The organism is Sphingobium sp. B8D3A, assembly GCF_025961995.1.
Taxonomy (GTDB): domain Bacteria; phylum Pseudomonadota; class Alphaproteobacteria; order Sphingomonadales; family Sphingomonadaceae; genus Sphingobium.
Map to the genome: position 1 here is coordinate 1,190,498 of NZ_JAOQOS010000001.1, position 223,126 is coordinate 1,413,623.

Below are 223,126 nucleotides of genomic sequence, written 5' to 3' on the forward strand. Positions count from 1 at the left end.
GCCATCGCTGCCCATGTCGATCGCCGGCAGCACGGTACCCGGCGGCACGCTGGCGAACAGGCCGACTTCGGCAAAGTCGCGCGCCGGACGGGTGGCGGTGCCGGCGAAGATCACATCGTCCATGCCGCCGCCGCGCATGGATTTGGGGCTGGATTCGCCCATCACCCAGCGGATCGCCTCCAGCAGATTGGATTTGCCGCAGCCATTCGGCCCGACAATGCCGGTCAGCCCCGGCTCGATCCGCAACTCGGTCGGCTCGACGAAGCTCTTGAAGCCGGTCAGCTTGAGGCGGCGAATCTGCATGGCTTAGCGGGCAGGGCGGCCCAGCCGGACTGACCCAGCCTGCGAGGCGGTGCGCCGTCTGACGCCCGCTCCGATGCTATGGCCCCCCAGCCTCGCCAATCAGGCGCCTGCGTTCTTCAGCTGCTCGACGAGCTGCGGCCAGGTCGACACATTGTCGAGCTTGCTGCCGTTCATGATGAAGCTCGGCGTGCCGGTGATGGAATATTGCGCCGTGTCGCGTTCCACGTTGGCGGCGAGCGTTTCGGCCGTCTTGGGGTCGGCCAGGCACTGGCGGGCCTTCGCCTCGGGCACGCCGCGCTCCATGGCGAACTCGATCAGCCCGGCGGCCTCGGCCATGCGCTGGAAGCGCTGATCCGGCGCGGCCGACATCGCGTTCTTATAAGCATCCTCGCCGGCGGACTGGAGCTTCTCGATGATCGCCTGCTGGTTGGTGAAGAACTGATGGGTCAGCGGGAAGAAGGCTTCCGGCCCGGTGCAGCGGGCCAGCATGGCCATGCTGATGTCCAGCGGGTTCATCACGAAGTTGCGAAACTCGAAGCTCACCTTGCCCGTGTTCACATAATCGCGCTCGAGCACATCCTTGGATTCCTCGGAGAAGTGCGCGCAGTGCGGGCAGGTGTTGGATGCGAACTCGATGATCTTGATCGGCGCATCCGGGTTGCCCATGCGGATGCCGCCCTCGGGCGTGGCGACGACCTGCTGCGCCCATGTGGTCCCCGCCGGCGCGGCTTTGCCTTCCACCTTGCCGATGGGCGCGCTCGAGTTGCTGTCCTGAGAGCCGCAGGCGGCGAGAGCCAGCAGAGCGAGGGCGAGCGGGGCGGTAGCAAGGCGTTTCATGGGACGGATGGGCCTCATCGATCGGGGGACGGAAAGTGGCTGTGCGGGCCGGTCTAGCTCACTTGCCGGACGCGGGCAATGGCGGCAGCAGGGGGCGCAGCGCGTCCCACGTATGCACATTCTCCAGCGGTTTGCCGTTGAGCAGGAAGAAGGGCGTGCCGGTGAATTCCTTGAAGGTGCCGGCGCTGGAGGTCAGCCCGAGCACGGTCTTGAGCATCGCCTCGTCGGCCAGGCATTTGCCCTGCGCCGCCGGTGTCAGGCCGCGCTTGGTGAGGAGCGGGCCGAGCCCGGTGCCCCCGGCGATGGCGGTCAGCTGCGCGGCGCGATTGGCGGCCGGCGGCTTGCCTTCCTGCGCCTGGGCAAAGCTCTGCGCGCGGGTCATCCAGGCCTGATAATCGGCGAACATCGCCTCATGATTGCCAACGAACCGCGTCGCGCCGCCGCAGCGCGCGAGCAGCGCCGCCGTCAGGTCGAAGGGATCGCGCACGAAATTGCGCAGTTCCAGCGAGACGAGGCCGCGCCGGATCCACTGGGCCTTGAGCGCGGGCGTTCCGGTCGCCTGAAAATCCGCGCAATGCGAGCAGGTGTAGCTCAGATATTCGACCAGCTTGGTGGGCGCCGCCGGATTGCCGACCACGAAGGCGCCGTTCGCACCCAGCGTCACCGTCTGGCTCCAGTCGCGCGCCGCGCTGCGCTGCGCACTGGCCGGGGCCGGCAGCAGCAGGGCGAGGGCAAGCGTCAGCGCCGCAAGGCACAGGGCAAACGATGCGGCGATCTGGCGGGAGACGGACGAAGCGGACGAGATGACGGTCATGGGCATGGTCCCGTGGTGGAAATTTGGCTTAACTGATCTTGGGTGGGCGCACAGGGTTGGAGAAGCTGCGCGCCATCGATTCGAGCACGGTGCGCAGTTCCGGGTCGCTCACTTCGCGCAGGCCCTCGCCCAGCTCCTGGGGGATCGGGCGCAGCATGGTGGGCGGCGGGCGATGCACCGGCTCGCGCGGGATGACCTGGCCCTGCTTGATGGCGACGCGGGAGACGGCCTCATAGCCGAAGAAGCGGTTCACCCGCTCGATGATCTCCGGCACGATATGTTGGACCATCGGCGCATGGCCGCTGGCGACCGTGAGTTGCAGCGTCCCGCCCGAGCGCTTGCCGGTCGGGAAGCGGATCGAGTCGGGGCTGGTCAGTTCGGCATAGCGCTTGCCGACAATCTCGGCCCAGCGCGTGACGATGCTCGACTGGATGAAGCCGAACTTGCGGAAGGCGGCCCGGCCAATGTCCGGCATGAGATCGGAAATCGCCCGGGGCGCATTGATTCGCGGCCGTTCCTGCGGCGGCATCTCGGCCTTGCCGGCCCCATTGGCCTTGCGCGCGGCCGGGCGTTTGGCCCGGCTGGCCTTTGTGGGCGCCTGCGCATCTGGGGTGGCTTCTGTCATGGCTGCGTCCATGCCATAGGCACGCCATGGCCGTCGATGGATTAATCGCAACGCGGGGGATGGAAGAGGCGGTCGCTCCGGCGTTGCTGGCGCATTATCGCCGCCATGCGCGCTCGCTGCCCTGGCGCAGCCCGACCGGCGCGCCGCCCCCGGACCCCTACCGCGTCTGGCTCTCGGAAATCATGCTCCAGCAAACGACGGTGGCGGCCGTCGCGCCTTATTATGAGCGCTTTCTGGCGCGCTGGCCCACGGTCGAGGCGCTGGCGGCTGCCGAGGATGGCGATCTGATGGCCGCTTGGGCAGGTCTTGGCTATTATGCCCGCGCCCGCAATCTGCTGGCCTGCGCGCGCTATGTCGCAGGGGCGCTGGGCGGGCGTTTCCCCTCGGACGAAGCGGGATTGCGTGCGCTGCCGGGAGTCGGGGCCTATACGGCGGCGGCCGTCGCTGCCATCGCCTTCGAGCAGCGCGCCGTCGTGGTGGATGGCAATGTCGAGCGCGTGGTGAGCCGGCTGTTCGCGGTGGAGACGGCTCTGCCGGCCGCAAAGCCGATCCTGCGCGCGCTGGCCGACCGCATCACGCCACAGGATCATGCCGGCGATTTCGCGCAGGCCATGATGGATCTGGGCGCGACCGTCTGCACCCCGCGCAATCCCGCCTGCCTCGCCTGTCCGCTCTCGGAGCTTTGTGCCGCGCGGGCGACGGGCGATCCGGCGCGCTATCCGCTCAAGGCGGCGAAGAAGGCGCGCCCGACGCGCAGCGGCACTGCCTGGTGGGTGGAGATCGGCGATGCTGTCTGGCTGGTCCGGCGGCCGGACAAGGGCCTGCTCGGCGGAATGCTGGCGCTGCCGACCAGCGACTGGAGCGAGGCGCCAGAGGCTCTCCCGCTTGCGCCGCTGGTGGGCGGCTGGCGCGTGCTCAACCAGCCGGTGCGCCATGTGTTCACCCATTTCGCGCTCGATCTGCGCGTGGCCATGCTGCGGATCGAGAATGGGGCCGATCCCGCCGCGCTTGCCAGCGCCCTGGGGCCGGGCCAATTGTGGCCCCTCGAAACCCTGGCCGATGCGGGGCTGCCCACCGTTTTTGCCAGGGCGGCGCAAGCGGCACTGGACGCCAGAGAGCAGGAGAATGCGCATCATGACCCGGCCTGATCTGCCCGCGCGGCAGGCAATCACCTTCACCGGCGGCACGCTCGACCGCGCCGATCAGCTGCGCATGCACCCCGACCGGCTGGCCGGGGCCTGGGCCGATCCGCGCGCGCGCATCGTGCAACTCGATGGGCTGGACCCGGTGATCGAGGCGGACGGCACGCTCGCCAGCGAGCCGGTGCCGCCCGGCGCGGTGCTGGCCGACCACGCCCTGCTCGGGCTGCGCGAGGACGGCACGCCGGTCTTTGTGTCGCTGCTTGTCGAGCACAGCGTCGAGCCCCCGAGCTTCCCCGCGAAAGTGTGGGACATCATCCCGCAGCTCACCATGGCCGAAGCCGCGCATTATGCGGCGGCGCGCAGCCTGGTGGACTGGCATGACCGCCACCGCTTCTGCGCACGTTGCGGCGGCGATACCCATCCGATCAAGGCCGGCTGGGCGCGCCAGTGCAGCCGGTGCAGCGCGGAGCATTTCCCGCGCACCGATCCGGTGGTCATCATGCTGGCGGAATATCGCGGCAAGGTGCTCATCGGGCGCAATCCGCGCTTTCCTGCTGGCCGCTTTTCCGCACTGGCCGGCTTTGTCGAGCCGGGCGAAACCATCGAGGAAGCGGTGCGGCGGGAGCTGTGGGAAGAATGCGGCGTGCGCACCGGGCAGGTCGACTATCTGTTCAGCCAGCCCTGGCCGTTCCCCTCCCAGCTCATGGTCGCCTGCATCGCGCAGGCCGATGATGACGCGTTGACGCTGGATGAGGAGGAAATCGCCGAAGCCATCTGGGTGAGCACTGATGATGTCCGCGCGGCGCTGGCCGGGGAAGAGGGCGCCAGGTTCCTGCCGCCATCCTCCATCGCGGTTGCCCATCACATGCTGCGCTACTGGTTGGAGAGCAAGCAGACGGAACAGCCGCCCGTCGCCTAATCGCGGTGCCGCAGCATCCAGTCACCTGATTGCTCGCTCTGTGCCTGACGCAAGGCCGCCTCTCGGCCCAATCCGCCAAAGCGCGGCAAAATGATGCCGAGGCGGGTGCGCTCGGCATCATTGGGGTGCGGCGCCGGCGCGGCGGCGTCCTTATCGGAAGGTTCGAACAATGAAAACGCCGCCGACATGCCGTTTCGTCCGGGTCAGACGGCCGAAACGCTGAGCGTGCGCGGCTCTGCCGGGGGCAGGCCTTCGCTCTTCGCCTGCGCCAGCAGCTCTTTCTTGCGCACGAGCATCCGGTCGCGCAGTTCGACCAAGTCGACGTCGGTCTTGCGGCACTGGGCAAACATGCCCTTGGAGGGCTGTTCCTCCTCCTTGACGTGATGCTCGATCTCTTCCGAGAGCACCTTCACCTTGGCATCGTAGAAATCTTCCTGCGGAGAGCCGGCCTCGATTTCGTTGATCAGCACCTTGGCGCCGTCATGCTCGACATAGGCCTCATCCATGAGATCATCTTCGATCTTGCCCCGAAAGGCCGGATAGAAGATTTCCTCTTCCAGCATGGTGTGGATCTTGAGTTCGGTGCAGATTTCCCGGGCCAGCGATTCCTTGCGGCCAGCCGCATTGGCCTTCTCGAACTTCTCGAACAGATCCTCGACCGTGCGATGATCCGCTTTGAGCAGGGCAATCGCGTCGGTGAATGTTTCAGTCGCCATGAGATGCTCCTGTGGGTTGATGTTATCAACAAAAGGATCGGCGAGGCCTGGTGGTTCCCTATAAAAAATGTTGCTGTCCTCGGTTCGTCGCAAAGCGGAGCGACTGGTCGGAAGGCACCTGACGCAGCCGCATTGCGTCGCCTCGCCGCGGGAGCTAAAGCGCGGCCTTTCATCAGACATCATTCGGACCGCGTCTTTCATGCTCAGCCTTAACGAAGCTCTCGATCGCGCCCGGTCGCTGGTCACCGCGGCCCGCAAGGCGGGCGCGGATGCGGCCGACGCCGTCTATGGCTGCGATGCCTCGTCCGGCGTAACGGTGCGGCTGGGCGCACTGGAGGATGTCGAGCAATCCGAATCCGAGCATTTCGGCCTGCGCGTGTTCGTCGGGCAGCGCTCGGCCAGCGTGTCCTCGTCGGACCTGACGCCCCGCACGCTGGAGACGCTGGTCGAGCGCGCCGTGGCCATGGCCCGCGAGGCGCCGGAAGATGCCTATGCGGGTCTCGCGCCCGAGCAGATGCTGATGCGGCGCCGGCTGCCCTCGCTCGACATCGAGGATGATGAGGAGCCGACGCCGGCCCAACTGCGCGAGAGGGCGCTGGCGGCGGAAGATTCGGCGCGCAGCGTGCTGGGCGTCACCAACAGCGAAGGCGCCGGTGCGGGCTTCTCCCGCGCGCAGGCGGCTCTGGCCACCAGCCACGGTTTTTCGGGCGCTTATGCCGGGACCAGCCATTCGCTCTACGCCAGCGTGCTGGCGGGTGAGGGCGCCGCGATGCAACGGGACTTTGCCAGCCACAGTGCGCGGCATCTCGATGATCTGGAAGGGCCGGACAGCATCGGCCAGCGCGCCGGCGCGCGCGCGGTCTCGCGGCTCAACGCGCGCCGGGTGCCGAGCGGTACGATGCCGGTGATCTTCGATCCGCGCGTCGGCAACAGCCTGATCGGGCATCTGCTCGGCGCCATCGCCGGGCCATCGGTCACCCGCAAGGCGACGTTCCTGCTCGACAGCCTTGGCCAGCGCATTCTGCCCGAGGGGCTAAGCGTGATCGACGATCCGCTGCGCGAGCGGGGCCTGCGCTCGCGGCCGTTCGACGGCGAAGGACTGCCAACTGGGCGGCGGCGCCTCATTGATGACGGCGTGCTGACCGGCTGGATGCTCGATAGCGCCTCGGCCCGCCAGCTCGGGCTTGATCCCACCGGCCATGCCACGCGGGGCGGCGGCTCGCCGGGCGTCGGCGCGAGCAATGTGCATCTGGAAGGCGGCACGGCCAGCGTGCGCGATCTGTTTGCGGACGTGAAGCGCGGCGTGTTCATCACCGAACTGATTGGCCAGGGCGTCAACGGCGTCACCGGCGATTATAGCCGGGGCGCCTCCGGCTTCCTGATCGAGAATGGCACGGTGAGCCACGCCGTGTCTGAAATCACCATCGCGGGCAATCTCAAGGAGATGTTCGGGCGGATCATCGCTGCGAACGATCTCACCTTCCGCCGCGCCATCAACGTGCCCACCCTGCGCATCGACGGGATGACCGTTGCCGGGGAGTGAGCCCCCCTCTCTGGATCTTCTGGCCGATATTCTGGCCATAGCCGACGCTGCCGGCCAGCTGGCCATGCGTTTCTGGGAAGCCGGCGCACCCATGCACGGCCATTGGGAGAAGCGGCCCGGCGAGCCGGTGAGCGAGGCCGATCTCGCCGCCGATGCGTTGCTGCGCGGACATCTTGGCGCGCTTCTGCCGGATGCCGCCTGGCTCTCCGAGGAAAGCGCGGAGACGCCCGGACGTGCCGGTGCCCGGCGGGCGTGGATCATCGACCCCATTGACGGCACCCGCGATTTCGTGCGGGGCCGGGCGGGCTGGGCGGTCTCGGTCGCATTGGTGGAGGATGGCGTCCCGACCGTCGCGGTGCTGACCGCACCGGCGCGCAACGAGCGCTGGTGGGCGGTGCGCGGCGCCGGCGCCTGGCGAGAGCGCATGGGGGCACAGTCCGAGCGGCTCGCGGTGGGCGATCACGCCACGCTCTCGGGCGCACGCGTGCCGCTCGATCATCTGGGCGGCATCGATATCGATTACCGAATGGTCGCCAAGCCCAACAGCATCGCGCTGCGCATGGCGATGGTGGCGGCCAATGAAGCGGACCTGGTGGCGGGCCTGCGACGCGGCGCGGAATGGGATCTGGCGGCCGCGACCCTCATCGCGCAGGAAGCCGGCGCCCGCGTTACGGATGCGCTGGGCGAACCCATCATCTTCAACAAGCCCGACCCCTATGTGACGGGGATGCTCTGCGCCGTTCCCGCCTTGCACGATGCCGGCCTGGGGCGGCTGCGCGCGCGGGCGCTCAGGCTGCTCAAGCAGGGATGATCGGATTGTCTGGCGCGGCTGCACTCAGGCCTTGAGCCGGACGACCTGCCGCAGCCGCGATTCGCGCGCCAGGCCCAGATAGGCCTCGACCAGACGATCGTGCATCAGGCGCTGTGCGGGTTCCGCGGCGACTTGCGCCAGACGGCGATGTTCGTTGGCGCGGTTGCGGTAATAAGCGTGACGTGACGGAATCATGCATGTCCTCCCGCCTGCCTCTTCAGCAGATCGCACCCATGCAGAAATTGATCGGGATCAAGCCTGCGAAATGGGCGCGCTCTGGCGTGGCCGGTTCCAGAGCGATGGATCACGCGGCGCTGGCGGGTAGAGGCTCGTGCGCCGACCAGCCTGCGTGCCGGCGCGCAGCAGCCAGCCCAGCTTCTCCGCCTTGCTGGTGAACAGGCGCCGACGCAGCGCCTCCTGCGGGTCGGCGGCGACCTTCCGGGCAATGCCGCCATAAATGCCGGCAGCGGCCAGCACCGCCCATGCCGAGCGGAACGGCAGCTTTGGGGTGCCATGCCGGGCGCTGTCCTCATAGCGCGCCGCCATCGCCGCCACGCGCCCCGTGACCGCCGCGAGGGCCGGGCGCCGCTCCGCCGCCATAGGGTCGGCCGGGTCGATGCCAGCCTCGATGAGCCAGTCCGCGGGCAGATAGCAGCGCCCGCCTGCCGCATCCTCGGCCACATCGCGGGAGATATTGGCGAGCTGGAAGGCCAGCCCCAGATCGCAAGCGCGGTCCAACGTCGCCTCGTCATCGGGCGCGACACCCATCACAATGGCCATCATGCAGCCGACCGCACCGGCGACATGGTAGCAATAGCGCAGCAGATCGTCCTCGGTCTGCGGTCGCCAGCCCTGCGCATCGAGCGCGAAGCCTTCGATGAGATCGTCCATATAGCGGCGCGGAATGGCACATTCGGCCGCGACCAGCGCCCCGCCGGCAAAGGCAGGATCGTCCAGCCCGGCCCGCCCCGCGAGAGCGCGCTCGGTTCGCGCGCGAATGTCCGCCAGCCGGGCCATGGGGTCGCCGGTCGCCTGCATGGTCCCGCCATGATCCTGCCCGTCGGCAATGTCATCGCAGGCGCGGCACCAACCATAGAGCAACCACGCCCGCTCGCGCGTCTCCCGGTCGAACAGCCGCGAGGCCGTGCGAAAACTCTTCGACCCGCGCGCAATGCTCTCCTGCGCAAGACCGACAAGGGTAGGGCGTTGCTCCAGCATCTAGCCCCTCCCCTTCAGGGGAGGGGATGGGGTGGGGGACGGCGCTGCCCAACGGGCTGGTGCTGAATTCAAACGCGTCAGTATTGCCTCCAGAACCTCGGTGAGATTGGTGCGCACATCTTCGTTAGTGAACCGCAGAACGTAATGACCTTCCGCGGTCAACGCAGCATCCCTGCGCGCATCTTCTTTCGGATCATGCGTATCGCCATCCACCTCGACGATCAGCTTTTTGGCGGGGCAGAAGAAATCCACAATGAACGGCCCCAGCACATGCTGCCGACGAAATTTGTGCCCGCCAAGCTGGGACCGACTCAGATGTCGCCAGAGAATGATCTCGCATGGCGTCGCCTCGTGCCGCATCGCTTTTGCGTGGATCAGAAGGCGTGCATCTTGCGTCACGGGCGCTCCCCACCCCAACCCCTCCCCTGAAGGGGAGGGGCTCATGTTTCCCCTCAAAGCCGGTCGACCTTCATCGCGAAGATCGTCTCATGGGGCGTGTAGGCGGCCATCGCGTCCAGCAGGTCGTCCAGCGTCTCGCGGGCGATGAGGATGTTGGCGTGGGGCGGGCGGATGAAGCCGGTTTCGATCATCTGGCGATTGAAGCCGATCAGCTGATCGTAGAAGCCGCCGGTGTTGAGCAGCCCGACCGGCTTGTCATGATAACCAAGCTGCGCCCAGCTCACGGCTTCCCACAGCTCGTCCATCGTGCCGACGCCGCCCGGCAGCGTCACGAACCCATCGGAAAGCGTGGTGAACAGCGCCTTGCGGCTATGCATATCCGGCACGACGTGCAGTTCGGTGAGGCCGCGATGGGCGACCTCGGCATTCACCAGAGCCTCGGGGATCACGCCGATCACTTCGCCGCCGGCCGCCAGCGCGGAGTCCGCAATGGCGCCCATCAGTCCGACCTTGCCGCCGCCATAGACGACGCCGATGCCACGTCGCGCCAGCCCGGCGCCGACCGCGCGCGCGGTCTCCATGTAGATCGGGTCGGGTGGGGTGGCGGAGCCGCAATAGACCGCCAGCCGGTTGAACGATGTCATGCCAGATCCTCGAGCATCAAAGCCGCCGTCGCGCGGGCCGAGCCGACGACGCCGGGAATGCCGGCGCCCGGATGGGTGCCGGCGCCGACGAAGTAGAGATTGTTGATCACATCATCGCGATTGTGGGTGCGGAACCAGGCGCTCTGGGTGAGGAGCGGCTCCAGGCTGAAGGCGCTGCCCAGATGCGCGTTGAGATCATGGGTGAAGTCGCTCGGTGCATAGGAGAACTGGACCTTGATGCGCGAGCGGATGTCCGGGATCAGCCGGCGCTCGATCTCGTCGAGAATGCGCCCGGTGAGGATCGGCCCCACCTCGTTCCAGTCCACCGGCAGCTTGCCCTGATGCGGCACCGGCGCCAGCGCATAGAAGGTCGAGTGGCCCGGCGGCGCCAGATCGGGGTCGGTGACGGTCGGGTGATGCAGGTACAGCGAGAAATCCTGCGAGAGTACGCCATGGTCGAAGATGTCGGTCAGCAGCTCCTTATAGCGCGGGCCGAACAGGATCATGTGGTGCGGGATGCCCGGCCAGGTCCCCTCGATGCCGAAGTGGACGACGAACAGGCTGGGGCTCCAGCGCTTGCGGAACAGCTTGGCGCCCTGCCGCTGGCCGCGCGGATGGTCGGCCAGCAGGTCGGCATAGCTGTGCATGATGTCCGCGTTGCTCGCCACCGCATCGGCCTCGATATGCAGGCCCGAGCGGGTCACCACGCCGGTCGCGCGATCGCCCACCGTCTCGATCTTGGCGACCGGATCGCCGAGGATCAGCGTGCCGCCCAGCCGCTCGAAATGCGTAACCATGCCGCGCACCAGCGCATGGGTGCCGCCCTTGGCGAACCAGACGCCGCCCTGCTTCTCCAGCTTGTGGATCAGCGCGTAGATGGCGCTGGTCGTCATCGGGTTGCCGCCGACCAGCAGCGTGTGGAAGCTCAGCGCCTGCCGCAGCTTCTCGTTCTTCACGAAGCTCGAAACCATGGAATAGACAGACCGCCACGCCTGATGCTGGGCGAGGTCCGGCGCGGCCTTGAGCATCGACTTGAAGTCGAGGAAGGCCACATGCCCCAGCTTCTCATAGCCCTCGCGATAGACCTCGGCGCTATAGGCGAGGAAGCGCTGGTAGCCGGCGATGTCGGCGGGATCGAGCTTGGCGATCTCGCGGTTGAGCGCGGCATCGTCATTGCCATAATCGAAGGTCGTGCCATCCTGCCAGTGCAGGCGATAGAAGGGGCTGACCGGCAGCAACGTCACATCCTGCGCCATGTCGTGGCCGGTCAGGCGCCAGAGCTGGGCAAGGCAATCCGGGTCGGTGATGACGGTCGGCCCGGCATCGAAGGTGAAGCCCTCCTTCTGCCACATATAGGCGCGGCCGCCGGGCAGTTCGCGCCCTTCCACGATGGTGGTGGCGATGCCCGCCGATTGCAGGCGCAGGCCGAGGGCAAGGCCCGCAAAACCGGCGCCGATGACGGTGGCTGTCTTCATCCGCGTGTCGCTCCAAGGGCTGAAATGGCTCGGCTGACGGGAACAGGAGGCTTCCCGGTCAGAACGCGCAGCTTGTCGAAAAGGGTGCTTTGTCCCGCATAAAAGCGGGCGATGAGGGATGGGTCAAGCCGGTAGAAGCGCGCCAGCACCCGCCAGCGCTCCTGCGGCTCGGCGGCGTGGAAGAGCAACCGCGAGAGCATCCGGTAATAAGCCTGCCCCCGCCAGTGCGCTGCGCCGCGCGCGCGCATCGCCTGATGCAGGGCCGGCCCGGAGAGATCGTCCATCGCCGCGATGGCGAGCGCGTTGCGCACCGCATCCGGCAGCGAATAGCCGGTGAGCGCGTGGAAAAAGCCGCCGCGCAGTCCCGCCTTGGCGACGCCGGGCGATTCGGCCTCCCACAGCCGCGCGAAATCGCCGCCCATGCACACCGGGAGCACGCCGGTCTCGCTATGGCCGCGCGCCGCGCCCTCCCAGCCCTGCGCCTGGGCATAAGCCGCAATTCTCGCCGCGAGCACGGGCTCGTCCAGCGCCGGGCCATCGGCATAATAAGTGTCTTCGATGAACAGCTCGGTGGGGGAGAGCGGCAGGGTGTAGACGAAGCGATAGCCGTCCTGCTGATCGACGGTCGCGTCCATGATGATCGGTTCGGCAAGGCCGTGGGGGGTATGACACAGCCAACTCGCCCCGACGAATTTCTGATAGCCCAGCTCCAGCGCGCTCATGTCGCCCGGCCCGCGTGCGTCGATGACACCGCGCGCCTCGATCACCCGTCCATCGGCCAAAGTGACGCTGTTCGGCGTGAGCGCGGTTGCCGCCCGGTCGAACAGCAGGTCACCCTCCGGCATGGCGCGGTGCAGGCGCATTCCCAGCCGCTCGCTGGTCAGCGTCGCATAGCTGCTCGGCAGGCGCCGCTCCTGACCCGGGAAGCGCACGTCATAGCCGCCCCAGCCATGCACGATGAGCGGCTCGATCAGCCAGCGATCGGCGGGCGCGACATCCTCGGCAAAGCAGGACCAGAGCTGATTGCCGCCAGCCCGCGCGGCTTCCTCGATCACCACGACGCGCAGCTCAGGTCGCCGCGCGCGCAGGGCCAGCGCGATCAGGCTGCCGGCAAGGCCGCCGCCGACAATGGCCAGATCGATAGGTCGTGCGCCTGTCATCCGCGCAGCCCTAGCCGAGGGGGAGGCGCTTGGCTATCGGCCAGTGATGGGTGAACGATGCCCGAAGGGGCGGGGGAACTTATCCCTGCGCTTGGCGAGCGACCGGCGCGAACGCTTTACCGATTATCGTTTCCCTCGCAGGCGGGGCTCCCTATAGCATCGCCATGCAGCCCGCGATGCTGATCCTTGCGTCCATTCTGGCGATGTCCGGCATCATCGCGGTGCGTTACCTGCTTTCCAGTGGCGGGTTCGCGCTGGCGACCCGGATGACACGCCCCGGCCATTATGCCGGGCTGCGCCGGCAGATCGGCGCGGAAATCCGCTGGTCGCTCCTTTCGGCGCTGATCTTCGGCCTGCCCGCAGGGATCGTCGCTTGGGGCTGGCAGAGCCACGGCTGGACGCTGATCTACACCGATGTCGATGCCTACCCGCTCTGGTATCTGCCGATCTCGGTGCTGCTCTATCTCGCCGCGCACGATACCTGGTTCTACTGGACGCACCGGCTGCTCCACCGCCCGGCCTGGTTTCGCGTCGCCCATGCGGTGCATCACGCCAGCCGGCCGCCCACGGCCTGGGCAGCGATGAGCTTTCATCCGTGGGAAGCGGTGACCGGCGCGGTCGTCATTCCGTTTCTCGTCTTCGTTATTCCCATTCATGTTGCGGCACTGGGGGTGGTGCTAACGGTGATGACTGTCATGGGCGTCACCAATCATATGGGCTGGGAGATGTTCCCGCGCTGGCTGGTCAACGGCCCGGCGGGGCGCTGGCTGATCACCGCGTCTCACCATGAGAAGCATCATGAGCAATATCGCTGCAATTACGGCCTCTATTTCCGCGTGTGGGACCGGCTGTGCGGCACGGATCGCGGCCTGTCCCCCCGGTTCGCGCCGGCGCCGGCCGGAGGCTCCGCCACCATGCCGCACAATGATGACCCCGCACCGGCAAGGGATAATGCTGCATGATGTTCTTTGACGGTGCCGACCTTGGTCTGGCGCGTCGTATCGCACGGCCACTGATGTTGGCCGGCCTGCTGCTCTCGCTCGGCACGCCGACCCTGGCGCTGGGCGAGGATGGCGCGGCCACCGTCCGCACCGCCGATGCGGTCGTTCCGGCGGCGGCGGGCCTTGCACCAGCCACGGGCCAGATCGACGTGCGGTTCGAGGGCTTGCGGTCGAGCCGCGGGATGTTGCGCGCCTGCCTGACCAAGGACCGCTCCCATTTCCCCAAATGCGAGAAGGACCCGCTCGCCCTCACGGCCAGCGTTGCGGCGGGCGACCATGCCGAACTTCTCTTCGCGCGTGTGCCGCCCGGCGACTATGCGCTGCTCGTCTTTCACGATGAGAACAGCAACAGCCGGCTGGACACGATGCTGGGCATCCCGCGCGAGGGGGTCGGCTTTTCGCGCAACCCCCGGCTGCGCTTTGGCGCGCCGGGCTTTGAGTCCGTCGTCCTCACCGTCACCCCCGGCGCGGCGAAGCGGACGGCGGTGAAGCTGCAATATTTCCTGTAACGCCTCGCGCGATCAGGGCGTGACGGTCGGGCCCTGCTGCTGGGCCTCACGCTGCGCCTTGAGCCGCGCGGCTTCCTCATCGGCCTTGGCCTGCGCTTCGATCTGCGCGGATTCGGCATCGAGATTGCCGAGCCGCTCCTCGCGCGCCTTGGCGACGGCATCGGCCCAGGTGCCGGAACCGAGCATCTTCTGGCGCTCCTCGCGCGCCGCACGCGCGATCTGCGTGAAGCAGCCGGTGAAGCCAGCCGAGCCGGTGGGCGAGCAACTGTCGGTGCCGGACGCGCCGACATATTCGATCGAGCGGGCGCGATTGGCCCAGCTTTGCACGGCCGGGCTGTTGGGGTCGGTGCGCAGTTCCTTGGGAATGCGGTAGCGATCATTGTCGGGCATCCGCGCACAGACGACGATCTCGTCGCCCTCGCTCGCCGGGCAGGGGTCTTCGCCATAGACGAACACCTGCTTTACCTTCGCGACATCCTCCGGCCCGGCGGCGGCGGCGGCAGCGGGAGCGGCCGGGGCGGCCTGCGCGAAAGCAGGGACCGCAAGAGCGAGGCTGAGGGGGAGTGCAAGGACGAGGGCACGCATCGACAGGTTCCTTCTTAAATCCGCTTCGAGAGGGCAATGGCAGCGCGGCAGCCAAGCCGGATTGCCCCGAAAAGCAAGGGATAGGCAGGCGCAGATTCTGCGCCATGGGCAATCGCGGCATCGCGATGCTCGACTTCTTCGGCCTGGAAGTCCGTGATCGCTTCGGTCAGCGCCGGGTCGTCCTCGCCGATCTCCTTGAGCTGCTGCCCGTAATGATCGTCGATCTCGGTCTCGATGGCGGCGGTGCAGGCCATCGCCGCGCGCGGGCCGATGAGCGCGGTCGCGGCGCCGAGCGCGAAGCCGGCGACATGCCAGAAGGGCTGCATCAGCGTGGGGCGCACGCCACGCTCCACCATCATCGCATCGAAATGCGCGCGGTGGCGCTCTTCCTGCGCCGCCATGCCGGCAATCTCGCGGCTGATCGGGTGACGGTCGCCCAGCACGGCGAGCTGGCCGGCATAAATCCGCACCGCGCCATATTCGCCGGCCTGATCGACCCGCAACATCGAGGCGCGATCGGCACGGCGCTGGCCGGGACGGGGCGAGACGCGCGCGCTGTCGGTCATGACCGGCTCCATTTGAGAACCAGAATGAGGATCAGCAGTGCGCCGCCGAGCGAGAGGATCGCATTATAGCCAGCGAGCGAAATGCCGAACATCGACCAGGGCGCGACATCGCAGCGCACCAGCGTGGCCGACATGATCGAATCCAGCATCGACTGGCCGGAAGACGTGTCCATGGTCGCCGTGCAACTGGTCAGGCCCTGCCACCAGCCATATTCGACGCCGGCATGAAATGCGCCGATGGCGCCGCTGGTCGCGATGGCCAGCGCTGCGAGCATGGTGAACATCGCGCTCATCGGCGGGGTACGGCGCAGGGCAATCGCGGCAAGGGCGGCGATGATCGCACCCAGATGCGGCCAGCGCTGCCACATGCACATTTCGCACGGGAACAACCCGCCGACATGCTGCGAGAGCAGCGCGCCGCCCAGCAACAGGGTCGGCAGCATCACCGCCACGAACCGGGCGAGCGACAGGGAGGCGTCACGCGACATCGGTCTGTTTACCGCCGTGGCTTCGTCGCCGGGGCTGCCGCCATTTGCGGCGTCCCGTTCAGGCGGCCGAGAGTCTGCAGCGCGTAATGGAGCTGGAAGTCCTCAACGCCCTGCTTCTTGAGATCCTCCGCCGTCGCGGTGAAGCGGGGATCGGGGTTGCTGTCCGCCTCCAGCTCCGAGCGATCCAGCTTGGCCTCGTTGATGAGGTGACGGCGCAGGTCGCTTTCGCGATATTTCGGCCGCTTGGCGTAATCGGGGTCGGAGAGCTGCGGCACCAGAATATCCGGCTCGATGCCGCCTTCCTGCACCGAGCGGCCCGATGGCGTGTAATAGCGCGCCGTGGTGAGCCGCAGCGCCGTATCCTGCGAGAGCGGCAGCAGCGTCTGCACGCTGCCCTTGCCGAAGCTGCGCTCACCCATGATGAGCGCGCGCTTCTGGTCCTGCAGGGCGCCGGCCACGATCTCGGAGGCGGAAGCCGACCCCGCATCGATCAGCACGACGACGGGCAGGCCCTGCGCATCATCGCCGGGCCGGGCATAATAAGGCCGGGTGTCGCCGCGCTGGCGGCCGCGCTGCGAGACGATCTCGCCGCGCTCGAGGAAGGCGTCGGAGACGCGCACGGCTTCATCCAGCAGCCCGCCGGGGTTGGAACGCAGATCCAGCACATAGCCGATCGGCTTGTGGCCGAGCGACTTGTCGATGCCGCGAATGGCGCTCTGCACGTCGGCCCCGGTGTCGGCGGAGAAACTGACGATCTTGATGACGCCGACATCGCCCTTCACCTGCCATTTGACCGGCTTGATATCGATGATCGCGCGCGTCAACTCCACGTCGAACGGCTCGGTGCGGCCCTCGCGGGCGATGGTGAGCTTCACCTTGGTATTCGGCGCGCCGCGCATCTTCTCGACTGCTTCATCGAGCGTGCCGCCATAAATCAGCTTGCCGTCGATGTGCGTGATATAGTCGCCCGCCTTGATGCCCGCGCGCGCGGCGGGGGTATCGTCGGTCGGCGCGATCACCTTCACCACGCCTTCGTCCATCGTGACGGAGAGGCCGAGGCCGCCATAGCTGCCCTCGGTCTGGGTGCGCAAATTCTCGAAGGAGCGGACGTCCAGATAGGCGCTGTGCGGATCGAGACTGGAGAGCATCCCCTCGATGGCGCCCTTGATCAGCGTCGCATCATCGACCTGCTCGACATAATTGGCGCGCACCCGCTGGAACACGTCCATGAACAGATCGAGCTGTTTGTAAGTCTCACCCTCGGTCTCCGTGACGGCAGAGGTCGACGCGGGAATGAGCGCGATGGCGCCTAGGATCGCGGCGGAACGGAGAAACAGGGTGCGGCGGGCATTGGCCATGGAGACGCTTTCGACAAAAATGCTGTCCTGACCTATAGCAGGAACAACGGTTCTGCCTAGGTCGCACGCCAGCGTAGCGAAGATAGCGTTACGCGCTGCTGAACGGCGCTAGCGGACAAGGGAAGCAATATCGACAGCGCGGTCCTGCTGGCGCAGCTCGATGATGAGGCGGGCCGGGTCGCTGCCGGTCGCGCCGACCGGGTCGCCCTGGCGCAGGGAGTCTCCCGGCGCCACGCTCAGCCGGTCGAGCCCGGCCAGCAGGCTCGTCCAGCCGCCGCGATGCTCCAGGATGACGATCTTGCCATAGCCGCGAAACGGCCCGGCAAAGGCGACTCGCCCTGCCGCCGGCGCGATGACCGCGGCCCCGGCTGCGGTCGCCATGGTGATGCCCCGCGCGCGCACGCCGCCTGCGCTCAATTCCCCGAAGCCGGTGACGATGTCGCCGATGGCGGGCAGGCGGTAGGGTGGCGCCGGGGTCTGGCCTGCGGCGACGCTCGGCCGCTCGGGCGCCGGGGCGGCGCTGTTTTGCGGACGGGCCGGCCGGGGCATCGGGCCGGGCAGGCGCAGCAACGCCTCCTGCACCTGCGCCGCATCGCCGATCCGGTCCATCAGATCGCTGATATCGCGGGCCTGCTCGCCCATGGCGAGGGCGCGCTCGGTCTGCAGGCTGGCCTCCGCGCGCAACTGCCGGGAGGCGCCGCGCTGGCGCTGCTCAAGCGTGCTGAGCGCGGCCTGCTGCGTTTTCAGCCCGGCGCGGGTGCGGACGAGGGACTGCGCCGCCGCCTGCGCGCTGCGCTGCAGATCGGCACTGCGCGCAATGGCGCCCCGCAGATCCTGCGTGGAGGCGGTGATGGTCGGCAATATCTGCGCGAGCGCGATGCGGCGATGCACCGCCTCGCTAATCGTGCCAGGGGCGACCAGTGCAAGCACGGGCGAGCGCCGGGCCAGTTGCTGCAGGGCGGCGGTCAGTCGCACGATCGGCTGCTGGCGGGTGGCGAGTTGGCGCCGCTGCTCGCGCTGGCGCGTGATGATGATCGCCATGCGCGCCTCGCCCGCGCGCAGATCTGCCTCGCTCTGCTGGATGCGGGCGGCGAGCGCCGCAATTTCGTTGCGGGTTTTGTCGGCTGCGGCGGAGGAAGCGCGGGCGCGGGCTTCCAGGGCTTCGCCACGCTTGCGGGCTTCCTCGCCCTGCGCGCGGGCGCGAGCCAGGGCGGCCTGCTGTCGGGCGATCTCCGCCTGAGCGGCCTGTGGCGCCGGATTGCGCTGGGCAGAGAGAGCCAGCGGTGCCGCGATGGCGGTGACGAGCAGGGCAGCGGTGGCCAGCATGACAGGCAGGGATGGTCGCGAGGCCAGTGGCCGGGGCAGTCGGGTCCAGGTCGCCGCCACCACGCCTCATCCCTCCCGGTGATAGGGGTGGTTGGCGAGGATGCTGGTGGCGCGCCAGAGCTGTTCGGCCAGCATCGCCCGCGCCATCATGTGCGGCCAGGTCATCGCGCCGAACGCGATCAGCAGGTCCGCGCTGGCCCGGTCTGCGGTCTCGAACCCGTCCGCCGCGCCGATCATGAAGCGGCACTCGCGCACGCCGTCGTCCCGCCAGCGGCCGATCTGTTCGGCAAAGGCCATGGAGGTCAGCTGCTTGCCGGTTTCATCGAGCATCACCATGACCGACTGGGCGGGCAGGGGCGGCGGCGCCTTGCCGCCACGATCCGGCAGTTCGGTGACCTTGGTGGGCAGCGTCACGCGCTTGAGATAGCGCTCGACCAGATCGGCCTCTGGCGAGCGGCCGATGCGTCCCCGTGCGACGATGTGCAGCAGCATTCGGCCCCCGGGGTGCGCTTGAAGGAGATCAGGCCTCGCCGGCGGCCAGCGGCGCGTCCGAGAAGCCCCACATGCGCTCGAGATTGTAGAAGCTGCGGACCTCCGGGCGGAAGACATGGACGACGACATCGCCCGCGTCGATCAGCACCCAGTCGGCGACGGGCAGGCCTTCGATGCGGACATTGCGGCCCATCGTCTGCTTGATCCGCTCGGCCAGCTTCTGGGCAATGGCGGCCACCTGCCGGGACGAACGACCCGACGCGATCACGATGTGATCGGCAATGCTGCTCTTGCCGGCAAGCGGAATGCTCACGACTTCCTGCGCCTGATCATCGTCCAGCGATTCCAGAACGATCGCCAGGAGGCGATCCGAGGATGCATCGATGCCGGGTTGGGACAGTCCTCCAGCGGGGGCAGGACGGGCGGGCATGGGTAACGGGTCGGGCAATGTCACTCCTGTGGGATGCGGCGACCGGTCACGCCGTCGATCGGCGCAACATCAGCAAAGCTACGGTGCCAAAGAGGCGCCTTCTGCCGAAGCAGCGTGGCTGATCTGGGATCGGGGCGAAAGCGCAAAAGCACGAGCGCCGGCAGTCTCCATGTCGTCCAGCTTTTGCTCTGACTGGCGGGTCGGACGAAACGCCGCAACCAGGCCATGGCCGGTGAGCCTACAGCCGCCCGACTATAGCCGGGTCGGGCGATAACAGCAATGGCCGTTGTTCGCGCAATATCGCGCCACCCTTTCCACTGGTGGAACTGGGCCAGATTGTCCTCGCCCATCAGCCAGATGAACCGGCGGTGCGGGTAGCGGCGCGTCAGCCGGCGCAGCGTGTCGAGCGTGTAGCGAGTGTGCATCTCCCGCTCGATGGCGGTGACGCGGATGGGCGCGCGGCGGGCGGCCGCCTTGCCGCTGGCGACGCGCGCGTTCAGCGGTGCCATGCCGGCGCGCTGCTTGAGCGGATTGCCCGGCGAGACCAGCCACCAGACGTCATCCAGCCCTAGTGCGGCGTGCGCGAACAAGGAGATGGCGCGATGGCCCCCATGGGCGGGGTTGAACGATCCGCCGAGCAAGCCGACCGGCGTGCGCTTGCCCCGCGTCACGCGGCCTGGCTCCCGCAGGTCTGCGGCTGGTCAGGGGCGGGCGCGCAACAGCTCATGGCCTGTCGCTAGAGGCCGGGCGGGATCAGGTCAAACCGGCAATGGCCAGGATGATCCGGGGAAACGTTAACGCCGCGAAAAGCATCATTGCTCCAGGTCCCTCATTATGCTCAATAAATCGCTCGGCAGCGCAGGGGAGCGCGGTGTCGACTCGGGGGGGGGAGATGGGTGGGACACTCGCTTTGAGCGAGCTGCTGTGCGGCGAGCTTCTCTTGTTTGCAGCTTTGGGGCTTATCATCGGTGGGCTGGACGATCTGGCCATCGACCTCATCTATCTGGCGCGGCGCGGCTGGCGGTCGCTGACCGTCTACAGCCGGGTGGCGCGGATGACGTCATGCGATTTGCCGCCCGCTGGCTCTGCGGGGCCGATCGCGGTGTTCATTCCTGCCTGGGACGAGTCGGACGTGATCCGTCCCATGCTCACCGGCTGCCTCGACAAATGGGCCGGCGAGGACGTGCAGATTTTCGTCGGCGCCTATCCCAATGATCCGGCGACCTTGTGGGCGGTCTGCACGCTGATCACCGAGCGGGGCGGCGGGCGCGTGACCTTGGTGGTCAATGATCGGCCCGGTCCCACCACCAAGGCCGATTGCCTGAACCAGCTGTGGGTCGCCATGCAACGCTGGGAAGCCGAGCAGGAGCGCCGGGTGCTCACGGTGGTGCTGCACGATGCCGAGCAAGTGGTTACGGTTGTAACAGCGAAGAAGTCGCAGGAAACTGCGAATGTCCGCTTTCAAGGCGCACAATTTGCGGGCAGTAAGGCTTAAATGTCGGGGTTAGGGAACTGGCGGCTTTTTATCAAACGGAGGCCGTAGCTGCCGTTAGGGAAGCGGCAATTCAACCGATTGAGGAATTGAGCTTAAAGCAACGGGAAAGCTCGGGTCCGTATTTGTCCGGTTCTCCCATTCATCTCGCTTGATCAACCCGAAATGTCCTTGTGGAAGATGGCGTTTTAAACAGGCCTGAGCAGCATCCGGGCTTTGTCGCGGCAGGAAATATGCGGCTTCACCCCCATCGGTTATGCCTCCATTGGCACCCAACAAGGTTACTCCGCACCTTTTTGCAGCAGCCGGGATTTTCCTGTGGAAATCGGCGATATAGTCACTTGCTGGATAGTCACTTGCTGGGCGCCAGCTGTTCCAAACCCATTCCGTGGTGCCGAAATGCATCTCGATGATCGGGACCGCCCCATTCCCGCAAGAAGATGCAAAAAGCAGCAGAAGTGGAAGACAAAATCCATGTCGAATGCTGCTATCCGTTCCCAAGCCACGTCCCCCAATAAGTCTGATGAGCCTAGCATTACAAATACACGGAAATCATCGTCAACGGCAGCTTTCGGCGAACAGTATCGACACTAACAATGTCCGCAAAGTCGTCGTGTCCGGAAAGTCCGCTTTTGAGGTCTCGGCCTCATTTTCTGCCATTCTGCTCTGCACCGTTAACCATCTTTCATCGACGACTGCGGAGCAAGTGGTTACGGTTGTAACACCGAAAATGTCGCAGAAAACTGCGAATGGCGGCTTTCGGGGCGCATCGTTTGCGGGCTGTATGGCTTAAATGTCGTGGGCATGACGTTTATCAATGGGCGCAAACATTTAATTGAACGGCTCTGCTTCGGGCGGTTTTACTCGGCTTGCAAGCCTTCCCCGTGCGAGCAATAACGGCTGCATGAAGGGGCTAGCGAATAAATTCCTCACCTACTTCCCGTTCGCTGCGCTTGGATTAATAATTCCGGCCGCTGGCGTGTGGGCGGGCTTAGCTAACAGGATTGCTGCTGTAACCGCCTCGATCATCATAGCGCTGCAAAATCCATGGATTGCAGTCGGCGCTCTCTTGATCTTTGGTGCTTGGATCGGTGGGATTATCTGGACCCACGAAGGCAGCGCAGCAGAAGCAGAGTTGAAGCTGAAAGCGAAGGCCGAACTTGCGAGGAAGCGGAGCTTTATCGTCGGCGTGGGACGGGCGCTGTCGCGCGGGTATTCGCAATCGACTGATGACCGCACGCTACTGGCGTTTATGCAAGCTGATGGTGGCTATGCTCGGATACGGCCCCACCTGTCCAAAACGTTTGCAGCAAGATTGCTCAATCAGGACGCTGACCGATCTGTTATGGCCGACGCCCTGCTTGATGAGATGGATCGCATCGAGCGCAGGTGGAAGCTTATCTAGCTATTTCAACTTCCCATCCCGGAATAGCTCGATCCGATGAGCGCAGCGTTCATGCTTTGGGATCGGCCATCGTCCTGCCCCGTGACAGGTGCGTCCCATTCTTCCGGCGTCATGTCCATCATCATTTCAAACAACCCGAGATCGAGCGGCTCTTCGTCCTTTGGATCATGAGGGCGCATTAGAACGGCAGACTGGTTTGACGCGGATCGGGCAAGCCATCATCGCCGTCGATGACGCTCTGAATTTGAAGCGCCAGCTCCCTTGCGGCTGCTTCCCGAAGCTGGTCGCGGGGTGCTGTTAAGCCGACGCGCGCCCAACCGGGTGCCGAGAGAAGCGCTTTCGCGAAGTCATATGTGCTGGGCTGTGCCATGAGAACAAAATGGCAACATCAAGCGAGTCGGGTCAAGGGCCTTTGTTGCTCACTAGGATGGTTGCGCTGCTAATATTCCTCGTCGTGAGGTATTTCGCCTTCCTGATACACATAACCAAACTGCGTCGGGTCCTGTGTCTTACTCTGCTCTCGCTCAAGCCACGTTCGGTAAAGGTTCGCAAACGCTTCCTCGTCGGTCGGAGAGCGGCTTGGTATAGCAACGGATCGCGACGATGGTGGTGGAGTGTAGGTGTAGTTAGGCGCTGACTGCCGGTAGACTGGCGCAGGTGTGAAGACTGGCAGGGGATAAGGGTCTTTGCGACCTTCCTGGCCTGTGTAAGGATTAAAATTCCCTCTGGTGGACCAGTTGTCATACTGCGTGCGATTGGGCGAAGTCCGCATGTGACCCTGCACGAACGTGCCATCCTTTTTGAAGTAGGGTTTCACGCGAACTGATCGGGCGTCTGCACCGCAGGCCATGCTCATCACGACGGCAAGGAATACTAGACGCTTCATCTCATTCTCCCCCGCGCTTTTTAACACAGCAGCGCCGACCTCGCTAGCTTCTCGAATGCTCGGCTATTGTAACGTCCAGAAGCCGAATAGCCTTGCTGATTGCGTCTTTGAGCGGATCGACGATGCCGTTCGCCTCTACTGCTGCAAGATCATCAACGAGAATCTGGCGTGCTTCGTGGTCGGGAATTGGCTGCCCGATCATGCTTGCAACTCCCTGATGTCGACTGCTCGGCTGCAAAACTCTTCGAGGAGGTTCCTCCCGAACTGTGTGCCTTCCATAAACTCTACGATGGCGCCGGGAGCGAAACGGAACAGGTAAGTATGCATATGGCAGGCGGGGACGAGACCACGCACTGAAAGCAGCGCTGCTACAATACAGTTTGACCGGATTGCCTCCACACCGTTCAGATGCTCGTCTAGCGGCAGCACGAACATGACCGTGTCACGTCGCTTCGCTTTGGTTGGGAAGGTGTAAAATGCCCATTCGGCCTCCATCAGGATCGCTCGAACGTGGGAAGATGATCGCTTGGTGTATTCGAGCGCTATGCAGCTTGCGCCGTCATGTGCATCGTCGCTGTGGCCCCCGTTCCATTTGCTAAAGCTGAAATAGTGTGATTGGCCGCTTTCGCTCTCATGGTCAGCAAGAGCTTGCAGAACGTCGCCGAAGGAATGCTCCCCGACCGCTGCCGCGATAGGTGCAGAGAAAATAAGGTCTGCCGTTGCGTCGCGAGATGCTGACGCGAAACGGCTGATAATTGGTTCGATCATGGCATTGAACTCCTAGAGAATGCTCAATGCTATTTATCGAGAACCCCGTAGAACTACGGGTTTGATGGCTGCTGCAGGTTCCGAAGCAATCTTCCTAGATGTCGCCCATTCGAGTAAGATCGATGTGAAAGGACACCTGTGCCGGACATTCCCTCTGCAAGCGAGATCGCGAAGCTCACTGGGCTGCTCGCGCCTGGCATCGTCATTCTGTGGGTTCGCTCTCGGTTCCGTGACGTAAGCCAGCCCGAGATCGCTGACAAACTCATCAGCTACGCTCTGGTCTCTATCGCCTACAGCGCCGCGTCATATCCGCTTTTTCATGCCGAAGGCTGGATCGTGCTGCCAGCATGGCTCTGGCAACTGCTGCTATACTTCGTGCTGCCGCTGATCGTCGGGGTCTTGCTCGTATTTTTTGATCAGTCGGAACGGTTCTATGCGCTCGCTACCAAAGCGGGTTTGCGACCGGTTCATCATACACCGACCGCTTGGGACTACACCTTCAGAAGAGGATCGCCTGCTTTTGTGCTGGTGCATCTAACCGATGGTTCGGAAATTGCCGGAGCTTGGGTCGAAGGTTCGTTTGCATCGTCCACGTCCGGTGATCGTGATGTCTTTATCAATCAAATGTGGACCGTGACCGATGGTGGCTGGCAGGTCGTTGATCCGCCGCGGTCCATCCTTATCTGTGGTGGCACGATCAGCATGGTCGAATTCATTCAGGGAGGTCCGAATGACTGAGAAGAAGGGTTTCGCGCAGGACGGCTGGACTGTCGGTGAAAAGGGCTACACCGTTGCTCCGGGCAAGGTTCAGAACGGTCACACAGGCCCGACCGGCACGCTCGGAAAGCCTCCAACGACTGGTTCTGCTGTGTCCAAGCCAGCTCCTGATAAGAAGAGCTAAGGACACTAGGGCAGCGCGAAACTGCCCTAGCGATTACCGCTTACGCGCCCCGATATTGCACGCCCGATTTCGTGCGCTGCTTCTGCATGGGGAAGTCTGGCACCGTGCTGATGAGATGCGTTAGCTGCCGACCAAACATCAACACGTTGGTGTTTGCGATTGGGAACGCGTCCTTTTCCCACTCGCGAAAATCGGCGTGCATGTCGTTGCCGGACTTCCACGTCTGGATATCTTTGCCGTGCAATCGCGCCCACTGCTCCACCGACGATTGGTTGCGGTTTTCTTCCTGCTGAGTGCGTAGAGCTCCCATCATTCCGGCGCCCATCATCGGGTCTTCACCAAGCTCGTCCACGCTTTGCCATAGCAACATCCAGTCAACCGCGTTGCTCGCTTCCCAGTTTGGCGTGCGCGACCATTCAAGCTCAGCAAACCTGCGCACGCCAGTGTCATCACGGATAAGCTCGCCGAGACTGCGATTGGTGCAGCCGATGAGCGTCGCCTTGTTGGGCAGCATCACCGCTTCGTTCTGGCGCATCGCTCGGATGGTCACTTGAGGCGTTGTAATGAGATTCTTGATCTGGTCCATGGACTGCCTGCCGACGAAACCCATTTCGTCGAGGAACAGCACCGGAGAAGACCAGACATCCATCGTTTTGCCATCACAGAGTAGGTTGAAGTCTACGCTGCGCATGAGGTCTTCAAGGGGTGCGCACATTGCCTTCACGAACTCAGACTTGCCGAGACCTTGTGGACCGGTGATCACTGGCATGAGGTGGTTGGTAACTGGCAGATTGCGAGCTTTGCGCTTCACCTGCCAAATGAACTTTTTGAGAACGGCGACCGCGAAGCCAGGTTGCGTAGCGGACACGTCGAAGCAGGCCCGTTCAACCGTTTCCCACATTTCCCTGCCGCGCTTGCCGGTGGCTGTGCCTTTCTCGAACGCGATGCTGGTGAACACCGCGATCTTTGCTTCACGTAGCAACTGTGCCTGCCACGCCGAGAATGCGTCCGCGAGAACCGTGTCACGGTATCCGAGGTTGAGCCGTGCAACGACCAAGCGCATCTCTCGGGATAGAGTAGCAGTGTCGTTGCCTTCGCTCGCGGCTATGTCGTAGATCAACCTGGCGCCATCAACCTCGTCGCAGTTTGTCGCGTCGATTGTGGTGTCGCCCACTGCATATGTGACGCTGCGCTTGATCTGGCCGAGTGGTGTGAGCGTGACATTCTGCTGGGCTGTGTAGCGCTGAACAAAATCAACCGCATCGGTAGGCACAAAGCCCAGCTCGCGCTGCAAGCGCTCCTCCCGCGCGACCTTTTCAAGCAGCTTGTCGAAGCGTGCCTTCGTCACGACATCGTTGTTCGCCATCCATTCCTTGATGGCGCTGTTGTCCTCACTGGTGTCGAGGTGGCGCAGGACTTCCATGGGCTGGATGCTTTCGCCCTTCGCCCGGCGCGTTGATAGCGTCTGGATCATCTCCACGATGAAATTTGGATAGTCGCGCTCAACCGCTCCCGAGTTGTCGACCAATGTTAGCTGTGGCTTTCCGCCATCTTCTGTTTTCATGATATGCTCCATGTAAAGTAAAGCCCGCTGTGCGGACCTGAAATCGCACAGCGGGCAAAATGACTTTACTTACTTGAGCAAGAGCATACAGACCGCTGTCAAAGCGACAGCTTTCAGGTCTGTTGCTTCACATGTATTTATACGACAGGCCGAAAATCCACGTCATTATTGAATTTTTTCCGGCCAGGGTGCAGCATTTTTTCGCCACCCTACACCCAATCCTACACCCGATTTTTCGCATTTTTCCGGGCGTCTCCGGCTAGGGTGTAGGTAGTGTAGGATTTTTTGGAGATCTAACGAAAAATAATAGAAAAATAATTCTCGATTATTTGTAAGATAGATCACCCAATTATCCTACATTACCTACACTACCTACACCCAGTCATTTTTACTGCGGCAAACTCGCCCCCTGCTGCGCATGTCGCAACAATGCTTTCTTGATACCGTCCTGAATAAACTCAGAGGTAAAGCGGCAGCAAACAAACATAATGAGCGTAGGCTCTGACTTGTCGTGCCTATCGCCGTAAATCTTCCAGACCGCGTCTAACTGAGCGTCGTGGACGAATGAGATGGCCGCACGGATCGTCATTTCGTCAGCCTCGCTGGGTGTCGTCAAAGAGTGGATAACTGGTTCAGCAGCAGCCGACCACGAAACAGCCATCTCCGAGCATCCGCCAACTTCGATGCCATATGTTAGCGCGCCGGCTCGATGCATATTCGCGCTGGACCATTCGGTGAACTGCATCCACTGCACACCGTCAGGCTCAAGAACTAGTCCATTGATCATGATATAACTCCTTCTTAAAAGAAGGAGGGTGGTCGAGCTAGCGACTCGAACCACCCCCGACGTGGTTCAAACGGCCTGCTTTTTCTTGCGTGCTGCGCTAAGCTGAGCGGACAGCTTGGCCGAAATGGCGTTGAGCTGAACGTCGAACGCGCCTGCGCGCGCCTCAGCCAAGACCCCATTCAGCACCTCCTCGAATTCGCTCGACTGAACCACGTAAGCTGTCTCATCGTCGTCACCGCGAAGGTTGATTGCCGAAGTGCCGAAACGAAGCGTGAAGCGAACTTCCCCATTCTTCTCGATGAATGTGGGCTTCACCTTGGTTTGGAATGAGCGGTCGCGGAACTGGTGAAGTTGCGCGTTCACGTTATCGATGAAGCGATCACGTGGAACGACTGCATTATATTTTTTCGGTGCAAACTGCGTGCCGGCAACAGACTTGAGCTTAGACTTCCAATTCAGCATGTAACAAACTCCTTTATTTGAATCCGAACACCGTGTTCGGTGAAGCTCTTCTGGAGATGTTCAAAAGGAGATTGGAAATTAACCACGACGCGCTGAGCAGCTTCGGCGCATATCCGTTAAATTAACCACAATTTCAGGAATTTTTGGTCGATCAGCGCATGGCTGAGCGTGATCCAAAGCAGTTAATTAGGCGCTTCCTGAAGAGCGCTGAGGCATTTGAATATCAGTTGATCATCCCGCGACAGGCCAGCAGCCTGCCACCACAGACGCTTATACGGATGGCCAAGAAAGCTGCCCGGCGAGGACACGTCCGTTGGTTCGTGCGCTTGTTGAACCGCATCGAAAGGCAATGGATTGATGCCGCGACCAATGTTCAAGGTGTTGATGACCTTGAGACGTTCCTTGCTGAACATCTAGATTCAACCATCGGGCATAACTCCGATGGTCGCTTGGTCTATCCCTTACGTAATGTGGTTGTGGTGTGCTTTCAGGATAAATCGGACGCGAGATCCTTCTGCCGCGAACTTTATCGATTCAATGATGCCATGCACCATACCTACCTCGAAGCGCAGCGGCCGGTTCTAGAAGCTGCCAAAAAGAAGGCGCTGACGCGACTACGTCTGGAGGTGCAGAGTTTGAACGAGCGAATTGAGAAGAGCTTGTCGAAATCCGGTTAACGTCTCAACGCTTTGGGATCCTGCGTCGACCACTGTTGACTGGGGCTTGATGGAATTACCTTTGGCACAACCGCAAGCTCTGATCTTCTCGCCATCCCGTCTAAAATTTGGTGGGGAAACGTGATCACGACTTCACGCTCAATATGGAGAAACTTAGGGAACTCCGCCTGGGCATAAAAAGTGGTATCCCGCATCGCATCCAATTGACCTAGGCTGATAGGTCGGCTGAGAGCTCCTTATCGAAGCGTTACTGCCTGCCGATCGCAAATCAGCTGCCGTCCGCCGCGTCCACTCCTTGATTGCATCTGACTCCCAGCGTCCACCAGCTCTATAAAAGACGTTCGAGACGGAGACTTTATTTGAATAGTCAGGAATAAAGGCGCCGAACACACTTAAAAGACCATGCGTAGAAACGCCAACTGCTATATCATAAGAGCAACTTACTGCGGCACTCTTTAAGGTTCTGCAGGAAAGATTTGTTATGTCACGATTTACGCTCATAACCTTCCCGAGAAAAGGATAAGTTATGTCGGTTAAACCCGCCATATTTCCCTGATGGTTCATGGAATCAAATAAAGTGCTATATCGAGAGTATATATTTGCAATGTCCGCTTCAGTTGGCTTCGTTGAGTTGCTGAAGGAAATTGATTTTGTTGCAAGTCTAGATCGGTAAGTTAAATTAACATCGCCCAGACATTCGCTTTTGCAGGTATGGGCGAGGGTGGGTAGATTTACGTTAGCCGGTCTTCCCTGATCTAGAATCACATTGTCTACAAACTGTCTCCATAACTCCGTATGGCTGGTGGATCCAAAATAGGCCATCCTGATGTTGCCGCAATAGTAGCTGCCTGCAACCTCCTTAAGATCTCTCTGCGGCGACGAAAGGAAGCGAAATACTTTCTGATCGTTTGGGCATTCACGTGAGTCAAATAGGAACACCCATTTTATTTTGGCCGATGGAGATTCCAAGAGTACAAAAACTGGAAGAGATTGCGTCGGCCCAGCAATTTTATCGTAGGAACTTTGTGATTGCGCAGGTGAGTTCAGAGCAAACAATGTTCCGATCAGTAATGCCAGGCGAATGACTATAAGCTTCACGTGCTACCCCCACAGATTAGCCAAGCCTATGTATTACATTCCGGAATAGGAAATCCATAAAAATGCGAATGCCTTAAGAGCGGGTGAGGTAGTTATCAAACGTGGATCGTGTCGTGCGAAAGTTGCCGGGGCGAGCCTTCGGAACAGCATGTTCGACGGCGGCATTAGACTTGGCAGGCGCCTCTTTTGATACAATGGCGAACTGCACGCCGATATAACCTAGAATGCCTACTAATGCCCCTGCGAGCGTCAGCAGCAGTTTTCCCGCTGCGCCGATGCCCTTTGCCCCGCCCCTCATCTCTGTCCGCCAATCTTCCAGCGTGCGGACCCGATAGGATAGATCCTTGATCTCGCCTCGGTGTTGCTCCTGATTTTTCAGGATCGTTGAAACCTTCTCGTCCAGGCGGATCAGCAATTCTCTAGTGTCTTGGGTGGGGGGAGCCATCAGAAAATGAAGCTCGTAATGGTCGCAACGGCGTAGAAGGCGTCTGCGAAAGGGCCAACCTTGTCGGCTGCGATTGCGCCGATACTCGCTAGTCCGGTGAAGATTGCCGCGACCACCCATTTATTGTCTTTTACACCTTTAGCTAGCTTAGCAATAAGTGCCTTTGTTGCCCTCTTCACGACCCGCCCCCTAAAATCATTGTTTGATTTATTTAGTGGTCGCGCCGTCTGGTCAGCCTCCCAAAGCGTGTTCTAAGATTGCGAGACGCTGCTCCTGTGCAGCAATGAGAAACTGATTCAGTTCATCGTAGCGGACGCTGAAACGTGAACCTGCCTCTGTGCTGGCGATTACGTCATCGCCTGACTTGGTTTCTGCTGCTTCCCATTCATCCCAGCAGAGGAAGCCATATCGGCTATCTGGCTTCACGCCCTCTTCGAGTTCATCGATCAAGCCATGCGTAGCCATGATATTCCAAACGGTCTGAGCGCCCACGCCCACATGGTAGCGCGCACCCTCTTCGCCCTTTTCCTCGATGCTATCTTTCCACTGATACTTCCGGATTGTGGCCGCGATCTCTCTTGCCGCTGCCAGCTCTGCTGGCGAAAAGCCGGCGTCGTCGAAGACCTTGTAGGTTTCATCTGACGTGCTGACCGCGCCGCTGACGGCGTAGACCGTCGTCCAGCGTGCGCCAGAGACTCCCAATGATTGCACATTATCGTTACCGGCTCGGACATGCCCGTCAGTTTGAATTACAAGGCGCGCTATACCCGCTGTTTCATCATAAAAGAGTAATGGGTCTTGTGTTCCCGGCCCTATGAGCCAAGAGCGTCCACTTGTTCTTTTGTATTTCACCCAGCAATCTTCACTTTCAACATGTAGCTTTCTGTTGGGATCGTTTGAGCCAATACCAACTGCCCCGCCAGAGTAGATGCACATATAATTGGTATTGTTTGATCCGAGATATAGATTGCTACCCGCGTTTGTGGGGCGCACATACATATGTCCACCAGCACCTTGGATCATTGCGTTAGCTGCTACAAACATGCCGTTGGAAGAGTTAACTCCGCCATTGACAACTAGCGTGCTGCTGCTGTTGAGATACATCTTCTCGCTGCCGGCGGTTGTGCGCCAGCTATGGTGATTGGAATCATCATAAGCCACTGTTACGGCGCTGCCATTGGAGATCGCGCGGTAGGGATTTGCCGCGCCATTGTTCACAGCCCAAATGCAATATGCGTTTGATGTCGAGGTCGATAAGGTAATTCGCGCTGTGGAGTTGTTTGAGGTGCTGCTATTAACGATGCGCGCCTCCACCTCCGCACCGGAAGCGAGACCAGTAATATCCAGCTTGGCAGTGGGATTGCTTGAGCCAATGCCGACGAAGCCGTTAGCTTTGATGGTGACGTTCTGGCTGGAGGTCGAACCAACGCCACTATAAAACTCAATACCACCTGCGTTAGAAGCGGCTGTCGACCCCCGTGCGATGATCGTCGCACCGCCTGTCGCAACGTCCGTGCCCGCTGCTAGAACGACGGACGAAGCGGATGAGCCTGAGAATATGGTGTTTCCGTTCGTTCGGATCATACCGTTCGACAAGAACGACATTCTCTGCGCGCCGCTCGTCCAAATGCCGATCTCGCCGCTGCCGTCCTGGGCAATATTCAACGAGCCAGAGCCTAGCTGGCTGATACTGAATGCGCCATTTGCGCCCGCCCCACGTTGAATGCGGGCATCGTAGTCGGAGCCGCTTCGAGCATGGAAGTCTAACGTCGCTAAGCCTGAGCCTGTGCGATTACCGCCAATCTCGATGACTGCATCTCCAGTCGCGACGCCGGTGCCCGTGGTTATGACGCTGCCTGCGGCAAAGTTGCCTGACGTGTCGAGGTTGCCGCTGAAGCTGCCAATGTTGCCGGACAGCGTCCCCGAAACGCTTGCGCTGTCCGCCGAGAGCGAGCCGGAAAGCGTCAAACTGCCTGATATCGAGCCGCCGGAGCTGGTTAGCGGTTGTTGAGTTGTGCCATTGGCACGAACAAACAGCCCCTCGGTTGTAGTCCAAATATCTCCATCAGTTGGACTGCTGGGCGCAGTGCCGTGTGGCAGTGATATCGAAGCAATCGTTGTCGTCGAGGCCGGTAAGATGATCTTCTTAGCGGAGGTGATCGACGTAGGCTGACTGGAGAACGCTGAATTCACCCCGGAAATTGCAGAGGTCAAATCTGTTACCGCACTAAGCATATCGCCCGCGCGCTGTTCGGTGGGAAAGACGCGATAGGGAGCGCTTGCGTTTGTCGTGCCGAGATAGGCCGGGGCAATTGCCAGAACAGTGTCACTCGCGACGCTGACAATCTCGTAAGTCTGCCCACCGATGATGATCCCGCAACCTGCTGAAACCCTATTGGCGAGGAATTGAGTGCCTGTGCCGGTGACTGCAGTCTGGCCGTTTGTAACTGAGATTGTGCCCGCGCTATACCAAGCCATTATGTTATGTTCTCCCGAATTGGTTCTCGGGTATTTATTGCTTCTGACTTTAGCGCTTGAACTCGTTACCCCACAATGAACGGTTCGATACTACTGCACCGCTTGCGTAGCTCAAAGTTGGGTGAGTTAATTGCAGACCGTAGCTGTGCGAACCACCGCCGGGGTAATCGATCATGGTTACATTTTTCGGAGTGCCATAACCGTTCTGCGCTTGATCGTTTCGGCTATCGTAGATCACATTGCCGTTGCGCAAGATTTGGAACTTGATGACCTGCACGGATCCAGTGCCAGATAGCGCGTTGAATGACGCACCCAATAGGACCGGCCCGCCGCTGGTTGAGATGCTGAACGATTGCACAGAGGTGTAGACGTTTTGCGTCGGGCTTAGGCTGATATTGCCGTCGGTGTAATTGCCCGCCGTTACAGACGTGGAGTTGTTTGCCAGCTTCCATTCGTCGATCGCAGCATTCGCAATTTTGGCATTCGTGATAGACGCATTTAGGATCGAAGCGTTTTGAATATAGGTGACGCCGCCGATCACGGAGAATGGCACAGAGCCGTTGCCGCTGCTATCCACTACACGGAAGTTGGTATCGACAACGTCGAAAGTCGCCTTTGTCGCTGAGCCGTTGGCGAAGACCAGTCCAGCAATAGCGGTTCCACCCGCATTCAAGGCTACGGTCCAGCGGTTCTTTACGCCGTCTAGCACGTCGTTGGTGGTGCTGAGCGTCGTCTGGACGCCTGTAATTTGGCCACCGAGTTCTGTCTGCACGCCAGTGATAGCAGTTGCACGAGCATCGCGTTCTGTAACGACCGATTCAGCAATGGCTATCGTTGCAGCTTCAATACTTTGTCCCGTTCCGCGATAGTTGTCGAAACGTGCGGTCAAAGTGTCGATAGCGAGAACCCTGGCTTCAGTTTGGGAAACGTCAGCTGCTCTGAGTTCTGTCATTACCGCTTCAATAGTCGTGCCGGTGCCAGCCACGTTGTCTAATCGCGCTAGTATTTCATCGCGGGAAAAGGCGAGGGCGGCGGTTTCACCTACTCTTGCTGTTCGTTCCTCAACAATCTGGCTTTCGGCGTCGGCGAGACGCACCGCAAATTCAAGCCGCTGACCCTGTTCAAGTGAGAAGCGAGCGATACTTTCAGCGTCTGAGTTAATTTGGTTGAGCGTGCCCTTTGCGAGGCTCTCGATTTTATCGAGAGCTTGCTGTTGCAGGTCGAGGAAGACGAGACCGCTATCCTTCACCCCTTTATAGGCATTTGCTACCGTCTCTGCTTTCGCGCCGGTTGGATCGAGAACGCCTTCCCAAGTAACCTTCGTGCGCTGGATAAGCCGAAATACGGTGAGACGATCCGCGAGGCGTTGCGAGCCGTCGATGCATTCCACTTCGACCATGATCGCGTTGATGCCGTGGTCATTGCAGAGGACATGGAAATCGCCATGGTCGATGACAAGGGTGTTGGCGTTCGCGCTGCTCGTCGCGTAGCCGCCAGCTACGAGGTTCGCAGCCGTGCCTTCCGCGATGATCGACGTGTCGATCTTGCGGATGCGCCATGTGAGCGTTGCGGTCGTGTTCTGCTTGGTCGCGGTGAACGTCGCCGTCTGGGGCGCAGGCTGGTTATATTCATCATATGGGAAGGTGTTATGCGTGGTTGCCAACGTTAGCAGCTTTGCGGTGCCTGCCCCTCCGGCTTCACGGGACTTCGCAATTGAAAAGTCCTTGTAGATCGACACGCCCGCGTAGACCGCTCTGAAGACTGCCGTCGCATTGTCCTGATCCACTGCGGAAACGGTGTAACGGCCCGTGTTGGGGTCGATCGCAACGGTGCAGTCTATCTGGTTTGCGACGGAATAGGCTGCTCCTGCGCCTGTGGTAACGTCAGCGTTGCCATCGAAGATTCTAAAGCCGCCGCTAAATGTGTCTAATGCGCTCATTACAGGATGGTGCCCCCGCTATTGGCTGCGAAGGTCACGCTCTCGTTATCTAGAAACCCTATGATGTTCGATGCATTGCTGTCCGCTGCTGCTGTTACTGAAACTGTGGTCCAAGGTCCGTAGATACCGCTGAACATAAGGAAGCGGGCTTGCACCTCGTGCTCGATGCCACCGGCCATCGCGGCCATCGTGTATTTCTCGGCACGATGACTGAACCGGTCTGTGGCCGTTCTCCACTTGTCGCTTCCCTTCTCCCGAACGTTGATCTGGATGCTCTGGACGCCTGCGTCCGGCTCTTCCCAAGTCACATCGATCTGACTGACGATGCCGCCATTCGAGTTGGTGATGGTGCGAGAGCTGGCTGCGAGTGAGCTGACCGGGATGCTAGCGTTGGGATTATATGCCGACGGGCGAATATCCGCCGGCAGCGCTAGCTCCTCATCCTCATCCCATGCGTAGATCGCAGGGCTTTCCTCCTGCAACGTCATGTTGAAGATGAGATCAACGCTTTCGGCCTGGCTGACCACGCGGAACAGCTTGCCGGGCTGGTTCCAGCCTTCGATTGGTAGGACGAGCCTAACGAGCGTGCCGACCTGCGCCGCGAATGCGCGGGGTCCAAAAATGCCCGAGAACGTCCCTGTGTAGTTGTTTCGGACAAGAAGCTGCTTGGCAATACGCTGGCAGGTTTCGGCGCGTGTGACCGCTGCAAGGTCAACGACAAGCGGTCTGGGAATGCCGTCTGCGAGCGGATCGACCTCGATCCGACCCCAATCCTCCAACAGAAACTGCTTTTCGGGATTGGTGAAAACGCCGCGCGCAATGTTGTAGCTGTCTTTGAGCGAGGCAGCGCTGGGGTTGTAGGTGTAAGCCCCGACTAGATCGTCGGCAGTCAGCGTCAGTGCTGGTCCGTCTAGATCATCATAGCCGCCGACAAGCTGATACAGCCCGCCCATGTCGATGAGCTTCGCTGAACCCATCGCAGCCGTGATGATGCCAATGTTTCCTTCATGGGTGTCGCCGGTCGATAGAATGCAGTCCGCTTGGTAGCGCTTTACGAAGCCGGACTTGGTCGAAACTGCTTCGTCGCAAAGGTTCGCATAGTGGATGAAATTGCCGAGGTCGATTCTGCTGGCTGGAATGCCCATGCCCCAGACGAGCTTCCCGTTAATCCGCCATCCGATGATGTATGTGAGCAGTGATAGCGCTGGATTGCGGCCCAGCTCGTTGAAGCCGTCATAGTATTGCCATGTGTTCTGATCGTGCGGTCTCTGTGGGCCAGCACCGCCGTTGGTAGAATCTCGACGTGGATCATAGACCGGACAGCCTTCAACAACGGTCGTCCAGCGTGAGGGCAGACCATCCGGATAGACATCAACATCGAGCTTCTGGCTAACCTTCAGGTAAGCGCAGCCGGTGAACTTTGCTGTTTCTTTCCAGTAGAGGCCGCTGCCTAGCTTACTCGCGTTGCCGTTGTTGCCCTCAAGGACCGGCGTTATAAGAAGACCGGATTTAGGCTGATATTTGCCGATGACGGCAGAGCCGTTGTAGGACAGTTCAGTGTCTAGGTAGATTTCCTTGACCGCATGAATCTTGTGCGAGGCTAGTGCAACGACACGGTGTTGATAGTCACCCTTATCCTTGCTGGTCTCAATGTATTCCCCGCTCTTGTTCGTCATCTCATGGAAGCGAACATCACCACCCGCAGCAGTGCGACCGAAGACGATCTTGCGCGGTGCAGTGGGATCGACAGTGAGGTTGAGACGCGAAACAGTCGATTGATTGGCAACCTTGGGCTTGCCCATTAGCAAAGCACTGGCGCCGCTGATCGCTACGCCGATAATGATGCCCGCGACTGCTTTGGCGGCTAGTGCCGCAGCGCTTGTAGAAGCTGCCGCCATACCAGCAGCCATCGAGCCACCGATTGCAGTGCCGCCGAATGCGCCGAACAATACAGAAGAGAGCGCTGGAAGTGCGACAGTTGCCAGCACGACTGCTGCCGCGACCATTAGAACTGTTTTGACAACTTTACCGATAGCGTAGCCCCTCCTTTGCGCGGCTACCGGTATTTATTCTGTTGCCGTGTGCGCGTAGGCCCGGCTAAGCATCTAAAGGTTGAGGCGACGGGGCAGGGCGAAATGGCAATAGTTTTTTACATACTCGCTATTTGGTTTGGTGTTTGGCAATCACTTGTCGAGCCGAGCCTTCCCGGTCACATTTTTGACGCGACGGATGCTCAGGATTTTTTGATTGGTTATATCTGTTTAGTATGCGCCGGTATCTTTGCAGTTAGAAGCAGCCTTAAAAGAGCACCTGAAGAAGGTGTGTCAGTAACGCAGTTGGAGTGGCACGGGGCTCTGTCCACTATTGCTTTCAGCTATTTTGCGGTAGCTTCCGCTTGGGGCAATTTTGACGCGGATGGGACGAAATACATTTACAAATTGGTTGAGTTTGCTCGCGAAATTGGAGCGGGTTCTCTTTTCAACAAAGGGCATTGGCTGAGTATTATCGGCCACATAATGGCGTTCATGGCCTATGTTTTGCCGCTCTTACTTCGTGCGTTTTTGGCGACGCTTATCTACCTGCTTACGGTTTTTATCGTGGGGAAGGTGACCGGAGCGCCGACCGAAGATGCTTATGCCCGAATTGGCGGGTGGGGGTTTGGTATGGTTCTTTTGGCATTTGGACTGTGCTTCTTATTCTTCGACGTATTAGGAAGCGGCGTTTAATGAGCCAATTGTCCAAGCGTAGTCGCATTGCAAAGTGGGATATGAGATGAGAGCTGGTTGAGTGATCGGCTTATAGTCAGCATCGTAGCCGATGGTTTCATCACCAAGGAACCAGCAGTGCTTGCCGACGCAGACGCCTAGAATGTTACCATTGCCGCTACGTCGCATGACAATGTCGCCGCGCCCTGCTTGTGCCGGATGGACTGGATCGCCAAGCCTGCTGGAAACCGCCTCTTCAAACGACCGGAAGTCGTTTGTCCGCAGCCATCGCGCAGCTTCCCGCCATGTGCTGTATTGGCCTCGAAAGTCTGCTGCGAGATCGGACCCGGTGATCGCTTCAACGGCTCCGGCAGCGAACAGCGCACAGTCGGATTTGCCCCACTCGAAGCGCTGGTCAGCTACGTTCGCGAGGTAGATCGAAAGGTTTTCAACCCATGTGACTTTGCGCTCTAGGTTCATGAGAATCTATCCGCCGTTCGTGCGGTTTGGTTGTTATGAGGAAGGTCCGTTGGGCGAGTTGGCGTGTTCGGGCTGTTCGCGATGCTGACTGCAAAGTCCTGACTGGTGTCTGTGGGATCGAGCCGAGGCTGATCCAGATAGTTTGACCCGCTGGCCTTGGTAATCATCGACTGGTGAGCTTCGATTGTCAGCGTGAACAAGCGCTCCTGGCCGTTGTTGGACATGACAACCTTGTCCATTGCCCCTGCACGAACGCGCCTGAACGCCCATTCTGCTGGCTGGGTTGCCGTCGGCAGCGTCACCATAAGCGCACGCCAGATGATCGCCGTTCTGCCCCGATATTCGTCGGGATCTAGGGAAGCTGCGATCATCGCATCTGTAGGCACGCTGGGGATAGCCAGCGTAACGGTCATCTCGTCGGAGCCGCTGTAGGAATAGGTGTTTTCGCCAATTGCTACCGGGATGCCTTCTTGCAGCGGCTCAAAGCGCACGCCGTCTAGCATGGCATCGCCCGAACCCACCGGCTGAATTGCTGTCCATCCCGTCCAGACCGCGACCGGGCCGGATGCGAAGTCGAACCAGCCCATAATGCCGGTGCGAATACCGTTGGCTGATAGCGCGTCGAGCCAGTCCGTAACGCCCTCACGCATTACAACACCTGCACAGCCGCGATGGGCTTCAAGTAGGTGAATTCAGCGTCCTTGCTGAACCCCTGCGCGTCTTCCGCGCTGCCTGCTCGGAACTCGCAGCGCGGGGTCTGGAAATTGACCGTGGTTCCGCCGTTCGCGTCCGCGCGCAGCGGTGGCTCGAATGTTATGACTGCCGTTCCAGAGGACGAGTTGATCGGTGCGGACGTGATCCGATAGAGGTTGTTGCCGATACTGAAAAAGTCGCCGCCCTCAAGCCCGGTTGCCTGCGTGCCGGTCCATCCGTCCACCTCAATCGACGTGCTGTAAGCGTAACCTTTGGTAGCAAGCGACTTGCCGCCGATGGCCTTCCCGCTGTCTGCTGGGTAGTAGATGAAAGAGCCTTCAATGCCGCGAAGGTTTGAGAGCCAGACAGCCATTTGTTTCTCTTGCGTCGATCCGCGTCGAACGGGTGGAAAGCTAATTTGAAGCTGCCACTGCGCGTAATTGTTGATGACCGACACTGCGCCAGTGAATGGCGACTGTGCGCCGCCCTGCTTAAAGAGCAGCGTTAGGTCTTCTGTCGATGGTTTCGTTGGCGGCGCGCCAATGGGATAAACAGCCAATACCGGAGCCTCCTATTATAGTTGCTCCGATATTTATTTTACCGCGTCATCATGGACGCATGAGCAGCGAAGCGATACAGAGCGACCGGACAGACTGTGGGGACAAAGATCATGAATAAATTTGATTGGGCCGTTCGCATCGGAGTTTTGGCTAGCGTTGTTCTTCTCGCCGGCTGCTTCGCTTCTGAAGGGTCGCTCATCTCTCAGTCTGGCAAGGGTTTAGACATAGAGCCGGGCCGCTATCAGGAATTCGTTCAAACAAGGCCTGAATGGTTTGAAAAGCTCACTCCTACGCAACAGCATAGGTGTATCGAGGTTAATGAGGGGAAATGGTTGCGTTGGTGCGAATCTGATTCCGACAGCGGCCTTCGAGCCCAGCACTCTATTGAGCTTTTAAAAGACGGTTCAATCAATATGGATGGTGGAACGGCAAACGTCCGCACCACTCCCCTGCGCGACAACTATTACCTCGTTTCATACGATCCTGCTGGAACCGAAGCCGGAAAAAATGAGGTTTGGTATTGGATAATGAAGACCGAGGGTCGGGTGATCAAACTCTACGTTTTGGATTGTAAGCCATTCGCGGCTAAAAATCCCACGCTGAAATTGGTAGAGGATACTTGTGCGGTGAATTCGTTGGACCAAGTTCGGTCCTATGCGATGGCATACTTGGACAACTCAGTTCAGACGGATGGGCCAGTTCACATGTATCGATGGATAGAAGATTGAGAAGAGCAATCGGGCGAAGTTTTTGCTCGGAAGACTAGATCGGATTCCGACCAGCCTTGGCTATTGTGTAAGCGAAGCTAGATGCGTTGATATGGGGCATTGCTTGAGCGATACCGAGTTCAACCATCGACTTTACTAAAGCTGGGTCGGTCGCACCCCGTGCGTCGACACTGATGATCAATCCCCCACCGCCATTACCAAGGCCTACAAGCTGACTGTGTGGAATGACCTTGCTACCACCGGGCAGATAAACGCGCTCTTCGCCGCGTTCACCGACCGTTTTCCAACCCGGTGTTGAAACAAGTCCGCCGTTAGCATGACCCGGCAACGGTGATACTCCTAGCCCTCCACCAATCATGTTGCCCAATGGCCGTAGCAAGGTCATTTGAATGACCATGTCCAAAATCGCGCGAGATACCTGCTTGCCTACGTCAATGAACGCATCGCCGAAGTTCTCCCACTCCATCAATGCGTCAACGATGCCATTGCTTAATGTGGCCAGTCCGTTTGCCGCGATGCTCTCAAGCGCTTCGTTCACTTGATCGGCAGTGTCGGGGATGGACTGCAACATGCTTTCGAGCGGTCCAGCGGTGTTGCGAACTGCTAATTCTGCGCGGGAATTGTAACGAGCGTCCAAACCGCTCAAACGGCTTTGTGCAGTGGCCTTCGCTTCAGGAGAGGCGTTGCTATGAGGTGCAAGAATATAATCTAGCTCTGCACGCTCGCGCTTCTTTTCCATTTCCAAGCGACGAAGCTCAATGGCACGTCGTTCGCGCGCTGTCCGAGCCATGCCGCTTGAAATGTCGAACAAGGCCATCTGATCGTCTAGCTCGGCCTGCTTAGCATTGCGGATTTCCTCTTCGATCCGCGCGTTCTCTTCGTGATTGATCTGGTTCTTGCGAGCCGTCTGGAGAGATTCTTGAATGAGGATGAGCTTTTCAGCTTCTTCCGCTGTATATTTGCCGGAGGTGTTCAGTTCGTTCTTAACGTCATTGAGGATCGAGCGCTTGGCATCGAGGAATGCGTCATCGACCTCGTCACGCTGGCGAGCATATTCGTCTAGGTAGTTGCCGTGGTCGATATACTGCGCACGCTTTAGCTCAGCTTCTGCGCGCATCAGGTCGCTCTCAGCAGCAAATGCGCGCTGACGCTCCGTCTCGGCTAATTCTGCCGCTGATGGACCGGAGCTAGCCTTGGCTGGCCCTGCTGGCAGATCGGGAATGTTGCCATTCGCTGTCGGCCTAGTCTTCGCCGCATTTAGCGCGGTTTGCAGCAGGCCAACCTGCTTCTGGTATTCTTCAAACGCACCCTTCTTATCCAGCCTGATGACGCCGATGCCAATATTCGTGCCCTTGTCGGCCTGCGCTGCGTGGAACTTAGCTCGGGCATCTCGCATCTGCTGCTGGCGGAAACCAATGTCCATGTTTCCGTCATTCTTCATTTGCTCCATGGAACGACCGGCAAGGAAGCCGCCGGCTGCGCCTAACGCTGCCGCTGCCGGGTGCTTACCGAGGGCGAAACCGGCGATGCCGCCGAGGATGGTCATTGCTGCCTTCGGGTTCTGGTTCCAGAACTGAACGAGGCTACCAACAACGCTCATCACACCCGTTCCGAGGCTGACCAGCGCCGTCGCATTCTGCGCGATCGCGTTCGCCATTTGGGCGTTGAGGATCATCTTCATGGTGTCGAGTTTGTCGTTTGCGTCGCCTGCGCTGCGCACAACATGATCTTCAAGGATGATGCCCAGGTCACGAGCTGCGCGAGCTTGTAGCTTGAAGCCTTCCGATCCCGCCGCCATCGTCTGTTGCAGCGATCCGGCCTTCTTGCCGAACAGATCCATCGTCGCTGATAGCTGCTTGGTCGGGCTGTCCATTTTGGAACTGCTATCTGCGGCTTGCAGGACAGCCTCATCGACGTTGCGCGCCGTGATCCCGTATTCTTTCAGCTTTTCGGCCGCTGCCTTGTTGCCTGCCTCGGCATCACCGACCGTCTTTGCGAACTTTTCAACGGCCGCGTCTGCCGTTCCGAAGTCGGAACCGAGCATTTGGGCATTGTAGCGGAATTCCTGAATGAATTTGGTCGATGCGCCGGTTCGGTCGGACAGATCGGCAATGGCATCGGAATAGTCGAGAGCGGACTTGGTCAGGCCAGCAAGGAAGTCGATCGATACAGCCGCTGCAAGCCCGGCGACCGCCGTTTGAGCGCCGCCCATTGCTGCGCGCATGGTCTTGCTAGTCTTCTCGGACTCGACCGCCGCTTTGCGCATACCGCTGATAAAATCGGCACTGTTTAATTCAAGGTCGGCTTTGAGAACAGCAACAGCTGACATGAAAATACTCCGCAAATCTATTACGGTGTATTTATTTGCTAGCTCTTTGGATTGGCGGCCTTGTGTCGCTCGTTGTAAGCAGCAAAGAAGCCTTTCAGCGAATTGCTCACTTCGCGATCCTTCTGCTTCTTGGGCTTCTCAACCTCTTGCGGCTTAGGCCAGTGGTTATAATAGTCTGGCATCGGGCCAGTGCCCGGCTTCGTATTTGCCTGCCAGAAAAGCTGTGACTGGACGCTTGCGCGATAGTCGTCTGCTGGGCTTCCGAAAGGTTCGAGCTGCGCATACGCATACCAAGACGCAAATTCGTCCGTGGTCATATCAGCAATCTCGGTGAGGGACTTGCCCAGAGCGAGAGCCAAGCGGTGCATGAACAACCGCTCCGGGTTCTCCATTAGTCTTTTTTTTCGGCCTCTGCTTTTGCAACGAGGTTGGTGCCGTGATTGAGCAACATCATTTGCACATACATGGCTTTCACCTCGGAGTATGGAAGCTCCTTCAAAGCGTCCATGTCGTCCATATCGAACATTAGCTGATCGTTTTCATCAACTAGGCTGAACACGATGCTGACCATCGCGTCATCCAGTAGCTCTACCTTCTCTGGATACTGCTCTGGATCGTCCTTGTGGTTCTGGTGGGCAATCGCGTTCTCGGTAATGACCGTTTGAAATGCCACGCGACGTGCAACATTGAATGCCTGCAAGCGAACATCGCAGTCCCACTCGGCTACATGATACGTAACCGAGCGAGGCTTTTGCGATAGAATGTGTGACCTAGAAGCAAGCTGTGACATTAGCCACCTGCCGTTTCGCTAGTGACTTCACCGGTGATTTCCACGGTGCACGAGCCGCTGACAGCCTGTTCAACGCCGCCGCTGATACCTTTCGATAGAACGAAAGCGCTGAAGCTGTAAGTGGTCGCTGGGGTGTCAGTTAGAGTAAGATTGAAATCCTGCTTAGTGCGAGAAGCCTTTGCTGCTTCTAGTGCTACCTGCCCGGCGTCCGATGCGATGTGATTGAAGTTGAAAGTAACCTGACCAAAGTCCTGCAAGCCCATGAGCTTTTCTTTTGCCTGACTGTCTAGGTTGGTAACGTCGATAACTGCTGCCGAACCGCCGAATGCCGAGAAGTCCTTGATCTCAGCGATGTGAACGTATGCAGCGCCGACCTTAATGGACAGAGAAATTCCCTGTGCTTGAGATGCATTGCTCATTATTATTATTGCCTCCGAAAATACTGGTTGCAGTCCCCAGCTCCGGGGCATTGCTCGCGAGTATTTATCGGGCAGGCTTCAGTGGCTTGATTCAGAGCCAGCTATAGGAAGCGTCAATATCTAAGATAATGCGGTAGAGGTCAGGTGAGCCGGAAACGTCCGAACCATCCTGCTCGTTGATGATAGTGATGTAGTGGATTGAATCTGACTTGTAGGAGACCAATTCAACACAAGCCGTATAAGCGATCTGCTGCGCCTCAAGCAGGCTCTTTGCGTAAATGTCCACACGATATGACGCGACCGCTAAGCCGTCCGGTCCATCAAGTGTGGTAGAGCGTTGCGTCGAAACGCGCTGATACACGACAAATGGCGCGTTTGCGTTCTTCGCTGCAATGTTTGGATACGCCTTGAGCGCTCCAATCGCGCTAGATAGCGCAATGTAGAAGTCAGTATCTATCATTTGATCGGCCCGAAATGTTTAATGGTGAGGCGATCAATCGCTTTGCCTAACTGCTTGTTCAGTTCTGCGAGCATATCGATAGTGGCACCGTCGAAGGCTGGCTGCATAACTGGACGAGCAGCCATGTTCACAGTGCCGAATTCGATAAAGCGCATCCAGAATGCGTTGCCGAAAGTGATTGTTGATCCCACAGTGTGTGCCGTCTTCGGATTTAACTTCTTGATCTTGAGGTTGGCGCGTGCATGGCCATAGTCCACCCGGACGCTTTCGCCGCTCTTGGTTTTGTAGATTCGGCTTGTGTCCTCATCCCCTACCGGCGTTGCTGCATAGACAGCCTTCATGCCGACTTTTGCGGTAGCCCTGATTGCAGACTGTCCGGCCTTGGTTGCGAGTTCGGGGCCTAGCTGATTAAGCGCCGTCTTTAGCTCGTCGAAGCCTTCCAGTTTGAATTTAAGGTGGTTCACTGCATTGGTCTCATTGTTGATCGCACATTATTTATTGGTGCGGTCAGACAGTGAGGCTCCGAACGAAGAGATAGAGACCCCAACCGTCTTCAAACTCTTCAATGCTGAGGATTTGGTAGTCGGTCCCTTTGTGGACGATACGATTGCTTGTGCTGACACCGTCGCGATAGCGAATGGCGAATTTTGCTTCGGTTTGCTGCTGTGCGCTTGCCGCCCGTGCAATGTCCTTGCTGGTCAACGTCCACTTTGCCGCCCAGACGGTCGCGATGGTCGCATGAGAACCTTCGACGACTTCCCCGATAGCGTTCTGTGCGCTGGTCGCTGCGGTAATGGCGATGCGCTCTTTTAGATCGCCCGCTTTCATTAGATGGCGCTCACAACGAACGGACGAAGCAGGTTCTCAAACGTGTCTTTCGCCGTATCCTGCCCCTCGCGCCCTTCATATGCGCTGCCGACATGCGTCGAGATCGCCAGCTTGATCCCACGCGGCACGCTTGCAGCGCCGGCATATCCGACCGAGCACGTAGCAACGAGCGTCTGCTTGCCCCGAGAATGCCCTGTGAGCGTCAGCACAGCGCCGCTATCCGACACTCGCAGCCAATATGCGCTCTCTGCGGGAAGCTCTGTGCGTGCGCCCCTAGACGTTTCTAGCTCTACCTTGCCGGCTGCGACGACCGGCGCCGTAGGAATGGCAAAGCAGCCGTCGCCAGACTTATAGGAAAATTCGATCGTGGCCGGGACAATGGCGCGATTGGTAAAGGCTTCTGCTGCGTCTGTGGCTGCACGGATCAAGCCTTCTAGCAGAGCGTCGTCAGCATCCTCGTCAATGCGGCACCACTGCTTTGCCTCCACGACGGTGATCGCAAGGAAGTCGTGGTTTCGTTGAATTGTCTTTCTCATCGGCAGCGCCCCTTATGTTTTCGATATTTATCGAGCGCACAAAGAAGCCCGGTCATTGCTGACCGGGCTTCCAATGTTGTTTGTTGCTAGCTTACGAAGCCGCAATCTTGAGCAAGCGGATCGCTTCATTGTTGGTTGGAGTGCCGCCAACCCGCGAGGTCACGTAGAACATGACATATGGCTTGTTGGTGAAAGGATCGCGAATGAGCGTGAAGCTCTTGCGGTCGGCAATGGTATAACCAGCCTTGAAGTCGCCGAATGCGAGCGGAGTAGCGTTAGCTGCAACGTTTGGCATGTTCTCATCATTGTAGAACTGATAGCCAAGCAGCGTGCCGCGTTCGCCGTTCAAGCCCGGTGCCCAGAGGTAATTGCCAGTGGTGTCCTTGAGCTTACGAACAGTTGCTTCGGTTGCCGAATTGCCAAGGAAGTTGCCGTTTGCACGGTGTCCAGCCTTGAGGCCGTAAACCAGATCGATAAGCGCGTCTGGCTTATCAAGAGCAGCAGTAGAACCGCTTGCGGTTACAGCGAAGCCGTTACCCGATGCTAGCAGACCCTTTGGCTGATTGGTGCCGGTGCCGGTGATGAAAGCTGCGCCTTCTGCTACCGCGAACTGGTCTGCAATCTGTGCTGCGATCCAGCTTTCTACGTCGATAGCGCTGTCGTCGAGCAAGGTCTGAGTAGCCGCAATGTTAGCGTAGATTTCGCCGACTGGCACCTTGATCTTGTTGATCTTTGGAGTTGCAGTCTCATCGCGCTCGTCGGTTTCAGCAACCCAACCGGAGGCAGTGCCGCGCACGTTCAAGAGAACGGTGTGGTCGCCAGTGGTAGTTGTGATAACTTCTGCAAGCTGGCGCATGGGGCTTACGTTGATAAGTTGCTCGCGAATGTTGAAGTCGATGAACGCTGGCACTGTGACGCCGCCGTCTCTGCCAGTGTCACCACCAATGGTGAGCGACTTAGTTTGCAGTTCCTCTTCGTTGCGACCCTTGCGCATGAAGCCGTTGAATAGCGTCTTATATTCTGTGTCGGCACCGGCACCTGTAGTGCCAGGACGGCCGGACTTCTTTGCGAGGCTCTTCTGCTCTTCAACGACGTCATCGACGGTGCTAGTAAGCGACTGAAGTGCTTCTTCTAGCTTTGATAGCTTGTCGGCTGCGATTGGGTCAGATACGTTTGCTTCAATAGCCTTCAAGCGTTCGTCGTTAGCAGTCTTGAATTCCTCCCATACGCCCATAATTTCTTCGTTAGTGGCCATTATTATGGTCCTCCTGTCTGTCTTATGTTTTTGTTTTGTGACCTATTGACAGGATCGCCCCTGTAGCGGCTCACTCAGAGCTATTTATGCAGGTTCTTTTCCGAGTAGCTTTGCAATGCGAAGTGCCATTGCCTCATCGGCCAGCTTCTTCTCTTCAAGGTCGGCTAGGTAGCGCTTGCTCTCAAATTGGCTGGCTACTGTCTCTGCTTGCTTGCGAGAAAGCCCGCATTCGCGCAGCAGATTCTCAAGATCGCGAATACCCATATCTGCTAATCGCGACTTCACTTCGCCAACCACTGCCAATTCGTTTGCTGGCAATGTGACTACGCTAACTTCGTATAGGTCCGCGTCGGTGTAAGTGCGAAAAAACTCGTCTTCCGTCGTGCCGGTCGACCAAGAGACAGGAAAGAAGGCCACGGATAGACCGTTGATGGCACCCGCTTTGAGCGCGGTATATGTGTCTCTGCCAAACGAGGTATCAAGGAGTTCGCCAGTCAGCTTTAATCCGTAGTCGTCTTCTTCGAAATCGAGCCACTTACCGATTGGCAACGCAGTCCCGCTGTAAGCGTCGTGGTTGAACAACATGAGCGGCGCAGTGCCATTGGATTTATGCTGTGCAATGCTCTTCGCATAAGCGCCCGGAGCAATAATGTCGCCATGCCAGTCAACGTTACCGAATACCGAACCGTAGCCGCTGAAGAGCATTGCATCACTGGTCGGGTCGTCAACGGTTGAGAGCTTACATTGAGCGCCGGTGAGGGATTTCTTTTCAAGCTGCTTGTTCATTATTGTTATCCTGCTTGTTTGTTGAATCTGCTTCCGGTTCCGTTGTTGGCTGTGTTCCGAAAAGGTTTGCTGCTGGCATTAGCTTGTCGGCCAGCGGATCGTCGCTGCGAGGAAGGTCTTCCTTCTCGCGAACCTCGTTGATCGTCATTACGCCCATTGCACGCATGGCGTTGAAGTAGGCGACGCGATCAGGTGTTGACGCTTCTAGGAGAGCGCGGCTGTCCAACTTGAAGTAGTAGCCCTGTCGTTTTTCCATTGGCGTAAGCAGCGCTTTGCGTGCCGACTGCTCGATGCGCTCATACCAAGGCATCAACGTGTTCTGGATATGGGCGAGCATTAGCTGCTCGACCGACGCATATGACGTTGCGCCCTGCTGCATGACCATGATCGGCTGAACACGGAACGCGCGGCAAATCTCTTCAATTTGGAAGCGTCGGCTTTCCGTCCACTGCGCATCATTGGCACTGGATGCGAGCGCTTGCCACTTTACACCGTTGCCGAGAATTGCAGTCTTGTGGGCGTTTTTCGTTCCGCCCTGTTGCTGCTGCCATGCTTCCCGGAGTTGTTCGCGCTGCTCTTTAGTAAGGTTTGCGTCGCTGGAGAGGATGCCTCCCGGTCTGGCGCCATTAGCGAATAGGTTTGCACCATAGGTTTCGGACGCAAGCGAAAGGCCTATGGCCTGACGTGCTAGCGCCGTCGCTTCTAGGCCCATCCAGCCATTCCAGCTTGGACCGCGAATGTGCCACATGTCGTCCTGACTAATCGTCAGGAATTTCTTGTCGTTGGTCTGAACCTTGTAGCTAAGCGAGTAATCTTCGTGCTGTGTGACCGTCACGCTGCCCGGTTCAAATGCGTAAAGCTCTTGGACTACCTTGGTCAGTGGATGGCGGTTTAGGTAAATGAAGGCATTGCCGCAAAGCGCTAGGTGAATTGCTAGCTGCTCACGAAACTCGTAACTGGTTTGCCAGTCGTTCGGCGAATAGCGGATAAGATCGTAAAGCGGATGCGCCTTTGCAGGCTCGCCGCGTCCACCGCTGGCATTCTCTTGCAGTAGTTTAAATGGGACTTGTGCGATGCCGTCTGCAATCACGCGAACGACGCAAAGCACTGCAGTTGATCTAAGCGCTCTGTCGGTATCGACTGAAGGCAAGCCGCTACCGGCTTGCGCTTCTGCAATCTCTCCCAACACATCAGTGTAGGGACGCGCGCCTTTTGTCTCGCCACTTCGCCCAAATATAAAATCTATTAAACCTACCATCTTCTCCACGCACGTTTAAGTTCGTGGTATTTATTCAGATGGCCGGAGTGGCTTTTAGAGGAGGTCGATAAACGGCTCGAACACGGGCGTTTGGTTTAGATGCTGCGCATATGCCATTAGAGACGCTACGATGCCGTCTATCTTTAGGTGCATCTGCTTGTCAGGCTTGTTGGGGAACAAGTGATTTGCGCTGTTCGCGCGGATAGACACGTTGCTAGCCATCCAGTTCATGCACGGGTTATCGTTGTGCGCTAGCTTGTGGTCGGCAACCAGTGCCTCAAACGACTGCATGACCGGATTGTAATTGCCAATGTTCTGCGCGAACTTGACGATCGGCAGGTTGGGGAAGTCGGACTGCATCTCTTGCGACATTTGATGGCCCTGCCAACTGTCGTAAGCCATGCCTCGCACGTCAAACACATCCAGTAGTTCAACGAGCTTCGCCTTAACGGCAGCAAAGTCCGTTGCGTTTCCTTCGGTCAGTTGGATATGACCGGCATCGACCCATGCGCGGTAAGCGTCCGCTGTCTTCGACTTCGCGATTGCCCCTTCTGGTAGAAAGAAGAACGGGAAGAAGTGCGGCTTGCCGTGCTGGTCGATGACGCACAGGACGACAGCGGTTATGTCCGTCTGCGTTGAAAGGTCAAAGCCGATATATGCAGCGCTGCCTTTGAGATCGGCAAGGCTCACGCTGGATTTGCAGGCCGCCCAATCAAGCTGGTCTAGCCATCCATTCGACGCGTTCTGCCAGACGTTCAGGTGCTTGGTTAGAAGCGTGGGCCGCTTCTGGGGCAGGTTGATTGCGTCGTCATACTGCTGCCGAAAATACTTCTCGCCGACGCTGACGCCAAAGTTCGGGTTGGCCTTTTTCCAAACCTCGAAGTCCCGCCAGTCATCGGCCGGGTCAATGGTATAGATCGCGGCAAACAGGCTGTTGTTCTTGACGTTGCCAGCAAGCACGTTCTCGGCATCGACCTGTAGCTGCCTACAAGGACCGGCTGTGTTGAAGCCTGCCGTGGTGATGGTCAGAAGCAAAGGCTGCGCTCGCGCACCCATGCCGGTCTTCATCGTGTCGTATTGCTCGCTGGTGTCGTTCTCGTGGGCTTCGTCGAGGATCGCGCAATGCGGGTTGGAGCCGTCTCCTGGCTTGCCGATCATCGTCCTTACGAACGAGCCGTCCGGGGCCATGATGGCCTTGGCGTAGACCTCTAGCCCAAGCGCTTCCCGAAAATCCGGCGTGCGCTCAACCATGAGCTTGCACGGCACGAAGCAAGCATCGGCCTGATCCATGCTGTTCGCGCCGATCCAGACTTCTGCGCCGGCCTCACCATCGAGAAAGGCCATATAGTTGCCGATGCCAGCAGCGAAGGTTGATTTCCCCTGCTTGCGGGGAATGAACAGCGCAGCCTCGTTGACCTTGCGCAGGCGCGTGACTGGATCGACGAACCCGAAGATCCCGGCGAGTATCCACACCTGCCAAGGTTCAAGCCGGATCAGCTCGCGCTTGGATGCCCACTGAGCTTTGACGTGCGGCAGCAGCTCGATGAACTTGCAGACACGTTCGACCTTGGAAGGGACGAACTCCCAATCATCGCCGTCGATGTCATCGAGGAAGCGCTGGCAGGCTTGCCGGATTTGAAGACAGACAAATATGTCGCCAGCGACAACCTGCTCTGCATATTCAACGGCCTTCTCGGTGAACGGTCCGCCTTCGTCTTCCAGCCATGCCATTAGCCACCTGCAAGATCGGCGAACGGATTGGACCTGTTGGGTTCGGCTGTGGTGCCGCGCTGCGCGCGCGATGGAACGCCGCCAATGCCGAGCGCTTCACCGAGTTTGCGAAGCTCGACAATGTAGGTGGCTTTGGGGAATTCGCCTTTGAGGAAGGCTTGCCGCGCGAGAGATTCTAGAGCGCAGTAACGAGCGAACAGCGAGCTATCGGCGTCGATGGTTCCTGCTTGGACGACACGGTTGAACTCTTCTCGCCAGACCTGTTGCGCCTCTGGTGAGAGGTAGGCAGGTAGCTTCGGAGGCGAAGCATCGGTGACTAGGAATTTTGGATTGTCGCGGCTGGGGCGAAAGGTGCCTGTGGCTTTCTTGGCTTCAGGTGATTTCTTCTTTGGACCGCGCTGCATCCGGTATTTAGTCTGAGCAGCTAGAGATTCCGTTGGAGGGGTGAATGGGGATCGACCCGACTGAGATTGTCACAGATGTGAGCAAACCTTTCACGGGCACTCTCAGCGATGCGTGGGCTTGGGTGTTAGGTGATCGTGTTGCCGCTTGGCGTTTGAGGAACGCGGCAAAGATTCAGGTGAAGGTCAACGAAGAGCTCGCTGCTCTCGGCCTAAAGACCGTGCCTACAAACATTCCTGAGCGCTATGCCTTCGCTTGGTTTGAAGAGGCCACCAAGCAGGATGAGGATGACATTCAAATCTTGTTTGCGCGGTTGCTCGCGAGGGCCGCGACTGGTGACGAAAATGCCTTAGACAGACGCTTGCTCGACATCGTGTCCCGCATGGTGCCTGCAGATGCGCAGGTGCTGGCTTTCGTTTTCGCCGAAAAGAATTGGGTGCGGAATATGGCTGGCAAGTCGCTCAGGCCGAAGACGGATTACACGGAGGAACAGCTTTATAAGCTGGTCACAACCCAATTTGACACCGAAGGCTATAAGTCGATCGAGCATATGACGACGCTAGGCATTTTCGAGCGCAGCACGGACATCGACCAAGGTGCAATCGACGGTTTTGTCACATACCTCACCAATGAGATAAAAGGACGTAACATGTTCGTCGGGCCTGATTTGCCAGTTCATCCGACGATTAGATTGACGATGCTCGGTGCCGGGCTGGTTCAAGCGATCCGGCCTTGGTCGTCCTAGCTCCAGAGGCTTAAATTCGCACAATTCAAAAATTAGTTGGGGGGTTGTCGTAGTAGGCCAGTGATCTCAGAAAATCATGCGCCCCTCGCTTCACTCACCAACCTGCGACCTACAGGGTGTATTCTGTTTCGACCGTGAGGCTCCCGACATAGTTGGGGAACTTACTCTGCCCTTCGTCAACCAGGGCGTCATTGGTATAGGTAGCGCTTCCCACGTAGAAATGCACTTTATCTCCAGCCAGATCCATAGTGATGTCTCCAGCTTTGTTCTGAGTTATCTTTTTATAGCCTGTGTAGTAGTGGAGGTGACGAGACGCGGCTTCACCAATCACGATTATCTGCGGATCAAGGATTTCAAGCCAAGAGTCCGGGATTTTGCCGGATGCGCGGCCATGATGGGCCGCGAAAACGATGGTGGTTTTGGATAGCTTTATGCTGTCTTTTATGCACTCCATGAACTCTGTTTCTAGATCGCCGAGCCACATCACGGATGCGCCGTTCTCTAAGGAATATCGGATCACAGCTGACGTGTTGTTATACGACTCTCCGGCATCGCACTCGGCCAAAGCCTCTACGAAATGGGCGTTGGAAGTATCTGGCCACAATATGCTGATCCCCGACGTGGCTCGCTCCTCGCTTGTTTCATTCATCCACTTCCGCTTGCACCCTTTGTAAATGTAGTAGGCCTTCTTAGGATCATTTTTAAGGCTGCAATAATGCTTAAATGAGGTTGTCTCGTCGGCTTTGATCGCTTGATTCTTCACTACATAAAAATTCTGGATCGGCATTTTTGCGTCCAGCTTTTCGATACCGCCAAAGTGATCTTGGTCGGGGTGAGTTGAGATGAACCGCGAGATTCCCTTCCCCTTCGACTGAGCCTTAAGCTCATCAATGATTTCGTCATCCCGAACGCCCGTTAGGTTGCAATCAATGATGGTGAAATTGTCACTGTTGTGTTTAATGTAAAACAGATCCCCGTTTCCGACGGCAAAGCTCTTAACAATGCTCATACATCGCCTCCCTTGAAGTGCTCGACCCTTTGGGCAACGAATGCCGCATGTTTCCGGAACGAGAACAAAAAGAGAGCTAGCAGCATGGCGATCATTGCTTTGTCCTGCCACGCGCTGGGAAGGCCGGCTGATCTGACCGCGAAAGCGCTGCCCATACCAATCAACAAAAGCGCAAAGCCGGTAGCGAGAGTGCGGTATGTGTTCGCAACCTCTACCATAGCTTCCATCTTAGGATCGTTGGCACTGGCTCGAAGAAAGTGCGGATAGTTGACGAAATTGATGAACGACGCTTTCCGGAGGGCTGGCTCGGCGATCACAGAACCGACACGACTGACCGACATTCCTACGAAATAAAACCACAAAAGCTGCCCGACGATCTGATCAGTGGGAATCTGCATGATTCCGAAGCGGGAGGCCAAAATCGCGAATATCGCCCCGGGAAATAGATAGTTGAAGATGTTGTAAGACGAAATCTTGTTGAGTAGCTCATCCATCAACTTGCCCCCGCAAAAGCTGCGTGGGCAATATCACATAGATCCGGCCCTAGCCAATCTCACACCTTCAAAACTTGTGGATAGGATTCCTGAATGGTCATTCGAGAAAGGCAAATTTTCTCAGTGAGCTTGAGCCCTATGCCTGATTTCGCGCGCGGTCTTTGTCTGATGGCAGGGCAGGCATAGGCTCTGAGTGTTATCCCATTCGTCCTTGCCGCCCTCTGCTCGCGGCCTGATGTGATCGACCTGCACTGCTGGCGTTACATGTCCTGCGGACAAGCAATGCCTGCATAGAGGCTCTTCCTTGATGCGCCGGTCACGTAGCTTTCGCCATTTGCTGTCATAGCTGTAATCGGTCATCTGCAGTGGCTTTGCAGAGCCGTTGTTGTAGGAAAACGATTGAGGTTTATTCGGCATCCGTATCGCCAGCGGTTTCCGGCTCATCAGCCAGTGCATTGTTAAACGCGCTGAGTGCATCGACCACTGCGCCGATTGGTGACAATTCGTTGGCACGGAACGCGCCGCGTTGGGTTGCCACGTCGATGATGTTGATGATGGATGCCACCAGTTGTGGGTTGATAATATTGTTGGAACTCACTGTTCTCTCCTAGCTTATGTTCTGCTCTCCTATTTAGCTCCGCCGTTCTTCTATCTTTCTGCTTGTCAACGCCATTGGTTGGATGATTGTGGTTTCAGGTGAACGCATACGATTGGAGTAGGCACTGCTGCTTACGCAATCGGAGTAATGCACATGACGAAGTTCAACCCCTCGATGATCGTTCCTGTTAGCAAGTCGGTCGAGTTCTCGGGCGAAGAGCAGGGTCGCACTGCAAAGCACATTCTGCTCGAAGGCATCGACAACCAGATTGCGCTCTACAAAGAGCCGACGAAGAACGGTCGCCGCTGGTTCACTATCGGTAAGGAGGAAGTGTCCCTCACGCTGCGCGTTAACAACAAGGCGTTGCCGTTGCTCGGGACTGAAACCAAAGTGGCTGTGCCGCTTGCGCACTTTGAGGATGCAATGCTGCACTTCAAAGCGCAGGTGGAAGCTGGTGAGATGGACGCCGCGCTTGCTACTGCCGACGAGGGTATTGCAACGCGCCGGTCGAAAATGCGCGAGACGCGTAAGGCAAAGGCTACTGCTACAGCGTAAACCACTACAATAATGTTACCCAAGGGGCGCGCTATGTGGCGCCCCTTTTTTGTTGTGCTGAGATTTTGTGCAGGGCATTGGTGCGCGTCCCCCCATGGAGGTTGCTATGTCCCTCAAAGATGTTCTCGCACTGATTGACGATAAGCTGGAAGAAGTCTTCCACCGGAAGCCGCACGACCCCTCAAAAGCCCGCAAGCCTGTCCTCAAGCGCATTGCTGCTGCAAAGACGCAGTTTGAGAATGGCTCGTCCAGAGCGCCTAACCGCTGGTGGTCTGCTTCCAATGACGTTGTGGCCTTCAAGCCAGTCATTGATGGGAAGCCTCTGCTCATCAACGGCAAACCTGTCAGCCATGTGCCCGCTGAGCGCTTTCCTAGCTTCCTCGATAAGCTGACTGCTGCTGTTGAAGCTGGCGAGCTGGACAAAGAGATTGAGGCGCTGAACGCTGGCACTGGTTCGGGCAAAGCAGCGAAGAAGGGCACCGTTGACAAGTTCCCTGCTGACCAGCGAACCGATTGGGACAAGCTGGATCGCGGAGCAAAGCAGTCCATTGGTCGGCTGTGGGGCGTGGGTAAGAACCCTGATGGCACGCCGCGCGCTCTCGTGGGTGACAAGCCTAATGCGCCGTATCAGGGAGCTACCAAAAAGAAGTGATGCGAAGAGAAGCCCCGGCAGGTTTATCTACCGGGGCTTCCCGCATTTGCACTTCTAGGTTTGACCGATGGCTCACCGGTCAATCGTATTTAGCGGCATTGTGAAATCTGCCGCCATGGCCACAAAACAGGTGACTGCTACACCAGACGATGTCTTTTGAACCTGCTACCGCAAGAGGAGGTAGCAATGCCAGAAGTCACAACGCTCGAACAAACGGACGCCCTGAACGCCCTCAAAGCTGCGCTCGACCGCTACAATCTACTTTGCTTGGGTATCACCGATGAGGGAGATTTGGTCGAGGCGCGTGAAGAGCAGATCGATGCAGTGGTTGCTTCCGCGCAAGTGTTCTTAGTTCAGCTTTAAGCTGCCCTATGAACCCCTTACAGGGCCATGAGCGCTCCTCTGCAACTTGGAGCGCTCTCCTGTCTCTGACGTCCCTGCGGGGCTTACTCAAAATGCTCGTCGCCAAGCATCGCTCCATCGCCGTCAAAGGCATAAAAGCGGTCATCATGTGGCCAGACAATGAATGTGCCATTGGCTCGTATTTCGATCTTGTCGATCAAGCGCTTGAGGGCTGTGTTCACCTGCATACGAGCCTCAAACTGAATTTCCTCGTCCGCGCTTATCAACTGCTCCTTCAATTGCTCCACCGCGTCCAGATCGTCCCGGCGGTCCGGTTTGGACGCCTCCATGCCTCGCTGGCTGATTAATGTAGCTAGATGGGCATTGAGGCGATCGATCTCAGCTTCAAGAGCGACCGCTTTCGAGGCAAGGGCCTTCGCCGATACGCCTTCCGCAATGGCATCTATCACGTTGTCGAGTTGGGTCTGCAAAAGCTCTAGCTGGCGGGATGCGTCCGCGATCTGGATGTCGAAATTTTGCAGGGCTGGTTTCGCGCGCTTGTTGGCTGCGATGATTGGAAGCATTCCGTCGAGAATGGTCTGCTCCACCACTGGATAGCGCAGGACCGTCCTGTTGGTGCAAGCCGTGGCCTTGTAGCGCGCGTCGTTGCAACGCAGGTAAGAATGGGTCCGGGGCGGGCGCGTCTTGCTGGTCAAGGTCCGCTTTTGCAGCACCGCGCCGTATCCACACTCTCCACACTTCACGATCCCGAGCAGCAAGTTGGCGGATCGCTTACGCTCGTCGCCCCCAATCGTTGCCCTGTCCTTTCGCACAAGTTGTGCACGGTGGAAGGTGTCTGGGTCGATCACTTGAGGGTAATAGTCTGTAGCTAGAGTCTCGCCCCTCAACGTGGCGTATTCCCCCATGACTGTCCGGCTCGTGAGCAGCTTGTGCAGATACCGAGGTGTCCAGTGCTTGGCATCCTTATAGCGCTTCTCAGCGGACCAGCTTTTCTCGCCCATCGCGTTCAGCCGCTCGATGATTGTTAGGCTACCAATACCATTCACATACCAATCGAACATTTGGCGGACCAAGGCTGCACGTTGTGGATTAGGGACGTAAACCTCGTCTTTGATATCTAACCATGCGGGACACTGCCGCGAGTAGGCGCGCTTATCGCCATTGGCGATTGCGGTGTGAATGCGTGACCAGCCCGCGTTGCTGCGCTTAGACTTTTTCGAGCTTTCTTCGTGAGCAACCGACGCCTTTATGATGACCGAGAAAAGGTCCATCATGTCGGTATCGTCGCCAGACTTATAGACGTGGCCGTCGTGATAGGTCGCTACGTCTACACCAGCGTCGTTTAACGCCCAGATGAGCTTAGCTGCTGCTTTCGCGCCTTGTCGGGAAAGACGGTCTACGTTCTCGCAGACCAGCACCGCACCATTCTGAAAGTGCCCTTCTCGCGCCTTTTGCTCAAAACCAAATAGGGCTGAACCTTCCTCGCGGTTTGCGCCCTTGAAAGCGCTTTTCGCTTCGTCGGTCAGTTCGTCAACGACCGCCCAGCGGCGTTCTTCTGCGAACTCCCGTCCATAACCAAGCTGCCGCTCGATGCTGTGACCGTCGCGCTGCCCTTGGGAGCTAAAGCGTGCGTAGAGATAGGCGGGTTTGGTTGCTGTTGCGCCCGGGAATTCGTGGGACTGTTTGACCATGCGACGCGTCCTAGCTGCTCATGCGTTGCGATCCTGTTTACAACCGACACGACAAGCGAGGATGTCGTGCATCCCGATGCGCTGCGGGTGATCGGCTATCTCGCGCCGCGCTTCGCGCTCGTCCAGCTCCCGGTCCTGCCGCTCAAATCGGCGCGCTCGCAATGGGTCGCGGGCCATTATCTCGATGAGTTCGCGGTTGCGCATGGCGCCTCGCTGACGGTGCGGGAGGCGCTGGGCGCAGCCATGCCGTCGGCCGGCGTCGGCTGCGGCTTCAGCCGCGAGGCGCTCGCCGCCGTGGCGATGGAGCGCGGCGGGCGCCCATTCGATGAAGCCAGCCTCACCGAGGATTATGAGCTCGGCCTGCGCATCGGCGATGCCGGCGGGCGCGGCATCTTGGTGCGGATGCGCGACGCCAAGGGCGAGCTGATCGCCACGCGCGAATATTTCCCGGATAGCTGGGGCGCTGCCGTCCGGCAAAAGGCGCGCTGGACGGTGGGTATTGCGCTGGCCGGCTGGGATCGGCTCGGCTGGTCCGGCCCCTGGCGCGAGCGCTGGATGCGCCTGCGCGATCGACGCGCGGCGCTGGCAGCGATCGTCCTGGTCGCGGCTTATGCTGGGCTGGCGCTGGCCCTGTTCATCCACATCACACGCAGCTTGATGGGCCTGCCGCCGATGACCTGGCCCGAGCCCTTGCCCTGGCTGATGCGCGCGACAGCGGTGCTGCTCGCCTGGCGGCTCATCATGCGCATGCTGTTCGTCTGGCGAGCCTATGGCTGGGGGCAAGCGCTCCTCTCCGTGCCGCGCACGATCACTGGCAATATCGTTGCCATTCTCGCCGCTGGGCGCGCCATTTCGATCTACGTGCGGCATCTGCGCGGACGCGCGCTGGTGTGGGACAAGACGCGCCATCGCTTCCCTGACGCGGCCACGGGAGCCTCGGCATGAGCGCCGGCGGCGGGCGGCCGCTGCGGTTCCTGGGCGCGGTTCTGGGCTGCTGGGTCTGCGTGCGCGGCGTGATGCTGGGCTGGCCCGTGATGGCGGGAGGCGAGCGCGGGGCGACGGACGTTGCGGCCTTGCCTGCGGCGGAGGCACCGACCGGCGGGGGCCGGGCTGACGATAGCGACGGGCAGCGCAGCGCGGGATTGTCGGGCGATGCCCCCGCTGTCGCCGGCCGACCGGCAGGCAGTGCGGCGCGGCCTCACCATATCGTTCCTTCATACCGGACGCCCGTCGCGCTGTGGGCGCAGGCCCCTCAAACGGACATGCCACAGCCAAGGTCGGACGCTCCGCGCAATGCGCCGACTTCGGCAGCGGCGCCTTCGCAAGGGACCGTGCTGGGCGAGCCGTCGATCGGCGCGCTGCGTGAAGCGCGCAAGAGCGGACGCTTGTCCGGCCAGGCATGGCTGTTCTGGCGCCCCGATGCCGGCGGCTCGCGCGCCTTTGCGCCGCTGCTCGGCGGCTCGCAAATGGGCGTCCGGATCGATTATCGCGTCAGCAGCAGCGAGATGGGCGTGTTCAGCCTCTACGGACGGGCCAGCCGCGCGATCGAACGGCCGTTCGCGGAGGAGGGAGCATTCGGCCTCGCCTGGCGCCCGGCCGGGCTGCCCGCTGCCTTGCCAGTCTCGCTGATGGTGGAACGCCGCCAGCGTCTCGGGACAGGCGGTCGCAACGGGTTCGCCCTGCTGGCCGCCGGCGGCCTGAACCCCACCGAGATTCTGCCGCGCGTCGAGGCGGACGGCTATGCGCAGGCCGGATTTGTCGGCTTGCCCGGCAGCGATGGCTTTGCGGACGGCAAGGCCGCCCTCTCTTACCGGCTGTTTCCGCCCGGACGCGGGCTCGCGCTGGCGGTCGGCGGCGCGCTCTCCGGCAGCGTCCAGCCGGGGGCGCGGCGGCTGGACATCGGGCCGCAACTCCGTGCGCGGCTGCCATGGGCCCGGCCGGGGCTGAGCCTCTCGGCGGAATGGCGCTTCCGCATCGCCGGCAATGCACGCCCGGCAAGCGGCCCTGCGATCACCCTCGCGACGGATTTTTGAGCATCGGGCGGCAAGCCCCTTTTTGATCGGGCGCTTTGCGACTACCGAGGGCGACATGGACATCTATCTGCCGATCGCCAACCTGTCGGTGAACGCCCTGGTCATCATCGGCCTGGGCGGCCTTGTCGGCCTGCTCTCGGGCATGTTCGGCGTGGGCGGCGGATTTCTCACCACGCCCTTGCTGATCTTCTACGGCATCCCGCCGACCGTCTCCGCCGCATCCTCCGCCACGCAGGTGATGGGCGCGAGCGTTTCCAGCGTGTTCAGCCATCTCGGCCGCAAGACGGTCGATCTCAAGATGAGCGCCGTCCTCGTCGTCGGCGGTGCCATCGGCGCGGCGCTGGGCGCGGTGATCTATCGCGTGCTGGAGCGCATGGGCCAGATCGATACCACCATCGCCGTGCTCTATGTGCTGATGCTGGGCTCGATCGGAATGCTGATGGCGCGGGAATCGATCCACGCGCTGGTGATGGCTCGGCGCGGGCAGCGGCAAGCTGCGCGCAAGCGGCGGCACCACCCGCTGGTGGCCGCGCTGCCGCTGCGCTGGCGCTTCTATGCCTCGGGCCTTTACATTTCGCCGCTGGCGCCGCTGCTGCTTGGCATCTTCTCCGGCATCATGACCATGTTGATGGGCGTGGGCGGCGGCTTCATCCTCGTGCCCGCGATGCTCTACATTCTTGGCATGTCGACGCAGATCGTCATCGGCACCTCGCTGTTCCAGATCCTGTTCGTGACGATGTTCACGACGATGGTCCACGCCACCACCACCCATGCGGTGGACCTCGTCCTCGCTTTCCTGCTGCTCATCGGCAGCGTGACCGGCGCGCAGATCGGCAGCCGCATCTCGATGCGGGCCCGGCCGGAATATCTGCGCGTCGCGCTGGCCTTCATCGCTTTGGTCATCGCCATCCGCATGGCGCTGGGCCTTGGCTGGCGGCCGGACGAGATTTACTCGGTGGTCGTCCAGTGAGGACCCGCATCGCCCCGTGGCTGGCGGCGCTGGCGCTGCTGGGCGGCGCCCCGGCGAGCGCGCAACGGGCTGCGCCGCAGCTCGTGCCGGATGTCTCGCAACGCACCGTCGAGATCCAGTTCAGCTTCACCGGCGCGGAATTGCTGCTGTTCGGCGCGATCCTCTATCCCGGTGGGCGCGTACCGGAGGAGCCGGTCGACATCATCGTCGTGCTCAAGGGCCCGAGCCAGGCGATCACCGTGCGCGAGAAGCGCAAGCTCGCCGGCATGTGGGTGAATGCCGACAGCATCGCCTTCCGCTCGGCGCCGAGCTTCTACGCCGTGGCGTCCTCCCGCCCCATCGACCAGATCGTCGATGAACGTACGGCTGCGATCTACGAGCTGGGGCTGAGCAAGCTGCAGCTTTCGCCCGCGTCCTTCAGCGATACCGAGGAGATCGGCCGGTTCGCCAGCGGCCTCAATGATCTGCGCGCGCGCAGCGGGCTGTATCTGGAGGCGCCCAAGGCGGTCGAGATCACCGATGGCGTGCTGTACCGCGCGCGCCTGCCGCTCTCCGCACGGGTGGTCACCGGCACCTACACCGCCGAGACCTTTCTTGTGCAGAACGGCCGCGTGCTCGCCGCCGCAGTGCGCGAGATCGAGGTGCACAAGACCGGCTTTGAGCGCGACATCGGCGTCTTCGCGCAGGAGCATGGCGTGGCTTATGGCCTTGTCGCCGTTTTCTCGGCGCTCGCCATGGGCATGTTCGCCGGCTTCGTCGCGGGTCGCGTGAAGATGCGCTGAGCCCAAGCCGCGCCCACGGCGCAGGCATTTGTTTACGCATATTCGATACGCCCTGCATCCTGGCCACAGGTGGGAGCGACACGGTGAACTATTTTTCTGGCAGGGATCTGGATGGCCAACCGGTGCCCGTCGATGCCGTCGCACAGCCCGGCGTGCGGCCGCATTTCTCGGATATCGAGATCGGCGTCATCTCCGCGATATCCGGCGGCTCGGCCAAGATCCTGCTCGACATTGCCGCCATGGAACAGCTGGCGGGGGAGAGCGACCCCAGCATCGCCATGGGCGGGCAGGTCGGCAGCCAGCTCAAGATGCGGGTCGGCGCCTGCTGGATCGTCGCAACCGTGCGCACGCTGGCGCTCGATTCCCGCTCCGCAACGCACATCCTCGCGGATATCGACTTTGTGGGCGAGGGCGATCAGGAGCAACTGACCGGCCGCATCTTCCGTTTCCGCCGTGGCGTCACGCGCTTCCCGGTGCCCGGCACGCCCATCTATCCCGTCTCCAGCCCGGACATGCTGGAGATCTATTCCGCCCATGATCAGGCGCGGATCGAGATCGGTACGGTGTACCCCACCGCCAACACCCGCGCCTCGCTGCTGGTCGATGCGCTGCTCGGCAAGCATTTCGCGCTGCTCGGCTCCACCGGCACGGGCAAGTCCACCTCCGCCGCGCTTATCCTGCACCGCATCTGCGACATGGCGCCGCAGGGCCATATCGTGATGATCGATCCGCATGGCGAATATGGCGCCGCCTTCGCCGGCAATGGCGCGGTCTACGATACCAGCAATCTCGAACTGCCCTATTGGCTGATGAACTTCGAGGAGCATTGCGAAGTGCTCGTCACCTCAAAGGGGCCGGAGCGCGCGCAGGATTGTGACATTCTCGCCAAGTGCCTGCTCGCCGCGCGCGGCCGCAGCCGGCTGGCGGAGGGCATCGGGCGGCTGACGGTCGATTCGCCCGTGCCCTATCTGCTCTCCGATCTCGCGGCGATCCTCGCCAATGAGATGGGCAAGCTGGACAAGAGCACCAATTCGCTGCCCTATCTGCGTCTGCGCACCCGGCTGGACGAGATCAAGGCGGACCCGCGCTTCAGCTTCATGTTCTCAGGCATGCTGGTGGCGGATTCCATGCAGAATTTCCTCGCCAAGCTGTTCCGCCTGCCGGCGATGGGCAAGCCGATCTCGATTGTCGATACCTCGGCCATGCCGTCCGAGATCACCCATGTCGTCGTCTCGGTGCTGGCGCGGCTGATCTTCGATTTCGCCATCTGGGCGCGGGACGAGGAACAGAAGCCGATCCTGCTCGTCTGCGAGGAAGCGCATCGCTACATCCCCTCCAGCAACATCGAGGCCGGGCAGAGCGTCCGCAAAATCCTCGAGCGGATCGCCAAGGAAGGGCGCAAATATGGCGTGTCGCTGGGGCTGATCACGCAGCGCCCGTCCGATCTTGCCGAGGGCGTGCTCTCGCAATGCGGCACGCTGATCGCCATGCGCCTCAACAACGAGCGCGATCAGCAGTTCGTGAAGGCAGCGATGCCGGAGGGCTCGCGCGGCTTCCTCGATTCGATCCCGGCCCTGCGCAACCGCGAGTGCATCGTCTGCGGCGAGGGCGTCACCGTGCCGATCCGCGTCGCCTTCGATGATCTCGAAGCCGCCCGCCGCCCCGCTTCGGCGGACCCGGTCTTCTCCGACCTGTGGCGCCAGACCGGCGGCGAGGAGGAAATCCTCGAGCGGACGATCAACCGCTGGCGCAATCAGGGCCGCTGAGCGGGCGCGCAACTCCAACCTAAACCAGTGCTCCTGCGAAGGCAGGAGCCCGGGGCGGCGATGGCCGTCCGTTGGGCCCTGGGTTCCTGCCTTCGCAGGAACACAAAAAGGGGTGTCTTAGCTCCCCAATCCCTCCTCAATCGCGTGCATATCCTCGTCGGAAAAGCCGAAATGGTGGCCCACCTCATGGACGATGACATGGGCGATCAGCGTGTCCAGCGCGACGCCGCTATCCACCCATTCTTCCAGCAGCGGGCGGCGGTAGAGGCGGATGATCGGCGGCAGATCGCCGGATGACCAGATGCTCTGCTCGGTCAGGGCATGGCCCTGATAAAGCCCGGTCAGCTCCCAGGGGTCTTCGATGCCCAGTTCATCGAGCACCTCCTGCTCGGCGAGCTCCTCGATCTGGATCGCAATGCCATCGAGATGCTGGCGGAACAGCTCGGGCATCGCCGCAATGGCCTGACGCGCAAAGCGCTCCAGCACGGCGGCGTCCGGCGCGTGGCGCAGGGGTTCAGTCACGCGCGAGCGGGTCCAGCGCCGAGCGCCCGCGACGGATAGCGGCCGGGCGCGGACTGCTGCCCGGCCCCATGGCCTGCAGCGCGGCAATGCGCTTCTCGGTCTTGGGGTGGGTCGAAAACAGCTCCGAGACGCTGGTCGGCACAATGTAGAGCTGCGCCGCCGCCGGATTCTGCGCCACCGCCTGTGTCGGCCGGCGCTGCGCCGCGCCGGCGATCTTGGCGAGGGCAGACGCCAGCGCATGGGGATTGCCGCTGATCTCCGCACCGGCCTTGTCCGCGCCATATTCGCGCGTGCGGCTGATCGCCATCTGCACGATCATCGCCGCAAAGGGCGCGACCAGCACGGCGAGGATCGCCGCGAGCGGATTGCCGCCATTGCCATTGCCGCCCCGGAAGAACAGCGCGAAATTGGCGATCATCGAAATGGCGCCGGCAATGGTCGCGACCATGGTCATGACGAGCGTGTCGCGGTTACGGACGTGGCCGAGCTCATGGGCCATCACCGCCGCGACTTCATCGCGGTCCAGCATGTGCAGCAGGCCGGTGGTGGCGGCAACGGCGGCATTCTGCGGGTTGCGGCCGGTCGCGAAGGCATTGGGGCTGGCGTCTTCCACGATGTAGACGCGGGGCATGGGCAAGCCGGCATTGCGGGCGAGATCGCGCACCATACCGTAGAAATCCGGCGCGGAGGCCATGTCGACCTCGCGCGCATTGTGCATCCGCAGGACGATCTTGTCGGCATTCCAGTATGTGAACAGGTTCATGCCCGCCGCGACCAGCAGCGCGATCATCGCGCCGCCTGTGCCGCCGAACATATAACCCAGAGCCATGAACAGCGCGGTGAGCGCTGCCAGCAGCATGGCCGTCTTCATCATATTCAACGTCTTCAACTCCCTGAGGAAAAACCCGGAAAAGACCTCGCCAATGTAGGTGGACCGGTGTTTCCCTGCAATGGGAGCCGAGGTGGATTTGGCGCTCAGCCGTGCTGGAGATCGCAGTCGATCGGCAGCGCCGCGCCGGAGATGGAGCGCCCCGCCGGTGTCGTGAGGAACAGCGCCAGATCGGCGACATGCTCGGGCGGCACGATGCGCTTGAGCGATTGTGAGGCAAGGCCGAGCGCAGTTTCCTCCGCCACGCTGCGCCCGCTCACGGTCGCACGACCCGCGATCACCCGGTCGAACCGCTCGCCTCCAACCGCGCCGGGCAGGATCGCGTTGGCGGTCACGTCGAACGGCCCGAGTTCCATCGCGAGTGTCTTGGTGAACCCGATGAGGCCCCATTTGCTCGTCGCATAGGCAATGCGGTTGGGGTAGCCATAGCGCCCGGCGGCGGACGAGAGGGTGATGATCGTCCCGGCGCTGGCCTTGAGCAGCGGGATGGCCCGCTGGGTGACCTCGAACGTGCCGGTGAGGTTGATGTCCATCACCGCGCGCCAGTCAGCGCTGGGCAACTCGTCCGCCGGTGCCGTGGGTCCGCCGATGCCGACATTGTTCACCAGCACGTCCAGCCCGCTCAGATGCGCGGATGCAGCTTCAAACAGAGCGTCGATCTCGGCGACTTGCGACACATCGCACCGCGCGCCGACCATGCCGGGGTGCGCGGCAAGAGCCTTGTCTATGCCGTCCCGGTCCACATCGCCGATCAGCACGCGATGCCCCTCGGCATGGAAGCGCCGGGCGATGGCGAGGCCGATGCCGCCTGCGCCGCCGGTGACCAGAACGCGCATCATATCGTTGCCCTCACCCTGCGCTGTGAACCGGCGCGCTGCCCGGCATCCCCAGGCTCGCCTCCCGCCAGCGCGCCCAGCGATAATAGGCCCAGCCGAGCATCAAGGAGACGGCCGCGGAGGCGTTGAAGCTCCACCACAGCCCATCCGCGCCGAGATAGGGATAGCTGGCAAAGTAGAAGCCGATCCGCACCAGGAACAGCGAGAAGGTGAGGATGAACAGCGGCGCCAGCACCACGCCATTGGCGCGCATCGTGCCGAACATGACCGTCGTCACGCTGAACAGCAGGAAGCTCCAGTTGACGATGTTCATCATGTGGCGGCCGATCTCGATGGCGTCGCCGCCACCTTCCAGGAACAGGGCGAGGATGGGCCGCGTGAACAGCATGACGAGCATGATCAGGCTGCCGGTCATCGCCAGATTGACGCCGACGGCAACCAGCGTGGTGCGCTCCACCCGGTCCCACTTGCCCGCGCCGATATTCTGGGCGGCGATGGCGGACACCGCGCCGCCGACCGCCATGGCCGGCATCTGGATGTAGTTCCACAATTGCTGGGCGGCGGCGAAGGCGGCTACGGTGGTGGTGCCCTCGCGATTGACGAAGCCGATGACGACCAGCGTGGAGAGCGAGAAGATCACCATCTGCAGCCCCATCGGCACGCCGCGCCCTGCGACGATCCGCAGCAGCGCCCAATCGGGCTTGAGATAACCCCACTCAGCCCCGCGCAACCGCAGCGGCAGGTCGCGCCAGTAGATATAGGCGACCATTGCCGAGAGCCCGCCGTAATTGGCGACGGCGGTGGCGAAGGCCGATCCGGCGATCCCCATTTCCGGCGCCGGGCCAAGGCCGAGAATGAACACCGGGTTGAGCAGGATATCCAGCAACACGGTGAGGATCATGAACCACAAGGGCGTCATGGAATCGCCGCTGCCGCGCAGGCCCATCATCAGCATCACGAACATCATCGCGCCGGGCAGGCCGAGGAAAACGAAGTGCAGATAGGCGCGGGCGAGGCGGAAGACCTCCGGCGGCGTGGAGAGCAAGGCGAGGATGCGGTCCGACCACAGGAAACCGCCAATGGCGATGACGAATGCCATGCCGAGGCAGAAGCCGATCGCCGAGCCGAAAGCGTGGCGCGCGGCCCGCAGATCGCCGCGCCCGAAGGCCTGCCCGACGACCACATTGGCCGCCATGCCGAAGCCGAAAATCAGCGAGAACATCAGGAACATGATGATGTTCGCATTGGCAGTGGCGGCGAGCGCCGCTTCGCCCAGGAAATGCGCAACCCAGATCGAGTTGATCGAGCCGTTGAGCGTGTGGAGGATGTTGGAAGCGAGCGTCGGCAGGGTGAAGAGCACCAGCGTGCCGAAAATCGGCCCGCTCGTCAGATCCCGCCCGCCACGGATATGGCGGGGGCCGGGCACGAGGCCACTATCCTCGACCAGCGCCTCCGCATCGGGGTCTGCGGCTGGGCGCCGCTCCCCCGAATCGTCCCATGATGGAGTCTCGCTCATCGCTTCGTGCCCACGTCCTTATCCAAGACGCGTCAGAGCAGCCTCCAGACGCTGGAATTCCGCGACTTTCTCGGCATGGTCGGCACGCGCCTTCTCGACCGCTTCGGGCTTGGCCTTCTCGACAAATGCCGGGTTGGCGAGGCGCCCCTCGAGCGACTTGGCCTCCTTCTGCGCGGCATGAAGGGACTTTGTCAACCGAGCGCGTTCGGCCTCGATGTCGATGACACCCTCCAGCGGGAGGACGACGGTCGCTTCGTCCACAACCACCTGTGCCGCGCCGCCGCTCGCCTCGCCGTCGAACTGCCAGGTCTCGATGCGCGCGAGGCGGGAGAGGGCAGGGGTGAGCCGTTCGACCCGGCCGCGCGTCTGCGGATTGGCCTCGTTCACGATGGCGGTGAGCTTGGCGCCCGGCGGCACGCCCAGTTCGGCGCGGGCGGTGCGGATTTCGCTCACCATACGGATCAGCCAGTCGATCTCCGCGCTGGCCTGCGCATCCACCTGCGCGGCGGGCGCCGGCCATTGCGCCACGATCAGGTCATAGGGCCGCGCGCCCTGCGCATGCCACAGCTCCTCGGTGATGAACGGCATGAACGGGTGGAGCATGACGAGAATCTGGTCGATCACCCAGCCGGCGACGGCCTTCGTCTCCGCGTCGATATTGCCCTTGATCAGCTCCAGATACCAATCGCAGAACTGATCCCACACGAAATGGTAGATGGCATTGGCGGCGGCATCGAAGCGCAGGTCGGCGAGAGCCTTGTCCAGCTCGGCGACGGTGCTGACGACTTCGCCGATGATCCATTTGTTGACCGCCAGCGTGGCGGCGGGCGCGGCAACGCTCTCGCTCGCGCCGATGCCGTTGGATTGGGCGAAGCGCACCGCGTTCCACAGCTTGGTGGCGAAGTTGCGATAGCCCTCGACGCGCTTCTCATCCATCTTTACGTCGCGGCCCTGGCTCTCCATGGCCGCCATGAAGAAGCGCAGCGCATCGGCGCCATATTGGTCGATGAGCCCGAGCGGATCGACCACATTGCCCTTGGACTTGGACATTTTCTGCCCATCCGCCGCGCGCACCAGGCCATGGAGGTACAGCCGCTTCCACGGCACCTCCTTCATGAAATGAATGCCCTGCATCGCCATGCGCGCATCCCAGAAGAAAAGGATGTCGAAGCCGGAGATGAGGAGGTCGTTGGGGTAGTGTTTGGCGAGAAGGGACGAAGCCCTCTCCCCTTGAGGGAGAGGGTTGGGAGAGGGGTCGGCGGCGTTAGCCGCCGCGTTCGCGGCGGACCCCTCTCCCTCCGCGCCTGAAGGCGCTCCTCCCTCTCCCTCAAGGGGAGAGGGGGTTCCTTCCGGCCAACCCAGCGTCGCGAACGGCCACAGCGCGGAGGAGAACCACGTGTCGAGCACATCTTCATCGCGGGTAAGCTTGCGATTGCCCGCCTTGGTCTGCGCCTCTTCCTCGGTCTCGGCGACGAAGACATTGCCATCCTCGTCAAACCAAGCCGGAATCCGGTGTCCCCACCACAACTGCCGGCTCACACACCAGGGCTGAATGTTCTCCATCCAGTTAAAGTAGGTCTTCTCCCAGCTCTTCGGCACGATCTCGATCGCCCCCGAGCGCACCGCCTCGATGGCGGGCTTGGCCAGCGTCGCGGCATCTACATACCATTGGTCGGTGAGCCAGGGCTCGATGACCACGCCGGAGCGGTCGCCATAGGGCGTCTGGATCGTGCGGGGTTCGGCGTCGTGTTCGGTCTCGTTGCCCTCCTTGTCCCGGGTGAGGTGGGGGATGAGGAGGCCCAGCGTCTTCAGCTGCTCCACCACCAGCTTGCGCGCCTCGAAGCGCTCCAGCCCGATGAAGTCGGCGGGGACGAGGCCGTCGGCCGTCTGGACGACATTCGCGTGCGCATCGAGCATGTTCAGCATCTGCGCGGGCGCGATGCCGGCGCGCTTGCCGACCTCGAAGTCGTTGAAATCATGGCCCGGCGTGATCTTCACCGCGCCCGAGCCCAGTTCCGGATCGGCATGCTCATCAGCGACGATGGGGACGCGGCGGCCGGTGATCGGCAGGATGACATGCTTGCCGATGACGGACTGGTAGCGCGCGTCACCCGGGTTCACCGCCACGGCCATGTCAGCCAGCATCGTCTCGGGGCGGGTGGTCGCCACCTCAATAAAGTCCTGGCCCTCAACGCCCGGCCCATCGAGGCGCACGCCATCGGCCAGCGGATATTTGAAGTGCCAGAAGCCGCCCTTGACCTCGCGCGTCTCGACCTCGAGGTCGCTGATCGCGGTCTTGAGGCCCGGGTCCCAGTTCACCAGCCTTTTGTCGCGATACAGAAGCCCCTGATTGTAAAGATCGACGAACACCTTCACCACGGCGCGGGTGAAATGCGGGTCCATGGTGAACTGCTCGCGGCTCCAGTCCATCGAACAGCCCAGGCGCCGGAGCTGGCCGGTGATCGTCCCACCGCTCTCATGCTTCCACTCCCACACCTTCTCGACGAAGCCCTCGCGGGAATAGTCGGTCCGCTTCTCGCCCTTCGCGTTCATCTGCCGCTCGACGACCATCTGCGTGGCGATGCCGGCATGGTCGGTGCCGACCACCCACAGCGCATCCTTGCCGCGCAGCCGCTCGTAGCGGATCACGATGTCCTGTAGCGTGTTGTCGAGCGCGTGGCCGATGTGCAGGCTGCCCGTGACGTTCGGCGGCGGATTGACGATGGTGAAGGGCTGCGCATCCGGGCGGGCAGGGCGGAACTGGCCGGTCTGCTCCCAATGCGGATACCATTTCGCCTCAATCGCGGCGGGATCGAAGGTCTTTGCAAGCTCGGTGATGGGCGTGTTCGTCATGGCTGGGGCCTTAATCAGTCTTGCCGCGCCGCGCCAGTGGGTGCGGCAGCGGGCGAGCAGGGGAGAGCTATGGAAGGGTGCAGCGCGACCTTTCCTTCATGGTTCTCCCGCGAAAGCGGGAGTCCAGGGCGGGGAAGGGCGGCGCCATGCGCCCTGGACTCCTGCCTGCGCAGGAGCACTGCTTGTTCCATCCGAAAGGGAATGCAGTCGTCCCGTGACGCTCAGACGCTTATCTGATGTTGGGAGCCGGAACTGTCGCTCTCAAATCTGCCGAACCGCTGCGATGGAGGGCCGCGGCCCGGCCATCATACTCGGCCGGTGATCCGGTCGATCTCGCGCTTCACCATGGCCTCGACCATGCCGGGCAGGTTCTCGTCCAGCCATTCCTTGAGCATGGGGCGCAGCATCTCGCGGACGAGGCCCTCGACCGTGTTGGGCTGGCTGTCTTCCGGGCTGATGAGCAGCCGGGACAGATTGACCAGCGAATCGCGAGCGGCGCGGGCCTTCTCGTCCGAGACGAGCGTGGAAGCCGGCGCGGAAACAGCGGGTGCGCCATCGGCGGACGCCCCAGCGGCCCGCGGCTTGGCGGCGGCTTTGCTTTTAGACTCGGCGCTCTTCGGCTCGGCTTTCTGCTCCACAGGGGCCGGGGCGGGTTTGGCGGGGGCGCTCATCATCGGCTCCTCATGCGAGTCGTCGCTCTCGGCCCCGTCGGCATTGTCGCCGGGCAGCGCGTCCGTCAGCTCCAGAATCTGGTCATCCAGGCTGGCACTCACGCTCGCCATGGCGGCCCGGCGCGGCACGCGCGGTGTCGCGGAAAGGCCGTCCTCCTCGGCGATGATCCGTTTGATGGAAGAGAGAATTTCCTCCATCGACGGCTCGTTCTGCATCGCCCCCATCATGGTTCCTGCGCTCAGTTGGTGTCTGAAGCGTTTACTGTCGCGTTTTGGGCGGCAGAGTCAACCGTGCGGGACGAAATGGGCGCCGGCTTGGCGTCATCGTCCCAGTCGAACCACTTGCCCTTCACGCGCTGGAAGTTGTCGGCCGGGTTGATGACCTGCTCGGGCGCGATGCCGAAGTCAGTCGGGTTGATCCGGCCCATCGCGGCCAGCAGCGAGAAGGCCGCAACATAGGCATTGCGCTCTGCCGTCACGAGCTGGACGCTGGCGATGAAGCTCTCCTGCTCTGCGTTCAGGATATCGAGGATGGTGCGGGTGCCCACGCTGTTTTCGGCGCGCACGCCGCGCAGCGAGAGGCCGCTCGCATCCACCGCCACGCGGTTGGAGGCGATCACTTCATTGCTCGCCTGCCAACTCGAATAGAGCGAGCGGGTCTGCGCGATCACGCTGCGCTCGACGGCGGTCTCGGTTTCCATCGCCTGCTGTTGATAGGCCTGGCTCTGGCGGACCTGCGCGCCGGGCCGGCCGCCCTGATAGAGCGGCAGGGAAAGGCGCGCGCCGACGATCACCTGGCCGCTGTCCTGCGCCTCGTTGGCGCCGCCGCGGGAGGCGAGATCGGTATAATGCTGGCCGCTGGCGAAGGCGGAGACCGTCGGCAGCCGCTGGCCTTTCGCAACGCGCACGTCATAGGCTGCGGCTTCGCGGATGTTGCGGGCCGCCAGCAGATCGGGATTCTGGGCCATGGCGACATCGACGGCTTCGTCGGGCGTCGCGGGCAGGCCGGGCAATTGCGGCGGGGTCTGCAGGTCGACCGGCTCGTGGCCGACCAGCTGGATATAGCGCTCGCGCGCTTCGATCAGCGAGGCTTCGGCCGTCTGCATGTCCGCGCGGGCCAGCGAAAGGCGCGACTCGGACTGGGCGACGTCCGTGCGGGTGAGATCGCCGACCTGGAAGCGATTGTTGGTCGCCCGCAGATTGACCTCGAGCACCTGCACATTGTTGCGGCTGAGGCCCACAACGGACTCCGCGCGGATCACGTCCATATAGGCCGCCACCACCTGCGAGAAGATGGAGAGCTCCGTGGCGCGCAGATCATATTGCCCGGCCTCGATCCGCTCGCGCGCGCCGGCCAGCGCATTGCGCACCCGGCCGCCGGAATAGACCGGCACGCTCACGCTCAGCAGCGTGGTGAGCGAGCGGGAGGGCGCCAGCGGATTGAGCGGCCGCTCATGGGCGAACTCATTGTAGGTGGAGGAGACGCCCACATCCGGCAGGCCATTGGCCTTCTGGATGTTGAAATTCTCGTCCGTCGCTCGCTGGCCGGCCCGCGCCGCGGTCAGCGTCGGATTGTCCCGATAGGCCGCGGCCAGCGCTTCCTGCAGCGTCTCGGCCTGGGCGGGGAGGGTGCTGGTGCTCAGCAGAGCGGCGAGCATCGCGAGGGGCTTGGTCCGGCGGATGAGCATAAGCGGTCGAGGCTTCCGGGTCAGAATGTGAAGGTCTTGGGCCGGGCGAAACCGGGCAGGGGCACGGCCTCCCAATCCACGAAGGCGCGGGCGCCAAAGCCGCCGGTGGTGCGCGTGCCAATGCACAGGCGCGTCACGCCGCGCTCCAGCCGGGCGAACACCGCGCGGCCACCGATGCGCAATTGCGCGACGAGCGTCTCGTCCAACTCCTCGATAGCACCATCGACGAACAGCAGATCATAAGGTGCGCCCTGCGCGAAGCCGGCGGCCAGCGGTCCCTGCTGCAGCGTGACGCCGGCGTGACCGGCCAGCGCAGCCTTGGCGTGGGCGAACAGCGCGTCGTCTTCCTCGATCGCGACCACGGTGCAGCCAAGCCGCGCCAGCAGCGCCGCCGCATAGCCGGTCGCCGCGCCGACTAGCAGCACCTTCTCGCCCGCGCGCGGGGCGGCTTCGACCAGCAGGCGCGCAGTGGCGAGCGGCGGGTTGAGCGCACGGCCATGGGCCAGCGGCACGGCCCGGTCGATATAGGCTGCGCTGCGTCGCTCTTGCGGCACATACAGTTCGCGCGGTTCGGCGAGGATCGCTTCAAGGATCACAGGATCGTTGACGTCGCTGGTGCGCAACTGGCTTTCCACCATCGCACGGCGCATCGCCTTGAAAGTCTGCTCGGTCATAAGCTCCCTGATGACATGGCTGTATTGTATGAGCAATACAGTAATTGGCTTTGCCAGCCTCTCTAGCTTTTTTGCACCGCACAGTGAAAAGTTTTTTAATGCCCCTACGCAGTCTGCGCACCTGTCCCGTCCGTCATGGCGCAAAGCAAGTTGCGTTGCCGAATGAATTGAGCTAGCCGCGCTCCCTCGACCACCCCCGAGGCCCGATGGCGGAGTGGTGACGCAGCGGACTGCAAATCCGTATACGCCGGTTCGATTCCGGCTCGGGCCTCCACGCATTTGCCCTTTTTTCGGCGAAGAACACCGCGTTATGCGGACCATGCTAAAATGGCATAGCGTCCGTCAGGATTCCAGGCTGATGGCCGCCGATGGGCATGGCGCTACCCCTCTCATCGCACCCTAGCAGGTCTGCAGCGCCATGCGCACCGCCGCCAGATCGCGCGCGAACAAAGTCTGTTCCCGCGCTTGCGCCTCGCCGCTCAGGCGTAGCAGATAGCTGGGATGGGCGCTCAGCCAGAGCTGGCTGCCGTCCGCGAGCTGATAGGGTTGGCCGCGCTCCTTGGCGATGCTGGGTGTTCGGCCCAGCAGGGCGCGTCCTGCGCTCGCGCCTAAGGCTAGCACGATCGTTGGCTGAACGATCCGTCTTTCGGCATCGAGCCACCAGCGGCAATGGTCGATCTCCCCGGCGGTCGGGTTCTGGTGGAGACGACGCTTGCCGCGTTGCTCGAATTTGAAATGTTTGACGGCGTTGGTCAGCCGGATCTCGGGACGATCGAACCCAGCCGTCTCAAGATGCCCGTCGAGCAACTGCCCCGCCGGGCCGACAAAAGGCCGGCCCTGCTGCTCTTCGAAATCGCCCGGCTGCTCGCCCACGATCATCAGCCGCGCGTTGCCGGGCCCTTCGCCGGCGACGGCGCGCGTGCCGTTGCAGCCGATCGGGCAGGCCGTGCAGGTCGAGATGCCCTCGGCAATCTCGCCGAGGGACGTCGGGGGCGGGCGCTGGAAGGGATCGGCGCCCTGATCGACCATCTGAGCCTCGCGAGCCTGCGCGCCGGCAATCAGCGCGGGGATCAACGCGGCTTCCGGCAGGTTCTTCCAGTAGCGTCGAGGCATTTCCTTCACCATCATCGCCACCTTGAGGCGCGCCGGATTGAAGATGGAGGCATAATAACGCTGCCAAAGCCCTTCGATCTCGTCTTCGCCGGGGGCATCCCGGGCGTCGGCGCTCGGTCCCTCCGCAAGTTGGGTGCCATCCCAATGCAGGCTGAGATCGGGCGTCAGGATGGACCAGCGCTGGCTTGCAAACCGGTTGAGGAAAAACGGGGCATTGGCGCGCACGATGGCATGATCCGGCTCGAACCAGGCGACGTAGCGATCCGTTCCATCAGGATCATGGGCCAACCGAAACCGCACGAAAGCCCGCATCTTGTGAATGTCGCGGCGTACCTGCCGCTCCAATTGTGTGAGGGCGTGCACATCAGCATCGCTCGTCTTTTCAAGCAGGTGCGGATCGCTTTGCAGACGCCACAGCAGGCGATAGAGCAGCGCCAACCGTGTATTCGAGCTGTGCAGGATCACCTTGCGGGCCAGCTCGATGAAGCGCTTGTTGGCCGTGACCGGGCGGGGTGATGGAGCCGGTTCAGGCGTGTCTTTGGACGCGAACAAATCCCGCCCGCCGTCCGTTGCCGCTGCCCAGCGGATATGCTCCGGAGTGACGCCCTGCGAGACCAGGGCGCGGGCCAGCTCACGCCATGTGTCGAAATCATGGGCGTCCTCCAGCTCGGCATTGAACAGCGCCGGCTGATCTTGGAGCGGGGCCGGCCTCACCCGAACAGTTCCATCTGGCGAGGTGGCGGGGCCAGCCGGGCGCGCAGGTTTGCCGTGTCGATCAAGCCTGTCGGGCGCCAGTCGGCCGTGACGATGAACGGCCGCAACTTCGTCACCGTGCGGGTGAGCCGGGCGAGATCATCCAGCCGCAGGCGATGATGGCGGCGGGCTTGCAGGATGGCAGCCACCGCCCGCGTGCCCAGTCCCGGCACGCGCAACAGCTTCTCGCGCGAGGCCAGATTGATGTCGACCGGAAAATCCTGCCGGTGCCGCAAGGCCCAGGCCAGCTTGGGGTCAATGTCGAGCGCCAGCATCCCGTCATCGTCGGTCGCGGTCTGCACCTCGCTGGTCGAAAATCCGTAGAAGCGGATCAGCCAGTCGGACTGATAGAGCCGATGCTCGCGCATCAGCGGCGGTCGCTTGAGCGGCAGGACGGCGCTGGCATCGGGGATCGGGCTAAAGGCGGAGTAATAGACACGGCGCAGGCGATGGCGGTGGTATAATTCGCTGGCCCGGCCGATGATCTGCGTGTCACTGGCGCCATCCGCGCCCACGATCATCTGGGTGGATTGGCCGGCGGGCGCGAACATCGGCGCATGTTTGAAGCGTTTGCGCGCATCCTCCGCCTCGACCATGGCCGAACCGAGCCGCGCCATCGCGCCTTCGATCTGCCCGCCATTCTTGTCGGGCGCCAGATCGGTCAGGCCGCGTTCGGTCGGCAGTTCGACATTGATCGAGACGCGGTCCGCCCACAGGCCCGCCTGCTCGACCAGTGCGCGGTCAGCCTCGGGAATGGTCTTGAGGTGGATATAACCTTTGAAGCCATGATCCTCCCGCAACGCGCGCGCGACCTCGATCAACTGCTCCATCGTGTGGTCGGCAGACTTGATGATGCCGGAGGAGAGGAACAGGCCCTCGATATAATTGCGCCGGTAGAAGTTGAGCGTCAGCTCGACGACTTCCTGTGCCGTGAACCGCGCACGACGCACATTCGAGCTCTTGCGGTTGACGCAATAATGGCAATCGAAAATGCAATGATTGGTGAGCAGAATCTTCAGCAGCGAGATGCAGCGCCCATCCGGCGCATAGGCATGGCAGATGCCCATGCCTTCGGTCGAGCCGATCCCCTTGCCGTCGCGACTGTTCCGCTTAGCGGTGCCGGAGGATGCGCAGGAGGCATCATATTTGGCGGCGTCCGCAAGGATCGCCAGCCGGTCGGTGATCGTCTCCTGTTTCATTTGTTCTTTATATGTTCCAGGGCGATGCCCGGCAAGCGCCGAGCGGGCCAGCCCGGCTCCGTTCGTCTGAAAATTGCACTGCCATGTGCCTTGCGCTATGCGCTGGGGAAGAGCCCCGGTGTCCGCTGATCCTCGCTGATTCGCGCCGCCGGGGCCTTGATTTTTACAACTGATGAGTAGGCACCCGCACATGTCCCGTCGTCGCCAGATTTATGAGGGCAAGGCGAAGATCCTCTATGAAGGTCCTGAGCCCGGCACGCTGATCCAGTATTTCAAGGATGATGCGACTGCCTTCAATGCGCAGAAGAAGGGGACGATCTCCGGCAAGGGCGTGCTGAACAACCGGATTTCCGAGCATGTCTTCACGCTGCTCGCGAACATCGGCGTGCCCACCCACTTCATCAAGCGGCTGAACATGCGCGAGCAGCTCATCCGTCAGGTGGAGATCGTGCCGATCGAGGTCGTGGTGCGCAATGTTGCCGCCGGCTCCCTGTCCACCCGGCTCGGCATCGAGGAGGGCACGCAGCTCCCCCGCACGCTCATCGAATATTATTACAAGGATGATGCGCTCGGCGATCCGCTGATTACCGAAGAGCATATCGCCTGCTTCGGCTGGGCGAGCCAGGAAGAGATGCACGACATCGCCGACATGGCGATCCGCGTCAACGACTTCATGAGCGGCTTGTTCGCCGGCATCGGCATCCGTCTGGTCGACTTCAAGCTGGAGTTCGGCCGCATCTGGGATGGCGATTTCTCGCGCATCATTCTGGCCGACGAGATCAGCCCCGATGGCTGCCGCTTGTGGGATATGGCCACTAACGAGAAGCTGGATAAGGACCGCTTCCGCCGCGATCTGGGCGGCGAGGTCGAGGCCTATCAGGAGGTCGCGCGCCGCCTTGGCCTGCTGCCCGAGGGCCTTGAGAACGACGTTCTCGATCTGGAGAGCCACCGCAAGAAGCGCGGCAAGTAAGAGGATTGGGCCGGGCGCTTATCAGCGGCGCCCGGCACCCGCGCCTTTACATCGGCGCGCCGGGAAGAACCCAGGCATTGAGGCCCATCCACAGGGCCATGGCGACCATGAACAGGTCTTCGGTCAGCGAGACGAAGCCGAGTGGCACATTGGTTCCGCCGCCGACGCAGGCACATTTGAGGCTGCGTTTCTCCACATAGACGGCCTTGTAGATCGAGACCGCGCCGATGCCGCCGATGAACGCGGCGACCGGTACCGAGAGCCAGGGCAGGGCCCCCGCGAGCATCAGCACGCCGGCGGCCAATTGGGCGAACGGATAGATTGAGGCATAGGGCACCCATTTGCGGGCCAGCAGATCATAGCCCAGGAACATGGTCGCGAACCGATCCACATCCTGCAGCTTGAGCATGGCCAGCAGGATCATCGTCACGGAGATGAAGCGCTCGAGGGTGAGCAGGCTGAGCAGCGGCGCGGCCGTCAACAGATCGATCGTCAGCGCGATCAACGCCGCGACAGCGAACACGACCAGAACAGGCGTATAGCTCGTCGCGTTCGGATCCTTGACGCTGAGGCCCAGGAAGCGGCGCAAGTCATCATGGCCACCGATCCGCTGACCGTCGATGAACACCTGCGGCGTGGTGGTCACATAATGCTCGGCCTTGAACGCTTCCTGCTGGGCGCGGGTTTCGATCCAGCGATCCTCGACATCATAGCCTTTGCTGCGCAGCAGGTGCAGCGCCTTGAGGCCATAAGGGCAGATGTGGCCGGGCATCACCATCCGATGGAGAACGGCCTTACGGCTGCTCGTGGCGCGGGGTTCAGGCATTGACGCTCATCCTTGCTGAGAAGTCCATGCACCCCATATAGGGTCTGTACCACGGTACGGAGTCAAGCATGGCGGCGATGAGCATTTCGGGTCTGGCGAAAGCCGGCGGTGTGGGGGTCGAGACGATCCGCTTCTATCAGCGCAAGGACTTGCTCCCCACGCCCGAGAAGCAGGCCAGCAACGACCTGTCTGGGGGCATAAGGCGCGATGGAGAGGAGGATGTCCGGCGGCTGCGCTTCATTCGGGCGGCGCAGCAGGCCGGCTTTACGCTGGAAGAAATCCGCACGCTTTTGTCGCTCGATGCGGGGCAGGATCGTGCCCGCGCGCGCGCCTTGGCGGAAGAGCGGCTGGTCCAGCTCGATGAGAAGATCGCGCAACTCGAAGCGGCCCGCGCCTCGCTGCGCCAGTTGGCGCGGACCTGTGCCCGTTCCGAAGAAGGGCCGTGCCCGATCTTGCAATCCTTCGGCGTGTAAGAGCTTATCCGGCGGGGAGGCGCAGGCGCACCATCAGGCCGCCCAGATCCTCGCTCTCGTCCAGCGTGACCGAGCCACCGTAGATTTCCGCGACATCGCGGACGATGGCGAGGCCAAGGCCGGTACCGGGCTTGCCGCTATCCAGCCGCACGCCGCGATCGAAGATGCGTTCGCGCGCGGCCTCGGGAATGCCCATGCCGTCGTCCTCCACGAGAATGTCGACCCAGGGCGTACTTTGCACCACGGTGACGAACACGCTGCCACCGCCATATTTGGCGGCATTCTCGACCAGATTGCCAAGCAGCTCGTCCAAATCCTGCCGCTCGACGCGGACGACGGCCGTTTGCGCGCCGTCGCGGTCAATGCGGACGTCCGGGTAGAGGCGCTCCACCGCGCGCTCCACCGCTTCGAGGCTCGGCCACACCAATGTGCGGCTCTGCGCCGCGCCGCGCCGGCCGAGGGCACGGGCACGGGCGAGATGGTGATCGATCTGGCGGCGCATCGTCCCGGTTTCCCGCACCACCGTGGTGGCGAGGTCGGGCGACTGGGCCGTCGCGGCGTTCATCACGACCGTCAGCGGCGTCTTGAGCGCGTGGGCGAGATTGCCGGCGTGGCGGCGGGCTTCCTCCGCCTGCTGCTCGTTATGGGCGAGCAGCGCGTTCAATTCCTCGACCAGCGGCTGGACCTCCCGCGGGAGCGGCACGGTTACGCGGCTTTTCTCGCCATCCCTCATGCGCGCGATTTCGCGGCGGATATGGCGCAGCGGCCGCAGGCCGAAGAACACCTGCAAGCCGGCCAATATGATCAGCCCGACGCCAAGAATGACGAAGCTGTTGAACAGCGTGGCCCGCAGCGCGTGGATCTGCGCGTCCAGGCCCTCGCGGGCCTGCGCGACAATGAAAATCCACCGCGTATTGCTGCCCGGCAGGATTACGGTGCGAGCCATCAGGCGCAGTGGCTCGTCGGGGAACTGGTTGCTGTCCATCCCCTCGCCGGGATTGGTGGTCATACCCGGCGTGACGCGGATCGCGCGATCCCACAGCGAACGCGAGCGCCAATCTTCATGGCCCTGACCGCTGATCTGGTAATAGAGCCCGCTTGCCGGCTCCAGAAACCGCTGGTCGGCCAGCGGGCGGTTGAACAGTACTTCGCCTTCCGGGCCGATCTCCGCCGAGGAGATCATGGCGGTCAGCACATAGGACAAGCCGTCATCGAAGGTGCGCGTGACGGTGCTCACCAGCACCCGGTCGAGCGCCAGCGCGCCGCCGAGCAACAGCAGGCCGATCCAGATGGCCGAGATGCCGAGAATGCGGCGACTGAGCGATCCGGTACTGCGGCTGGAGGCTGGCGGGGGCGCCGTCTCCGCATCGTGCGGCGCCGGTTCAGCCAGCGGGGTCCTCCAGGCTGTAGCCCAGACCGCGAATGGTGGAGATCACATCGGCACCCAGCTTCTTGCGGATGCGCGTGACGAACACTTCGATGGTGTTGGAATCCCGGTCGAAATCCTGATCGTAGATATGCTCGATCAGTTCGGTGCGGCTCACCACCTTGCCCTTGTGGTGCATCAGATAGGAGAGCAGCTTATATTCCTGCGCGGTCAGCTTCACCGGCTCGCCGTTCAGCGTGACCTTGCCCGAGCGGGTATCCAGCCGCACGCTGCCGGCGATGAGCTCGGACGAGGCATTGCCGGACGAGCGGCGAATGAGCGCGCGCAGGCGGGCGATCAGTTCCTCGCTCTGGAACGGCTTGGCGAGATAGTCGTCCGCACCGGCATCGAGCCCCGCAACCTTGTCGGACCAGCTGTCCCGCGCTGTCAGCACGAGCACCGGCACCGCCGAGCCTTCCTTGCGCCAGCGGTCGAGCACAGTCAGGCCGTCGATTTCCGGCAGGCCCAGGTCGAGGATGATCGCGTCGTAGCTCTCCGTCGACCCCAGGAAATGACCGTCCTCGCCATCGGTCGCCAGGTCGACGGCATAGCCGACGCCTTCGAGCGTGGACTTGAGCTGTTTGCCCAAGGTCGGCTCATCTTCGACGATCAGCAGACGCATGGCTTTTCCTTTCCGAATGAGGGAGCGTGCGCAGGCGATCCGGCCGGATCAGCGCGTCCGTCCGATGATATTGCCGGTCTTGCCGTCCACATCAACCCAGATGACCTTGCCATCCTGCTGGAGGAACTGCATCCGGTACACGCCTTCGCGAACGGATGGAGCGACGCCGACATATTGGGCGTCGCTGATCTCGCGCTCGACACGACGCTTGATGATCGAAAACGGCATCACCTCACCATCGAGCATGGCGCGCCGCGCCGCCCGCTGGTCATCGCCCCGCGCAAAGCTCTGCGCCGAAACCGGGAGGCTGGTGGCCGCCAGTGCCATCAGCCCGCCGAGCAGAAGAGAGGATGAAAGATGTTTCATGATGCCGTGTTAGCCATCAAGCATTGAACAAGCGCTGAATGTCCCATCTGTCCCCCGTTCAGGGTTCCAGCATATACTGGACGTTGAGGGAAATCGAGGTGGCGATCTCACCGGGCTCGATCTTGGTCTGCGGTGCCGCTGCAGCAGAGTCGCGCATAGCCATCATCGGCATCGGCGGCGGCGCGAAACCGCCACCTTCGGAGATGCTCACCAGGCGCGCGGTGCGGAAGCCGGTCGCCTGCGCATACAGGTTTGCGCGGGCCTGCGCGGTTTTTAGCGCCTTGGTGCGGGCCTGATCGAGCAGCTTGTCCGGCTCGGCAATGCCAAAGCTCGGGCCGTTGATGTTGGTCGCCCCGGCGGCGACCAGCGAGTCGATCAGATCGCCTGCGCTATCCAGCTTGCGGACCGCGACAGTGAGCTGGTTGCTGGCTTCATAGCCGATGAAGCGCGGACCTTTGCCATCTGTGCGGTCGCTATAATCATATTGCGGGTTGAGGTTGATGCCGCTGGTCTGGATGTCCTTGCGGGCGATGCCAGCCTTCACAAGCGCAGCGATCAGCTTGTCCATCTGGGTGGCATTCTGCGCCATCGCATCCTTTGCTGACATCGCGCGGGTCTGCACGCCGGTGTTGATGGTCGCCATATCCGGCGCGCTGTTCACCGATTCACTGACGCTGAGGCTCAGTAGCGGGCCCTTGGCAGCCTGGGGTGCCGGCGGTTGCGGCTGGGCCGAGACGATCGCCGGCGTCATGAGAGCGGCAGTTGCAGCGAGCAGAATTGGCAAACGACGCATGGAACATTTTCCCTTTTGTGTGATGGCCATAGGAATGGGCTGAAGCTTCTGAACGCATCCTGACCCATCGAGTTTCTTCCCGTTCATCTGGCGCCTCAGCCCTTGCTCCCGCCGCCTGCATCTGTTTTAGCGCCTTGCCATGGCCCCGCCACTTCTTTCCTTCGAGAATCTCGGTCTCATCCAGGGCGCCGGCTGGCTGTTCCGTGGTCTGGACATTCATGTCGGCGAGCGTGATCGCCTGGCGCTGATCGGCCGCAACGGGGCCGGCAAGACGACGCTGCTCAAGCTGATTGCCGGCACGGTGGAGCCGGATGAAGGCAAGCGCTCGGTCGTGCCGGGGCGGCATGTGGTGATGCTGGAGCAGGACCCGGACGTCTCCGCCTTCGCAACGCTGCATGATTTCGCCACGTCTGGCGCCAAGGCGCCGGCGGCGCATGAGGTGGAAGCGATTGCAGACCAGCTCGGCATTGATCTCTCCCGCGCGGCGGCGACCGCATCGGGGGGCGAGCGGCGGCGGGCAGCGATTTGCCGCGCCTTGGCGAGCGAGCCCGATATCCTGTTGCTCGACGAGCCGACCAACCATCTCGACATCGCCGCGATCACTTGGCTGGAAGACTGGCTGACGCGCTTCAATGGCGCATTCATCGTCATCAGCCACGACCGGACGTTCCTCACGCGCCTCACCCGGTCGACGCTCTGGCTCGACCGGGGCAGCCTGCGGCGGCAGGAGATCGGCTTTGGCGGGTTCGAGGCCTGGATGGAAAAGGCCTATGCAGACGAGGCCCGCGCGGCCGAGAAGCTTGACGCCAAGCTGAAGATCGAGGCGCACTGGCTGGAGCGCGGCGTCACGGCGCGGCGCAAGCGCAATCAGGGCCGACTGGCCAAGCTGTGGGAGATGCGCGCCCAGCGCGCGGCGATGATCGGCCCGCAGGGCGGCGCCAAGCTGGAGGTCACCGCCAACGACACCAAAACCAAGAGCGTGATCACCGCCGAGCATGTCACCAAGCAGTTTGGCGACCGCGCGGTCATCAAGGATTTCTCGATCCGCATCCAGCGCGGTGACCGCATTGGCATCGTCGGCGGCAACGGCGCGGGCAAGACCACGCTGCTGCGCCTGCTGACCGGCGATCTGCAGCCCGATAGCGGCACCATCACGCTGGCCAAGACACTGGACGGCATCGTCATCGACCAGCAACGCTCGCTGATGCAGCCGGACAAGCGGGTGCGCGATGTGCTGGCCGAGGGTGGTGACTGGATCGACGTGCGCGGCGTGCGCAAGCATGTCCATGGCTATCTCAAGGACTTTCTGTTCGATCCCTCGCTGGCCGAGGCGAAGATCGGCACGCTCTCGGGTGGCGAGCGCTCGCGCTTGCTGCTGGCGCGGGAGTTCGCGCGCGAATCCAACCTGCTGGTGCTGGACGAGCCGACCAACGATCTCGACCTCGAAACGCTCGACCTACTGCAGGAAGTGATCGCCGATTATGATGGCACGGTGCTGATCGTCAGCCATGATCGCGACTTCCTCGACCGCACGGTGACGGTGACGCTGGGACTGGATGGCTCAGGCCGGATCGATGTGATCGCCGGCGGCTATGCGGACTGGGAAGCCAAGCGCCAGAAGCCCAATGCGGCCGGCAAGCGATCGGCTGCGAAGGCGGATGCACCCGCTGCGCCACCGCCGCCCAAGGCGGCGAAGCTCAGCTACAAGGATCAGCGGGATTACGATCTGCTGCCGGAGCAGATCGAGGCGCTCGAGGCGGCGATTGCGCGCGATGAAGCCGCGCTCGCCGACCCCGATCTCTATACCAAGAATCCCAAGCGCTTCGCCGAGTTGAGCGCGACGATCGAAAAGGCGCGCGCGCAGAAGGATGCGGCCGAGGAGCGCTGGCTGGAATTGGCCGAGCAGGTCGAGGCCCTGCAGGGTTGAGCCCGGCAAGGGCCGCGTGGCGTCCCGCACTCTTTAGCCGGATCGCGCAGATCAAGATTTTCGACGTGCCCAGCCATGGTCGGCGGGGGCGTTGTCGCCGACGAGCATTCAGATGACCAGCACTCAACCGATTCGGGGAATTCTGCTCTGCGCCGCCGCTCTGCTGCTGTTTGCGGCGCTGGATACGACCACGAAAGTGCTCACCGCGCATTTCGAGGCGCCTGTGATTGTGGCGGCGCGTTTCATCGGCAACCTCTTGTTGATGCTCGTCGTCATGGCGCCGCGCGGCGGGCGGGAGATGGTGCGCACGACGCGCACCGTGCTCGTCTGGCTGCGTGGCTGCTGCCTCGCCTGCGCCTCCGTACTGATGGCGCTGGCGCTCACCCGCATGCCGGTCGGTGAAGCGACGGCGATCATGTTTCTCGCGCCGACGCTGGTCGCGCTGGGCGGGGGGCTGCTGCTCGGGGAAGAGGTCGGGCTGCGGGGCTGGGGCGCTGTGTTGCTCGGGCTGGCCGGCGTCGTGCTGATCGCGCGGCCGGGTGGCGGGCTGGATGTGGTGGGCGTCATGCTCGCTTTGGGTGCCGCCATGCTCAATGGCACCTATCAGCTGATGTCCCGCACGCTCGCGGCGACCGAAAAAACCTTCGCGCTGCTCTTTTACAGTGCCGCCGTGGGCAGCCTCGTTTTCGGCGCGGTGGCGCCCTTCTACTGGGCGGGGAGGATGCCGACGCTTCTGGAAGGCGCGCTGCTGGCGTCGCTGGGCTTGTGGGGCGGGGTGGGACATTATCTGTTCACGGCAGCCTTTCGCCACGCCCCGGCTTCGACCCTGGCGCCGATCACGTATCTGCAAGTGCTCTGGGCGACGGTGCTGGGCTGGATCGTGTTCCGGCATGTGCCCGATCCGGTTGCGATTGTCGGGATGCTCACGATCGGCAGCGCCGGCATGTTGATCGTGCTGAAGCGCCGCCGCCGGACTCCGCCCGCGACGGTGTGACCGAACCGGCGGGGGTCAGCTCTCCGCGGTGGCCAAGACCTCATAATGGGTGATCTGCTTGTCGCCGATGTCGAGGTCTTCCCATGTGGCGCGCCAGTCCTTCATGTGCTGGCTCGCGGCATGGGCTTGCTGGGCTTCGCGGTCGCGAAACACCTCGAAGATGCGCAGAAGACCGGGCTCCTCGAGGTCTTCGGCGAAGCTGTAGGCGATGCAACCCGGCTCCGCGCGGCTGGCTGCGACCATCCGCGCAATGACCGGACGTGCCGCCGGCAGGTTCTCCGGCGGCAAGCGAACGGTCCCGGCAAGGATCAGCATCAGCGGATCGGCGAATCCGGGGCGAGGCGCATGTCGAGATAATTGTCGACGCTCATCATCAGCTGGTCGAGCTCATGCTCGAAGAAGTGGTTGGCGTTGCGGATCTCGTCATGATGGATGGTGATGCCCTTCTGCGTGCGCAGCTTGTCGACCAGCTTCTGCACGGAGGCGGCGGAGACGACCTCATCGTTCACGCCCTGGACGATGATGCCGGAGGCGGGGCAGGGCGCGAGGAACGAGAAATCGTACATGTTGGCCGGCGGCGCGACGGAGATGAAGCCGCGCACTTCCGGCCGGCGCATCAGCAGCTGCATGGATATCCATGCACCGAACGAGAAACCGGCGATCCACGTCGTCTGCGCTTCCTGGTGGAAGCTCTGGATCCAGTCGAGCGCGGCGGCGGCATCGGAGAGCTCGCCGATGCCATTGTCGAACACGCCCTGCGAGCGACCGACACCCCGGAAATTGAACCGCAGCGTCGCAAAACCGCGCTTCACGAAGGTCTTGTAGAGTGCCTGCGTGATGCGATCGTTCATCGTGCCGCCGCCCTGCGGGTGCGGGTGCAGGATCAGCGCAACAGGCGCACGCGGGCGGGGCGGAGGGCTGAAACGACCTTCGAGACGGCCTTCGGGACCGGGAAAAATGACGTCGGGCATGGCACCTGAGACTTGAAATGGGAGCGGGCGACCGAGACTGGCCGACGACGCGGGACGGGCGCTTATATAGGCGGAAGCGCGATTTTCGCAATGTTTCTGGTTGAGGGCGCCCGCGTCAGCCCCCGAACCAGCCCAGCGCGGCGGCGGTGAGGGGGTTCGTCGGGTCCAGCAGCAGCTTGGTGGTGAGCGCGAGGGACATGACGATCAGCAGAGGCCGCGCGATTCCGGCGCCGAAGCGGATCGCGAGATGGGCGCCGAATTGCCCGCCTGCGATGCTGCCGACGGCCATGGCAAGGCCGGTGATCCAGAGCACATGCCCGCCGATGATGAAGACGATCACGCTGGAGAAATTGCTGGCGAAATTGAGCAGTTTGGTATGGGCCACGGCGCGGATGAGGCCCAAGCCGAACAGGCCGACCAGCGCGGTGGTGAAGAAGGAGCCGGTGCCGGGCCCGAAAAAGCCGTCATAGCCGCCGATGATCGCCGCTGTGACGATGAGCGCGAGCGGGCCGAAGCGGCTGTGCCTGTCCTCATCGCTCATGCGTGGCGAGAGCAGGAAATATAGCACCATCGCGATCAGCAGCATCGGCAGCAGCGCGGAGAGAAAGCCGGAATCAATCCGCGTTACCAGAAACGCGCCGCCCGCAGAGCCGATAAATGACGCCAGCGCCGGCAAGGCGAAGCGGCGGAAATCGATATGTCCGCGCCGGGCGAAGGCGATGACGGCGCCGCAGGTGCCAAAGCTGCTCTGGAGCTTGTTGGTCGCCAGAGCGGCCACGGGCGGGATGCCCGCCGCCAGCAGCGCGGGAATGGTAACGAGGCCGCCGCCACCCGCCATGGCGTCGATGGTCGCGGCGAGAAACGCCACGCCCATGAGGATGAGGATGATGTTGAAGGCGGGATCCATGTCTTTGCATATCAGGTCTGTGTTGCGCCGCAACATGACTGATTGCACCAGAGGGCAAATCCATTTGCTGCGGCGCGACGGGCCTGTAGGGAAGGGGCGATGAGCCGACGCATCTATCTCGATCATGCCGCGACCACGCCGCTGCTGCCGCAGGCTCGCGCGGCGATGCTGGCCGGGTTCGATGCCTGGGCCAATCCCTCGTCGCCGCATGCTGCCGGTCGACAGGCGCGCGCTATGCTGGAGGATGCTCGCCGCCGCGTGGCACAGGCGCTCGATTGGGATGGGCATGTGCTGTTCACCGCCGGCGCGAGCGAGGCACTGGCCATCGCGTTGACGCGCGCAAGGGCGTCGGCTTTGCTGGCGGGAGCGAGCGAACATGATGCTGTGCTGCGTCACATCCCGGAGGATCGCCGGCTGCCGGTCGATCATGACGGGATCGTGTGCCTGCCCGATGCCATTGCGCCGGGTACGCTGATCGCGATCCAGCAGGTCAATAGCGAGACCGGCGTGATCCAGCCGCTGGAGGCGTTCGCCGAGCGCATCCACGTGCAAAATGGCCTGCTGCTGGCCGATTGCAGCCAATCGGCTGGGAAGATGCCGCTTCCGAAAGGTCCGGACCTGATCGTTCTGAGCGCGCACAAGCTGGGCGGACCGATCGGCATTGGTGCGCTGCTGGTACGGGATCTGACGCTGCTCAGCCCAAGCGGCGGGCAGGAGCAAGGCTATCGCGCCGGCACTGAGGCCATGCCGCTGGCGCTAGGCTTTGCGGCGGCGCTGGAAGCCCCGCGCGACTGGTTGGCTGACGTCGCCGGCTGGCGCGAGCGGATGGACGCGGCTATTCTGGCAGCCGGCGGTGCGATCGTGGCGGGCGCCTCCCCGCGCTTGCCGACTATCGCCAGCTACCGAATGCCCGGCGTGTCCGCGCAAGCGCAGCTCATCCGCTTCGATATGGCCGGGATTGCGGTGTCGGCGGGCAGCGCCTGCTCTTCGGGCAGCTTGCGCACCAGCCATGTGTTGGCGGCCATGGGTTGGCCGCAGGCTGAGGCCGCCGAGGTGATCCGTGTCACTATGGGGCATGACACGTGCTCGGCCGACATTGACGATTTTCTCACTGAGTGGCAGGCCATCGCCTACGGGAACGCAAGACGATGATCTATCTCGATTACCAGGCCACTACGCCGCTGGCACCGGAGGTCGCGGACGCCATGGTGGCCGTGATGGATCATTATGGCAATCCGAACAGCGCGCATCGCATCGGTCGCATTGCGGCGGCGGATGTCGAGCTGGCGCGGGGTCGCATCCTCGATGCGCTGGGCCGCGCGGATGGTCGCCTGATCTTCACAAGCGGCGCGACGGAGGCGCTGAACATGGCCATTATCGGCGCCGCGCGGGCCGCTCCGCACAGCCGGCGACGGGTGGTGACGGTGGCGACCGAACATGCCGCCGTGCTCGATACGGTGATGGCTTTGCGCCGCGAGGGTTTCGAGCCAGTAATCGTGCCGGTGAATGCCGACGGGCTGGTCGATCTGGAGATTGCAGAGGCAGCGATCGACGAGCGGGGCGCCTTGCTGGCGGTGATGCAGGTGAACAACGAGATCGGCGTGGTGCAGCCACTCGACCGGCTGTTCGTGATCGCGCGCGCGGCTGGCGTGCCGACATTGTGCGACGCCGTGCAGGGTTTTGGCCGACTTGCGACCCCTCAGGCGGACCTGATCGCGATCAGCGCTCACAAGATTCACGGCCCCAAGGGCGTGGGCGCGCTGTGGCTGCGCGAAGGGCTCGACCTGCCGCCGCTCATGCAGGGTGGCGGGCAGGAGCAGGGGGTAAGGCCGGGGACGCTCTCGCCCATGCTGTGCGCAGGCTTCGGTGTGGCCGCGCAACTGGCGGCGCAGCGCCGCTATGCCGACCTCGCCCATGTCGAAGCGCTCTGGACGCGCGCGCTGGAGCTGTTTGCGGATTGGCACCTCAATGGCACCGCCGAGACGCGCTATCATGGCAATCTCAATCTCCGCCGGGCGGGGTTGGATGCGGCGCGGCTGATCTCGGACGTGCGGACGGTCGCCGTTTCGCTCGGCTCCGCCTGCGCGAGCGGCTCGGGACGGCCCAGCCATGTGCTCAAGGCCATGGGCCTCAGCGACGCAGAGGCGCGCAGTTCCGTGCGGATCGGCATGGGGCGCTACACCAGTATGGCCGATCTGGAAGAAGCCGCAAGCCTGCTCAATCAGGCCGCCGACGCACAGGGAGTGCCCGCATGACCTTAGTCCGCTTCATCAGCGCCAATGGCGAACATGTGCAGGAAGTGGAGGCCAGCGCGGGCGACATTTTGCTCGACGTGGCACAGGCCGCCGGCCAGCCGCTGGAAGGCACCTGCGAGGGGCAGATGGCGTGCTCCACCTGCCATGTGATTGTGGACGCCGAGGACTTCGGCAAGCTCCCCCGCGCCAGCGAGGATGAGGAGGACATGCTCGATCTGGCGGCCTCCACCACCCGGACCAGCCGGCTCTCCTGCCAGATCGTGCTGAGTGACGCGCTGGAGACGCTGACCGTGCACATTCCCGCCGAGAGCCGGAACATGCAGGGGGCGTGAGGCAAAAAAAGCCCCTCCTCTTCAGAGGAGGGGTTGGGGTGGTGAGGTGCGTTCCTGCGCGAGGCCGAAAACACCACCCCGCTGCGCGTAACGAACAAGTGCGTAACGCTCGCTGCCCCTCCTCTGAAGAGGAGGGGGTGTCAAAGCATGTCGCACCTATCCCCCGCACATTTCGCGCCGCTTGCATTTCCCGCCTCATGCCGCCATATGCGCCGCGGAAGTCGGGCGGACGTAGTCTTCGCCAACCTGGTCAGGTCCTGACGGAAGCAGCCACAACGAATTCGCTGCGGGTCGTTCCGGCTTCCACCTACCTCCCATCGCAATGTCCTTGTTCTGCAGCGTCCTTCTGCTTGCGGGCACGCGCGCGGACTTGCCGGGGGCAGGATAGGGCGTCATGGGCATGGCATCATAGGCAGGCCGCGCTTTCGTAGCTGAGCGGCGCGCGCGAAAGGACTGAGTTCATGGCCGGCAGATCCCGAACCATCGTCTATCTCATGCTGGTGCTGGTGATGCTGCTCTGGTCCGGCAACTCCGTGGTTGCGCGGGCCATCCACACGGAAATGCCGCCCTTCACACTGGCCTTCTGGCGCTGGAGCGGCGCGACGCTGATCGCATTGCCGGTCGCCTGGCGCTATTTGCGGCAGGACTGGCCCGTGGCGAAAGCCAACTGGAAGATCATCCTGTTCCTCGGCGTGATCGGCGTCGGCTGCTTCAACGCGTTCATGTATTCCGGCCTGCAATATACGACGGCGGCGAACAGCCTGCTCATCCAGGCCGCCATTCCGGCGCTGGTGCTGTTGTTCGATTTCCTGTTCTTCCGCAATCGCCCGCGCGCTATGCAGGTGGTGGGCGTGATCATGGCCGCTGCCGGCGTGCTCACGATCATCCTGCAGGGCAATCCTTCGGCCCTGTTCTCGATGGTGTTCAACCGGGGCGATCTGCTGGTGCTGTGCGCGGTCAGCCTCTGGTCGCTCTACACGGTGTTTCTGCGCCTGCGGCCGAAGATCCACGGGCTGAGCTTTCTGGCCATCACCGCGTTCATCGGCGTGCTGTGCATGGCGCCCCTGTCCGCTTATGAACTGACGCATGCGCGGGTGATCATGACGCCCGGCGTGGCGGCGGGCGTGGCCTATGTCATCCTGCTGCCCTCGCTGGTCGCCTACTTTCTGTTCAACCTGGCGGTGGACCAGATCGGGGCGGGCGATGCCGGGCAGGTGATCAACCTGCAGCCGGTGTTCGGGGCGCTGCTGGCCGCGCTGCTGCTGGACGAGCCGCTGCATGGCTATCATCTTGCCGGCATGGGCCTGATCTTCATTGGCATCGCGCTGCCCTTCCTGCGCCGATCCGTCCGCGTCCCGATGGCGCATTAACTTCCGGCGCGAGTGCGGCTAGAACGAACGCAATGACCGATTCCTCAGACGATCCGGGCTTCGACCTTGGCGAACCGCCCCGGCCGCAAGCGGCTGTGGCGCCTGACGCGCCCGCCTATCGCGTGCTCGCCCGCGCCTATCGCCCGCAGACCTTTGCCGAGCTGATCGGCCAGGAAGCGATGGTGCGCACGCTCGCCAATGCGATCAAGCGCGAGCGTTTGCCCCACGCCTTCCTGATGACCGGCGTGCGCGGGGTAGGGAAAACCTCTACCGCGCGGCTGATCGCCAAGGCACTCAATTGCGTCGGTCCGGACGGGCAGGGCGGGCCGACGATCGATCCCTGCGGCGTCTGCGAACCGTGCAAGGCGATTGCCGAGGGGCGCCATATCGACGTGATCGAGATGGACGCGGCCAGCCACACCGGCGTCGATGATGTGCGCGAGATCATCGAGGCGGTGCGTTACGCAGCCGTCTCCGCGCGGTTCAAGATCTACATCATCGACGAAGTGCACATGCTCTCGCGCAATGCCTTCAATGCCTTGCTCAAGACTCTTGAGGAGCCGCCGGAGCATGTGAAGTTCCTGTTCGCCACCACCGAGGTGAACAAGGTGCCGATCACGGTGCTCTCCCGCTGCCAGCGCTTCGACCTGAGGCGCATCCCGGTGGAGTTGCTGGTCGATAATTTCCGCATGATTTGCGGCAAGGAAGGCGTCGTCGCCGAGGACGATGCCCTGCGCCTCATCGCCACCGCGGCGGAAGGCTCGGCGCGCGATGGTCAGTCGATCCTAGATCAGGCGATTGCGCATGCCGGGGTCGGCGAGGATGGCCTGCCCTTCGTGCAGGCCGATCAGGTTCGCGAAATGCTCGGCCTGTCTGATCGCGGCGCGACGCGGCGGCTGTTCGACCAGATTCTCGATGGCGATGCACCGGCGGTGCTGGCGACATTGGGCGAGCAGGAAGCGCTCGGCGTCGAGCCGCTCGCCACGGTGAATGCCTTACTCGATCTCATCCATGCGGCGACGACGGCCAAGGCCGGGCGCGGCGCCGGGCTCGACCGCATGCCGGAGGCCGAGCGCGGCGCGATTGCCGGCTGGGCAGAGCAATTGTCTTTCCCGGTGCTGCATCGGCTGTGGCAATTGCTGCTCAAGGGCCATGCCGAGGTTGCCGCTGCAGCACGGCCCCATGCGGCCTGCGAAATGGCGCTGCTGCGGCTGATCCACGCCTCGGCCATGCCGGACCCGGCCGAACTGGCGCGGCTCATCCGCGACGGTGCCGGTGGCGGGCAGGTGAGCCCGACGATGCCGGCCCCTGCGCCCAGTGGGACGTTGAGCGAAGCGGCCCAGGCGCCCCCGAGCGCTCCGCCGCCCGCGCCGCCAGCCGCGCCTGAGCCGGAGTCGGAAGCGGCAACGCCAGCGCTGCCGACGGATTTTGCCGGGATGGTCGAGGCGCTCAAGGCGCGCCATGCCCGGCTCGGCGCGGAGCTGCATGATTATGTGAGCCTTGTGCATTATGCTCCGCCGGAGCTGGCCTTCCGCATCCTCCAGCCGCTCGACGCCGATTTCCCCCGGCAAGTAGCGGCGGCGTTGCGTGAGGTGACGGGCGAGGTCTGGGATGTCCGCTCGACGGACGCCCACGGCCAGCCAAGTCTGCGCGAGCAGGAGCAGGCCGCCAAGGAAGCGCGGCTTGCCCAGATCAGCGCTGCCCCTATCGTGGCTGCCGCGCTGGAAGCATTCCCCGGAGCACGGCTCGTGGACCCGGAAGATGAGCAATATAGGAGTGAAGGCTGATGAAGGACCTCAACGACATTCTCGGCATGGCCAGCCGGGTGCAGGAGGAAATGCAGAAGGCGCAGGCCGAACTCGATAATATCGAGGTCGAGGGTGCGTCCGGCGGCGGACTGGTCAAGGTGCGGGCGAGCGCCAAGGGCCGTATCCTTGGCCTTTCGGTCGATGAGAGCCTGATCGTGCCAGCCGACAAGACGATGCTGGAAGACCTGATTGTCGCCGCCTTCAATGATGCGCGCGCCAAGGCGGATGAAGCCGCCAACGAGCAGATGAGCAAGATGACTGCTGGTCTGCCGCTGCCGCCGGGCTTCAAGATGCCGTTCTGATCGGCGTAAAAAGGCGATAGTTTTTACCCGCGCTTAACCAGTTCAGCCGTCAGTAGCTTTTCGCGCCGTTGAAATGCGCGCGCGGCTGAACGATATGATGCATTGATCGTTTTTCGCGATGCGCGGGAAAAGCGACCGGGTTGTGAAGCGGCCCCTTCTGCACGAAGGCGGTTCGCAGGCTCAGGGGTAAGGCCCCCTGGCTGGATTGGAGTGACAATGGATCTTGATCTGCCTCTCTTGCCGCTGCGGGATATCGTCGTTTTCCCGCAGATGATCGTGCCCCTGTTCGTGGGACGCGACAAGAGCGTGACGGCGCTTGAGAAGGCGATGGCGGGCGACAAGGACATCTTCCTCGTCGCGCAGCTCGACCCGAGCGAGGACGATCCGGACCGGGAAGCGCTTTATGACATGGGCGTCATTGCCAGCATCGTGCAGATGCTCAAGCTGCCCGATGGCAATGTCCGCGTGCTGGTGGAAGGCAAGCAGCGCGCCTCCCTGACCGCGTTGACGGATGCCGAGGATCATATCGTCGCCACCGTTGCGCCGCTGGACGACATCGTCGTGGGCGGTGCTGAGGTCGAGGCGATGATGCGCTCGGTCACCGACCAGTTCGAGAATTACGCCAAGCTCAACAAGAAGCTGCCGGCGGAAGCTGCCGCGCAACTGCGCGAGATCACCGAGGCTGGTCGCCTGTCCGATTTCATTGCGGCCAACCTTGCCGTGAAGGTCGCCGACAAGCAGTCGCTGCTGGTCGAGGGCGATCCGCTCAAGCGCCTGGAAATGGTCTTTGCCTTCATGGAAGGCGAACTCGGCGTGCTGCAGGTCGAGAAGAAAATCCGTGGCCGCGTGAAGCGCCAGATGGAGAAGACCCAGCGCGAATATTATCTCAACGAGCAGCTCAAGGCGATCCAGCGCGAGCTGGGCGGCGGCGAAGGCGAGGAGGGCGATGAGCTTTCCGAGCTGACCGAGAAGATCAAGAAGACGCGCCTGAGCAAGGAAGCGCGCAGCAAGGCGGAAGCCGAGCTGAAGAAGCTGCGCTCCATGCAGCCTATGTCGGCCGAAGCGACGGTGGTCCGCAATTATCTCGATGCGCTGCTGGGCGTGCCCTGGGGCAAGAAGAGCAAGCTTAAAAAGGATCTGGTGAAGGCGCAGGAAGTGCTGGATGCCGATCACTTCGCGCTCGACAAGGTCAAGGACCGGATTATCGAATATCTCGCCGTGCAGGCGCGCTCTGACAAGCTGAAAGGGCCGATCCTGTGCCTCGTCGGTCCGCCGGGTGTCGGCAAGACCTCGCTCGGTCGTTCCATCGCCAAGGCGACGGGCCGTGAGTTCGTGCGCCAGTCGCTGGGCGGCGTGCGGGACGAGGCCGAGATTCGGGGCCATCGCCGCACCTATATCGGCTCCATGCCGGGCAAGATCGCGTCCAACCTCAAAAAGGCCGGGGCGATGAACCCGCTGGTGCTGCTCGACGAGATCGACAAGCTCGGCCAGGATTTCCGCGGTGATCCGGCGTCCGCGCTGCTCGAGGTGCTGGACCCGGAGCAGAACAGCAAGTTCCAGGACCATTATCTGGAGATCGACCTCGATCTGTCGGATGTGATGTTCGTCACGACCGCCAACAGCCTCAATCTTCCGCAGGCGCTGCTCGACCGCATGGAGATCATCCGGCTGGAGGGTTACACCGAGGATGAAAAGCTGGAGATCGCGCAGCGGCATCTGATCGAAAAGCAGATCGAGGCCCATGGGCTGAAGGAAGGCGAATTCGCCATCGAGGAGGCCGCGCTGCGCGACCTCATTCGCTATTATACACGGGAAGCGGGCGTGCGGACGCTGGAGCGGGAGATTGCGCGGCTGGCGCGCAAGGCGCTCCGTCGTATCCTTGAGGGCAAGGAAACCAGCGTCACCATTACGCCGGAGAATCTGGGCGATTATGCGGGCGTGCGGAAGTTCCGTCACGGCATTTCCGAGGAAGAGCACCAGATCGGTGCCGTCACCGGCCTCGCCTGGACGGAAGTGGGCGGCGAGCTACTCACCATCGAATCGGTGACGGTCCCCGGCAAGGGCCAGATCAAGACGACTGGCAAGCTCGGCGACGTAATGACCGAATCGGTGCAGGCAGCCTTCTCCTATGTGAAGGCGCGCGCCCCGGCTTATGGGATCAAGCCGAGCATCTTCAACCGCAAGGATATTCACATCCACCTTCCCGAAGGCGCCGTGCCCAAGGATGGGCCGAGCGCTGGTATCGGCATGGTGACGTCCATCGTCTCGACGCTGACCGGCATCCCCGTCCACAAGGATGTCGCGATGACAGGCGAAGTGACGCTGCGCGGCCGAGTTCTGCCCATTGGCGGGCTGAAGGAAAAGCTGCTCGCGGCGCTGCGCGGGGGGATCAAGACCGTGCTCATTCCGCAGGAGAATGAGAAGGACCTGGTGGAGATTCCGGCGAACATCAAGGAAGGCCTTGAAATCGTGCCGGTGAGCCATGTGGACGAGGTGCTTGCCCGGGCGCTCACCGGGGCGTTGACACCGATCGACTGGTCCGAGGAAGATGATCTCGCCGCCCAGCCTCCGATCGGCTCGGCAGCCGAGCATGAGCAGCGGATGCGGCACTGAGTCTCGCGATGATCGTCATGACGCCGATGCCCAAAACAGCCCGATTTGAAGTTAAGGGCGGTTAAGGATCGTCATAAATGGGCCGGTCCGTCGTCCGGACCGGACCGATCATCGTGAAAAACAGCGTAAATCAGGGTTTTTAACGGGTTTGAGGCGCAAATCTCTTTGACACTTGCGACGAAGCAAGCCTTTATGCGCGCCTTCGTCGCATGATTCCCACCACAAGTTTTCTCAAGAAGGGGGTTCCCAAGGCATGAACAAGCAGGATCTCATCAGTTCGGTCGCGGATCAGAGCGGCCTCACCAAGGCCGATGCGAACAAGGCTGTTGAGGCAGTGTTCGACGCGATCACCGCCGCTCTCAAGAAGGGCGATGAAGTTCGCCTCGTTGGCTTCGGCACGTTCTCCGTTTCGCAGCGCAAGGCCTCGACCGGTCGCAACCCGCGCACCGGCGAAACCATGGCGATCAAGGCTTCCAGCCAGCCGAAGTTCAAGGCCGGCAAGGGTCTCAAGGACGCCGTCAACTAATCAACTCGATCGATCGTTGCCCCGCGCTTTCCGGCCGGGGCACCGCTTGATTGGATCGCCGACAGGGAACGCGACGTCCTATGTCGGCAAAGGCCGGGCTCTGCCTGGCCTTTTTGATTTTCAGCCGGGGTGAAGGCTGACGATGCCCGGTCTGCCGGGAAAAGCGTGCTAATCCCGAAAGGGGAGCGCTCTATGCTTGACGGCGGTCCTCCCGGGGCATTATGGGCCGCCTCTCGATAGCGTCGATGGACGCTGTGGCGATCGTAGCTCAGTTGGTTAGAGCGCTGGTTTGTGGTACCAGAGGTCGCGGGTTCGGATCCCGTCGATCGCCCCATTTTCTTTTCCGAGAGTTGGACGACTGGCGCGCTGCGCTGCGTGCACGGGGCTGACAGCCCGTCGCGCGCAGCCTATAGGCACCGCATGGCAAAAGCAGACGATGATCGGGAGGAAGGGCTACGGCTCAATCCTCGCTATGACCGCGACGGGCTGATCACAGCCGTGGCGAGCAATGTCGATACCGGCGAATTGCTGATGCTGGCGCATATGAACGCGCAGGCCCTGGCCGCGACGATCGAAACGCGCGTCGCCCATTTCTGGTCCCGCAGCCGGGGCAAGCTCTGGCGCAAGGGCGAGGAGTCCGGCAACGAACTCCACATCGTCGACATGCGGATGGATTGCGATCAGGACGCCATCTGGCTGCTGGTCAAGCCCGTAGGGCCGGCGTGCCACACGGGCCGCGTCAGTTGCTTTTATCGCCGCGTCACGGATGACGGGCTCGAATGGATCGACCGCGAGCCGCACGCCCATTGAGCTGTAACGGATATGTCGCTCAGTCCCGTCTGAGCACCGGCGCGGAGGGGTTGATTTTCCGTTGACGTAAACGTAAACTGTGCGTCTGACCTTCATGGAAGGATGGATGCAATGACGAAGCTCCAGATGATTGCCGGCATTCCCCAGCCGGAACGGGACGGGCGGGAAGAGTTTTCGATCTCCGACCTGTGCGATGAATTCGAAGTGACGCCGCGCGCTCTGCGCTTTTATGAGGATGAGGAACTCATCTCGCCGCGCCGGCAGGGCCTGACGCGGGTCTACAGCCATCGCGATCGCGCGCGGCTCGCTTGGATCTTGCGCGGCAAGCGGGTGGGATTCAGCCTGGCCGAAATCCGCGACATGATCGACCTGTACGATGCCGGCGATGGTCGGCGCACCCAACGCGAATTTACTGTCGCCAAATGCGAGGAGCGGATCGGATTGCTCCGGCGGCAGCGGCAGGATATCGACGAAGCGATTGAAGAGTTGAAGAATTTCGTCGCGCTCGTCGAAGAAAATCAGCGCCTGTCAGGCGAACTCAACTAAGACTTTCTACCACGGAGAGGCCAATGCCCAGCTATAAGGCGCCCGTCGCCGACACCATGTTCATCCTCAACGAGATCGTCGGGCTGGAACGTCTGACGAACAATCCCGGCTTTGCTTCGGCGACCAGCGATATCGTTCAGGCCATTCTCGAAGAGGGCGGCAAGTTTGCCAGCGAGGTGCTTAGCCCGCTCAATGCCGTAGGCGACCAGATTGGCTGCAAGCGCAATGACGATGGCACGGTGACGACGCCGCCGGGCTTTCAGGAGGCCTTCGACCAGTTCGTCGCGGGTGGCTGGACCACGCTGCATGCGCCGGAGGAATATGGCGGGCAGGGTCTGCCCATCGTGCTGGCGATCGCCGCCGAGGAATATTTCACGGCATCGAATCACGGCTTCAACATGTATCACGGCCTGACCGGCGCCGCGGTCAGCGCGATCCTCGCCAAGGGCGACGATACGCTCAAGCAGAAATATGTGCCCAACATGGTCTCCGGCCAGTGGTGCGGCACGATGAACCTGACCGAGCCACACTGCGGCACCGACCTCGGCCTCATCAAGACGCGTGCGCAGCCGCAGGATGATGGCAGCTACAAAATTACCGGCACCAAGATCTTCATCTCGGCCGGTGAGCACAGCATGGCCGAGAACATCATCCACCTCGTGCTGGCCAAGACGCCGGGCGCGCCAGCAGGCAGCAAGGGCATTTCGCTCTTTTTGGTGCCCAAAATGATGGTCAATGACGACGGCTCGCTGGGGGCGCACAATGCCGTCACATGCGGCTCCATCGAGCACAAGATGGGCATTCACGGCAATGCGACCTGCGTCATGAACTATGACGATGCGACAGGCTGGATGATCGGCGAGGAGAATAAGGGCCTCGCTGCGATGTTCATCATGATGAACCAGGCGCGGCTCGGCGTGGGCCTTCAGGGCCTCGCGCAAGGTGAGCTGGCCTATCAGCAGGCGGTCCATTATGCGATGGACCGGCGGCAGGGCCGCGCGCTGACCGGCGCTGCAGAGCCTGACAAGCCCGCCGATACGCTGTTCGTGCACCCCGATGTCCGCCGGATGCTGATGGAGTGCAAGGCGCTCACCGAGGGCCTGCGCGCGCTGGTTCTCTGGGGCGCGCTCCAGGTCGATCTCATCAAATATGCGCCGACCGAGGAAGAGCGTCAGGCGGCGGATGACATCATCTCGCTGCTCACCCCCGTCATCAAGGGCTATGGCACGGACAAGGGCTTCGATGTCGCGGTGCTGGCGCAGCAAGTGTTCGGCGGCCATGGCTACATCCGCGAATGGGGCGTGGAGCAGGCGGTGCGGGATGCGCGCATCACCATGATCTACGAAGGCACCAATGGCGTTCAGGCCATGGATCTGGTCGGCCGCAAATTGCCCGCCAATGGCGGTCGCGCGGTGCAGGCGCTGTTCAAGATGGTCGCCGAGGATGTCGCCGCCGGCAAGGCCGTGCCCGAGACGGCTGCTATTGCTGAGGCGCTGGAGAAGGCCAATCAGCAACTGCAGGCCGCGACGATGTGGCTGATGCAGAATGCCATGCAGAACCCGAACAATGCCGGCGCGGCGGCTTATGCCTATATGCACATCACCGGCATCGTCGCGACGGGCATGATGTGGCTGCGCATGGCGATGGCCGCGCAGGCGCAGCTCAATGCCGGCACGGGCAATCCCGACTATATGAAGGCCAAGTTGGTGACGGCGCGCTACTTCGCCGAGCGCATCATGCCGGAAGCCGGCGCGCTGCGTCGCAAGATCGAGGGCGGTGCCGAGGTGCTGATGGAACTGCCGCCGGAGGCGTTCCTGACGGCAGCCTGATCGGGCTTATCCTCGCGGGATCAAGAAGCGGCTTTCTCTCTCCGGAGAGGGAGCCGTTTTCACGTCGATGGCTGAGGCTCAGGGCTTTGCAGATGCCGGCGCATCAGCCCGCAGCGGCGCCTTGAACAGCGCGGCATCGCCGGGCTTGAGCGGCACCAGCTCGCCGCGCTGCATGTCGGCAACGGGGCGCGCGCCGTCCGGCAGGTTGATCCGCGAGCCTTCACCTCGTTCGTCGGCCAGCAGCTTGGGCGCGGGTGCGCTCGGCGTGCGGCGGACCATGCAGTTGACGCGCGGCACGTCGCGGAACTCGTCGCAATTGTAGAGCGTGCGCTCGATGCCGCTATCCTTCATGCGGATATAGGAGAAGGACATGGAGGCGAGGCTGGTTTCGGCGACCGGGAAGCTGCGTGGCGTCGCTTTGTCGCTCGTCCACGCCAGCAGGCGACATTGGGCGCGACCGGCGCACAGGCGCGCGGCGGCGTCGGCATAGCGGGCCGGATCGCCGCCCGGATCGAGCGTCATCACAAAGCCCGTGCCGCCGGGCTCGATGGCAGCCAGCCGACCGGGGCCGATGCGCTTGCCGATATCCGCAGCACCAAGCAACGCCGGTGCGGTGGCGTCGTCGATCAGCGAGCCGGACAAGGTGCCGGCCAGCGCGCCATCATCAGCATGGACAGGCGACAAGGCGGCAAGCTTGGCGATGGCCGGTTCGGCGGCAATGGTCAGGCTCCGTGCGAATGCCGGCGGTGTGCCCCACCAGCCCTGCCAGCGGAAGAACAGGTGCGTATCGACCGCCGCGACCTTGTCGAGCGACTTGCTCCAGTAGGGCATCACCCAGTCGGTGTGATAATGGGTGCTGTAGCCGACAGGCGCATAGACATCGCCTGCGAGCATCCGCGTGGCATTGCCCCGGGCGCGATCCCAGGCTGCCGGGGATGGGCGACGCGTCATGGCACCATCGCAAGTGAAGGTAAACTGGCAGCCGGTGGCCCGCTCCTGCCCCTGAAACACTACGCCGCACACCGTCTTGGGGAAGGCGGGGTGGCGCAGGCGGTTGAGCACGACCTGTCCCACGGCGCGCTGGCCCTTGGCGTCGTCGCCGGCTTCATAGATCATCGCGGCGGCAAGACAGTCGGTTGCCCGACCCAGTGCCATCGCGTCGCCTTTGAACGTGAAGGGGCGCGCGGCAGGATTGGGCGCGGTCGAGAATGGGATTTGTGCGTTCAGCTGCCGCGCCTGATCGGGGTGGGAGGCGTCGAGCACCAGCGGCTCGACGACGGGCACGGGGCTGTTATCCGGTGCCTTGGGCAGGGCTGTGCTCACGGCCTCGCTGCCGGACAGCGCGGTAACGCTGGTGCGATTGCCGATGGCGAGCAGCGCCAGAGCGCCGGTCAGGATCAGCCCCAGCAGGCCAGCCAGCACGAGTCGGCCCTGGCGCGAAGAGAGCGCCGGGAATGCCGATTTTCGCGCAATCAGACCGTTGGTTGCCATACGTCCTTCCGCCAAAGCCGCCATGCGCGGTCGAAGAGGGGCGGTATGTGTGCCTTTAGGCCGCGTTAGGCAAGAGCGGCACGGCCAGCCGCCCGGTCGCAGGGACGGCCGTGCCATAACGGGAAATTCCGGCCGGCAAGTCTTAACGGCTCGCCGGCACCGGATGGTCGACCCGGATCAGCCGGCCTCGGGCAGGAAGTCCGGCACCGAAAGATAGCGCTCGCCAGTGTCGTAATTGAAGCCCAGCACCTTGGCGCCGGCGGGCAGGTCCGGCAGCTTCTGGGCGATAGCGGCCAGCGTGGCGCCGGACGAGATGCCGACCAGTACGCCTTCCTCGCTGGCAGCGCGGCGGGCATAATCCTTGGCGTCAGCGGGATCGACCTGGATCACGCCGTCCAGCAGATCGGTGTGCAGATTGGCCGGGATGAAGCCGGCGCCGATGCCCTGAATCGGGTGCGGGCCGGGCGCGCCGCCGCTGATGACCGGGGAGAGCGTCGGCTCCACGGCAAAGACCTTCAGGCCCGGCCACATCGCCTTGAGCACCTGCGCGCAGCCGGTGATGTGCCCGCCCGTGCCGACGCCGGTGATCAGTGCATCCAGCGGCTCGTCGCCGAAATCGTTGAAGATTTCCTGCGCCGTCGTGCGGACATGAACATCGATATTGGCCGGATTTTCGAACTGCTGCGGCATCCACGCACCCGGCGTAGCCGCGACGATCTCCAGCGCGCGCTCGATGGCGCCCTTCATGCCCTTTTCACGCGGGGTCAGGTCGAAGCTGGCACCGTAGGCCAGCATCAGGCGGCGGCGCTCAAGGCTCATGCTCTCGGGCATGACGAGGACGAGCTTGTAGCCCTTCACGGCGGCGACCATGGCAAGACCAATGCCGGTGTTGCCCGAGGTGGGCTCGACGATGACGCCACCGGGCTTGAGGCTGCCGTCCTTTTCTGCAGCCTCGATCATGGCCAGCGCGATGCGGTCCTTGATCGATCCGCCGGGGTTGGAGCGCTCGGACTTGATCCAGACATTCGCATCGCCAAACAGGCGGTTGAAGCGGATGTGCGGCGTGCCGCCGATCGTTTCGAGAATGGACGAGACTTTCATGGGCAATCCTCCATAAGGCGATCGATCAATTAAAACTTAATTGATAGAGATTTGCAAGGGGCGGACTCTATCCTTCTTTTGCGGGAGCAGCGCCCGCGTGGGAAGGTCGGAAATGAACCTCGGGCGGATCGAACGTCCGGGCGTTCCGCAATTCAGGGAAAAGGCGCGACCACCACAAGGTGATGGCAATCGCACCGACGCCACCCGCAATCACAGCCGCGATCGGCCCGATGAGCGCGGCGAGAAAGCCCGACTCGGCATCGCCCAGCTCGTTGGAGGCGGAAATCGTCATCATCGATACGCTGGTCACGCGGCCGCGCATGTCGTCGGGCGTGTGGAGCTGGATGAGCGACTGGCGGACGAACACCGAGAACATGTCCGCACTGCCCCACGTCGCCATGGCGAACAGGGCGACGATGATCGCGGTCTGCTGCGGCATGAAGGCGGTGAGGCCGAAGACGATTGTGGCCAGCCCGAAGATGCCGACCGAGAGCATCATCTTCAGCCCGACATTGTGGCGCAGCGGTCGGAAGGAGAAGAAGAGAGCGGTCAGCCCTGCGCCGATGCCCGGCGCTGCGGCAAGATGCCCCAGGCCCTGCGAACCGATGTGAAGCACATCGCGCGCATAGACCGGGAGAAGCGCCGTGGTGCCGGCCAGCAGCACGGCAAAGAGATCGAGCGTGATGGCACCGAAGACCAGCCGGTTGGTCCGCACATAAGTGAGGCCGTCGATGATCTGGCCGATGGGATGACGGTCGCGCTGGCGGGCCGCTTGCGGGACCTTGCCTACGAAGATCATGCCAATGACCGCCACGCCAAACAGTGCGCTGCTGAACATATAGGCAAAATAGGGCTTGAAGGCATAGGCGTAGCCGGCGACGGCTGGCCCGACGATGCTGCCGGCCTGCCAGAACATGCTGCTGAACGCGATGGCGCGGGGCAGCAGGTCCTTGGGGACGATGTTCGGGCCCAAAGAGCCGAGCGCTGGCCCTTGGAAAGCGCGGGCAAAGCCGATCAGCGCGGCGAGGGCGAAGATCAGCGGCAGGCTGATCCATCCTTCATAGCTGGAAAGCGCCAAAATCCCTGCCGAGAAGAGCAGCAGCGAGAGCGTGCCCATGGCGATGCGGGTGCGCGAATAATTGTCCGCGACGAGTCCCGCAAAGGGCGTCAGCACGAAGACCATGACGAATTGGATGAGGCCGATTAGCCCCAGCTGCGCCGCCGACTGCCCGGGAGACATGGTCTGGCGCGCGATGTTGTAGGCTTCCCATGCGATGATGAGCGCCATGCCGTTCGATGCGAGAATCGTTGACAGGCGGACCATCAGATAGGCGCGGAAGGCGCCGATCTGAAAGGGATGGGTCGGTGGCTTGCGCCCGGCGGTGCCGTCAGGCTCGCGAGAAGATGGGCTGACCATGCATGTTCCTTGGCGCAAGGCTGGCGACGGCGCAACGGACCAAAACGCGCGCAGGGCAAAGATTTTCGATTGCCGCGCGCCTTCGCTTGGGCGGAACGAAAAAGGCCCGGCAGGAACCCACGCTCCGCCGGGCCGAGTTTGAGCACTGGGGCTGCCAGCGCCCTTCGGGTCGCAGCTCCGCCCTAAGAAAACAGGGTTAATGAGTCATCAGAAAATAAAGCAGCTTGTCATTTTTCCTTGGGCACCTGCGGCGTCATGAACACAATTGTGCCGCCTGAGGTACCGCACCTCAGGCGAGGCTGATGAAGCTGTCCAGAACCCGCTTGGCGCCGGCCTGCTCGAAATCGATCTCCAGCTTGTTGCCCTCGATGCCCGTCACCGTCCCATATCCGAACTTCTGGTGGAAGACGCGGGTGCCGAGGCTGACGTCGCTGCGGCCCTTGTTACCGAGGCTCACCGCGCTCTGCCGCGCTTCGACGAGGCGGGTCGGCTCACGCGAGAACTGGCTTTGCGCACGCTGCCAGCCCGGTCCGCGCCCCGAGCCGCGCGCGACATTGGCGAAGGGATCATCCCGTTCGGACCAGTTGGCGCGCCACAGGCTGGCGCCGCCGGACATGGTGTTTTCCTCGTCCACCGTCTCCTTGGGCAACTCGCCAATGAAGCGGGAGGGGATGGAACTGGTCCACTGGCCATAGACCCGCCGGTTGGCGGCGTGCAGGATCAGGCAGCGCTGGCGCGCGCGGGTGATCGCCACATAAGCCAGCCGGCGCTCTTCCTCCAGGCTGGCAAGGCCGCCCTCATCGAGCGCGCGCTGCGAGGGGAACAGGCCATCCTCCCAGCCGGCGAGGAAGACGGTGTCGAACTCCAGCCCCTTGGCGGCGTGGATGGTCATCAGCGTGACCTTGGCTTCATCGGCCTGCGCCTCATTGTCCATGACGAGGCTGACATGTTCGAGGAAGGCCCCGAGCGTCTCATATTCCTCCATGGCGCGGGTGAGTTCCTGCAGGTTCTCCAGTCGCCCGCTGGCCTCCGTCGTGCGCTCCGCCTGCAGTGCAGCGGTGTAGCCGCTTTCGTCGAGAATCTGGCGCGCGAGATCGGCGTGGTTCATCGCATTGGCGAGATCGCGCCAGCGGGCGAGATCGCCGATGAACCGCCCCAGCGAGCGCCGTGCCTGCGGTGTCAGCTCGTCCGACTCGAGAATGCGGGCGGCGGCGCTGGTGAGCGGCTCGGCCATGGCCCGGGCGAGGCGGTGGACCTTCTCGACTGCCTTGTCGCCCAGCCCGCGCTTGGGGACATTGACGATCCGCTCGAAGGCAAGATCATCCGCCGGTTGGTTGACGAGGCGCAGATAGGCGAGCGCATCGCGGATTTCGGCGCGCTCGTAGAAGCGGAAGCCGCCGACGATGCGGTAGGGCAGGCCGATCTGGATGAAGCGGTCCTCGAACTCGCGAGTCTGGAAGGAGGCGCGCACGAGGATCGCGATCTTCTCGGCGCCGACGCCCTGCCGCTCCAGCGACTCGATCTCCTCGCCGACGCGGCGGGCTTCTTCCGGCCCGTCCCACACGCCGATGACGCGCAGCTTCTCGCCATCGGCCTCCTGCGTCCACAAGGTCTTGCCGAGCCGCCCGCCATTCTGCGCGATGACGCCGGAGGCGGCGGCGAGGATATGCGGCGTCGAGCGATAATTCTGCTCCAGCCGGATGATCGCAGCGCCGGGAAAGTCGCGCTCGAAGCGCAGGATGTTGGCCACTTCCGCGCCGCGCCAGCTATAGATGCTCTGGTCATCATCGCCCACGCAGCAGATATTCTTGCGCTGCTGGGCGAGCAGCCGCAGCCAGAGATACTGGCTGGTATTGGTGTCCTGATACTCGTCCACCATGATGTAGCGGAAGCGCTGCTGATATTGCTCCAGCACCTCGCGATCGGTTTTGAAGATCGTCAGCATGTGCAGCAGCAGGTCGCCGAAATCGCAGGCGTTGAGCGCGCGCAGGCGGGCCTGATACAGCGCATAGATCGCCGCGCCCTTGCCATTGGCGAAGGCCTCACTCTCGCCCGCGTCGATTTCGCCGGGGGTGAGGCCCTTGTTCTTCCACTTGTCGATCAGCCCGGCCAGCGCGCGGGCGGTGAAGCGCTTCTCGTCGATCCCCTCGGCGACGATGATCTGCTTCATCAGGCGCAACTGGTCGTCCGTATCCAGGATAGTGAAGTTGCTCTGCAGCCCGACCAGTTCGGCATGGCGGCGCAGCATCTTGGCGCAGACTGAGTGGAAAGTACCGAGCCAGGGCATGCCCTCGACCGCCTCGCCGATCATCCGCCCCACGCGCTCGCGCATCTCGCGGGCAGCCTTGTTGGTGAAGGTGACGCACAGGATCTCTGATGGCCAGGCGCGGCGGGTCGCCACCAGATGCGCGAGGCGCGCTGTCAGCGCTGCCGTCTTGCCCGTGCCCGCGCCCGCCAGAACCAGAACCGGCCCTTCCGTGGTCAGCACAGCCTCGCGCTGCGGCGCATTGAGGCCCTGGATATAAGGCGGGTCGGCAGGAGAGGGGGCTGGCAAAGGATCGGTCACAGGCGAACAACTAGGGAACGGGTGGGGCTGGGGCAAGGGCCTTGGCGTGCGTTCCGACCGCTTCATCCCGATTACGCCCCCGGCGGTCTGCGGCGGATGGTTCGACCGGAACGGCTGTCCCGCTGCGGGATTTCCATCCCACAAGAACGATCACTCATAGGAGGATGCGATCATGCGCTTCTCAACCATTCTCGCCTGCGGTGCCGCTTCGGCACTGGCCTTCGCTGCCCACGCACAAAACATGCCGCCTCCGGGTGGAGCGCCAGCCGGCCCGCCGTCCGCGACCGCGCCGATGCCGGGCGACACAGCCGGGCCGATGCCGGGCGGGACGGACACCATGCCCCCGCCGACTGGTAACCCCATGCCCGGCGATGGCATGAACCCGCCGCCGCCGCCGCCGCCGGCTCCCCCGCCGCCCCCTGCACCCGGCGGCACGATGACGCCGCCGCCTCCGCCCCCCGGTGGTGGTCAGGTTGAGATGATGCCGCAGCGGCCCGTGGAGCAGACCGCTCCGCAGCCCCCGGCAGAATATCCGGTCTGCTCGCGCACCGTGAAGGACGGGTGCAAGAACCCCGGCGGGCAGTAATCAACTGAGCTTCTGCTGAGGTCGGCGTCCGTCTAGGTTGCCGGCCTCAGCAGGACCAATTTGGCCTTGCCGACCACGCGCTCGGCATCGCAATCGAAGCCTTTGACCGCGATCTCTTCCCGCTTTTCGGTCTCGATGCTCACCCAGGTGCTGGGACCGACCCAGCCGAGCCGGGCAAGCTTGTCCAGAGCGACGGCACCCGCGCCGGTGCCATAAGGCGGGTCCATGAAAATCACATCCAGCGGCGCCGACGTGGCGCCAAGCGCGAGAACATCGTTCTGGCGGATGTCGGGGCGCGCAAGTCCGAGCTTTTCGGCATTTTTGCGCAAGGCTGTGATCGCAGCCCGATCGCGCTCGACGAACAGGCATGTCCCTGCCCCGCGCGAGAGTGCCTCGAGGCCCAGTGCGCCGGAGCCGGCAAAGAAATCGCCCACCGCAAGCCCTTCGAATGAGCCCAGCCGGCTGGTGAGCATCGAAAACAGTGTCTCGCGTGTGCGATCCGCTGTCGGGCGCGTTTCCTCGCCGACTGGCGCCACCAGCGGGCGGCCCCGCCATTGTCCTGAAATGATCCTCATTTGAGCGTCTTGCGGAACTTGATGAGATCGACCTGGCGCACCTCGGCCACTTCAGCAGGCGCTGAATCGCCCAGCACGAACGGACCGTAGCGGGTCCGGATCAGCCGGCTGACCTTGAGGCCGAGATGTTCGAGCACGCGCCGCACTTCGCGGTTCTTGCCTTCGGTCAGGGTCATTTCGATCCATTGATTGCGCCCGGTCCGCCGCTCCAGATTGGCGTCGATGCGACCATAGCGCATCCCCTCGATCTCGACGCCCTCGATCAGCTCTTCAAGTTGCGCCTGACTGATCTCCCCGAACGCGCGCGCGCGATAGGTGCGCTCGACACCGGTGGAAGGCAGTTCCAACTGCCGCTTCAGCTCGCCATCGGTGGTGAGCAGCAGCAGGCCTTCAGTGTTGAGATCGAGCCGGCCGACCGGCATTACGCGCGGCAAGTCGGCGGGCAGGCGATCATAAATGGTCGGGCGCCCGGCGGGGTCTTTGGCGGTGGTGAGCAGGCCGGCCGGTTTGTGGAACAGGAACATACGGGCCGGTGCGGGTTCTTTCACCGCCACACCATCCACCGTCACGCCGCGCAGAGACTTGAGCAGCGTTGCGGGCGTTTCCACCAGCGTGCCGTTCAGCGCCACGCGCCCTTCTGCGATCATCCGCTCGACATCCCGGCGGGAGGCGACGCCCGCGCGGGCCATCAGCTTGGCGATGCGCTCGCCCTCTCGCGCGGTGCCATCATCGGCGGCCTGGCGCACTTGCGGCGTGACGCGGCCTGCGCCCCGGCGCGCTCTGGGCGGCTGGACTCGACGATCGGTAGCACCGGCTACAGGGCGCTGGGGACGGCGAGGTCCGGAAGGTCCACGAGTGTTCGACAAAATCTGTGTCCGTTTTTGGGGCGGCTGTGTCATCGCTGCACTGGCGAATCGCAGCCGCGCGACCTAGCGTTTTTGTGCGCCGGGATCGATCCGTTTTCGGTCTGCGGTTTGGCGCAACGGGAATGAGGCGGCAATGTTTTTCTCGAAGGAGACGCAGCGAATACGCCGCATCCTGATTGTCGAGGATGAGCCGCTGCTCGCGTTCGATGAAGAACACACCCTCCAGACGGCCGGCTATGAGGTGGTCGCGACAGTCGATCGCTTCCGGGAAGCGACGGCGATCATCCTCGAACAGGGCGCGGTCGATCTGGTTGTCACCGACGTGCGGCTTGCCGGTGTTCGCTCGGGCGTCGAGCTGGCCCGCCATGCCCGCGAACTCGGCATCGCCGTGTTGTTCGCCACGGCCACCTGCCCGGAGGAAGCGCGCGATCAGGACATTGCGCTCGGGTGCCTCTCCAAGCCGTTTCTGCCGCGCGACCTCATCCGTGCCATTGGCGTGTGCGAGCGGGTGATTGGCGGGCGCTCGCCTGGCCGGCTGCCGGCGGGGCTGAAGCTCTTCAAGCGCAACTGAGGGCTGCGCTGAGGCGCGCCGGCAAAAACGATGCTTTGAATTCCGGCATAGCGCTCTAAGACTGCGGGTTCAGGCCCAAGCAGTCGGAGTGTGCATGTCGCAGACCCTCATATTCGCCGTGATTGTCGGTGCAGTCGTGGCGAGCGGCTTTTTCGTTCCAAGCTTTCGTCCCTATTTGCGGCCCATGCCGTTCGTCGCGTTTCTGCTCGGCATATCGAGCGGCTTTCCGCTGACGCTGCTGCTTGCGACCATGACCTTCTGGCTCTCCAAGGTCGGCATCGACAAGTCCACGATCGGCTTCGCTATCGGCCTGACGACCCCCTACACGCTCAAATTCCTGTGGGCGCCTCTTGTCGACAAGGTGCCGCTGCCTGTGCTCACCCGCTTGTTCGGGCAGCGGCGCGCATGGCTGTTCTTCATTCAGGCGCTGCTGTTTGGCGCGATCTGGCAACTGGGCGCCAGCGATCCGGCGACCGATCTGGCGCGCTTTGCGCTCTGGGCCATCGCCGTCGCCTTCCTCTCGGCCACGCAGGATATCGTGATCGATGCCTATCGCATCGAAATCCTGAGCGAGCAGGAACTGCCGCACGGTACGGCGATGAACCAGTTCGGCTATCGCACCGGCAATCTGCTGGCCGGCGCGGGGACGATCTTCCTCGCTTCCACGGAAGGCGCCGGGCTGGGTTGGGCCGTCGCCTATGGCATCACCGCCTTCTGCGTGCTCCCGGCTGCCATTGGCGCGCTGCTGGCGGGGCCGGGGCGCTATGTGGAGCACCGCGCGGTCCGCGAAGGGCTGGCGATGGGCGACTGGCTCAAGGAGACCATCGTCAATCCATTCCGCGAGTTCCTCTCCCGCCACGGCGCCTTCCTCGTCCTGGGTTTCGTGCTGATCTACAAGATTGGCGATGCCATGGGGCAGGTGATGCTGGCGCCGATGATCGTCGAGCTGGGCTTTACCGACACCGAATATGTCACCGTCAACAAGTTCGTCGGCTTTGCCGCGCTGATTGCCGGGTCGGCGCTGGGTGCGCCATTCATCGCCCGGCTGGGCATGGGGCGCGCTTTGTTCGTCTCGGGCGCGATGATGATGCTCTCCAACCTGCTGTTCTGCGCGCTGGCCGTGGCCGGACATTCGACGCCGATGCTCGCGCTGGCGGTTGGGACGGAGAATTTCACCAGCGGCATCGGCCTGACGGTGTTTGTGACCTATCTGTCCGGCCTGTCGAGCCTCGCCTATACCGCCACCCAATTTGCCCTGCTGTCATCCTTCGCCGCAGTCGGCCGAACATGGCTCTCAACGCCTTCGGGCTATCTCGCCGAGGGGCTGGGCTGGGTCGGTTTCTGGGCATTCACCGTCGTGGCCGCGATCCCCGGCATGATCCTACTCTGGATCATGTGGACGAAAGGCTTCGTGGTGGAGTCCGTGCGACAGCCCAGCACGCAGGACGATTAGCGCCGCGCCTCAGACCGGCGGCTGATTGTTGGCGATCAGCACCTGCCCGGCCAGATAGAGCGTGCCCGCCATCAGCACCGTGCGTCGCGGCCCGGCGGCGACATCCGTCAGCGCCTCCTGGATCGTGGTGAAGCTGCGGTGCGGTACTTCCCATGCGCGGGCGACCTGCGCGAAGACCTCCGGTCCGTGATGCTCATGGCCGGGCACCGGCAGCGAGCGGATCGAGCGGATCAAGGGGCGGAGCGGCTTGAGGAAGCCGGCGACGTCCTTGTTCGAGAGCATGCCGATAATCAGGTCGATGCCCTCATCGGCCAGATGGCTTTCCGTCAGCGCGTCGGCCAGCGCCTTGCCGGCATCGGGATTATGCCCGCCATCGAGCATCAGCGTCCGCCCGGGCAGCATCGCGTTGAGCGGGCCACCTTCCAGACGCTGCATGCGCGCGGGCCAGTGCGCCCAGAGCGGCGCGGCGCGCAGCGCAGCCTCGGGGAGCGGCACGGCCTGCTGGTGACGGAGCATCGCAATGGCGAGGCCCATATTGGAAATCTGATGGGCACCGTGGAGGCGCGGCATCGGCAATTCGATGCGTCCCGCTTCGTCGCGATAGTGCAATTGGCCCTGATATTCGGCGATGTCCCAGCTCCGCCCGCGCGGCAGATGCGCGGCACCGGCCTTGTCGGCCACGCGCGCGATCGTGGCGTTCATCGCCGGGCGATAATGCTGGGTGACCAATGGCGCCCCGGCCTTGGCGATGCCGGCCTTCTCAAAGGCGATGCGGCTCAGCGGGTCTTCCGGCACGTCATGGTCCGGCGCGAGCAGGAAGCTCTCATGATCGATCGCCAGCGAGGCGATACCGCAGGCGACCGGCGCGTGAATGACGTTCGTTGCGTCCAGCCGTCCACCTAAGCCCACCTCGATCACGCAGGCATCCGCCGGCACCGTCGCGAACAGCATGAAGGCTGCGGCGGTGGTGATCTCGAAGAAGCTGGCGTTCAGATCGCCGCCGATGTCGAGCACTTGCTCCAACGCGCGGGCCAGCGTGTCATCGTCGATCAACGTGCCGGCAAGGCGAATGCGCTCGTTGAACCGCACCAGATGGGGAGAAGTGAAGACATGGACGCTCTTGCCGTCGGCTTCCAGCGCCGCGCGCAGATAGGCGCAGGTCGATCCCTTGCCGTTGGTGCCGGCGACATGGAAGACCGGCGGCATCTCCAGATGCGGGTTGCCCAGCCGGCGGACGAGTTCGCTGATGCGCTCCAGCCCCATCACGTCGCGGCCGGGAGAAAGCGCCATCAGGCGATCGAGTTGTGCCTGCACAGCAGGGTGGTCGGAAACGGCGTGGTCAGCCATCGCAAGGCCTCTGGGTCAGGTGCCGCCGGCCTGCTTGCCGGGAGACTCGCCCTGCTGCGCAAGTCGGCAAGTCCTCAGACAGGCGGGGACGGGACAGAAATCGGTGGTTTTATGCCGCTTGCTTCGTCGTCAGATAGCCGATCGTCTTGGCCAGCGTCGCCTTCATTTCCTTGCGATGCGTCACCATGTCAATCATGCCGTGCGCGAGCAGATATTCGGCCCGCTGGAAGCCCTCGGGCAGCTTCTCGCGGATGGTGTTCTCGATCACGCGGGCACCGGCGAAGGCGATCAGCGCATTGGGCTCGGCAATCTGCACGTCACCCAGCATCGCATAGCTGGCAGTCACGCCCCCTGTGGTCGGATCGGTCAGCACCACGATGTAGGGCAGGCCAGCCGCGCGCAATTGCTGCACGGCGACGGTGGCACGGGGCATCTGCATCAGCGAAAGGATGCCCTCCTGCATCCGCGCGCCACCAGCGGCGGCAAAGATCACATAAGGGCAGGACTGGCGCACGGCTTCCTGCACGCCCGCGACGAAGGCCGCGCCAACCGCCGTGCCCATCGAGCCGCCCATGAAGGCGAAGTTCTGCACGCCGACAACGGCAGGCTGGCCATCGATCCGGCCGGAGGCATTGATCAGCGCATCCTGGTCGCCGGTCTGCGCGCGAGCGGCTTTGAGACGATCGATGTAGCGCTTGGAATCGCGGAACTTGAGCGGGTCTTCCTTGACCACCGGTGCGGGCAGGATGTGCATCGTGCCCTCATCGAAGATGTGCGCGAACCGGGTGTGCGGGCCGATCCGGCCATGATGGTCGCAGCGCGGGCAGACCGAGAGATTCTCGTCCCATTCTTTCTGGAAGATCATCTGACCGCAACTTGTGCATTTGTGCCAGAGATTGTCCGGTGTCTCGGCCTTCTTGGCGATGAAGGGCAGGGCATTGCGAACGCGGTTCAGCCAGCTCATGCGGCTTTCTCCTTCTGATTGAGCGCGGCGCGCAGGGTCGCCACGAAGTCGCGGACCGGGCCAGCGGCCTGGGCGCCATGCTTGCCGACCAGCTCGACGATGGCCGAGCCGACGACGACCCCTTCAGCCACCACGCCGATGGCGGCGGCCTGCTCGGGCGTGCGCACGCCGAAGCCCACGGCGACGGGCAGGTCGGTGGCGGCCTTGAGCTTTGCGACGGCGGACTCGATGCTGGTCTGCGCGGCCTGCTGCAAGCCGGTGATGCCGGCGACGGATACATAATAAAGGAAGCCCGAGGCGCCCTCCAGCACGGCCGGCAGGCGCGCGGCATCCGTGGTTGGTGTGGCGAGGCGGATCAGCGAGACGCCAGCGCCGCGCAGCGCCGGGCCAAGCTCGGCATCTTCCTCGGGCGGAATGTCGACGCAAATCACGCCGTCGACACCCGCCTTGGCACATTCGGCGGCGAACCAGTCGGCGCCGCGTACGGTCATCGGGTTGGCATAGCCCATCAGCACCAGCGGCGTCTCCGGATGGCGGGCGCGGAAGGCGGCGGCGATCTCGAAGATCTTCGCCGTGCTGATCCCCGCCCCCAGCGCGCGCAGATTGGCGGACTGAATGGCCTGCCCGTCGGCCATGGGATCAGTGAACGGCATCCCCAGCTCGATCACATCCGCGCCGCCCGCGACCAATGCATCGAGCACAGAGGCCGTGTCAGCAGGCGTCGGATCGCCGCCGGTGACGAAGGTGACGAGTGCGGCGCGCCCTTCTGAGCGGGTGCGGGCGAAGGTGGAGGTGAGGCGGTTCATATCTTCGCTCCCAGCGCCTGGGCGACGGTGAAGATGTCCTTGTCGCCGCGGCCGGAGACGTTGACGACGATCAGCTTGTCCTGCGGCATCGCCGTGGCTTCCGCCTCCAGCGCCGCGAGCGCGTGGGCGCTTTCGAGAGCGGGAATGATGCCTTCCTGCTGCGAGCAGAGCTGGAACGCGTCGAGTGCGGCCACATCCGTTACCGGCACATAGCGCACGCGGCCGCTCTCATGCAGCCAGCTGTGCTCGGGGCCGATGCCGGGATAATCGAGGCCCGCCGAGATCGAATGCGCCTCGGTGATCTGGCCGTCCTCGTCCTGCAGCAAATAGGTCTTGTTGCCGTGGAGGATGCCGGGCTTGCCGCCGGTGAGGCTGGCCGCGTGCTTGTCCGTATCGATGCCGTGGCCCGCTGCCTCGGTGCCGACCATCGCCACATCGGGATCGTCGAGGAATGGGTGGAACATCCCAATGGCGTTGGAGCCACCACCGACGGCCGCGATCAGCAGATCGGGCAGGCGCCCTTCGGCAGCCAGCATCTGCTCGCGGGTTTCCCTGCCGATCACGCTCTGAAAGTCGCGCACCAGCTCTGGATAGGGGTGCGGACCTGCGGCGGTGCCAATGATGTAGAAGGTGTTCTCCACCGTCGCCACCCAGTCACGCAGCGCTTCATTCATTGCATCCTTGAGGCTTTGCGATCCGCTGGTGACGGGGCGCACTTCGGCGCCGAGCAGCTTCATGCGGAAGACGTTGGGCTGCTGCCGCTCGATGTCCTTGGCGCCCATGAAGATGGTGCACGGCAGGCCAAAGCGGGCACAAACGGTCGCCGTCGCCACGCCATGCTGGCCTGCGCCGGTCTCGGCAATGATCCGGGTCTTGCCCATGCGGATGGCGAGCAGGATCTGGCCGATGCAATTGTTGATCTTGTGCGCGCCGGTGTGATTGAGCTCCTCGCGCTTGAAATAGATCTTGGCGCCGAAACCGGGCTTGGCGCGCTCGCGATAATAAGCGGTCAGCCGTTCCGCGAAGTAGAGCGGCGAGGGGCGGCCGACATAATGCGTCATCAGGCCATTGAACTCGGCTTCGAAAGCCGGATCTTCCTTGGCAGCGCGATACTCGCGCTCGAGGTCGAGGATGAGCGGCATCAGCGTCTCGGCCACATAACGGCCGCCGAATTGGCCGAAATGTCCGCGCTCGTCGGGCAGGGCGCGCAAGGAATTGGGGCGGGAATTGGGGAGGGTGGTTGCAGCAGTCACTGTGCGTCTCTCTTGGTCACTGGGGTCGGGTCGCGTCGAAAGGGTCGAGCGATCAGCGCCATCGTGTCCCGATGCATCTGGCTATGGCAGGCAGTGTCATCATTCCCAACCGCTTTGCAGAAGGTCGCCGCCTTGTCCACCGCATTGACGCATTCGGCGGCTGGCCTTTGGGGCAGTCCGGCGAGCGGCGCGCGCTTTGCCCTCCGTCCTGATCCATCAGGCCGGCGGGGAGGGCACGAGGATCAGGGTTCGCTCCTCCACACGCCAGGAGGCCAGTTGTGAGAGAAAGTTCATGCCGAGCACGTCCATGTCACCCAGCGCGGGGGATATCACGACCTTGAGATTTTGGGCGGTTAGCGGGCCGATCGCGAGGCGCTCGACGGTGCCCGTTTCCGCCTGCACCGTCCCGTTCGCTGTCTGGAGCACGACCGGCAGCAGGCTGGCCCCGCGCGGCACGCCTGCCAGGTCCGCCGTCCGCGTGGACAGCGCCGTGACGGTGGCGCCGCTATCGATGAGCATCCGCCTGTCGATGCCATTGATTTGCGCCGTCGCCCAGAAATGGCCGTCGGGCGACATCCGGATGCGCACCTCGTCGCCCACGACTTGCTGAGAGTCGACGCCGAGCCGGCTGCTGAAGCGGGACAGGGACGGGTCGAATGGCGCCTGCTGAAACAGCACGAACAGGGCAAATGCCAGCAAGGCGAACGAAAACAGGGCGCGCAGAGCCCGTCCCACATAGGGGATTTTGAAGATCAGAATGAGGATCAGCGCCGCACCGCCCGCATAAAGCGCGAGGTGAAGCCATTCGGGGTTGGTCGTCATTGACATGAAAGCTCAACCGCAATCACGTGCATTCGATCCCGCACAGCGTCCGCGAACTGCCAGGGCGCCCCAATCAGCTAGCCTGCGCCGCACGGCAAAAGTCGGCGATCTTGGCCACATCCTTGACGCCGGGCGCGCTCTCGATGCCGGAAGAGACATCCACCAGCGGCGCGCCAGTCAGGCGAATGGCATCGGCGACATTCTCCGCATCCAGCCCGCCCGAGAGGCCCCAGGGCAGGGGCGGGCGATGGCCGGCGAGCAGGCCCCAGTCAAAGCGCAGGCCCATGCCGCCGGGCAGCACCGCGCCGTCGGGCGTCTTGGCATCGTAAAGCAGGAAGTCAGCCGCGCCGGCGTAAGCCGCACCGGTCGCCAGATCGGCGGCGGTTTTCACGGAGATGACTTTCCAGACCTCCAGCCCGGTGCGCTGGCGGATGGCCGCAGCGCGCTCTGGCGTCTCGCGGCCGTGCAACTGGGCTATCTCCATGCCGCCCGCTGCGACGAGCGTGTCGATCAGGTCATCGCTCGGATCGACAAGAACACCCACCCGCTTCACATGGGCCGGCACACGCGCCGCGATGAGGCTGACGCGATCAGGCGCGAGATAGCGCGGACTGGGCGGGAAATAATTGAGGCCGACATGGCTCGCGCCGCCACGCACGGCCGCATCGATCGCCTCGGCGGTCTTGACCCCACAAATCTTGATGGCGGCTCTGGGCATGAAGAATGGCATCCGGTTACGCCGGCGCCTCGCCGCCGGTCCGCGCGCTAGTTAGGGGAGGATTGCCGTCCGCGCAACGCGCGCGGCACAGTCGCTCAGGCGATCAGTGCGCCGCCGAGCAGCGTGAGCAACTTCACGTCCACCGCATAGCCTTCTGTGCGGCGGGCGGCGATCCACTCGGCGAAGCTGGCGAGCGGGACGCGGTGAACGCGGATGTCCTCGCCGGGAACGCCGCCGCCATCGCCCACTTTCTCAAGGTCGAAGGCGCGGAACAGGGTGAAACTTTCGGAGACCATGCCGGGCGAGCTCCAATATTCGCCCAGATCCTCCATGCGGCCTGCGCGATAGCCGGTTTCTTCCTCCAGCTCGCGCGCGGCAGCGAGGCCGGGCTCTTCGCCAGCCGATTCGTCGCCCACCAGTCCGGCGGGCAGTTCGATGCAGCGCCGCCCGAGGGGGACGCGAAACTGGTCGACCAGCAGAATATGGCGTCCGTCCGCGCCTTCATCGATGGCAATGATGACGGCGGCCCGGATGCCGCGTGCGCGCGACACATATTCCCAGCGACCACGCCGCTTGGCGGTGATGAACCGGCCTTCCCACATGGTTTCCTCGGGGAAGCGGAACTCGTCTTCAGGGGTAGTGTCGCTCACAGTTCGATCAGCCGATCCGGCAACTCATTGGGATTGTCAGCGCTTTTGGGGCAGTGCTCGGCAAGGATCAGGCCGGCCTTCTCGATGGCGAGCGCCATGCCTTGCGCGATGCGTCCGGCGCGCACTTCGTCGATCATCGCAGCCATTGCTTCGCCCCAGACTTCCGGCGACACGCGCGAGGCGATGGCTTCGTCGGCGACGATTTCCGCGCGATGCTCATCGAGCGAGAGGTAGAGCAACATGCCGGTGAGGCGGCGGGTCCGCGCCTCGGCCGAGGTGCGGAACAGCAGCAAAGCGCGCCGCCGCACCCGCCGCGATTTGGTCGCGCCCGGCGTCACCAGCATCCGCAGCGACGGGATCGCCAGCAGATAGCGCATGATGAGGAAATGCAGGCACATCTGCCCGAACATCAGCAGGTAGAGCAGGTGTCGCGGCAACTCATGATGCCAGCCGCCGGTCAGGCCAATCAAGGCATGCTCATAGGCTGCGGGGAAGGCGGCAGCGACCAGCGGCACCAGCAGCATGAACAGCAAGGACCAGTGCAGCCCGACATCATGATAAGCATCCGATCGCCGCGCGACGATGGTCACGATTTCCGCGTCGGTCTTCAGTTCGGCCTTCGCCACGGCATCGGTGACGATGCGATGATCGGCCTCGCTCATGGAAATTCGCCTGCCCATCACCAGCCTCCGCTCGCGCCGCCGCCGCCGAAGCTGCCACCACCACCGGAAAATCCGCCACCGCCGCCCCAGCCACCGCCGCCGCCCCAGCCGCCGCCATCATTGTCGCGACTGTTGAGCGCGCTGCGAATGGCCGCTTCTGCTCCCCAGATGATGATGGGGTGGATGCCGCCGCGATAGCGCCGGCCGCCGCTCAACCGCCCGAAAATGGGCAGCACGACGAAGAAGAGAATGAAGATCGCGAGGAAGATCGCCGGCCCGAAGCCCTTGCCCGCCTGGCGCTTGTCCTGCTCGGCCGCGGCCGAGGCGAGCTTGCGCTGTTCTTCAGGCGGCAGTTCGAGAATGCGCACGATCTCGGCGACGCCCGCGCTGATGCCGCCCGGAAAATCCCCATCGCGGAAGCGGGGCGTGATGACATCGCGGATGATGCGGCCAGACAGTGCGTCCGTCAGGATCGGCTCCAGACCATAGCCGACCTGAATGGTCAGCCGGCGCTCGTTCGGCGCGACCAGCAGCAGTACCCCGCTGTTGGTGTCCTTCTCGCCGATGCCCCACGCGCGGCCAAGCCGATAGCCGTAATCGCTGATCTCATATCCATTGAGGTCAGGCACGGTCGCCACGACCAACTGGCGGCCGGTGGTCTTTTCCAGCGTTTCGGATTGCTGGGTAAGTGCTGCCTCTGTGGCGGGGTCGAGAATGTCGGCGCCGTCCACCACTCGCCCGGTCAGCGCGGGAAAGCTCTGGGCAAGCGCCGCATCCGGCCGCAGCATGAGCAGCGCGACCAGAAGCAGCATAAAGCGCATCAGCGCCGGCACGATGGCCGGCGCGACAGGGCGGTGGGAACGGGTCAATTGCCGTTGAACATCGCGCCGACATCCGGCGTGGTGTCAGCACCGGCCTTGGCCTCGAAGGGCGTCAGCGGCTTAGCGCCATGGATCAGCTTGGCGCCGATCATCTCCGGGAAGGTGCGGATGCGCGTGTTATAGTCCTGCACCGCGAGATTATAGTCGCGGATCGAGATGTTGATGCGGTTTTCCGTGCCCTCAAGCTGGGTCATCAGGTCCGCGAAGCGCTCCTGGCTCTTGAGGTCGGGATAGCGCTCGACGGTGACGAGCAGGCGGGAGAGGGCGCCGCTCACATTGTTCTGCGCGGCCTGAAACGCCTGAACCTTGGCCGGGTCGCTCAGTTGATCCGCAGTGACCTGCACCTGCGTCGCGGAGGCGCGGGCACTGATCACGCCTTCCAGCGTCTCCCGCTCGATCTGCGCGGAATTGCGCGCGACGGCGACGAGATTGGGAATAAGATCGGCCCGGCGCTGATAGGCGGCCTGCACGTCAGCCCATTTGGCCTTGGCATTCTCCTCGGCGGTGGGCACCGAATTGATGCCGCAGGCCGCCAGCGCCAGCGGCAAGGCAAGCAGCAGAAACATGCGCAGTGCTTTGAATGGCGATGAAAGCGTGGCCATGGCGGTCTGTCCCCTCATAAGGCGGTGTATCGCTTGAGTGATACGCTAAATAGGGTGTTGATTGCCCGCCCGCAACGGGCTTAGCTGCCCCGCATCATCCAAATCCATCATCAGCAGCCCGCAGACGGCAGGGGAGAAACACGATGCTGACCGAATTCAAAGCCTTCATCGCACGGGGCAATGTCCTCGATCTCGCGGTGGGCGTCATCATCGGCGCGGCCTTTGGCGCTATCGTCAGTTCGGTGACGGACGATCTCATCATGCCGGTCATCGGCGCGCTGCTCGGCGGCCTGGATTTCTCCAACTACTTCGTTCCGCTGGCCGCCGTCCCCGCCGGGACGGAGCCCACCCTGGAGGCCATGAAGGCTGCGGCGGTGCCGGTGTTCGCTTATGGCTCGTTCATCACGGCGGTGATCAAGTTCTTCATCCTCGCGTTTGTCATTTTCCTGATCGTGCGGCAGGCCAACCGCTTCTTCGTTAAGAAAAAAGCAGAGGAGGTTGCAGCGCCCGCTGGCCCCTCCGAGGTCGATCTTCTCAAGGAAATCCGCGACGTTCTGAAGGCGAAGCCCTGATCGGTCCGTCGCATCGCGGTGAACGAAAGGTTGCCGAGCCGGGAACCTTTGTCGCTGCGGGGGTTTTGTTTGCAGTCTCGTGACAGATGGCGGGACCTAACAGGAGACAGACGCGTGAAACCCATGATGATCCTTGCCGCTGCAGGCGTAGCCCTGACGCTGGCCGCATGCGATTCCAAGGAAGCGCAGAACGTCGAAGATGCCTATGACAACCGGGCGGACGCGATTGACAATCAGGCTGACCAGCTTGAGCAGGCGAGCGACCACATGAACGGCGCTGCTGAAGACCGCGCGGAAAACGCCGTGGATCGTCTTGAAAATCGTGCGGATGCCGTGCGGAACATGGGCGACGAGAAGGCTGACGCGATCGACGCGGCCAAGTGAATTACCAATTGATCTAAACGCTCGCTGAGCGTTTGGTTCGACCGGCCCGGCATAGTCCACAGGGATTATGCCGGGCTGTTTGCGTCTGCGGGCTTCTCAACCGCGAATTGATCCCTATATGAGGATCTGCCGGCTTGTCCGGCTATGGCGATAAACTGCGGCGTGTAATAGGCGCAGCGGACCCGGGGGCGGTACCCGGCGGCTCCACCAGAAGTGGCTCTTCCTTTCAGGAAGAACTGTTCCTGACGGGGCCGAACTAGGATCGACGTGTGTTGAAAAACGCTGTTTTTGCCCGGGCTGAGTAACCCGTTCAAGGCTCAAAACCCATAAGTGCCAACGATAACGAAGCACTTGCTCTTGCAGCGTAATTGAGGGCCTCACGGCCTGACATTACCCTAACAGAACGCGGTTGGACCGAACCGGGCAACAGAATCGGATTCCAGCGGCACGGGGAGCGCCGGGCAACAGAAGCTCCCCACCTCATGCCTTTCTCGCACAGCTTTTGAAGACCCGACTTCTGTGGGGCGCTGCTTCGCGGCTCTGGCGTTTCGCGCCCTGAACGTTGCTGCGAAGCGCAGAATCATGAATATTACAGAATTATGACAAAATGCTCCTCTCGTACGTACACACGAAAAATCATGACTATCCTTATGATTTTATGAATTTAAAAATTTTTGTTCGAATATTGATAGCGAGTCATAAAACTGAAATACTCTCGGTCAGATTTCAAAAGATACGAGAGGAATTGTCATGAATTTCAAGATTTTGATTGCAGGAGGCGCCGCGCTCGCGGCACTGGGCTGCACAGGCGCGATCGCCCAGACCGGCGGTGCCACGGGCAGCTATGCCGCCACCGCCATTTCTGACGGAAAACTGGATGAAGCCGAGCGCCTGTTGCAGCCGGCCAGCATGACCGATGCTGCCGATCCCGCGCGGCTCATCAACATCGCGACGGTCTATGCGCGCACGCAGCGCAAGGCCGAGGCGCGCGAGGCGCTTATGCGCGTTCAGTCGCTGCCCGCCGAGCAGCTCGATCTGGCCGATGGCGCCAGCTATTCGAGCCACGCCGTCGCCCGCACCCTGCTGGCGCGCCTCGATCAGCACTGAGGCCGGTCCGGCTTCCGGCCGGACATCATCGCGAGAAGGTGCGCGGACGCAGGTCTTGCGCACCTTTTTCTATTGAGGGGTACGGCGAGCCCGCCACCGGCAGCTCCAATGCCGTACATCCTCCCGCTTCCGAAAGCTGGGCGGATGTTCGCGGCCTCGTCCATGTGGTCGGCCGCTGCCCCAAGCCCCTGCAATAAAACTGACATGAATCCGTCACGCGGATGACGCGGGGATTGCATCCCGCTGTCACACTCATCGCCTAGCTGCCGCGCCGAGGGCGCAAGGGGGACTTCACAGAGTCGCTACTCCCGTTGGCCGTCCTGCAATCGAAATCCGGAACATCCGGCAGCGGAGACGACGATGAAACTGATCAATCGGACTATCAACTTCATGCTGGCAGGCGTGGCCCTGCCGCTGCTCGCCGGTTGCGGTGCGCAGGATATCGCGTCACCGGGCACGGGCGGCAATGTCATCGTCAACCCGACACCCACCCCGTCGCCGACGCCCACACCCACGCCGACAACGAGCGTGACGCCAGCTGCCGGGTGCCCCACGATTGCGGACCCGCAGGGACTGACCGACGCAGGCACGATCACGGGCTCCACGGGCACCTGGCGCGTCTGCAGCCTTCCGGCACAAATTCGTGCGAACGTGACTTTGCCCAAGGTCGCCGGCCTGCTGTATCAGCTTCCCGGGCGAGTCGATGTCGGTTGCGATCGCGGTCCTTCGGATGCGCTGGTCCCCTCCGGCTGCACGATCCCCGCTGTTACGCTGACGATCGAGCCCGGCGTGATCGTCTATGGCGGCACCGGTGTGTCCTGGCTGGCGGTCAATCGCGGCAACAAGATCAACGCTGTCGGCACCGTCGCAAAGCCGATCATTTTCACGAGCCGCGACAATGTGCTTGGTCTGAATGACGACTCCAAGTCGGGTCAGTGGGGCGGCGTTGTCCTGCTCGGCCGTGCGCCGACCACGGATTGCGCCATCGGCGGCGCGACCCCGGGCTCCAATGATTGCTATCGTCAGACCGAGGGCGCGGCGGACCCGGCCTATTTCGGCGGTCAGATCGTGGCGGATAACAGCGGTACGATGCGTTACGTCCAGATCCGCTACTCTGGTTATGTGCTGGGCGCGAACTCGGAGCTCCAGTCGCTCACGCTGGGCGGCGTCGGCTCGGCCACGACCCTCGATCACATCCAGAGCCACAACAGCTCGGACGATGCGGTCGAAGCTTTCGGTGGCGTGGTGAACATGAAGCACTTCGTGTCGACGGGCGCTGAGGACGACATCCTCGACACCGACACGGGCGTGAAGGCGAACATCCAATTCGTGCTCGGCATCCACCGTGCGGGCGGCGGCGCCGGCGACTCGTTCATCGAGGCGGACAGCGACAATGCCTTCACCACCAACACGCCGCGCCAGAACACCAAGGTGTCCAACGCCACGTTCATCGGTCGTTCGACGGCCAACAGCAACGGCGCGCTGGTCTACATCCGTGGTGCGGCCGACTACACGCTGGTCAACAGCATCGTCATCAGCCCGAACTTCCCCTGCCTTGGTATCAGCCAGGCGGCGACGGCTTCTGCCACGGTCGATGCCGCAACCGACGAAGCGGGCGCGCCCGTTTTCCGCTCGGTGCAGATGCAGTGCCCGTCCAGCGGTGCCTTCTTCGGGAAGAACAGCGTGACGGCGGCTGACGTGCAGGCCATCTTCCAGGCCGGCACGAACAATAGCGCGGCCTATACCCCGTCGCTAGTGAGCGTGTTCGTCAACGGCACCACCGAGAATGGCGTCAGCGCCTTCGACGCGACGACCCTCGGCTCCTTCTTCACGGCGGTGAACTACATCGGCGCGGTGAAGGACGCCAATGACAGCTGGTACCAGGGTTGGACCTGCAATTCCGGCACGGCGACCTTCGACAATGGCTCGGACACCACCCGCGCCTGCACGTCGCTGCCGACCGCCTGACACAATAGATGACAATGGAGGCGGGTGGATGCGCAGCGCACCCGCCCGCCTCTCTCCACAGTGATTTAAGGGGACTATCGATGGTGACGCCGCTCCGTTTCGCGGGTCTGCTGCTCGTGACAACCGCATTGACCGCATCCGCCGCCTGGGCTCAGGACATGGATGCCGCGCAGACCGCCGACGGCGCGAGCGAAGCGGCGGCTGGACCCGCCGATGCTGCCGAGGTTTCCATTCCCGGCGGCGGCGACATCATCGTCACCGGACGTCGTGGCGCGAACATCGAGCGTGCGGCGCCTGCCGTCGTCTCCCTGCTCTCGGCCGAAGCGATTGCCCGCACCGGCGAGGGCGACATTGCCGGCGCTCTCGGGCGCGTGACCGGCCTCAGCGTGGTCGGCAACGGCTATGTCTATGTGCGCGGTCTGGGCGATCGCTACTCGCTGGCGCTGCTCAACGGCTCGCCACTGCCGAGCCCCGAGCCGCTCAAGCGTGTCGTCCCGCTCGATCTCTTCCCGACCAGCCTCGTCGCCTCGTCGCTGGTGCAGAAGAGCTATTCGGCCAATTTCCCCGGCGAGTTCGGTGGCGGCGTGATCAACCTCACGACCCGCGCGATCCCGGATGACTCCTTCCTCAGCATCTCGGGCGGGCTCAGCTTCAACAGCGAGACCACGGGTCGCCTGGGCTATACCTATTATGGCTCGCGCACCGACTGGTCGGGCTTTGACAATGGCGCGCGCGATACGCCGCCGGCGCTGGCCCAGTTCTTCGCCAGCGGCGCGAAGATCAGCGACGTGGGCGTCGATCAAGCGGCCATCATCGGCCAGATCGCAAATGGCCGGAACGCCATCGTCCAGCGCAACTTCAACATGCCGCCGAGCGGCAGCGTGGCGTTGAGCGCCGGCACCAGCCTGGATCTTGGCGGGTCGACGCTCGGCGTCATTGCCAGCGCCGGCTGGAGCAGCAAGTGGCGCACGCGCGACATTCTCCAGCAGTCAGCCGCCAGCCTGGACCTGTCGCAGCTCGGAAGCGATTTCCACACGGTCGCGACCGACAACCGCGTGGTCGTCAACGGCCTGCTCGGCTTTGGCCTGGAATTTGGCGAGCAGAAGCTGCGCTGGACCAACCTCTACATTCGCGACACGATCAAGCAGGCGCGGCTCTCCAACGGCCAGATCGCGGCGTCCGCCGGGTTCGATTTCCTCAATCAGGATACCGCCTGGTATGAGCGCCAGCTCATCAACACCCAGTTGGTTGGCGAGCTGCGCTTTGGCGAGCTGAAGGTCGATCTGCGCGGCAGCTATGCCAATTCGCAGCGCGAGGCGCCCTATGAGCTGGGCTTTACCTATGTCCGCACCAACGCGCCGACCAGCATCGATCCGTTCGGCGATCAGTACATCAACCGCCTGAGCGGGCAGGTGGGTACGGCCAATTTCTCCTTTTCGGACTTGAACGAGAACCTGCTCTCGGGCGGGATCGACCTGTCCTACCCGCTGCTGCCGACTGTGCGGGCGACTGTGGGCTATGCCTATATGAAGACGATCCGCACCTCCGAGCGGCGCGACTTCCGCATCCAGGCGCCGGGCAGCTTCCCGGCTGGCGTTGGTGCGCTCCGCCCCGATCTGCTGCTGGACGGCGATCTCGCAAAATATTTCGGCTACCAGCTCTTCGAGACGACCGAGACCGATCCGGCCTTCCGCGCCCGCATGAAAGTGCATGGCGCCTATGGCCAGATCCAGGCGACGCTCATGGACGGCCTCGATCTTAACGCCGGCGTTCGCTACGAGCGTGGTTTTGAGGCGGTACGGCCGATCCAGGTGTTCAGCGTTCCGAGCAGTTCCAACGCGTCGACGGGTCTCAAGAAGGATTATTGGCTCCCGACCGCCACGCTCACTTACGCGTTCGGCGACATGCAAGTCCGCGCCAATGCCTCCAAGACCATCGCCCGCCCGCAGTTCCGCGAGTTGATCTTCCAATCCTATTACGATCCGGAGACCAACACGTCCTTCCAGGGCAATCCGCTGCTGGTCGATAGCGAATTGTTCAACGCCGAGTTGCGCTACGAATGGTATTTCGCGCGGGATCAGCGCATCTCGCTGGCGGGCTTCTACAAGAAGATCGACCGCCCGATCGAGACCTATATCTCGCCCGTCGGCGACAACAGCTTCACCACCAGCTTTGCCAACGCGCCCAAGGCCAATCTCTACGGCGTCGAGTTCGAGACGCAGAAATACTGGTCGCTGGGGGACATGGCGCCGGACCGGCGCGTGGTGACGATCCTCAACTACACTTATTCGCGCTCCAAGCTGAAGGTGAAGGCGGACGATCAGGTGTTGATCTACGGCGTGCCACCGCAGGTCGCGACCAACGTGTTCCGCGATGGCGCGTCGCTGACCGGCCAGTCCGATCACCTGCTCAACATGCAGATCGGGCTCGAGGACACGTCGCGCCTTTCGCAGCAGACCTTCCTCATCAACTATGCCAGCCAGCGCGTGACGCGGCGCGGCTTCTCCGGCCAGCCGGACATTGTCGAGCAGCCGGGCTTCACGGTCGATTTCGTGGCGCGGCAGGGCATCCAGCTCGGCCGGGTTGAAAGCGAGCTGAAGCTGGAGGTGCGCAACATCACAGGCACCAAGTACAAGGAATTTCAGGATAACGGCGTGAACCGGGTCTACTACAATCTCTACAAGCCCGGCACGAGCTTCGAGGCATCGTTCAGCGTCAATTTCTGATCCGATTGACGCACCCATAGCGTGAACGAAGGAGGGCGGCCCCATGGTCGCCCTTTTTCGCGCGCGGGCTTGATCGGGATGGGGACCGCGCCGGGCTTACCCCGCCCAGATGCGCTCGCGATACCATTTCGTGATGATGTACTTCACGCCCGAGCGCACCTTCATGCCGTGATGGATGGTGGCCGGGTTCATTGTCCCGTCCGGCAGGCGATTGTTCCAGGCGACCAGCTTGCCGGTTTCCGGCTGGATCATCTTGTCGACCTGGGTGAAGCGCGTGGCGCCGCCGGCGGCGGGCTGGTTGAGATAGACCATCAACGTCCAGGTGCGGTTGCCCGAGCGACCGCAATAGCGCTCAAAATCCATGCCGCCCGGCTCGAAATAATCGGTGTGCGCCTTGAACTCCTGACCCACCGCGTAGCGCTGCCCCTGCAACTGTTCGCCCTGCGCGGGATCGATGCCGCTATAGGCCGCGAGCTTGGCGTTGATCGCGGCGACGAACGGGTCGCTATCCTCCAGATCGCAGGTCTCGCTGGTGCGGAAGGCTTCATAGCCGAGATCATCGGCGATGGTGGAAGGCCGGCGGTTGGCTTCGATGCGATCGATCAGCCCTGCGCATTCGTCCGAATCGAGAAAACCCTTCTTCACGAACAGCGTGAGGTCGCGCCGAGGGAGGCGCTGAATGCCCGGCTGACCGGCAAGAAGAGGTGCGTCGAGCATCGACATGGCTTAGCGGTGCGTCTAGCAACGGGAGCGGAGCCGGATCAACCGCTCCACGGCGATTATTTTTGTGGGGTAGACGGCGTCCGACCGGCCATTCGGCGCATCTCAGCGCCGGTTGTCATTTTTTGGTAACCATGGTGAAACGGATCAGTCATACACCGCGCATAGGCAGCGCTTGCTTTGCTGGAGGGCATCAAATCTAGGATGCGGTGGACCGATCTCATTCGGCGCGCGCGACAGGGCCGGCCCGCCGGTTCTTCCAGCCTCGGTCAATGGATCGAGGCGGTGCTGCTCGTCGTCCTCATCATTCAGATCGCCCGGCTGCTCTGGGCGCTCGGCACGCCGGTTGGCCTGTTCGGCGACTGGCGCGCGCGCGAGCCGGTGCTCGTCTCCGCGGATGCGCGGAGCGCCCTGTTCGCCGGCTTCGATCCGTTCTTCCGCAACGGCGCGAGCGCGGGCGGTGGCGTGCAGCAAGTCACGTCCCTGCCGTTCCGTCTGTTCGGCATCCGTCTCAACGAGGCGTCGGGCCAGGGCTCGGCGATTATCGCAAATGAGGCGGGTGAGCAGGCCAGCTATGCCGTGGGCGATCAGATCGCCCCGGGCATCATCCTCAAGGCCGTGCAGTTCGATCATGTCGTCATCGAGCGCGGCGGTGTCGGCGAGACGCTTTACATCGATCAGTCCGGTGGCGACGCGCCCGTGGTGCCCGCGCCGCCGGCCGAGGGCGGCCCTGCCATGCCGCCGGAGATGATGACCGGCGCCGGCCCGCAGGCGCCTGCCGCGGCGCTGACGCCCGATTCGGTGATGAAGGCGGTCAACATGGCGCCGCGCAATCAGGACGGGAAAGTCACCGGCATCGTCCTCAACGCCGGCAGCGACAGCGGCGCACTGTCGCAGGTCGGCTTCCGGCCCGGCGATATCATCGTGCAGATCAACGGGCGGCCGGTCACGTCCATGGGCGACATCGCCCAGTTGCAGGCGGCGCTCCGGCCCGGTGCGCGCCTGTCCCTCATGGTCGAGCGCGGTGCCTCCACCGTGCCCATCTCACTCAATCTCCCGGAACGCCAATGACCCTGCTTCCCAAATTCCGCCGTTTCGCCGGTAGCGCCATGATCGCGCTGCTGCTCGCCGTGCCGGCGGTCGGCCAGTTGACGCTGAATGTGCGGGATGCCGATGTGCGCGCTTTCATTCAGGATGCGGCGCGGGTGACCGGTCGCACGTTCATCATCGACAATCGGGTGCAGGGCAAAGTGTCGGTGGTGACGGATCGGCCGCTGTCACGCTCGGAATATTTCGAGATCTTCCTCTCGACGCTCCGCGCCAACGGGCTGGTCGCCGTGCCTGCCGCGGGCGGTGCGTTCCGCATCCAGCCGGTCGAGGGCGCCGCTGGCCAGCCGGGGCAGGTGGGCCGGGCGGCCAACAGCAACCAGTTCGTGACGGAAGTCATCCGCCTGCGCTCCATCGACGCGCAATCGGCGCTGGAAACGCTCCGCCCGCTGGTCAGCCGCGATGGCTCGATCACCGCCAACCGCTCCGGCCGCTCCATCGTGGTGGCGGATTATGCCGACAATATCCGGCGCATCCGGCAGGTGCTCGCGCAGGTGGATACGGACGGATCGACCACGCAGCTCATCACGCTGAAAAATGCCGGCGCGCGCGAGATCGCGACGTCGCTGCAAGGGCTGCTTGCGGGCGAGGAGGGCGCGCCGTCCCGCGCGACCATCGTCGCGATCGACAGTTCCAACAGCATCGCCCTGCGCGGCGACGCGACGACCGTGCAGCGCCTCGCCGCGATGGTGCGGGATATCGACGGGCGTGCGGCTTCCGGCACGGAAATTCGCGTCTACTGGCTGCAACATGCCGATGCCGACAAGATGTTGCCGGTGCTGCAGCAGTTGCTGGGTCAGGCCGGGGTGGTGTCGGAGACGCCGGCCGCTTCGAATGCGCCCAGCGCGCCCGCCGGGGCAGGCAGCGCACCCGCAGCCCCCGCCGCCACACCGGCGAGCAGTTCGAGCGGGGGCGGCATCGGGCGCGGCCCCGCGGTCGTGACGCGCTATGAGGGCGCCAATGCGGTGATCGTCGCGGCCAATGGCGATACGCAGCGGATGCTTGGCGAAGTGATCCGCCAGCTCGATACCCGTCGCGATCAGGTGCTGGTCGAGGCGATCATCGTCGAAATCGGCGACAATGCCGCGCGGCAGCTCGGGGTGCAGTTCCTTGTCGGCAGCACGTCGACCGGCTTTGCGGCAACCAACTATTCCAATGCCAGCCCGAACATCCTGACGCTGGCCGGCGCGCTTGCCGCCCGAAATCTGAGCCAGACGGAAACGGTGGTGGTGGCGCCGGACGGCACGCGCACCACGACCACGACGACCGAGAATAGCGGCCTTGCCAATCAGCTGCAGAGCGCGGCCGTCGATTCGCTGGCAGCGGCGCGCGGCGGCTTTGGCGGCATCGCGACGGAACTGGGCAGCAACGGCGTGTTCGGCGCGATCATCAACGCCGTCCAGTCGGATACCGAGAGCAACATCCTCTCGACGCCGCACATCACCACGCTCGATAACCAGCAGGCCAAGATGCTCGTCGGGCAGGAAGTGCCGGTTGCGACGGGCGAGGCGCTCAGCCCCAATTTCGATAACAAGTTCCGCACCGTGCAGCGGCAGAATGTCGGCATCATGCTCGACGTGACGCCGCAGATCAGCTCGGAAGGGACGATCAAGCTGTTCATCAAGCAGGAGGTCAGCAGCGTCGCCGGGCCGGTCTCCAACAACAGCAGCGATCTCATCATCAACAAGCGCGAGTTCGAGACGACGGTGCTGGTCGATAATGGCGATATCCTCGCCATTGGCGGCCTGCTCGACGAGAATGAGCGCCGGACGATCGAGAAGATCCCGCTGCTGGGGGATATTCCGCTGATCGGTGAGCTGTTCAAATCGCGCAGCCGGGCGAAGGCCAAGACCAACCTGATGGTCTTCATCCGCCCGACGATTCTCGGCAGCCGCGCCGATGCGCGCAAGATGACCGCCCAGCGCTATGGCTATATTCGCGGCCAGCAGATGCTCGCCAACCCGGATGTCGAGCCGTCCATCGATCAGCTCGTGCGCGAATATCTGGGCACGACGCCGCCGGTCGCCGAGCCCAAGCCCGGCGATCAGGTGGTCGACGGGCGGATCGCGACCGGGCAGGAGGTGCGCTCCCAGCAGGTCGTGCGGCCGGGCGCGGTCAAGACGACGGACGTGCCATGAGCGAGCCCGAGCGCCCCGCTCAGGCCGAAGGCGCGCCCCTGCCGGTGCCCGCGTCGGCTGAACTGATGCCGCCGGTGCAGGCATCTGACGAACCGGCGCCGCTGGTTCATGAGACCTTGCCGGTCGATATTCCCTATGCCTTCGCCCGCAAGCATGGCGTGGTGCTGGTGGCGGACAAGGCCGATGCGGATGCGGCGCAGCCCCGCCTTGCCGTCGCGATGCGGGAGGGCGCCGATCCGCGCGTGTTGGTCGAGGTGCGCCGGCATCTTGCCCGCAGCTTCGATGTCTCGATCGTCAGCCAGCAGGATTTCGACAAGCATCTCTCCAACCATTACGCCATGGAAGGCTCGGCAGCGGCGATGGCCGGCTCGCTTGCCATGGGCGGGGACGATCTCGATTTCATCGCCGGCGACCTGCCGACCGCCGAGGATCTGCTCGACAGCGGCGACGATGCCCCGGCGATCCGCCTCATCAACGGCATTCTTGCCGAAGCGGCCCGGCAGGGCGTCAGCGATATCCATATCGAGCCTTATGAGACAGGCCTCGTCGTGCGGATGCGCATGGATGGCGTGCTGACCGAGACGCTGCGGATGCCGCCGCATGTCGCGCCGGTCGTCGTCAGCCGCATCAAGGTGATGGCGCGGCTGGACATTGCCGAGCGCCGAGTGCCGCAAGATGGCCGCATCGGCCTCACGCTGGGCGGCAAGCTGCTGGACGTGCGCGTCTCGACCTTGCCCAGCCGGGCGGGCGAGCGGGTCGTCATGCGTATTCTCGACAAGGAGAATGCCGGCATTTCGCTCGATGTGCTCGGGCTGACCGGCGCCGCTGATGGCGTCTTCCGTCGCGCGCTGGAGGAGCCGAACGGCATCATCCTCGTCACCGGCCCGACCGGCAGCGGCAAGACGACGACGCTTTATGCCGGCCTGCGCCAGTTGAACGACGGCAGCCGCAACATCCTGACGGTGGAAGACCCGGTGGAATATGCCATCGAGGGTGTCGGCCAGACGCAGGTCAATGCCAAGGTCGGCCTGACCTTCGCCGCCGGCCTGCGCGCCATTCTGCGCCAGGACCCCGATGTGGTGATGGTCGGCGAAATTCGCGACCGGGAGACGGCGGAGATCGCGGTGCAAGCCTCGCTCACCGGTCACCTCGTGCTCTCGACCGTCCACACCAATGATGCCGTGGGCGCCATCACCCGGATGCGCGACATGAAGGTGGAGCCGTTCCTGCTCGCCTCAACGCTGCGCGCGGTCATTGCCCAGCGGCTGGTGCGGCGGCTGTGCCCGCACTGCCGCGAGCAGGCGCCGGCGGACAAGTCGGTCAGCGCGCTACTCGGCATCGATGAGGGCACGCTGATTTATCGCCCACACGGCTGCGACCAGTGCGGCAACAGCGGCTATAAGGGCCGGATCGGCGTATTCGAGGCCATTCGCGTGGACGAGACGATCCGCCGCATGATCAACGAGGGCGGCGATGAATCGCGCATCGCCCGCCACGCCTATCTCAATGCCCCCAACCTGATTTCCGCAGCGCGGGCGCTGGTGCTGAGCGGCGAGACGAGCGCGGAAGAAGCGATCCGCATCTCGCGGCACGAAGCGGTCGATGCCTGAGGTTGTGATGCCTGAGAGCGGTCATGCCTGAGTTCGACTATGTCGTCATCGATGGCGCCGGGCGCGAGAAGCGTGGGCTGATCCGCGCGGAAACCGCCACCGATGCACGCAGCGCGCTGGCGGCGAAGAAGCTGTTCGTGGTGCGCATCGGCGAGGGGCGGGGCTCCTCGGGTACCAAGGCCGAAGGCAAGGCCCGGCCGGCGCGCAGCCTGCTCAGCTTCGAGCGCAATCGGCTCTCAAACAAAGATCTCACCTTGTTCACGCGCCAGCTCTCCACGCTGGCGCAGGTCTCGCCGCTGGAAGAAGCGCTGCGTACGATCACCCGGCAGAGCGAGAAGCCGCATGTCCGCGAGATCGTCTCGCGAGTCCATCAGGGCGTGGTCGAGGGGCGCACGCTGGGAGAGGCGATGGGCATGGACCCGCGCAGCTTCCCCGGCCTCTATCGCGCGATGATCGCGGCGGGCGAGCGCTCCGGCAGCCTGCCCATGCTCACCGAGCGGCTGGCGGTGTTGCTCGAACGGCAGGCCGTCATGCGCTCCAAGCTGCTGACGGCGCTGGCCTATCCGACCGTGCTCGCGGCGTTCGCGGTGATCGTCATCATCTCGCTGATGATCTTCGTCGTCCCGCTGGTGGTCGAGCAGTTCGATACGCTCGGCCAGCAACTGCCGCTGCTCACCCGCATCGTGATGGGCATCTCCAACCTGCTGGCAAGCTGGTGGTGGGCCATCCTGATCGTGCTAGTGGCGCTTGGCCTGATCGGCTGGCGGGCGCTCAAGAATGAGGATGTGCGCCTGCGTGCCGATGCGATGCTGCTTGGCGTGCCGTTCGTCGGCCGGCTGCTGCGCGATCTGCACGCCGCGCGCATGGCCCGCACGCTGGCAACGATGGTGCAGAGCCGCCTGCCGGTGATGGAAGGCCTCTCGCTCACCGTGCCGACCATCCACAACCGCGTGTTACGGGCCGCGACGAGCGAGATCGTGGAGTCGGTGCGCGGCGGCGGCAGCCTGTCCGCTGCGATGCGCCGTGCCGATGTATTCCCACCGCTGCTCGTCTATCTCGCAGCCAGCGGCGAAAGCGCCGGCCAGCTCGACCTGATGCTGGAGCGCGCCGCCGAATATCTGGAGCGCGAGTTCGACAGCTTTACCGCTGCGGCGCTCTCCATGCTGGAGCCGCTGATCATCATCCTCATGGGTGGTATCGTGGCGATCATCATCCTCTCGATTCTGCTGCCGATCATGCAGTTGCAGAATCTCACCGGTGCCGGAGTCTGACTCATGAAGTTCGCGCGTTTTCTCGCTTCCTCCCTCCGCCGCAAGGCACGGCGGTCGCGATCCTTCGGGTCGGCCCTGCGCGGGCCGCAGCGGCCGAGCGAGCAGGGCTTCACGCTCATCGAGCTGCTGGTGGTGATCGTCATCATCGGCCTGCTCGGCACCATCGTGGCGATCAACGTGTTCGGCGCGCTCGGTACGAGCAATGTCGCCAAGGCGAAGGCCGATATCTCCGTCATCGAATCGGCGCTGGAGCAGTATCGGCTGGATAACCTGACCTATCCCAGCACCAGCGATGGCCTGAATGCGCTCACCGCGCCGCCGCCCGGCCTGGCGCAGCCGGAGCGCTATCGCGTCGGCGGGTACGTTAAGAAGCTGCCGAACGATCCCTGGGGCAAGCCCTATCAATATGCCGCCCCCGGTCGTCGCGGCGCTTTCGACGTCTATTCGCTGGGCGCCGACGGCCAGACAGGAGGCGAGGGCGAGAATGCTGACATCTATTCGAGCGACCTTTAAGGGCAGCGCACCGGCGCCGGTCCGTCAGGGAGATTGAGGCATGAGGCGGGGCACGCCCGGTTATCGGCAGGGCTTGCCCATGCCGCGCCGCGCATGCGCATCCGCAGGCTTCACCTTGCTGGAAATGCTGGTTGCCCTCGCCATCTTCAGCCTCGCTGCGCTGGCGCTGGTGCGCCTGCAGGGCGTCTCGGCGCGGACCTCGGTCGATCTCAACAGTCGCACCATGGCGCAGATCGTCGCGCGCAACCTCATGATCGAGCGAATGACCGATCCGCAGCCCCCGGCGCTGGGCGCCAGCAACGGCGTGGCCGAGAATGGCGGTCGCAAATGGCCGTGGATCCAGCGGGTCGACAAGGGGGAAGACGGGCGGCTGCTCATCGTGACGGTGCGTGTGGATGCCGGACCGGGCCAATCGCCCGCCGTGCTGACCTTCGGGCGGCCCGCGCAATGATGCGGCGGGCCCCTGCTTCGCCCGCACCGCGCGGTTCTGCCGGTTTTACGCTGGTCGAACTGATGGTCGTCATCGCGATCATCGGGCTGATCTCGGGCGCGGTTGTCCTCACCATGGCCGATCCGCGCGGGCGGGTTTCGGGCGATGTGGACCGTTTTACCGGGCGCGTGCGTGCCGCACGGGACAGTGCCATTATTGCCGGCCGCCCGGTCGCCTTGTGGGTCTCCACCACCGCTTATGGCTTCGAGCGGCGGGCGCAGGGGCAGTGGGAGCCGATCACGGAAGGGCCGCTCGCGGCGCATGACTGGTCCGGCGAGACCCGCGCCGCGCTCGGCCAGCAGACGCGCCTGCGGGTGATGTTCGACAGCGTGGGGCAAGCCGATCAGCCGCTCGATTTTGCGCTGGAGCGGGACGGGCAGAAACTGCCGGTGCGCATGACGCTGGACGGCAAGGTAACCAGCGGTGACTGACGCGCGCGCTATTGGCCATGCCCATGCGGGCGAGGAGGGCTTTACCCTCATCGAGCTGCTGGTGGCGGTGATGATCTTCGCCATGCTCGCGACGGCCGGTGTCGTGCTGCTGCGCACCAGCGTGGACGGGCAGGCGGCGATCGGCCGCAATCTCGATGCGCTGGCCGATGTGCAACGTGGCGTGTCCCTGCTCGATGCCGATCTCTCGCAGGCTGTGACGCGGATCAGCCGGACGGAGGCCGGAACGTTCGCACCGGCCTTCTTCGGCCGTGCCGCGCAGAGCGAGGAGCCGCTGATCCAGTTCGTGCGCGCGGGCTGGAGCAACCCCGCCACATTGCGCCGACCGACCTTGCAAAAGATCGAATATTGGTGGCGGGATGGGCGGCTGGAACGCATCGGCTACCCGGCGCTCGATGGCGCGCAGCCGCCGGCCCCATCCGTGCTGTTCGAGAATGTGACGACGCTCAGCCTGCGCTACCGGGCCCGCAACGGCGCCTGGCAGGACCGCTGGGCGCCCGCCCGGCCGACCGAACTGCCGACCGTCGTCGAAATCAGCGTGGAGCGCCGCGGCGCCGTGCCGGTGACGCTGCGTTTCCCGGTCGGCACGGCCATGTATCAGCCCCCGGCTGAGGGCGCGGAGGCTGCCAGTGCGCCCTGACCCCCTTCATGCCAGCGCGGCAACGCCGGCCCACGAGCGGGGCGCCGCGCTGCTCACCGTGCTGCTGCTTGTGGCCATTCTTTCGGTCGTGACGGCGGTCGCGCTGGATCGGCTGACGTTGGCGAGCCGGATGACCCGCAACATTGTCTCGGCCGATCAGGGCCGCGCCTATCTGCTCACCGGCGAGCAGATGGTGGCCAATCTGGTGAGCGACCTTGTGGCGGTGAACGCGGATCGCACCACCTTGCAGGGCGGCTGGCTGGGCCGCGACCAGACCATCTCTGTGCCCGGCGGCGCGGTGACCGTGCAGCTGGTGGATCGCGGCAATTGCTTCAATCTTAACAGTCTGGTCGTGGGGCCGGAGCCGGCGGGCGGGGTAGAGGGGGATGCGTCCACCATGCAACTCGCTGCCCGGCCGGTCGGCATCGCTCAGTTCGCGGCACTGATGCGTTTGCTCGGCGTGGATCAGAATGCCGCTACCCAGATCGCGATTTCCGCCACCGACTGGATCGACAGCGATTCAGAGCCGGGCAATGGCGGCGCGGAAGACAATTATTATGCGGGGTTCGATCCGCCCTATCGCGCGGCCAACACATTGATGGCCGATCCGAGCGAGCTGCTGATGGTCAACGCCATGACGCCGCAGGTCTATCAGCGCATCCGCCCCTGGGTCTGCGCCTTGCCGACGACGCGCCTCTCGCCGATCAACATCAATACGCTGCTGCCGGGGCAGGCCGTGCTGCTGGCCATGCTCGCGCCGGACGGTCTCGGGCTCGAACAGGCGCGGCAGGTGCTGGCGCAGCGCCCTGCGGATGGGTATGGCAGCGTGAACGCCTTCTGGTCTCTCCCGCAGCTTGTCAGGCTTGCGTTGCCTGAGGATGTGAAGAACCAGACCGTGGCCAAGACGCGCTGGTTCGAGGCGACGTTGCGGGCGGATCTCGGGGGAGACCAGGTGAGTGAGATTGTGCTGATCGATGCGGAGACGCAGCCGGCCCGGCTGATGCGCCGCCAATGGGGTGACGAGAGTTGAAGCACGATTATGTCATTGTCCTGCCGCGCGAGAGCGACACGCCCCCGGTCTGGTATCGGGTGGCGGACGAGCAGATCGTGCGGCGCGGGCGCGGCACCGAGTGGTTTCCGCCCGAGCAGGCGAACGAGGCCGAGCCCGCCGTCGGCCACGCCATGCTGGTGCTGCCGCCGCATGTGACGACGCTCCACTTCATCGCCTGCCCCGGCATGACGCCAAAGCAAGGCGCCGCCGCCGCGCGGCTGATGGCGCTGGAGGCGAGCATTGGCGATGGCGACCAGCTTCACGCTGCCGTTGCCGCCAATGACGATCCCGATGCGCCGCATGTGGTCGCCGTCACCAGCCGCAGCGCCATGACGCATTGGGTGGACTGGGCAGCAGAGCATGGCATCGCGCAGGCAAGTCTCGTCCCTTCCGCATTGCTGCTGCCGGCGCCCGAGGACGGCTTCGTCCATGCGCCCATTGGCGGCGCGGATGTGGTGCGCGGGCGTGACAGCGCGTTCGATGGCAGCGAGCCGCATGCGCCGCTCATCATCGGCGAGGCCTCGCTAACTCGTTTGCCGCCCGACAATGTCGATGAGGCGCTGCTGCTGGCGCTCGCCACGCCACCGCTCGACCTGCGGCAGGGCGCCTTCGCTCGCCGCGCGCCGGCCTTGTTCGGCAAGGATCGCTGGCGGCGCATGGCCATCATGCTCGGGCTCATTCTGCTGGCCAGCCTCATCGTCTCGCTCATCACCATCGTTCGGCTGAATGCGGAGGCCTCCCGCCTCGACGCGCAGACCGTGGCCATCGCGCAAAGTGTCGATCCTGCGGTGGCCGATGCCGCCGGTGCAGAGGCGCGCGTGACCGCCTTGCTCGGCGCGCGGGGCGGGCGCGGCGGGTTCACCGGCACGGTCGCCGGGCTGATGAGCGCCATGCAGGTCAATACCAATGTCACGCTCACCAGCATCAATCAGGGCAGCGATGGCGCGCTGCGGGTGCAACTGTCCGCCAATCAGGCCGAGGAGATCAATGAGGTGCTGATCGCCATTCAGGAGGCCGGCTGGCGGATCAGCGCCAACGCCGTGCAGCAGCGCGGCGCGCGGATCGTCGCCGATATCACGGTGGTGCGCTGATGCAGGGGCTGCGGACCTGGTGGGCCAATCACAGCCTGGCCGAGCGTCGCTTCATGGCGGGGCTGGGCATCGTGGCGTTGCTGATCTTTCTGTGGCTGGGCGTCTGGCGTCCGGTCAATGATGGCCTGGCAGCCGGCTGGGAGCGACAAGGCGCCGCGCTGGATCGCTATGCGTCGGTGCGGGCCATGGTCGCGGAATTGCGCCAGAAGCCGCCAAAGCGTGCCCAGGGCGAGCGCCTCGCGGTCGATCAACGCATCGGCCAGACAGCAGCGGAAGCAGGCTTCACGCTCGATCGCGCCGACCAGCAGGGGCAAGGCCGCATGTCCGTGAACATCGCCTCGGCTCGCGTCGGGCCGTTGTTGCAATGGATCGCGCGGCTGGAGGCAGACGGGGTTGCGGTCCAGACGATCAGCATCGTCCCCGGCGCGGCAGAAGGCACCGTCTCCGTACAGGCCGTGTTTCAGGAGACACAGCCATGATGGCGATGGTCCAGACGACGCGGGCGCGCATCATGCTCGGCGTGATCTTCCTGATCGCGCTGCTGGTCACATGGCCGCTTTATGCCGCCTTCGCGCTGTTCGGCCTCAAGGATATGGGCGTCGCCGCCCGATCCCTGCGCGGGCCCATCTGGTGGGGAGGCGCCGAGGAGTTGCAGATCCGCGGTGTTCAGCTGGGCACGGTGGATGTGTTCCTCAGTCCCATCCAGTTGTTCGTGGGCCGCGTGCGCATCGACATCGTGCGGCGGCTGGGTGACCGCGATGATATCAGCGGGGCCTTCACGCTGGGGCTCAACCGGCGCGGTGTTGACGATGTGACCGGATCGGTCGCGCTCGGCGCACCGCTGGCGCCGCTGCCGGTGAGCCGGGTCGAGTTCGAGGATATGACCGTCCACTTCTCCGGCGGCATGTGCACCAAGGCGGAAGGGCGCGTGCGCGCGCGCGTGCCAGCGATCATGAGCGGGCTGGGCCTCGCCAATGGTCTTGCCGGCGCGGTGCGCTGCGCAGGCGATGCGGTGGAACTGCCGCTGGTCAGCCAGTCCGGTCAGGAGCAACTGTTCGTGCGGATCAAGCAGGACGGCAGCTATGAGGCGACGATGCGCATGCGCACAACCGATCCGCTGATCGGCGCGGCGCTGGGCGCCAACGGCTTTCAGGCGGTCAATGGCGAGCAGGTGCTGCGGACCGTCGGCCGGTTCTGATCGCGTGATGCTGGGGGCCGATCTGTTGCGCGTGGCGCTGGGCTGCGGCCTTGGCCTCATCGCCGGCAGTTTTCTCGGCGCCATCGTCACCCGCTGGCCGCGTAGCGAATCGGTGATGCGCGGGCGCTCTGCCTGCGATGCCTGCGGGCGGACATTGGGCGCGATCGACCTCATTCCACTGCTCAGCGCCTTGCGGACGCGCGGGCGGTGCCGGACCTGTGGGGCACGGATCGATCCGGCGCATATGATCATGGAACTGGGTGCAGCCCTCATCGGTGGCTTCAGCGCTTGGGCTTTGCCGCTGCCTGCTGCCGCCCTGGTCGCGGTGGCGTTGTGGATCTTGCTGGCGCTGGCGGTGCTGGATGTGCGCCATTTCTGGTTGCCGGATGCCTTGACCTTACCGCTCGCGATCCTCGGTCTCACCCTGGGCGACTGGCTGGTGCCCGCGCCTTTTGCGGACCGAATGATCGGCGCCGCCATCGGCTATATAGGCCTGTTCCTGCTGGCCATGAGCTACCGGCGCCTGCGCGGACGCGATGGGCTGGGCTTGGGGGATGCCAAGCTGCTCGGCGCCATCGGGGCGTGGCTCGGCTGGCAGCTGCTGCCGGTCGTGCTGTTGCTGGCCAGCGTGGGAGGGCTGATCTGGGCTGTCATCCTGCGTCTAAAGGGGCACGCGCTCTCCGGGAACATGCGCTTGCCGTTTGGCACTTTCCTCTGCCTCGCCGCACCGCTAGCGGCTCGACTTGCGTGGACCATCGCCCCGTGACGGTGATGCGTTAGGGTCAACCTTCACCGTTCATGCTGAGTAGGGTCTGAGGTGCGCCGCAGGCGCGTATCGAAGAGCCGTATCGAAGCATCGCAGCGCACGGGCTTGTCCTTCGATACGCCGCTTCGACAGGCTCAGCAGCTACTCAGGACGAACGGAGGGGAGGTCCGCAATGGCGTCGTGTCCGGAAAGGCAGCTTTTGAAAAATAGAGCGCAACATCCGCCTTCCGCCGAATCCCGGAATTTGTCCAAGCCTCTTGAGACCCGCAGGGAACCAACCACCGCGCCGCGGGGTTCATTCCCGGAGGTATCTCATGGCAGCGCGTGCATATTGGCGTGGGCAGATCAAGCTGGCGCTCGTTTCGATCCCCGTGGAGGTCTTTTCCGCCACGCGCTCTGGCGCCAAGATCGCCTTTCATCAGGTCCATGAACCGAGCGGAAAGCGCATCCGCTATGAGAAGGTCGCGCCCGGCGTTGGGCCGGTGGATCGCGACGAGATCATGAAGGGCTTCGAGGTTTCCAAGGGGCAGTATGTGCTGCTCGATGATGAGGAAATCGAGGCCGTGAAGATCGAGAGCCGCAAGACGCTGGACCTCGTCCAGTTCGTCGACGCGAGCGAGATTGACGTGCTCTATTATGACAAGCCTTATTATGTCGTGCCTGCGGACGATCTCGCGGAGGAAGCCTATGTCGTCCTGCGCGACGCCTTGCGGCAGGCGAAGAAGGTCGGCCTGGGCCAGCTTTCCGTGCGCGGGCGCGAGCAGCTGGTTTCCATCAAGCCGTGCGGGCGCGGGCTGGTGATGGAAGTGTTGCGCTACGCCGACGAGGTGGTGAAGGCACAGGGCTTTTTCCGCGATATCGGCGACACCAAGCCGGAGGCCGATCTGCTCGATCTCGCCACCGCGCTGATCGACAAGAAAAGCGCGCCGTTCCACCCGGCCGAATTTCAGGATCGCTACATCCAGGCGCTCGAGGGGTTGATCGAGAAAAAGCGCAAGGCGAAGGGCGGCAAGCGCATTCTCGAGGATGCCGAGGATGCCGAGGAGGCGAGCCGGCCCGGCGGCAGCAATGTCATCGATCTGATGGCTGCGCTCAAGAAGTCGGTTGGCGATGGCGGGGCTGCCAAGAAGGGCGGCACAACCAAGAGCGCGCCAGCCAAGAGCCGGGCAACCGCCAGCAAGAGCGCCAAGGCTCCGGCCTCGAAGGCGGCGGGAAGCCGGGCAACCGCATCACGGTCGAGTCGCCGCAAGAGCGCCTGACATGGATCTCAACCCCGGAACGCCGCTGCATTGGGTCGATGGGGAGGTGATGCTGCGGCTGGGCATCGCGGCCCTGCTGGGATTGGCTCTGGGGCTGGACCGGGAATTGCGCGGACACGCTGCCGGACTCCGCACTCATGGCCTCATCTGCTTCAGCGCGGCGGTGATGACGGTAAGCTCGATCTCGCTCTATCGCCAGCTGGCGACCGGCCAGTCGGGCATGGACCCGCTGCGCATCTTTGAGGCGACGGGGACGTTCGTCGGCATCATTGCGGCAGGCCTCATCGTCTTCAGCAAGGGCGAGGTCCATAATCTCACCACCGCGGCGCACATCTGGCTGGCGACCGTGGTGGGCATCGCGTGCGGTGCGGCGCAGTGGCCGCTGGTTTTGGTGGCGAGCATCGTGTCGGTGGTGATGCTGACCTTTCTGCGGCTGGTGGAGCGGCGCTGGATCGAGCCTCGCCTCGCAGAGAGGGCATCCGACAAGGAAGAGGAAAAGAGCTGATGCCCCGCAAGAGCCCCCTTGCCGATTATGACGCCAAGCGCGATTTCTCGCGCACGCCCGAGCCGGCAGGCAAGCAGGAGCGCAGCCCCGGCGGCAATTTGTTCATCGTGCAAAAGCATGATGCGACGCGGCTGCACTGGGACTTCCGGCTGGAAGTGGATGGCGTGCTCAAGAGCTGGGCCGTGACCAAGGGGCCGAGCGTGGACCCGGACGACAAGCGCCTCGCCGTGCGGACGGAGGATCATCCGCTCTCCTACGCGACGTTCGAGGGGATCATCCCCAAGGGTGAATATGGCGGCGGCACGGTGATGCTGTGGGACAAGGGAAGCTGGGCGCCGGTGGAAGGCAAGAGCGCCAAGGATATCGAGAAGGGCCATCTCCATTTCCGGCTGGAAGGCGAGCGCATGAAGGGCGAATGGCTGCTGGTGCGGATGAAGCCGCGCCCCGGCGAAAAGCGCGAGAACTGGCTGCTGCGCAAGATCGACGACGCCTTCGCCGGCAACGGCGACGTGCTGGTGGAGCAATCACTGACATCCGTGCTCACCGACCGCACCATGGCGGAGATCGCGGCGGATACGGCAGGCGCGCAGTCGCTGGCCGGCAAGAAAGGCAAGGCCTTCACCCAAGCGATGGAGGCCGCCGCAGCGCATAATGACAAGGCTGCCAAGAAGGCGGCGGCGCCAGCACGCCGTACGTCGAAAGCTCAGTCGAAAGCCAAGCGGCCGGATTTCCAGTCCGTGCAACTGGCGACCCTGGTTGACGCGGTGCCAACGGGTAATGAGTGGATGCACGAGATCAAGTTCGACGGCTATCGTGCACTCGCAGCCGTCAACGGGGCGGATGTACGGCTCTTTACGCGCAGCGGCCTCGACTGGACGGACAAGTTTCAGCCCATTGCCGACGCCTTGGCCGCGCTGGATCTGCCGCCCGCGTTGATCGATGGCGAGATCGTGGCGCTGGGCAAGGGTGGCAATCCCGATTTCTCGACGTTGCAGGCCGCATTGAAGGGTGAGGGCAAAGCCGCGCTGAGCCTCTTCGCCTTCGATCTGCTGAGCCTCGATGGCGCGGACCTGCGCGGCAGTTCGAACATCGAGCGCAAGGAGCGGCTGGAATCGCTGCTCCACGCGGCACAGGCGCCGCTTCATGTCGCCGATCATGTCATAGGCGCGGGCGAGAAGCTGTTTACGGCCATGTGTAAAGCGGGTGGTGAGGGGATCATCTCCAAGCGCATCGACGCGCCCTATCGCGGCGCGCGGACCCGCAATTGGCTCAAGGTCAAATGTACGCTGCGGCAGGAGTTCGTGCTGATCGGCTGGACCCGCAGCAGCGCCAAGGGGCGCCCGTTTGCCTCGCTTTTGCTGGGCCAGCGGGAAGGGGAGGAGTTGGTCTACAAAGGCAAGGTCGGCACCGGCTTCGATGCGGCGACGATGGACGATCTCGCGGCCCGCTTCGCCACGCGCGCGCGCAAGACCCCGGCGGCGGAGGTGCCCCGGGCCGAGGCACGCGGCGCGCAGTGGATCAAGCCGGACCTAGTGGCCGAGGTGGCCTTTGCGGAATTCACCGGCGACGGCCGAGTTCGGCATGGCAGCTTCCTGGGGCTGCGCAGCGACAAGGATGCGACCGCCGTGACGCCCGAAAAGAAGGCCCCCGCACCCAAGGCGAAGAGCGACGTGCCGATCTCCAACCGGGAGCGTGTGATCTTCCCCGAGAGCGGGCAGACCAAGGGCGATCTGGCCGATTATTATGCGGCGATCGCGCCGCTCATGCTGCCTTTCGTCTCGGACCGGCCGATCAGCCTCGTGCGCTGCCCTCAGGGCCGGGCGAAGCAGTGCTTTTTCCAGAAGCATGATAGCGGCTCGTTCGGTGCCCATGTGCATCATGTGCCCATCCGCGAGAAGGATGGCGGCACGGAGGATTATCTCTACGTGCAGGACGCTGAGGGCCTGCTCGCCTGTGTGCAGATGGGGACCATCGAGTTTCACGGCTGGGCCGCGCGGGCCAGCGATGTCGAGCATCCTGACAAGATGATCTTCGATCTCGATCCCGATGAGGCGCTGGATTTCTCCGAGATCATCCGCGCGGCCCGGGATATCCGCCGGCGGTTGGAGGATATCGGGCTGGTCAGCTTCGCCATGCTGTCCGGAGGCAAGGGCGTGCATGTGGTCGTTCCGCTCACGCCGGGGCATGATTGGGACACGCACAAGGATTTCTCGCATCGCTTCGCAGAGGCGATGAGCATGGCTGAGCCGGAGCGCTTCGTCGCCACGATGAGCAAGGCCAAGCGCAAGGGGCGCATCTTCATCGATTATCTGCGCAACCAGCGGGGCGGCACGGCGGTGGTGCCCTATTCCGCGCGCGCCCGTGCTGGCGCGCCGGTTGCGGTGCCGATCAGCTGGGAGGAGCTGGAGGATGCGAAGGATGCGCATCCGTTCAGCATCGCGGATGCGGAGGCCTTAATCGAGCGGTCACGGGACAAGTCGCTGCGGGGCTGGGGATTGATGGCGCAGGGCTTGCCGGAATTGTGAGCCTTTGCCTGCCCGCTCGTGTCGAGCGAAGTCGAGACACGTTAGGACAGCGCTGGCGTGTCTCGACTACGCTCGACACGAACGGGGGGAGAATTAGACCCCCTATTCGTGCCGGAGCGCGTCGATGGGGTTCAGGGCCGCCGCCCGCCGGGCGGGGAAGAAGCCGAACACCACCCCGATCAGCGCTGAAATGCAGAAGGCAAAGACGTTGATCTGCGCGTCGAACGTCCACGGCACCTGCATCAAGGGCGTCGCCACGGCGATGGCGATCTGCGCCAATAGCAGGCCGATCGCGCCGCCGAGGCAGGAGAGCACCACCGCCTCCACAAGAAACTGCAGCAGCACCTCGCGCTGCACCGCGCCGATGGCGAGGCGGATGCCGATTTCGCGGGTCCGTTCCGTCACGGAGACGAGCATGATGTTCATGATGCCGATGCCGCCGACTACAAGGCTGATGCCCGCCACTGCTGCGACGATTCGCGTCAGCAGTGTGGTTGTGCCGGTCAGCGTGTCGGAAATCTGGCGGGTGTCGAAAATGTTGAAGTCATCTTCCTTGCCGCCGGTGATCTTCCGCCGGTCCCGCAGCAGGTCGGTGAGGGAGGCCTGCACCTGCTGGGTCGAATAGGCCTGATCGACGCCCACCATCAGCAGCCGGATATCCGTCGTCCCGGTAAAGCGCCGCTGCACGGTCTTGATCGGCATGATGACGACATCGTCCTGATCGCCGCCGAAGCCGGCCTGTCCGCGCGTGCTCAGCGTGCCGACGATGTCGCAGCTGACATCGCCAATGCGGAAGCGCTTGCCGATGGCATCGTCGCCCCGGAAGAGGTTGCGCTGCACGGTCGAGCCGATGATGCACACGGCCTTGCCGGCGGTTTCCTCCGCGGGGGTAAACATGCGCCCGGCGCTCAGCGGCCATGGCTGCACCTTGAAATAATCCATCGTCGTGCCGTTGATCGTCGTCGACCAGTTGGCGCCCTCATAGATCGCCGTCGCGCTGGCCTGCGCCTGTGGGGCGACGGCCGTGACCCCGGCGACCTGCTGCTGGATGGCCGTCACGTCCGAGGGTTCGAACTCGGGCGGACGCGGCCCGCCGCCACCCCGGCCGAAGCCCTGGCCGGGCCGCACCTGCAGGATGTTGGTGCCGAGCGCCGCGATCTGCTGCTGCACGGCGGCTGTCGTCGCCTTGCCCAGCGTCACCATGGTGACGACCGCCGCCACGCCGATGATGATGCCCAGCGTCGTCAGAAAGGAGCGCAGCTTGTGCCGCAGGATCGAGCGCAGCGCGAGGAGGAAGGTGGTGCCCAGCATCAGTGCATCGCCCTTTTGCCTGCGCCCTGTTCGATGCGATCGACCAGCCCGTCCTTGAAATGCACGATGGTGCGGGCGAACTCGGCCATGTCCGGCTCGTGCGTCACCATGAGCACGGTGATGCCCGCATCGCGATTGAGGCCGCTCAGCAGTTCCATGATCTCCACCGAGCGCTCGCTATCGAGATTTCCGGTGGGCTCGTCGGCGAGCAGCACATCGGGATTGGTGACGATCGCGCGCGCGATGGCGACGCGCTGTTGCTGGCCGCCGGAGAGTTCGGCGGGCGTATGGTCCCACCATTTATCCAGCCCGACCTTCTCGAGCGCGCTCATTGCCGCCTCCCGCCGCGCATCCTTGGCATCGCCGCGGTAGAGCAGGGGCAGCTCGACATTTTCGAGCGCCGTCGTGCGCGCCAGCAGGTTGAAGCCCTGAAAGACGAAGCCGAGATATTTGCGGCGCAGCAGTGCCCGTTGATCCCGGTCCAGCGTCTCGACATGCACGCCCTTGAACATGAAGGCGCCCGAGGTCGGCACATCGAGGCAGCCGAGGATGTTCATCGCCGTCGACTTGCCGGAGCCGGACGGGCCCATGACCGCCACGAAATCGCCCTGCGCAACGTCGAGGTCGACGCCCTTGAGCGCCTGGAACGCGGTCGCGCCCTCGCCATAGACCTTGGTGATGCCGCGCAGGGAAATGAAGGCGTTATCGGCCACTGCTGGCGGCCCCGCTGAGCTGACTGGTGATGACGTTCATGCCCGGCTTGAGGTCGCCGGAAAGCACTTCGGTATGGAAGCCGTCGGTGTCGCCGGTGGTGATCTGCACCGCTTTCGGCTTGCCGTCGTCGCCCAGCACATAGACCTGCTGCTGCGCGCCGCGACCCACGGTGACGCTGCGGTCATTGCCGCCGCCCCTGCGGCGCGGCCCCATCGAGAGCGCGCCGGTGATGCCGGACTGCCCGCCGCCGGCCTGGCTGCCGCCCGGCGCCTGCGGGGAGAAGCGCAGCGCCGCGTTGGGCACCAGCAGCACATCCTTCTTGTCGGACGTGACGATGTCCGCCGTCGCGGTCATGCCGGGGCGCAGGTCAAGCTTTTCGTTATCGACGCTGAGGTCGGCGGCATAGGAGACAACCTGACCCGTGGTGCCGCTCGTGGACGTGCTCGACGTCGAGGAGGCGCTGGCCGCGCTGGCCGAGAGATTGGAGCCGATGTCGACGCGGGTGATGACGGCCGGGAAGGTCCGCTCAGGGAAGGCATCCACGATGAACGTCGCCTTCTGGCCCTCCTTGACCGTGCCGACGTCGGCCTCGTCAATGGCGACTTCCAGCTTCATCTTGGAGAGATCCTCGGCGATCACGAACAAGGTCGGCGTGTTGAACGAGGCCGCGACGGTCTGGCCGGGGTCGACCTGACGGGCGAGCACGACGCCCGCCACGGGCGAGCGGATGATCGCGCGGGCGCGCTGGGTCTGGTTCTGCGAGAGAGCGGCCTGGCTGGCGACGACATTGGCCTCGGCCACCCGCAGCGCGGCCTGTGCGCGCTGCACATTGGCGCGTCCGGTCTGCAGCTCGGTCTTGGACGGGACACGTCCGCCTGAGAGTCGGGCGACCTCTTCCAGCCGGGCAAGCTGCGCCTGCGATTCGGAGAGGGTTGCCTTGGCCTGGGCTACCTGAGCCTGATTGGCGGCAAGCTGGGCGCGGCCCTGACGAATCTGATCCTCGATCTGCTCGGGGTCGATTTCGGCCAGTGGCTGGCCCTGCGTCACGCGGTCGTTCACGTCCACCAGCACGCGCACCACCAGGCCGGAAAGCTGCGAGCCGACCGTCACCTGATTGGTCGGCGCCAGCTTGCCGGTCGCCGAGACAGTGGTGACGAGGTGGCTGCGCTGAACGGGCGCGGTCACATAGCCGGGTGCCTCCGCGCTGCCGAAGAAGCGCCAGGCGAGCAGAATGAGCAGCAGCGCGCCGGCGACGATGGCGACCCATTTGAAATGGCGACGCCAGGCCGGCTGCGGCTTCACGCCGAGAAAATCATCGAGTTGCTGATCTGCCATGCTTGTGCTTCCGGTCATTGAGGCGCGGTCGGCGTGACGGTGGAATCCCACCCGCCACCCAGTGAGGTGTAAAGAGCGATCAGGGCGGTTGCCTTGTCGGCGCGGGCCTGCACCAGGCCGTTGCGGGCCGAGATGAGCGAGGCTTCCTGCGTGTTGAGCGTGGTGAAGTCAGTGAGGCCGGTGCGATACTGGTCGCGTGCGAGCAAGGCGGAGGTGTTGGCCGCATCGAAGGCGATGGCGAACTGTCGTTCCCGCTCACCGGCGGTGCGCAGCGCAACCAGCGCGTTCTCGACATCTTCCAGCGCGGTCAGCACGGTCGACCGATAGCTGGCGAAGGCGCCTTCCGCACCGGCCTGCGCGGAGCGGATCTGCGCGCTGGTGCGGCCACCATCGAAAATGAGCTGGCTGAGGCTCGCGAACAGGCTGCCGGTGATTGTATCGAGCACGCTGCCGAGGCTGGTGGCGCCCGCGCTCAGGCTACCGCCAATGCTGAGTGCCGGGAAAAGCTGGGCGCGCGAGACGCCGATCTGCGCGGTGGTGGCGGCGAGGTTGCGCTCGGCGGCGCGCACGTCGGGGCGCTGGCGCAGCACGTCGGCGGGGATGCCGGCGGCGATCTCCTCCGGTCCGCGGGGGATAGGCTTGGGCGCTGCCAGCATCTCCTTGAGCGCGCCGGGTGCCTGCCCGGTCAACACGCCGATGCGGGAGACGGCGGCATTATACTGCTGCTCGATCTGTGGCAGGCTGGCGGCAGTCTGTGCCCGGCTTGCCCGCGCTTGCTCCGCATCCAGCGATGAGGCCAGCCCGGCCTGCACGCGGAAGCCGGCGATCTCCAGATTATCGTCCTGAATCGCCAGGCTCGACCGCGCATTCTCGATCTGCGCCTGATAGGCACGCGCCAGCACATAATTGCGCGCGACCTCGCTCTGCACCGAGAGCAGCACGGTCGCATAATCGAAGCCCGCGCCTTCATATTGCGCCCGGCTGGCCGCCACGGAGCTGCGCACGCCGCCGAAGAGATCGAGCTGGTAGCTGGCGTCTAGCCCCAGCGAGAAGCTGTCGGTGCCGCCGTCGCCAACGGTCACGACCGAGCCGTCCGGCAGCGTCGTCGTCCTGTCGCCGCCCCGCAGCGGCTCGGTCCGGCGGTAACCGGCCGAGCCACTGGCCGAGGGCAGGAGGCTCGAGCGGCTGACCACCAGCGCCTCGCGCGCCTGCCGCAGCCGCGCCGTCGCCTGTGCGAGGTCGAGGTTGGATTGCGCGGCCTGCTCCACCAACTGGCCCAGCACCGGATCATCGAAGCTCAGCCACCAGCGGGTCAGGTCCGCCCGGTCCGGCGTTGCCGGCACGGACCACTGATCGGGCACCCCCAGAGCGGAGGCGCTTTTCGGCTCATAAGCGGGAGCCATGGTGCAGGATGGCAGCAGGACGATGCCCGATAGCAGCAGGAATGCGCGGTTCATGCCCGATGAATGGGTGAGCGCGCATTTTTCGTCCAGCCGCAAATTGTCACAAATTATACCGAACGGGTGGATTGCCGCTACGGAACGCTGCGCGGAGAGGCCTTATCCATTCCTTAAGATATTGATGGTTAAGGAAGTTGTTCGGTGAATGCGCGTCGATTATCATGGCTGCAACAGGGCCGGATCGTCGATAGCGACGCACCAGGACGGAGCCCGATCTTCTTCGAGAGAACAGCATGATGAACGTGAGGCTTGGCGCTGCGGCGCTCGCATTGTCTTTGGTGTCGGTCCCCGCTTTGGCGACCTCGACCATTACCGACGGGATCAACAACCCAGCAGGCCAGTGGGCCGGCATCGATTATTGGGGCGTCCAGGTCTCCCAATTCTCGACGGTGGACCAGACATTCACGTTCAATCTGCCCACCTACAGCAAGGTGGATCTGTTTCTGAGCGGTTCGCCGAAATTCCAGTTCACGGACATTTTGCTCAACGGCACGAGCATCGCCAGCAATCTGACGCCGGGCTGGAGCAACGCGCTGATCGGCTCCGGCTTTGCCGATGCCGGGTCGGTAACCCTGCAGTTCAAGGCGAACTACACCTGCCCCGATTGCTGGGGCGACTGGTTCGGCGGCTATGTGCAGGTGAGCGAGGCGGCCTATAATCCGCCTGTGACGCCGCCGGCCTCCAATCCCATTCCTGAGCCTGCGACCTGGGCGCTGATGCTCGGCGGTCTGGCGCTGGTGGGTCTTATGATGCGCCGCCGCAAGGTGTCGGTCAGCTTCGGCTGACCGGTTTTGTCCGCGGCGAGGTGACGAGAGGGCCGGACTTCCGGCCCTTTTTCATGGGTCATGCAGGAGCAGGCGCGCGGCCCTCTCCGCCAGCGATGGTTAGCACCAGCTTTTCCAGCACGACATTGTCGTCCATCCGCCAAATGCTGATCCGGTGCCGCCCGGCCTCAATCGGGCCGAGATCGGCGGTCAGGCGTACGCTGTTGTCGATGACAGCCTCGGCCCAGCGCTGCTTGGCGGACGTGTCCTGTGCGCCGCCCGTCGGCTCCAGCACGGCCCGCAAGACCGTGACTGGGCCATCGTCCAGAGACACGCCGAGCGCGACTCCGGCCTGTCCCATCGTACCCAGCGTGGGGACCAGGTGGGCGGTGATCTGACCGGTCCCGGCCTGGGGGACGTCCACCTCATAATCGAGCGCGACCCCGTCGGCCGGGGTGGTCGCGGGACGACCTTGCGGCAGGGCCACCATAGCACTGCCGCCCTGACCGAGATGGGCGATGGGGGTCCAGCGCAGGCCCTTGGCATGGCGCGCGCGGGCGAAGTCGCTCGCGGCGATGGTGATGACGCGGGGGTCTGCAGGGCGGGGTGCGACGAACACGGGCGTGCCCTTCGTCGTGCCATCGCCGACCCGCGATATGCTGGGCATGCTCTGTTGGGTCGGCTGCTGCCAGATGACATAGCCGATGTGCACCTGCGCCATCATGCCATCCCACTTGCCACCATTGAGTGTATGATAGTGCGCCGTCAGATCGGCATCGCGCTTGTAGCTCGTTTCCACCATGTCCGCGAAATAGTTGGCGCGCGGGTCATTGTCCTGCGCCAGCCGCTTGTTCCACGCCGCGCCATAATAGAGCCGGTACAGATTGGCCATCGCGCTGATCGGGTAGGCGAGGAGTTGATCGTAAGCGTCGTGCTGCGCAGGCCGCAGCTTCGCCCGTGTGGCGAGCATCCGGCGTTCGAGCGCATCCCACTCGGCAACCCGTGCGCCGAACACGCCCCCCTCCAGCGCCTGCGGCGTGACTGCGCCCAGCGGGAAGCTGTCCTGATCGATCAGTTCGGGTTTCCGTCGCGCGGCATATTGGCTGTAGGCCGTCATCATCGCGCCGATCGCCTCGGCTTCTTCGGGGCCGAATGTCGCCGCTGCCCAGCGTGCCGGATAGGCCGCCAGTGCGTGCGGGGTCATAGCCTCGGGATTCCAGGCCATCGTCAGAAAGAAGCTGAGCGGATATTCCATGGGCTTGATGTCGCCGACATTGACGATCCACATTGCCCGGGCGTCGCGCTGCCAGGCCAGGTCCATCTGCTGCCAGACCTTCTCGATCTGGTTGGTGTTCAGCCACTTATAGTTGCGCGGCACACCCACATAATCGAAGTGATGATAGACGCCATGGCCGCCGCTGCGCGGCCTCGCGGCCGGATGTGGCAGGCGGCGGATCTGGCCCCAATTATCGTCCGCGAACAGCAGGATGACATCGTCGGGCACCTGCATGCCGTGATCGTAATAATCCTGCACTTCCTTGTAGAGCGCCCAGACCTGCGGGGTCTTGTCCGCGCTCTGGCCGGTCACCTGGGCGATGATGGCGCGCTGGTCCGTCACGATCTGTTCGAGCAGCGGGATCGCGGTGCCTTCCGCCATCGCCTCATCGCCATCGCCGCGCATCCCGATGGTGACGACGGACTCATAGCGCCCGCCATTCCCTTTCGACATCATGCGGGTGATCCCGCCGCGCCAGAATTCGCGCAGGTTGTCGGCGTTGGTCGTGTAATCCCAGCGTCCGCCGGTCACGCCGCCTTCAGGATTGCGGTGCCACTCGTCCTGCGCCCGGAGCATCGGCTCGTGGTGGGAATTGCCCATCACCACGCCCATTTCATCGGCAAGGATCATGTTCTGCGGGTCGTCGGCGGCGAAAGCGCGCGGCGCCCACATCGCCGGCCAGAGATAATTGCCCTTCAAGCGCAGCAGCAGCTCGAAGACATGGGCGTACATCGCGGCATTGAAGCCACCGAATGTCTTTTCCGCCCAACTGCTCAGGCAGGGTGCCTCGTCGTTGATGAAGAACCCACGGTAGCGCACCTTGGGCTGATCCCGCACTGGCGTGGCGGAGATCGATACATCCCGCCGCCGCGTGACCGGCACATCGGCAAACCAGTGCCATGGCGAGACGCCGATCTGTTCGGAGACATCATAGGTGCCGAACACGGCGCCGCGCCGATCCGACCCCACGATCACCAGCGCGCGCTCGATCCCCTCGGCCGGATGATCCACGACGATTCGCCGAAAGGCTTCCCAGGCTCCCGCAAGATCGCCCACGTCGATCTTCCCGGCGGCGATCAGACCGTCGATCAGCCGGCTTTGGCCCAGCACGCCGATGATGACAGCCACGCCGGAAGGCGCGCTCCCATAGCCTTTCGACACGCGCGCAGCCGTGCCGCACACCCGCCCAAGATCTTCCGCGAATCGCGTGGCGACATGCCCCACCGCACTGTCGGCCTTGCTATCGATTATCACCGCAGCCGGCACGCCGCTGCGGATCAGGGGGAAGGGCGCTCGCGCTCCCAATCCCAGCGCCCCGGCGCGCGCGGCGAGTGGTGAACCGAGCAAAGCGAGCGTCCCGGCAGCCGCGCCCCCCATCAGCCGTCGCCGCGTGACTCCGCTGGCCGCGTGCTCGCGCATGATCCGCTCCCTTCACTCTTCGCCTGTCTGCGACGCCTCAGCGCACCATCACGCGATTTACTCCGACAAATTAAAGTGCAAATAGTCGAGCCGGCTGTCAAATGCACCGTGCCGTTTTAATACGATTTTCAGTTGACCAGAGGCATGCCGGTGGCAGTGCTTCTGCGGTCATCAACTGGGCATGACGCCCGGACGCTCGCGCGGTCGGAGCGGGCCATATGCCAGGATTTCCGCCATTCTGGCTGGGCTTGGGCTTCAGCGCTCGACGCCGTTAGCGCAGGGAACTCTCCATCGAGGCGCCAAACGATCCATATTTTGCTTCAAATCGAGAGGCCGCGACGCCGCTCGGCGCACGGTTTTCCCTACGCGGATGGCAATTGCTCCGCTCAAAAAAGGGTGTAAACGCTCTAAGGAGCAGAAGGTTGCACCGGCCTGTAAATGCTTCGGGGCGTCGACGGGGGACTTTACGTGATCAAAGATGTGATTGTCGGTTGGCGTCGCCGTTCCATGAGTCCCGTCTCTTATGCCAATCCAGTGGGCGATGCGCTCCAGGCGTCCGGCTCGCTGAGGGACTCCGTCGTTCGATTGATGGACGGAATTGCCGGCTATAAGTGGGCTGGCGAGACAATGCTCGAGGTTCCCAACACAACTGCAGACGCGCATCTCAATCAAGTGCAACAGCGGCGCGTTTTTGCCGGACTGTCGCGCAGTTTTCATCCCGATGAGCGCTCGGATGCAATGCACCTGAGCGCCGACCTGAATGCTCTCGACGATCGCCGGACATCCATCGGCGCGCTTTGAGGCGAAATAGGGCGAGGTCACAACCACCCTCACATTCGTGAGGAAATGGTGCCGGATGCAGGATTTGAACCCGCGACCTTCGGTTTACAAAACCGCTGCACTACCACTGTGCTAATCCGGCAAGGTCGCAACTCCCTATGATTTCGCCGCGCGGGGGTCAATCCGCAATGCGGCTCGGCCGCAAGGTCACGGCCCGGTCTGCATCTCCAGCGCCCAGGCGCGCGCCGCCTCCAGACGGGCAGTATTGACCGCGCAGATCAGCGCGTCGGCGCGGTCAAGAAGGATGGGATCGCGACCGGATCGGTCAACAGGCTGGGTATCGCCGGGCGCGGGCAGGCCGGGGCGATGGGAAGCACAGGCAGCGGGCGCGGCTGGCAGCCGCACAACGCGATCACGATAGGCAAGGGTGAGAGCTTCGCTCTTCTGTTCGGCAGCATCGTTGAGCCTCCTGTTGTGGACGCGCAGCGCGGCGACCTGCGCGTCGAAATCCGCCTGCGCCTTGGCCTGGGCGGCGCGATAATCCTGACGAGCCTGTGCGAGTGCGGCGGCATGGCGCGCACGCAGATGGTCGACCCGCATCCCCCATGCCAGCGCGAGGATAAGAGCGAGGGCGAGCCCGCCGGTGGCGGTGGGCCATCCTTGCAGCGTCACAGGTTGGTCAGGCAGAGCCGGCGCTCTGCCTCCCGCCGGTTGACCAGCCCCTGCACACGCCGCCCATCGACCATCACCCAGAGCCGGAACGCATCGCAGCCGCCGGGCCAATCGCCCGCATTGAACCGCCGCGCGACTGTCGAGCGCGCAAAGGCCGCCTCGCCAATATTGTAGGTGAGCGAGATGGCGGCCGCGAACTGATAGGGCCGATCCTTGAGCGCTGGCACGGCGCGCAGCACTGCGGGCGCCCAGTCGGCGGCCAGCGTTCGATCCAGTATCGCCGCGCATTCGGTGGGCGTGTAACGCCGCATCGGTACGCGGGTCTCGCCGGCGCAGACCGTCCAAATGCCGGCGATGTCGCGATAAGGGTCGGTCCGAGTGCCTTCCCATCGCGCGATGAAGGGTGCCGCGATCATGATGGCGAGACCGACGAAAGCGCTGCCGACCGCGCCGCCCAGCAGCGTGTCCCGCGCGTTCATTTGCTCAAGCCCTTGAAGGCCGCGAACGCGGCGATCATCGAGGCGATGAAACCCGCCACCCATCGGCTCCAGCGCAGCCAGAGCTTCGCCGCGCGCCAGGCTTCGATCACTTCCATGGTCCGCTTGGTGTCCTGTTCGACCAGCGCCAGCCGCTCGGATGCGCGGCCGATTTCCTGCGCCTGCCGGTCGACCGTCTCGGCAAGGCTCTCCACCTTGCCGATCAGTTGATCCAGCTTCCGCGCGAGTTGCGGGCTGGTCATCTTGTCACCGCATCTTTTGCATCGCCATCGCAGCGGTAGAGCGCCACGATGTCTGGTTCATCGCCGGTGAATGGGCCGCTCGGGCAGGCGTAGCTCGTGCCACTGTAGCGCTCGCTGTTGAACACCGCCCATTCATCCAGCGCGCCGCCGGTGAGCCCGTATTCGCCGTTATGGTTGCGGAGCGAATAGCCCGAGGGGGCCGGCACGATCGTCTCGCCGAACGCGGCATAGTTCTCGCGGGTGCCGGGAAGGCCATCGGTGACGTTGGTCACATAGAGCGCCAGCCCTCCCGGCCCGGCCTGGCAGGCGACATGGTAGCGCTTGCCCGGCGCCAGCACGGTGGTGCCGGTGAGGCCGCTCCATACGCGCAGCTTGCCGGCGCCATCGATGGCGACGAAGCGGGAGCCGTTGCTTCCGAACCCGCCGAACAGGACCTGGATCGCGCCCGGGAGCGGGTCCGGGCAGGTGAAGAAGCCCTCCACGGTAATCGGCGCGAAGACCGGGCTGTAACTGCCGCGCGCGGTGCCGCCCGTCATCTGCTGGCCGAACGCCGCGCCACCGGTGCTGGCGGCATAGCTCGTGCTCGTCTCGGCCATGCTGAGCGGGCTGATCGGCGCGATGAAGCCGCTCGGCGGGGCATTGATCGCGCCACCCGGTGTCGGCGCCGCGATGGCGATGGGGAGCGTGCTGCCCTGCACGATGCGTCCGGTGGTGATGCCGTCTCCATCGGTCCGGTCATCGCGGATCGTGTCTGCCGCTGCATTGGCAGGGCCGCTCGGGAAGTAGACCCAGAGGTCGAGCTCATGCCCGGGGCCGGGATCGTTGGCGAGCGTGATTGCGAGGGTCGTGGCGTTCACCGGGGTGACCGAGGCGATCGGGAAGCGATTATCGGTCGCGTTGTTGGCCATCGGGTTCACCCGGCCGCGCGGGAACACCCACAGGCGGTTGCCCGGGGTGCCGCTCAGCACCAGCGCGCTCTGGCCGACATTGCTCAGCGTAAGCGTGATTATGGTGCCGGATCGGGTGGCGGAGAGGGGCGCGGGGCCAAGCCCGGCGCTGGCGCCATAAGAACTGCGCAGCGCGCGATAGAGATGCCGCGCCATGGTCAGCGAGCCGGCCTGCGTCTGGTGGATGCCGTCGCCGCTCATCAGCGTATCGTCCATGTGGACATACGTCGCACCACTGGCCGCGCACCAGTCCTGCGCGCCCTTGCGGATGCGGCTCACTTGCCACGGCGTGCCCCAGCTCCGCAGCAGCCCCATGGAGGGGATGGTCCAGACGAGACGGGCGAAGGACGGCAGGCTGTTGAGCGCGGTCAGCTGGCTGAAGAGGGTGCTCAGGGCCTGACCATAAGCCTTGGGTGGAATGCCATAGAGGGCCTCGGTATGGCCCTGGCCCCAGACAAAGGCCTCGAAGCCATTGCCGGCCCGGTTCATCACCTCGGTGAGCGCCGTCCAGTTGCTCTGCCCGCTAAAGAAGCTGGCGATGGTGGTGCCGCCGACGGCATGGCCGACAACGCCACAGTTGACGCCGGTCAGCGCGACCATGCGATTGAGATATTCACCGACGCCGACGGAATTGGGGCCGGTGCTATTGCTCAAATCAGCCGGCGTCTGCCAGGGCATGGTGGCGGCGGCGGGATTGTAGGTGTTGCCGTCCACATATCGCGCCAGCACCGCGCTGTTGGCATCCGGCGCGATCCCAAGCGAAGCGAAGGTCGCCGTCGAATCGGTGGCCTGTCGCCCCAGCATCCGCACGGTGAGCGACTGACCCGCAAAGCCGGTCAGCATGCCCATGCCGACCTTGACGGTGCCGAGCTGCCAGGCGCCATCCGCGCCCTTCAGATCGATGAAGAACCAGCCAAGCCGCGCGTCCACGCCGGTTACGTCGACATAGGTGGCGCCGTTTGCGATCGTGCTGGCGGTCCATGGCCCCTGCAGGATCGTCGTCCCGTCGTCGGCCGAGCGGATGCGCACGCCGACCGTGCCGGCGGTGACGGTGCCGGACAGCGGCACGCGGATCGTGCCGGTGCCCTTGCCCTGGCCACCGCCGCTTGCGGTGGCGCGCTGGTAAATCCGCTTCTCTTCGTAGCTTGGGAACTGCGCCAGCGTGAAGCCAGCGCTGTAACTCGCGGCAACGAGCGCCGCAGCGACCGGCCCGACGGGGTCCGCATCGGCTGACCCACTGCCGCCGGCCCCGTTCGCCAGCTCGCGCGGGCCGATCATCGATCCCGTATCGGCTGCGGACAGCACATAGCTGTTGGCGGTGGCGCCTGCGATGGGTACGCCATCGCGCAGCCACTGCCATCCCGTCGCCGCGCCGTTCACGATGATGCCGCCCAGAGCGGTGAGCATATCGCCGACGCGCGGAGGGCTGGCGGCGCCGGTCATGGCGGGTCTGCTCGTCCAACTGGGGGCGGGGGTTGGTGTAGGCGTCGGCGTGGGGGTGGGAGACGCGCCAAGGGGCCGATGGCGGCGCGCAGACCCTGCAGCGCCGAATCCAAATCCGGGACCGACCATCAGGCAAGGCCCACAATGTCGGCCGCGGTCGTGCCGCTGGCCCGGATGTAGCGGGCGCGAATGTCAAGGATCTGCCCTGACGCGACGTTCTTGAGCACCACGTCCGTGCTGGAGCCCGCCGCGCGCAGCGTGATGGTCCCGCCCGTCCCGACATAGATGGCCTTGGGCAGCGGGTCGATTTCATTGGTGGCGTGCGGCGTGATGGCAAAGGCCTCGCGCGCCGGCTGGGTGAGGGAGTCGATCTGGGTTTCGAAGCGGTCGGCCATGTCCGTGCCCTTCCTGTGGCGAGTGCTGCGGCCGAATCGCCGCAACGCCCTTAAGCCACCGGAGAGGTGCTGTAGGACAGATTAAATTTACCTATATGGTAAAATCATGGTGCTGGGGTCTTGTCCTTGAACAGGCACACATCGTTGATGATGCAGCGCCAGCATTCGGGCTTACGGGCTTTGCAGACATAGCGCCCATGCAGGATCAACCAGTGATGGGCATCGCGCCGGAAGGGCTGGGGGACGCGCTTTTCCAGTCCGGTCTCGACGGCGAGCACGGTCTTCCCCGGCGCCAGCCCAGTGCGGTTGCCGACCCGGAAGATGTGGGTATCGACCGCAAAGGTTTCCTCGCCGAACGCCGTGTTCATCACCACATTGGCTGTCTTGCGCCCCACGCCCGGCAGGGTGGTCAGCACGTCCCGGTCGCGCGGCACTTCGCCGCCGTAGGTCTCCACCAAGGCCTGCGAGAGCGCGATGACGTTCTTGGCCTTGGTGTTGAAGAGGCCGATGGTCTTGATGTGTTCCTTGAGCGCCTCCTCGCCGAGCGCCACCATGTCCGCCGGCGTCTTCACCGTTTCGAACAGCCGCCGCGTCGCCTTGTTGACGCCCGCATCGGTCGCCTGCGCGGAGAGGACCACGGCCACCAGCAGCTGGAAATCATTGCCATAGTCCAGTTCGGTGCGCGGCTCGGGATTATGCTCCGCCAGCCGCGAGAACAGCGTAAAAATCTGGTCGCGGTTGAGAATGCGCTGCCGGCTCAAGACCTACAGCCCCAGCACATCCGCCATGGCATAGCGTCCCGGCGCCTTGCCGACCAGCCATTGCGCGGCCTTCACCGCACCACGGGCGAAGATGATGCGACTTTCGGCCCGGTGACCCAGTTCGATCCGCTCCTGATCGGCGGCCAGCACCACAAGATGATCACCCGCGACCGATCCGCCCCGCAGCGCCGCAAAACCGATGTCGCCGGCCTTGCGCGCGCCGGTGATCCCGTCGCGCCCCCGCGCGCTATGCTCGGCAAGGCTGATCCCGCGCCCGGCCGCCGCCGCTTCGCCGAGCAGCAGCGCCGTGCCGGAAGGAGCGTCCACCTTGTGGCGATGATGCATCTCCAGAATTTCGATGTCCCAATCGTCGCCCAGTCGCGCGGCCGCTTCCCGAACGAGCGCAGCCAGCAGATTGACGCCGAGCGAGGTATTGCCCGTCTGCAGCACTGCGATGTGCGCCGACGCGCGGTCGATGGCGGCGTGATGCGCTGCTTCGAGGCCGGTCGTGCCAATCAGCAGCGGCTTCCCCGCCGCGACGCAGGCATCGAGATGCGCCTGCAGCGCGCCGGGCACCGAGAAGTCGATCAGCACGTCGGCGCTGCCCGCAAGGCCCATCGCATCGCTGGTGATCGCCGCGCCTTCTGCGCCGATGGTCCCGCCCGGCTGACTGTCCGTTCCGCCCGCCACCGCAATCCCGGCATCCGCCGCAACCCCCGCGATCGCCTGACCCATGCGCCCCCGCGCGCCAAAGATGCCGATCGCCGTCATGATGCTTGCGTCCTTCGCCCCAAATCTGTCTCATCGCGCCGATGCCAGACTCAAACGCACTTGTCATCCTCACCGGCGCCGGCATCTCGGCAGAAAGCGGCCTGGAGACCTTCCGCTCGGAAGATGGCCTGTGGGCACAGCATCGGATCGAGGATGTCTGCACGCCCGAAGCGCTGGCGCGCGATCCTGCATTGGTCCATCGCTTCTATGATATGCGTCGCGCCACATTGGAGCGCGTTGAGCCCAATCCCGCACATGCGGCGCTGGCCCGGTTGGAAGCTGCGTGGCCCGGCGAGCTCCTGCTGGTCACGCAAAATGTCGATGATCTCCACGAGCGGGGCGGCTCGCGCAACCTCCTCCATATGCATGGCGCGTTGAACAGCGCGCTGTGCGCCGCCTGCGATTACCGTCTGCCGTGGACGGGTCCTCTCCCGCCTGCCGCGGCGTGCCCCACCTGCGGCGCGCCCGCTCTGCGGCCCGACATCGTGTTTTTCGGCGAGATGCCTTATCAGATGGCGCGGATCGAAGCGGCGCTGGCCCGTGCCGATGTGTTCGTGTCCATCGGCACGTCGGGCGCTGTCTATCCGGCCGCCGGGTTCGTCCGCATGGCACAGGCCTATGGCGTGCGTACGCTGGAGCTTAATCTCGAACCGTCAGAAGGCAGTGCCTGGTTCGACGAATCCCGCCTCGGCCCGGCGAGCCAGCTCGTGCCGGCATGGGTCGAGGAGATGCTGGCGTCCTGAACGGCGCGGCGCTCCGCCACCCTTGCGCCGGGCGGGTTCGACTGCCAGATCAGACCGCATGACTGCCGATCCACAAAATCCTCCGATGCGCGCCGCGATGATCCCGGTGACGCCGCTCCAGCAGAATTGCTCGCTCATCTGGTGCACCAAAACCATGCGTGGCGCGCTGGTCGATCCCGGCGGCGATCTGGCGCGGCTCAAAAAGGCGGTGGCGGATGCCGGCGTGACGCTGGAGAAGCTGCTCGTGACGCACGGTCATATCGATCATTGCGGGCAGGCCGGCGTGCTCGCCAAGGAATTGGACCTGCCTATCGAGGGGCCCCATGAGGATGATCGCTTCTGGATCGCGCGGCTGGATGATGATGGCAAGCGCTGGGGCGTACCCGGCGAGCCGTTCGAGCCGACGCGCTGGCTGGTCGATGGGGACACGGTCACCGTCGGCGAGCTGGTGCTGGATGTCATCCATTGCCCCGGCCACACGCCGGGTCACGTCGTGTTTCATCATGGCCCGTCAAAGCTCGCCATTGTAGGCGATGTCCTCTTTCAGGGCTCCATCGGCCGCACCGATTTTCCGCTTGGCAATCATGAGGATCTGATCGCCTCGATCACGCGCAAGCTCTGGCCGCTGGGCGGTGAGACAATCTTCGTGCCGGGCCATGGCCAGCCAAGCAGCTTTGCGCATGAGCGGGCCAGTAACCCCTTTGTGGGCGACAGCGTCACGGGCGTGCGCGACTGATGGCGCGATGCGGCCTTCCTATCACCCAATGTCCGGTCTGGTCCCGCAAGCGCCCAGTTTGTCCAATGAATCGGTTGCACCATCAGGAAAAAGCGCTATAGGCGCTCACTCTCGCGAACGCCCGGCTCTCGGTTGGCCGCGGTCCTCTGTGGCCGCCAAGACGCCTTTGCAGGCGGCCAGGCAAGCGAACCCGTTATTGATGTTTTGCGTTTTTTAGACAGGTGCCCTCATGGCTGTCCCAAAGAGAAAAACTTCGCCGTCCAAGCGCGGCATGCGTCGCAGCCATGACTCGCTGCGCGTGGAATCCTATCAGGAATGCCCCAATTGTGGTGAGCTGAAGCGCCCCCACAATCTGTGCACCGCTTGCGGGCACTATAACGGCCGCGAAATCATCGCGATCGGCGCCTGAGGCCCGACCGGGGAATCATGCTGTGAAGACGCCGCGGATCGCGATTGATGCGATGGGCGGTGACGAGGGCGTCCGCGTGATGATCGCGGGCGTTGCCTTGGCGCGTCGTCGGCATGAAGGGCTGCAATTTCTGCTCTTTGGTGATGAGACGCGGATTCGTGCCGCGCTCGCCAACCACCCCAATCTCTCGCAAGCCGCTGAAATCGTTCACACCGACAAGGTGGTGAACGCGGGCGACAAGCCCAGTCAGGCGATCCGCCAGTCCCGCCAGAGCTCCATGGGCTTGGCGATTCAGGCTGTGAAGAACGGCGACGCGCAGGCTGCCGTCTCCGCCGGGAATACCGGCGCTCTGATGGCAATCGCCAAGCTCGCCCTGCGCACGCTGCCGGGGATCGACCGCCCCGCCTTGGCCGCCTTCCTGCCTACGCTGGGCGACAATGATGTCGTCATGCTCGATCTCGGTGCGAACACCGAGTGCGACGCGCGCAATCTCGTCGAATTCGCGGTCATGGGCGCCGCTTATGCCCGTGTCGTGCTCGATCTCGAGATGCCGCGCGTGCGCCTGCTCAACATCGGCACCGAGGATTTGAAGGGCACTGACGAAATTCGCGATGCCGCTGCGGTACTTCGCAAGGGCATCGGCCTGCCGCTCCGCTTCGATGGCTTCATCGAGGGAGATAAGATCGGCTCGGGCGATGCGGATGTGATCGTCGCCGAGGGCTTTGCCGGCAATATCGCGCTCAAGACGGCCGAAGGCACCGCCCGGTTCGTAACCGACGTGCTGCGCCGTGCCTTTACCAGCTCGTTGCGCTCCAAGGCCGGTTTCCTGCTCTCCAAGCCGGCGCTGCACCTGCTAAAGGTGCATCTTGATCCCAACAATCATAATGGCGCCGTCTTCCTCGGCCTCAACGGCATGGTGGTGAAGAGCCACGGCAGTGCCGACGAAAAGGGCATCGCCAACGCCGTCCACGTCGCCGCGCGGCTGGTGGAGGAAGATCTGAGTGCCCGCATCGCGCAGGACATCGCCCGCGTTGGGCCTATTGGAAAAGAGGAACTGGTCGCCAAATGACCTTGCGGTCCGTGATCGAAGGGACCGGGTCCGCCCTGCCCCGGCGCCGTGTCGACAATCATGAGTTGGCGCAGACAGTGGACACGAGCGACGAGTGGATCGTCGAGCGGACCGGCATTCATGCTCGCCATTTGGCCGGGGAGGGCGAAACGACCTCCACGCTCGCGGTTGAGGCGGCGCGCAAGGCGCTGCAGGCCGCAAATGTCCCGGCCACCGAGGTCGATCTCATCATTCTGGCGACCACGACGCCCGATCAGACGTTTCCGGCGACTGCCACGCGCGTTCAGACCGGTTTGGGCATCAATGATTGCGTCGCGTTCGATGTGGCGGCCGTGTGCTCGGGCTTTCTGTACGCGCTGACGGTGGCGGACAACATGATCCGTGGCGGCGCGGCAAAGACCGCGCTGGTGATCGGCTCGGAGACGATGAGCCGGCTGCTCGACTGGGAAGATCGCGGCACCTGCGTGCTGTTCGGCGACGGCGCGGGCGCCGTGCTGCTGCGCGGGCAGGATACCGATGAGGAGACCGGGCGGGGTATTCTCGCCAGTCGCCTCCACGCCGATGGCCGGCATAACTGCCTGCTCCATACCGACGGCGGCGTCTCGACCACCGGAACGGTCGGCAAGTTGCGGATGAAGGGGCAGGACGTCTTCCGCCACGCGGTCGTCAACCTTGCGCAGGTTCTCCGCGAAGTGCTCGAGGCGGCCGATATCGCAGTCGAGGATATCGACTGGGTGGTCCCACATCAGGCCAATGCCCGCATTCTCGATGCCACGGCGCGCAAGCTCGGGCTGGAGGCAGAGCGGGTGATCGTCACCGTCGATCAGCATGCCAACACCTCGGCCGCGTCGGTCCCGTTGGCGCTCGATACCGCCGTACGGGACGGGCGCATCAAGCGGGGCGATCTCCTCGTGCTGGAAGCAATGGGCGGCGGCTTTACCTGGGGCGCCAGCGCCCTGCGGTTTTAGCCCGTGTTCTGATAATCTTATTTTTCAATAATATCGCGAAATAACTGCGGCTTGTTTCGATTCTTGCCGATTGCATTGTAAGAGTTTCTGCCGCAGAGACGGCGATGTGGCCTGTTGGGGGACAGGGCGCGCTTGGTTTCGTTATTTGGGGGCGAAATGAGTTCAGAAGAAACGTTGACCCGCGCTGAGATCGCTGATCGGCTCAACCGCCAGATCGGCCTCTCGCGGTCTGAATCCGCGCAGATTGTCGAGCAGGTGCTCGACCTTGTGAGTGAGGCACTTGAGCAAGGCGAGAATGTCAAAATTTCCGGTTTTGGGACGTTCGTGCTGCGCGACAAGAACGAGCGCGTCGGGCGCAATCCGAAAACCGGCGTCGAGGTGCCGATCACGCCGCGGCGGGTTCTCACCTTCCGGCCGAGTCAGACGCTGCGCGAACGCGTCGCCGGCGCCTGAATATCTCACGGCTGACTGTCGCGTGATGGGCTCGTGCGGTCGGTCGCGGATTGACCCGCGCGCGTATCTCGTTGCAGAATAAGGCATGGCCAAAGATGACGGCGCGTTTCTGACGATTGGAGAGCTTGCTCGTGAACTGGGCGTGGCGCAGCATATCTTGCGCTACTGGGAGACCCGGTTCCCGCAGCTTCGTCCGCTCCAGCGTTCTGGTAATCGCCGCTATTATCGGCCGGCGGACGTGGAACTTGCGCGTCGGATTCATCGACTGTTGAATGAGGAAGGCTTTACTGTGCCAGGTGCGCAGCGGGCCTTGGCCGGCGTGCGCAAGGCAGCGTCGGCGCCTCCCCTCCCTGAGGCAGACGCAGCGCAACCCGCGGAGCGGCTCGTGCAAGGGCCTGCGCCCGCGGTGAGCGACGGGCGTTCCAGTCTGGCACGGACGGCAATGGACGACCTGTTTTCAGGGACGGCCGTCGATCAGCCGGTTCGCCCGCGCGCGCCAGCCTCGCCGGACATCTCCACGGTGATTGCAAGGCTGAGGGTGATCCGCAACAATCTCGAAGAGGCGCTCAACCCCGGTTGAGCGGCCTGTCTGCGCTTCCGACTCAGCGCTGGTCCGGCCCCAGACTCGGATCCAGATCGCGTGGCCGTACAAAGGTTTCAAGCGTCGCCGCATCAGCGAATCCGCTGGCCAGGTCAGCCCACTCCGCCACATCGAAGGTCAGCACGGCCATGGCGGCGGTCGGAAATTTCGTTTCGACGGATGCGCGCAGTCCGGCCAGCCGCTCTTGGCCGCTGGCCGTCAGGATGAAACCCTCAAGGCCGGGGCTGTGGGCGGCCAACAGAACCGAGGCCCGGTCCGGCGCGGTTTCGCTCAACACCTCTGCTATGGTTCCGGCAGAAGCCAGATAGAGCCGCATGTCCCGCATGGGTTCGGGGCAGGGGCCATAAGCGTCACGAAAACGTGCCAATGTCTGCGTCACGCGGACGGCGGGCGATGCGATGATCGTCTCGAAGGTTACGCCGTGACCGGCGGCCCATTGGCCCATCACGGCTGCCGCGCGCTCGCCGCGGCCGTTCAGCCCGCGGTCGAAGTCGCGCAGCGCGGCATCGCTCCAGTCAGACTTGGCATGGCGCAGAACGATAACCGTCTTCATTCCTTGGTGGACACCCTAGTCTCATAAGATCCGTCCAGCGGTCTCTGCCCGATATCGGCCGAGGAACCAAGGCGGGAGCGCACGCGAGCGATGGCTTCATCGAGCGGAATGCGCAGGATGGGGACATCGGGTGGAAAAGCACTCAACAATCGGCTGGGCATGGCCGAGGAGAGCATCACGAACTGGCCGCTGTCGTCACCCCGGCGGATCAGCCGCCCGAAGGCCTGGGCGAGGCGGGCGCGGACCAGCCGATCATCATAGGCGGTCGGCTCACCACTGGCTTGTCGCCGCGTCGCGTGGAGGACCGAGGGCTTGGCCCAGGGCACGCCTTCCATCACCACCAACCGCAACGAATCGCCCGGCACGTCGATCCCGTCACGCAGCGCATCCGTGCCGAGCAGGGAGGCGCGCGGATCGTCCCGGAACATGTCGATCAGGGTTGCGGGGTCGAACGGGTCGACATGCTGCGCATAGAGCGGCAGGCCGGCACGGGCGAGCCGATCGGCAATGCGCTTCTGCACGGAGCGCAGCCGGCGAATGGCCGTAAACAGCCCCAGCGTCCCGCCGCCCGCTGCCTCGATTAGCCGTGCATAGGCACCGGCCAGCGCGGGTAGGTCGCCGCGCTTGATGTCGGTGACGATCAGCACTTCGCTCTGCCGCGCATAGTCGAAGGGGCTGGCCGCCTCGAACCACTGCGGCGCGCGGCCGAGGTGCACCGCACCCGATCGCTCGACGGCCGTCTGGGTATCGCCGCCGGCGCGCAGGGTCGCCGACGTGACGAGCACGCCATGGGCCGGGCGCATCACCGTCTCCGCCAGCGGCTTGGTCGGGTCCAGCCAGTGGCGGTGCAGGCCGATGTCATATTCCTTGCCCTCGACGCGATCTACCGCCAGCCAGTCCACAAAGGCGGGCTCGGGCGGCCCGCCGACGCGCAGCAGGAGCGCAATCCAGGCGCGCAGCAGATCACACCGCCAGCCAAGGGCGGAAATCGCGCCATCGATGCGCGCGCGCGCCGGGCCGTCCAGCCAGTCCGGCGCAAGCTCAATGACGGCGACGAGGCGTTTGCCCAGCCGCTGGAGCGGTCCCAGCAGTGCCTCAAGGGCGCGCGCGGCATCGGTCGCTGCATCGATCAGTGCGCCGTCCGCTTCGCTCAGGTCCACTTCCAGCCCATAGCCCGGATCGGTGTCGCGTCCGTCCCGTTCGGCGCGGGCGTAGACGGTGTCGCGGACGGCGGCGAACACCGCCTCGATTGTGCCCGCGGCATCATGCTCGACGACGCGGCGCAGCCAGTCCTCGGCCGGCAGGGCGCGGGCGGCTTCGCGTGCGGCGTCGATGGCCTCGGCGCCTTCCTCGTCATAGCTCGCGACATCGGAGAGGCGGGCGGCGAGGCCGCGCCGGCGCCCCTTGCGCTCGCTTTCGGGCCCCATGATCCAGCGCCGCAGTTCGATCGCCTCGCGCCCGGTGAGTGCCGCGCCGAAGGTCGAGTCCGCCGCATCGAACAGATGGTGCCCCTCGTCGAAAACGATCCGGGTCGGCGTGCCTTGGGCTTCCCGCCCGCGCGCAGCGTTGATCATCACCAGCGCGTGATTGGCGATCACAATGTCCGCATTCTGGCTGGCGCGGGTCGCCCGTTCGATGAAGCAGGTGCGGAAATGCGGGCAGCCTGCATAGATGCACTCGCCGCGCCGATCGGTGAGCGCTGTCGCGCCCGCGCGGCGGAACAGGGCCATCAGCCAGCCCGGCAGATCGCCCCCGACCATATCCCCGTCGCGCGTATAGCCCGCCCAGCGCGCCACGAACTGCGCCAGCACCGCCGCGCGCCCGGCGAAGCCGCCCTGCAGGGCATCTTCCAGGTTGAGCAGGCAGAGGTAATTCTCACGCCCCTTGCGAATGACGACATGGCGGCGGAAGGCGGCATCGTCGGGATAATGGCGCCGGGTTTCGCGGTCGAGCTGGCGCTGCAGGGCCTTGGTGTAGGTCGCGATCCACACCGTCCCGCCGGATTGCTCGGCCCACAGCGTTGCGGGCGCGAGATAGCCAAGCGTCTTGCCGATGCCTGTGCCCGCCTGCGCCAGCACCACATTGGGCGCGTCCTCACGCGGCCGGGGCGCGAAGCTGCCGGACGCGGCGGCGGCGAAATCGCGCTGGCCCTGCCGCGTTTCGGCGCCGCTGCCGGTCAGGCTGCGCAGGCGCGCCAGCACATCCGCCTCGTCGAGGGTCACGGGGCGCGGGGCAGGGCGGGGCGCCTGCTCCTCCCATTGCGGCAGGCGTGTAAACAGCCATCGCTCGGCCTCAGCCGGTTGGCGAATGCGCGGACGCAGCAGCGACGCCCAGCTCCAGCGCAACCGCTCGAGCTGATTGAGGCTGGTCCAGGCGCCTTCGCGCTCCGCCCAGTCGGCTCGCTCAGTCCAGCCGAGCATGGAGCTGGCAATCTGCGGGATGAGCCGCGCCGCCTCGGCGTCGCTGGCCGGCGGCGCGAGGCCCATGGCCCGGGCGAGCCCCGCAACTGTGGGAATCACGAACTGAGCGGGGAAGAGGAAGGCAAATAGCTCCAGCAGGTCGAGGCCAGAGAGATCCGCATAGCCCAATCGCGATCCCAGCAACGGCGCATTGACCAGCAGGAGCGGCGTATCCGCGGCGCGCGCAAGGGCTTGTCCGCGACCAAGCCCGATGGTCTGTTCGCCGCTGCCATCGGTCAGCCAAATGCCCGCATGGCTGGCATGGAGCGCCGGTGGCAGGCCCGGCAGGATCGGATCGGATGGGGACACCAGGCAGCCATAGCGTGCTTGGTCCATAAGGGGAACGCGCCGTTCGGTTATTTTACCGCATAACCGCCGGCCGGTGGTCGGGCTCAGCGCCCCAGTCGGTCCCGGAGGTGCCGCAGCGCACGTTCGATCGCCCCATGGTCGAGCGCGCCGCCGACGGACAGGCGCATATGCGTGGACGCGCCATCTTCAACGGCGAACGCACTGCCGGCCACGGCAGAAAGGCCCATGCCGCCCAGAACACCGATCAGCGCGTCGATATCCGGCGCCCGTCCGCTGGTATCGCGCAGGTCCAGCCAGAGATGGTAACCCTCGGGCTGCATCCGGTAGGGCAGGCCGCCGAGATGGCGCGTCACGAGCCGGTGCCGCGTGACCGCTTCCGCCCGCACGCCATCGATCAGCGCACCGAACAGCCCTTCGCGCAACCAGTGGCTGACCAGCGCGACATTCAGCGGCGGCGCCATCACGGCGCTGTCACCGAGCGCCGCGCCCAGTTGCAGATTCTGCTCTGCGGAGGGCGCGCGAACATGCGCGACGCGCAAGACCGGCGAGATGAGCTTGGACGTGCCGGCGATATACCAGCTTTGCGCCGGGATCAGCGCCGCGCAGGGCGGATGGGCGGCGCGGCAGAGCTGCCCATAGGCGTCGTCCTCGATCAGCGTCGCGCCATGCGCGGCAATGACGGCGGCAATTTCCTCCCGGCGCCGCAATCCCATGGTGATGCAGGTGGGATTGTCATTGGTCGGCGTGAGATAGACGGCGCGCGCGCCCTCGCGCAGGGCAGCGTCCAGCGCATCCGGTATCAGCCCCTCATCATCGACATCGACGGGCGTGAGCACCAGCCCCCGCCGCCGCGCCAGCGCGATCATGCCGGGATAGATGAACGGCGCACAGCACAGGCGGTCGCCCGGCTCCAAGATGGTGTGGACCAGCCCGTGCAAGGCATGTTGGGCGCCTGCCGTAATGGCGATCTGGTCCGCCTCGCTTGGCAAGCCGAGCGCCGCCAGCCGCTCGGCCCCTTGCGCGCGGTCCGCGATGTTGCCGAGGCTCGGCTGATATTGGAGGATCGGGGAATGGCGACCGGCGCGCAGCAGGCTGGCCATGCCATTGTGGATCGCCTGTGGCAGCAGGTTGAAACCCGGCTGCGGTGGCACATTCATGCCCCGGTCGCTCGCGGTTTCGCCAAAGCGGGGCAAGGCGATGTCGTTGCGCACGAAGCTGCCGAGCTTCCCGGCGCCTTCGATCAGCCCGGCCTCGCGCACCAGCGTGTAGGCGCGGGTCACCGTCGTCAGGTCCACGCCGAGCTGCGCGGCCAGATCGCGCTGCGCGGGGAGGCGTTCTCCGGGTCGCAACTCGCCGGAGTGGATCGCGCCGCGCAGGGCATCGGCAATGGCGGCATATTTTGGCCCATGGGCGGGGCGGAATTTCTCGGCGCGGATCAGGGCAACCCAGTTCTGCATGGCAAGCGCCCGCTTTATGTATGGTGGGATGATACCTACATATCGCCTATCTGATTGCCAAAGGAAATGGAGCAATCGCCATGTCGAACCTGACCACGCAAGAGCAAGAAAACGGGCCTCGGCATGACCCCGTGCGCACCGGTTTGCGCGGCCGCTGTCCACGCTGCGCGCAGGGCCGGCTATTTAAGGGATTCCTGACGATCCGCGACTCCTGTGAGGTCTGCGGTCTCTCTTATGATTATGCCGAGCCGGCCGATGGCCCCGCATTCTTCGTGATTTGCTTCGCCTGCGTGCCGGCGGTCGTTTTTGCGCTCGTGCTGCAGGTAAAGGCCGATCCGCCGCTGTGGCTGCATCTGGTCACGACCCTGCCGCTTGTGCTGGCCACCTGCATCCTGCCATTGCGGCCGCTCAAGGGCTGGCTGATCTGCAGCCAGTATTTCTTCAAGGCGCGGGAAGGGCGGGTGTCGCAACCTTGGCGCCCTTATGGCGCGGATGGTCCGCTGGTGGCGCCTTCGGGCGACCGGCCGTGACGGCTGCGCCCATCGATCTGGCCCGCAAGGCCGCAGCACAGCATCTGCGCGAGAGCGGCTTCGCCGAAGAGGCTCAGCGCGTGGCGACGGGCGAGGGTGATGATTTCGTGGAAGTCCGGCTCGCGCTTGCCCTGCTCAAGATTCTCCAGCCAGAATCCGGCCCCCCGGTCCGGCGCAACGGCCGGCGGCTCGTCGGCGAGGAATGTTGAGGTAAAAGACGGGACTCAGGCGAGGCGGCGCCCAAAACCGCGGATTGGGCCAGCGCTCGCATCCGCGAAGGCCGCACTTTCCGCGAAAAGGGCTGATCGGGCCAGTTCGAGATGCTGATAGAGCGCGCCATCCCTTAGCGGGAAAATGAATCGGCAGCCGGTGCGGTCAACCTCATGCCAGATGGACTGGGCATAGATCGTCTCGCTCATATAATCGATCTGGAAGCGTGTACCTTCGCTCAGGCTGCATCCTGAAATTAGGCCGCCATCTTCGGTCAGGTCCACCAAGGTGGCCTCCTGCACGTCGAGCACGGTCGTTATGATAACAGGAACTTGGACGCAGACGCGCTGCGGCCGGTCGATCTTATGGTCCACGGTGAGACTCCCACACAAGCCCACCCGATTCTCCCCTCCCCAGGGGTTTTGCGTCTCCGGCGGACGTTCACGATGTCTTACACCAATTGGTAAAATTTTCGTTTCGTCGCATTTCTGTTTTTTGCTCTCCGGCCTTTTTGGTTGTTGCGCGCGCGCTCTTGGCGCTAGAGGCTCGCCGCATGACTGATGCTGATTATGCCGCTCAACTGCGGGAGGCCGCGAAGGTCTCCAAGGCCTGGCCATATGAAGAAGCGCGCAAGCTGCTCAAGCGCTATCCGCAAGGCAAAGCGGGCGGTACGCCGATGCTGTTCGAGACCGGCTATGGCCCCTCGGGCCTGCCGCATATCGGCACGTTCAACGAGGTGCAGCGCACCACCATGGTCCGCCACGCCTATGAGGAAATGACCGGCGCGCCCACGCGGCTCATTGCCTTCAGCGATGATATGGACGGGCTGCGCAAGGTGCCGGACAACGTCCCCAATCAGGCCATGCTGACCGAACATCTCGGCCGACCGCTCACCCAGGTGCCCGATCCGTTCGAGAAATATGAGAGCTTCGCGCATCACAATAACGCGATGCTGCGCGCATTCCTCGATCGCTACGGGTTCGATTACGAATTCGTCTCCTCGACGGACATGTATCGCGGGGGCCAGTTCGATGACGCCCTGCGCAATGTGCTGCGCAACTATCAGGCGATCATGGACATCATGCTGCCCACGCTGCGCAAGGAGCGGCAGGCAACCTATTCGCCGGTGCTACCGATCAGCGCCAAGAGCGGCATCGTGCTGCAGGTGCCGGTCGAGGTGGTCGATGCCGATGCCGGGATCGTCCGCTTCGAGGATGAGGGCGAGACGATCGAACAGAGCATCCTCTCCGGCGGCGCCAAGCTGCAGTGGAAGGTCGACTGGGCGATGCGCTGGGTGGCGCTCGGCGTCGATTATGAGATGGCCGGCAAGGATCTGATAGACAGCGTCACGCAAAGCTCAAAGATCGCCCGTGCGCTCGGCGGACGTCCGCCCGAGGGCTTCAACTACGAGATGTTCCTGGACGAGAAGGGCGAGAAGATCTCCAAGTCCAAGGGCAATGGCCTCAGCATCGAGCAGTGGCTGACCTATGGCTCGGAAGAGAGCCTGGCCTTCTATATCTATCGCGAGCCCAAGGCAGCCAAGTCGCTGCACATCGGCGTCATCCCTCGCGCGGTCGATGATTATGAGCAGTTCCGCTCCGCCTATGCCACGCAGGCCGTGGACAAGCGCCTGGGCAATCCCGTCCACCACGTCCATGGCGGGCAGGTGGCGGACGATCCGCTGCCGGTGACCTATGGCCTGCTGCTCAATCTGGTCGGCGTCATGGGCGCCGATGCGACCGAGCATCAGGTCTGGGCCTATCTGCGCAACTACGCGCCCGATGCCTCGGTGGAGCGCTATCCGCGCGTCGCCGGCCTCGTGCGCAATGCGCTGGCCTATAATCGCGATTTCGTCGCGCCCACGCTCAAGCGCCGCGCGCCGGAGCCCAACGAAGCGCTGGCCCTGCGCGAACTAGATGCCCAGCTAGCCGCTTTGCCGGACGACGCCTCGGCCGAAGACATCCAGAATATCGTCTACGAAATCGGCAAGGACCCGCATTACGGCTTCGAGCAGCTGCGCGACTGGTTCAAGGCGCTTTATGAGACCTTGCTCGGCGCCCAGCAGGGGCCGCGCATGGGCAGCTTCATCGCACTTTATGGCATTGCAAACAGCCGCAAGCTGATTGCCCAGGCGCTGGATTTGGCAGCCGCATAATCAGTAGAACGGGGGTGAGCTACCCTCCAACGTTCCCAGCGTTCAGCAGCCGCATCGGTTCTCGGGACGATGCGGCTGCAATTGCGCGGACCGGATCGCCGCCACGGCTGCGACGGTCTGGTGAAAGAGGAAATGCGTGACATCCCAGGGCAGCGTCTCGCGCAGCAGGCGCGTGGCCTCCGCCTCGTCGCCCTGGATCGCCGTCACCGCCAGATCGCCAAGCAGCGCCTCGTCAGGGCTGAGCGACATCGCGCAGGGGCGATGCACGAGGAAATGTTCGGGCCAACCCTCCTGCAATCCCCGCACGAGCAGAATGACGCGCCGGGCGGCATCCATGGACCGCAAGCGGACGGCGAGGTCCGGCACAGGATCACGGCCTGACTGGCCGTAGATAATGCACAGCCGCGCGGCCATGATGAGGTGCATGGCCGTCAACGGAAAGGACCGCAGGTCCCGAAAGGCGAAAAGAGCGGATAAATCCCTGGTCATGGCGACCCCTTCCAGCAGAATGAAGGCTGGCAGGATATGCTATTGCGAACGAATTGCAATAGTGATTGAGGCCGATGTCGGGGTCAGTCCCGGTGGCTCTCGCTTGGGCGGGCCACCGAGTGCACACAGGGCGCAGCCGATTACCGAGCCTTGGTGTCAGCAATCCAATCGTCGATCTTGCGCTCCAGCACGCTCATCGGCAGCGCGCCGGTCATCAGCACCTGATCGTGGAAGGCTTTGACGTCGAACTGGTCGCCAAGCGCCGCCTGCGCCTTCTTCTTCAGGCGCTGTATGGTCAGCGCGCCGATCTTGTAGGAGAGGGCTTGGGCGGGCATGGCGATGTACCGCTCGACCTCGGCGGTGGCGTCCGTCTTCCCCATCGAGCTGTTGTCGAGCATGTACGCAATGGCCTGATCGCGGGTCCAGCCCTTGGCGTGGATGCCGGTATCCACCACCAGCCGCATCGCACGCAGCATCTCATCGTCGAGATGGCCCATGCGCTGGTAGGGGTCTTTGAACAGGCCGAAATCATAGCCCAGCGTCTCGGCATACAGCGCCCAGCCTTCGACATAGGCCGTGTTGCCGCCGAAGCGGATGAAGTCGGGGAGGCTGGCATTTTCCTGCGCGAGGCTGATCTGGAAGTGATGGCCCGGCGCGCCTTCGTGCAGATAGAGCGTCGTCATGCCCGGAATGCTGCGGGAGGGCAGGTCATAGGCGTTGAAGTAGAACACGCCGGGGCGCGTGCCATCGGGCGTGCCATTCTCGTAGGAACCGCCAGCCTCGAACTTCTCGCGGAATTCGGGATAGGGCCGGATTTCCAGCTTGGCCTTGGGCAGAGTTGAGAACTGGCTCGGCACCTTCTCATCGACGATCTTGCCGATGCGGTAGAATTCCTCCGTCATCCACTCGCGGGACTTGGGGTGAAATTCCGGGGCCTCGCGCAAATGGGTGAAGAAGGCGCCGAGCGTGCCCTTGAATCCCACCTCGTCCCGCACCTGTTCCATCTCGCTGCGGATGCGCGCCACTTCCGAGAGGCCGAGGTTATGGATATAATCCGGCGTGAGCGGCAGCGTCGTCATGCTCTTGACCAGCGCGGCATAAAGCTCCGCGCCACCCTTCATGGCGCTGAGGCCAACGCCTTCGCGTGCCACCGGCAGATAGTCCGCTTTCAGGAAGTCGCGCAGCCGCGTCTGGGCGGGGTTGATCTCGTTGATCAGCGCGTCCCGATAGGCCTTGGTCAGCCGCTGCCGGTCAGGCGGCGCGATGTCCTCGGGAAAATCCTTCACCGGCTGGTAGAAGGGCGACTCGTCCACCGGCTGGGCCAGCAGGGCGTCGAGCTGCGAGATCGTATTGCCGATGGTCAGCTTGGTCTCGACAACGCCGCTCGCCATGCCCTCGCGGAAGCGGCCGATCGCGCGGTCGAGGTAGCGGACATAGTCCTTGTGGCGCTTGAGGTTGTTCTCATAGTCGGCGAGCGTCTTGAACGGCGCCGCGCCCTTGCCGGACGACAGGGTCGGATAGAAGGTGTGCAGCCCCGTGAAATGATTGATCGGGATGACCGCGCTGATGTTGACCAGCGGCGGGCTGAGTTTCGTCAGCTTGTCCTGCACTTCCCATTCGAACACGTCATAGGCGATCTTGTTCTGGGCGTTCAGCCGGTCGCGGTTGATAGCGTGGAGAGCGGCGAGATTGTCCTGCGCGATTTTGCGCTCGGTCGCGAAATAGGCGTCGCTGATATAATCGCCCATGCGGTCGGCATGGCGCATATCACCCCGAAACAGAGCATCGAGCGGGTTGTTGGCGAGCGTGGCCTCATTGGCGCGGGCGAACAGCGCGGTCAGGCGTTGATCCTCGCTCGAGGCAGTCTGGCCGGCGGGTTGCGCCGCAGGCGTCTGGGCCAGCAGGGGCGTAGCAAAAGCGGTGGAGGCAAGCAGCAACGAGAGGCTGCGGGTAAGGCGCGGGGCGCGGAACATGGGAAGTCCTTTCCGGGAAGGTCGATCGGGGGATCGCATGCATCGATGCGTAGCGCCGCGCGCTGTTCATCACAACGCTCGACCGGCTCGTTTCGTCGCGCGAAAGCATGCTCAGCCGCACAAAAAGGGCCGCGCCGAATGTCGGCGCAGCCCTCTTCATTCTTATCCCGAAAAGGGACGCGTGATCAGCGGTAACGGAAGGCGTTGTGGATCACCTTCACGACCCTGCCGGTGCGCGTGTTCACCAGCACCGCGTCGTCATAATGGCGCACCCAGACCTGGTTCGCGCGGGGGGCATCCCAGTGGAAGCGACGCCAGTCATTCACGACATAGTTGCGGCCGTAATAGACGGGGCGGATGGTGACGCCTGCCTTGAAGTTCTGATATTTGAACGGGGCCGCGCGCCACGGGCGCTCGCGATTATAGTCGCGCACCTCGCGCTGATAGTCCCAGCGGGCGTCGCGCAGGTCACGCTTGGCATCGCGAACATCGCGACGGGCGTCGTTCACGTCGCGACGAGCTTCCCGCACATCCTGCCGGTCCTGGGCATGATAGGGCTGGGCCATCGCGGTGGTGGGGATGAGGGTGAGGGCTGCAAGCCCGCCGAGCAGAAACTTTTTCATCATGTGACACTCCTTTCAGTGCCGGCCAGGCGCCTCGTTTTGCGGCCTTGGTCGCCTGATCCTTATCGGCTCGACGGGCTGAATGGCGCGCGAACGGCTGTGTCAGCTTTCGCTCATAAGTGTCGCAATTTGTCTGAGGTTCCCCCGGGTGGCGGAGCGCGGAGTCAGGGCTTGTTACGCGGTTCCCACGGGCGCTCGCGATACCAGCGGGTCACGACATATTTGGCGCCTTTGGTAACGGGCAGGGCCGCATGCAGCGTATCGTAATTGGGGCTGCCGTCCGCTGTCATATTGTTCCAGATCAGCAGCGTGCCGGTGCGGGGCGGAATGGTCACGCCGAGGCGCGGAAATTGCGTCTCGCCGCCCGCTTCGACGTCGCACAGATAGGCCATCGCCGTCCAGCAGCGCTGTCCGCCGGTCGCCCGCATCGCCGGCCAATAGTGCACCTTCGCGGGGAAATAATCGCAATGGAGCTGGTATTGCTGGGACTCGTAATAACGCTGGCCCTGCAGCAGCTCGCCATAGTCGCCTTCGATGCCCATCAGCGCGTCGATGCGCTTCGTCACCGCGACCACGAGCGGATCGTAGATATCGAGATTGCAGCTGCTGCTGGTGCGGTACCCCGACTCGGTGCCGGAAAACAGCTTGGAGGGTTTGCACCCGGCATCGATCTTGCCGATCAGCTCGGTGCATTCCTTGGGCGTCACCAGTCCGTGGCGCAGGAACATCTCGGCCCGCTCTGTCTGCACCCGGCTGATCATCGGGTTGCGGGAGAGGCGCTGGCGCACGCGGACCCCGATCTCCGCGCGGGCTTGCGAGGGAAGTTCCGCGTCATCTGGCCAATCTTGCTTCATGCCTGTCTCCTGCCATCCCGATCCCGGGCTTAGCAAGGGGGAGGCGGTGCGCCCGCACCCAAAAAAGGACCGGCCCCTGCCGAAGCGGGAACCGGCCCAGTCTTTCCTGAAGGCCGCTCAGGAAGGGCTTGGTGCGGGCGCCGACCCGCTCACCAGAAGAAGTCGTGGATCACATCGACGACATAGCCGTCACGCGTGTCGACCAGCAGCGCATCGTCATAATAGCGCACCCAACGCAGCGAGCCGTAGACGGGCGGCAGGCGGTACTCGTAGGGATCGCTGATCCAGTAATTCCGCCCGAACAGCATGTCGTTCAGGTAGATGCCGATCGAAAAGCGGCGGTAGCCGTAGTTCCAGCCATAGGGCGCGTAATAGGTCGGCATCCTGTAGACCGAGCGATACTGCGTACGGTAGCGTTGCCAGTCATAGCGCCGGTCGTTGCGCCAGCGATTGTCCCAGCGGCGCTGGTCGGCCCAGCGTTGGCGCTCGTTCAGGCGCTGCCGCTCCCAATCGGCGCGGTCCCGGCTGGCGCTGTCATTGCGTCGCCAGTCATTGTCGCGGCGACCATCCCAGCGGCGCGCGTCGTCGCGGTCTCGCCAGTCGGTGCGGTTGCCATCCCGATTGGCCTGCTCGCGGCGGCGCTCCCATTCGGCGCGGTTCTCCGCCTGCTGGCGGTTATCGTCACGCCAGTTGGCATTGTTCCGGCTGGTGTCATTCCAGCTGCGCGGCTGATCGCGGGGACGCTCGCGCTGCTCGGGCCTGTCGGGCCGGCCGGCCTGGTCGGGTGCGCGACGGTCCTGCCAATTGGGGCGGGGCGCATCGGACGGCGCGACGCGGGTCGTGGTCACCGTAGAGGGCGCGCGCGGCTGCGGAGCCGGCTGCGGGCGCATGCCGTCCCCGCGCGACGGTCCACCGCGCTGTCCGGACCAGTCACGCCGGCGATCGCCACCGTCCTGCCGGGGCGCGGATTGCTGCTGCTGGTTCTGGTTGCGGATCCAGTCACCCCGGTTGGCGCTGCGCTCCTGCGCAGCAACCGGCGCTGTGGCCAGCATGGTGGAAGCCAGCAGGCCGAAGGTCAAAAGACGGCTCATCGTGGTTACATCCTCAAAGCAGGCGGTTCTTCGCCATTAAGGATGTGTTTACGACAAGGCCGCTGTCGTCATGCTGAACATTGCTGACAGCGATGCGAAAGCTTGTCTCGCAGCGGGACGCTCAATCGGCCGTCGAGCGCCCGTCACTGGGCGGGGTCATGGCAGGCACATGGCGCGCGGCGTCTGCTGGCGCGATGCCCGGTGCAGGCGCGGCCGCGACGCGCTCCTCGCCGCGCATGATGCGCCCCGCCTGCTTGATCGCCTCGCGAATGCGCGGATAGGTGCCGCAGCGGCAGATATTGGTCATCGCCGCGTCGATCTGCGCGTCGGTCGGGTTGCTGTTCCGGCGCAGCAGCACGGAGGCCGCCATGATCATGCCGGATTGGCAGTAACCGCATTGCGGCACCATCTGCGCTGCCCAGGCCTGCTGCACAGGATGGCTGCGATCGGGCGACAGTGCCTCGATGGTCGTGACGAACCGGCCTTCCATCGCGGCGATCGTGACCTGGCAGGAGCGGATCGCCAGACCGTCAATGTCGACCGTACAGGCGCCACAGTCGCCCGTGCCACAGCCATATTTGGTGCCGGTGAGGTTGGAGGCGTCCCGCAATGCCCACAGCAAGGGTGTCTGCGGGTCCATCTTATATTCGACCGGGCGGTCGTTGACGGTGAACTTGGTCATTGGGCCTGCGTCACTTGCCGTCGACGAGCTTGCGGGTGAAGTAGACCATCTCCATCGCCTTCAGCCGGGCGCTCTGCTCGATGTCGGCATCACCCGAATGGCCGCCTGCTGTATCCTCGTAGAAGAGATAGGGGATGCCATAATCCTTGAGCCGCGCCGCGAACTTGCGGGCGTGCTGCGGGCCGACGCGGTCGTCCTTGGTCGTCGTCCAGATATAAGGCTCGGGATAGGCCTTGCCCTTCACCACATTATGGTAGGGCGAGATCGTCTCGAGAAACGCCTTTTCCTCCGGCACCGAGACGCTGCCATATTCATCGACCCAGCTCGGCCCGGCGGCGATCTGCTCGAAGCGCAGCATGTCCAGCAGCGGCACCTGAATGACCACGGCATTCCACAGCTCGGGATGCTGGTTGAACTCCACGCCCATCAGTAGCCCGCCATTGGAGCCGCCGAAGATGCCGAACTTCTTGGGGCTGGAGAGCTTGCGCGCGAAGATGTCCTGACCCACAGCCGCAAAATCATCATAGATGATCTGGCGCTTGGTCTTGAGCCCCGCCTGATGCCAGGCTGGTCCGAACTCCCCGCCGCCACGGATGTTGGCGATGACGAAGCTGCCGCCCCGCTCCAGCCAGAGCTTGCCGATCAGCGCGGAGTAGGACGGCGTGTAGGAAACCTCGAACCCGCCATAAGCCGTCATGATCGTGGGCGTGCTGCTATCGCGCGCCATGCCCTCGCGGTGGACGATGAAATAGGGGATTTTCGTTCCGTCAGTGGAGCTGGCCTCGAACTGCTCGACCACCAGCCCGCTGGCATCGAAGCGGGCAGGCAGGGCCTTCACCTGCACCGGCGCCGGCTTGGCGGCATCGATCTGCCAGAGCGTTGTCGGCTGAAGAAAACCGGTGACAGACAGATAGGCCGCATTGTCCCGGTCGCTGGCCGCCGCGATGCCGATGGAGGCATTGTCGGGCAGGGTCAGCGCGTTCGATGTCCAGCCCGTCGCGGTCGGCGTCAATACGGCGGCGCGGCCACGCACATTGTCCGTGGTGGCGAGGATGACATGGTCGCGGGTCGTGGCGACCTGTTCGACCGATTGCCGGGCACCCGGCGCGAACAATATTTGGGGCACCAGCGTCCGCTCGGCGCGCAGATCATCGAGAGAGATCGCTACCGCGCTACCGGTCGGCACGTCCACGCCGCCGCTGCGCCAAGGCTCGCTGGTCTTGAGGATAACCCGGCCGGCGATCATGCCCGAGAGTGTGGACTTCGCCGGCAGCGGCAGTTTGCGGACGCCCTGGGGCGTGACGAGGATGTAATCATTCTCAAAGAAGGTCCGCGAGCGCACCAGAATCACCGCGCGATTGCCCGCGCCATCGTTCAGCACCGCCGGCCAAACGCCGACATCCTCCTTCGCGCCGCGAAACACCTCTGTGGCATCGCTCAGCGGCGCGCCGCGCTTCAGGGTCTTGACGACGAACGGATAGCCCGATGCCGTCAGCGTGCCTTCGCCCCAGTCGCGCGAGGCGATGAGCGTATCGGCATCGACCCAGTCGACACCCTGCTTCGATGTGGAGAGCGCAAAACCGCCCTTGACGAAGGCGCCGGTGGTGAGATCGAACTCGCGAATGTCGGTGGCATCCTCGCCACCGTCAGAGAGCGAAATCAGGCAACGCCGCTCATCCGGCTCTAGGCAGCTCGCGCCTTTCCACACCCATTTCTTCGCCTCGGCCTTGCTCAGCGCGTCGAGATCGAGCGCGGTCGTCCAGCGCGGGCTGGCCTGCGCATACTCGCTGGCGCTGGTGTGCCGCCAGATGCCCTGCGGATGCGCGGCATCCCGCCAGAAATTATAGATGCGCCCGCCGATCAGGCTCGGCATCGGGATGCGGTCGGTCGCGGTGGCGATGGCGATCGCGTCCTTCACCATGCCGGGGTAGTTCGGGTCGTTCTGCAGCACGTTCACGGTGCGCGCATTCTCCGCCTCCACCCAGGCCATGGACTTCTCGCCATGCCAGTCCTCGAGCCAGAGGAAGGGGTCGTCCTGCGCGAGCGCTGTCGTTCCGCTTGCGAGGGTGATCGCAGCCGCCATTGCCAATACCTTCATGGAGAATCTTCCCGGAAACACGCCCCTGATTGCCACCAGCGGCGTGCCGGAGCAATGCTCAGTCGCGCCAGCTCGGGTCGATCCGGTCGATCACGCGGACCATCGCGGCAAAGTCGAGCATCCCGAACCGCTCGGCCGGAATGGCCGAAAACATGTCGCGCTTGTGCACGGCCAGCACCTCGTCCGGGATGATGAGCGGCGTGCCCGCCTGCCGGGTCGCCAGCTGGATCTCGCAAGCCCGCTCGAATACGAAATAGCGCAGGAATGCCTCCGGCAACGTCTGGCCCATCACCAGCAAGCCATGGTTGCGCAGGATCATGAAGCGCTTGTCGCCCAGATTGGCGACGAGACGCGCGCCTTCCTCCGGCCGCACCGTCACGCCCTCGAAATCATGATAGGCGATGTTGCCGACCAGGAAGCCGGCATAGAAGTTCGTCGCCAGCAGCCCTTCCTGCGTAGACGAGACGGCCATGCCCGCCGTGGTGTGGGTGTGGATGATGCAATGCGCATCCGGCACATGGCGGTGGAAGACGCTGTGCTGCACGAAGCCTGCGCGGTTGACCGGGTGGGGGCTGCCATCCAGCGTGTTGCCGTCAATGTCGATCTTGACGAGATTGGATGCCTTGACCTCCGAATAATGGAGGCCGAAAGGGTTGATGAGAAACGCCTGCTCTTCGCCCGGCACGCGCAGCGAGATGTGATTATAGATCAGTTCGTCCCAGCCCATATGCGCAAAGATGCGGTAGCAGGCGGCCAGTTGCTGGCGGGCCTGCCATTTGGCATCGCTCATCGGGTGTGTTTGGGCGGCGGTGGCCATGATCCTCTCTCCTTGCGCCGGACCCTCCTGGGTCTCGTGGGGCGATGGCTTGGATGATGCGCGGGAGAGGGCGGGTTGTCGAGTGAAAGGCGGCGGCCTGTGCCGCTGTCACTGCGATGACCCGGAGCATCTGCTAACAGAGACCCGCTTTTCGCCAGCTATGGACGAGTGACGATGCAATTTTCCTCGATGATCCGCGCCAGCCTCCCGCTGGGCCTTCTCTTGCTCGGCGCCTGCGCACAGACGGCGCAGCGGCCCGCATCCCCGGCTGGCGACAGTATTGCGCGGCTGCAGATCATCGCCTTCAATGATTTTCACGGCCATATCGATACTGTCGGGCAGACCGTACTCCCGCCGGGCGCCGCAGCCGATGCGCCGCGCACGGCAGCGGGCGGGGCGATCCACTTCGCACAGGCCGTCTCCCGCCTGCGGGCCGAGAATCCCAACAGCGCCGTGGTCTCCGCCGGCGACATGATCAGCGCCTCGCCGCTCATCTCCGGCCATTTCCTCGATGAGCCGACGATCCGCGTGATGAACAAGGTCGGCGTCGATTTCAACTCGGTGGGCAATCATGAGTTCGATCGCGGGCCGGACGAGCTGCGCCGGATGCAGACCGGCGGCTGCACGCAGTTCACGCGGTTGCAGCCCTGCCAGGTAATGAGCGATTTCCCGGGCGCGCGCTTTGGCTTTCTTGCGGCGAACGTGCAGCAGGCCGATGGGCAGACCTTGTTCCCGGCTTATGGCCTCAAGCGCTTTGCCCTCGCTGGCGGCAAGACGGTGACCATCGGTTTCGTCGGCGTCACGCTCAAGGGCACGCCGGAGATTGTTGCGCCGAGCGGTGTCGCCAATCTGCGCTTCCTCGATGAAGCGGAGGCGGCCAACAGCTATGTCGCCGCGCTCAAGCAGGCCGGGGCAGAGATATTGGTGCTGCTGATCCACGAAGGCGGCTATCCGGGTGGGGAGGGCGATCCCGGCAATTGCGGCTCGCTCTCCGGACCGCTGCCGCAGATCATGGCGCGGCTCGATCCTGCTTTCGATCTGGTGATTTCCGGCCATACCCATCAGGCCTATGTCTGCCGCTATGGTACGGTTGATGCCAGCCGGCCCTTGCTCGCCACCAGCGCGGGTCAATATGGCACGCTTCTCACCCGCATCACGCTCGATTATGATGTCGCCGCACATCGGCTGGTCGATAAGCGGGCCGAGAACCTTCTTGTGGAGCAGCGCGAGGATGCGCCTGTCGCCCAGCCCGAGCTGACCGATCTCGTGGCCCGCTATCGCACGGCGGCCTCCAGCGTGAGCGACCGAGTCGTCGGCAAGCTGGCCGGCAGCCTGACCCAGATCGCCGATGTGAGCGGCCAGAGCACGCTCGGCAACTTCATCGCCGATGCGCAGTTGGCCTCCGTGCAAGCGCCGGAGCGGGGCGGGGCGCAGCTGGCCCTCATGAATCCCGGTGGGCTCCGCGCGCCTATCGCGCCCTTGGCCGATGGCAGCGTGCGCTTTGGCGATCTCTACTCCGCGCAGCCCTTCGGCAATGTGGTGCTCGTCAAGCAGCTCTCGGGCGCAGACATCCGTGCCGCGCTGGAGCAGCAGTTCACCCGTGGCGATCGCCCGTCGATTCTCAGCGTTTCCAGGGGATTCAGCTATGAATTCGACGCCAGCCGTCCCGCCGGCGCACGCGTCTTCAACATCCGCCTGAATGGCGCGGCGCTGCGAGACGAGGGGACTTATCGGGTCGCCATGAACAATTTCATCGCGCAGGGCGGTGATGGGCTGCGGCTGTTCGCGCCGGCGCCGGTGCTGGCCGAAGGGCCGGTGGATGTGGACGCGCTGGAGGTGTATATCGCCAGCGACTCGTATCGCGGCCCACCTGCCCTGGACCGCATCCGCAATGTCACACCGCAATGATTGTGGCCTTTTCCAAGCCTTTCCGGTCTTGATCCGGTAAGGTCACCCTGATAAGGGCAGCCCGTTCCGCCGTGGCAGATTGTCGCGGCGTATGTTATTTTAGGCAGATTGATACCGCGTCCGGAGTGTGCTCCGGTCCCTGCGGACAAGCGATAGAACTGGAGACTGACGAGCTTATGCAAATCATCGTGCGCGACAACAACGTCGACCAGGCGCTGCGGGCGCTCAAGAAGAAGCTGCAGCGTGAGGGCGTTTATCGCGAGATGAAGCTCCGTCGTCACTATGAGAAGCCCTCCGAGAAGCGTGCGCGCGAGAAGGCTGCGGCCATCCGTCGTGCCCGCAAGCTGGAGCGCAAGCGCGCCGAGCGCGACGGCGCCCGTTAAGGTGCATTCAGGGCCGCGTTTGCGGCCCTGTTGATTCTCCCGGTTTCAATAAGAAGAGGCACGGCCCATGTCCGTCACGGCGGTTCCCTTGCAGCCCATCCGGCGCGGTTCGGTTCGTCGTTTCTGGCTTGCGGTCGTGCTGGTGCTGGCCGTTGCGGCGGTGTTGGCCTGGGCCGGCAGCCGCCAGTTCGGTCATACCGCCAGCGGCCTGCGCTATCAGATGATCACGCAAGGGTCGGGCGAAAGCCCCACGCTCGATGATTTTGCGCTCGTGGCCTATAAGGGCACGCTGCCCGATGGTACGGTGTTCGACGAGAATGAGAGCGCGCCGATGGACCTGCAGTCGCTGGTCCCCGGCTTTGCCGAGGCGGTGACCCTGCTCAAGCGCGGCGGCAGCATTCGCGCATGGATCCCCGCCGAGCTGGCTTATGGCGACAGCCCCCCTCCGGGCGGCGTCATCCCGCCGAACACGCCCTTGCAGTTCGAGATCAAGCTGCTTGAGTTCAAATCCCGTGCCGAGGTCATGCAGGCCCAGCAGATGATGCAGATGCAGCAGATGATGCAGCAGCAGGGCGGAGGTCCGGGTGGCCCGGGCGCGATGCCGCCGGGCGCGCCGGAGATGCCGCAGCCCTGATGGCGAAGGGGCGCCGATCCGACGCCCGCTTCACACATCCCATTCCCGGCCCGGCATCTGGGCCGTCACCCGGCTGAACGCCTCATCCGCCAATGACCGGCCGGCCATAATTCTTGGCATAGGCATTTTCGACACCGGTCAGAATTTCGACGATATCGAAATAACGGTCCCAAAAGGCTGTTTCCCGCAGGTCCTCGACCAGCAACTGATAGGCGTGGTGGTCGATCGCATCCCACATCCAGATGTCGGTGACGCGCGTCGCGTAGAACTCCACGTCGAAGAAGCGCAGCGCAACCTTGCCGGCGTGCTTGCGCAAAATGGGCGCGAATTGCTCACCCAGCAGCGCGAAACGCTGATCGACGGGAAAGCCGAGCCACTCCGGCGACGTCTTGACGAGCATGAAGACGGTGAGGGCGGGTTCGATCGAAAGGCTTGCATGAGTCATGGTAGGTCCTTGTCAGTCTGTGTCTGCGCGGACTAAATGCGAGCAAATGCTCAAGATTGGCTACTCGCATTGACGTCATGACCAACATCCCTTCCCAGCAGCGCTCCATCCCCAGAAAATCGCCGCGGCAGAGCCGCTCTTTGGAGACGGTAAAGGCCATCGTCGAAGCGACGGCTCGCATTCTGGAGGAAAAGGGACTCGGCGGACTGACCACCAATGCCGTTGCCGAACGTGCCGGCGTCAGCATCGGGTCGCTGTATCAGTACTTTCCGGGCAAGGACGCCCTGATTGGCGCGCTGATTTTGCGGGAAGCCGCGCTGCTGATCGCCGATTGGGAGGCGGCGACAACGGCCGAGACGGGGCAGGCGGCGCTGGCTCTGCTGATCGCAGCAGCGGTCGCGCATCAACTCCGGCGCCCCGTTTTGGCGCGCCTTCTTGATATCGAGGAGGCGCGGCTGCCGCTCGATCCGGCAGTTCACGCGGTGAGCGTGCGGCTCCGCGAGATCGTCACCGGCGTGTTACAGCGCCCGGATCTTCCACCCCACGCCGATACGGCGCTTGCCGCGCAGGATATGCTCGCGATCATCAAGGGCATGGTCGACGCGGCTGGTGCGCATGGAGAGCTGGACCGGCCCGGTCTGGAAGAACGCGTCGGCCGTGCCGTGCGCGGCTATCTCGGCTGTCGGTGAAGAGCCGCTCTTACCGCAAAAGCGCTTAGCGCTGCGCGGAACCTGCTGTCTCTTCAGGGTGCAGCGACATCCCTGCCCGGCCACTTCGGAAGCTGCTGATCCAGGTGGCCGGATTGAGCCGCGTCGAGCCGTCGAGCGAGAAGGTGATAAATTCGGCGCGGCCACCCAGCGATTCCCAAGGCACCGGGCCGCCAAGGCCCTGCATTGCGGCGGAGACGCGGCTGTCCGCGCTATTGTCGCGGTTATCGCCCATCAGGAACACATGGCTGGCAGGGATGCGCACTGGGCCGTACCAGTCGGTCTCGCGTGCGCCCATGTCGATGATCGTGTAGCTGCGCCCATTGGGCAGCGTCTCACGCAGCACCGGGAGCACGCACACCTGCGTGCCATCCGGCTGTGCCTCAAGCGCGCCGGGGAACTGGCGCGGATCGCACCGGCTATTGGCGTCCACCGGCATTCGCATGGCGGGCAGGGCTTCCTGCTTCACCGGCTTGCCGTTGAGGATCACCACGCCGTCGCGCACTTCCAGCAGATCGCCGGGCAGGCCGATGACGCGCTTGATATAATCCTCGTTGCTGTTCTGCGGCGTCACGATCGCGATGTCGCCGCGCTCGGGCATCTTGCCCCAAACGCGCCCGTTCATGAATGGCAGCGTGACACCCCAGGGCTCGGGCGGTCCGCCGAGCAACGTCGTGCGCAGGATCGCTGCCGGATTGGGAATCGTCGGGGAGACGTAGGACCAGCCATAGGCATATTTGGAGACGATGAGCCGGTCGCCCACCAACATGGTCGGCATCATCGATTCGGACGGGATGTAGAAAGGCTTGGCCACAAAGCTGTGGAACGCCAGCACCGCCGCCAGCAGCAACACGATGCTCTTGATCTCGCCGACCCAATCGGTCTTCTTGTCAGCGCGTTTCCGGCGCGTTTCCTGCGCCTTGATCGATGCCTCATCCGTCACGGAAAGCGCGCCTCCAGAATGACGAACGCCTGCGCCCAGGGATGATCGTCGGTCAATGTCAGGTGAACAAATAGGCTGGCGCCGGGCGGGGTCAAGGCATCCAGTCGCGCTTTGGCGCCGCCCGTGAGGGCAAGCGTCGGTGCGCCGGAGGGTAGATTGACGACGCCAATGTCCTTCATGAAGACGCCGGCCTTGAATCCGGTGCCGACTGCCTTGCTGAAGGCCTCCTTGGCTGCGAAGCGCTTGGCCAATGTGCCCGCCTTGGTGAATGGCCGCCGATTGGCCCGGGCGATTTCATGATCGGTGAACACCCGATGCTCGAATCGCGCTCCGAACCGGTCCAGAGAAGCCTGGATTCGCTCGATATTGCAAAGATCAGAGCCCAGGCCGACGATCATGCCTGGCCGCGCGCCTCGTCCATCAGCCTGCGCATCTGCGCCACGCTGTCGCGCAGGCCCAAGAAGATCGCCTCGCCGATAAGGAAGTGGCCGATATTGAGTTCAGTGACCTGCGGAATCGCTGCGATCGGCGCGACATTCTCGTAAGTCAGGCCATGGCCGGCATGGGGCTCGATGCCGTTCTTGGCGGCCAGTGCTGCCATGTCGGTGATGCGGCGAAGTTCCGCAGCTTGTTCGGGGCCTTCGACCTCGCAATATTTGCCCGTGTGCAATTCCACCACCGGCACCTTGAGGCGCAGCGCCGCATCGATCTGGCGCGGATCGGCCTCGATGAACAGCGAGACGCGGCAGCCCGCTTCGCCGAGCCGATCCACCATGGGCGCGAGGTGATTGTGCAACCCGGCCGCATCCAGCCCGCCCTCGGTCGTGCGCTCCTCGCGGCGCTCCGGCACGAGGCAGACGGCGTGCGGCTTATGGCGCAGCGCGATCTCCAGCATTTCCTGTGTCGCCGCCATCTCGAAATTGAACGGGATCTCCAACTCGGCGGACAGGCGCGCAATGTCCTTATCCGTGATGTGCCGGCGATCTTCGCGCAAATGTGCGGTGATGCCGTCGGCGCCGGCTTCCTGCGCGAGCAGGGCGGCGCGAACCGGATCAGGGTAGGAGGCGCCCCGCGCGTTGCGGATGGTCGCCACATGATCGATGTTGACGCCCAGGCGCAGGTGGCGGCCGCACTGGTCCGCCATTGCTGTCATGCCCGGCTGCCCGGCTTGGTCGCCGGGATCGCTGCCAGTTCGGGCGGCAGATCGTCAGCGTCGTACACAGGGAAGTTGAGGCTCACGAGCGGGAAGAAGGGCACGCCGAGATTGGCCTCGCCGGCCGAGCGATCGACCACGGCGGCTTCGGCGATGACCTCGCCGCCTTCCGCGCGCACCGCTTCCATCGCCTGGCGGGAGGAGAGGCCGGTCGTCACGACGTCCTCGACCATCAACACCTTCTGGCCGGGTGTTAGCGAGAAACCGCGACGGAACAAGAAGGTGCCCTGCGGCCGCTCGAGAAACAGCGCATCGCAGCCCAGCGCCCGGCCCATTTCGTGGCCGATGATGATGCCGCCCATCGCCGGCGAGACAACGACGTCGATGGCGGCGCGAATATCACGCGGGATAGACTGGGCGATCGCAACGGCGATGCGGCCGGCGCGCTCGGGATTCATCAGCACGCGCGCGCACTGCAGATAGTTGGCGCTGTGCTTGCCCGAGGACAGCAGAAAATGCCCCTGGAGCAGCGCGTCACAGGCGCGAAATTCAGCGAGCACTTCCGATTCTGTCATGTTTCCGCGACCTCTTATATAGAGCGGCGCAGATAGCGGCGGACGGGCTGACAATCAACGGCTGGCATTCGGGCAATTTCTGCGCTTGAGGCTGGGAGGCTGGCTGCGTATAGGGGCCGCAAGATCAATGAGGGGGGCCGCAGTCGATGTCTTTCGCTAGCGGCCTGAAATTGAAGGCAGGTCGACCGCATGACTAGAAGAATCAATGGCTTCATGGTGGCGATCGCGCTCGGACTGAGCACGCTCGCGCCATCTTCCGCTTTCGGGCAGGCAGAACAGGCTGCTGCGCCCGCGGCGTCGACTGCGGAAGCCGCACCGGCCGCCGCCGCTGCGCCCGCAGCTCCCGCCGCGCCGGCGTTCGATCATGCCGCGCCGATTGAAGGCATCGGCCAGCCTGCCGTGGGCGAGACGACCTTCCAGAAGCAGGTGACCTCCACGGGCAATTATGCGCTGTGGATGCACAATGTGATTCTGCTGCCGGTCATCACGGTTATCTCGCTGTTCGTGCTCGGGCTGCTGCTCTGGGTCGTGGTGCGCTATCGTCGCGCCGCCAACCCGGTGCCCTCGCGCACCTCGCACAACACGGCGATCGAGATCGTCTGGACGCTGGCGCCGGTGCTGATCCTCATCGGTATCGCCATTCCGTCGATCGACCTGCTGGCCAAGCAGTTCAAACCGGCCCCGGCCAACGCCATCACCCTCAAGGTGACCGGCTATCAGTGGTACTGGGGTTATGAGTATCCCGATCTCGGCATCGGCGAATATGTCTCCAACATGCTGCCGCCCGAAGAAGCGCTCAAGCGTGGCGAGCCCCGTCTGCTTGGCGTCGACAATCGCGTCGTCTTGCCGGTCGGCGTGCCCATCAAGGCGATCATCACCGCGGCTGACGTGATCCACTCCTTCTCGATTCCCGCCTTCTGGGTGAAGGAAGATGCTGTGCCGGGTCGCCTCAACGAGAAGACCTTCACCATCGAGAAGGAAGGCGTCTATTACGGCGTCTGCTCGGAGCTGTGCGGTGCACGCCATGGCTTCATGCCGATCTCGATCGAAGCGGTGAGCCCCGAGCGGTTCGCACAGTGGGTCCGCTCACAGGGTGGCCAGATGCCGGGTGACGCAGCCGCGCCTGCCGCTGCCGCCGAAGCACCTGCCGCCGCTCCTGCTCCCGCCAACGCCGAGACGCCCGCTGCGGCGCCCGCGACTGCATCCTGAGGACTTCCAAGATGAGCACCACAACCGCAGACGATTTCCACGGGGCGCACGCCCATGGCGATCATGATGCCGATCACAAGCCGGGCTTCTTCGTCCGCTGGTTCATGTCGACGAACCACAAGGACATCGGCACGCTTTACCTGATCTTCGCGATCATGGCCGGCGTCATTGGCGGCGCCATCTCGGGCCTCATGCGTCTCGAGCTGGCTGAGCCGGGTATTCAGTATCTCCAGCATTGGGCCACCTTCGCGGACGGTCCCGATGCGACGATCGATCAGGCCTATCACCTCTGGAACGTGCTGATCACGGCCCACGGCCTCATCATGGTGTTCTTCATGGTGATGCCGGCGATCATCGGCGGCTTCGGCAACTGGTTCGTCCCGATCATGATCGGCGCGCCGGACATGGCCTTCCCGCGGATGAACAATATCAGCTTCTGGCTGCTCATCCCTGCCTTCCTGCTCCTGCTCGGCTCGGCCTTCGTGCCCGGCGGCACCGGCAATGGCGCGGGCACCGGCTGGACCGTCTATGCCCCGCTGTCCACCAGCGGCAGCCCTGGTCCGGCGGTCGACATGGCGATTCTCTCGCTGCACATCGCCGGCGCCAGCTCGATCCTGGGCGCGATCAACTTCATCACCACCATCTTCAACATGCGCGCACCGGGGATGACCATCCACAAGATGCCGCTGTTCGTGTGGTCGGTGCTGGTCACCGCCTTCCTGCTGCTGCTCGCGCTGCCCGTGCTGGCCGCGGCCATCACCATGCTGCTGACCGATCGTAACTTCGGCACCGTCTTCTATGACGCGGCCGGCGGCGGCGACCCGGTTCTCTATCAGCACCTGTTCTGGTTCTTCGGTCACCCCGAAGTGTACATCATGATTCTGCCGGGCTTCGGCATCGTCAGCCAGATCGTGTCCACCTTCAGTCGCAAGCCCGTCTTCGGTTATCTCGGCATGGCCTATGCCATGGTCGCCATCGGCGTCGTCGGCTTCATCGTGTGGGCGCACCACATGTTCACCACCGGCATGACCGTGAACATGAAGATGTACTTCACGGCGGCTACCATGGTCATCGCGGTGCCGACCGGCGTGAAGATCTTCTCGTGGATCGCCACGATGTGGGGCGGCTCGATGAGCTTCAAGACGCCCATGGTCTGGTCGCTCGGCTTCATCTTCATGTTCACCGTTGGTGGCGTGACCGGCGTCGTGCTCGCCAATGGCGGTATCGACGACAACCTCCACGACACCTATTATGTGGTCGCGCACTTCCACTATGTGCTGTCGCTCGGCGCGGTGTTCTCGCTGTTCGCAGGCTTCTACTACTGGTTCCCGAAGATGTTCGGGAAGATGTACAGCGAGTTCCTGGGCCAGCTCCACTTCTGGGTGTTCTTCATCGGCGTGAACATCATGTTCTTCCCGATGCACTTCCTGGGCATGAGTGGCATGCAGCGCCGCGTGCCGGACTACACCGATGCGCTGGCCTACTGGAACGGCATCGCCTCGTTCGGTTATGCGATCATGGGCGTGGGCGTTCTGATCTTCTTCGTGAACGTCTTCATCTCGCTGCTGGCCGGCAAGAAGGCCGCTGCCAATCCGTGGGGCGAGGGTGCCACGACGCTGGAATGGACGCTGTCCAGCCCGCCGCCGTACCACCAGTTCGAAACTCTGCCGGTCATCGATTGATCGACAGCGGGTTTCACCCGCGAGCCGCCGTCTTCAGGGTGGCGGCTTGAACAGACAAGATGGCGATCGGGGGCGCGCAAGCGCTCCCGCTTGCGATATGAACTGACGAGTTGAACTGAACGCAAGGTCAGAGGTTTTGGCGAGCAAGGCATCGATCATGGGCACCGCGCCACAACAGTCTCCGCTTGGCGGGTCGACGGTTCCGCTCCCGGCGGACTGGCGCGATCTGCTCGCGCTGACCAAGCCGCGCGTGCTGACGCTCGTGGTCTTCACCGGCCTGTGCGGATTGCTGGTCGCACCCGGCAGCCTGTCTCCGGTGCTCGCCTTTACCGCCATTCTCTGCATCGCTCTCGGCGCCGGTGCGGCAGGTGCGCTCAATCAATGGTATGAGGTCGACCGCGACGCGAAGATGAAACGCACCGCAGGTCGTCCGCTGCCGGCCGGCCGGATGAGCCGGGAAACGGCGCTGCATTTCGGCGTCGGCCTCGCTGCCTTTTCCGTGCTGCTGATGGGCTTTGCGACCAACTGGCTTGCCGCCGGCATCCTGGCGACGTCGATCCTCTTCTATGTGTTCATCTACACTATCTGGCTCAAGCCACGCACGGCGCAGAATATCGTGATCGGTGGTGCGGCCGGCGCCTTTCCGCCATTGATCGGCTGGGCGGCCGTGACGGGCGATGTGGCGCTGCTGCCGATCGCTCTGTTCATGCTCATCTTCTTCTGGACCCCGCCGCACTTCTGGTCGCTCGCGCTGTTCGTGCGGATGGATTACGCCAATGCCGGCATCCCGATGCTGCCGGTGGTGGCCGGTGAGGTGACCACCCGCCGCCAGATCCTGGGCTATACCAGCATCATGGGCGTCGCCGCGCTGGCGCCGGTGGTCCTGCGGCTGACCGGCCCGATCTATGGCGTGACCGCTTTGCTGGCGACGGCGGTGTTCGCGGCCATGGCCCTGCAGGTCTCGCTGCGCCGGGAGAGCGATCCGGCCCAGATGAAGCCGGAGCGGCGGCTGTTCAAATATTCGGTTCTCTATCTTTTCCTGCTCTTCGGCGCGGTTGTCGTCGACCATTGGGTGTTTGCGGCATGACCCCTGAAGACCAGAAACTCATTCAGGAGCGCCAGCGGGCGCGGGCGCGCATCATGGCGTGGATTCTCGCCGCACTGGTGGTGCTGTTCTTTGCGATCACCATCGCGAAAATGGCCTGAGGAGCGGTGCGATGACGACGATTGCCGGAAAGCGCGTAAGTAACCGCAAGACAGCCCTGCTGGCGGCGCTGGTGGCGGTGGCGATGCTCGGCCTCGGCTTCGCGGCGGTCCCGCTCTACCGCCTATTCTGTCAGGTTACCGGCTTCGGCGGCACTACCCAGCGCGTCGACGCCGCTGAGGCCGCAAAGGCGGTCTCGCTGCAGACGCAGGGCCGGCAGCTGTCGATTCGGTTCGACTCGAATATCCGCGGCGGCATTCCGTGGGAATTCTATCCCGAGAAGCGCCGCGTGACCGTGGGCGTCGGTGGCAAGTCGATGGCGATCTTCATCGCCAAGAACACCTCGAATAAGCCGGTCACCGGGCGCGCCGTGTTCAACGTGACGCCCGAATATGTCGGCAAATATTTCAGCAAGGTGCAGTGCTTCTGCTTCACGGAGCAAACCTTGCAGCCGGGGCAGCAGGTGCGGATGCCCGTGCTGTTCTACGTCGACAAGGCGTTCCTTGATGATTCTGACGGCAAGGACGTCCAGGAAATCACGTTGAGTTACACATTCTATCCGGTTGAGAAGCCGGACGACCAGAGCTAAAGAAGCGCGCAAACGAGCGTTCGGATAAAGCGCTTAGATACAGGGAATACGATATGGCCGGCGCCAAGAATCACGATTATCACATTCTCCCCGCCAGTTTCTGGCCGTTGATGGGCTCGATGTCGGCCCTGGTGATGGCGCTGGGTGCCGTTGCCTGGATGCACCCCTCTGAAATGGGCAGCTGGGGCGGCGCGGGCTTCTTCCTGGGTCTGGCCGGCGTACTCGCCACCATGTTCTTCTGGTGGGCGGATGTCATTCGGGAGGCGCATGCCGGCGATCACACGCCTGTCGTGCAGCTTCACCTGCGCTACGGCATGATCCTGTTCATCGCGTCGGAAGTCATGTTCTTCGTGGGCTGGTTCTGGGCGTTCTTCGATTTCAGCCTCTTCCCGACGGCCCTGCCGCCGATTGACGGCCTGTTCCCGTCCGAGGGCATTGAGGTTCTCAATCCCTTCGAACTGCCGCTCCTCAACACGCTGATCCTGCTCTGCTCGGGCACCACCATCACCTGGGCGCACCACGCGATCATCCACGGCGACCGGGACGGCCTGAAGAAGGGCCTGTGGCTCACGATCATCCTCGGTATCGTCTTCACCTGCGTGCAGGCCTATGAATATGCTCACGCACCCTTCGCCTTCGGCACGACGCCCTATGGCTCGGCCTTCTACATGGCGACCGGCTTCCACGGCTTCCACGTTCTGGTCGGCACGATCTTCCTGATCGTCTGCCAGGTGCGGGCCTATAAGGGTCACTTCACGCCGCGCCAGCACTTCGGCTTCGAGGCGGCGGCCTGGTACTGGCACTTCGTCGACGTGGTGTGGCTGTTCCTGTTCGTCTCCATCTATGTGTGGGGCGGCTGGGGAGCTCCGATGCACGCGGGCTGATCGGCCGGGGAGCACGGCATGTGCGGCGCCAAGGCCCATGCTCGCTCCTCATTTATCGATAGCAAAGGCGACGCGCGGAAAGCCCTTCCGCGCGTCGCTTCGTTTCCGGCATGCGGCATTTGCGAAGGACAGGTTGGATGAGCGAGACTAAGCCCGCAGAGGCGCAAAAGGCTGCCGCGGTCACACCGGCTTATCTGGTCCAGGCGAGCGTCAAGGCCCGCTGCCCACGCTGCGGCGTGGGGCCGCTGTTCGATGGCTGGGTGCGATTCGCGCCGCGCTGCCGGGCCTGCGGGCTGGATCTGGCCGCGTTCAATGTCGGGGATGGCCCTGCGGCCTTCCTCATTCTGATCGTCGGCGGGCTGGTCACGGCGCTGGCTCTGATGGTCCAACTGGCCGCCGATCCGCCATTCTGGGTGCATATCCTGCTCTGGGTGCCGCTCACCTCCGCGCTGGTCATAGGCTGTCTGCGCCTGTCCAAGGCAGCACTGCTGATCATCGAATATCGCAACAAGGCGCGCGAGGGGCGCATTGCCGATGCGCGTCAGCCGGGCGAGGGCACGCCATGAGCCGCCGCGTGCCGCTGGTGCCGACCGTGCTGGTCGGCCTCGCCGTCGCCGTGATGATCGCGCTGGGCATCTGGCAGATCGGTCGCGCCCAGCAGAAGGAGGCCGCGCTGGATGCCTGGCGCGCGAATCTGCATCTGCCGCTCACGGCCTATCCCCGGCAGAACCCCACCGATCAAAGCTACATGTTCCGCCGTCTCGCGGCCCAGTGCCTGCGCGTGGTCGATTGGCAGGTGATCGGCGGTCGGGCGCGCAGCGGCGAGACCGGATGGCGGCACATCGCTTATTGCGCGACCGGTGCCGAAGGGCCGGGGCTTGTGGTGGACATGGGCGTGAGCGTGCGACCGGACGGCAAGACCGACTGGCAGGGCGGCCCGGTGACTGGCACAGCCACCCATGAGCCGGACAATTCCTCACTGATGGCCCGGGTGCAGGGCGAGGCATCGCCCTTGCGGCTGATGATCGTCGCGGAGGAGCCGGCGCCCGGCCTGCTCGCCTCCGCGCCGCCCGATCCATCGTCGGTGCCCAATAATCACCGCTCCTACGCGGTGCAGTGGTTCCTGTTCGCCACGATCGCGCTGGTGATTTATGCGCTCGCCCTGCGCAAGCGCTGGCGGGGCGAACCGCGCGAGGGTTAATCCACTCCGTTGCGCTACGGCAGCCACAAGGCTAAGGGCCGGTCATGCAATATGTGAGCACCAGGGGGCGCGCGGCTGCGCTGGATTTCGAGGGCGCAACGCTGGCAGGGCTGGCGAGCGATGGCGGGCTGTATCTGCCCGAGCATTGGCCCAGCTTTTCCGCCGACGAGCTGGAGGCCATGCGCGGCCTCTCCTATGTCGAGACTGCCGTTCGCGTCATTCGCCCGTTCGTGGGCGATTGCCTGAGCGAAGACGAACTGCGCGAACTGTGCACGCAGGCTTATGGCCGCTTCTCCCACGCCGCGGTGACACCGCTGGTGCAGCTCGATCATCAGCACTGGCTGCTTGAGCTCTTCCATGGGCCGACGCTGGCGTTCAAGGACGTTGCGCTGCAGATGCTCGGCCTGCTGTTCGAGAAGTTCCTCAGCCGCCGCGATACCCATCTGACCATCGTCGGCGCGACGTCGGGAGACACCGGCTCGGCGGCGATCGATGCCGTTGCGGGCCGTGCGAAGATCGACATCTTCATGCTCCATCCCGCAGATCGCGTGTCCGACGTGCAGCGCCGGCAGATGACGACGGTGCTGGCGCCGAACGTCCACAACATCGCCATCGAGGGCAGCTTTGACGATGCGCAGGCACTGGTGAAGCGCATGTTCAACGATGCCGAGTTCGCCGGCCGCTTCGATCTGTCGGCCGTGAACAGCATCAACTGGGCGCGACTCGTGGCGCAGGTGGTCTATTATATCTATGTCGGCGTGCGCCTCGGCGCGCCGCATCGGCAGGTTGCCTTTTCGGTGCCGACCGGCAATTTCGGCGACGTGTTTGCCGGCTATGTCGCAGCGCGCATGGGACTTCCCATCGAGCGGCTGATCGTCGCCACTAATGTGAACGACATTCTCCACCGGGCGCTCTCGCAGGGCGACTACAGCCAGGAAGGCGTCGTGCCGACGGCCACGCCCAGCATGGACATTCAGGTCTCCTCTAATTTCGAGCGGCTGCTGTTCGATCTTGGCGGGCGCGATGGTCTGGCGCTGGCCGAGCAGATGAAGGGATTCGAGGCGACAAAGGCCATGCGCCTGACGAACGCGCAGCGCGACGGGGCGTCCAAGCTCTTCTCGTCCGCGCGCGTCGATGGCGACGACATGTCGCGGGCGATGCGTTGGGCTTATGATGCGGCCTCTCAGGTCATCGATCCGCACAGCGCGGTCGGCCTCGCGGCGGCCCATGCCGTGCCGCTCGATCCGTCCGTGCCGGTGGTGACGCTGGCGACGGCGCATCCCGCCAAGTTCCGCGATGCCGTGGAACGCGCCACCGGCGTGCGTCCCTCGCTGCCGTCACGCGTGGGCGATCTGTTCGGGCGCGAGGAGCGCTATGTGACGCTGCCCGGTACGTTCGAGGCGGTGACCGAATATATCGCGGAACGCGCCACGCCGCGCCGTGGGTAGGACGTCCTTTCTGAAGCCCCTCCTCTTTAGAGGAGGGGTTGGGGTGGTGTCGGCTACGTCGGCTCCAGAGCGCTGCGCGAGCGATGCTCTGCGTCGCCCCTACCCCCCGACCCCTCCCCTGAAGGGGAGGGGATAGATGTCTATAACCCTGCCACCCGCCCTCCCACTCACCACAATGGTCGGCGAGCCCTGGGGCGATTACGGCCTCATCGATAGCGGCGCCGGCCGCAAGCTGGAGCGCTACGGCCCCTATCGTTTCATCCGCCCGGAGCCGCAGGCGATGTGGCAGCCGGCGCAGGCCGACTGGGATGCGCATGGCAGCTTCATTCCGGCATCGGACGAGGATGGCGGCGGGCGCTGGCATTTCGACAAGCCCGTGCCGCGTGATGGCTGGCCGCTACGCTGGGAGGAGGCGCGCTTTCAGGCAAGCTGCACGCCCTTTCGCCATCTCGGCTTCTTCCCGGACATGGCGCCGGTCTGGCAATGGGCACGCGAGCGGCTGCACGGCGTTGAAGCGCCCCATTTCCTCAACCTGTTCGGCTATACCGGCGTCGGCACGCTGGCCCTGTCCGCCACCGGGGCGCAGTGCGTGCATGTCGATGCCTCGAAGAAGTCGGTGGCACAGGCGCGTGCCAATGCGGCGCTCTCCGGCATGGAGAGCAATCCGGTCCGCTGGATCATCGACGATGCCGCCAAATTCGTGGCACGCGAGGTGCGGCGGGAGCGGCGTTATCATGGCATCCTGCTCGATCCGCCCAAATATGGCCGGGGGCCGGATGGCGAGATCTGGCGGCTTGAGGAAGACCTGCCCGGCCTGATCGCCGATTGCCGCCGCTTGCTGGATGGCGAGAGCCGCTTCCTGTTCCTCACGGTCTACGCCGTGCGCATGTCCGCCCTGGCAATCGGTGAACTGCTCCGCGCGCATCTGGGCGATCTGCCAGGACGGATCGAATGCGGCGAGCTGGCCGTGCGGGAGGAGGCACGGGGGCTGCTGCTCCCCACCGCAATCTGGGCGCGCTGGACGCGGGACTGAGGGGCTTTCGGGGGGAGGGGTTCGCTCGTAGAGTCAGCGCACCGCAAGCGCCTGCGTAAAACTGCCCACCTTTCCGTTCGGGTCGAGCGAAGTCGAGACACGTCTAGCGCTGTGCTTGGTGTCTCGACTTCGCTCGACACGAACGGGGAAGAGGGAAGGCCTGGTATGCCGCGCCCCTCAATCCCGCCTACCTAATCCCGTCCCGCCCTTAGCGCCGCGCCGCCGGCCACCGGCGCCACCACACACAGTAACAGCGAGCAGGCCGCGACCAGCTTGAGGGCGCTGTCGCCGCCAAATTGCAGGGCGCCGGCACCGAAGATCAGGATCGGCACCGCCAGCGGCAGCACCAGCAGGCCGGTCAGTGCGCCGCTGCCCCGCAGGCCGGCGGTGAGTGCTGCCACCAGCAGGGCGAGCGCGGCAAGGCCGGGGGTGCCGAGCGCTAGGCCGATCATCACCAGCCGCAGCATCTCCGGCTCCAGCTTGAGCAGGGCCCCGGCCGGCAGCGCGGCGATCAGCAGCGGCGGGCCGAAGCTCAGCCAATGCGCGACGCCCTTGGCGAACAGGATCGTGCCTTCCCCCACGCCGCGCAGCACGAGCTGGTCGATCACGCCGCTGTCGCGGTCCGGCTCGATCAGCCGGTCGATGGGCAGCAGGCTGGCCAGCAGTGCCGCGACCCATAGCAGTCCTCCGCCGGTCTGGCTGAGCAGCGTGGCATTGGGGCCGACCGCGAAGGGAAACAGCGCGGCAATCAGCAGCAGAAAGGCGAGCGGCAGCCAGATGCCGCCACTTCGCCAGGCCCGGCCAAGGTCGCGCAGGATGATCGGGCCGATCATGCGTCGCGCTCCTCGCCCGCATCCGGGGCCGGCGCATGAAGGTTGATCACCGCATCCTGCGTCCACGCGAGCGGCATGTGCGAGGCCGCGAGCACGAGGCCGCCGCGCGCACGGTGCTCGTCGACCAGGGTGCCGAGTTGCGCGGCCGAGGCGACGTCGAGGCCATTGGCGGGCTCATCCAGCAGCCAGATCGGCGCCGCGGTAATCAGCGTGCGGGCCAGCGCGGCGCGCTTGCGCTGGCCGGTGGAGAGCATCCGCACCGGAATATCGCGCAGATGTGCAATGGCGAGGTCATCGAGCGCGGCGTCGATGCGCGCGAATGGCGCCTCATCCACCTTGGCCCAGAAGGCGAGGGCGTCGTGCACCGTGCGGTCCCGGTCCAGCGCATCGAGCTCGTCGGTCAGCGCCACGGCGCCCTCGCAGGTCACGGTGCCCGCAAAGGGCCGCAGGAGCCCGGCAATGATGCGCAGCAGGCTCGATTTGCCGATGCCGTTCGGGCCGGCGATCTGGGCGCTGCCGCCCGCCGTCAGGCTGAGATTGACGCCGGCGAACAGCAGCCGTCCCCCGCGCAGGCAGGCGACATCCTCCAGCCGGAGCGCCGCGCCGCTCATGGCTTGACGGTCCATGGGCGCGCGGATGAGAAGAGGCCACTCGAAAAGGAGACCGCCATGCCAAGGATCGCCCGTCTCTCCGATGAGGAGCGCGCGCAAGCGCTCAGCACCGTCCCGGCCTGGCGGCTGTCGGATGATGCCAGCGGCATTTCGCGCAGCCTGCGGTTCGATGATTTCGTCGCCGCCTTCGGGTTCATGAGCAAGGTCGCCCTGCTGGCCGAACGCGCCGATCATCACCCGGAATGGTCGAACGTCTACAATCGCGTGGATATCCGCCTGACCACCCATGATGCCGGGGGGCTGAGTGCGCGCGATATTGCCCTCGCCAAGGCGATCGACGCGCTGTTCTGACGGGAAGGGGGCGGGGGGCGCGGCGCATCAGAAGACCGGGGTGTTATAATGATGCCAGGCCATCAGCGCCATGGCACTGCGATGCGGGCGCCAGGCTTCGGCCAGCGCGCGGGTTTCGCGTTCGGCCGGGCGCGCATCGAGGCCCATGATCTGCCCCACCGCGATCTGCACGGCGAGGTCGCCCGCCGGCCAGATGTCCCTGCGGCCTTCCGCGAACAGCAGATAGATTTCCGCAGACCAGCGGCCGATGCCCTTGATCCGCACGAGCGCTGCAATGGCCTCCTCATCATCTTGCGGCAGCGCGTGGAGATCCACCCCGCCGCTGACCACCAGTTCCGCGAGGCTACGGGCATAGCCCTGCTTCTGGCGGGAGAGGCCGCAGGCGCGCAGCGTCTCGAAATCCTGCGCCAGCAGGGCATCGGGCGCGCAGCCGGCGCCGAGTGCGGCCTCCAGTTTGCTCCATACGGAGGCTGCCGCAGCAACGCTCACCTGCTGGCCGACGATGGTGCGCAGCAGCGTTTCGTAACCCGGCTCGCGCTGGCGGGACGGGGGGTAACCGAGCCGCTCGATCAACGCCGCGATCGCGGGCTGATCTGCCGCCAGCGCATCCAGCGAAGTCCGCAATGCGGCATCATCGAGCATGGTTCGTCCCAGGATAAAGAGCGGCGCGCGTCGCCGGGTTGATTTCTGTCCAGCAGCCCCTCATAGCGAGCCAAACCATGGTTTGGAGATAAAAATGCCGCAATTGACGGTTGTGACACGGGACGGCGCGCGCCACGAGATCGAGGCCCAGAATGGCCACACGGTCATGGAAGTGATCCGCGACAACGGAATCGACGAACTGCTGGCCATTTGTGGCGGCTGCTGTTCCTGCGCAACCTGCCATGTCTATGTGGACGAGGCTTATGCGGACAAGCTCCCGCCGCTCAAGGGCGACGAGGACGATCTGCTCGACAGCTCCGAGCATCGCAATGCCTCCAGCCGCCTCTCCTGCCAGATCCCGGTCAGCCCGGAGCTTGAGGGCATGGTCGTCACGATCGCGCCGGAAGACTGAGCGCTTTGGCCCGGTGCGCGCCAGGGGGCGCCCGCCGGGTCTAGTTATCCACCCGGGTCCAGACCTGTGATCGGCAGCCGATGCGGCCGATCAGGCAGCCTTGCGCGCTCAGCGTCCGCTCGTTGACCAGGGTGATGGTGCCGGAAAAGGTCTTGCCGATATCCGGTACGAACACCTTGCCCCGCCAGACATTCTCCTTCTCGGGCACGAAGCCGCTGAACAGGCGCGCGCCGATCAGATTGTCCACCCCGCCCTTGCGCGCATCCGCGCGGGCTTTTTCGCTGGCTTGAATCACCGTCCCGCACATCGCCGTGCCACAGCGATGCGCGCGCACCTGCACGCTGCGCTGCGGATTGGTCCAGATGCCGAGCGATTCGCTTTCCGCCGCGAGGGCTGTGCTGGTGCCCAGAGCGGCGCTTGCGATCAGCAGCCCAAGGCTTGCGTGCAACCTCATGGCAACGGCGCCACGCGCAGCACGGCCATCGGTGAATCCTTGGTAGCTGGGGTGACCTTCCAGACGATCCGTCTTTGTCCATCCTTCATGGTTTCGGCGCCTTCTTCCTGATTCTGGCTCACGATCTCTGCCGATGTGGTCAGCGTGAACGTGCCGTCCAGCAGCCCGCCAGGGCTCTCACGACCGCTCGCCGTGCCCATCGGTAGGGCGGCGGCATCGCTATCATTGGCAAAGCCGGGAGCCTTCACGCGCACGCGATCCTTGCCGCGCAGTTCTATGGCGAGGAAGGGCAGCACGACTTCCCCATCCGGGTTGAACGGGAAAACGAAGCCATGGTCGAGCCGGCCGCTGATCCGGTAATCGATGGCCAGCTTGCGGTCGCCGATGTAGCGGGCGGAGCGGTAGCCATATTCCTTGCTCAGCGCCTCGGCGAGACGCCGGAGTTGCGCTTCATCGTCGGCATCGGCATCGTCCGCAGTCCCGCTCTTGCTTTGCGGCTGGCTGGCGATCTTGAACATCTGCGCATCGTCCGTCGCGGCATCGGTGGCGTCGTCGTCTGCGGCATTGTCTTCATCCAGCAGCCCGTCGGTCATGTCGGACGGACTGCTCTTGAGAAGCTGCACCTCACCCACATAAGCGAAGGTGAAGCTGCGGTCGGCCTTGATATCGAGCGTCGCCGCGAATCGCGTCGGCACGAGCAGGCAGCTCGAAAGCAGCAGGGGCGCGATCAGCACCAGCAGCCAGCGCGTCATCATCGCCCGGTTCTTCAATCGCTCATCCCCCGCGAGGCACGGCGCCAGGCTTGCGCCTAGCGCGTCATGCAGGCGTATAGCGCGATTGCCGCGGCGTTGGAAACGTTGAGGCTCTCCATGCGCGGGCTGATCGGCAGGCGAGCGACCATGTCGCAGTGATTGACGCTGTTCAGGCGCAGACCTTCACCTTCGGCGCCCAGCACAAGCGCGACGCGGGTGGTATTGTCCAGCGCACCCGCGATCGTATCGCGTGCGTCGCCATCGAGCGCGATGCGCCAATAGCCGGCTTCGGCGATTTCATCGAGCGCGCGGGCGAGGTTCACCACCCGTACCCAAGGCACAATTTCCAGCGCGCCGGCTGCCGCGCGCGCGATCACGCCCGATTCGGGCGGCGCATGGCGGTCCTGCGTCACAATGCCCAGTGCATTGAAGGCCGCGGCCGAGCGCAGGATCGCGCCGACATTGTGCGGGTCGGTCACCTGATCGAGCACCAGGATCGGCCGGCGTGCCTGTTCATCCGGCACGCCCTGTTCCAGCAGATCGCCCAGCCAGATGTCCTCCAGCGCTTCCACCTCGGCCACAAGGCCTTGATGCGGCGCGTCGCCCGGCACCATGCGGCCCAGATCCGCCACGTCCGAATAGACGATCGGCAGCACCGGCGGCAGATCGAGCGCGGCCAATGCCTCGCGCGTGCCCCAGATTTTGCGAATCACCCGCTCCGGATTGGCGAGCGCAGCCGTGATGGCGTGGCGCCCATAGAGCCTCGGATACCCGCCTTTCGGCTTTCCTGTTCTGTGTCCCCGTTTCATGCGTGCGCTTTTCCACACCATGGCATTGACAGGCAAGGCCCCATTCGCCATTGAGCCGCCTCCAATCCGTTTGACGGCCCCGCCGTCCGGGTCAGGCGCCTCTGGAAGGGTGGCCGAGTGGTTAAAGGCAGCAGACTGTAAATCTGCCCGCGTGAGCGTACGCTGGTTCGAATCCAGCCCCTTCCACCATCTCCCATGATGATCAGTTGAAACCGCGTCCCCGGGACGGAAGCCTGAATCAGCGCAATCGGTCGATTGCATTGTCCGTTGGCCCGCTTATCCGGCGCGGACCATCCGAGCCCATAAATCGTCAGCGGGTGGCGGGTGGCAGTCCGTCATTTGCGAATCCCGGCAGCTTGCCGATCTGGTCGGCGGGCAGATCGAGCCCGGATTCGATGCGTTGGAGCAGCATCGAGAAGAAGTCATAGCCTTCCCGCACCTTGTCCTCGGAGACGTCCTCAAGCAAATGCGCGCGCAGGCTGGCGGCTATTTCGAGCATATGGGCCAGCGTCTGATAGCCCTCGGCCGTCAGGCGCATCAGCTTGTTGCGCCGGTCGCTGGGGTCGGGCAGGCGTTCCACCAGCCCTTCGGCTTCCAGCAGGTCCAGCGTGCGGGTCAGCGTGGGGCCTTCGATCCCGACGCGCTTGGCGATCTGGATCTGGGTCGTGCCGGGCGGTGCATAGGCGATGGAGGACATCGCCTCCATGCGCGATGCGCTTTGGCCGATATCCCGCAGCTTCTCATCGACCAGCGCGCGCCAGCGACGGGCCAGCATCACAATGGTGATGGTCAGCGCCATGTCCGGGGAAGGATAGCCCGATTTCGGTGGCAGAACCTTGCCGAAGATTTCAGCTTCGCTGCCTGCCGTCTTGGGAGCGCTTTTCATGCGATGCCGTTCCTTCGTTACCTTGCCGGAAGGGCGCGATCGCCCAAAAAAGTCGCAAAAATCTCTGCGATCCGCAAAATTAGTTTGCGCGTGAGCAATGTGCAACCGCCCGCGCGAACTGCCTTGTCTGCAACCGTTCAGGGGTGCGCCGGGAGGCAAGTAGGCGTGGCGGACGCCCAGTGCGCCCGCCGCGCCCTCGTCAAAAGCGCAACCGCGCGCCGAGGAAGAAGCGCCGGCCAAGCACATCGTAGGTACTCGGGTCCGTGACACCGGATTGCGAAGAGCCTCCCTGCGCGAGCGTGCCCGCTCGCACGCCGAGGCGCGGGGGCTGCTTGTCGAACAGATTGTCCACGCCGAACCGCAACTCGACGGTGGATGTCGCCGCGATCCGCCCTGAGAGATCGAAGATGTCATAGGCGGGGATTGGGAGTTCGGTCGCCGTCGTGCTGGTCGCGTAGGTGAAGTAGCGAACCTTGGGCAGATGACGCCATGTCAGGCTGATCGCACCTGGGCCAAAATTATAGGCGACATTGGTCGACAGCTTCCATTTGAACTGCGCACTATACTGGTTGCTGCCGATGGTATCGCGATAGTCGGCCGTCGGCCCGCCCGGCAAGCTCTGGACGTCGAACTTGTCGAGATAGTTGAACGCGATATTGGTGGTGAACGATCCCTCATCCCCGAACAGCCCGGGCGCCGGGACGGTCCAGTTGAGATTGGCATCGATGCCTGCGGTGTGGATTTTACCCAGATTCTCGAAGAAGGCGCGGGTCGCCGACCAGAAGCCACTTTGCGGCTCACGGATGATCCGGGTGCAGAACTCGTTGCCGGGATCGTAAGTGGGATTGCTCGTCCCATCGAAGTTGAAGCACTGGCGGTAGACATAATCGGTCGACAGGGTCGAGACGGCGCCTGCGATCTTGATATTATAATAGTCGACCGAGAGGGTCAGGCGACTGAGCCATGGGGAATCCCGCCATGGCGAGCGGATGACCATGCCGGCCGTGAAGGTGCGGGCTTCCTCGGACTTGAGATTTGGGTTGCCCAATGTGACATCTCGCCCGAGCGGGAACAGCTGCGGCTGATTGCCCACGAAATCCGGACCGATCGGAAAGCCGCCTGAGATCGCGGAGCAGAGTGCCAGAACCTGCGCGCGATCCGGATTGTCAGCGCGATTGCCATAGCCCGGATAAGCCGAATTGTTGGCGTGGGTCGCGCACGGATCGCCGCCGGGCCAGTTGACCACGGTGTAGATGCCCGGCTGGAAGATTTCCGCGATGTTCGGTGCGCGATTGGCCACCTGATAACCGCCGCGAAACTTCAGCCAGTCATTCACGTCCCAGTCGCCAATGACTTTCCATGTGCCGACCGAGCCTGCCGTGTTGTAGCTCGAATGACGATAGCCCGCATTGAGGTTCAGTGCCTGAACGAAGGGCAGATCGGACAGAAGCGGAATGAGGACCTCGCCGTAAAAATCCTTGACGAAGATCTTGCCTTCCGTTCGTGAGACGCCGGGCAGGCTGATGACGCCGCTGTTGATCGTCTGCGCGTTGAGCGGGCCGCTGGGCTCATAGAAGAAGTTGTTCTCGCGATAGGACGCGCCGGCCGCAAAGCGCACTTCACCGGCTGGCAGGTCGAACAGTCCACCCTGGAAATTCACTTCCGCCTGGGTCTGCCCGACGACCGTCTCAGCCTTGATGTTTGCTTGGATCAGGTCCTGGCAGTCCTGCGAGACCGGGGCGGTGGTGAACGGATTGAGACCGCTCGTGCAGCTTGCGGACATGCCGAGACTGGGGTGCAGGAAGGTTGTTCCGGCGCCGTAGTTCGGAAGGCCGATCAAGGTTTGATAAGCGTCCAGATCGATGAAGTTCTCATAGCGCGTAACTTGCGAACTCCTGCCGTGACCGCCGAAGACATCGAACGTCCAGTCACCAATGCCCACATTGCCGCGGAAGCCGCCGATCACCTCATAATTATAGGTGTTCGTTTCGGTGCGCGAGGGGCCCATGAACGTCATCGATTGATTGAGCGACCATGGCGCATTCGGGCGAGCGCGGCTGCGTAGGATGTCGCAGAGGTCCTGCGGCACAGGGTGGCCCACCGCCGCGCCACATGTCGCGGCGTCGAACGTGATACCGGCGTTCAGTTGACTAAACGCCGTGGCATAGGTGGATTGGGTCTGGACGTTGTTCTGGTCGAACTTGGCCTGAACATAGGCCGTAATGTCATCCGTGATGTCGTAATGCGCGCTGCCGAAGAAGGAGATTCGCCGCAGCGGCAACTGGAGATAGCCTTCCTTGCTGACGAAGGAGGCATTGCCGTTCTCCAGGATTTTCACATTGGGGTCGGTGCCGTTGTAATTGGGTGCGGGCGCACCAGTCACGCGGCCGACGACGCCCGAGAAGATCGTGGCATCGAGCGGATTGGCGGCCTTGTTGAAGAAGAAGCTGGTCGACAGGCCCGGCCCGGCAATCGCGACTTCCCCCGGCGCGAAGCCGTAGCGCGCAAACACCTGATTGACGGCCGCCTGGGACGGGTTGCCGGCTGGTGCACCGAAGTCGAAGCCGGCCACCACGCCCGGTACGCCGGTCGTATTCGTGCGCGGCGTAACGCCGAAGCTGCTGCCGAAGAAGACCGCGCCGCCGCTGCTGGCGGGATCGGTATAACCGGCCTGATAGAAGGGCCGATCCGCCTGATAGATGATGTCGCGGTCCTGATAGGTCACCCCCAGCATGGCGTTGCCGCGTCCATCGGCGAAATTGCCACCAACAAGGGCGGATATCTCGAACTGCCGTCCATCGCCACGTTCGCTGATTCCCATGCTGGTATCGATCGTGACGCCGGAATAGTCGCGCTTGAGCTTGAAATTGACGACGCCGGCAACGGCATCCGCGCCATAGGTCGCGCCCGCGCCGCCGGTGATGACCTCCACGCTGTCGAGCGCCGCCTTCGGAATGGTGTTGATGTCGACCACCAGTGTCGCATTGGCCGGCTGGGTGCGCCGTCCATCCAGGAGGACCAGCGTTCGATTGGCGCCGATGCCGCGCAGGTCGAGCGTCGCGATACCGGGGCTGTTGGTCGGTGTGGCCTGCACGTCAGATCCGGCTAGGCCGGTCAGGCCGGCGCCGCCGCGACCGGTCGCGCCGACGCCGCCGGTGAACTGCGGCATTTCCTTCAGCCCCTGGTCGATGCTGAGATCCGATGAGGACTGCAAGGTGTCGCTGGTCACGGTGGTCAGCGGCGTCGCTGAGGTATAATCGCGGCGCACGATCCGCGATCCGGTGATGACGATCGCCTGCGTTTCCTGCGCGTCCGCCTCGGTGGACTGGGCCTTTGCCGGGCTTGGCGCGTTGAAGGCAAAGGCGAGCGCCGTACAACTCACCAGGGCACGCGCCGTCCATCTGTCAGTTCGTGGGTTCATCAGTCTTCCTCCCCTGCGTCGCGCGAGCCATTCGCGCAGCGTGGTCGTCTCTCGAGGAAGAGTGAGCGGCGTGGATACGCGTCATCGTGCGCAGGAACATCGAATGAGCGAACGCCATCTGCCTGCGCGGACCTATGTCGCGCAGCCATATCCTCCCCGTCTGCGTCGCCGACTCGAAAGGTCAGCTTCAAATCAATGCTATTCAAATAAATGCAGACGGCAACTACTAAGATTCAATCGAATTTGAGCCTGATCCTATCCAGCCGTTCTGGGAAAAGCATTGAAAGCAAGGCTGGCGCATGCGTGCGTCTGTGTTATCGATGGGTGATTCCGCGACGCGGCATGAATCGAAAAGGGGCAGGGCTAATGGCGAGCAGAGACAGCAGGTCGGACAAGGCGCTTCAGATGCGGATTGTCGACGCGCTGGTCCACCGGATTGGCAAGGATAGTCAAGCCGCGCTGCCGCACGACTGGCTTGCCGCGACAATCTATACCCTGCGCGACGAAATCATCGAGCGGTGGATGGAATCGTCCAAGGCGGCTCATGCTGCAGGTGCGAAGAGAGTCTATTATCTCAGCCTCGAGTTCTTGATCGGGCGACTGCTGCGCGACGCGCTGAGCAATCTCGGCGTGGTCGAGGAGGTGCGTGCTGCGCTGGCCGAACATGGCGTGGACCTGGACGAGATCGTGGAGATCGAACCGGATGCTGCGCTGGGCAATGGCGGCCTCGGACGCCTCGCTGCCTGCTTCATGGAGAGCCTCGCAACGCTCGACATCCCCGCTTATGGCTATGGCATCCGCTATGTGAACGGCATGTTCCGCCAGCGCATCGATGATGGCTGGCAGGTCGAGCTGCCGGAAAACTGGCTGGCGCACGGTAATCCATGGGAGTTCGAGCGGCGGGAGAGCGCCTATCGCGTGGGCTTTGGTGGCGAAGTCGTCGGCGATGTCGATGGGCGCGTCGAATGGCATCCGGCCGAGAAGGTCATCGCCATGGCGGTCGACACCCCCGTGGTCGGCTGGCGCGGACGTCGCGTCAACACGCTGCGGCTGTGGAATGCCTTCCCGGTCGATCCGCTGCGGCTCGATGCCTTCAATGCCGGCGATCATGCCGGCGCGCTGGCCGAGCAGGTGCGCGCCGAAAGCTTGGTGCGCGTGCTCTATCCGGCGGATTCGACGCAGGCCGGGCAGGAACTGCGCCTGCGCCAGGAGTATTTCTTCTCGTCGGCCTCCATTCAGGACATTGTGCGGCGACACATGCAATATCATGGCGACATCCGCACACTGCCGGACAAGGTCGCCATCCAGCTCAATGATACCCATCCGGCGGTGTCCGTCGCGGAACTGATGCGCCTGTTGATGGACGATCACGGGCTGGAACTGGCTGAGGCGTGGACCATCACGCGCGCCACGTTCGGCTATACCAACCACACTCTGCTGCCCGAGGCGCTGGAGAGCTGGCCGCTGCCGCTATTCGAGCGGATGCTGCCCCGGCATATGCAGATCGTCTACGCCATCAATGCGCTGGTGCTGCGTGAGGCGCGGGCCAGCAAGCAGCTCGACAATGCAGCCATCTCCGCCATTTCCGTGATCGACGAAAATGGCGAACGCCGCGTGCGCATGGCCAATCTCGCCTTTGCTGGCGCGCACAGCGTCAATGGCGTCGCGGCACTGCATACCGAGCTGATGAAGCAGACCGTCTTTGCCGATCTGCACCGGCTCTACCCGGACCGGATCAATAACAAGACCAATGGCGTGACCCCGCGGCGCTGGCTGCTGGAGTGCAATCCCGGCCTCACCGCGCTCATTCGCGAGACGATCGGCGATGGGTTCATGGACGATGCCGAGAAGCTCCACGAGCTGAACCGGTTCGCTGATGATGCGGCGCTCGGCGAGCGGCTGGGCGCCATCAAGCGCGCCAACAAGGAGGCGCTCACGCAGCATCTGCGCGAGCATATGGGTATCCGCCTTGATCCCTCCGCGCTGTTCGATGTGCAGATCAAGCGCATCCACGAATATAAGCGCCAGCTCCTCAATCTCATCGAAACGGTGGCGCTGTACGATCAGATCCGCAGCCATCCGGAGATCGACTGGGTACCGCGCGTCAAGATTTTCGGCGGCAAGGCAGCGCCCAGCTACCATAATGCCAAGCTCATCATCAAACTGGCCAATGACATTGCCCGGCGGATCAACAGCGACCCCTCGGTGGGCGGGCTGCTCAAGGTCGTTTTCGTGCCGAACTACAATGTGAGCCTGGCCGAGAAGATTATCCCCGCGGCCGACCTCTCCGAGCAGATTTCCACCGCCGGCATGGAGGCATCCGGCACCGGCAACATGAAGTTCGCGCTCAATGGCGCGCTGACCATCGGCACGCTCGATGGCGCCAATATCGAGATCAAGGATCGGGTAGGCGATGACAATATCGTCATTTTCGGTCTGACGGCGGATGAAGTCGCGCACCAGCGGGCCAATGGGTATAATCCGCGCCAGATCATCGAGGAGTCGCGCGAGTTGCAGCAGGCGGTGTCAGCGATTGCCTCGGGCGTCTTCTCGCCGGACGACCCCAATCGCTATGTCGAACTCATCGGTGGGCTGTATGACCATGACTGGTTCATGGTCGCTGCCGATTTCGAGAGCTACAGCCAGGCCCAGCGCGCTGTCGATGCGCGCTGGTCGAACCCGGCCGGTTGGCAAAGCGCAGCGCTGCGGAACATTGCGAACGTTGGATGGTTCTCCTCAGACCGCACCATCGCGGAATATGCCAAAGACATCTGGGGAGTTATGTGAAGCCGCCCAAAGCGGCCCTTGAAGCCTTGCTGGCTGGCACCCATGCCGACCCCTTTTCGCTGCTCGGGCCGCACGAAGGGCCGACCGGCATATTCGTGCGCGCTGTGGTGCCGGGGGCTGAGCAGGTGGACGTGCATGACCTGGCCGGAGCGCGGCTGGGCACGCTGGAGCGCGTCGATGCGCGCGGTCTGTTCGAAGGCGCAGTGTCGGGACCGCGTCAGCCCTTGCGCTATCGTGCGAAGGGGCAGGGGGCCGAGTGGACAATCACGGACCCGTACAGCTTTGGGCCGGTCTTGGGCCCGCTTGACGATCTGCTGATCGGGGAAGGCACACACTTCCGATTGTTCGACAAGCTTGGCGCGCATCTCATTGAACATGAAGGCGCAAGTGGCGTCCACTTTGCCGTCTGGGCGCCCAATGCACAGCGCGTGGCGCTGGTCGGCGACTTTAATGATTGGAACGGCCAACGCCATGTGATGCGCCGCCGCAGCGACAATGGCGTGTGGGAAATCTTCATGCCCGGCCTCGGGGCGTGGGAGGCGTATAAATATTTGATCGTCGGGCCGGACGGCACGGTCCAGCCGCTCAAGGCCGATCCGTTCGCCTTCGCCTCCGAACTTCGGCCGAAAACCGCGTCGATGACCTTCTCTCCTGCCAAGCCGGACTGGGGGGATGCCGCCCACCGCGCGCATTGGGCCTCGGTCGATCCGCGCCGTGTGCCGGTGAGCATCTACGAGGTTCACCCCGGGTCTTGGCGACGGGATGAGGACGGCTGGTTCCTGTCATGGGACCGGATGGCCGAGGAGCTGATCCCCTATGTCGCGGACATGGGCTTCACGCACATCGAGTTCCTGCCGGTTTCCGAGCATCCCTATGACCCGAGTTGGGGCTACCAGACCACTGGTCTTTATGCGCCTTCGGCCCGCTTTGGTGATCCGGCCGGCTTTGCACGCTTTGTCGATGGCGCCCACCGCGCCGGCCTTGGCGTGCTGCTCGACTGGGTGCCCGCGCATTTCCCGATCGATGCGCACGGGCTGGCCCGCTTCGACGGCACGGCGCTCTACGAGCATGAAGATCCGCGCCAGGGCTTCCACCCCGACTGGAATACGGCGATCTACAATTTCGGGCGGCGCGAGGTGGCGAGCTTCCTCGTCAACAATGCTCTGTTTTGGGCCGAGCGCTACCATGTCGACGGATTAAGGGTCGATGCCGTCGCCTCGATGCTCCACCGCGACTATAGCCGCGAGCCGGGCGCATGGGTGCCCAACGCGGAGGGCGGGCGCGAGAACTGGGAGGCCGCAGCCTTCCTCCAGACCATGAACAAGGCGATCTACGGCGCCCATCCCGGCATCATGACGATTGCCGAGGAATCCACCACATGGCCGGGCGTTACCCATCCCGTGCATGACAATGGCCTGGGTTTCGGGTTCAAGTGGAACATGGGCTTCATGAACGATACGCTTAGTTACATGGCGCGCGATCCGATCCACCGGCGCTATCATCATGAAGAAATCACCTTCGGGCTGACCTACGCCTATACCGAGAATTTCGTGCTGCCGCTCAGCCATGACGAGGTGGTCCACGGCAAGGGCTCGCTGCTCAACAAGATGGCCGGCGATGATTGGCAGAAATTCGCCAATCTGCGCGCTTATTATGCCTTCATGTGGGGCTACCCCGGCAAGAAGCTGCTGTTCATGGGGCAGGAGTTCGCGCAGCGCCGGGAGTGGAGCGAAGCGCGCGCGCTCGACTGGGAGCTAATTGACGCGCCTGCCCATGCCGGCATCCGGACGCTCATTCGTGATCTCAATGGCTTGTATCGCTCTCTTCCCGCACTGTATCAGCGCGATTGCGAGGGCGAGGGCTTTGAATGGCTGATCGTGGACGATCGCGAGAATTCGGTGTTCGCCTGGGTCCGCAAGGCACCCGGCGAGGCGCCTGTCGCGGTGATCGCGAACATGACGCCGGTGGTGCATTATGATTATCGCGTGCCGCTGCCGCATGATGGCGTCTGGCAGGAGGTGATGAACACCGATGCCGCGATCTATGGGGGCAGCGGTGTCGGTAATTTGGGTGCGGTGCAGGCCGAGAAAGGCGTGGCCAGGATGACCTTGCCGCCGCTCGCCACGATCATGCTGCACGGAGAAGATTGAGGCGTCCGCCGTCATAATGGCGCGCCAGAGGAAGGAGTGGGAACAGGTGACACAAAGAGAAGGCCGCAAACAACCTCTGGCACGTGATGCGATGGCTTATGTCTTGGCCGGCGGGCGCGGCAGCCGCCTGATGGAACTGACCGACAATCGCGCGAAGCCTGCGGTCTATTTCGGCGGCATGTCCCGCATCATCGATTTCGCGCTCTCCAATGCGATCAACAGCGGCATCCGGCGCATCGGCGTGGCGACGCAGTACAAGGCCCACTCGCTCATCCGCCACATGCAGCGCGCCTGGAACTTCCTGCGTCCCGAGCGCAACGAGAGCTTCGACATCCTGCCCGCCTCGCAGCGCATCGACGAGTTTCACTGGTATGAGGGCACGGCCGACGCGGTGTTCCAGAACATCGACATCATCGCCAGCCACGCGCCCAAATATATCGTCATTCTGGCCGGCGATCACATCTACAAGATGGATTATGAGCTCATGCTGCAGCAGCATGTGCAGGAAAATGCCGATGTCACCGTCGGCTGCCTGGAAGTCCCGCGCATGCAGGCGACGGCCTTTGGCGTCATGCATGTCGATGATAAGGGCCAGATCACCAGCTTCCTCGAGAAGCCCGCCGACCCGCCAGCCATGCCCGGCAAGCCGGATGTCGCGCTCGCCTCGATGGGCATCTATGTCTTCACGACCGAATTTCTCTTCGAGCAACTGCGCCGCGATGCCGACGATCCGGAGAGCAAGCGCGATTTCGGCGGAGACATCATCCCCTATATCGTCAAGCACGGCAAAGCCGTCGCCCATCTGTTTTCATCCAGCGCGATCCGCGCTGCCGAGCAGATCGAGGAATATTGGCGGGATGTCGGTACGCTCGATGCGTATTGGGAAGCCAATATCGACCTGACCGACGTGGTGCCCAAGCTCAACATGTACGATCGCGACTGGCCGATCTGGACCGACCAGATCATCGCCGCGCCCGCCAAGTTCGTGCATGATGAGGAAGGCCGCCGGGGCATGGCGGTGAGTTCGCTCATCTCGCAGGATTGTATCGTCTCGGGCGCCGAGGCCCATCGCAGTCTGCTGTTCACCGGCGTGAAGATGGGCAGCTTCGCCAGCGTCAAGGAGGCGGTGATCCTGCCTTATTGCAACATCGGTCGCGGTGCGCGGCTCAAGCGGTGCATCATCGATAGCGGCGTCCGCATTCCGGAAGGTCTGGTCGTCGGCGAAGATCCGGGCCTGGACGGGCAGCGGTTTCGCCGCACGGAAAGCGGCATCTGTCTGATCACCAAGGCGATGATCGACCGGCTGGACTAGCGTCTAGGGCCGCGCGCAGCACTTGCGCGTGTCGAACCGGATTTTTCATCCTTTGCCTTAAGGCACGTCGCCGTCCATCGGGTTGTTACGAACATGACAGAGCTTTCCGTCCTCTCCGCCGCGTCCGAATGCTGGCCGCTCATCAAGACCGGCGGCCTTGCCGATGTGGCCGGGGCCTTGCCGGCGGCGGTGGCGCGGCATGGCGTGGCGATGACGCGCTTTCTGCCGGGCTACCCCTCCGTCTTGAAGGCCCTGCCGCGCAAGCGCACCGTCTTCCGCTATGACTCGCTGCTCGGCACGCCGGCGCGCATTCTCGCTGCCAAGCATGAGGGGCGCCCGCTGCTGGTCCTGGATGCACCAGGCTTTTTCGAGCGCGATGGCGGACCTTATGCCGATGCCATGGGGCGGGACTGGCTGGACAATGGCCTGCGTTTCGCCGCCTTCGCTAAGGCGGCAGCCGATCTCGCCGCCGGGCGCGCGGGGCTCAAGCCGTTCGATGTGCTCCACGCGCATGATTGGCAGGCCGGGCTCGCGCCGGCCTATCTGGTCTATTCCGGAGATCAGGCAACAAGACCCGCCAGCGTGATGACCATTCACAACATGGCATTCCAGGGCTGGTTCGACGCAGCTTTCTTTGCCCGGCTGGACCTGCCGCCGGTCGCATGGTCGATCGAGGGCGTGGAATATCATGGAGGCGTGGGGATGCTGAAGGCGGGGCTGGTCCTCGCGGATGCGATCACCACCGTGAGTCCCGGCTATGCCGAGGAAATCCGCCGGCCGGAATTCGGCATGGGGTTGGAGGGGCTGGTCGTCGGCCGGCAGGACCGCATGCATGGCATCGTCAACGGTATCGATGCTGCCGAGTGGAATCCGGCCAAGGATGCAGCGCTGGCCGCGCCATTCACGGCGGACGACCTCTCCGGTCGCGTGGCCAACAAGCGGGCGATCGAGGCCGCCTTCGGGCTGGAGAGCGGTGATGGGCCGCTGTTCGTCGTCATCACACGGCTCACCTGGCAGAAGGGCATGGACGTGCTGCTGGAGGTGATCGATCACCTCGTCGGCCTGGGGGGCAGGCTCGCGGTGCTCGGCAGCGGTGATGCGGCGATCGAGGCCGGACTTCATGCCGCCGCCGGCCGCCATCCCGGTCGCGTTGGCATTCGCATCGGCTATGACGAGCCGCTCGCTCATCTGATGCAGGGCGGGGGCGATGCCATTCTCATTCCCTCCCGGTTCGAGCCCTGCGGTCTCACGCAGCTTTACGGTCTGGCTTATGGCTGCGTGCCGGTCGTCGCGCGCACCGGCGGGCTGGGCGATACGGTGATCGACGCCAATGAGGCCGCGATGAACGCGGGGGCAGCCACCGGCGTGCTGTTCTCGCCGGTCGATTATCAGGGCCTTGCAGCGGCGATCAGCCGCACGATCCGCCTTTATGGGGCGCGCTCGCGCTGGCAGCAGATCCAGCAGGCGGGGATGAAAACGGACAATAGCTGGGGACGGAGCGGCGCTGCCTATGCTGCGCTCTACCGGCAACTCAAGGAGCAGAGATGACGATCACGCGCGTTCCCACTACGCCGTTCGAAGGCCAGAAGCCCGGCACATCCGGCCTGCGCAAGAAGGTGCGGGTGTTCCAGCAGGCCAATTATGCCGAGAATTTCGTCCAGTCGGTCTTCGATGCGATTGATGGCAAGGATGGCGCCCTGCTCGTGATTGGCGGCGACGGTCGCTATCATAACCGCACGGTCATCCAGCAGACGATCCGCATGGCCGCCGCCAATGGCTTTGCGAAGGTGATGGTGGGGCAGGGCGGCATCCTCTCGACGCCCGCCGCCAGCCACCTGATCCGCAAATATGGCGCGCTGGGCGGGCTAATCCTCTCCGCCAGCCACAATCCTGGCGGGCCGGACGAAGATTTCGGGATCAAGTATAACGTCTCCAATGGCGGGCCGGCGCCAGAGAAAGTGACCGAGGCGATCTACGCGCGCACGCAGACCATTAGCCAGTGGCAGATGGTGGAAGCAGGCGACATCGATCTCGATGCGCTGGGCATCGTCCCGGTTGGCGGCATGGCGGTCGAGGTGGTCGATCCTGTGGCCGATTATGCCGATCTGATGGAGGAGCTGTTCGACTTTGCCGCCATCCGCAACATTGCCGTCGGCGGCTTTACGCTCGCCTTCGATGCGATGAGCGCGGTCACCGGCCCATATGCGACCGAGATTTTCGAGCGACGCCTGGGCTTTGCGCCCGGCACCGTCCGCAATGGGACACCGCTGGAGGACTTTGGCCATCATCACCCGGACCCCAATCTCGTCCACGCCAAGGTGCTGTACGATCTGATGATGAGCGCGGACGCCCCCGATTTCGGCGCGGCGTCGGATGGCGATGGCGACCGTAACCTGATCATCGGCAAGGGGCGCTTCGTCACGCCGTCGGATTCGCTGGCGATGCTGGCGGCTAACGCCCATCTCGCCAAGGGCTATCGCGGCGGCCTCAAGGGTATCGCCCGCTCCATGCCGACCAGCGCAGCGGCCGATCGCGTGGCGGAAGCGCTCGGCATCCCGAGCTTCGAGACGCCGACCGGCTGGAAATTCTTCGGCAATCTGCTGGATGCCGGCATGGCGACCATCTGCGGCGAGGAAAGCGCCGGCACGGGCAGCGACCATGTCCGCGAGAAGGACGGCGTGTGGGCCGTCCTGCTCTGGCTCAACATCCTCGCCGAGCGCAAGATCAGCGTCGATGCCCTGGCCCGCGATCACTGGGCGCGCTTTGGCCGCAATTATTATGCGCGGCACGATTATGAAGGCATCGAGACGGAGAAGGCCAATGCGCTCATCGAAGCGCTGACGGCGGCGCTCCCCGCGCTGCCCGGTGCGCGCTTCGGCGCGCTCACCGTCGCAGCGGCGGACAGCTTCTCCTACGCCGACCCGGTCGATGGCTCGGTCAGTGCCAATCAGGGCCTGCGCGTGCTTTTCGAGGGCGGTTCGCGCGTGGTTTTCCGTCTTTCCGGCACAGGCACGGAAGGCGCGACGCTGCGCGTCTATCTTGAGCGTTACGAGCCGGTTGGCGGCGCGCTGGATGAAGAGACGCCTGCGATGCTGGCGGGGCTGATCGCAGCGGCAGAGGCGATTGCTGGTATCGCGCGCCACACGGGCCGCACTGCCCCGGATGTCGTGACATGAGGCGGCACACCTTTGCTTCGCAGGCGTTCAGGGCCTGAATGTACGGCGTTCACCTCACCCGCGAGGGCGCGACATTCTCCGTCTGGGCACCCGACGCCACTGCCGTCACCCTGTGCCTGTTCGACGAGGATGGGCACGAGCATTGCCATGCCCTGGCCCAACAAGCCGATGTCTGGCAGGCGCAGATTGCCGGGGCTGCTGCCGGCCAGCGTTATGGCTTTCGCGCTGACGGCCCATGGGCACCGGAGCAGGGGCTGTGCTTCGATCCCGCCAAGCTGCTGGTCGATCCCTGGGCGAGCGCCATTGATCGGCCTTTTGTCTACGATCCCCAGCTTGCCGAGCGCGGCGTAGAGACGGCGCCGCTGGTGCCGCGCAGCGTCGTCACCGCGCCGCTGGCCGATCTCCCGCCGGCGCCGCCGCACTTCCGCCAGGGCGCCCTGATCTACGAGTTGAACGTACGCGGTTTCACCGTGCTGCATCCGGACGTACCACCGGCGCTGCGTGGCACGGTGGCGGCGCTCGCACACCCGGCGGTCATCGCACACCTCCAGAAGCTGCATGTCGGCGCGGTCGAACTGATGCCGATCGTCGCCTGGATCGATGAGCGGCATCTGGTCGCGCGTGGGTTGGCCAATGCCTGGGGCTACAACCCGATCGCGCCCATGGCCCTCGATCCCCGGCTTTGTCCCGGCGGCATGGCGGAATTGCGCGAAACGGTGGCGTGCCTGCACGAGGCCGGTATCGGCGTCATTCTCGACCTTGTGTTCAACCACACTGGTGAGAGCGACCGGATCGGACCGACCCTGTCCATGCGCGGGCTGGGCGAGCGGAGCTATTATGCGCTGGAGGCCGATGGCGACCTCGTCAACGTTGCCGGTACCGGCAACACGCTTGATTTTACCCAGCCTGCGGTGCGGGCGCTCGCGCTGGACACGCTCCGACGCTTCGTGCGCGAGGCGGGCGTGGACGGCTTCCGCTTCGATCTCGCGCCGATTCTGGCGCGCGGCCCGGCGTTCGATCCGCAGGCGCCGATCTTCGATGAGATCGCGCGCGATCCCTGGCTGGCGGATCGTATCCTGATCGCAGAGCCATGGGATATTGGCGCGGACGGTTATCAACTCGGCCGCTTTCCTGAGAGTTGGCTGGAATGGAACGACCGCTATCGCGACGATGTGCGCCGCTTCTGGCGCGGCGATGGCGGGATCGGAGCCTTCGTCACGCGTCTCGCCGGATCATCGGACATCTTCGGCAATCCAAGCCGGAGCGTCAATTTTCTGGCGTCTCATGACGGCTTCACGCTCGCCGATACCGTGGCCTATGTCCATCGTCACAATCTCGCCAATGGTGAGCATAATCGCGACGGGCATGGCGAGAATTTCAGCTGGAACCACGGTGTCGAGGGGCCAAGCGACGATCCCGCCGTGATCGCGGCGCGCGGGGATGATCTGCGGGCCTTGCTTGCGACGCTCTTTGCCTCGTCCGGCACGATCATGCTGACAGCCGGTGATGAATTTGGCCGGACCCAGCAGGGCAATAACAACGCATACGCGCAGGATAATCCGCTCTCCTGGGTTGCCTGGCATGATCGCGATACCGCACTGGAAGCCTTTGCCTGCGCGCTCTCCGCCGCGCGCGCGGCGGATCTCGATGCGTTCGCGACATTTCCTGAGCCCGGCCGCTGGTTCCGAGCGGACGGAGCGGATATGAGCGTTTCCGACTGGGAATCGGCCGAGACCGGCTTCGTGCGTTATGAAGCGGACTTGCCGAACGGTCGCCGCTTCACGCTCCTCGTCGACCGCGCGCAGCGCCGACTCATTGTTGACATTGTCCGGCATTGAGTGAAAACCGGGCGGGGAATGGGGAATCATTCCGCGCAAAGCGAAGGGCCAGCGGCCTGGCGCAGCAGCACGGAACACCCTCATGGGCATAACAGGTCAGTCTCCCGTCGGATGACCGGAGCGAGGAGTGGATTGCATGAAGGATTTAAAGGGCCAACTGGCTTTCATCACCGGTGGTGCCTCGGGTGCCGGCTTCGGCCAGGCAACCGTGTTCGGACGGGCGGGCGCCGAGATTGTCATTGCCGATGTGCGCGCGGAAGCAATCGACGCCGCCCTTGAGAAGCTGCGGGCAGAGGGCGTCCGCGCCCACGGCATCAAGCTCGATATCATGGACCGCGACGCCTATGCGAAGGCTGCGGACGAGGTCGAATCCGTTTTCGGTCGCGCGCCGACGATCCTGTCCAACACCGCTGGCGTCAACAGCTTCGGGCCGATCGAGAAGACGACCTATGATGACTTTGACTGGATTGTCGGCGTCAACCTGGGCGGCGTCATCAATGGCATGGTCACCTTCGTCCCGCGCATGATCGCGGCCGGCGTGCCGGGGCATATCGTGACAGTGTCCTCGCTCGGCGGGTTCATGGGCAGCGCGCTGGCCGGCCCATATTCGGCGGCAAAGGCGGCAAGCATCAACCTGATGGAAGGCTACCGGCAGAGTCTGGCGCAATATGATATTGGCGTCTCGGTCTGCACGCCGGCCAATATCCGCTCCAACATCGCCGAGGCGAGCCGCCTGCGTCCTGAGAAGTTTGGTTCGAGCGGCTATGTCGAGAATGACGATTCCATCGCCTCCCTGCACTCGATCCACCAGCATGGGCTCGATCCCGAGAAGCTGGGCGAGGCGATCATGAGGGGCATTCAAGAAAACGCGCTCTACATCATTCCCTATCCGGAAGTGCGCGAGGGGCTGGAGAAACATTTCCAGGCGATCATCGAGTCCGTCGCGCCGATCGAGAGCGACCCGGAGGGCGCGCGTCTGCGCACCGAGGCGTTGATCAACTGGGGTCGCGACCGCACGCGCGTCTTCGCCGATGGCAAGAAGGGCGAATAATCGCATTGCGCGATCGAATTGCGCTGGGGCGCCATGCGGAGCCATGGTCGCGCTAAGAACTATCGGAGAGAGACATGACCCTCAAATTGTACAGCTTTGGCCCCGGCGCCAATTCGCTCAAGCCGCTCGCAACGCTCTATGAGAAGGGCCTCGAATTCGAGCCGGTGTTCGTGGACCCGGCCAAGTTCGAGCAGCATTCGGACTGGTTCAAGAAGATCAATCCGCGGGGCCAGGTGCCGGCGCTCTGGCATGATGGTCAGGTCGTCACCGAATCCACCGTAATCTGCGAATATCTTGAAGACGTGTTTCCGGAAGCCGGCACATCGCTGCGCCCCGCCGATCCGTTCAAGCGCGCGGAAATGCGCGTGTGGACCAAATGGGTGGACGAGTATTTCTGCTGGTGCGTCTCCACCATCGGCTGGGCATTCGGCATCAAGGCCATCGCGCAGAAGATGACCGATGAGGAGTTCGAGGATCATGTCACCAACAAAGTGACGATCCCCGAGCAGCAGGTGAAGTGGCGCCGCGCCCGCAACGGGTTCCCTCAGGAGATGCTGGACGAGGAATTCCGCAAGGTCGGCGTGTCGGTCCAGCGGCTGGAAGAGACGCTCTCCAAGCAGGACTATCTGGTCGACAGCGGCTTTAGCCTTGCAGACATCTGCAACTTCGCCATTGCCAATGGCCTGCAGCGCCCCGGCGGCTTTTTCGGCGACTATGTAAACGAGCAGAAGACGCCCGGCCTGTGCGCCTGGCTGGCGCGCATCAACGAGCGTCCGGCGATCAAGGCGATGTTCGAGAAGGCCAAGAGCGAGGATCTGCTCAAGGCCAAGCCGCAGCCCGCCGCCTGAACCGGGCGGCGGTCATACATCAACGATAAGAGGCGGACCGGGCAATGACGCAGGATCTCACTATCTACCACATTCCCGGCTGCCCCTTCTCGGAGCGCATCGAGATCATGATGTCGCTCAAGGGCGTGGCGCTGAAGGATGTCGAGATCGACATCTCCAAGCCGCGCCCGGACTGGCTGCTGGCCAAGAGCGGCGGCACTACGGCGCTGCCGCTGCTCGATGTGGAGAATGGCGAGAGCCTCAAGGAGAGCATGGTCATCCTGCGCTATCTTGAGCAGCGATACCCGCAGCCTGCCGTCGCGCATCCCGACCCGTTCCGCCACGCCGTCGAGGGAATGCTGGCGGAGCTGTCCGGCCCGTTCTCGGGCGCGGGTTACCGCATGATCCTCAACCGCGATGCCGACAAGCGCGAGGAAATGCGCGCGGCTGTGGACGCGGAGTTCGGCAAGGTGGATGCTTTCCTGCGCCGCTACGCCACCGGCGCGGACTTTCTGTTCGAGGATCGCTTCGGCTGGGCGGAGGTCGCCTTCACGCCGATGTTCAAGCGGCTGTGGTTCCTCGAATATTACGAAGATTATGCGGTGCCCGCCCAGTTCGACCGGGTGTTGCGCTGGCGCGCAGCCTGCGTCGCGCATCCGGCCGCCCAGCACCGCAGCCATGAAGAGCTGATCAAGCTCTATTATGATTACAGCCAGGGCGGCGGCAACGGTCGCATACCCGATGGGCGCGCCATTTCCAGCTTCTCCCCGGATTTCGACTGGCGCAACCGCCCCATGCCTCCCCGGGACAAATGGGGACGCCCCGCGACCGATAAAGAGCTGGGCCTTGCCGCTTAACGCGCAAAGTACTTAGCATGCTATGATCTGATTGCCACATCCTTCATGCTTTCTTGGCAAGGTGCATCTTCGGGCCATGACATGAGGAATTGTTAACCATAATGAGGGACTTGGCCTGTGGGAGCGAGCAGGCCGGTCGGCTTCCCGAGAGCCGGTGTGGGTATCGCCTTGGGGGATCTGGTTTGTCACGCCGCAAGTGGCTGATCTTTGGATATGCGTGTCTGGCCGGTGCAGCTGTGCCAGCGGCGGCACAGGGGCAGCCTGCAGACCAATCGCGCGGCTCCGTTTACGAGGCCGCTTTTTTTAGCCCCTCCGCACCCAGCAATGCGCTGGAGATGATCTCCCTGGTGCCCGGCTTCACGCTGGACGAGGGCGATGCCGAGATTCGCGGTTTTCGGCAGGCGGCAGGCAATGTCGTGATCAATGGCCGACGGCCCAATGCCAAGAGCGAGACGCTCGGCACGCTGCTCTCGCGCATACCCGCCGCCCGCGTCGTCCGCATCGAACTTGCCTCGGGCGATCGGTTCGGGACGGACTATGCCGGTCGCGCGCTGGTCGCCAATGTCGTGCTGTCGCAGGAGGGCGGGCTTGCAGCGACAGCCGAGGCGACCTTGCGCCGGGAATATCGCGGCGCGATCCTTCCTGAAGGAAGCATCTCCGCGCTGTGGAATCGGGGCGCATCGACCTTCAACGTCGCACTCGCCGTAAAAAATGCTGCGACATCGGAGGAGGGGTTCGACCAGCTGGTCGCGCTGCCCGGCGGGGCCGAGCAGGAGTATCGCGAGAAGTTCAGCCGCTTCCGCAATCCCCAGCCCTCCGGCTCTGTGCGGTGGACGCTGAACGAGGGGGAGCATCGCACGGTCAATCTTAGCGCCAATCTCAACCTCAATTATGATGACCTGACGCAAAGCAGCGTCGTGCAATCTGCTGACGGATCCGAGCGCAACGACGCCCTTGTGCAGCGTTGGTTTACCCGCACCATGGAAGTCAGCGGCGACATCACTCGCCCGCTCGGTTCGGGCGGCATCAAGCTGCTCGGTCTGGCCTCCCGGCGATATCGCAGCCTGCGCGATCAGGCCACCGAGGCCAGTCTGGCAGGAGACGATCTGGGCGGCCTCTTTCAGAACCAGCATGACTGGCGGGACGAGACGCTGGCGCGCCTGAGCTGGAATGGCACGGCATTCTCGGGCTGGACGGTCGAGACAGGCGTGGAAGGCGTCCGCACTCGGCTGGATGGCCAAGTGGATCTGTTTTTCGTCGATCCCGATGGGGCCGTCACGGTTTATGATCTACCCGTCAGCCATGCCGTGGTAACCGAGGATCGCGGCGAGGCCTTCGCCAATGCGGGCCGGCCGCTGTCATCCCGACTGCGGATTGATTTGGGCATTACCTATGAACGCTCGCGCCTCAGCGTAAGGGGCGATGTCAGCGCCCGTCGGACTCTCGATTTCGTCAAGCCCAAGGTCGCGCTGGATTGGCGTCACGGCGCCTGGCACAGCCAGATCAGCGCCGAACGGACCGTGGCCCAGCTCGATTTCGAAGATTTCGTCAGCGCCGCGGAGCTTTCTGCGGACCGGGTAAACAGTGGCAATCCCGATCTCCTCCCGCAGCGGGCCTGGGAGTTCAAGCTGAGCGTTGATCGCGCCTTGCCGGGCGACGGGCGGATCACGCTCGATCTGGGCTATGATTTCATCGCAAAGGTTCAGGACCGCGTGCCGACGCCGGAGGGCTTTGATGCACCGGGCAATCTGGGCGACGGCACCCAGTTCAGCGCGGCGGCAAATATCGATCTGCCGCTCTCCCGGCTGGGCGTCAAAGGCGGGCGGCTCACCCTTTATGGCTCCTACATCGATACCTCCGTGCGGGATCCGTACACCCTGCGCTACCGCCCCTTTTCCGGCTATGCGCCCTTCTACTACGAGGCGCGCTTCCGGCAGGATCTGGGCCGCTTCGCCTGGGGCACGAGCATGACCGGCAATAGCGGGTCGGACAGCTATCGGATCGACGAGGTGGACTTCAACCGAGGAATCGCGCCCAATGTCGCCGCCTTTGTCGAATATCGCCCGAATTCCCGTTGGACGGTGACGCTCGGCAGCGAAAACCTGCTGGATGGCGGCAAGCGGCGCGTGCGCGAGTTCTACGATCCGGACCGACGCTCGCTGATGCCCTATGAGCGCGAGCTGCGGCATCGCGAGAGCCACATGGTCGCATATCTGACCATCAAGCGCAGCATCCGGTAGCCGCTCCCCTCAAGGGGCACGCGACGGCCGATCCATCCTGTGTTCAGGCGCATCATGCCATGGATCTTTCAGGTCGGCGCGGCATTGTAACGGTTCACGGACGCGCTGACGCTGTAACTGTCCGTGCCAGTCAGGCATTGCCGAGCCGGATGATGTCATGCAGATAGGCTTTCAGCTTGTCGCAACGGGCCTCTGCGCCCTTGTCGGTACCGGCTTTGAGCCGGGCCTTTGGTAGTTTGAGCCAGTGCGGATCGCGCGCCATGCGGTGCGGGGTCTGCCCGGTGCAGGAGAATGAGTGCTGATGACACTGAGTGTGTTGCTTGCCGCGGCGGCGGCCGCAGGATCGCCGCAATATATCCCGTCCAGCCCCACGCTGGGGATGGCCGAAGGGCGCTGCCGCGCGAATGAAAGCGGCCCGGCCTATATGATCAACATCAACGGGTTGAAGGACCGTCAGGGTCTGGTCCGCGTCGAGCTCTATCCCAATAGCGACGAGGATTTCCTCGCCGACGACAATGTCCTGCTCATGGCCGGCAAGCCCTTCCGTCGCGTCGAGATGAAGGTGCCGGCCAGCGGCCCGGTGGTGCTCTGCATCCGCGCGCCGAGCGCGGGCACCTACACGCTGAGCCTGCTGCATGACCGCGATTCCAACCGCAAGCTCGGCCTGTCGGTGGATGGCGTCGCTTTTCCGGGTGATCCCAAGCTGTGCTGGGGCCAGCCCAAGGGCCGCGATGCACGGGCGACCGTGGGCAATGGCCCGACCACGATCAACGTCACTATGCAATATCGTCGCAGTCTGGTCTGCTTTGGCCCGCTCAAGAAGTAGCGGAAAGGGGAGGGCTGGCCTAGCCGCCCTCGCGTGTCAGGCTGCCAGCGTGCCTGTCCGTCGCACGACGGGATTGTCGACGAGCTGCTGATAATAAGCGAATAGATCGGCAAAATGCTCGTCGATGGTGCGCACATGTTGCGCATAATGGAGGGCTTTGGCGCGCACCTCTTCCTTGGGCGTTGCAATAAAGTCCAGGATCGCCTTGGCTGCGGCTGTTGGATCGGCTGACTTGTACAGCCACCCTTCGCACAAGCGGGCGTGATCCGCCGCGCCACCACGATCCGGCATGATGAGGGGCAGGCCGGCCGCACGCGCCTCACCGCCGACGGTGCAGAACACCTCCGCCTCGCAGCCATGGATCAGAGCATCGCAGCTGGCGAAAAGACGCGCGACTGCCTGCCTGTCCGAGATTGGTGAGAGCAGATGGACGTGCGGGATTTGCGCGGCGGCGCGGGCCACACGCGCGCGATCGCGCCCATCGCCGGCAATCACGAGGCCGACCGGCGCCTTGTTCCCCGCCATGGTCACGGCCTGGATCACCATAGGCCAGCGCTTCTCCGGGCCGTGCCGCCCAGCCCCCAGCAGCAGCGTTGCTTCGGGCGGCAGGTCGCAGCGCGCAAGGAGGCGCGCGCGCAACTCTTCATCTCGAAAGTCCGGAGAGAAAATGCCTGGCTGGACGCCCATGGGATTGGTCACGACCCGTTTCATCCCACCCGCCAGCAGGCGATTGGTCTGGTCTTCGCCAGTCGTGATCGAGCCGTCGAACAGCTGGTCCATCCGCTTGAGGTGACGCCAGAACATGCCGAAAGCGCGGTCAATGGCCGGACGAGGCAGGAAAGGATCGAACCAGCGATAGGCATAAGCCGACATGGGATCGGCATGCATCACCAGCGCCCGCGGTGCTTTGCCTGGCCACTCGCCAACAAAGCGGGCGCTGCGCCAGGGCGAGGAGCATTCGACGACGTCGGGTTCGAGTTGGCTCAGCGTATCGTGCAACGTGTCGACGTCGCGGAAATAATGGTAACGCCGGTCCAGCGGAAATTGAGGGTTTTCCAGGTAGATGATCCGCGCGTTGGGGCCATGATCCTCAACGCGGAAACCCGGCCCTGGGGCGATCACCACCACTTCATGTCCCGCCGCGGGTCCGGCGAGAAGCTTGCGATCGATGTAGGTTTTTACGCCGCCGCCATAGGGCGTGTAGAAGGCGGCGACATCCACAATGCGCATGGATGTCACCCGGCGCGGGCGCACATGGCGTCCACCTTGTCGCGCGATCCTGCCATCAGGCCCGCTTTTCTTTTCTGCCAACCCTGATCGTGGCGAGATCACCGATGGCCAGCACCGCACCGATGACGAGATGGGTCAGCAGGATAAGGGTGGTGATGAGCGCGATGAGAATGTGGATCTCGCTGTCCTGCCCGACCGCGAACACGGCGACCGCCGCGAAGATGATGTCCTTGTTGCTGATCAGCGGCAGGCGCGAGAGCAGCATCCGCACCGTGGCCAGCACCAGCCACCAGCCCAGCGCCACGTCGGGCAGGGCGAGGCTCCACACCACGGCCAGCAGGACGTTGCCGACCAGCAGTCGCGCGAAATGCAGGCCGGAAATGGCCCAGAGTTGCGTCCGCGTCAGGCTGAAGATGCGCTTGCTGAACACGAAGACCAGCAGGGAGACGACCATGATGACGCCGACCGATGCGGCCAGGGCGGAACTGGTGATGCCGAGGTTCAGGCTCTTCGCATAAGGATAGACCAAGGCCATCATCGCGAGCGTGAAGATGTTGGACACCACAGCGGAGAGGATCGCGACGTCCTTGACGGCGCCGAAGGGCGAACCCTCCATTTTGATCTTCTTGCGGGCCCAACTGTAGAAATAGGCCTCGCCGAGATAATCGACGATCAGCTCGTTGGTGACGTTCTTGCGCGCAAGGGCGATGAGGCCTTCGCCCGGAATATGCCAAAGCCAGCGGAAGATGATGAAATCAAAGGCCAGGCCCGTGAAATAATAGCCGAAAAAGGCGACCCAGAACAAAGGATTGGCCGGGATGGTCTGCAACAGATCGTCAAGGCGGAACGAGCGGAACTGCCAGATGACAACCGCAAGAATGGCAATGGACAGCGCCGGGGTGATCCACACCCACCACGAGGTCTGGCGGACAGGAAGCGGGATCGGGTCTTTGGAAGGATCGTCGCTCGACGGAGCAGGGGCTGGTGTCTGCATGTGTGTTTGCTTACTTGATAAGGCCCGATCGCGTCCGCGCTGCGGATAGCAACAATCTGGCCGGGGTCAAAGTCTATTTCCCCGCGACACGGCGGAAGAGGGCGATCCACTTCTCCAGCGTCGCCTCCATCGTGAACAGGGATGCACGCGCGCGCATGGCGGATATCTGCGGCTTCTGGTCGCACACGCGATCCATGGCGGCGGCGAGAGCCGAGACATCCTTGATTGGAACCAGCGTGCCCACATCCTCCATCATCATCGGCATGGCGATGGTGCAATCCGTCGCGACGATGGGGATCGCGGCGGCCAGCGCTTCCGCGACCACTGCGGGCACGCCTTCGAAGTCCGAGGAGAGGATGAAGGCATCGGCTTGCGCAAACCAGGGGTCGACAGGGTTGTGATGGCCGGGAAGGCTAAGCTGCGTGGCGACGCCGAGCGCTTGCGCCTTGGCTTCCAGCGCGGCGCGGAGCGGGCCTTCGCCCACAATCGTCAGCCGGTCGTCCGGCTGCGCGATCCGCGCGAACGCATCCAGCAGCAGCTCGAAGTTCTTTTGCGGAAACAGCCGCCCCACGCCCAGGAAATGCCGGCCCGGGTTATTGCGCGGCGTGCTGTCGCGCAGACTGGCCAGACGCTGCGCCACCGCCGCCGTCATCGAGGCATTGTGAATGATGGCGATCCGCTCGGGTGGGACGCCCATTTCGGTTTCGATTTCGTCGCGGACCGGCGGCGCCATCGCTACAACCGCCGCATAGATATGGCTGTGGCTGTGCATGATGAACCGGCTCAGCCGCCGCCGCAGCGGGCTGCTGTGGCGCTCGTCGAGGCTGTTGCTCGGGCGCAGCACAATGGGCGGGCAGCTCTTGCCGAGGACAAGCCGGGTGACCGCAGCCACCGCCATCAGCCCGTTGCTGGGGAAGAACAGCACATCGGGCTTCAACCGCCGCACAATGCCCGGCAGCTTGAGCATCATCCACAGGCTCTCGGTCTCGATCCGCGCGAGCCGGCCCGGGGGCGGGATGATATAGGGGACGTCGGGTGCCTCTTCCTGCAGCCGACCTTCCCACCGGCCAAGCGCGATGCGGGCATCGAGCCCAGCCTCTCGCCAGGCCTTGGTAAAGCGCAGCAGATCGCGCTCGACCCCGCCCGGTTCGAGGCTGTGGAGCACACTCAGGACGAACAACGGCCTCTCGTCAGCCATCAGGCGGCAAGATCCGCATAGCGCGCGGGCGTGTGGGTGCGCATGAACTTGCTGTAGGTCGCGTCGATGCTGTCGAGCAAAGCGGGTACGGTCGTGTCCGGCGGATGCACCGCGATGCGAGCATTGGGCAATGCCCAGGGCGCGGCGCGGGCGGCGGCGGCGACCATCAGCGAACTGGCGATCCGTACCTTCGTGCGGCTGGCCCAGGTGATGACCGGCCCCTTGGCGACGACGCGGCCCGTTTCCGGCTGCCAGACCTTGAGATGATCCTCGGCGAGCGGGAAGCCGCAATCGGCGAGCGCCTGCAGGCTGTCCCGCGAGTAGAGCCAGGCCGGGGCGATGAACCCGGTGACGGGCCGGCCGATGGCGTCCTCCACGATCGGGCGACCACGCTCCAGCCGGCGACGCGCTTCCTCCCGCGAGAGCTGCGCGAACTCACCGGCGCCGGCCGTCATGTGCTTCTGCATGAAGCCCTTTTCGCGGGCATCGTCGCGGTGGCACCAGCCGTGCAGGAACATTTCCACCCCGGCATCGGCCCAACGGCGCAATTTGCCGGCAAAGGCGGCATTGCCGGCGAGCGGCGCCTTGTCTTCGAAATCGGGCACCACCAGCATGGCGAGGCGCGGACCACCGAGCAGCCCGCTCAGACGGTCGAACAGCGCATCGACTTCGCTTTCAAAATGCGGCGTCACATCATGGATCGAGGCGAGCAAACGAGGCATG

229 protein-coding genes, 4 tRNA genes, 2 other RNA genes and 2 pseudogenes (1 of these 237 only partly in view) are annotated in these 223,126 nt (G+C 63.7%); 105 read left to right on the forward strand and 132 right to left on the reverse strand.

Annotated features, from left to right (window positions below):
* The 4 genes from smc to M2342_RS05400 all read right to left on the reverse strand — a co-directional run.
* Nucleotides 1-303, reverse strand: partial view of a chromosome segregation protein SMC gene (gene smc, locus M2342_RS05385; protein ID WP_264578332.1) — the 5' end (the start) only. It extends 3,138 nt beyond the left edge of the window; the window shows 303 of its 3,441 coding nt (coding positions 1-303); it begins with the start codon at nt 301-303; its stop codon lies off the left edge, out of view.
* 99 nt (nt 304-402) lie between these two features.
* Complete coding sequence (locus tag M2342_RS05390; protein WP_264569618.1) at nt 403-1,140, reverse strand: DsbA family protein; 738 nt, start codon at nt 1,138-1,140, stop codon at nt 403-405.
* A 58-nt stretch (nt 1,141-1,198) separates the two neighbouring features.
* Complete coding sequence (locus M2342_RS05395; protein WP_264578333.1) at nt 1,199-1,954, reverse strand: DsbA family protein; 756 nt, start codon at nt 1,952-1,954, stop codon at nt 1,199-1,201.
* Nucleotides 1,955-1,982: 28 nt separating this feature from the next.
* Complete coding sequence (locus M2342_RS05400) at nt 1,983-2,579, reverse strand: DUF721 domain-containing protein (RefSeq protein WP_413714801.1); 597 nt, start codon at nt 2,577-2,579, stop codon at nt 1,983-1,985.
* Nucleotides 2,580-2,605: 26 nt separating this feature from the next.
* Between M2342_RS05400 and mutY the strand changes: the two genes are divergently transcribed.
* Both mutY and nudC read left to right on the forward strand, forming a co-directional pair.
* Nucleotides 2,606-3,727, forward strand: a complete 1,122-nt coding sequence (gene mutY, locus M2342_RS05405; protein ID WP_264578334.1) for an A/G-specific adenine glycosylase — start codon at nt 2,606-2,608, stop codon at nt 3,725-3,727.
* Entirely contained in the window at nt 3,714-4,640 is a 927-nt protein-coding gene (gene nudC / locus M2342_RS05410; protein ID WP_264578335.1) for an NAD(+) diphosphatase, read from the forward strand. Before mutY ends, nudC begins: the two co-directional genes overlap by 14 nt.
* On the opposite strand, the gene M2342_RS05415 is transcribed toward nudC, so the two are convergent.
* Together M2342_RS05415 and M2342_RS05420 are read right to left on the reverse strand one after the other, a co-directional pair.
* The gene (locus tag M2342_RS05415; RefSeq protein ID WP_264578336.1) at nt 4,637-4,810 is read right to left on the reverse strand and encodes a hypothetical protein; all 174 of its coding nucleotides are present in this window, start codon (nt 4,808-4,810) and stop codon (nt 4,637-4,639) included. The two genes, nudC and M2342_RS05415, sit on opposite strands and share 4 nt — an antisense overlap.
* Before the next feature lie 33 nt (nt 4,811-4,843).
* Nucleotides 4,844-5,356, reverse strand: coding sequence for a hemerythrin domain-containing protein (locus M2342_RS05420; RefSeq protein ID WP_264578337.1), 513 nt, complete (start codon nt 5,354-5,356; stop codon nt 4,844-4,846).
* Nucleotides 5,357-5,555: 199 nt separating this feature from the next.
* Between M2342_RS05420 and M2342_RS05425 the strand changes: the two genes are divergently transcribed.
* Complete coding sequence (locus tag M2342_RS05425) at nt 5,556-6,899, forward strand: TldD/PmbA family protein (protein ID WP_264569624.1); 1,344 nt, start codon at nt 5,556-5,558, stop codon at nt 6,897-6,899.
* Entirely contained in the window at nt 6,886-7,710 is an 825-nt protein-coding gene (locus M2342_RS05430; protein ID WP_264578338.1) for a 3'(2'),5'-bisphosphate nucleotidase CysQ, read from the forward strand. Before M2342_RS05425 ends, M2342_RS05430 begins: the two co-directional genes overlap by 14 nt.
* Before the next feature lie 24 nt (nt 7,711-7,734).
* On the opposite strand, the gene M2342_RS05435 is transcribed toward M2342_RS05430, so the two are convergent.
* From M2342_RS05435 to crtY, 6 genes are read right to left on the reverse strand one after another with little or no spacing between them, the layout of a single operon-like run.
* Nucleotides 7,735-7,905: a hypothetical protein gene (locus M2342_RS05435; protein ID WP_181558903.1), complete on the reverse strand. Its 171-nt coding sequence runs from the start codon at nt 7,903-7,905 to the stop codon at nt 7,735-7,737.
* 57 nt (nt 7,906-7,962) lie between these two features.
* Entirely contained in the window at nt 7,963-8,928 is a 966-nt protein-coding gene (locus M2342_RS05440) for a phytoene/squalene synthase family protein (protein WP_264578339.1), read from the reverse strand.
* Complete coding sequence (locus M2342_RS05445; RefSeq protein ID WP_264578340.1) at nt 8,929-9,327, reverse strand: endonuclease domain-containing protein; 399 nt, start codon at nt 9,325-9,327, stop codon at nt 8,929-8,931.
* Nucleotides 9,328-9,380: 53 nt separating this feature from the next.
* On the reverse strand, nt 9,381-9,971 hold the full coding sequence (locus M2342_RS05450; protein WP_181558905.1) for a TIGR00730 family Rossman fold protein: 591 nt from the start codon (nt 9,969-9,971) through the stop codon (nt 9,381-9,383).
* Complete coding sequence (locus tag M2342_RS05455; RefSeq protein WP_264578341.1) at nt 9,968-11,446, reverse strand: phytoene desaturase; 1,479 nt, start codon at nt 11,444-11,446, stop codon at nt 9,968-9,970. The genes M2342_RS05450 and M2342_RS05455 overlap by 4 nt, the downstream gene beginning before the upstream one ends.
* On the reverse strand, nt 11,443-12,606 hold the full coding sequence (crtY, locus tag M2342_RS05460; protein ID WP_264578342.1) for a lycopene beta-cyclase CrtY: 1,164 nt from the start codon (nt 12,604-12,606) through the stop codon (nt 11,443-11,445). Before crtY ends, M2342_RS05455 begins: the two co-directional genes overlap by 4 nt.
* A gap of 176 nt (nt 12,607-12,782) precedes the next feature.
* On the opposite strand from crtY, the gene M2342_RS05465 reads away from it, so the two are divergent.
* Together M2342_RS05465 and M2342_RS05470 are read left to right on the forward strand one after the other, a co-directional pair.
* The gene (locus M2342_RS05465; protein WP_264578343.1) at nt 12,783-13,568 is read left to right on the forward strand and encodes a sterol desaturase family protein; all 786 of its coding nucleotides are present in this window, start codon (nt 12,783-12,785) and stop codon (nt 13,566-13,568) included.
* Complete coding sequence (locus M2342_RS05470; RefSeq protein WP_264578344.1) at nt 13,565-14,116, forward strand: DUF2141 domain-containing protein; 552 nt, start codon at nt 13,565-13,567, stop codon at nt 14,114-14,116. Before M2342_RS05465 ends, M2342_RS05470 begins: the two co-directional genes overlap by 4 nt.
* A gap of 12 nt (nt 14,117-14,128) precedes the next feature.
* Here M2342_RS05470 and M2342_RS05475 read toward each other — a convergent pair whose 3' ends face one another.
* The 8 genes from M2342_RS05475 to M2342_RS05510 form a co-directional block, all read right to left on the reverse strand.
* The gene (locus M2342_RS05475) at nt 14,129-14,701 is read right to left on the reverse strand and encodes a hypothetical protein (protein WP_264578345.1); all 573 of its coding nucleotides are present in this window, start codon (nt 14,699-14,701) and stop codon (nt 14,129-14,131) included.
* A gap of 14 nt (nt 14,702-14,715) precedes the next feature.
* Nucleotides 14,716-15,267, reverse strand: coding sequence for a demethoxyubiquinone hydroxylase family protein (locus M2342_RS05480; protein ID WP_264576392.1), 552 nt, complete (start codon nt 15,265-15,267; stop codon nt 14,716-14,718).
* Nucleotides 15,264-15,755 carry a disulfide bond formation protein B gene (locus M2342_RS05485; RefSeq protein WP_264578346.1) on the reverse strand — a complete coding sequence of 164 codons (492 nt, stop codon included), beginning with the start codon at nt 15,753-15,755 and terminating at the stop codon, nt 15,264-15,266. The genes M2342_RS05480 and M2342_RS05485 overlap by 4 nt, the downstream gene beginning before the upstream one ends.
* An 8-nt stretch (nt 15,756-15,763) precedes the next feature.
* Entirely contained in the window at nt 15,764-17,113 is a 1,350-nt protein-coding gene (locus tag M2342_RS05490) for a S41 family peptidase (protein WP_264578347.1), read from the reverse strand.
* A 108-nt stretch (nt 17,114-17,221) separates the two neighbouring features.
* The gene (locus M2342_RS05495; RefSeq protein ID WP_264578348.1) at nt 17,222-18,499 is read right to left on the reverse strand and encodes a murein hydrolase activator EnvC family protein; all 1,278 of its coding nucleotides are present in this window, start codon (nt 18,497-18,499) and stop codon (nt 17,222-17,224) included.
* Between the two features lie 6 nt (nt 18,500-18,505).
* Nucleotides 18,506-18,931 carry a 23S rRNA (pseudouridine(1915)-N(3))-methyltransferase RlmH gene (locus M2342_RS05500; protein WP_264569638.1) on the reverse strand — a complete coding sequence of 142 codons (426 nt, stop codon included), beginning with the start codon at nt 18,929-18,931 and terminating at the stop codon, nt 18,506-18,508.
* 28 nt (nt 18,932-18,959) lie between these two features.
* Entirely contained in the window at nt 18,960-19,361 is a 402-nt protein-coding gene (rsfS, locus tag M2342_RS05505; RefSeq protein ID WP_181561330.1) for a ribosome silencing factor, read from the reverse strand.
* Nucleotides 19,362-19,381: 20 nt separating this feature from the next.
* Complete coding sequence (locus M2342_RS05510; RefSeq protein ID WP_264578349.1) at nt 19,382-20,032, reverse strand: nicotinate-nucleotide adenylyltransferase; 651 nt, start codon at nt 20,030-20,032, stop codon at nt 19,382-19,384.
* Nucleotides 20,033-20,253: 221 nt separating this feature from the next.
* Between M2342_RS05510 and M2342_RS05515 the strand changes: the two genes are divergently transcribed.
* Nucleotides 20,254-20,856: a glycosyltransferase gene (locus tag M2342_RS05515; protein ID WP_264578350.1), complete on the forward strand. Its 603-nt coding sequence runs from the start codon at nt 20,254-20,256 to the stop codon at nt 20,854-20,856.
* 54 nt (nt 20,857-20,910) lie between these two features.
* Here M2342_RS05515 and M2342_RS05520 read toward each other — a convergent pair whose 3' ends face one another.
* Nucleotides 20,911-21,354 carry a hypothetical protein gene (locus M2342_RS05520; protein WP_264578351.1) on the reverse strand — a complete coding sequence of 148 codons (444 nt, stop codon included), beginning with the start codon at nt 21,352-21,354 and terminating at the stop codon, nt 20,911-20,913.
* A gap of 403 nt (nt 21,355-21,757) precedes the next feature.
* On the opposite strand from M2342_RS05520, the gene M2342_RS05525 reads away from it, so the two are divergent.
* Entirely contained in the window at nt 21,758-22,258 is a 501-nt protein-coding gene (locus M2342_RS05525; RefSeq protein ID WP_264578352.1) for a hypothetical protein, read from the forward strand.
* Between the two features lie 178 nt (nt 22,259-22,436).
* Here M2342_RS05525 and M2342_RS17050 read toward each other — a convergent pair whose 3' ends face one another.
* The 3 genes from M2342_RS17050 to M2342_RS05535 form a co-directional block, all read right to left on the reverse strand.
* The gene (locus M2342_RS17050; protein WP_264588527.1) at nt 22,437-22,628 is read right to left on the reverse strand and encodes a DUF6771 family protein; all 192 of its coding nucleotides are present in this window, start codon (nt 22,626-22,628) and stop codon (nt 22,437-22,439) included.
* 559 nt (nt 22,629-23,187) lie between these two features.
* Nucleotides 23,188-23,346: a hypothetical protein gene (locus tag M2342_RS05530; RefSeq protein WP_264578353.1), complete on the reverse strand. Its 159-nt coding sequence runs from the start codon at nt 23,344-23,346 to the stop codon at nt 23,188-23,190.
* The gene (locus M2342_RS05535) at nt 23,343-23,912 is read right to left on the reverse strand and encodes a hypothetical protein (protein WP_264578354.1); all 570 of its coding nucleotides are present in this window, start codon (nt 23,910-23,912) and stop codon (nt 23,343-23,345) included. The genes M2342_RS05530 and M2342_RS05535 overlap by 4 nt, the downstream gene beginning before the upstream one ends.
* 138 nt (nt 23,913-24,050) lie before the next feature.
* Between M2342_RS05535 and M2342_RS05540 the strand changes: the two genes are divergently transcribed.
* Nucleotides 24,051-24,650 carry a DUF6338 family protein gene (locus M2342_RS05540; RefSeq protein ID WP_264578355.1) on the forward strand — a complete coding sequence of 200 codons (600 nt, stop codon included), beginning with the start codon at nt 24,051-24,053 and terminating at the stop codon, nt 24,648-24,650.
* Nucleotides 24,643-24,813: a hypothetical protein gene (locus M2342_RS05545; RefSeq protein WP_264578356.1), complete on the forward strand. Its 171-nt coding sequence runs from the start codon at nt 24,643-24,645 to the stop codon at nt 24,811-24,813. Before M2342_RS05540 ends, M2342_RS05545 begins: the two co-directional genes overlap by 8 nt.
* Before the next feature lie 40 nt (nt 24,814-24,853).
* On the opposite strand, the gene M2342_RS05550 is transcribed toward M2342_RS05545, so the two are convergent.
* The 3 genes from M2342_RS05550 to M2342_RS05560 all read right to left on the reverse strand — a co-directional run bounded on the left by M2342_RS05550 (nt 24,854) and on the right by M2342_RS05560 (nt 27,626).
* Nucleotides 24,854-26,377, reverse strand: coding sequence for a virulence-associated E family protein (locus M2342_RS05550; RefSeq protein ID WP_264578357.1), 1,524 nt, complete (start codon nt 26,375-26,377; stop codon nt 24,854-24,856).
* Between the two features lie 388 nt (nt 26,378-26,765).
* Nucleotides 26,766-27,164, reverse strand: coding sequence for a hypothetical protein (locus tag M2342_RS05555; RefSeq protein ID WP_264578358.1), 399 nt, complete (start codon nt 27,162-27,164; stop codon nt 26,766-26,768).
* Nucleotides 27,165-27,230: 66 nt separating this feature from the next.
* Entirely contained in the window at nt 27,231-27,626 is a 396-nt protein-coding gene (locus M2342_RS05560) for a hypothetical protein (protein ID WP_264578359.1), read from the reverse strand.
* A gap of 158 nt (nt 27,627-27,784) precedes the next feature.
* On the opposite strand from M2342_RS05560, the gene M2342_RS05565 reads away from it, so the two are divergent.
* Nucleotides 27,785-28,303: a hypothetical protein gene (locus tag M2342_RS05565; RefSeq protein ID WP_264578360.1), complete on the forward strand. Its 519-nt coding sequence runs from the start codon at nt 27,785-27,787 to the stop codon at nt 28,301-28,303.
* A 153-nt stretch (nt 28,304-28,456) separates the two neighbouring features.
* On the opposite strand, the gene M2342_RS05570 is transcribed toward M2342_RS05565, so the two are convergent.
* From M2342_RS05570 to M2342_RS05595, 6 genes are all read right to left on the reverse strand, one after another.
* Nucleotides 28,457-29,401 (reverse strand): hypothetical protein, encoded by a 945-nt coding sequence (locus M2342_RS05570; protein WP_264578361.1) that lies wholly within the window; start codon nt 29,399-29,401, stop codon nt 28,457-28,459.
* A gap of 73 nt (nt 29,402-29,474) precedes the next feature.
* On the reverse strand, nt 29,475-29,816 hold the full coding sequence (locus M2342_RS05575; RefSeq protein ID WP_264578362.1) for a hypothetical protein: 342 nt from the start codon (nt 29,814-29,816) through the stop codon (nt 29,475-29,477).
* Between the two features lie 29 nt (nt 29,817-29,845).
* A complete protein-coding gene (locus tag M2342_RS05580; RefSeq protein ID WP_264578363.1) occupies nt 29,846-30,025 on the reverse strand; it encodes a hypothetical protein in 180 nt (59 codons plus the stop codon).
* Nucleotides 30,026-30,077: 52 nt separating this feature from the next.
* Nucleotides 30,078-32,324: a tail fiber domain-containing protein gene (locus tag M2342_RS05585; RefSeq protein ID WP_264578364.1), complete on the reverse strand. Its 2,247-nt coding sequence runs from the start codon at nt 32,322-32,324 to the stop codon at nt 30,078-30,080.
* A gap of 49 nt (nt 32,325-32,373) precedes the next feature.
* Nucleotides 32,374-34,263, reverse strand: a complete 1,890-nt coding sequence (locus M2342_RS05590; RefSeq protein WP_264578365.1) for a hypothetical protein — start codon at nt 34,261-34,263, stop codon at nt 32,374-32,376.
* Nucleotides 34,263-36,269 carry a phage tail protein gene (locus M2342_RS05595; protein ID WP_264578366.1) on the reverse strand — a complete coding sequence of 669 codons (2,007 nt, stop codon included), beginning with the start codon at nt 36,267-36,269 and terminating at the stop codon, nt 34,263-34,265. The genes M2342_RS05590 and M2342_RS05595 overlap by 1 nt, the downstream gene beginning before the upstream one ends.
* A gap of 129 nt (nt 36,270-36,398) precedes the next feature.
* Here M2342_RS05595 and M2342_RS05600 point away from each other — a divergent pair, with 129 nt between their 5' ends.
* The gene (locus tag M2342_RS05600) at nt 36,399-36,989 is read left to right on the forward strand and encodes a hypothetical protein (protein ID WP_264578367.1); all 591 of its coding nucleotides are present in this window, start codon (nt 36,399-36,401) and stop codon (nt 36,987-36,989) included.
* Here M2342_RS05600 and M2342_RS05605 read toward each other — a convergent pair.
* The 3 genes from M2342_RS05605 to M2342_RS05615 are packed head-to-tail and all read right to left on the reverse strand — an operon-like array spanning nt 36,972 to nt 38,700.
* Entirely contained in the window at nt 36,972-37,448 is a 477-nt protein-coding gene (locus M2342_RS05605) for a DUF6950 family protein (protein WP_264578368.1), read from the reverse strand. The two genes, M2342_RS05600 and M2342_RS05605, sit on opposite strands and share 18 nt — an antisense overlap.
* Complete coding sequence (locus M2342_RS05610) at nt 37,445-38,098, reverse strand: hypothetical protein (protein WP_264578369.1); 654 nt, start codon at nt 38,096-38,098, stop codon at nt 37,445-37,447. Before M2342_RS05610 ends, M2342_RS05605 begins: the two co-directional genes overlap by 4 nt.
* Nucleotides 38,098-38,700, reverse strand: coding sequence for a hypothetical protein (locus M2342_RS05615; protein ID WP_264578370.1), 603 nt, complete (start codon nt 38,698-38,700; stop codon nt 38,098-38,100). Before M2342_RS05615 ends, M2342_RS05610 begins: the two co-directional genes overlap by 1 nt.
* 111 nt (nt 38,701-38,811) lie before the next feature.
* Here M2342_RS05615 and M2342_RS05620 point away from each other — a divergent pair, with 111 nt between their 5' ends.
* Nucleotides 38,812-39,429 (forward strand): hypothetical protein, encoded by a 618-nt coding sequence (locus tag M2342_RS05620; protein WP_264578371.1) that lies wholly within the window; start codon nt 38,812-38,814, stop codon nt 39,427-39,429.
* A gap of 34 nt (nt 39,430-39,463) precedes the next feature.
* Here M2342_RS05620 and M2342_RS05625 read toward each other — a convergent pair whose 3' ends face one another.
* The 13 genes from M2342_RS05625 to M2342_RS05685 form a co-directional block, all read right to left on the reverse strand.
* The gene (locus M2342_RS05625) at nt 39,464-41,758 is read right to left on the reverse strand and encodes a hypothetical protein (RefSeq protein WP_264578372.1); all 2,295 of its coding nucleotides are present in this window, start codon (nt 41,756-41,758) and stop codon (nt 39,464-39,466) included.
* A gap of 38 nt (nt 41,759-41,796) precedes the next feature.
* Nucleotides 41,797-42,150 carry a hypothetical protein gene (locus tag M2342_RS05630; RefSeq protein ID WP_264578373.1) on the reverse strand — a complete coding sequence of 118 codons (354 nt, stop codon included), beginning with the start codon at nt 42,148-42,150 and terminating at the stop codon, nt 41,797-41,799.
* The gene (locus M2342_RS05635) at nt 42,150-42,458 is read right to left on the reverse strand and encodes a hypothetical protein (protein ID WP_264578374.1); all 309 of its coding nucleotides are present in this window, start codon (nt 42,456-42,458) and stop codon (nt 42,150-42,152) included. The genes M2342_RS05630 and M2342_RS05635 overlap by 1 nt, the downstream gene beginning before the upstream one ends.
* Nucleotides 42,459-42,547: 89 nt before the next feature.
* Nucleotides 42,548-42,967, reverse strand: a complete 420-nt coding sequence (locus tag M2342_RS05640; protein WP_264578375.1) for a phage tail tube protein — start codon at nt 42,965-42,967, stop codon at nt 42,548-42,550.
* Between the two features lie 91 nt (nt 42,968-43,058).
* Nucleotides 43,059-43,427, reverse strand: a complete 369-nt coding sequence (locus M2342_RS05645) for a hypothetical protein (RefSeq protein ID WP_264578376.1) — start codon at nt 43,425-43,427, stop codon at nt 43,059-43,061.
* A complete protein-coding gene (locus M2342_RS05650; RefSeq protein WP_264578377.1) occupies nt 43,424-43,891 on the reverse strand; it encodes an HK97-gp10 family putative phage morphogenesis protein in 468 nt (155 codons plus the stop codon). The genes M2342_RS05645 and M2342_RS05650 overlap by 4 nt, the downstream gene beginning before the upstream one ends.
* Before the next feature lie 43 nt (nt 43,892-43,934).
* Nucleotides 43,935-44,255, reverse strand: coding sequence for a phage head closure protein (locus tag M2342_RS05655; protein WP_264578378.1), 321 nt, complete (start codon nt 44,253-44,255; stop codon nt 43,935-43,937).
* A complete protein-coding gene (locus M2342_RS05660; protein WP_264578379.1) occupies nt 44,255-44,791 on the reverse strand; it encodes a head-tail connector protein in 537 nt (178 codons plus the stop codon). Before M2342_RS05660 ends, M2342_RS05655 begins: the two co-directional genes overlap by 1 nt.
* A gap of 91 nt (nt 44,792-44,882) precedes the next feature.
* Nucleotides 44,883-46,046 (reverse strand): phage major capsid protein, encoded by a 1,164-nt coding sequence (locus M2342_RS05665; RefSeq protein WP_264578380.1) that lies wholly within the window; start codon nt 46,044-46,046, stop codon nt 44,883-44,885.
* 84 nt (nt 46,047-46,130) lie between these two features.
* Nucleotides 46,131-46,832 carry an HK97 family phage prohead protease gene (locus M2342_RS05670; protein ID WP_264578381.1) on the reverse strand — a complete coding sequence of 234 codons (702 nt, stop codon included), beginning with the start codon at nt 46,830-46,832 and terminating at the stop codon, nt 46,131-46,133.
* On the reverse strand, nt 46,816-48,090 hold the full coding sequence (locus M2342_RS05675; protein WP_264579994.1) for a phage portal protein: 1,275 nt from the start codon (nt 48,088-48,090) through the stop codon (nt 46,816-46,818). The genes M2342_RS05670 and M2342_RS05675 overlap by 17 nt, the downstream gene beginning before the upstream one ends.
* Before the next feature lie 54 nt (nt 48,091-48,144).
* Nucleotides 48,145-49,821, reverse strand: coding sequence for a terminase large subunit (locus M2342_RS05680; protein WP_264578382.1), 1,677 nt, complete (start codon nt 49,819-49,821; stop codon nt 48,145-48,147).
* Nucleotides 49,821-50,225 (reverse strand): hypothetical protein, encoded by a 405-nt coding sequence (locus M2342_RS05685; RefSeq protein ID WP_264578383.1) that lies wholly within the window; start codon nt 50,223-50,225, stop codon nt 49,821-49,823. The genes M2342_RS05680 and M2342_RS05685 overlap by 1 nt, the downstream gene beginning before the upstream one ends.
* Nucleotides 50,226-50,269: 44 nt before the next feature.
* Here M2342_RS05685 and M2342_RS05690 point away from each other — a divergent pair, with 44 nt between their 5' ends.
* Nucleotides 50,270-50,968 carry a hypothetical protein gene (locus M2342_RS05690; RefSeq protein WP_264578384.1) on the forward strand — a complete coding sequence of 233 codons (699 nt, stop codon included), beginning with the start codon at nt 50,270-50,272 and terminating at the stop codon, nt 50,966-50,968.
* 109 nt (nt 50,969-51,077) lie between these two features.
* Here M2342_RS05690 and M2342_RS05695 read toward each other — a convergent pair whose 3' ends face one another.
* The 4 genes from M2342_RS05695 to M2342_RS05705 all read right to left on the reverse strand — a co-directional run bounded on the left by M2342_RS05695 (nt 51,078) and on the right by M2342_RS05705 (nt 53,069).
* Entirely contained in the window at nt 51,078-51,977 is a 900-nt protein-coding gene (locus M2342_RS05695; RefSeq protein WP_264578385.1) for a hypothetical protein, read from the reverse strand.
* Complete coding sequence (locus tag M2342_RS05700; protein WP_264578386.1) at nt 51,974-52,471, reverse strand: hypothetical protein; 498 nt, start codon at nt 52,469-52,471, stop codon at nt 51,974-51,976. The genes M2342_RS05695 and M2342_RS05700 overlap by 4 nt, the downstream gene beginning before the upstream one ends.
* Nucleotides 52,472-52,591: 120 nt before the next feature.
* Nucleotides 52,592-52,948 carry an HNH endonuclease gene (locus M2342_RS17080; protein WP_413715121.1) on the reverse strand — a complete coding sequence of 119 codons (357 nt, stop codon included), beginning with the start codon at nt 52,946-52,948 and terminating at the stop codon, nt 52,592-52,594.
* Nucleotides 52,878-53,069, reverse strand: a complete 192-nt coding sequence (locus M2342_RS05705) for a hypothetical protein (protein WP_264578387.1) — start codon at nt 53,067-53,069, stop codon at nt 52,878-52,880. The genes M2342_RS17080 and M2342_RS05705 overlap by 71 nt, the downstream gene beginning before the upstream one ends.
* A 153-nt stretch (nt 53,070-53,222) precedes the next feature.
* Here M2342_RS05705 and M2342_RS05710 point away from each other — a divergent pair, with 153 nt between their 5' ends.
* The 3 genes from M2342_RS05710 (at nt 53,223) to M2342_RS05720 (ending at nt 54,639) form a co-directional block, all read left to right on the forward strand.
* Nucleotides 53,223-53,624, forward strand: coding sequence for a hypothetical protein (locus tag M2342_RS05710; RefSeq protein WP_264578388.1), 402 nt, complete (start codon nt 53,223-53,225; stop codon nt 53,622-53,624).
* A 106-nt stretch (nt 53,625-53,730) separates the two neighbouring features.
* Nucleotides 53,731-54,276 carry a hypothetical protein gene (locus M2342_RS05715; protein ID WP_264578389.1) on the forward strand — a complete coding sequence of 182 codons (546 nt, stop codon included), beginning with the start codon at nt 53,731-53,733 and terminating at the stop codon, nt 54,274-54,276.
* A gap of 186 nt (nt 54,277-54,462) precedes the next feature.
* On the forward strand, nt 54,463-54,639 hold the full coding sequence (locus M2342_RS05720) for a hypothetical protein (protein ID WP_264578390.1): 177 nt from the start codon (nt 54,463-54,465) through the stop codon (nt 54,637-54,639).
* An 83-nt stretch (nt 54,640-54,722) separates the two neighbouring features.
* On the opposite strand, the gene M2342_RS05725 is transcribed toward M2342_RS05720, so the two are convergent.
* Nucleotides 54,723-56,330: a recombinase family protein gene (locus M2342_RS05725; RefSeq protein WP_264578391.1), complete on the reverse strand. Its 1,608-nt coding sequence runs from the start codon at nt 56,328-56,330 to the stop codon at nt 54,723-54,725.
* 66 nt (nt 56,331-56,396) lie between these two features.
* Here M2342_RS05725 and M2342_RS05730 point away from each other — a divergent pair, with 66 nt between their 5' ends.
* The 5 genes from M2342_RS05730 to M2342_RS05750 all read left to right on the forward strand — a co-directional run bounded on the left by M2342_RS05730 (nt 56,397) and on the right by M2342_RS05750 (nt 61,881).
* A complete protein-coding gene (locus M2342_RS05730) occupies nt 56,397-57,275 on the forward strand; it encodes a glycosyltransferase family 2 protein (protein ID WP_264578392.1) in 879 nt (292 codons plus the stop codon).
* Nucleotides 57,272-58,363, forward strand: coding sequence for a hypothetical protein (locus tag M2342_RS05735; protein WP_264578393.1), 1,092 nt, complete (start codon nt 57,272-57,274; stop codon nt 58,361-58,363). The genes M2342_RS05730 and M2342_RS05735 overlap by 4 nt, the downstream gene beginning before the upstream one ends.
* A 55-nt stretch (nt 58,364-58,418) precedes the next feature.
* Entirely contained in the window at nt 58,419-59,333 is a 915-nt protein-coding gene (locus tag M2342_RS05740) for a sulfite exporter TauE/SafE family protein (RefSeq protein ID WP_181558917.1), read from the forward strand.
* Nucleotides 59,330-60,115 carry a TIGR02186 family protein gene (locus M2342_RS05745; protein ID WP_413715122.1) on the forward strand — a complete coding sequence of 262 codons (786 nt, stop codon included), beginning with the start codon at nt 59,330-59,332 and terminating at the stop codon, nt 60,113-60,115. The genes M2342_RS05740 and M2342_RS05745 overlap by 4 nt, the downstream gene beginning before the upstream one ends.
* Before the next feature lie 239 nt (nt 60,116-60,354).
* The gene (locus M2342_RS05750) at nt 60,355-61,881 is read left to right on the forward strand and encodes an ATP-binding protein (protein WP_264574980.1); all 1,527 of its coding nucleotides are present in this window, start codon (nt 60,355-60,357) and stop codon (nt 61,879-61,881) included.
* Between the two features lie 117 nt (nt 61,882-61,998).
* Here the strand turns inward: M2342_RS05750 and M2342_RS05755 are convergent, their stop codons facing one another.
* The 8 genes from M2342_RS05755 to M2342_RS05790 form a co-directional block, all read right to left on the reverse strand.
* Entirely contained in the window at nt 61,999-62,403 is a 405-nt protein-coding gene (locus M2342_RS05755) for a metallopeptidase family protein (RefSeq protein ID WP_319801081.1), read from the reverse strand.
* Complete coding sequence (htpX, locus tag M2342_RS05760) at nt 62,396-63,283, reverse strand: zinc metalloprotease HtpX (RefSeq protein ID WP_264578394.1); 888 nt, start codon at nt 63,281-63,283, stop codon at nt 62,396-62,398. The genes M2342_RS05755 and htpX overlap by 8 nt, the downstream gene beginning before the upstream one ends.
* Before the next feature lie 95 nt (nt 63,284-63,378).
* The gene (locus M2342_RS05765) at nt 63,379-64,131 is read right to left on the reverse strand and encodes an SDR family oxidoreductase (RefSeq protein WP_264578395.1); all 753 of its coding nucleotides are present in this window, start codon (nt 64,129-64,131) and stop codon (nt 63,379-63,381) included.
* Nucleotides 64,132-64,141: 10 nt separating this feature from the next.
* Entirely contained in the window at nt 64,142-65,644 is a 1,503-nt protein-coding gene (locus M2342_RS05770) for an MATE family efflux transporter (protein WP_264578396.1), read from the reverse strand.
* 18 nt (nt 65,645-65,662) lie between these two features.
* A complete protein-coding gene (locus M2342_RS05775) occupies nt 65,663-68,497 on the reverse strand; it encodes a valine--tRNA ligase (protein ID WP_264578397.1) in 2,835 nt (944 codons plus the stop codon).
* A 305-nt stretch (nt 68,498-68,802) separates the two neighbouring features.
* Nucleotides 68,803-69,384, reverse strand: coding sequence for a DUF2497 domain-containing protein (locus M2342_RS05780; RefSeq protein WP_319801082.1), 582 nt, complete (start codon nt 69,382-69,384; stop codon nt 68,803-68,805).
* Nucleotides 69,385-69,407: 23 nt separating this feature from the next.
* Complete coding sequence (locus tag M2342_RS05785) at nt 69,408-70,856, reverse strand: TolC family outer membrane protein (protein WP_264576381.1); 1,449 nt, start codon at nt 70,854-70,856, stop codon at nt 69,408-69,410.
* A gap of 20 nt (nt 70,857-70,876) precedes the next feature.
* The gene (locus M2342_RS05790; protein WP_264578398.1) at nt 70,877-71,530 is read right to left on the reverse strand and encodes a protein-L-isoaspartate O-methyltransferase family protein; all 654 of its coding nucleotides are present in this window, start codon (nt 71,528-71,530) and stop codon (nt 70,877-70,879) included.
* 200 nt (nt 71,531-71,730) lie between these two features.
* On the opposite strand from M2342_RS05790, the gene M2342_RS05795 reads away from it, so the two are divergent.
* A tRNA-Cys gene (locus M2342_RS05795) sits at nt 71,731-71,804 on the forward strand.
* 125 nt (nt 71,805-71,929) lie between these two features.
* Here the strand turns inward: M2342_RS05795 and M2342_RS05800 are convergent.
* Together M2342_RS05800 and M2342_RS05805 are read right to left on the reverse strand one after the other, a co-directional pair.
* On the reverse strand, nt 71,930-73,357 hold the full coding sequence (locus tag M2342_RS05800) for a UdgX family uracil-DNA binding protein (protein ID WP_413715123.1): 1,428 nt from the start codon (nt 73,355-73,357) through the stop codon (nt 71,930-71,932).
* Nucleotides 73,354-74,595, reverse strand: coding sequence for a putative DNA modification/repair radical SAM protein (locus M2342_RS05805; protein ID WP_264578399.1), 1,242 nt, complete (start codon nt 74,593-74,595; stop codon nt 73,354-73,356). The genes M2342_RS05800 and M2342_RS05805 overlap by 4 nt, the downstream gene beginning before the upstream one ends.
* 190 nt (nt 74,596-74,785) lie before the next feature.
* Between M2342_RS05805 and purC the strand changes: the two genes are divergently transcribed.
* Nucleotides 74,786-75,565, forward strand: a complete 780-nt coding sequence (gene purC, locus M2342_RS05810; RefSeq protein ID WP_181560284.1) for a phosphoribosylaminoimidazolesuccinocarboxamide synthase — start codon at nt 74,786-74,788, stop codon at nt 75,563-75,565.
* A 46-nt stretch (nt 75,566-75,611) separates the two neighbouring features.
* On the opposite strand, the gene M2342_RS05815 is transcribed toward purC, so the two are convergent.
* Nucleotides 75,612-76,391, reverse strand: coding sequence for a glutaredoxin (locus M2342_RS05815; protein WP_264578400.1), 780 nt, complete (start codon nt 76,389-76,391; stop codon nt 75,612-75,614).
* 68 nt (nt 76,392-76,459) lie between these two features.
* Between M2342_RS05815 and M2342_RS05820 the strand changes: the two genes are divergently transcribed.
* On the forward strand, nt 76,460-76,864 hold the full coding sequence (locus tag M2342_RS05820; protein WP_264578401.1) for a MerR family DNA-binding protein: 405 nt from the start codon (nt 76,460-76,462) through the stop codon (nt 76,862-76,864).
* 4 nt (nt 76,865-76,868) lie between these two features.
* On the opposite strand, the gene M2342_RS05825 is transcribed toward M2342_RS05820, so the two are convergent.
* The 4 genes from M2342_RS05825 to M2342_RS05840 all read right to left on the reverse strand — a co-directional run bounded on the left by M2342_RS05825 (nt 76,869) and on the right by M2342_RS05840 (nt 80,071).
* A complete protein-coding gene (locus tag M2342_RS05825; RefSeq protein WP_181561478.1) occupies nt 76,869-78,173 on the reverse strand; it encodes a sensor histidine kinase in 1,305 nt (434 codons plus the stop codon).
* Between the two features lie 73 nt (nt 78,174-78,246).
* Nucleotides 78,247-78,912, reverse strand: coding sequence for a response regulator transcription factor (locus M2342_RS05830; RefSeq protein WP_181560281.1), 666 nt, complete (start codon nt 78,910-78,912; stop codon nt 78,247-78,249).
* Nucleotides 78,913-78,960: 48 nt separating this feature from the next.
* The gene (locus tag M2342_RS05835; protein ID WP_181560280.1) at nt 78,961-79,278 is read right to left on the reverse strand and encodes a hypothetical protein; all 318 of its coding nucleotides are present in this window, start codon (nt 79,276-79,278) and stop codon (nt 78,961-78,963) included.
* Between the two features lie 58 nt (nt 79,279-79,336).
* Nucleotides 79,337-80,071, reverse strand: a complete 735-nt coding sequence (locus M2342_RS05840; RefSeq protein ID WP_264573336.1) for an SIMPL domain-containing protein — start codon at nt 80,069-80,071, stop codon at nt 79,337-79,339.
* A 139-nt stretch (nt 80,072-80,210) separates the two neighbouring features.
* Between M2342_RS05840 and M2342_RS05845 the strand changes: the two genes are divergently transcribed.
* Together M2342_RS05845 and M2342_RS05850 are read left to right on the forward strand one after the other, a co-directional pair.
* Nucleotides 80,211-81,998: an ABC-F family ATP-binding cassette domain-containing protein gene (locus M2342_RS05845; protein ID WP_264578402.1), complete on the forward strand. Its 1,788-nt coding sequence runs from the start codon at nt 80,211-80,213 to the stop codon at nt 81,996-81,998.
* 112 nt (nt 81,999-82,110) lie between these two features.
* Nucleotides 82,111-82,992, forward strand: a complete 882-nt coding sequence (locus tag M2342_RS05850; protein WP_264578403.1) for a DMT family transporter — start codon at nt 82,111-82,113, stop codon at nt 82,990-82,992.
* 15 nt (nt 82,993-83,007) lie between these two features.
* On the opposite strand, the gene M2342_RS05855 is transcribed toward M2342_RS05850, so the two are convergent.
* The 3 genes from M2342_RS05855 to M2342_RS05865 form a co-directional block, all read right to left on the reverse strand.
* On the reverse strand, nt 83,008-83,307 hold the full coding sequence (locus M2342_RS05855; RefSeq protein ID WP_264578404.1) for a putative quinol monooxygenase: 300 nt from the start codon (nt 83,305-83,307) through the stop codon (nt 83,008-83,010).
* Nucleotides 83,307-83,963 (reverse strand): alpha/beta hydrolase, encoded by a 657-nt coding sequence (locus tag M2342_RS05860; RefSeq protein WP_181560275.1) that lies wholly within the window; start codon nt 83,961-83,963, stop codon nt 83,307-83,309. The genes M2342_RS05855 and M2342_RS05860 overlap by 1 nt, the downstream gene beginning before the upstream one ends.
* Before the next feature lie 115 nt (nt 83,964-84,078).
* A complete protein-coding gene (locus M2342_RS05865; RefSeq protein ID WP_264578405.1) occupies nt 84,079-84,870 on the reverse strand; it encodes a TSUP family transporter in 792 nt (263 codons plus the stop codon).
* A 99-nt stretch (nt 84,871-84,969) separates the two neighbouring features.
* Between M2342_RS05865 and M2342_RS05870 the strand changes: the two genes are divergently transcribed.
* From M2342_RS05870 to M2342_RS05930, 13 genes are all read left to right on the forward strand, one after another.
* Nucleotides 84,970-86,022 carry a cysteine desulfurase family protein gene (locus M2342_RS05870; protein ID WP_264578406.1) on the forward strand — a complete coding sequence of 351 codons (1,053 nt, stop codon included), beginning with the start codon at nt 84,970-84,972 and terminating at the stop codon, nt 86,020-86,022.
* The gene (locus tag M2342_RS05875; RefSeq protein ID WP_264578407.1) at nt 86,019-87,125 is read left to right on the forward strand and encodes a cysteine desulfurase family protein; all 1,107 of its coding nucleotides are present in this window, start codon (nt 86,019-86,021) and stop codon (nt 87,123-87,125) included. Before M2342_RS05870 ends, M2342_RS05875 begins: the two co-directional genes overlap by 4 nt.
* Nucleotides 87,122-87,457: a 2Fe-2S iron-sulfur cluster-binding protein gene (locus M2342_RS05880; protein WP_264570940.1), complete on the forward strand. Its 336-nt coding sequence runs from the start codon at nt 87,122-87,124 to the stop codon at nt 87,455-87,457. Before M2342_RS05875 ends, M2342_RS05880 begins: the two co-directional genes overlap by 4 nt.
* Before the next feature lie 213 nt (nt 87,458-87,670).
* Nucleotides 87,671-87,768: signal recognition particle sRNA small type (gene ffs / locus M2342_RS05885), an RNA gene on the forward strand.
* Nucleotides 87,769-87,918: 150 nt separating this feature from the next.
* Nucleotides 87,919-88,827, forward strand: coding sequence for a DMT family transporter (locus M2342_RS05890; RefSeq protein WP_264578408.1), 909 nt, complete (start codon nt 87,919-87,921; stop codon nt 88,825-88,827).
* Nucleotides 88,828-88,859: 32 nt separating this feature from the next.
* A complete protein-coding gene (locus tag M2342_RS05895) occupies nt 88,860-90,614 on the forward strand; it encodes a DNA polymerase III subunit gamma/tau (RefSeq protein WP_264578409.1) in 1,755 nt (584 codons plus the stop codon).
* A complete protein-coding gene (locus tag M2342_RS05900) occupies nt 90,614-90,937 on the forward strand; it encodes a YbaB/EbfC family nucleoid-associated protein (protein ID WP_264570937.1) in 324 nt (107 codons plus the stop codon). The genes M2342_RS05895 and M2342_RS05900 overlap by 1 nt, the downstream gene beginning before the upstream one ends.
* Nucleotides 90,938-91,153: 216 nt before the next feature.
* Nucleotides 91,154-93,550 carry an endopeptidase La gene (lon, locus tag M2342_RS05905; protein WP_181560267.1) on the forward strand — a complete coding sequence of 799 codons (2,397 nt, stop codon included), beginning with the start codon at nt 91,154-91,156 and terminating at the stop codon, nt 93,548-93,550.
* 253 nt (nt 93,551-93,803) lie between these two features.
* Nucleotides 93,804-94,076 (forward strand): HU family DNA-binding protein, encoded by a 273-nt coding sequence (locus M2342_RS05910; protein ID WP_181560266.1) that lies wholly within the window; start codon nt 93,804-93,806, stop codon nt 94,074-94,076.
* A gap of 257 nt (nt 94,077-94,333) precedes the next feature.
* Nucleotides 94,334-94,410: transfer RNA gene (locus M2342_RS05915), tRNA-His, on the forward strand.
* Between the two features lie 86 nt (nt 94,411-94,496).
* A complete protein-coding gene (hisI, locus tag M2342_RS05920; RefSeq protein ID WP_264578410.1) occupies nt 94,497-94,886 on the forward strand; it encodes a phosphoribosyl-AMP cyclohydrolase in 390 nt (129 codons plus the stop codon).
* A gap of 111 nt (nt 94,887-94,997) precedes the next feature.
* A complete protein-coding gene (locus tag M2342_RS05925) occupies nt 94,998-95,432 on the forward strand; it encodes a MerR family transcriptional regulator (RefSeq protein WP_264578411.1) in 435 nt (144 codons plus the stop codon).
* Between the two features lie 23 nt (nt 95,433-95,455).
* Entirely contained in the window at nt 95,456-97,261 is a 1,806-nt protein-coding gene (locus tag M2342_RS05930) for an acyl-CoA dehydrogenase C-terminal domain-containing protein (RefSeq protein ID WP_264570934.1), read from the forward strand.
* A 78-nt stretch (nt 97,262-97,339) separates the two neighbouring features.
* Here M2342_RS05930 and M2342_RS05935 read toward each other — a convergent pair whose 3' ends face one another.
* The 4 genes from M2342_RS05935 to M2342_RS05950 form a co-directional block, all read right to left on the reverse strand.
* Nucleotides 97,340-98,752 (reverse strand): cell wall hydrolase, encoded by a 1,413-nt coding sequence (locus tag M2342_RS05935; protein WP_264578412.1) that lies wholly within the window; start codon nt 98,750-98,752, stop codon nt 97,340-97,342.
* A 177-nt stretch (nt 98,753-98,929) separates the two neighbouring features.
* Nucleotides 98,930-99,853, reverse strand: coding sequence for a cysteine synthase A (cysK, locus tag M2342_RS05940; RefSeq protein WP_264578413.1), 924 nt, complete (start codon nt 99,851-99,853; stop codon nt 98,930-98,932).
* Between the two features lie 67 nt (nt 99,854-99,920).
* Nucleotides 99,921-101,270, reverse strand: a complete 1,350-nt coding sequence (locus tag M2342_RS05945; protein ID WP_264578414.1) for an MFS transporter — start codon at nt 101,268-101,270, stop codon at nt 99,921-99,923.
* Between the two features lie 289 nt (nt 101,271-101,559).
* Nucleotides 101,560-103,902: an ATP-dependent helicase gene (locus tag M2342_RS05950; protein WP_264578415.1), complete on the reverse strand. Its 2,343-nt coding sequence runs from the start codon at nt 103,900-103,902 to the stop codon at nt 101,560-101,562.
* A gap of 106 nt (nt 103,903-104,008) precedes the next feature.
* Between M2342_RS05950 and M2342_RS05955 the strand changes: the two genes are divergently transcribed.
* Nucleotides 104,009-104,422, forward strand: a complete 414-nt coding sequence (locus tag M2342_RS05955; RefSeq protein WP_264578416.1) for a hypothetical protein — start codon at nt 104,009-104,011, stop codon at nt 104,420-104,422.
* A 32-nt stretch (nt 104,423-104,454) separates the two neighbouring features.
* Here M2342_RS05955 and rsmD read toward each other — a convergent pair whose 3' ends face one another.
* Together rsmD and M2342_RS05965 are read right to left on the reverse strand one after the other, a co-directional pair.
* Nucleotides 104,455-104,997: a 16S rRNA (guanine(966)-N(2))-methyltransferase RsmD gene (gene rsmD / locus M2342_RS05960; protein WP_264578417.1), complete on the reverse strand. Its 543-nt coding sequence runs from the start codon at nt 104,995-104,997 to the stop codon at nt 104,455-104,457.
* Nucleotides 104,994-105,896: a pseudouridine synthase gene (locus M2342_RS05965; RefSeq protein WP_264578418.1), complete on the reverse strand. Its 903-nt coding sequence runs from the start codon at nt 105,894-105,896 to the stop codon at nt 104,994-104,996. Before M2342_RS05965 ends, rsmD begins: the two co-directional genes overlap by 4 nt.
* Nucleotides 105,897-105,996: 100 nt before the next feature.
* Here M2342_RS05965 and M2342_RS05970 point away from each other — a divergent pair, with 100 nt between their 5' ends.
* On the forward strand, nt 105,997-106,434 hold the full coding sequence (locus M2342_RS05970; protein ID WP_181560256.1) for a response regulator: 438 nt from the start codon (nt 105,997-105,999) through the stop codon (nt 106,432-106,434).
* Nucleotides 106,435-106,528: 94 nt separating this feature from the next.
* Complete coding sequence (locus M2342_RS05975) at nt 106,529-107,887, forward strand: AmpG family muropeptide MFS transporter (protein WP_264570926.1); 1,359 nt, start codon at nt 106,529-106,531, stop codon at nt 107,885-107,887.
* Nucleotides 107,888-107,896: 9 nt separating this feature from the next.
* Here the strand turns inward: M2342_RS05975 and M2342_RS05980 are convergent, their stop codons facing one another.
* The 10 genes from M2342_RS05980 to M2342_RS06025 form a co-directional block, all read right to left on the reverse strand.
* Nucleotides 107,897-109,234 carry a bifunctional folylpolyglutamate synthase/dihydrofolate synthase gene (locus tag M2342_RS05980; RefSeq protein WP_264578419.1) on the reverse strand — a complete coding sequence of 446 codons (1,338 nt, stop codon included), beginning with the start codon at nt 109,232-109,234 and terminating at the stop codon, nt 107,897-107,899.
* A 109-nt stretch (nt 109,235-109,343) separates the two neighbouring features.
* On the reverse strand, nt 109,344-110,198 hold the full coding sequence (gene accD / locus M2342_RS05985; protein ID WP_264578420.1) for an acetyl-CoA carboxylase, carboxyltransferase subunit beta: 855 nt from the start codon (nt 110,196-110,198) through the stop codon (nt 109,344-109,346).
* Nucleotides 110,195-111,004, reverse strand: coding sequence for a tryptophan synthase subunit alpha (gene trpA / locus M2342_RS05990; RefSeq protein ID WP_264578421.1), 810 nt, complete (start codon nt 111,002-111,004; stop codon nt 110,195-110,197). The genes accD and trpA overlap by 4 nt, the downstream gene beginning before the upstream one ends.
* Nucleotides 111,001-112,257, reverse strand: a complete 1,257-nt coding sequence (gene trpB, locus M2342_RS05995) for a tryptophan synthase subunit beta (RefSeq protein ID WP_264573316.1) — start codon at nt 112,255-112,257, stop codon at nt 111,001-111,003. The genes trpA and trpB overlap by 4 nt, the downstream gene beginning before the upstream one ends.
* Nucleotides 112,258-112,473: 216 nt before the next feature.
* Nucleotides 112,474-113,079, reverse strand: a complete 606-nt coding sequence (locus M2342_RS06000) for a TIGR02281 family clan AA aspartic protease (RefSeq protein ID WP_264578422.1) — start codon at nt 113,077-113,079, stop codon at nt 112,474-112,476.
* Between the two features lie 73 nt (nt 113,080-113,152).
* The gene (locus M2342_RS06005; protein ID WP_264578423.1) at nt 113,153-113,797 is read right to left on the reverse strand and encodes a phosphoribosylanthranilate isomerase; all 645 of its coding nucleotides are present in this window, start codon (nt 113,795-113,797) and stop codon (nt 113,153-113,155) included.
* Between the two features lie 95 nt (nt 113,798-113,892).
* Nucleotides 113,893-114,399 (reverse strand): NUDIX hydrolase, encoded by a 507-nt coding sequence (locus tag M2342_RS06010; protein WP_264579999.1) that lies wholly within the window; start codon nt 114,397-114,399, stop codon nt 113,893-113,895.
* Between the two features lie 44 nt (nt 114,400-114,443).
* Nucleotides 114,444-115,109, reverse strand: coding sequence for a TPM domain-containing protein (locus M2342_RS06015; protein WP_264578424.1), 666 nt, complete (start codon nt 115,107-115,109; stop codon nt 114,444-114,446).
* Between the two features lie 17 nt (nt 115,110-115,126).
* Nucleotides 115,127-115,933, reverse strand: a complete 807-nt coding sequence (locus M2342_RS06020; RefSeq protein ID WP_264572284.1) for a TPM domain-containing protein — start codon at nt 115,931-115,933, stop codon at nt 115,127-115,129.
* A 41-nt stretch (nt 115,934-115,974) separates the two neighbouring features.
* The gene (locus M2342_RS06025; RefSeq protein WP_181560247.1) at nt 115,975-116,592 is read right to left on the reverse strand and encodes a LemA family protein; all 618 of its coding nucleotides are present in this window, start codon (nt 116,590-116,592) and stop codon (nt 115,975-115,977) included.
* 143 nt (nt 116,593-116,735) lie between these two features.
* On the opposite strand from M2342_RS06025, the gene mscL reads away from it, so the two are divergent.
* The 6 genes from mscL to M2342_RS06055 all read left to right on the forward strand — a co-directional run bounded on the left by mscL (nt 116,736) and on the right by M2342_RS06055 (nt 123,349).
* Nucleotides 116,736-117,164 carry a large conductance mechanosensitive channel protein MscL gene (mscL, locus tag M2342_RS06030; protein ID WP_181560246.1) on the forward strand — a complete coding sequence of 143 codons (429 nt, stop codon included), beginning with the start codon at nt 116,736-116,738 and terminating at the stop codon, nt 117,162-117,164.
* 123 nt (nt 117,165-117,287) lie between these two features.
* Complete coding sequence (locus M2342_RS06035) at nt 117,288-117,548, forward strand: hypothetical protein (RefSeq protein WP_264572283.1); 261 nt, start codon at nt 117,288-117,290, stop codon at nt 117,546-117,548.
* Nucleotides 117,549-117,637: 89 nt separating this feature from the next.
* Nucleotides 117,638-118,028: a transfer-messenger RNA gene (ssrA, locus tag M2342_RS06040) on the forward strand.
* 270 nt (nt 118,029-118,298) lie between these two features.
* Nucleotides 118,299-118,655 (forward strand): tetratricopeptide repeat protein, encoded by a 357-nt coding sequence (locus M2342_RS06045; protein ID WP_264578425.1) that lies wholly within the window; start codon nt 118,299-118,301, stop codon nt 118,653-118,655.
* 360 nt (nt 118,656-119,015) lie between these two features.
* Nucleotides 119,016-120,623 (forward strand): hypothetical protein, encoded by a 1,608-nt coding sequence (locus M2342_RS06050; RefSeq protein WP_264578426.1) that lies wholly within the window; start codon nt 119,016-119,018, stop codon nt 120,621-120,623.
* An 80-nt stretch (nt 120,624-120,703) separates the two neighbouring features.
* Nucleotides 120,704-123,349 (forward strand): TonB-dependent receptor domain-containing protein, encoded by a 2,646-nt coding sequence (locus M2342_RS06055; protein WP_264578427.1) that lies wholly within the window; start codon nt 120,704-120,706, stop codon nt 123,347-123,349.
* 96 nt (nt 123,350-123,445) lie between these two features.
* Here the strand turns inward: M2342_RS06055 and M2342_RS06060 are convergent, their stop codons facing one another.
* The gene (locus M2342_RS06060; RefSeq protein WP_181560242.1) at nt 123,446-124,072 is read right to left on the reverse strand and encodes a prolyl hydroxylase family protein; all 627 of its coding nucleotides are present in this window, start codon (nt 124,070-124,072) and stop codon (nt 123,446-123,448) included.
* A gap of 201 nt (nt 124,073-124,273) precedes the next feature.
* Here M2342_RS06060 and M2342_RS06065 point away from each other — a divergent pair, with 201 nt between their 5' ends.
* From M2342_RS06065 to ligD, 16 genes are all read left to right on the forward strand, one after another.
* Nucleotides 124,274-125,140, forward strand: a complete 867-nt coding sequence (locus M2342_RS06065) for a type II secretion system protein N (RefSeq protein ID WP_264578428.1) — start codon at nt 124,274-124,276, stop codon at nt 125,138-125,140.
* A complete protein-coding gene (gspD, locus tag M2342_RS06070) occupies nt 125,137-127,314 on the forward strand; it encodes a type II secretion system secretin GspD (protein WP_264578429.1) in 2,178 nt (725 codons plus the stop codon). The genes M2342_RS06065 and gspD overlap by 4 nt, the downstream gene beginning before the upstream one ends.
* Nucleotides 127,315-127,379: 65 nt before the next feature.
* Complete coding sequence (gene gspE / locus M2342_RS06075) at nt 127,380-128,924, forward strand: type II secretion system ATPase GspE (protein WP_264580000.1); 1,545 nt, start codon at nt 127,380-127,382, stop codon at nt 128,922-128,924.
* 23 nt (nt 128,925-128,947) lie between these two features.
* On the forward strand, nt 128,948-130,195 hold the full coding sequence (gene gspF, locus M2342_RS06080; protein ID WP_264578430.1) for a type II secretion system inner membrane protein GspF: 1,248 nt from the start codon (nt 128,948-128,950) through the stop codon (nt 130,193-130,195).
* A 3-nt stretch (nt 130,196-130,198) separates the two neighbouring features.
* Nucleotides 130,199-130,708, forward strand: coding sequence for a type II secretion system major pseudopilin GspG (gspG, locus tag M2342_RS06085; protein ID WP_264578431.1), 510 nt, complete (start codon nt 130,199-130,201; stop codon nt 130,706-130,708).
* A gap of 40 nt (nt 130,709-130,748) precedes the next feature.
* Nucleotides 130,749-131,159, forward strand: a complete 411-nt coding sequence (gene gspI / locus M2342_RS06090) for a type II secretion system minor pseudopilin GspI (protein WP_413715124.1) — start codon at nt 130,749-130,751, stop codon at nt 131,157-131,159.
* Nucleotides 131,156-131,629 (forward strand): GspH/FimT family pseudopilin, encoded by a 474-nt coding sequence (locus tag M2342_RS06095; RefSeq protein WP_264578432.1) that lies wholly within the window; start codon nt 131,156-131,158, stop codon nt 131,627-131,629. Before gspI ends, M2342_RS06095 begins: the two co-directional genes overlap by 4 nt.
* Nucleotides 131,622-132,287, forward strand: a complete 666-nt coding sequence (gspJ, locus tag M2342_RS06100; RefSeq protein ID WP_264578433.1) for a type II secretion system minor pseudopilin GspJ — start codon at nt 131,622-131,624, stop codon at nt 132,285-132,287. Before M2342_RS06095 ends, gspJ begins: the two co-directional genes overlap by 8 nt.
* Nucleotides 132,277-133,317: a type II secretion system minor pseudopilin GspK gene (gene gspK / locus M2342_RS06105; RefSeq protein WP_264578434.1), complete on the forward strand. Its 1,041-nt coding sequence runs from the start codon at nt 132,277-132,279 to the stop codon at nt 133,315-133,317. The genes gspJ and gspK overlap by 11 nt, the downstream gene beginning before the upstream one ends.
* Entirely contained in the window at nt 133,314-134,429 is a 1,116-nt protein-coding gene (gspL, locus tag M2342_RS06110; RefSeq protein ID WP_264578435.1) for a type II secretion system protein GspL, read from the forward strand. Before gspK ends, gspL begins: the two co-directional genes overlap by 4 nt.
* Nucleotides 134,429-134,908, forward strand: coding sequence for a type II secretion system protein M (locus M2342_RS06115; protein ID WP_264578436.1), 480 nt, complete (start codon nt 134,429-134,431; stop codon nt 134,906-134,908). Before gspL ends, M2342_RS06115 begins: the two co-directional genes overlap by 1 nt.
* Complete coding sequence (gspN, locus tag M2342_RS06120; RefSeq protein ID WP_181560233.1) at nt 134,905-135,627, forward strand: type II secretion system protein N; 723 nt, start codon at nt 134,905-134,907, stop codon at nt 135,625-135,627. Before M2342_RS06115 ends, gspN begins: the two co-directional genes overlap by 4 nt.
* A gap of 7 nt (nt 135,628-135,634) precedes the next feature.
* A complete protein-coding gene (locus M2342_RS06125) occupies nt 135,635-136,393 on the forward strand; it encodes a prepilin peptidase (RefSeq protein WP_264578437.1) in 759 nt (252 codons plus the stop codon).
* Between the two features lie 314 nt (nt 136,394-136,707).
* Nucleotides 136,708-137,652 carry a Ku protein gene (locus M2342_RS06130; protein ID WP_264578438.1) on the forward strand — a complete coding sequence of 315 codons (945 nt, stop codon included), beginning with the start codon at nt 136,708-136,710 and terminating at the stop codon, nt 137,650-137,652.
* Between the two features lies 1 nt (nt 137,653).
* Nucleotides 137,654-138,157 carry an MgtC/SapB family protein gene (locus M2342_RS06135; RefSeq protein ID WP_264578439.1) on the forward strand — a complete coding sequence of 168 codons (504 nt, stop codon included), beginning with the start codon at nt 137,654-137,656 and terminating at the stop codon, nt 138,155-138,157.
* Entirely contained in the window at nt 138,157-140,682 is a 2,526-nt protein-coding gene (gene ligD / locus M2342_RS06140) for a DNA ligase D (RefSeq protein ID WP_264578440.1), read from the forward strand. Before M2342_RS06135 ends, ligD begins: the two co-directional genes overlap by 1 nt.
* Nucleotides 140,683-140,784: 102 nt before the next feature.
* Here ligD and M2342_RS06145 read toward each other — a convergent pair whose 3' ends face one another.
* The 4 genes from M2342_RS06145 to M2342_RS06160 are packed head-to-tail and all read right to left on the reverse strand — an operon-like array spanning nt 140,785 to nt 145,499.
* On the reverse strand, nt 140,785-141,993 hold the full coding sequence (locus M2342_RS06145; RefSeq protein ID WP_181560226.1) for an ABC transporter permease: 1,209 nt from the start codon (nt 141,991-141,993) through the stop codon (nt 140,785-140,787).
* Nucleotides 141,993-142,706: an ABC transporter ATP-binding protein gene (locus M2342_RS06150; protein ID WP_264570898.1), complete on the reverse strand. Its 714-nt coding sequence runs from the start codon at nt 142,704-142,706 to the stop codon at nt 141,993-141,995. Before M2342_RS06150 ends, M2342_RS06145 begins: the two co-directional genes overlap by 1 nt.
* Nucleotides 142,696-144,042, reverse strand: a complete 1,347-nt coding sequence (locus M2342_RS06155) for an efflux RND transporter periplasmic adaptor subunit (protein ID WP_264578441.1) — start codon at nt 144,040-144,042, stop codon at nt 142,696-142,698. Before M2342_RS06155 ends, M2342_RS06150 begins: the two co-directional genes overlap by 11 nt.
* Before the next feature lie 14 nt (nt 144,043-144,056).
* A complete protein-coding gene (locus tag M2342_RS06160) occupies nt 144,057-145,499 on the reverse strand; it encodes an efflux transporter outer membrane subunit (protein ID WP_264578442.1) in 1,443 nt (480 codons plus the stop codon).
* Between the two features lie 692 nt (nt 145,500-146,191).
* Between M2342_RS06160 and M2342_RS17085 the strand changes: the two are divergent.
* A pseudogene (locus tag M2342_RS17085) lies at nt 146,192-146,287 on the forward strand (PEPxxWA-CTERM sorting domain-containing protein); the annotation flags it as partial.
* Nucleotides 146,288-146,345: 58 nt separating this feature from the next.
* Here the strand turns inward: M2342_RS17085 and M2342_RS06170 are convergent.
* Entirely contained in the window at nt 146,346-148,961 is a 2,616-nt protein-coding gene (locus M2342_RS06170) for a glycosyl hydrolase 115 family protein (protein WP_264578444.1), read from the reverse strand.
* 468 nt (nt 148,962-149,429) lie between these two features.
* On the opposite strand from M2342_RS06170, the gene M2342_RS06175 reads away from it, so the two are divergent.
* On the forward strand, nt 149,430-149,762 hold the full coding sequence (locus M2342_RS06175; protein ID WP_264578445.1) for a hypothetical protein: 333 nt from the start codon (nt 149,430-149,432) through the stop codon (nt 149,760-149,762).
* Between the two features lie 46 nt (nt 149,763-149,808).
* Here the strand turns inward: M2342_RS06175 and M2342_RS06180 are convergent.
* The 8 genes from M2342_RS06180 to dapB all read right to left on the reverse strand — a co-directional run bounded on the left by M2342_RS06180 (nt 149,809) and on the right by dapB (nt 155,469).
* Nucleotides 149,809-149,883, reverse strand: a tRNA-Thr gene (locus tag M2342_RS06180).
* A gap of 65 nt (nt 149,884-149,948) precedes the next feature.
* Nucleotides 149,949-150,413 (reverse strand): hypothetical protein, encoded by a 465-nt coding sequence (locus M2342_RS06185; protein WP_264578446.1) that lies wholly within the window; start codon nt 150,411-150,413, stop codon nt 149,949-149,951.
* Complete coding sequence (locus M2342_RS06190; protein WP_264578447.1) at nt 150,410-150,892, reverse strand: lysozyme; 483 nt, start codon at nt 150,890-150,892, stop codon at nt 150,410-150,412. The genes M2342_RS06185 and M2342_RS06190 overlap by 4 nt, the downstream gene beginning before the upstream one ends.
* On the reverse strand, nt 150,889-151,152 hold the full coding sequence (locus tag M2342_RS06195; RefSeq protein ID WP_181560218.1) for a hypothetical protein: 264 nt from the start codon (nt 151,150-151,152) through the stop codon (nt 150,889-150,891). Before M2342_RS06195 ends, M2342_RS06190 begins: the two co-directional genes overlap by 4 nt.
* Entirely contained in the window at nt 151,149-153,542 is a 2,394-nt protein-coding gene (locus M2342_RS06200) for a sialate O-acetylesterase (protein WP_264578448.1), read from the reverse strand. The genes M2342_RS06195 and M2342_RS06200 overlap by 4 nt, the downstream gene beginning before the upstream one ends.
* A 128-nt stretch (nt 153,543-153,670) precedes the next feature.
* Entirely contained in the window at nt 153,671-153,937 is a 267-nt protein-coding gene (locus M2342_RS06205) for a spike base protein, RCAP_Rcc01079 family (RefSeq protein WP_264578449.1), read from the reverse strand.
* A 104-nt stretch (nt 153,938-154,041) separates the two neighbouring features.
* A complete protein-coding gene (gene nth, locus M2342_RS06210; RefSeq protein ID WP_264578450.1) occupies nt 154,042-154,698 on the reverse strand; it encodes an endonuclease III in 657 nt (218 codons plus the stop codon).
* A 3-nt stretch (nt 154,699-154,701) separates the two neighbouring features.
* On the reverse strand, nt 154,702-155,469 hold the full coding sequence (gene dapB / locus M2342_RS06215; protein ID WP_264578451.1) for a 4-hydroxy-tetrahydrodipicolinate reductase: 768 nt from the start codon (nt 155,467-155,469) through the stop codon (nt 154,702-154,704).
* 41 nt (nt 155,470-155,510) lie between these two features.
* Between dapB and M2342_RS06220 the strand changes: the two genes are divergently transcribed.
* The 7 genes and pseudogenes from M2342_RS06220 to M2342_RS06250 form a co-directional block, all read left to right on the forward strand.
* Nucleotides 155,511-156,212, forward strand: a complete 702-nt coding sequence (locus M2342_RS06220; RefSeq protein WP_264578452.1) for an NAD-dependent deacylase — start codon at nt 155,511-155,513, stop codon at nt 156,210-156,212.
* 58 nt (nt 156,213-156,270) lie between these two features.
* Nucleotides 156,271-156,948: an MBL fold metallo-hydrolase gene (locus tag M2342_RS06225; RefSeq protein WP_319801083.1), complete on the forward strand. Its 678-nt coding sequence runs from the start codon at nt 156,271-156,273 to the stop codon at nt 156,946-156,948.
* Between the two features lie 229 nt (nt 156,949-157,177).
* Nucleotides 157,178-157,357 (forward strand): 50S ribosomal protein L32, encoded by a 180-nt coding sequence (rpmF, locus tag M2342_RS06230; RefSeq protein ID WP_264570885.1) that lies wholly within the window; start codon nt 157,178-157,180, stop codon nt 157,355-157,357.
* A 22-nt stretch (nt 157,358-157,379) separates the two neighbouring features.
* On the forward strand, nt 157,380-158,426 hold the full coding sequence (plsX, locus tag M2342_RS06235; RefSeq protein WP_264570884.1) for a phosphate acyltransferase PlsX: 1,047 nt from the start codon (nt 157,380-157,382) through the stop codon (nt 158,424-158,426).
* Nucleotides 158,423-159,394, forward strand: coding sequence for a beta-ketoacyl-ACP synthase III (locus M2342_RS06240; protein ID WP_319801055.1), 972 nt, complete (start codon nt 158,423-158,425; stop codon nt 159,392-159,394). The genes plsX and M2342_RS06240 overlap by 4 nt, the downstream gene beginning before the upstream one ends.
* A gap of 156 nt (nt 159,395-159,550) precedes the next feature.
* Nucleotides 159,551-159,847 (forward strand): integration host factor subunit alpha, encoded by a 297-nt coding sequence (locus M2342_RS06245; RefSeq protein WP_181560211.1) that lies wholly within the window; start codon nt 159,551-159,553, stop codon nt 159,845-159,847.
* An 85-nt stretch (nt 159,848-159,932) separates the two neighbouring features.
* A pseudogene (locus M2342_RS06250) lies at nt 159,933-160,205 on the forward strand (MerR family transcriptional regulator); the annotation flags it as partial.
* A 244-nt stretch (nt 160,206-160,449) separates the two neighbouring features.
* Here the strand turns inward: M2342_RS06250 and M2342_RS06255 are convergent.
* From M2342_RS06255 to M2342_RS06265, 3 genes are read right to left on the reverse strand one after another with little or no spacing between them, the layout of a single operon-like run.
* Nucleotides 160,450-161,001 (reverse strand): SixA phosphatase family protein, encoded by a 552-nt coding sequence (locus tag M2342_RS06255; protein WP_264578453.1) that lies wholly within the window; start codon nt 160,999-161,001, stop codon nt 160,450-160,452.
* Entirely contained in the window at nt 160,998-163,796 is a 2,799-nt protein-coding gene (locus M2342_RS06260; protein WP_264578454.1) for an ATP-dependent DNA helicase, read from the reverse strand. Before M2342_RS06260 ends, M2342_RS06255 begins: the two co-directional genes overlap by 4 nt.
* Before the next feature lie 56 nt (nt 163,797-163,852).
* On the reverse strand, nt 163,853-165,226 hold the full coding sequence (locus M2342_RS06265) for a PLP-dependent aminotransferase family protein (protein WP_264578455.1): 1,374 nt from the start codon (nt 165,224-165,226) through the stop codon (nt 163,853-163,855).
* A gap of 80 nt (nt 165,227-165,306) precedes the next feature.
* Between M2342_RS06265 and M2342_RS06270 the strand changes: the two genes are divergently transcribed.
* Complete coding sequence (locus M2342_RS06270; protein WP_181560207.1) at nt 165,307-165,756, forward strand: DUF983 domain-containing protein; 450 nt, start codon at nt 165,307-165,309, stop codon at nt 165,754-165,756.
* Nucleotides 165,753-165,965, forward strand: a complete 213-nt coding sequence (locus tag M2342_RS06275) for a hypothetical protein (RefSeq protein ID WP_264578456.1) — start codon at nt 165,753-165,755, stop codon at nt 165,963-165,965. Before M2342_RS06270 ends, M2342_RS06275 begins: the two co-directional genes overlap by 4 nt.
* A gap of 15 nt (nt 165,966-165,980) precedes the next feature.
* Here the strand turns inward: M2342_RS06275 and M2342_RS06280 are convergent, their stop codons facing one another.
* Nucleotides 165,981-166,340, reverse strand: coding sequence for a PilZ domain-containing protein (locus M2342_RS06280; protein ID WP_181560205.1), 360 nt, complete (start codon nt 166,338-166,340; stop codon nt 165,981-165,983).
* 179 nt (nt 166,341-166,519) lie between these two features.
* Between M2342_RS06280 and M2342_RS06285 the strand changes: the two genes are divergently transcribed.
* Nucleotides 166,520-168,121: a lysine--tRNA ligase gene (locus M2342_RS06285; protein ID WP_264578457.1), complete on the forward strand. Its 1,602-nt coding sequence runs from the start codon at nt 166,520-166,522 to the stop codon at nt 168,119-168,121.
* A gap of 42 nt (nt 168,122-168,163) precedes the next feature.
* Here the strand turns inward: M2342_RS06285 and M2342_RS06290 are convergent, their stop codons facing one another.
* The 8 genes from M2342_RS06290 to M2342_RS06325 form a co-directional block, all read right to left on the reverse strand.
* Nucleotides 168,164-168,610 (reverse strand): hypothetical protein, encoded by a 447-nt coding sequence (locus M2342_RS06290; RefSeq protein WP_264578458.1) that lies wholly within the window; start codon nt 168,608-168,610, stop codon nt 168,164-168,166.
* 140 nt (nt 168,611-168,750) lie between these two features.
* On the reverse strand, nt 168,751-170,583 hold the full coding sequence (locus M2342_RS06295) for a DUF885 domain-containing protein (RefSeq protein ID WP_264578459.1): 1,833 nt from the start codon (nt 170,581-170,583) through the stop codon (nt 168,751-168,753).
* Between the two features lie 185 nt (nt 170,584-170,768).
* The gene (locus M2342_RS06300) at nt 170,769-171,209 is read right to left on the reverse strand and encodes an RcnB family protein (protein ID WP_264578460.1); all 441 of its coding nucleotides are present in this window, start codon (nt 171,207-171,209) and stop codon (nt 170,769-170,771) included.
* A gap of 161 nt (nt 171,210-171,370) precedes the next feature.
* The gene (locus tag M2342_RS06305; RefSeq protein WP_264578461.1) at nt 171,371-172,060 is read right to left on the reverse strand and encodes a prolyl hydroxylase family protein; all 690 of its coding nucleotides are present in this window, start codon (nt 172,058-172,060) and stop codon (nt 171,371-171,373) included.
* A 149-nt stretch (nt 172,061-172,209) separates the two neighbouring features.
* Complete coding sequence (locus M2342_RS06310) at nt 172,210-173,151, reverse strand: RcnB family protein (protein ID WP_264578462.1); 942 nt, start codon at nt 173,149-173,151, stop codon at nt 172,210-172,212.
* Nucleotides 173,152-173,272: 121 nt separating this feature from the next.
* The gene (locus M2342_RS06315; RefSeq protein ID WP_264578463.1) at nt 173,273-173,833 is read right to left on the reverse strand and encodes a (2Fe-2S)-binding protein; all 561 of its coding nucleotides are present in this window, start codon (nt 173,831-173,833) and stop codon (nt 173,273-173,275) included.
* A 10-nt stretch (nt 173,834-173,843) separates the two neighbouring features.
* Nucleotides 173,844-175,931 carry a prolyl oligopeptidase family serine peptidase gene (locus M2342_RS06320; protein ID WP_264578464.1) on the reverse strand — a complete coding sequence of 696 codons (2,088 nt, stop codon included), beginning with the start codon at nt 175,929-175,931 and terminating at the stop codon, nt 173,844-173,846.
* Nucleotides 175,932-175,989: 58 nt separating this feature from the next.
* The gene (locus M2342_RS06325) at nt 175,990-176,748 is read right to left on the reverse strand and encodes a class II aldolase/adducin family protein (RefSeq protein ID WP_264578465.1); all 759 of its coding nucleotides are present in this window, start codon (nt 176,746-176,748) and stop codon (nt 175,990-175,992) included.
* 174 nt (nt 176,749-176,922) lie between these two features.
* Here M2342_RS06325 and M2342_RS06330 point away from each other — a divergent pair, with 174 nt between their 5' ends.
* The 3 genes from M2342_RS06330 (at nt 176,923) to M2342_RS06340 (ending at nt 179,673) form a co-directional block, all read left to right on the forward strand.
* A complete protein-coding gene (locus M2342_RS06330; protein WP_264578466.1) occupies nt 176,923-178,656 on the forward strand; it encodes a bifunctional metallophosphatase/5'-nucleotidase in 1,734 nt (577 codons plus the stop codon).
* Between the two features lie 176 nt (nt 178,657-178,832).
* Nucleotides 178,833-179,039 (forward strand): 30S ribosomal protein S21, encoded by a 207-nt coding sequence (gene rpsU, locus M2342_RS06335; RefSeq protein ID WP_181560196.1) that lies wholly within the window; start codon nt 178,833-178,835, stop codon nt 179,037-179,039.
* Nucleotides 179,040-179,106: 67 nt separating this feature from the next.
* Nucleotides 179,107-179,673: an FKBP-type peptidyl-prolyl cis-trans isomerase gene (locus tag M2342_RS06340; protein WP_264578467.1), complete on the forward strand. Its 567-nt coding sequence runs from the start codon at nt 179,107-179,109 to the stop codon at nt 179,671-179,673.
* A gap of 82 nt (nt 179,674-179,755) precedes the next feature.
* Here the strand turns inward: M2342_RS06340 and M2342_RS06345 are convergent, their stop codons facing one another.
* Nucleotides 179,756-180,118, reverse strand: a complete 363-nt coding sequence (locus M2342_RS06345) for a darcynin family protein (RefSeq protein ID WP_264578468.1) — start codon at nt 180,116-180,118, stop codon at nt 179,756-179,758.
* Nucleotides 180,119-180,195: 77 nt separating this feature from the next.
* On the opposite strand from M2342_RS06345, the gene M2342_RS06350 reads away from it, so the two are divergent.
* Nucleotides 180,196-180,807, forward strand: a complete 612-nt coding sequence (locus tag M2342_RS06350) for a TetR/AcrR family transcriptional regulator (RefSeq protein WP_264578469.1) — start codon at nt 180,196-180,198, stop codon at nt 180,805-180,807.
* A gap of 25 nt (nt 180,808-180,832) precedes the next feature.
* On the opposite strand, the gene lepB is transcribed toward M2342_RS06350, so the two are convergent.
* The 4 genes from lepB to pyrE are packed head-to-tail and all read right to left on the reverse strand — an operon-like array spanning nt 180,833 to nt 183,496.
* Nucleotides 180,833-181,750 (reverse strand): signal peptidase I, encoded by a 918-nt coding sequence (gene lepB, locus M2342_RS06355; protein ID WP_264580003.1) that lies wholly within the window; start codon nt 181,748-181,750, stop codon nt 180,833-180,835.
* A gap of 14 nt (nt 181,751-181,764) precedes the next feature.
* Nucleotides 181,765-182,166 carry a holo-ACP synthase gene (gene acpS / locus M2342_RS06360; RefSeq protein ID WP_264578470.1) on the reverse strand — a complete coding sequence of 134 codons (402 nt, stop codon included), beginning with the start codon at nt 182,164-182,166 and terminating at the stop codon, nt 181,765-181,767.
* Nucleotides 182,163-182,921, reverse strand: a complete 759-nt coding sequence (locus tag M2342_RS06365; protein WP_264578471.1) for a pyridoxine 5'-phosphate synthase — start codon at nt 182,919-182,921, stop codon at nt 182,163-182,165. Before M2342_RS06365 ends, acpS begins: the two co-directional genes overlap by 4 nt.
* Complete coding sequence (gene pyrE / locus M2342_RS06370; RefSeq protein ID WP_264573260.1) at nt 182,918-183,496, reverse strand: orotate phosphoribosyltransferase; 579 nt, start codon at nt 183,494-183,496, stop codon at nt 182,918-182,920. Before pyrE ends, M2342_RS06365 begins: the two co-directional genes overlap by 4 nt.
* Nucleotides 183,497-183,685: 189 nt before the next feature.
* Between pyrE and coxB the strand changes: the two genes are divergently transcribed.
* The 10 genes from coxB (at nt 183,686) to M2342_RS06420 (ending at nt 192,746) form a co-directional block, all read left to right on the forward strand.
* Nucleotides 183,686-184,705 carry a cytochrome c oxidase subunit II gene (gene coxB / locus M2342_RS06375; protein WP_264578472.1) on the forward strand — a complete coding sequence of 340 codons (1,020 nt, stop codon included), beginning with the start codon at nt 183,686-183,688 and terminating at the stop codon, nt 184,703-184,705.
* 11 nt (nt 184,706-184,716) lie between these two features.
* Nucleotides 184,717-186,387, forward strand: coding sequence for a cytochrome c oxidase subunit I (gene ctaD / locus M2342_RS06380; RefSeq protein ID WP_264578473.1), 1,671 nt, complete (start codon nt 184,717-184,719; stop codon nt 186,385-186,387).
* 157 nt (nt 186,388-186,544) lie between these two features.
* Nucleotides 186,545-187,474, forward strand: a complete 930-nt coding sequence (locus M2342_RS06385; RefSeq protein WP_264580004.1) for a heme o synthase — start codon at nt 186,545-186,547, stop codon at nt 187,472-187,474.
* Entirely contained in the window at nt 187,471-187,593 is a 123-nt protein-coding gene (locus tag M2342_RS06390) for a hypothetical protein (protein ID WP_264570860.1), read from the forward strand. The genes M2342_RS06385 and M2342_RS06390 overlap by 4 nt, the downstream gene beginning before the upstream one ends.
* A gap of 11 nt (nt 187,594-187,604) precedes the next feature.
* A complete protein-coding gene (locus M2342_RS06395; RefSeq protein WP_264578474.1) occupies nt 187,605-188,180 on the forward strand; it encodes a cytochrome c oxidase assembly protein in 576 nt (191 codons plus the stop codon).
* A gap of 53 nt (nt 188,181-188,233) precedes the next feature.
* Nucleotides 188,234-189,064 carry a cytochrome c oxidase subunit 3 gene (locus tag M2342_RS06400; RefSeq protein WP_181560186.1) on the forward strand — a complete coding sequence of 277 codons (831 nt, stop codon included), beginning with the start codon at nt 188,234-188,236 and terminating at the stop codon, nt 189,062-189,064.
* A 137-nt stretch (nt 189,065-189,201) separates the two neighbouring features.
* Nucleotides 189,202-189,630, forward strand: a complete 429-nt coding sequence (locus tag M2342_RS06405) for a DUF983 domain-containing protein (RefSeq protein WP_264578475.1) — start codon at nt 189,202-189,204, stop codon at nt 189,628-189,630.
* The gene (locus M2342_RS06410) at nt 189,627-190,265 is read left to right on the forward strand and encodes an SURF1 family protein (protein WP_264578476.1); all 639 of its coding nucleotides are present in this window, start codon (nt 189,627-189,629) and stop codon (nt 190,263-190,265) included. The genes M2342_RS06405 and M2342_RS06410 overlap by 4 nt, the downstream gene beginning before the upstream one ends.
* Nucleotides 190,266-190,309: 44 nt before the next feature.
* Complete coding sequence (gene thrC / locus M2342_RS06415) at nt 190,310-191,713, forward strand: threonine synthase (protein WP_264573255.1); 1,404 nt, start codon at nt 190,310-190,312, stop codon at nt 191,711-191,713.
* 136 nt (nt 191,714-191,849) lie between these two features.
* Entirely contained in the window at nt 191,850-192,746 is an 897-nt protein-coding gene (locus tag M2342_RS06420; protein WP_264578477.1) for a class I SAM-dependent methyltransferase, read from the forward strand.
* A gap of 191 nt (nt 192,747-192,937) precedes the next feature.
* On the opposite strand, the gene M2342_RS06425 is transcribed toward M2342_RS06420, so the two are convergent.
* Nucleotides 192,938-193,579 (reverse strand): heme exporter protein CcmB, encoded by a 642-nt coding sequence (locus M2342_RS06425; protein ID WP_264570854.1) that lies wholly within the window; start codon nt 193,577-193,579, stop codon nt 192,938-192,940.
* The gene (gene ccmA / locus M2342_RS06430; RefSeq protein ID WP_264580005.1) at nt 193,576-194,190 is read right to left on the reverse strand and encodes a heme ABC exporter ATP-binding protein CcmA; all 615 of its coding nucleotides are present in this window, start codon (nt 194,188-194,190) and stop codon (nt 193,576-193,578) included. Before ccmA ends, M2342_RS06425 begins: the two co-directional genes overlap by 4 nt.
* Nucleotides 194,191-194,247: 57 nt before the next feature.
* Between ccmA and M2342_RS06435 the strand changes: the two genes are divergently transcribed.
* Nucleotides 194,248-194,541: a 4a-hydroxytetrahydrobiopterin dehydratase gene (locus tag M2342_RS06435; protein ID WP_264578478.1), complete on the forward strand. Its 294-nt coding sequence runs from the start codon at nt 194,248-194,250 to the stop codon at nt 194,539-194,541.
* Nucleotides 194,542-194,568: 27 nt separating this feature from the next.
* Here M2342_RS06435 and M2342_RS06440 read toward each other — a convergent pair whose 3' ends face one another.
* Nucleotides 194,569-195,183: a DNA-3-methyladenine glycosylase family protein gene (locus M2342_RS06440; RefSeq protein ID WP_264578479.1), complete on the reverse strand. Its 615-nt coding sequence runs from the start codon at nt 195,181-195,183 to the stop codon at nt 194,569-194,571.
* Nucleotides 195,184-195,277: 94 nt separating this feature from the next.
* Between M2342_RS06440 and M2342_RS06445 the strand changes: the two genes are divergently transcribed.
* On the forward strand, nt 195,278-195,595 hold the full coding sequence (locus tag M2342_RS06445) for a 2Fe-2S iron-sulfur cluster-binding protein (RefSeq protein WP_264570850.1): 318 nt from the start codon (nt 195,278-195,280) through the stop codon (nt 195,593-195,595).
* Between the two features lie 40 nt (nt 195,596-195,635).
* Here the strand turns inward: M2342_RS06445 and M2342_RS06450 are convergent, their stop codons facing one another.
* From M2342_RS06450 to M2342_RS06460, 3 genes are read right to left on the reverse strand one after another with little or no spacing between them, the layout of a single operon-like run.
* A complete protein-coding gene (locus M2342_RS06450; protein ID WP_264578480.1) occupies nt 195,636-196,049 on the reverse strand; it encodes a DUF2147 domain-containing protein in 414 nt (137 codons plus the stop codon).
* Nucleotides 196,046-196,804 carry a hypothetical protein gene (locus M2342_RS06455; RefSeq protein WP_264578481.1) on the reverse strand — a complete coding sequence of 253 codons (759 nt, stop codon included), beginning with the start codon at nt 196,802-196,804 and terminating at the stop codon, nt 196,046-196,048. The genes M2342_RS06450 and M2342_RS06455 overlap by 4 nt, the downstream gene beginning before the upstream one ends.
* Before the next feature lie 53 nt (nt 196,805-196,857).
* Nucleotides 196,858-197,610: a TrmH family RNA methyltransferase gene (locus M2342_RS06460; RefSeq protein ID WP_181560175.1), complete on the reverse strand. Its 753-nt coding sequence runs from the start codon at nt 197,608-197,610 to the stop codon at nt 196,858-196,860.
* Nucleotides 197,611-197,713: 103 nt separating this feature from the next.
* On the opposite strand from M2342_RS06460, the gene M2342_RS06465 reads away from it, so the two are divergent.
* Nucleotides 197,714-197,799, forward strand: a tRNA-Tyr gene (locus tag M2342_RS06465).
* Nucleotides 197,800-197,920: 121 nt separating this feature from the next.
* Here the strand turns inward: M2342_RS06465 and M2342_RS06470 are convergent.
* The gene (locus M2342_RS06470; protein ID WP_264578482.1) at nt 197,921-198,496 is read right to left on the reverse strand and encodes a MarR family winged helix-turn-helix transcriptional regulator; all 576 of its coding nucleotides are present in this window, start codon (nt 198,494-198,496) and stop codon (nt 197,921-197,923) included.
* Between the two features lie 199 nt (nt 198,497-198,695).
* The gene (locus M2342_RS06475; RefSeq protein WP_264578483.1) at nt 198,696-201,917 is read right to left on the reverse strand and encodes a TonB-dependent receptor plug domain-containing protein; all 3,222 of its coding nucleotides are present in this window, start codon (nt 201,915-201,917) and stop codon (nt 198,696-198,698) included.
* Nucleotides 201,918-202,283: 366 nt separating this feature from the next.
* On the opposite strand from M2342_RS06475, the gene M2342_RS06480 reads away from it, so the two are divergent.
* The 10 genes from M2342_RS06480 to M2342_RS06525 all read left to right on the forward strand — a co-directional run bounded on the left by M2342_RS06480 (nt 202,284) and on the right by M2342_RS06525 (nt 218,155).
* Complete coding sequence (locus tag M2342_RS06480) at nt 202,284-204,704, forward strand: glycogen/starch/alpha-glucan phosphorylase (protein ID WP_264578484.1); 2,421 nt, start codon at nt 202,284-202,286, stop codon at nt 204,702-204,704.
* Nucleotides 204,701-206,854 (forward strand): 1,4-alpha-glucan branching protein GlgB, encoded by a 2,154-nt coding sequence (glgB, locus tag M2342_RS06485; protein ID WP_264578485.1) that lies wholly within the window; start codon nt 204,701-204,703, stop codon nt 206,852-206,854. The genes M2342_RS06480 and glgB overlap by 4 nt, the downstream gene beginning before the upstream one ends.
* Nucleotides 206,855-206,870: 16 nt before the next feature.
* Entirely contained in the window at nt 206,871-208,166 is a 1,296-nt protein-coding gene (gene glgC, locus M2342_RS06490; protein WP_181560170.1) for a glucose-1-phosphate adenylyltransferase, read from the forward strand.
* Between the two features lie 93 nt (nt 208,167-208,259).
* Nucleotides 208,260-209,714 carry a glycogen synthase GlgA gene (gene glgA, locus M2342_RS06495; protein WP_264578486.1) on the forward strand — a complete coding sequence of 485 codons (1,455 nt, stop codon included), beginning with the start codon at nt 208,260-208,262 and terminating at the stop codon, nt 209,712-209,714.
* Nucleotides 209,711-211,342: an alpha-D-glucose phosphate-specific phosphoglucomutase gene (locus M2342_RS06500; protein WP_264578487.1), complete on the forward strand. Its 1,632-nt coding sequence runs from the start codon at nt 209,711-209,713 to the stop codon at nt 211,340-211,342. The genes glgA and M2342_RS06500 overlap by 4 nt, the downstream gene beginning before the upstream one ends.
* Before the next feature lie 38 nt (nt 211,343-211,380).
* Nucleotides 211,381-213,180, forward strand: coding sequence for a glycogen debranching protein GlgX (glgX, locus tag M2342_RS06505; protein ID WP_264578488.1), 1,800 nt, complete (start codon nt 211,381-211,383; stop codon nt 213,178-213,180).
* Between the two features lie 136 nt (nt 213,181-213,316).
* Nucleotides 213,317-214,231 carry an SDR family NAD(P)-dependent oxidoreductase gene (locus M2342_RS06510; protein WP_264578489.1) on the forward strand — a complete coding sequence of 305 codons (915 nt, stop codon included), beginning with the start codon at nt 213,317-213,319 and terminating at the stop codon, nt 214,229-214,231.
* Between the two features lie 74 nt (nt 214,232-214,305).
* Nucleotides 214,306-215,079 (forward strand): glutathione S-transferase family protein, encoded by a 774-nt coding sequence (locus M2342_RS06515; protein WP_264575395.1) that lies wholly within the window; start codon nt 214,306-214,308, stop codon nt 215,077-215,079.
* 44 nt (nt 215,080-215,123) lie between these two features.
* Nucleotides 215,124-215,915 (forward strand): glutathione S-transferase family protein, encoded by a 792-nt coding sequence (locus M2342_RS06520; RefSeq protein ID WP_264578490.1) that lies wholly within the window; start codon nt 215,124-215,126, stop codon nt 215,913-215,915.
* Nucleotides 215,916-216,250: 335 nt separating this feature from the next.
* Nucleotides 216,251-218,155: a TonB-dependent receptor gene (locus tag M2342_RS06525; protein WP_264578491.1), complete on the forward strand. Its 1,905-nt coding sequence runs from the start codon at nt 216,251-216,253 to the stop codon at nt 218,153-218,155.
* 130 nt (nt 218,156-218,285) lie between these two features.
* On the opposite strand, the gene M2342_RS06530 is transcribed toward M2342_RS06525, so the two are convergent.
* The gene (locus M2342_RS06530) at nt 218,286-218,417 is read right to left on the reverse strand and encodes a hypothetical protein (RefSeq protein ID WP_264573236.1); all 132 of its coding nucleotides are present in this window, start codon (nt 218,415-218,417) and stop codon (nt 218,286-218,288) included.
* A gap of 39 nt (nt 218,418-218,456) precedes the next feature.
* Here M2342_RS06530 and M2342_RS06535 point away from each other — a divergent pair, with 39 nt between their 5' ends.
* A complete protein-coding gene (locus M2342_RS06535; RefSeq protein WP_264578492.1) occupies nt 218,457-218,981 on the forward strand; it encodes a DUF2141 domain-containing protein in 525 nt (174 codons plus the stop codon).
* A gap of 36 nt (nt 218,982-219,017) precedes the next feature.
* Here the strand turns inward: M2342_RS06535 and M2342_RS06540 are convergent, their stop codons facing one another.
* From M2342_RS06540 to M2342_RS06555, 4 genes are all read right to left on the reverse strand, one after another.
* Nucleotides 219,018-220,211, reverse strand: coding sequence for a glycosyltransferase (locus M2342_RS06540; protein WP_264570836.1), 1,194 nt, complete (start codon nt 220,209-220,211; stop codon nt 219,018-219,020).
* Between the two features lie 55 nt (nt 220,212-220,266).
* Nucleotides 220,267-221,205: a hypothetical protein gene (locus tag M2342_RS06545; RefSeq protein ID WP_264570835.1), complete on the reverse strand. Its 939-nt coding sequence runs from the start codon at nt 221,203-221,205 to the stop codon at nt 220,267-220,269.
* A gap of 73 nt (nt 221,206-221,278) precedes the next feature.
* Nucleotides 221,279-222,403, reverse strand: a complete 1,125-nt coding sequence (locus M2342_RS06550; protein ID WP_264578493.1) for a glycosyltransferase — start codon at nt 222,401-222,403, stop codon at nt 221,279-221,281.
* Nucleotides 222,403-223,125 carry a DUF2334 domain-containing protein gene (locus M2342_RS06555; protein WP_264570833.1) on the reverse strand — a complete coding sequence of 241 codons (723 nt, stop codon included), beginning with the start codon at nt 223,123-223,125 and terminating at the stop codon, nt 222,403-222,405. The genes M2342_RS06550 and M2342_RS06555 overlap by 1 nt, the downstream gene beginning before the upstream one ends.
* Nucleotide 223,126 lies beyond the last annotated feature (1 nt).

Excerpts from the sequence above, each read along its gene's own strand:
- M2342_RS05775 (WP_264578397.1), bottom strand. The coding sequence starts at position 68,497 with ATGACGAACACGCCCATCACCGAGCTTGCAAAGACCTTCGATCCCGCC.
- nudC (WP_264578335.1), top strand. The coding sequence starts at position 3,714 with ATGACCCGGCCTGATCTGCCCGCGCGGCAGGCAATCACCTTCACCGGC.
- M2342_RS06395 (WP_264578474.1), top strand. The coding sequence starts at position 187,605 with ATGACGACGATTGCCGGAAAGCGCGTAAGTAACCGCAAGACAGCCCTG.
- M2342_RS06065 (WP_264578428.1), top strand. The coding sequence starts at position 124,274 with ATGCGGTGGACCGATCTCATTCGGCGCGCGCGACAGGGCCGGCCCGCC.
- rpsU (WP_181560196.1), top strand. The coding sequence starts at position 178,833 with ATGCAAATCATCGTGCGCGACAACAACGTCGACCAGGCGCTGCGGGCG.
- M2342_RS06320 (WP_264578464.1), bottom strand. The coding sequence starts at position 175,931 with ATGAAGGTATTGGCAATGGCGGCTGCGATCACCCTCGCAAGCGGAACG.
- M2342_RS06060 (WP_181560242.1), bottom strand. The coding sequence starts at position 124,072 with ATGTCGATGCTCGACGCACCTCTTCTTGCCGGTCAGCCGGGCATTCAG.
- M2342_RS05555 (WP_264578358.1), bottom strand. The coding sequence starts at position 27,164 with ATGATCAATGGACTAGTTCTTGAGCCTGACGGTGTGCAGTGGATGCAG.
- M2342_RS05725 (WP_264578391.1), bottom strand. The coding sequence starts at position 56,330 with ATGGTCAAACAGTCCCACGAATTCCCGGGCGCAACAGCAACCAAACCC.
- thrC (WP_264573255.1), top strand. The coding sequence starts at position 190,310 with ATGCAATATGTGAGCACCAGGGGGCGCGCGGCTGCGCTGGATTTCGAG.
- ligD (WP_264578440.1), top strand. The coding sequence starts at position 138,157 with ATGCCCCGCAAGAGCCCCCTTGCCGATTATGACGCCAAGCGCGATTTC.
- M2342_RS05465 (WP_264578343.1), top strand. The coding sequence starts at position 12,783 with ATGCTGATCCTTGCGTCCATTCTGGCGATGTCCGGCATCATCGCGGTG.
- acpS (WP_264578470.1), bottom strand. The coding sequence starts at position 182,166 with ATGATCGTCGGCCTGGGCTCTGATCTTTGCAATATCGAGCGAATCCAG.
- mutY (WP_264578334.1), top strand. The coding sequence starts at position 2,606 with ATGGCCGTCGATGGATTAATCGCAACGCGGGGGATGGAAGAGGCGGTC.
- M2342_RS06535 (WP_264578492.1), top strand. The coding sequence starts at position 218,457 with ATGACACTGAGTGTGTTGCTTGCCGCGGCGGCGGCCGCAGGATCGCCG.
- M2342_RS05945 (WP_264578414.1), bottom strand. The coding sequence starts at position 101,270 with ATGGTCAGCCCATCTTCTCGCGAGCCTGACGGCACCGCCGGGCGCAAG.
- M2342_RS06315 (WP_264578463.1), bottom strand. The coding sequence starts at position 173,833 with ATGACCAAGTTCACCGTCAACGACCGCCCGGTCGAATATAAGATGGAC.
- M2342_RS05560 (WP_264578359.1), bottom strand. The coding sequence starts at position 27,626 with ATGCTGAATTGGAAGTCTAAGCTCAAGTCTGTTGCCGGCACGCAGTTT.
- rsmD (WP_264578417.1), bottom strand. The coding sequence starts at position 104,997 with ATGAGGATCATTTCAGGACAATGGCGGGGCCGCCCGCTGGTGGCGCCA.
- M2342_RS06400 (WP_181560186.1), top strand. The coding sequence starts at position 188,234 with ATGGCCGGCGCCAAGAATCACGATTATCACATTCTCCCCGCCAGTTTC.
- M2342_RS05450 (WP_181558905.1), bottom strand. The coding sequence starts at position 9,971 with ATGACATCGTTCAACCGGCTGGCGGTCTATTGCGGCTCCGCCACCCCA.
- M2342_RS06425 (WP_264570854.1), bottom strand. The coding sequence starts at position 193,579 with ATGATCGGCCCGATCATCCTGCGCGACCTTGGCCGGGCCTGGCGAAGT.
- M2342_RS06500 (WP_264578487.1), top strand. The coding sequence starts at position 209,711 with ATGACGATCACGCGCGTTCCCACTACGCCGTTCGAAGGCCAGAAGCCC.
- M2342_RS06005 (WP_264578423.1), bottom strand. The coding sequence starts at position 113,797 with ATGCCCAGAGCCGCCATCAAGATTTGTGGGGTCAAGACCGCCGAGGCG.
- M2342_RS05605 (WP_264578368.1), bottom strand. The coding sequence starts at position 37,448 with ATGAACCTAGAGCGCAAAGTCACATGGGTTGAAAACCTTTCGATCTAC.
- dapB (WP_264578451.1), bottom strand. The coding sequence starts at position 155,469 with ATGACGGCGATCGGCATCTTTGGCGCGCGGGGGCGCATGGGTCAGGCG.
- M2342_RS05390 (WP_264569618.1), bottom strand. The coding sequence starts at position 1,140 with ATGAAACGCCTTGCTACCGCCCCGCTCGCCCTCGCTCTGCTGGCTCTC.
- M2342_RS05440 (WP_264578339.1), bottom strand. The coding sequence starts at position 8,928 with ATGCTGGAGCAACGCCCTACCCTTGTCGGTCTTGCGCAGGAGAGCATT.
- M2342_RS05710 (WP_264578388.1), top strand. The coding sequence starts at position 53,223 with ATGACGAAGTTCAACCCCTCGATGATCGTTCCTGTTAGCAAGTCGGTC.
- accD (WP_264578420.1), bottom strand. The coding sequence starts at position 110,198 with ATGAGCTGGCTGAACCGCGTTCGCAATGCCCTGCCCTTCATCGCCAAG.
- M2342_RS06460 (WP_181560175.1), bottom strand. The coding sequence starts at position 197,610 with ATGAAACGGGGACACAGAACAGGAAAGCCGAAAGGCGGGTATCCGAGG.
- M2342_RS05525 (WP_264578352.1), top strand. The coding sequence starts at position 21,758 with ATGAAGGGGCTAGCGAATAAATTCCTCACCTACTTCCCGTTCGCTGCG.
- glgX (WP_264578488.1), top strand. The coding sequence starts at position 211,381 with ATGTACGGCGTTCACCTCACCCGCGAGGGCGCGACATTCTCCGTCTGG.
- M2342_RS06125 (WP_264578437.1), top strand. The coding sequence starts at position 135,635 with ATGCTGGGGGCCGATCTGTTGCGCGTGGCGCTGGGCTGCGGCCTTGGC.
- M2342_RS05955 (WP_264578416.1), top strand. The coding sequence starts at position 104,009 with ATGCGCTTCTCAACCATTCTCGCCTGCGGTGCCGCTTCGGCACTGGCC.
- M2342_RS06240 (WP_319801055.1), top strand. The coding sequence starts at position 158,423 with ATGACCTTGCGGTCCGTGATCGAAGGGACCGGGTCCGCCCTGCCCCGG.
- M2342_RS06265 (WP_264578455.1), bottom strand. The coding sequence starts at position 165,226 with ATGCAGAACTGGGTTGCCCTGATCCGCGCCGAGAAATTCCGCCCCGCC.
- M2342_RS05490 (WP_264578347.1), bottom strand. The coding sequence starts at position 17,113 with ATGGCCAATGCCCGCCGCACCCTGTTTCTCCGTTCCGCCGCGATCCTA.
- M2342_RS05925 (WP_264578411.1), top strand. The coding sequence starts at position 94,998 with ATGACGAAGCTCCAGATGATTGCCGGCATTCCCCAGCCGGAACGGGAC.
- M2342_RS06470 (WP_264578482.1), bottom strand. The coding sequence starts at position 198,496 with ATGAAAAGCGCTCCCAAGACGGCAGGCAGCGAAGCTGAAATCTTCGGC.
- pyrE (WP_264573260.1), bottom strand. The coding sequence starts at position 183,496 with ATGACAGAATCGGAAGTGCTCGCTGAATTTCGCGCCTGTGACGCGCTG.
- M2342_RS05610 (WP_264578369.1), bottom strand. The coding sequence starts at position 38,098 with ATGCGTGAGGGCGTTACGGACTGGCTCGACGCGCTATCAGCCAACGGT.
- M2342_RS05855 (WP_264578404.1), bottom strand. The coding sequence starts at position 83,307 with ATGCTGATCCTTGCCGGGACCGTTCGCTTGCCGCCGGAGAACCTGCCG.
- M2342_RS05770 (WP_264578396.1), bottom strand. The coding sequence starts at position 65,644 with ATGAGCGAGACTCCATCATGGGACGATTCGGGGGAGCGGCGCCCAGCC.
- M2342_RS06525 (WP_264578491.1), top strand. The coding sequence starts at position 216,251 with ATGATCTCCCTGGTGCCCGGCTTCACGCTGGACGAGGGCGATGCCGAG.
- M2342_RS06420 (WP_264578477.1), top strand. The coding sequence starts at position 191,850 with ATGTCTATAACCCTGCCACCCGCCCTCCCACTCACCACAATGGTCGGC.
- rsfS (WP_181561330.1), bottom strand. The coding sequence starts at position 19,361 with ATGCCCGCCCGTCCTGCCCCCGCTGGAGGACTGTCCCAACCCGGCATC.
- M2342_RS05930 (WP_264570934.1), top strand. The coding sequence starts at position 95,456 with ATGCCCAGCTATAAGGCGCCCGTCGCCGACACCATGTTCATCCTCAAC.
- M2342_RS05690 (WP_264578384.1), top strand. The coding sequence starts at position 50,270 with ATGGGGATCGACCCGACTGAGATTGTCACAGATGTGAGCAAACCTTTC.
- M2342_RS06530 (WP_264573236.1), bottom strand. The coding sequence starts at position 218,417 with ATGGCGCGCGATCCGCACTGGCTCAAACTACCAAAGGCCCGGCTCAAA.
- gspD (WP_264578429.1), top strand. The coding sequence starts at position 125,137 with ATGACCCTGCTTCCCAAATTCCGCCGTTTCGCCGGTAGCGCCATGATC.
- M2342_RS05535 (WP_264578354.1), bottom strand. The coding sequence starts at position 23,912 with ATGATCGAACCAATTATCAGCCGTTTCGCGTCAGCATCTCGCGACGCA.
- M2342_RS05975 (WP_264570926.1), top strand. The coding sequence starts at position 106,529 with ATGTCGCAGACCCTCATATTCGCCGTGATTGTCGGTGCAGTCGTGGCG.
- M2342_RS06325 (WP_264578465.1), bottom strand. The coding sequence starts at position 176,748 with ATGGCCACCGCCGCCCAAACACACCCGATGAGCGATGCCAAATGGCAG.
- M2342_RS06555 (WP_264570833.1), bottom strand. The coding sequence starts at position 223,125 with ATGCCTCGTTTGCTCGCCTCGATCCATGATGTGACGCCGCATTTTGAA.
- gspG (WP_264578431.1), top strand. The coding sequence starts at position 130,199 with ATGAAGTTCGCGCGTTTTCTCGCTTCCTCCCTCCGCCGCAAGGCACGG.
- M2342_RS06295 (WP_264578459.1), bottom strand. The coding sequence starts at position 170,583 with ATGTTCCGCGCCCCGCGCCTTACCCGCAGCCTCTCGTTGCTGCTTGCC.
- M2342_RS06285 (WP_264578457.1), top strand. The coding sequence starts at position 166,520 with ATGACTGATGCTGATTATGCCGCTCAACTGCGGGAGGCCGCGAAGGTC.
- M2342_RS06310 (WP_264578462.1), bottom strand. The coding sequence starts at position 173,151 with ATGAGCCGTCTTTTGACCTTCGGCCTGCTGGCTTCCACCATGCTGGCC.
- M2342_RS05780 (WP_319801082.1), bottom strand. The coding sequence starts at position 69,384 with ATGCAGAACGAGCCGTCGATGGAGGAAATTCTCTCTTCCATCAAACGG.
- M2342_RS06545 (WP_264570835.1), bottom strand. The coding sequence starts at position 221,205 with ATGCAGACACCAGCCCCTGCTCCGTCGAGCGACGATCCTTCCAAAGAC.
- M2342_RS05785 (WP_264576381.1), bottom strand. The coding sequence starts at position 70,856 with ATGCTCATCCGCCGGACCAAGCCCCTCGCGATGCTCGCCGCTCTGCTG.
- M2342_RS06350 (WP_264578469.1), top strand. The coding sequence starts at position 180,196 with ATGACCAACATCCCTTCCCAGCAGCGCTCCATCCCCAGAAAATCGCCG.
- M2342_RS05950 (WP_264578415.1), bottom strand. The coding sequence starts at position 103,902 with ATGAAGCGGTCGGAACGCACGCCAAGGCCCTTGCCCCAGCCCCACCCG.
- M2342_RS06115 (WP_264578436.1), top strand. The coding sequence starts at position 134,429 with ATGCAGGGGCTGCGGACCTGGTGGGCCAATCACAGCCTGGCCGAGCGT.
- M2342_RS06515 (WP_264575395.1), top strand. The coding sequence starts at position 214,306 with ATGACCCTCAAATTGTACAGCTTTGGCCCCGGCGCCAATTCGCTCAAG.
- glgA (WP_264578486.1), top strand. The coding sequence starts at position 208,260 with ATGACAGAGCTTTCCGTCCTCTCCGCCGCGTCCGAATGCTGGCCGCTC.
- M2342_RS05565 (WP_264578360.1), top strand. The coding sequence starts at position 27,785 with ATGGCTGAGCGTGATCCAAAGCAGTTAATTAGGCGCTTCCTGAAGAGC.
- M2342_RS17080 (WP_413715121.1), bottom strand. The coding sequence starts at position 52,948 with ATGCACTCAGCGCGTTTAACAATGCACTGGCTGATGAGCCGGAAACCG.
- M2342_RS05420 (WP_264578337.1), bottom strand. The coding sequence starts at position 5,356 with ATGGCGACTGAAACATTCACCGACGCGATTGCCCTGCTCAAAGCGGAT.
- M2342_RS06445 (WP_264570850.1), top strand. The coding sequence starts at position 195,278 with ATGCCGCAATTGACGGTTGTGACACGGGACGGCGCGCGCCACGAGATC.
- M2342_RS06155 (WP_264578441.1), bottom strand. The coding sequence starts at position 144,042 with ATGGCAGATCAGCAACTCGATGATTTTCTCGGCGTGAAGCCGCAGCCG.
- M2342_RS05630 (WP_264578373.1), bottom strand. The coding sequence starts at position 42,150 with ATGGAGAACCCGGAGCGGTTGTTCATGCACCGCTTGGCTCTCGCTCTG.
- M2342_RS06520 (WP_264578490.1), top strand. The coding sequence starts at position 215,124 with ATGACGCAGGATCTCACTATCTACCACATTCCCGGCTGCCCCTTCTCG.
- M2342_RS06050 (WP_264578426.1), top strand. The coding sequence starts at position 119,016 with ATGAAACTGATCAATCGGACTATCAACTTCATGCTGGCAGGCGTGGCC.
- M2342_RS05910 (WP_181560266.1), top strand. The coding sequence starts at position 93,804 with ATGAACAAGCAGGATCTCATCAGTTCGGTCGCGGATCAGAGCGGCCTC.
- M2342_RS06385 (WP_264580004.1), top strand. The coding sequence starts at position 186,545 with ATGGGCACCGCGCCACAACAGTCTCCGCTTGGCGGGTCGACGGTTCCG.
- M2342_RS06225 (WP_319801083.1), top strand. The coding sequence starts at position 156,271 with ATGACTGCCGATCCACAAAATCCTCCGATGCGCGCCGCGATGATCCCG.
- M2342_RS05545 (WP_264578356.1), top strand. The coding sequence starts at position 24,643 with ATGACTGAGAAGAAGGGTTTCGCGCAGGACGGCTGGACTGTCGGTGAA.
- M2342_RS05700 (WP_264578386.1), bottom strand. The coding sequence starts at position 52,471 with ATGGATGAGCTACTCAACAAGATTTCGTCTTACAACATCTTCAACTAT.
- M2342_RS06410 (WP_264578476.1), top strand. The coding sequence starts at position 189,627 with ATGAGCCGCCGCGTGCCGCTGGTGCCGACCGTGCTGGTCGGCCTCGCC.
- ctaD (WP_264578473.1), top strand. The coding sequence starts at position 184,717 with ATGAGCACCACAACCGCAGACGATTTCCACGGGGCGCACGCCCATGGC.
- M2342_RS06450 (WP_264578480.1), bottom strand. The coding sequence starts at position 196,049 with ATGAGGTTGCACGCAAGCCTTGGGCTGCTGATCGCAAGCGCCGCTCTG.
- M2342_RS05685 (WP_264578383.1), bottom strand. The coding sequence starts at position 50,225 with ATGCAGCGCGGTCCAAAGAAGAAATCACCTGAAGCCAAGAAAGCCACA.
- M2342_RS05530 (WP_264578353.1), bottom strand. The coding sequence starts at position 23,346 with ATGATCGGGCAGCCAATTCCCGACCACGAAGCACGCCAGATTCTCGTT.
- M2342_RS06025 (WP_181560247.1), bottom strand. The coding sequence starts at position 116,592 with ATGGCCACGCTTTCATCGCCATTCAAAGCACTGCGCATGTTTCTGCTG.
- M2342_RS05640 (WP_264578375.1), bottom strand. The coding sequence starts at position 42,967 with ATGAGCAATGCATCTCAAGCACAGGGAATTTCTCTGTCCATTAAGGTC.
- rpmF (WP_264570885.1), top strand. The coding sequence starts at position 157,178 with ATGGCTGTCCCAAAGAGAAAAACTTCGCCGTCCAAGCGCGGCATGCGT.
- M2342_RS06480 (WP_264578484.1), top strand. The coding sequence starts at position 202,284 with ATGGCGAGCAGAGACAGCAGGTCGGACAAGGCGCTTCAGATGCGGATT.
- M2342_RS06010 (WP_264579999.1), bottom strand. The coding sequence starts at position 114,399 with ATGTGGGAAGGCCGGTTCATCACCGCCAAGCGGCGTGGTCGCTGGGAA.
- M2342_RS05470 (WP_264578344.1), top strand. The coding sequence starts at position 13,565 with ATGATGTTCTTTGACGGTGCCGACCTTGGTCTGGCGCGTCGTATCGCA.
- M2342_RS06510 (WP_264578489.1), top strand. The coding sequence starts at position 213,317 with ATGAAGGATTTAAAGGGCCAACTGGCTTTCATCACCGGTGGTGCCTCG.
- M2342_RS05965 (WP_264578418.1), bottom strand. The coding sequence starts at position 105,896 with ATGACACAGCCGCCCCAAAAACGGACACAGATTTTGTCGAACACTCGT.
- M2342_RS05820 (WP_264578401.1), top strand. The coding sequence starts at position 76,460 with ATGGCGGCGATGAGCATTTCGGGTCTGGCGAAAGCCGGCGGTGTGGGG.
- M2342_RS06340 (WP_264578467.1), top strand. The coding sequence starts at position 179,107 with ATGTCCGTCACGGCGGTTCCCTTGCAGCCCATCCGGCGCGGTTCGGTT.
- M2342_RS05805 (WP_264578399.1), bottom strand. The coding sequence starts at position 74,595 with ATGAAACAGGAGACGATCACCGACCGGCTGGCGATCCTTGCGGACGCC.
- M2342_RS05900 (WP_264570937.1), top strand. The coding sequence starts at position 90,614 with ATGAAGGACCTCAACGACATTCTCGGCATGGCCAGCCGGGTGCAGGAG.
- M2342_RS05835 (WP_181560280.1), bottom strand. The coding sequence starts at position 79,278 with ATGAAACATCTTTCATCCTCTCTTCTGCTCGGCGGGCTGATGGCACTG.
- gspE (WP_264580000.1), top strand. The coding sequence starts at position 127,380 with ATGCCGCCGGTGCAGGCATCTGACGAACCGGCGCCGCTGGTTCATGAG.
- M2342_RS05815 (WP_264578400.1), bottom strand. The coding sequence starts at position 76,391 with ATGCCTGAACCCCGCGCCACGAGCAGCCGTAAGGCCGTTCTCCATCGG.
- M2342_RS06205 (WP_264578449.1), bottom strand. The coding sequence starts at position 153,937 with ATGGCCGACCGCTTCGAAACCCAGATCGACTCCCTCACCCAGCCGGCG.
- M2342_RS17050 (WP_264588527.1), bottom strand. The coding sequence starts at position 22,628 with ATGGCACAGCCCAGCACATATGACTTCGCGAAAGCGCTTCTCTCGGCA.
- M2342_RS05845 (WP_264578402.1), top strand. The coding sequence starts at position 80,211 with ATGGCCCCGCCACTTCTTTCCTTCGAGAATCTCGGTCTCATCCAGGGC.
- M2342_RS06305 (WP_264578461.1), bottom strand. The coding sequence starts at position 172,060 with ATGAAGCAAGATTGGCCAGATGACGCGGAACTTCCCTCGCAAGCCCGC.
- M2342_RS05790 (WP_264578398.1), bottom strand. The coding sequence starts at position 71,530 with ATGACCGAGCAGACTTTCAAGGCGATGCGCCGTGCGATGGTGGAAAGC.
- M2342_RS05625 (WP_264578372.1), bottom strand. The coding sequence starts at position 41,758 with ATGTCAGCTGTTGCTGTTCTCAAAGCCGACCTTGAATTAAACAGTGCC.
- glgC (WP_181560170.1), top strand. The coding sequence starts at position 206,871 with ATGGCGCGCCAGAGGAAGGAGTGGGAACAGGTGACACAAAGAGAAGGC.
- M2342_RS05485 (WP_264578346.1), bottom strand. The coding sequence starts at position 15,755 with ATGTCGCGTGACGCCTCCCTGTCGCTCGCCCGGTTCGTGGCGGTGATG.
- gspI (WP_413715124.1), top strand. The coding sequence starts at position 130,749 with ATGAGGCGGGGCACGCCCGGTTATCGGCAGGGCTTGCCCATGCCGCGC.
- M2342_RS06130 (WP_264578438.1), top strand. The coding sequence starts at position 136,708 with ATGGCAGCGCGTGCATATTGGCGTGGGCAGATCAAGCTGGCGCTCGTT.
- M2342_RS06135 (WP_264578439.1), top strand. The coding sequence starts at position 137,654 with ATGGATCTCAACCCCGGAACGCCGCTGCATTGGGTCGATGGGGAGGTG.
- M2342_RS05840 (WP_264573336.1), bottom strand. The coding sequence starts at position 80,071 with ATGCGTCGTTTGCCAATTCTGCTCGCTGCAACTGCCGCTCTCATGACG.
- M2342_RS05895 (WP_264578409.1), top strand. The coding sequence starts at position 88,860 with ATGACCGATTCCTCAGACGATCCGGGCTTCGACCTTGGCGAACCGCCC.
- M2342_RS05500 (WP_264569638.1), bottom strand. The coding sequence starts at position 18,931 with ATGCTGCTGCACATCGTCGCACGGGGACGCATCGGCCGCTCGCCAGAG.
- M2342_RS05620 (WP_264578371.1), top strand. The coding sequence starts at position 38,812 with ATGAATAAATTTGATTGGGCCGTTCGCATCGGAGTTTTGGCTAGCGTT.
- M2342_RS06255 (WP_264578453.1), bottom strand. The coding sequence starts at position 161,001 with ATGAAGACGGTTATCGTTCTGCGCCATGCCAAGTCTGACTGGAGCGAT.
- M2342_RS05480 (WP_264576392.1), bottom strand. The coding sequence starts at position 15,267 with ATGACCGACAGCGCGCGCGTCTCGCCCCGTCCCGGCCAGCGCCGTGCC.
- M2342_RS05645 (WP_264578376.1), bottom strand. The coding sequence starts at position 43,427 with ATGATAGATACTGACTTCTACATTGCGCTATCTAGCGCGATTGGAGCG.
- M2342_RS05935 (WP_264578412.1), bottom strand. The coding sequence starts at position 98,752 with ATGGCAACCAACGGTCTGATTGCGCGAAAATCGGCATTCCCGGCGCTC.
- M2342_RS06045 (WP_264578425.1), top strand. The coding sequence starts at position 118,299 with ATGAATTTCAAGATTTTGATTGCAGGAGGCGCCGCGCTCGCGGCACTG.
- M2342_RS06435 (WP_264578478.1), top strand. The coding sequence starts at position 194,248 with ATGCCAAGGATCGCCCGTCTCTCCGATGAGGAGCGCGCGCAAGCGCTC.
- purC (WP_181560284.1), top strand. The coding sequence starts at position 74,786 with ATGTCCCGTCGTCGCCAGATTTATGAGGGCAAGGCGAAGATCCTCTAT.
- M2342_RS05585 (WP_264578364.1), bottom strand. The coding sequence starts at position 32,324 with ATGGCTTGGTATAGCGCGGGCACAATCTCAGTTACAAACGGCCAGACT.
- M2342_RS06260 (WP_264578454.1), bottom strand. The coding sequence starts at position 163,796 with ATGGACCAAGCACGCTATGGCTGCCTGGTGTCCCCATCCGATCCGATC.
- M2342_RS05765 (WP_264578395.1), bottom strand. The coding sequence starts at position 64,131 with ATGATGCGCGTTCTGGTCACCGGCGGCGCAGGCGGCATCGGCCTCGCC.
- M2342_RS06220 (WP_264578452.1), top strand. The coding sequence starts at position 155,511 with ATGCCAGACTCAAACGCACTTGTCATCCTCACCGGCGCCGGCATCTCG.
- M2342_RS05860 (WP_181560275.1), bottom strand. The coding sequence starts at position 83,963 with ATGCCCGACGTCATTTTTCCCGGTCCCGAAGGCCGTCTCGAAGGTCGT.
- M2342_RS06015 (WP_264578424.1), bottom strand. The coding sequence starts at position 115,109 with ATGAGCGAGGCCGATCATCGCATCGTCACCGATGCCGTGGCGAAGGCC.
- M2342_RS05695 (WP_264578385.1), bottom strand. The coding sequence starts at position 51,977 with ATGAGCATTGTTAAGAGCTTTGCCGTCGGAAACGGGGATCTGTTTTAC.
- M2342_RS05680 (WP_264578382.1), bottom strand. The coding sequence starts at position 49,821 with ATGGCATGGCTGGAAGACGAAGGCGGACCGTTCACCGAGAAGGCCGTT.
- M2342_RS06245 (WP_181560211.1), top strand. The coding sequence starts at position 159,551 with ATGAGTTCAGAAGAAACGTTGACCCGCGCTGAGATCGCTGATCGGCTC.
- M2342_RS06475 (WP_264578483.1), bottom strand. The coding sequence starts at position 201,917 with ATGAACCCACGAACTGACAGATGGACGGCGCGTGCCCTGGTGAGTTGT.
- M2342_RS06345 (WP_264578468.1), bottom strand. The coding sequence starts at position 180,118 with ATGACTCATGCAAGCCTTTCGATCGAACCCGCCCTCACCGTCTTCATG.
- M2342_RS06160 (WP_264578442.1), bottom strand. The coding sequence starts at position 145,499 with ATGAACCGCGCATTCCTGCTGCTATCGGGCATCGTCCTGCTGCCATCC.
- M2342_RS05550 (WP_264578357.1), bottom strand. The coding sequence starts at position 26,377 with ATGAAAACAGAAGATGGCGGAAAGCCACAGCTAACATTGGTCGACAAC.
- hisI (WP_264578410.1), top strand. The coding sequence starts at position 94,497 with ATGGCAAAAGCAGACGATGATCGGGAGGAAGGGCTACGGCTCAATCCT.
- M2342_RS05660 (WP_264578379.1), bottom strand. The coding sequence starts at position 44,791 with ATGAGAAAGACAATTCAACGAAACCACGACTTCCTTGCGATCACCGTC.
- M2342_RS05475 (WP_264578345.1), bottom strand. The coding sequence starts at position 14,701 with ATGCGTGCCCTCGTCCTTGCACTCCCCCTCAGCCTCGCTCTTGCGGTC.
- M2342_RS06405 (WP_264578475.1), top strand. The coding sequence starts at position 189,202 with ATGAGCGAGACTAAGCCCGCAGAGGCGCAAAAGGCTGCCGCGGTCACA.
- M2342_RS06190 (WP_264578447.1), bottom strand. The coding sequence starts at position 150,892 with ATGAACGCGCGGGACACGCTGCTGGGCGGCGCGGTCGGCAGCGCTTTC.
- mscL (WP_181560246.1), top strand. The coding sequence starts at position 116,736 with ATGCTGACCGAATTCAAAGCCTTCATCGCACGGGGCAATGTCCTCGAT.
- M2342_RS06390 (WP_264570860.1), top strand. The coding sequence starts at position 187,471 with ATGACCCCTGAAGACCAGAAACTCATTCAGGAGCGCCAGCGGGCGCGG.
- M2342_RS05875 (WP_264578407.1), top strand. The coding sequence starts at position 86,019 with ATGATCTATCTCGATTACCAGGCCACTACGCCGCTGGCACCGGAGGTC.
- M2342_RS05455 (WP_264578341.1), bottom strand. The coding sequence starts at position 11,446 with ATGAAGACAGCCACCGTCATCGGCGCCGGTTTTGCGGGCCTTGCCCTC.
- M2342_RS05715 (WP_264578389.1), top strand. The coding sequence starts at position 53,731 with ATGTCCCTCAAAGATGTTCTCGCACTGATTGACGATAAGCTGGAAGAA.
- M2342_RS06195 (WP_181560218.1), bottom strand. The coding sequence starts at position 151,152 with ATGACCAGCCCGCAACTCGCGCGGAAGCTGGATCAACTGATCGGCAAG.
- cysK (WP_264578413.1), bottom strand. The coding sequence starts at position 99,853 with ATGAAAGTCTCGTCCATTCTCGAAACGATCGGCGGCACGCCGCACATC.
- M2342_RS06365 (WP_264578471.1), bottom strand. The coding sequence starts at position 182,921 with ATGACAGCAATGGCGGACCAGTGCGGCCGCCACCTGCGCCTGGGCGTC.
- ccmA (WP_264580005.1), bottom strand. The coding sequence starts at position 194,190 with ATGAGCGGCGCGGCGCTCCGGCTGGAGGATGTCGCCTGCCTGCGCGGG.
- M2342_RS06145 (WP_181560226.1), bottom strand. The coding sequence starts at position 141,993 with ATGCTGGGCACCACCTTCCTCCTCGCGCTGCGCTCGATCCTGCGGCAC.
- M2342_RS06055 (WP_264578427.1), top strand. The coding sequence starts at position 120,704 with ATGGTGACGCCGCTCCGTTTCGCGGGTCTGCTGCTCGTGACAACCGCA.
- coxB (WP_264578472.1), top strand. The coding sequence starts at position 183,686 with ATGACTAGAAGAATCAATGGCTTCATGGTGGCGATCGCGCTCGGACTG.
- M2342_RS06300 (WP_264578460.1), bottom strand. The coding sequence starts at position 171,209 with ATGATGAAAAAGTTTCTGCTCGGCGGGCTTGCAGCCCTCACCCTCATC.
- gspF (WP_264578430.1), top strand. The coding sequence starts at position 128,948 with ATGCCTGAGTTCGACTATGTCGTCATCGATGGCGCCGGGCGCGAGAAG.
- M2342_RS05395 (WP_264578333.1), bottom strand. The coding sequence starts at position 1,954 with ATGACCGTCATCTCGTCCGCTTCGTCCGTCTCCCGCCAGATCGCCGCA.
- M2342_RS05400 (WP_413714801.1), bottom strand. The coding sequence starts at position 2,579 with ATGACAGAAGCCACCCCAGATGCGCAGGCGCCCACAAAGGCCAGCCGG.
- M2342_RS05720 (WP_264578390.1), top strand. The coding sequence starts at position 54,463 with ATGCCAGAAGTCACAACGCTCGAACAAACGGACGCCCTGAACGCCCTC.
- M2342_RS06290 (WP_264578458.1), bottom strand. The coding sequence starts at position 168,610 with ATGACCAGGGATTTATCCGCTCTTTTCGCCTTTCGGGACCTGCGGTCC.
- M2342_RS05595 (WP_264578366.1), bottom strand. The coding sequence starts at position 36,269 with ATGGTCGCGGCAGCAGTCGTGCTGGCAACTGTCGCACTTCCAGCGCTC.
- M2342_RS06000 (WP_264578422.1), bottom strand. The coding sequence starts at position 113,079 with ATGACGACCAACCCCGAATGGCTTCACCTCGCGCTTTATGCGGGCGGT.
- M2342_RS05750 (WP_264574980.1), top strand. The coding sequence starts at position 60,355 with ATGGAACAGCTGGCGGGGGAGAGCGACCCCAGCATCGCCATGGGCGGG.
- M2342_RS05600 (WP_264578367.1), top strand. The coding sequence starts at position 36,399 with ATGGCAATAGTTTTTTACATACTCGCTATTTGGTTTGGTGTTTGGCAA.
- M2342_RS05980 (WP_264578419.1), bottom strand. The coding sequence starts at position 109,234 with ATGGCTGACCACGCCGTTTCCGACCACCCTGCTGTGCAGGCACAACTC.
- M2342_RS05435 (WP_181558903.1), bottom strand. The coding sequence starts at position 7,905 with ATGATTCCGTCACGTCACGCTTATTACCGCAACCGCGCCAACGAACAT.
- M2342_RS06095 (WP_264578432.1), top strand. The coding sequence starts at position 131,156 with ATGATGCGGCGGGCCCCTGCTTCGCCCGCACCGCGCGGTTCTGCCGGT.
- M2342_RS05740 (WP_181558917.1), top strand. The coding sequence starts at position 58,419 with ATGGACATCTATCTGCCGATCGCCAACCTGTCGGTGAACGCCCTGGTC.
- M2342_RS06200 (WP_264578448.1), bottom strand. The coding sequence starts at position 153,542 with ATGACCGGCGCCGCCAGCCCTCCGCGCGTCGGCGATATGCTCACCGCT.
- M2342_RS06270 (WP_181560207.1), top strand. The coding sequence starts at position 165,307 with ATGTCGAACCTGACCACGCAAGAGCAAGAAAACGGGCCTCGGCATGAC.
- M2342_RS06170 (WP_264578444.1), bottom strand. The coding sequence starts at position 148,961 with ATGCGCGAGCACGCGGCCAGCGGAGTCACGCGGCGACGGCTGATGGGG.
- M2342_RS05655 (WP_264578378.1), bottom strand. The coding sequence starts at position 44,255 with ATGAAAGCGGGCGATCTAAAAGAGCGCATCGCCATTACCGCAGCGACC.
- gspN (WP_181560233.1), top strand. The coding sequence starts at position 134,905 with ATGATGGCGATGGTCCAGACGACGCGGGCGCGCATCATGCTCGGCGTG.
- M2342_RS05515 (WP_264578350.1), top strand. The coding sequence starts at position 20,254 with ATGGGTGGGACACTCGCTTTGAGCGAGCTGCTGTGCGGCGAGCTTCTC.
- M2342_RS05850 (WP_264578403.1), top strand. The coding sequence starts at position 82,111 with ATGACCAGCACTCAACCGATTCGGGGAATTCTGCTCTGCGCCGCCGCT.
- trpA (WP_264578421.1), bottom strand. The coding sequence starts at position 111,004 with ATGAACCGCCTCACCTCCACCTTCGCCCGCACCCGCTCAGAAGGGCGC.
- M2342_RS06035 (WP_264572283.1), top strand. The coding sequence starts at position 117,288 with ATGATGATCCTTGCCGCTGCAGGCGTAGCCCTGACGCTGGCCGCATGC.
- M2342_RS05425 (WP_264569624.1), top strand. The coding sequence starts at position 5,556 with ATGCTCAGCCTTAACGAAGCTCTCGATCGCGCCCGGTCGCTGGTCACC.
- M2342_RS05665 (WP_264578380.1), bottom strand. The coding sequence starts at position 46,046 with ATGGCCACTAACGAAGAAATTATGGGCGTATGGGAGGAATTCAAGACT.
- M2342_RS06455 (WP_264578481.1), bottom strand. The coding sequence starts at position 196,804 with ATGATGACGCGCTGGCTGCTGGTGCTGATCGCGCCCCTGCTGCTTTCG.
- M2342_RS05880 (WP_264570940.1), top strand. The coding sequence starts at position 87,122 with ATGACCTTAGTCCGCTTCATCAGCGCCAATGGCGAACATGTGCAGGAA.
- M2342_RS05970 (WP_181560256.1), top strand. The coding sequence starts at position 105,997 with ATGTTTTTCTCGAAGGAGACGCAGCGAATACGCCGCATCCTGATTGTC.
- M2342_RS05830 (WP_181560281.1), bottom strand. The coding sequence starts at position 78,912 with ATGCGTCTGCTGATCGTCGAAGATGAGCCGACCTTGGGCAAACAGCTC.
- M2342_RS05675 (WP_264579994.1), bottom strand. The coding sequence starts at position 48,090 with ATGGTAGGTTTAATAGATTTTATATTTGGGCGAAGTGGCGAGACAAAA.
- M2342_RS06440 (WP_264578479.1), bottom strand. The coding sequence starts at position 195,183 with ATGCTCGATGATGCCGCATTGCGGACTTCGCTGGATGCGCTGGCGGCA.
- M2342_RS05590 (WP_264578365.1), bottom strand. The coding sequence starts at position 34,263 with ATGAGCGCATTAGACACATTTAGCGGCGGCTTTAGAATCTTCGATGGC.
- M2342_RS05735 (WP_264578393.1), top strand. The coding sequence starts at position 57,272 with ATGAGCGCCGGCGGCGGGCGGCCGCTGCGGTTCCTGGGCGCGGTTCTG.
- M2342_RS06550 (WP_264578493.1), bottom strand. The coding sequence starts at position 222,403 with ATGGCTGACGAGAGGCCGTTGTTCGTCCTGAGTGTGCTCCACAGCCTC.
- M2342_RS05670 (WP_264578381.1), bottom strand. The coding sequence starts at position 46,832 with ATGAACAAGCAGCTTGAAAAGAAATCCCTCACCGGCGCTCAATGTAAG.
- M2342_RS06330 (WP_264578466.1), top strand. The coding sequence starts at position 176,923 with ATGCAATTTTCCTCGATGATCCGCGCCAGCCTCCCGCTGGGCCTTCTC.
- M2342_RS05865 (WP_264578405.1), bottom strand. The coding sequence starts at position 84,870 with ATGGATCCCGCCTTCAACATCATCCTCATCCTCATGGGCGTGGCGTTT.
- crtY (WP_264578342.1), bottom strand. The coding sequence starts at position 12,606 with ATGACAGGCGCACGACCTATCGATCTGGCCATTGTCGGCGGCGGCCTT.
- M2342_RS05870 (WP_264578406.1), top strand. The coding sequence starts at position 84,970 with ATGAGCCGACGCATCTATCTCGATCATGCCGCGACCACGCCGCTGCTG.
- M2342_RS05890 (WP_264578408.1), top strand. The coding sequence starts at position 87,919 with ATGGCCGGCAGATCCCGAACCATCGTCTATCTCATGCTGGTGCTGGTG.
- lon (WP_181560267.1), top strand. The coding sequence starts at position 91,154 with ATGGATCTTGATCTGCCTCTCTTGCCGCTGCGGGATATCGTCGTTTTC.
- M2342_RS06540 (WP_264570836.1), bottom strand. The coding sequence starts at position 220,211 with ATGCGCATTGTGGATGTCGCCGCCTTCTACACGCCCTATGGCGGCGGC.